The sequence below is a fragment of the Sorangium sp. So ce693 genome (assembly GCF_051521375.1).
Lineage (GTDB): Bacteria > Myxococcota_A > Polyangia > Polyangiales > Polyangiaceae > Sorangium > Sorangium atrum.
In genome coordinates this window covers 2,649,614-2,880,299 of sequence record NZ_CP150347.1, presented here as the reverse complement: position 1 = coordinate 2,880,299, position 230,686 = coordinate 2,649,614, and the positions used below count along the sequence as shown (strand labels likewise).

The 230,686-nt window shown below is 70.1% G+C and carries 185 protein-coding genes and 3 pseudogenes (2 of these 188 cut by a window edge); 89 read left to right on the top strand and 99 right to left on the bottom strand.

What is annotated here, in order from left to right:
- From WMF14_RS11100 to WMF14_RS11090, 3 genes are all read right to left on the bottom strand, one after another.
- Positions 1-4,521 carry the 5' portion of an AAA family ATPase gene (locus WMF14_RS11100; RefSeq protein WP_437800706.1) on the bottom strand. It extends 471 nt beyond the left edge of the window, so 4,521 of the gene's 4,992 nt are visible here — the first part of the coding sequence; the start codon lies at positions 4,519-4,521; its stop codon lies beyond the left edge, outside the window.
- 207 nt (positions 4,522-4,728) lie between these two features.
- Entirely contained in the window at positions 4,729-9,762 is a 5,034-nt protein-coding gene (locus tag WMF14_RS11095; RefSeq protein ID WP_437800704.1) for a beta-ketoacyl synthase N-terminal-like domain-containing protein, read from the bottom strand.
- A 19-nt stretch (positions 9,763-9,781) separates the two neighbouring features.
- Positions 9,782-19,372 (bottom strand): amino acid adenylation domain-containing protein, encoded by a 9,591-nt coding sequence (locus WMF14_RS11090; RefSeq protein ID WP_437800702.1) that lies wholly within the window; start codon positions 19,370-19,372, stop codon positions 9,782-9,784.
- A gap of 696 nt (positions 19,373-20,068) precedes the next feature.
- Between WMF14_RS11090 and WMF14_RS11085 the strand changes: the two genes are divergently transcribed.
- A complete protein-coding gene (locus WMF14_RS11085) occupies positions 20,069-20,203 on the top strand; it encodes a hypothetical protein (protein WP_272101593.1) in 135 nt (44 codons plus the stop codon).
- A gap of 28 nt (positions 20,204-20,231) precedes the next feature.
- Here WMF14_RS11085 and WMF14_RS11080 read toward each other — a convergent pair whose 3' ends face one another.
- The gene (locus tag WMF14_RS11080; protein ID WP_437804180.1) at positions 20,232-20,672 is read right to left on the bottom strand and encodes a helix-turn-helix domain-containing protein; all 441 of its coding nucleotides are present in this window, start codon (positions 20,670-20,672) and stop codon (positions 20,232-20,234) included.
- 76 nt (positions 20,673-20,748) lie between these two features.
- Here WMF14_RS11080 and WMF14_RS11075 point away from each other — a divergent pair, with 76 nt between their 5' ends.
- Positions 20,749-21,594, top strand: coding sequence for a class I SAM-dependent methyltransferase (locus WMF14_RS11075; protein WP_437800700.1), 846 nt, complete (start codon positions 20,749-20,751; stop codon positions 21,592-21,594).
- A 3-nt stretch (positions 21,595-21,597) separates the two neighbouring features.
- Here the strand turns inward: WMF14_RS11075 and WMF14_RS11070 are convergent, their stop codons facing one another.
- From WMF14_RS11070 to WMF14_RS11060, 3 genes are all read right to left on the bottom strand, one after another.
- Entirely contained in the window at positions 21,598-22,251 is a 654-nt protein-coding gene (locus WMF14_RS11070; protein WP_437800698.1) for a glutathione S-transferase family protein, read from the bottom strand.
- A 98-nt stretch (positions 22,252-22,349) separates the two neighbouring features.
- A complete protein-coding gene (locus tag WMF14_RS11065) occupies positions 22,350-23,534 on the bottom strand; it encodes an ARPP-2 domain-containing protein (protein WP_437800696.1) in 1,185 nt (394 codons plus the stop codon).
- Entirely contained in the window at positions 23,534-25,201 is a 1,668-nt protein-coding gene (locus WMF14_RS11060) for a hypothetical protein (RefSeq protein ID WP_437800694.1), read from the bottom strand. The genes WMF14_RS11065 and WMF14_RS11060 overlap by 1 nt, the downstream gene beginning before the upstream one ends.
- 572 nt (positions 25,202-25,773) lie before the next feature.
- Between WMF14_RS11060 and WMF14_RS11055 the strand changes: the two genes are divergently transcribed.
- The 3 genes from WMF14_RS11055 (at position 25,774) to WMF14_RS11045 (ending at position 28,213) form a co-directional block, all read left to right on the top strand.
- Positions 25,774-26,037, top strand: coding sequence for a hypothetical protein (locus WMF14_RS11055; RefSeq protein ID WP_157906582.1), 264 nt, complete (start codon positions 25,774-25,776; stop codon positions 26,035-26,037).
- A 576-nt stretch (positions 26,038-26,613) separates the two neighbouring features.
- Positions 26,614-26,997, top strand: a complete 384-nt coding sequence (locus tag WMF14_RS11050; protein WP_437800692.1) for a transposase — start codon at positions 26,614-26,616, stop codon at positions 26,995-26,997.
- Positions 26,972-28,213, top strand: coding sequence for a DDE-type integrase/transposase/recombinase (locus tag WMF14_RS11045; protein WP_437800690.1), 1,242 nt, complete (start codon positions 26,972-26,974; stop codon positions 28,211-28,213). Before WMF14_RS11050 ends, WMF14_RS11045 begins: the two co-directional genes overlap by 26 nt.
- Positions 28,214-29,149: 936 nt before the next feature.
- On the opposite strand, the gene WMF14_RS11040 is transcribed toward WMF14_RS11045, so the two are convergent.
- Positions 29,150-29,305: a recombinase family protein gene (locus WMF14_RS11040; protein WP_373372284.1), complete on the bottom strand. Its 156-nt coding sequence runs from the start codon at positions 29,303-29,305 to the stop codon at positions 29,150-29,152.
- A gap of 118 nt (positions 29,306-29,423) precedes the next feature.
- On the opposite strand from WMF14_RS11040, the gene WMF14_RS11035 reads away from it, so the two are divergent.
- The 3 genes and pseudogenes from WMF14_RS11035 (at position 29,424) to WMF14_RS11025 (ending at position 32,674) form a co-directional block, all read left to right on the top strand.
- Positions 29,424-30,623, top strand: a complete 1,200-nt coding sequence (locus WMF14_RS11035) for an alpha/beta hydrolase family esterase (RefSeq protein ID WP_437800688.1) — start codon at positions 29,424-29,426, stop codon at positions 30,621-30,623.
- An 84-nt stretch (positions 30,624-30,707) separates the two neighbouring features.
- Positions 30,708-30,839 (top strand): annotated as a pseudogene (locus WMF14_RS11030) (transposase); the annotation flags it as partial.
- A gap of 1,223 nt (positions 30,840-32,062) precedes the next feature.
- Positions 32,063-32,674 carry a hypothetical protein gene (locus WMF14_RS11025; protein ID WP_157906578.1) on the top strand — a complete coding sequence of 204 codons (612 nt, stop codon included), beginning with the start codon at positions 32,063-32,065 and terminating at the stop codon, positions 32,672-32,674.
- A gap of 307 nt (positions 32,675-32,981) precedes the next feature.
- Here WMF14_RS11025 and WMF14_RS11020 read toward each other — a convergent pair whose 3' ends face one another.
- The 7 genes from WMF14_RS11020 to WMF14_RS10990 all read right to left on the bottom strand — a co-directional run bounded on the left by WMF14_RS11020 (position 32,982) and on the right by WMF14_RS10990 (position 39,985).
- On the bottom strand, positions 32,982-33,593 hold the full coding sequence (locus WMF14_RS11020; protein WP_437800686.1) for a hypothetical protein: 612 nt from the start codon (positions 33,591-33,593) through the stop codon (positions 32,982-32,984).
- Positions 33,544-33,801: a hypothetical protein gene (locus WMF14_RS11015; protein WP_437800684.1), complete on the bottom strand. Its 258-nt coding sequence runs from the start codon at positions 33,799-33,801 to the stop codon at positions 33,544-33,546. Before WMF14_RS11015 ends, WMF14_RS11020 begins: the two co-directional genes overlap by 50 nt.
- A gap of 361 nt (positions 33,802-34,162) precedes the next feature.
- On the bottom strand, positions 34,163-35,179 hold the full coding sequence (locus WMF14_RS11010; RefSeq protein ID WP_437800682.1) for a TauD/TfdA family dioxygenase: 1,017 nt from the start codon (positions 35,177-35,179) through the stop codon (positions 34,163-34,165).
- A gap of 87 nt (positions 35,180-35,266) precedes the next feature.
- Positions 35,267-36,706 carry a hypothetical protein gene (locus WMF14_RS11005; protein ID WP_437800680.1) on the bottom strand — a complete coding sequence of 480 codons (1,440 nt, stop codon included), beginning with the start codon at positions 36,704-36,706 and terminating at the stop codon, positions 35,267-35,269.
- Positions 36,690-37,763, bottom strand: coding sequence for a hypothetical protein (locus WMF14_RS11000; RefSeq protein ID WP_272101582.1), 1,074 nt, complete (start codon positions 37,761-37,763; stop codon positions 36,690-36,692). Before WMF14_RS11000 ends, WMF14_RS11005 begins: the two co-directional genes overlap by 17 nt.
- Positions 37,760-38,506: a nucleotidyltransferase domain-containing protein gene (locus tag WMF14_RS10995; RefSeq protein ID WP_437800678.1), complete on the bottom strand. Its 747-nt coding sequence runs from the start codon at positions 38,504-38,506 to the stop codon at positions 37,760-37,762. The genes WMF14_RS11000 and WMF14_RS10995 overlap by 4 nt, the downstream gene beginning before the upstream one ends.
- 3 nt (positions 38,507-38,509) lie before the next feature.
- Complete coding sequence (locus WMF14_RS10990) at positions 38,510-39,985, bottom strand: multinuclear nonheme iron-dependent oxidase (RefSeq protein WP_437800676.1); 1,476 nt, start codon at positions 39,983-39,985, stop codon at positions 38,510-38,512.
- Between the two features lie 108 nt (positions 39,986-40,093).
- Here WMF14_RS10990 and WMF14_RS10985 point away from each other — a divergent pair, with 108 nt between their 5' ends.
- The gene (locus WMF14_RS10985; RefSeq protein WP_437800674.1) at positions 40,094-41,062 is read left to right on the top strand and encodes a D-2-hydroxyacid dehydrogenase family protein; all 969 of its coding nucleotides are present in this window, start codon (positions 40,094-40,096) and stop codon (positions 41,060-41,062) included.
- A 32-nt stretch (positions 41,063-41,094) separates the two neighbouring features.
- Here WMF14_RS10985 and WMF14_RS10980 read toward each other — a convergent pair whose 3' ends face one another.
- Positions 41,095-42,018 carry a Rieske 2Fe-2S domain-containing protein gene (locus tag WMF14_RS10980; protein ID WP_437800672.1) on the bottom strand — a complete coding sequence of 308 codons (924 nt, stop codon included), beginning with the start codon at positions 42,016-42,018 and terminating at the stop codon, positions 41,095-41,097.
- A gap of 446 nt (positions 42,019-42,464) precedes the next feature.
- Between WMF14_RS10980 and WMF14_RS10975 the strand changes: the two genes are divergently transcribed.
- On the top strand, positions 42,465-42,809 hold the full coding sequence (locus tag WMF14_RS10975; RefSeq protein WP_437800670.1) for a hypothetical protein: 345 nt from the start codon (positions 42,465-42,467) through the stop codon (positions 42,807-42,809).
- 120 nt (positions 42,810-42,929) lie between these two features.
- Here the strand turns inward: WMF14_RS10975 and WMF14_RS10970 are convergent, their stop codons facing one another.
- Positions 42,930-43,898, bottom strand: a complete 969-nt coding sequence (locus tag WMF14_RS10970) for an NAD-dependent epimerase/dehydratase family protein (RefSeq protein WP_437800668.1) — start codon at positions 43,896-43,898, stop codon at positions 42,930-42,932.
- A gap of 511 nt (positions 43,899-44,409) precedes the next feature.
- On the opposite strand from WMF14_RS10970, the gene WMF14_RS10965 reads away from it, so the two are divergent.
- Positions 44,410-44,688: a type II toxin-antitoxin system Phd/YefM family antitoxin gene (locus WMF14_RS10965; RefSeq protein WP_437800665.1), complete on the top strand. Its 279-nt coding sequence runs from the start codon at positions 44,410-44,412 to the stop codon at positions 44,686-44,688.
- Positions 44,685-45,116 (top strand): type II toxin-antitoxin system VapC family toxin, encoded by a 432-nt coding sequence (locus tag WMF14_RS10960; RefSeq protein WP_437800663.1) that lies wholly within the window; start codon positions 44,685-44,687, stop codon positions 45,114-45,116. The genes WMF14_RS10965 and WMF14_RS10960 overlap by 4 nt, the downstream gene beginning before the upstream one ends.
- Before the next feature lie 79 nt (positions 45,117-45,195).
- On the opposite strand, the gene WMF14_RS10955 is transcribed toward WMF14_RS10960, so the two are convergent.
- Positions 45,196-46,167 (bottom strand): alpha/beta fold hydrolase, encoded by a 972-nt coding sequence (locus tag WMF14_RS10955; RefSeq protein WP_437800661.1) that lies wholly within the window; start codon positions 46,165-46,167, stop codon positions 45,196-45,198.
- Positions 46,168-46,879: 712 nt separating this feature from the next.
- Here WMF14_RS10955 and WMF14_RS10950 point away from each other — a divergent pair.
- From WMF14_RS10950 to WMF14_RS10905, 10 genes are all read left to right on the top strand, one after another.
- Positions 46,880-47,440: an NADPH-dependent FMN reductase gene (locus tag WMF14_RS10950; RefSeq protein ID WP_437800660.1), complete on the top strand. Its 561-nt coding sequence runs from the start codon at positions 46,880-46,882 to the stop codon at positions 47,438-47,440.
- A 247-nt stretch (positions 47,441-47,687) separates the two neighbouring features.
- Complete coding sequence (locus WMF14_RS10945) at positions 47,688-48,362, top strand: RNA polymerase sigma factor (RefSeq protein ID WP_437800658.1); 675 nt, start codon at positions 47,688-47,690, stop codon at positions 48,360-48,362.
- Positions 48,346-49,617, top strand: coding sequence for a hypothetical protein (locus WMF14_RS10940; protein WP_437800656.1), 1,272 nt, complete (start codon positions 48,346-48,348; stop codon positions 49,615-49,617). Before WMF14_RS10945 ends, WMF14_RS10940 begins: the two co-directional genes overlap by 17 nt.
- 376 nt (positions 49,618-49,993) lie before the next feature.
- The gene (locus WMF14_RS10935) at positions 49,994-51,229 is read left to right on the top strand and encodes a hypothetical protein (RefSeq protein ID WP_437800654.1); all 1,236 of its coding nucleotides are present in this window, start codon (positions 49,994-49,996) and stop codon (positions 51,227-51,229) included.
- Positions 51,230-51,585: 356 nt separating this feature from the next.
- Positions 51,586-53,760 (top strand): type VI secretion system Vgr family protein, encoded by a 2,175-nt coding sequence (locus WMF14_RS10930; RefSeq protein WP_437800652.1) that lies wholly within the window; start codon positions 51,586-51,588, stop codon positions 53,758-53,760.
- Positions 53,761-53,791: 31 nt separating this feature from the next.
- Positions 53,792-54,862: a DUF2169 domain-containing protein gene (locus WMF14_RS10925; RefSeq protein WP_437800650.1), complete on the top strand. Its 1,071-nt coding sequence runs from the start codon at positions 53,792-53,794 to the stop codon at positions 54,860-54,862.
- A 539-nt stretch (positions 54,863-55,401) separates the two neighbouring features.
- Positions 55,402-55,692, top strand: coding sequence for an RNA recognition motif domain-containing protein (locus WMF14_RS10920; RefSeq protein ID WP_276597748.1), 291 nt, complete (start codon positions 55,402-55,404; stop codon positions 55,690-55,692).
- 107 nt (positions 55,693-55,799) lie between these two features.
- Complete coding sequence (locus tag WMF14_RS10915) at positions 55,800-55,982, top strand: hypothetical protein (protein ID WP_272101567.1); 183 nt, start codon at positions 55,800-55,802, stop codon at positions 55,980-55,982.
- Positions 55,979-56,341, top strand: coding sequence for a hypothetical protein (locus tag WMF14_RS10910; protein ID WP_437800648.1), 363 nt, complete (start codon positions 55,979-55,981; stop codon positions 56,339-56,341). Before WMF14_RS10915 ends, WMF14_RS10910 begins: the two co-directional genes overlap by 4 nt.
- Before the next feature lie 328 nt (positions 56,342-56,669).
- A complete protein-coding gene (locus tag WMF14_RS10905; RefSeq protein ID WP_437800646.1) occupies positions 56,670-57,884 on the top strand; it encodes a hypothetical protein in 1,215 nt (404 codons plus the stop codon).
- A gap of 2 nt (positions 57,885-57,886) precedes the next feature.
- On the opposite strand, the gene WMF14_RS10900 is transcribed toward WMF14_RS10905, so the two are convergent.
- From WMF14_RS10900 to WMF14_RS10875, 6 genes are all read right to left on the bottom strand, one after another.
- Entirely contained in the window at positions 57,887-58,039 is a 153-nt protein-coding gene (locus tag WMF14_RS10900) for a hypothetical protein (RefSeq protein WP_437800644.1), read from the bottom strand.
- Between the two features lie 10 nt (positions 58,040-58,049).
- Positions 58,050-58,199 carry a CBS domain-containing protein gene (locus WMF14_RS10895; protein WP_437804178.1) on the bottom strand — a complete coding sequence of 50 codons (150 nt, stop codon included), beginning with the start codon at positions 58,197-58,199 and terminating at the stop codon, positions 58,050-58,052.
- A gap of 57 nt (positions 58,200-58,256) precedes the next feature.
- A complete protein-coding gene (locus WMF14_RS10890) occupies positions 58,257-58,556 on the bottom strand; it encodes a hypothetical protein (RefSeq protein WP_272101563.1) in 300 nt (99 codons plus the stop codon).
- A gap of 851 nt (positions 58,557-59,407) precedes the next feature.
- Positions 59,408-60,880 (bottom strand): hypothetical protein, encoded by a 1,473-nt coding sequence (locus WMF14_RS10885; protein WP_437800643.1) that lies wholly within the window; start codon positions 60,878-60,880, stop codon positions 59,408-59,410.
- A gap of 28 nt (positions 60,881-60,908) precedes the next feature.
- Positions 60,909-62,153 (bottom strand): DUF2169 domain-containing protein, encoded by a 1,245-nt coding sequence (locus WMF14_RS10880; protein ID WP_437800641.1) that lies wholly within the window; start codon positions 62,151-62,153, stop codon positions 60,909-60,911.
- A 16-nt stretch (positions 62,154-62,169) separates the two neighbouring features.
- On the bottom strand, positions 62,170-62,388 hold the full coding sequence (locus WMF14_RS10875; protein ID WP_272101560.1) for a hypothetical protein: 219 nt from the start codon (positions 62,386-62,388) through the stop codon (positions 62,170-62,172).
- A 217-nt stretch (positions 62,389-62,605) separates the two neighbouring features.
- On the opposite strand from WMF14_RS10875, the gene WMF14_RS10870 reads away from it, so the two are divergent.
- Positions 62,606-64,435 (top strand): DUF2169 family type VI secretion system accessory protein, encoded by a 1,830-nt coding sequence (locus tag WMF14_RS10870; protein WP_437800639.1) that lies wholly within the window; start codon positions 62,606-62,608, stop codon positions 64,433-64,435.
- A gap of 86 nt (positions 64,436-64,521) precedes the next feature.
- Here the strand turns inward: WMF14_RS10870 and WMF14_RS10865 are convergent, their stop codons facing one another.
- Positions 64,522-65,007, bottom strand: coding sequence for a hypothetical protein (locus WMF14_RS10865; protein ID WP_272101558.1), 486 nt, complete (start codon positions 65,005-65,007; stop codon positions 64,522-64,524).
- A 346-nt stretch (positions 65,008-65,353) separates the two neighbouring features.
- On the opposite strand from WMF14_RS10865, the gene WMF14_RS10860 reads away from it, so the two are divergent.
- Positions 65,354-65,758 (top strand): VOC family protein, encoded by a 405-nt coding sequence (locus tag WMF14_RS10860; RefSeq protein ID WP_437800637.1) that lies wholly within the window; start codon positions 65,354-65,356, stop codon positions 65,756-65,758.
- A 202-nt stretch (positions 65,759-65,960) separates the two neighbouring features.
- Positions 65,961-66,842 (top strand): VOC family protein, encoded by an 882-nt coding sequence (locus WMF14_RS10855; RefSeq protein WP_437800635.1) that lies wholly within the window; start codon positions 65,961-65,963, stop codon positions 66,840-66,842.
- A gap of 53 nt (positions 66,843-66,895) precedes the next feature.
- Here WMF14_RS10855 and WMF14_RS10850 read toward each other — a convergent pair whose 3' ends face one another.
- Complete coding sequence (locus WMF14_RS10850; RefSeq protein ID WP_437800634.1) at positions 66,896-67,768, bottom strand: AraC family transcriptional regulator; 873 nt, start codon at positions 67,766-67,768, stop codon at positions 66,896-66,898.
- Between the two features lie 85 nt (positions 67,769-67,853).
- The gene (locus tag WMF14_RS10845) at positions 67,854-68,573 is read right to left on the bottom strand and encodes a hemerythrin domain-containing protein (RefSeq protein WP_437800632.1); all 720 of its coding nucleotides are present in this window, start codon (positions 68,571-68,573) and stop codon (positions 67,854-67,856) included.
- A 391-nt stretch (positions 68,574-68,964) separates the two neighbouring features.
- Between WMF14_RS10845 and WMF14_RS10840 the strand changes: the two genes are divergently transcribed.
- From WMF14_RS10840 to WMF14_RS10825, 4 genes are all read left to right on the top strand, one after another.
- Positions 68,965-69,450 carry a DoxX family protein gene (locus WMF14_RS10840; RefSeq protein WP_437800630.1) on the top strand — a complete coding sequence of 162 codons (486 nt, stop codon included), beginning with the start codon at positions 68,965-68,967 and terminating at the stop codon, positions 69,448-69,450.
- Positions 69,447-70,655, top strand: coding sequence for a chromate efflux transporter (gene chrA, locus WMF14_RS10835; RefSeq protein WP_437800628.1), 1,209 nt, complete (start codon positions 69,447-69,449; stop codon positions 70,653-70,655). Before WMF14_RS10840 ends, chrA begins: the two co-directional genes overlap by 4 nt.
- Before the next feature lie 250 nt (positions 70,656-70,905).
- Positions 70,906-71,295: a MarR family winged helix-turn-helix transcriptional regulator gene (locus WMF14_RS10830; protein WP_437800626.1), complete on the top strand. Its 390-nt coding sequence runs from the start codon at positions 70,906-70,908 to the stop codon at positions 71,293-71,295.
- Positions 71,276-72,046, top strand: coding sequence for an acetolactate decarboxylase (locus tag WMF14_RS10825; RefSeq protein ID WP_437800624.1), 771 nt, complete (start codon positions 71,276-71,278; stop codon positions 72,044-72,046). The genes WMF14_RS10830 and WMF14_RS10825 overlap by 20 nt, the downstream gene beginning before the upstream one ends.
- A 25-nt stretch (positions 72,047-72,071) precedes the next feature.
- Here WMF14_RS10825 and WMF14_RS10820 read toward each other — a convergent pair whose 3' ends face one another.
- Complete coding sequence (locus tag WMF14_RS10820; RefSeq protein WP_272101549.1) at positions 72,072-73,052, bottom strand: response regulator; 981 nt, start codon at positions 73,050-73,052, stop codon at positions 72,072-72,074.
- A gap of 389 nt (positions 73,053-73,441) precedes the next feature.
- Between WMF14_RS10820 and WMF14_RS10815 the strand changes: the two genes are divergently transcribed.
- Entirely contained in the window at positions 73,442-79,402 is a 5,961-nt protein-coding gene (locus tag WMF14_RS10815) for an AAA family ATPase (protein ID WP_437800622.1), read from the top strand.
- 218 nt (positions 79,403-79,620) lie between these two features.
- Positions 79,621-80,463: a hypothetical protein gene (locus WMF14_RS10810; RefSeq protein WP_437800620.1), complete on the top strand. Its 843-nt coding sequence runs from the start codon at positions 79,621-79,623 to the stop codon at positions 80,461-80,463.
- Positions 80,464-80,786: 323 nt separating this feature from the next.
- On the opposite strand, the gene WMF14_RS10805 is transcribed toward WMF14_RS10810, so the two are convergent.
- Both WMF14_RS10805 and WMF14_RS10800 read right to left on the bottom strand, forming a co-directional pair.
- On the bottom strand, positions 80,787-82,199 hold the full coding sequence (locus WMF14_RS10805; protein ID WP_437800618.1) for an L-serine ammonia-lyase: 1,413 nt from the start codon (positions 82,197-82,199) through the stop codon (positions 80,787-80,789).
- Between the two features lie 173 nt (positions 82,200-82,372).
- Entirely contained in the window at positions 82,373-82,858 is a 486-nt protein-coding gene (locus tag WMF14_RS10800; protein ID WP_437800616.1) for a hypothetical protein, read from the bottom strand.
- A 252-nt stretch (positions 82,859-83,110) separates the two neighbouring features.
- Between WMF14_RS10800 and WMF14_RS10795 the strand changes: the two genes are divergently transcribed.
- A complete protein-coding gene (locus tag WMF14_RS10795; protein WP_437800614.1) occupies positions 83,111-83,905 on the top strand; it encodes an OmpA family protein in 795 nt (264 codons plus the stop codon).
- Positions 83,906-83,919: 14 nt separating this feature from the next.
- Complete coding sequence (locus tag WMF14_RS10790) at positions 83,920-85,194, top strand: glycosyltransferase (RefSeq protein WP_437800612.1); 1,275 nt, start codon at positions 83,920-83,922, stop codon at positions 85,192-85,194.
- A 52-nt stretch (positions 85,195-85,246) separates the two neighbouring features.
- Here the strand turns inward: WMF14_RS10790 and WMF14_RS10785 are convergent, their stop codons facing one another.
- Positions 85,247-86,101: an ABC transporter ATP-binding protein gene (locus tag WMF14_RS10785; RefSeq protein WP_437800610.1), complete on the bottom strand. Its 855-nt coding sequence runs from the start codon at positions 86,099-86,101 to the stop codon at positions 85,247-85,249.
- Entirely contained in the window at positions 86,098-87,258 is a 1,161-nt protein-coding gene (locus WMF14_RS10780) for a sulfotransferase family protein (RefSeq protein ID WP_437800608.1), read from the bottom strand. Before WMF14_RS10780 ends, WMF14_RS10785 begins: the two co-directional genes overlap by 4 nt.
- Positions 87,259-87,796: 538 nt before the next feature.
- On the opposite strand from WMF14_RS10780, the gene WMF14_RS10775 reads away from it, so the two are divergent.
- Genes WMF14_RS10775 through WMF14_RS10765 form a run of 3 tightly spaced genes read left to right on the top strand, consistent with a single transcriptional unit; the run spans position 87,797 to position 91,935 of the window.
- Positions 87,797-88,612 carry an ABC transporter permease gene (locus WMF14_RS10775; protein ID WP_437800606.1) on the top strand — a complete coding sequence of 272 codons (816 nt, stop codon included), beginning with the start codon at positions 87,797-87,799 and terminating at the stop codon, positions 88,610-88,612.
- Between the two features lie 35 nt (positions 88,613-88,647).
- The gene (locus WMF14_RS10770; protein WP_437800604.1) at positions 88,648-89,592 is read left to right on the top strand and encodes an ABC transporter substrate-binding protein; all 945 of its coding nucleotides are present in this window, start codon (positions 88,648-88,650) and stop codon (positions 89,590-89,592) included.
- A gap of 3 nt (positions 89,593-89,595) precedes the next feature.
- A complete protein-coding gene (locus tag WMF14_RS10765; RefSeq protein ID WP_437800602.1) occupies positions 89,596-91,935 on the top strand; it encodes a hypothetical protein in 2,340 nt (779 codons plus the stop codon).
- A gap of 253 nt (positions 91,936-92,188) precedes the next feature.
- Here WMF14_RS10765 and WMF14_RS10760 read toward each other — a convergent pair whose 3' ends face one another.
- On the bottom strand, positions 92,189-93,691 hold the full coding sequence (locus tag WMF14_RS10760) for a hypothetical protein (protein ID WP_437800600.1): 1,503 nt from the start codon (positions 93,689-93,691) through the stop codon (positions 92,189-92,191).
- Positions 93,692-94,146: 455 nt separating this feature from the next.
- Between WMF14_RS10760 and WMF14_RS10755 the strand changes: the two genes are divergently transcribed.
- On the top strand, positions 94,147-95,439 hold the full coding sequence (locus WMF14_RS10755) for a hypothetical protein (RefSeq protein ID WP_437800598.1): 1,293 nt from the start codon (positions 94,147-94,149) through the stop codon (positions 95,437-95,439).
- A gap of 32 nt (positions 95,440-95,471) precedes the next feature.
- Here WMF14_RS10755 and WMF14_RS10750 read toward each other — a convergent pair whose 3' ends face one another.
- A complete protein-coding gene (locus tag WMF14_RS10750; RefSeq protein WP_437800596.1) occupies positions 95,472-96,137 on the bottom strand; it encodes a hypothetical protein in 666 nt (221 codons plus the stop codon).
- A 655-nt stretch (positions 96,138-96,792) separates the two neighbouring features.
- Here WMF14_RS10750 and WMF14_RS10745 point away from each other — a divergent pair.
- The 9 genes and pseudogenes from WMF14_RS10745 (at position 96,793) to WMF14_RS10705 (ending at position 105,519) form a co-directional block, all read left to right on the top strand.
- Positions 96,793-97,437, top strand: a complete 645-nt coding sequence (locus tag WMF14_RS10745; RefSeq protein WP_437800594.1) for a hypothetical protein — start codon at positions 96,793-96,795, stop codon at positions 97,435-97,437.
- Positions 97,438-97,560: 123 nt separating this feature from the next.
- Positions 97,561-98,613 carry an NAD(P)H-dependent flavin oxidoreductase gene (locus WMF14_RS10740; protein ID WP_437800593.1) on the top strand — a complete coding sequence of 351 codons (1,053 nt, stop codon included), beginning with the start codon at positions 97,561-97,563 and terminating at the stop codon, positions 98,611-98,613.
- 74 nt (positions 98,614-98,687) lie between these two features.
- Positions 98,688-99,077 (top strand): VOC family protein, encoded by a 390-nt coding sequence (locus tag WMF14_RS10735; protein ID WP_437800591.1) that lies wholly within the window; start codon positions 98,688-98,690, stop codon positions 99,075-99,077.
- A gap of 161 nt (positions 99,078-99,238) precedes the next feature.
- Entirely contained in the window at positions 99,239-100,006 is a 768-nt protein-coding gene (locus WMF14_RS10730; RefSeq protein ID WP_437800589.1) for an HNH endonuclease, read from the top strand.
- A 273-nt stretch (positions 100,007-100,279) separates the two neighbouring features.
- Positions 100,280-100,606, top strand: a complete 327-nt coding sequence (locus WMF14_RS10725) for an addiction module protein (RefSeq protein ID WP_437800587.1) — start codon at positions 100,280-100,282, stop codon at positions 100,604-100,606.
- Between the two features lie 251 nt (positions 100,607-100,857).
- Positions 100,858-101,717: pseudogene (locus WMF14_RS10720) on the top strand (NAD(P)H-dependent flavin oxidoreductase).
- A gap of 497 nt (positions 101,718-102,214) precedes the next feature.
- Entirely contained in the window at positions 102,215-102,568 is a 354-nt protein-coding gene (locus WMF14_RS10715; RefSeq protein WP_437800585.1) for a hypothetical protein, read from the top strand.
- Between the two features lie 1,407 nt (positions 102,569-103,975).
- Positions 103,976-105,028, top strand: coding sequence for an NAD(P)H-dependent flavin oxidoreductase (locus WMF14_RS10710; RefSeq protein ID WP_437800584.1), 1,053 nt, complete (start codon positions 103,976-103,978; stop codon positions 105,026-105,028).
- A 71-nt stretch (positions 105,029-105,099) separates the two neighbouring features.
- Positions 105,100-105,519 carry an HNH endonuclease gene (locus tag WMF14_RS10705; protein ID WP_437800582.1) on the top strand — a complete coding sequence of 140 codons (420 nt, stop codon included), beginning with the start codon at positions 105,100-105,102 and terminating at the stop codon, positions 105,517-105,519.
- A gap of 210 nt (positions 105,520-105,729) precedes the next feature.
- On the opposite strand, the gene WMF14_RS10700 is transcribed toward WMF14_RS10705, so the two are convergent.
- On the bottom strand, positions 105,730-106,413 hold the full coding sequence (locus WMF14_RS10700; protein WP_437800580.1) for a hypothetical protein: 684 nt from the start codon (positions 106,411-106,413) through the stop codon (positions 105,730-105,732).
- Between the two features lie 157 nt (positions 106,414-106,570).
- On the opposite strand from WMF14_RS10700, the gene WMF14_RS10695 reads away from it, so the two are divergent.
- The 10 genes from WMF14_RS10695 (at position 106,571) to WMF14_RS10650 (ending at position 119,052) form a co-directional block, all read left to right on the top strand.
- Complete coding sequence (locus WMF14_RS10695; protein ID WP_437800578.1) at positions 106,571-107,476, top strand: ATP-grasp domain-containing protein; 906 nt, start codon at positions 106,571-106,573, stop codon at positions 107,474-107,476.
- 150 nt (positions 107,477-107,626) lie between these two features.
- A complete protein-coding gene (locus tag WMF14_RS10690; RefSeq protein ID WP_437800576.1) occupies positions 107,627-108,160 on the top strand; it encodes a 2'-5' RNA ligase family protein in 534 nt (177 codons plus the stop codon).
- Positions 108,161-108,334: 174 nt separating this feature from the next.
- Positions 108,335-110,023, top strand: a complete 1,689-nt coding sequence (locus WMF14_RS10685; protein ID WP_437800574.1) for a protein kinase domain-containing protein — start codon at positions 108,335-108,337, stop codon at positions 110,021-110,023.
- 82 nt (positions 110,024-110,105) lie between these two features.
- On the top strand, positions 110,106-111,164 hold the full coding sequence (locus WMF14_RS10680) for a tetratricopeptide repeat protein (protein WP_437800572.1): 1,059 nt from the start codon (positions 110,106-110,108) through the stop codon (positions 111,162-111,164).
- A complete protein-coding gene (locus WMF14_RS10675) occupies positions 111,161-112,309 on the top strand; it encodes a hypothetical protein (RefSeq protein ID WP_437800570.1) in 1,149 nt (382 codons plus the stop codon). Before WMF14_RS10680 ends, WMF14_RS10675 begins: the two co-directional genes overlap by 4 nt.
- A gap of 132 nt (positions 112,310-112,441) precedes the next feature.
- Positions 112,442-112,603, top strand: a complete 162-nt coding sequence (locus tag WMF14_RS10670; RefSeq protein WP_437800568.1) for a hypothetical protein — start codon at positions 112,442-112,444, stop codon at positions 112,601-112,603.
- 234 nt (positions 112,604-112,837) lie between these two features.
- A complete protein-coding gene (locus WMF14_RS10665) occupies positions 112,838-115,849 on the top strand; it encodes a carboxypeptidase regulatory-like domain-containing protein (RefSeq protein ID WP_437800566.1) in 3,012 nt (1,003 codons plus the stop codon).
- 93 nt (positions 115,850-115,942) lie between these two features.
- The gene (locus WMF14_RS10660; RefSeq protein ID WP_437800564.1) at positions 115,943-116,863 is read left to right on the top strand and encodes a LysR family transcriptional regulator; all 921 of its coding nucleotides are present in this window, start codon (positions 115,943-115,945) and stop codon (positions 116,861-116,863) included.
- A 155-nt stretch (positions 116,864-117,018) separates the two neighbouring features.
- Positions 117,019-118,113, top strand: coding sequence for a 2Fe-2S iron-sulfur cluster-binding protein (locus WMF14_RS10655; protein ID WP_437800562.1), 1,095 nt, complete (start codon positions 117,019-117,021; stop codon positions 118,111-118,113).
- A gap of 33 nt (positions 118,114-118,146) precedes the next feature.
- Positions 118,147-119,052 carry a sterol desaturase family protein gene (locus WMF14_RS10650; RefSeq protein WP_437800560.1) on the top strand — a complete coding sequence of 302 codons (906 nt, stop codon included), beginning with the start codon at positions 118,147-118,149 and terminating at the stop codon, positions 119,050-119,052.
- A gap of 57 nt (positions 119,053-119,109) precedes the next feature.
- On the opposite strand, the gene WMF14_RS10645 is transcribed toward WMF14_RS10650, so the two are convergent.
- Positions 119,110-122,469, bottom strand: coding sequence for a HEAT repeat domain-containing protein (locus tag WMF14_RS10645; RefSeq protein ID WP_437800558.1), 3,360 nt, complete (start codon positions 122,467-122,469; stop codon positions 119,110-119,112).
- A 406-nt stretch (positions 122,470-122,875) separates the two neighbouring features.
- On the opposite strand from WMF14_RS10645, the gene WMF14_RS10640 reads away from it, so the two are divergent.
- From WMF14_RS10640 to WMF14_RS10625, 4 genes are all read left to right on the top strand, one after another.
- The gene (locus WMF14_RS10640; protein WP_437800556.1) at positions 122,876-123,208 is read left to right on the top strand and encodes a transcriptional regulator; all 333 of its coding nucleotides are present in this window, start codon (positions 122,876-122,878) and stop codon (positions 123,206-123,208) included.
- Positions 123,205-123,765 carry a sigma-70 family RNA polymerase sigma factor gene (locus WMF14_RS10635; protein WP_437800554.1) on the top strand — a complete coding sequence of 187 codons (561 nt, stop codon included), beginning with the start codon at positions 123,205-123,207 and terminating at the stop codon, positions 123,763-123,765. Before WMF14_RS10640 ends, WMF14_RS10635 begins: the two co-directional genes overlap by 4 nt.
- 270 nt (positions 123,766-124,035) lie before the next feature.
- Positions 124,036-124,440, top strand: coding sequence for a hypothetical protein (locus WMF14_RS10630; RefSeq protein ID WP_437800552.1), 405 nt, complete (start codon positions 124,036-124,038; stop codon positions 124,438-124,440).
- A gap of 498 nt (positions 124,441-124,938) precedes the next feature.
- Positions 124,939-126,003, top strand: a complete 1,065-nt coding sequence (locus WMF14_RS10625) for a transposase (protein ID WP_437800550.1) — start codon at positions 124,939-124,941, stop codon at positions 126,001-126,003.
- 149 nt (positions 126,004-126,152) lie between these two features.
- Here WMF14_RS10625 and WMF14_RS10620 read toward each other — a convergent pair whose 3' ends face one another.
- The gene (locus tag WMF14_RS10620) at positions 126,153-127,799 is read right to left on the bottom strand and encodes a glycoside hydrolase family 30 protein (RefSeq protein WP_437800548.1); all 1,647 of its coding nucleotides are present in this window, start codon (positions 127,797-127,799) and stop codon (positions 126,153-126,155) included.
- A 305-nt stretch (positions 127,800-128,104) separates the two neighbouring features.
- Here WMF14_RS10620 and WMF14_RS10615 point away from each other — a divergent pair, with 305 nt between their 5' ends.
- The gene (locus tag WMF14_RS10615) at positions 128,105-128,890 is read left to right on the top strand and encodes a hypothetical protein (RefSeq protein WP_437800546.1); all 786 of its coding nucleotides are present in this window, start codon (positions 128,105-128,107) and stop codon (positions 128,888-128,890) included.
- A gap of 47 nt (positions 128,891-128,937) precedes the next feature.
- On the opposite strand, the gene WMF14_RS10610 is transcribed toward WMF14_RS10615, so the two are convergent.
- Together WMF14_RS10610 and WMF14_RS10605 are read right to left on the bottom strand one after the other, a co-directional pair.
- Entirely contained in the window at positions 128,938-129,759 is an 822-nt protein-coding gene (locus tag WMF14_RS10610) for a metallophosphoesterase (protein ID WP_272101503.1), read from the bottom strand.
- Positions 129,760-129,777: 18 nt separating this feature from the next.
- A complete protein-coding gene (locus tag WMF14_RS10605) occupies positions 129,778-131,019 on the bottom strand; it encodes a radical SAM protein (RefSeq protein WP_437800544.1) in 1,242 nt (413 codons plus the stop codon).
- Between the two features lie 230 nt (positions 131,020-131,249).
- Here WMF14_RS10605 and WMF14_RS10600 point away from each other — a divergent pair, with 230 nt between their 5' ends.
- Entirely contained in the window at positions 131,250-131,672 is a 423-nt protein-coding gene (locus WMF14_RS10600; RefSeq protein ID WP_437800542.1) for a putative metal-binding motif-containing protein, read from the top strand.
- Positions 131,673-131,757: 85 nt separating this feature from the next.
- Here WMF14_RS10600 and WMF14_RS10595 read toward each other — a convergent pair whose 3' ends face one another.
- Complete coding sequence (locus WMF14_RS10595) at positions 131,758-133,131, bottom strand: hypothetical protein (RefSeq protein ID WP_437800540.1); 1,374 nt, start codon at positions 133,129-133,131, stop codon at positions 131,758-131,760.
- Between WMF14_RS10595 and WMF14_RS10590 the strand changes: the two genes are divergently transcribed.
- On the top strand, positions 133,130-133,342 hold the full coding sequence (locus WMF14_RS10590; protein WP_437800538.1) for a hypothetical protein: 213 nt from the start codon (positions 133,130-133,132) through the stop codon (positions 133,340-133,342). The genes WMF14_RS10595 and WMF14_RS10590 overlap by 2 nt on opposite strands.
- Here WMF14_RS10590 and WMF14_RS10585 read toward each other — a convergent pair.
- The gene (locus WMF14_RS10585) at positions 133,335-134,519 is read right to left on the bottom strand and encodes an SMP-30/gluconolactonase/LRE family protein (protein WP_437800536.1); all 1,185 of its coding nucleotides are present in this window, start codon (positions 134,517-134,519) and stop codon (positions 133,335-133,337) included. The genes WMF14_RS10590 and WMF14_RS10585 overlap by 8 nt on opposite strands.
- A gap of 270 nt (positions 134,520-134,789) precedes the next feature.
- On the opposite strand from WMF14_RS10585, the gene WMF14_RS10580 reads away from it, so the two are divergent.
- Complete coding sequence (locus WMF14_RS10580; protein WP_437804176.1) at positions 134,790-135,770, top strand: 2-dehydropantoate 2-reductase; 981 nt, start codon at positions 134,790-134,792, stop codon at positions 135,768-135,770.
- Positions 135,771-135,782: 12 nt separating this feature from the next.
- Here WMF14_RS10580 and WMF14_RS10575 read toward each other — a convergent pair whose 3' ends face one another.
- A complete protein-coding gene (locus tag WMF14_RS10575) occupies positions 135,783-136,448 on the bottom strand; it encodes a hypothetical protein (RefSeq protein WP_437800534.1) in 666 nt (221 codons plus the stop codon).
- A gap of 170 nt (positions 136,449-136,618) precedes the next feature.
- Between WMF14_RS10575 and WMF14_RS10570 the strand changes: the two genes are divergently transcribed.
- From WMF14_RS10570 to WMF14_RS10560, 3 genes are all read left to right on the top strand, one after another.
- Positions 136,619-137,434: an SAM-dependent methyltransferase gene (locus WMF14_RS10570; RefSeq protein WP_437800532.1), complete on the top strand. Its 816-nt coding sequence runs from the start codon at positions 136,619-136,621 to the stop codon at positions 137,432-137,434.
- Between the two features lie 2 nt (positions 137,435-137,436).
- On the top strand, positions 137,437-137,643 hold the full coding sequence (locus WMF14_RS10565; RefSeq protein ID WP_437800530.1) for a hypothetical protein: 207 nt from the start codon (positions 137,437-137,439) through the stop codon (positions 137,641-137,643).
- Between the two features lie 199 nt (positions 137,644-137,842).
- Entirely contained in the window at positions 137,843-138,439 is a 597-nt protein-coding gene (locus WMF14_RS10560) for a hypothetical protein (RefSeq protein ID WP_437800529.1), read from the top strand.
- 92 nt (positions 138,440-138,531) lie between these two features.
- Here the strand turns inward: WMF14_RS10560 and WMF14_RS10555 are convergent, their stop codons facing one another.
- Positions 138,532-138,936, bottom strand: a complete 405-nt coding sequence (locus WMF14_RS10555; RefSeq protein ID WP_437800527.1) for a GFA family protein — start codon at positions 138,934-138,936, stop codon at positions 138,532-138,534.
- Positions 138,937-139,248: 312 nt separating this feature from the next.
- Here WMF14_RS10555 and WMF14_RS10550 point away from each other — a divergent pair, with 312 nt between their 5' ends.
- Positions 139,249-139,818 carry a hypothetical protein gene (locus tag WMF14_RS10550; protein ID WP_272101493.1) on the top strand — a complete coding sequence of 190 codons (570 nt, stop codon included), beginning with the start codon at positions 139,249-139,251 and terminating at the stop codon, positions 139,816-139,818.
- Between the two features lie 210 nt (positions 139,819-140,028).
- Here WMF14_RS10550 and WMF14_RS10545 read toward each other — a convergent pair whose 3' ends face one another.
- From WMF14_RS10545 to WMF14_RS10495, 11 genes are all read right to left on the bottom strand, one after another.
- On the bottom strand, positions 140,029-140,532 hold the full coding sequence (locus WMF14_RS10545; protein ID WP_437800525.1) for a hypothetical protein: 504 nt from the start codon (positions 140,530-140,532) through the stop codon (positions 140,029-140,031).
- A gap of 94 nt (positions 140,533-140,626) precedes the next feature.
- Positions 140,627-141,607, bottom strand: a complete 981-nt coding sequence (locus tag WMF14_RS10540; RefSeq protein ID WP_437800523.1) for a hypothetical protein — start codon at positions 141,605-141,607, stop codon at positions 140,627-140,629.
- 38 nt (positions 141,608-141,645) lie between these two features.
- A complete protein-coding gene (locus tag WMF14_RS10535; protein ID WP_437800522.1) occupies positions 141,646-142,710 on the bottom strand; it encodes a hypothetical protein in 1,065 nt (354 codons plus the stop codon).
- The gene (locus tag WMF14_RS10530) at positions 142,707-143,420 is read right to left on the bottom strand and encodes a hypothetical protein (RefSeq protein WP_437800520.1); all 714 of its coding nucleotides are present in this window, start codon (positions 143,418-143,420) and stop codon (positions 142,707-142,709) included. The genes WMF14_RS10535 and WMF14_RS10530 overlap by 4 nt, the downstream gene beginning before the upstream one ends.
- Before the next feature lie 221 nt (positions 143,421-143,641).
- Positions 143,642-145,021: a DUF5050 domain-containing protein gene (locus WMF14_RS10525; RefSeq protein ID WP_437800518.1), complete on the bottom strand. Its 1,380-nt coding sequence runs from the start codon at positions 145,019-145,021 to the stop codon at positions 143,642-143,644.
- A 534-nt stretch (positions 145,022-145,555) separates the two neighbouring features.
- Positions 145,556-146,935, bottom strand: coding sequence for a DUF5050 domain-containing protein (locus WMF14_RS10520; RefSeq protein ID WP_437800516.1), 1,380 nt, complete (start codon positions 146,933-146,935; stop codon positions 145,556-145,558).
- A gap of 354 nt (positions 146,936-147,289) precedes the next feature.
- Positions 147,290-148,507: a 5-(carboxyamino)imidazole ribonucleotide synthase gene (purK, locus tag WMF14_RS10515; RefSeq protein WP_437800514.1), complete on the bottom strand. Its 1,218-nt coding sequence runs from the start codon at positions 148,505-148,507 to the stop codon at positions 147,290-147,292.
- 55 nt (positions 148,508-148,562) lie between these two features.
- A complete protein-coding gene (gene purE / locus WMF14_RS10510; protein WP_437804174.1) occupies positions 148,563-149,066 on the bottom strand; it encodes a 5-(carboxyamino)imidazole ribonucleotide mutase in 504 nt (167 codons plus the stop codon).
- Between the two features lie 132 nt (positions 149,067-149,198).
- Entirely contained in the window at positions 149,199-149,525 is a 327-nt protein-coding gene (locus tag WMF14_RS10505; protein ID WP_272101485.1) for a TerB family tellurite resistance protein, read from the bottom strand.
- Positions 149,526-149,859: 334 nt separating this feature from the next.
- Positions 149,860-151,617: a hypothetical protein gene (locus WMF14_RS10500; RefSeq protein WP_437800512.1), complete on the bottom strand. Its 1,758-nt coding sequence runs from the start codon at positions 151,615-151,617 to the stop codon at positions 149,860-149,862.
- Between the two features lie 30 nt (positions 151,618-151,647).
- Positions 151,648-154,293, bottom strand: coding sequence for a HEAT repeat domain-containing protein (locus WMF14_RS10495; protein WP_437800510.1), 2,646 nt, complete (start codon positions 154,291-154,293; stop codon positions 151,648-151,650).
- Positions 154,294-154,509: 216 nt separating this feature from the next.
- Here WMF14_RS10495 and WMF14_RS10490 point away from each other — a divergent pair, with 216 nt between their 5' ends.
- Both WMF14_RS10490 and WMF14_RS10485 read left to right on the top strand, forming a co-directional pair.
- Positions 154,510-155,511: an LLM class flavin-dependent oxidoreductase gene (locus tag WMF14_RS10490; RefSeq protein ID WP_437800508.1), complete on the top strand. Its 1,002-nt coding sequence runs from the start codon at positions 154,510-154,512 to the stop codon at positions 155,509-155,511.
- Positions 155,512-156,203: 692 nt separating this feature from the next.
- Entirely contained in the window at positions 156,204-156,782 is a 579-nt protein-coding gene (locus tag WMF14_RS10485) for a hypothetical protein (protein WP_437800506.1), read from the top strand.
- 14 nt (positions 156,783-156,796) lie between these two features.
- Here the strand turns inward: WMF14_RS10485 and WMF14_RS10480 are convergent, their stop codons facing one another.
- Genes WMF14_RS10480 through WMF14_RS10470 form a run of 3 tightly spaced genes read right to left on the bottom strand, consistent with a single transcriptional unit; the run spans position 156,797 to position 159,481 of the window.
- A complete protein-coding gene (locus tag WMF14_RS10480) occupies positions 156,797-158,200 on the bottom strand; it encodes a hypothetical protein (RefSeq protein WP_437800505.1) in 1,404 nt (467 codons plus the stop codon).
- On the bottom strand, positions 158,197-158,400 hold the full coding sequence (locus WMF14_RS10475) for a hypothetical protein (RefSeq protein ID WP_437800503.1): 204 nt from the start codon (positions 158,398-158,400) through the stop codon (positions 158,197-158,199). Before WMF14_RS10475 ends, WMF14_RS10480 begins: the two co-directional genes overlap by 4 nt.
- Positions 158,384-159,481: a LysM peptidoglycan-binding domain-containing protein gene (locus WMF14_RS10470; RefSeq protein WP_437800501.1), complete on the bottom strand. Its 1,098-nt coding sequence runs from the start codon at positions 159,479-159,481 to the stop codon at positions 158,384-158,386. The genes WMF14_RS10475 and WMF14_RS10470 overlap by 17 nt, the downstream gene beginning before the upstream one ends.
- A 710-nt stretch (positions 159,482-160,191) precedes the next feature.
- Between WMF14_RS10470 and WMF14_RS10465 the strand changes: the two are divergent.
- Positions 160,192-160,829 (top strand): annotated as a pseudogene (locus tag WMF14_RS10465) (LLM class flavin-dependent oxidoreductase); the annotation flags it as partial.
- Between the two features lie 317 nt (positions 160,830-161,146).
- On the opposite strand, the gene WMF14_RS10460 reads toward WMF14_RS10465, so the two are convergent.
- The 3 genes from WMF14_RS10460 to WMF14_RS10450 all read right to left on the bottom strand — a co-directional run bounded on the left by WMF14_RS10460 (position 161,147) and on the right by WMF14_RS10450 (position 163,725).
- Positions 161,147-162,253, bottom strand: a complete 1,107-nt coding sequence (locus tag WMF14_RS10460) for a hypothetical protein (protein ID WP_437800499.1) — start codon at positions 162,251-162,253, stop codon at positions 161,147-161,149.
- Between the two features lie 12 nt (positions 162,254-162,265).
- The gene (locus WMF14_RS10455) at positions 162,266-162,856 is read right to left on the bottom strand and encodes a hypothetical protein (RefSeq protein ID WP_437800497.1); all 591 of its coding nucleotides are present in this window, start codon (positions 162,854-162,856) and stop codon (positions 162,266-162,268) included.
- Between the two features lie 77 nt (positions 162,857-162,933).
- A complete protein-coding gene (locus WMF14_RS10450) occupies positions 162,934-163,725 on the bottom strand; it encodes a hypothetical protein (RefSeq protein ID WP_437800496.1) in 792 nt (263 codons plus the stop codon).
- Between the two features lie 688 nt (positions 163,726-164,413).
- Here WMF14_RS10450 and WMF14_RS10445 point away from each other — a divergent pair.
- Together WMF14_RS10445 and WMF14_RS10440 are read left to right on the top strand one after the other, a co-directional pair.
- Positions 164,414-165,304: an AraC family transcriptional regulator gene (locus WMF14_RS10445; RefSeq protein WP_437800494.1), complete on the top strand. Its 891-nt coding sequence runs from the start codon at positions 164,414-164,416 to the stop codon at positions 165,302-165,304.
- A 69-nt stretch (positions 165,305-165,373) separates the two neighbouring features.
- Positions 165,374-166,327 carry an alpha/beta hydrolase family protein gene (locus WMF14_RS10440; protein WP_437800492.1) on the top strand — a complete coding sequence of 318 codons (954 nt, stop codon included), beginning with the start codon at positions 165,374-165,376 and terminating at the stop codon, positions 166,325-166,327.
- Here the strand turns inward: WMF14_RS10440 and WMF14_RS10435 are convergent.
- On the bottom strand, positions 166,306-167,703 hold the full coding sequence (locus tag WMF14_RS10435) for a PQQ-dependent sugar dehydrogenase (RefSeq protein ID WP_437800490.1): 1,398 nt from the start codon (positions 167,701-167,703) through the stop codon (positions 166,306-166,308). The genes WMF14_RS10440 and WMF14_RS10435 overlap by 22 nt on opposite strands.
- Between WMF14_RS10435 and WMF14_RS10430 the strand changes: the two genes are divergently transcribed.
- Positions 167,683-168,930, top strand: a complete 1,248-nt coding sequence (locus tag WMF14_RS10430) for a hypothetical protein (protein ID WP_437800488.1) — start codon at positions 167,683-167,685, stop codon at positions 168,928-168,930. The genes WMF14_RS10435 and WMF14_RS10430 overlap by 21 nt on opposite strands.
- Positions 168,931-169,227: 297 nt before the next feature.
- Positions 169,228-170,541 carry an inositol-3-phosphate synthase gene (locus tag WMF14_RS10425; RefSeq protein ID WP_437800486.1) on the top strand — a complete coding sequence of 438 codons (1,314 nt, stop codon included), beginning with the start codon at positions 169,228-169,230 and terminating at the stop codon, positions 170,539-170,541.
- A gap of 104 nt (positions 170,542-170,645) precedes the next feature.
- On the opposite strand, the gene WMF14_RS10420 is transcribed toward WMF14_RS10425, so the two are convergent.
- Both WMF14_RS10420 and WMF14_RS10415 read right to left on the bottom strand, forming a co-directional pair.
- Positions 170,646-171,437, bottom strand: coding sequence for a calcium-binding protein (locus tag WMF14_RS10420; RefSeq protein WP_437800484.1), 792 nt, complete (start codon positions 171,435-171,437; stop codon positions 170,646-170,648).
- Positions 171,438-171,660: 223 nt separating this feature from the next.
- Positions 171,661-172,662 (bottom strand): diacylglycerol/lipid kinase family protein, encoded by a 1,002-nt coding sequence (locus WMF14_RS10415; protein ID WP_437800482.1) that lies wholly within the window; start codon positions 172,660-172,662, stop codon positions 171,661-171,663.
- 582 nt (positions 172,663-173,244) lie between these two features.
- Here WMF14_RS10415 and WMF14_RS10410 point away from each other — a divergent pair.
- On the top strand, positions 173,245-173,928 hold the full coding sequence (locus WMF14_RS10410) for a hypothetical protein (protein WP_012234436.1): 684 nt from the start codon (positions 173,245-173,247) through the stop codon (positions 173,926-173,928).
- Positions 173,929-173,947: 19 nt separating this feature from the next.
- On the opposite strand, the gene WMF14_RS10405 is transcribed toward WMF14_RS10410, so the two are convergent.
- A complete protein-coding gene (locus WMF14_RS10405) occupies positions 173,948-175,462 on the bottom strand; it encodes an ATP-binding protein (RefSeq protein WP_437800480.1) in 1,515 nt (504 codons plus the stop codon).
- Positions 175,463-175,561: 99 nt separating this feature from the next.
- Here WMF14_RS10405 and obgE point away from each other — a divergent pair, with 99 nt between their 5' ends.
- Complete coding sequence (gene obgE, locus WMF14_RS10400; protein ID WP_272101473.1) at positions 175,562-176,602, top strand: GTPase ObgE; 1,041 nt, start codon at positions 175,562-175,564, stop codon at positions 176,600-176,602.
- A gap of 367 nt (positions 176,603-176,969) precedes the next feature.
- On the top strand, positions 176,970-178,718 hold the full coding sequence (locus WMF14_RS10395) for an MYXO-CTERM sorting domain-containing protein (protein WP_437800478.1): 1,749 nt from the start codon (positions 176,970-176,972) through the stop codon (positions 178,716-178,718).
- On the opposite strand, the gene WMF14_RS10390 is transcribed toward WMF14_RS10395, so the two are convergent.
- Entirely contained in the window at positions 178,710-180,767 is a 2,058-nt protein-coding gene (locus WMF14_RS10390; protein ID WP_437800476.1) for a CotH kinase family protein, read from the bottom strand. The two genes, WMF14_RS10395 and WMF14_RS10390, sit on opposite strands and share 9 nt — an antisense overlap.
- Positions 180,768-180,840: 73 nt before the next feature.
- On the opposite strand from WMF14_RS10390, the gene WMF14_RS10385 reads away from it, so the two are divergent.
- Entirely contained in the window at positions 180,841-181,584 is a 744-nt protein-coding gene (locus WMF14_RS10385) for a Uma2 family endonuclease (RefSeq protein WP_437800474.1), read from the top strand.
- A gap of 57 nt (positions 181,585-181,641) precedes the next feature.
- Here the strand turns inward: WMF14_RS10385 and WMF14_RS10380 are convergent, their stop codons facing one another.
- The gene (locus tag WMF14_RS10380) at positions 181,642-182,523 is read right to left on the bottom strand and encodes an NAD-dependent epimerase/dehydratase family protein (RefSeq protein WP_437800473.1); all 882 of its coding nucleotides are present in this window, start codon (positions 182,521-182,523) and stop codon (positions 181,642-181,644) included.
- Between the two features lie 232 nt (positions 182,524-182,755).
- On the opposite strand from WMF14_RS10380, the gene WMF14_RS10375 reads away from it, so the two are divergent.
- Both WMF14_RS10375 and WMF14_RS10370 read left to right on the top strand, forming a co-directional pair.
- Complete coding sequence (locus tag WMF14_RS10375) at positions 182,756-183,424, top strand: hypothetical protein (RefSeq protein WP_437800471.1); 669 nt, start codon at positions 182,756-182,758, stop codon at positions 183,422-183,424.
- A 219-nt stretch (positions 183,425-183,643) separates the two neighbouring features.
- Positions 183,644-185,176, top strand: a complete 1,533-nt coding sequence (locus WMF14_RS10370; protein WP_437800469.1) for a protein kinase domain-containing protein — start codon at positions 183,644-183,646, stop codon at positions 185,174-185,176.
- A 214-nt stretch (positions 185,177-185,390) separates the two neighbouring features.
- On the opposite strand, the gene WMF14_RS10365 is transcribed toward WMF14_RS10370, so the two are convergent.
- Together WMF14_RS10365 and WMF14_RS10360 are read right to left on the bottom strand one after the other, a co-directional pair.
- Positions 185,391-186,899 (bottom strand): phenylacetate--CoA ligase family protein, encoded by a 1,509-nt coding sequence (locus WMF14_RS10365; RefSeq protein WP_437800467.1) that lies wholly within the window; start codon positions 186,897-186,899, stop codon positions 185,391-185,393.
- A 106-nt stretch (positions 186,900-187,005) separates the two neighbouring features.
- A complete protein-coding gene (locus tag WMF14_RS10360) occupies positions 187,006-188,034 on the bottom strand; it encodes an NAD-dependent epimerase/dehydratase family protein (protein ID WP_437800465.1) in 1,029 nt (342 codons plus the stop codon).
- 188 nt (positions 188,035-188,222) lie between these two features.
- Between WMF14_RS10360 and WMF14_RS10355 the strand changes: the two genes are divergently transcribed.
- Positions 188,223-189,218, top strand: coding sequence for an ATP-binding protein (locus WMF14_RS10355; RefSeq protein ID WP_272101464.1), 996 nt, complete (start codon positions 188,223-188,225; stop codon positions 189,216-189,218).
- Between the two features lie 48 nt (positions 189,219-189,266).
- Here WMF14_RS10355 and WMF14_RS10350 read toward each other — a convergent pair whose 3' ends face one another.
- Together WMF14_RS10350 and WMF14_RS10345 are read right to left on the bottom strand one after the other, a co-directional pair.
- Positions 189,267-189,872 (bottom strand): hypothetical protein, encoded by a 606-nt coding sequence (locus tag WMF14_RS10350; protein ID WP_272101463.1) that lies wholly within the window; start codon positions 189,870-189,872, stop codon positions 189,267-189,269.
- The gene (locus WMF14_RS10345) at positions 189,869-190,621 is read right to left on the bottom strand and encodes a thiamine phosphate synthase (RefSeq protein WP_437800463.1); all 753 of its coding nucleotides are present in this window, start codon (positions 190,619-190,621) and stop codon (positions 189,869-189,871) included. Before WMF14_RS10345 ends, WMF14_RS10350 begins: the two co-directional genes overlap by 4 nt.
- 122 nt (positions 190,622-190,743) lie before the next feature.
- On the opposite strand from WMF14_RS10345, the gene WMF14_RS10340 reads away from it, so the two are divergent.
- Entirely contained in the window at positions 190,744-192,255 is a 1,512-nt protein-coding gene (locus WMF14_RS10340) for a hypothetical protein (protein WP_437800461.1), read from the top strand.
- A 46-nt stretch (positions 192,256-192,301) separates the two neighbouring features.
- Here the strand turns inward: WMF14_RS10340 and WMF14_RS10335 are convergent, their stop codons facing one another.
- Genes WMF14_RS10335 through WMF14_RS10320 form a run of 4 tightly spaced genes read right to left on the bottom strand, consistent with a single transcriptional unit; the run spans position 192,302 to position 196,135 of the window.
- Positions 192,302-193,864: an acyl-CoA carboxylase subunit beta gene (locus tag WMF14_RS10335; protein ID WP_272101804.1), complete on the bottom strand. Its 1,563-nt coding sequence runs from the start codon at positions 193,862-193,864 to the stop codon at positions 192,302-192,304.
- Between the two features lie 37 nt (positions 193,865-193,901).
- Entirely contained in the window at positions 193,902-194,687 is a 786-nt protein-coding gene (locus tag WMF14_RS10330; RefSeq protein WP_437800459.1) for an enoyl-CoA hydratase/isomerase family protein, read from the bottom strand.
- Entirely contained in the window at positions 194,684-195,622 is a 939-nt protein-coding gene (locus tag WMF14_RS10325) for a 3-keto-5-aminohexanoate cleavage protein (RefSeq protein ID WP_437800457.1), read from the bottom strand. The genes WMF14_RS10330 and WMF14_RS10325 overlap by 4 nt, the downstream gene beginning before the upstream one ends.
- Positions 195,623-195,646: 24 nt before the next feature.
- Complete coding sequence (locus WMF14_RS10320; RefSeq protein ID WP_272101458.1) at positions 195,647-196,135, bottom strand: MarR family winged helix-turn-helix transcriptional regulator; 489 nt, start codon at positions 196,133-196,135, stop codon at positions 195,647-195,649.
- Positions 196,136-196,143: 8 nt separating this feature from the next.
- Between WMF14_RS10320 and WMF14_RS10315 the strand changes: the two genes are divergently transcribed.
- Positions 196,144-196,476: a hypothetical protein gene (locus WMF14_RS10315; protein WP_437800455.1), complete on the top strand. Its 333-nt coding sequence runs from the start codon at positions 196,144-196,146 to the stop codon at positions 196,474-196,476.
- A 47-nt stretch (positions 196,477-196,523) separates the two neighbouring features.
- Here the strand turns inward: WMF14_RS10315 and WMF14_RS10310 are convergent, their stop codons facing one another.
- From WMF14_RS10310 to WMF14_RS10260, 11 genes are all read right to left on the bottom strand, one after another.
- A complete protein-coding gene (locus WMF14_RS10310; protein WP_437800453.1) occupies positions 196,524-197,894 on the bottom strand; it encodes an STAS domain-containing protein in 1,371 nt (456 codons plus the stop codon).
- A 34-nt stretch (positions 197,895-197,928) separates the two neighbouring features.
- The gene (locus WMF14_RS10305; protein WP_012234416.1) at positions 197,929-198,339 is read right to left on the bottom strand and encodes a hypothetical protein; all 411 of its coding nucleotides are present in this window, start codon (positions 198,337-198,339) and stop codon (positions 197,929-197,931) included.
- Between the two features lie 34 nt (positions 198,340-198,373).
- Positions 198,374-198,865, bottom strand: a complete 492-nt coding sequence (locus tag WMF14_RS10300) for an ATP-binding protein (RefSeq protein ID WP_231864758.1) — start codon at positions 198,863-198,865, stop codon at positions 198,374-198,376.
- Positions 198,865-199,854 carry a PP2C family protein-serine/threonine phosphatase gene (locus WMF14_RS10295; RefSeq protein ID WP_044964406.1) on the bottom strand — a complete coding sequence of 330 codons (990 nt, stop codon included), beginning with the start codon at positions 199,852-199,854 and terminating at the stop codon, positions 198,865-198,867. Before WMF14_RS10295 ends, WMF14_RS10300 begins: the two co-directional genes overlap by 1 nt.
- Before the next feature lie 48 nt (positions 199,855-199,902).
- Positions 199,903-200,820: a slr1658 superfamily regulator gene (locus tag WMF14_RS10290; protein ID WP_012234413.1), complete on the bottom strand. Its 918-nt coding sequence runs from the start codon at positions 200,818-200,820 to the stop codon at positions 199,903-199,905.
- A 24-nt stretch (positions 200,821-200,844) separates the two neighbouring features.
- Entirely contained in the window at positions 200,845-203,229 is a 2,385-nt protein-coding gene (locus WMF14_RS10285; RefSeq protein ID WP_437800451.1) for a PP2C family protein-serine/threonine phosphatase, read from the bottom strand.
- Between the two features lie 82 nt (positions 203,230-203,311).
- Positions 203,312-204,475, bottom strand: coding sequence for a methyltransferase domain-containing protein (locus WMF14_RS10280; protein ID WP_272101455.1), 1,164 nt, complete (start codon positions 204,473-204,475; stop codon positions 203,312-203,314).
- A 71-nt stretch (positions 204,476-204,546) separates the two neighbouring features.
- On the bottom strand, positions 204,547-205,104 hold the full coding sequence (locus tag WMF14_RS10275; protein ID WP_272101454.1) for a hypothetical protein: 558 nt from the start codon (positions 205,102-205,104) through the stop codon (positions 204,547-204,549).
- Between the two features lie 1,050 nt (positions 205,105-206,154).
- Positions 206,155-207,372, bottom strand: a complete 1,218-nt coding sequence (locus WMF14_RS10270; protein ID WP_437800449.1) for a tetratricopeptide repeat protein — start codon at positions 207,370-207,372, stop codon at positions 206,155-206,157.
- Entirely contained in the window at positions 207,369-208,931 is a 1,563-nt protein-coding gene (locus WMF14_RS10265; RefSeq protein ID WP_437800447.1) for a SpoVR family protein, read from the bottom strand. The genes WMF14_RS10270 and WMF14_RS10265 overlap by 4 nt, the downstream gene beginning before the upstream one ends.
- A gap of 6 nt (positions 208,932-208,937) precedes the next feature.
- On the bottom strand, positions 208,938-210,047 hold the full coding sequence (locus tag WMF14_RS10260; RefSeq protein ID WP_437800445.1) for a DUF444 family protein: 1,110 nt from the start codon (positions 210,045-210,047) through the stop codon (positions 208,938-208,940).
- A gap of 202 nt (positions 210,048-210,249) precedes the next feature.
- On the opposite strand from WMF14_RS10260, the gene WMF14_RS10255 reads away from it, so the two are divergent.
- Positions 210,250-211,530, top strand: coding sequence for a hypothetical protein (locus WMF14_RS10255; RefSeq protein ID WP_437800443.1), 1,281 nt, complete (start codon positions 210,250-210,252; stop codon positions 211,528-211,530).
- Positions 211,531-211,844: 314 nt separating this feature from the next.
- Here WMF14_RS10255 and WMF14_RS10250 read toward each other — a convergent pair whose 3' ends face one another.
- The 5 genes from WMF14_RS10250 to glnE form a co-directional block, all read right to left on the bottom strand.
- Positions 211,845-212,468, bottom strand: a complete 624-nt coding sequence (locus tag WMF14_RS10250) for a hypothetical protein (RefSeq protein WP_437800441.1) — start codon at positions 212,466-212,468, stop codon at positions 211,845-211,847.
- A gap of 63 nt (positions 212,469-212,531) precedes the next feature.
- On the bottom strand, positions 212,532-212,750 hold the full coding sequence (locus WMF14_RS10245) for a hypothetical protein (protein ID WP_437800439.1): 219 nt from the start codon (positions 212,748-212,750) through the stop codon (positions 212,532-212,534).
- Positions 212,751-213,480: 730 nt separating this feature from the next.
- Complete coding sequence (locus tag WMF14_RS10240) at positions 213,481-214,887, bottom strand: carboxypeptidase-like regulatory domain-containing protein (RefSeq protein ID WP_272101447.1); 1,407 nt, start codon at positions 214,885-214,887, stop codon at positions 213,481-213,483.
- Positions 214,888-215,326: 439 nt separating this feature from the next.
- Positions 215,327-215,866 carry a hypothetical protein gene (locus tag WMF14_RS10235; protein WP_437800437.1) on the bottom strand — a complete coding sequence of 180 codons (540 nt, stop codon included), beginning with the start codon at positions 215,864-215,866 and terminating at the stop codon, positions 215,327-215,329.
- A gap of 48 nt (positions 215,867-215,914) precedes the next feature.
- Positions 215,915-219,085: a bifunctional [glutamate--ammonia ligase]-adenylyl-L-tyrosine phosphorylase/[glutamate--ammonia-ligase] adenylyltransferase gene (gene glnE, locus WMF14_RS10230; protein WP_437800435.1), complete on the bottom strand. Its 3,171-nt coding sequence runs from the start codon at positions 219,083-219,085 to the stop codon at positions 215,915-215,917.
- Positions 219,086-219,210: 125 nt separating this feature from the next.
- Between glnE and WMF14_RS10225 the strand changes: the two genes are divergently transcribed.
- Positions 219,211-219,966: a metallophosphoesterase family protein gene (locus WMF14_RS10225; RefSeq protein ID WP_437800433.1), complete on the top strand. Its 756-nt coding sequence runs from the start codon at positions 219,211-219,213 to the stop codon at positions 219,964-219,966.
- A gap of 194 nt (positions 219,967-220,160) precedes the next feature.
- Positions 220,161-221,093 (top strand): GGDEF domain-containing protein, encoded by a 933-nt coding sequence (locus WMF14_RS10220; RefSeq protein WP_272101443.1) that lies wholly within the window; start codon positions 220,161-220,163, stop codon positions 221,091-221,093.
- Between the two features lie 145 nt (positions 221,094-221,238).
- On the opposite strand, the gene WMF14_RS10215 is transcribed toward WMF14_RS10220, so the two are convergent.
- The 3 genes from WMF14_RS10215 to fni form a co-directional block, all read right to left on the bottom strand.
- On the bottom strand, positions 221,239-221,616 hold the full coding sequence (locus tag WMF14_RS10215; RefSeq protein ID WP_012234398.1) for a response regulator: 378 nt from the start codon (positions 221,614-221,616) through the stop codon (positions 221,239-221,241).
- 2 nt (positions 221,617-221,618) lie between these two features.
- A complete protein-coding gene (locus WMF14_RS10210; protein WP_272101442.1) occupies positions 221,619-222,464 on the bottom strand; it encodes a GAF domain-containing protein in 846 nt (281 codons plus the stop codon).
- 225 nt (positions 222,465-222,689) lie between these two features.
- Entirely contained in the window at positions 222,690-223,778 is a 1,089-nt protein-coding gene (fni, locus tag WMF14_RS10205; RefSeq protein ID WP_272101441.1) for a type 2 isopentenyl-diphosphate Delta-isomerase, read from the bottom strand.
- A 172-nt stretch (positions 223,779-223,950) separates the two neighbouring features.
- Between fni and WMF14_RS10200 the strand changes: the two genes are divergently transcribed.
- Both WMF14_RS10200 and argH read left to right on the top strand, forming a co-directional pair.
- The gene (locus WMF14_RS10200) at positions 223,951-224,916 is read left to right on the top strand and encodes a hypothetical protein (protein ID WP_272101440.1); all 966 of its coding nucleotides are present in this window, start codon (positions 223,951-223,953) and stop codon (positions 224,914-224,916) included.
- The gene (argH, locus tag WMF14_RS10195; protein ID WP_437328516.1) at positions 224,917-226,209 is read left to right on the top strand and encodes an argininosuccinate lyase; all 1,293 of its coding nucleotides are present in this window, start codon (positions 224,917-224,919) and stop codon (positions 226,207-226,209) included.
- A gap of 129 nt (positions 226,210-226,338) precedes the next feature.
- Here argH and rpiA read toward each other — a convergent pair whose 3' ends face one another.
- The 6 genes from rpiA to WMF14_RS10165 form a co-directional block, all read right to left on the bottom strand.
- Entirely contained in the window at positions 226,339-227,037 is a 699-nt protein-coding gene (rpiA, locus tag WMF14_RS10190; protein WP_437800429.1) for a ribose-5-phosphate isomerase RpiA, read from the bottom strand.
- A 26-nt stretch (positions 227,038-227,063) separates the two neighbouring features.
- On the bottom strand, positions 227,064-227,711 hold the full coding sequence (locus WMF14_RS10185) for a phospholipase D family protein (RefSeq protein WP_437800427.1): 648 nt from the start codon (positions 227,709-227,711) through the stop codon (positions 227,064-227,066).
- Positions 227,708-228,151: an acyl-CoA thioesterase gene (locus WMF14_RS10180; protein WP_272101436.1), complete on the bottom strand. Its 444-nt coding sequence runs from the start codon at positions 228,149-228,151 to the stop codon at positions 227,708-227,710. The genes WMF14_RS10185 and WMF14_RS10180 overlap by 4 nt, the downstream gene beginning before the upstream one ends.
- A gap of 5 nt (positions 228,152-228,156) precedes the next feature.
- On the bottom strand, positions 228,157-228,732 hold the full coding sequence (locus WMF14_RS10175) for a DUF3501 family protein (RefSeq protein ID WP_437800425.1): 576 nt from the start codon (positions 228,730-228,732) through the stop codon (positions 228,157-228,159).
- A gap of 34 nt (positions 228,733-228,766) precedes the next feature.
- A complete protein-coding gene (locus WMF14_RS10170) occupies positions 228,767-230,125 on the bottom strand; it encodes a heterodisulfide reductase-related iron-sulfur binding cluster (RefSeq protein WP_437800423.1) in 1,359 nt (452 codons plus the stop codon).
- Between the two features lie 169 nt (positions 230,126-230,294).
- On the bottom strand, positions 230,295-230,686 hold the 3' portion of the coding sequence (locus WMF14_RS10165) for a rubrerythrin family protein (protein ID WP_272101433.1). 37 nt of this gene lie beyond the right edge of the window; 392 of the gene's 429 nt are visible here — the last part of the coding sequence; its start codon lies beyond the right edge, outside the window; it ends in the stop codon at positions 230,295-230,297.

Below are 230,686 nucleotides of genomic sequence, written 5' to 3'. Positions count from 1 at the left end.
CTCGGTCTCTTTGCGGTCCGTGACGTCGAAGAGGAAGCCGCCGAGCGCCATCTTGCCATCCTCGCCTGCCGTCGAGCTCACGACGTTGTGCAGCCATACGACCCGCCCGTCCGCCGCTCGCAAGCGAAACTCGAAATCGTCGTCAGCGCCGACCGCGTCCGTCTGGAGGAAGCGGGGAAGGACCCGCTCGCGATCCTCCGGATGTACGTGCTCGCCCAGGAAGCCGGCGTCATACCACGTGTCCTGTGGGTACCCGAACATCTTCACGACCTGCGGGCCGACGTAGGTGAACCGTGCGGCCGTGCGATCGGCCTCCCAGGGGATGACGCTCGCCGTCTCGACCAGCCTCCGAAGGCGATCCTCGCTTTGCCGCAGCGTCGCCTGGGCCAGCTTTCGATCTGCGTTCTCCTGGGCGAACTCCGCGTGTAGCGTCGCGTTCTCGATCGACACCGACGCCATGAACTCGAGCAACACGAGCCGTCGAGGCGTGAACACCCCCGCGGCGAGCCTGTTCTCCAGGTAGAGGAGGCCGGCCAGCGCGCCCCGCCGGAAGATCGGCATGCAGAGCAGCGAGCGCGGCCTCGCGCGGACGATGTACTCATCGGACGAGAACGCGCTGTCCTTCGCTGCGTCGTCCAGGGTGACCTTCTCCCGGCTGCGCTTCACGTAGTTGAGCACCGACGCCGGGAAATCGGACACGCTGACGCTCGCGTCCTCCTCGCGCCCGACCACCCGGACGTTGGTCTCACGATGATCCACTCGGGCCTCTGCCACGAGCGCGAAGCCCTCTCCCTCGGGCGTGAACAGGCACGCCTTCTGCGCGCCTGCGTGCTCGATGACGATGCGCATGAGCGTCGCCAGGAGCTTGTCGGGCCCCATTTCGCTCGAGAGCGCCTGGGATACCTTCACCGCCGCGAGCGTGTCGAGCTGCTCCGAGCTCGTGTCCGCGCTGCCATGGGCCGCCGGGGAGATCGGCGCGTCCTTATGCGCGAAATGCGGGGCGTACATCCGGCCGAGCTGAAGCACCTTGCCTTGGGCGCCCCAGCGCGTGAAGCAGGCCTCGGCCCCCGCGAGGTACATGGACGGGAGAAGATCGAATTCTCGGTCGATATAGTACCGCGCCGCGAGCTCGGAGCTCACGCCTTCGTTCTGCGCAAAGCCGCCCTCGCGGAAGGCGCGGATGGACTTGTCATAGAGCTTCGCCGCGTCTCCGTCTCTGCCCTCGATACGCGCGATCTCCGCGGAGACCAGGGCGTGCGTGCCGAGGAAGTTCGCGGGGCAGCTCTCGGCCCACACACGCAGCCTCGCCTCGCTCGCGGCGAGGCGCTCGCGGAGCTCCTTCTGCTTCTCGATCGTGGCGTGTTTGTAGAGGGCCGCCGCGCAGAGGGCAGCATAGTAATAATACTCGTGGACCAGGATGGTCTCCGCGGTGGCCGTCCAGAGGAGCCCCTTCGCCGCCTCGCCCGCGGCCTCCGCCTCCTCGTATTCGCCCGCGATGAACCGCGCCTGGAGCTTGTTCACCTGGTAGAAGAAATGGACGAGCGGGATGTTCTCGGTGGCGAGGTGCTTCTCATAATCTGCCTCGACGAAATCGCCGCCGCTGAACGTCCCGAGGCGGTCCGTCAGCCCGCGCATGGCCAGCGTCAAGCGCTGGACGCTTATCATGACGTCGGCCGCGAAGGTCATCTTCGCGTTGATGATGAAGTCGGCGCTGCTCACGGCCGCGGCGTGCACGGACTCCAGCGAGTCTCCGCGGACGAGCATTCCAAAGACGTATTGCAGGAGGTTGAAGCAGGCGTACGCCGAGTTCCCGAGCTCGCGGCCCGTCACGAAGCCAATATGAGCGTATTCGACCTGCATACGCACGTGCTGGGTCCAGATGCAGATCAGACAGGCGTGCGTCTGGAAGACCTCCGGCTTGAACGCGATGAACCCGTGCCTCTCCGTGAGGTCGCACGCGAGCTTGCCGAACTCGTAGCCCTCCTGGTACGCGGCGAACTTTGCGCAGAGCGCCGCCCCGAACGACGCGTACCCCATGGTCGACGCCGGAGCGTTGCCGTGCAGCACGCTGAGCCTCACCATCGTGCCCACCACGAGATCCGTGAAGCTCGGATCGACGTAGAACGCCGAAGGGTAGATCCACGCCAGCGTGCTCATCGTGGAGGCCATCTCCGGATCCGTCATCACGGGCAGATCGAGCAGATCCTCGATACGGCGGCCCTTGACGAGGTCGCGCACCTTCTGAAGCTCTGCGAGCACCACCTCCTTCTCAGGCTTCGTGCGGAGCTCGACGCCAAAGAGCCCCACACACTCGATACAGAGGGCGATGCCTTTGTCGTTCTCCCCCCGCGCGAGGCAGATCTGCATTCGAAGCCGATAGAAGGTCGCCTTGTCGAGCTTGGTCCGGGCACGATCGACGTTTGCGCACTCCCGCTCCGCATCGTCCAGGTTGCCGCTCAGGAACAAGCACTCCGCGAGCTCCGTGTGGAGCTCGCGCGTGAGCGCGTAGTGGGTGTCCCAGCTCTCCTCCGAGAGGAGCGAGGACGCGGCGGACAGGTAATTCACTGCCGAGCGGTACGCCGAGGACGCCTTGGCCCTCTTTCCCGCCATCAGATTGAGCTCAGCGAAGCGGGTCTTCTCCTCGACGCCGCCGATGAGCGAGGCGCCGAGGTTTATCTGGTTGACAATATCGAAGATCTTCTCCGCGAGCTCCTCCTTCTTTGCCCTCTCGAGGAGCAGCCGCCCGATCTTGAGGTGCACCTCGCCGCGCGTCTCCTCGGGGATGAGCGTATAAGCGGCCTGTTGAACGCGGTCATGCAGGAACTTGTAGCCGTCCCGCCTGCTCAGCAGGAACCCTTCGCTGACGGCGGGCTCGAGGTCGGCGCGCGTCTCCTCCAGCGACTTGCCGCAGATCATCGCGAGGACGTCGTCGCTGAGCTCGTTGCCGATGCACGCCGCGAGCTTCATCGAGGCCTGCGTCTGCTCGGGCAGGCGCAAGAGCTTGCCCACGAGGAGCTCGACGACGTTCTCCGTGTAGTTCTTCGCGCTGATCGCGTCGACATCCCAGATCCACCCGACCACCGGGCCCCGGAAGCCGACGAGCCCCTCGCGGTAGAGCTCGCCCAGAAACTGGGTCGCGAAGAACGGATTGCCTGCAGTCTTCCGGTTCAGGAGCTCCGCGAGCTGCGCGGCGCGGGCAGGAGAACAGCGGAAGGTGTCGGCGACAAGCTCGGTCAAGCTCGCGAGCGACAGGGGTCCGAGCGAGAACTCGGTGACGCGTGCCTTCGCGCTCCGGATCGCGTCCACCGTCGTCGTCAGGGCATGCGACGGGCCGACCTCGTTATCGCGGTACGCGACGATAACAAGGAGATGCCGCGTCTCAGGGTGAGTGATGACGTGCTCGAGGAGCTTGAGGCTCGCGAAGTCCGCCCATTGAAGATCATCGAGGAAGAGCGCCAGCGGGTGCTCGCGCTGGGCGAAGACGCCGATGAAGCTCCGGAACACTGCATGGAAGCGGTTCTGCGCCTCCGTGCTCGGCAGCGGCGCGACGTCGGGCTGCTTGCCGATGAGGAGCTCCACCTGCGGGATGATATCGACGATCAGCTTTGCATTCGCGCCGAGCGCATCGAGGAGCTGCCGCTTCCACGCGCCGAGCTGCGCCTCGTTCGCGCTCAGAATCTGACGGGTCAGCTCCCGGAACGCCTGGCTGATCGTGAAATAGGGGACGTCCCGCTTGTACTGGTCGAATTTGCCCTGGAGGAAGAAGCCCCGCTCGCGGACGATAGGCCGGTGAACCTCGTGAACCAGCGACGATTTCCCGATCCCCGAGTACCCGGAGACGAGCGCGAGCGCGGCCACGCCGTCCGCGACCACTCGCTCGAAGGCCGCCAGGAGTCGCGCACAGTCCGCCTCTCTGCCATACAGCTTCGCCGGGAAGCGCAGCTCGTCCCACACATCCTTCGCCCCGAGGCGAAAGGGCTCGATGGTCGCCTTGGCCTCGAGCTCGGCCAGACAGTGCTCGAGATCGAGCGCGAGCCCCCGCGCGCTCTGGTAGCGATCGTCCGCCTCCTTGGCCAGGAGCTTCATCACGATGGCGGCGATCACCGGCGGCACGCCCGGGGCCGCCTCGGTGAGGGGGCGCGGAGCCCTGGCGACGTGGCAATGAACCCACTCGAGGACGTCCATGGCGACCAACGGAAGCTCGCCGGACAGCATCTCGTAGAAGGTGACGCCGAGGGAGTAGAGGTCCGCGCGGTGGTCGACCGGCCGGTTCATGCGCCCCGTCTGCTCGGGCGCCATGTACGGGAACATCTCGGCAGAGACGCTGAGCTCGTCGCTTCGGCTTCGAAGACCCTTGCGGCTCGCGCCAAACGTCGGCTCCCGCAGCTTCACCGCTCCGCCCTCGCCGCCTCCGACGAGGTTCTGCGGGCGGATGTTCTGGTGAATGATGTTTCTCTCGTGGAGCTCTGCGAGCGCGGATGCAAGCTGAATACCGGTAGTGATGAATTGCTTCGAGTCCACTTGTCCTCACCGGCACAGAACGACAGTCGACTGTGCATCCGCAGATCACGGCTAGAGTTCGACATCGACTAGTAGGCGCAACACGACGCCACTGTCAACAGAGGTTCGCAGCAGTGACGATTTTGTGCGCCGGAGGTGGATCGTCGGCGTCCTCGGCTCCCCGACCGGGGAGCCAACAGGCTTCCACGGTGAACATCGCCGGCATCATCACATCTGGGATGCCTGATCGAGGCACGCCGTGAGACGCTCGGCGAGGGGTGCGACGTGCGGCGCGAAATGCATGGTGATGTGGTTTCCTTCCGCATCGTGGATGTCGACCCCCCCGGAGGTGAGATCGATCCACGCGAGCTCCGGGGTGTTGGGGGTCACGGAGTCGCGCTCGCGAGCACGGAAAAAGGTGATGCGCCCAGGATACGGCCTCGGAGCGTAGGCCCTCAGCGCCTTCACGTTCATCTTGAAGAGGTCCAAGAACGGTCGAAGCTCGTCGACGCCGAAGTCCGACGGCAATCGGACAGCCTGACGGCCATGCTCGAGGAAGTAACGCATGCGCTCGTCCGGATCGAGCCGCCTCAGGTCGTCCGGCGAGACCGTGAGCTTCGCACCTGCGCCAAGGAAGTAGGATAGGATGGCCACCTCATCCTCCTCCATATCCGGGGATGGCAAGTGGCCCGGCCCGCCCGCGTCGAGGAGAGCGAGGAGCGCCACATCGCGGCCCAGGCCGCGGAGCACCTGGGCCATTTCGAACGCCACGATGCCGCCGAACGACGAGCCACCCAGATAATACGGCCCCTCGGGGTCGAGCGCGCGGACCGCGTCGACATAGCGCGCCGCCATCTCCTCCACGCTGAAGAGGGGGACCGACGCCCCGTCGAGGCCGGACGCCTGAACGGCGTAGACAGGCTGATCCGGCGGGAGGAGCTGAGCCAGCTCACGATAGATATAGACGTGCCCGCCGGCGGGGTGCACGAGGAAGAGCGGGGGCTTCGTGCCGCCGCGCCGGAGCTCGACGAGGTTCTTGGGGAGCTCGCGCGCTGCGTGGAGGGTCGGCCCGGGCGACGTGCTCGCGTCCTCGAGCGACGCGGAGAGCGACGCAATGGTGGGCGACTTCAGCAAGCTGTGTTGGTCGAGCGGCTTCTGGAGAGATTGGCGCAGCTTCGAGATGAGCTGGACCGCGATGAGCGAGTCGCCGCCGAGCTCGAAGAAGTTATCGTGAACGCCTGCGCGATCGATGCCCAGCGTATGCTGCCAGACCTCGGCGATCGTGCGCTCCATCTCGGTCCGGGGCGCGACGTACGCCGTCTTCAGCGAGCGCCGAGCGACGAGGGCCCCCGCGCCGCCCTGGCCGTCTCGGCCGCTCGGGGTCTCTCCTCGCGCCTCCGCCGGCGCGGCCGCGAGCGCCGCCTCCGCGGGCTTCTGCGCGACGATCAACGAATAATCCGAGGCGCTCCTCCTCTCGCCGCTCCTGGGAAAGGCGTGGACGCCCCGGAAGCCCTGCCGCCGAAAGACGCCTTCCCACCCCGCCCCGTTCAGCATCGGGGAGTGTGGCCTGATGTCCTCATCGGCGAAATACCAGAGCCCCTCCTCGAGCCCCCATATCATCGTATGCCACCGCTCGAGGTGCGAGGCTTCGAGGAGGAGCACTATACCGCCGGGCGCGAGCAGCTCCTTGATATGCCCGACCGACTCGTCGAGCCTCCTCGTCGCGTGGACGACGTTGAACGCCAGCACGATATCGTAGCTGCCCTGCTCGTACCCCTGCTTCGCCGCGTCGGCCGAGATGTCGAGGACGCCGAAGCGCATGAAGTCGATCCCCAGCTCGACAGCCCGGCGCCTCGCGTTGACGACGAAGTAGTTCCCGATGTCAGTGAACGTGTATTCGATGTCGCGCCCCCGCAGGCAGGGGATGAGCGGCCAGGTCAGGTGCCCGGCGCCGCCTCCTAGCTCGAGGATCTTCAGCCTGCGGCCGCCCGCCCTCTCCAGGACGTGGGCGAGCACCTCCCTCGTCAGAGCCTGGTACATGGGCGCGCGCGAGAACCGGAGCCCATTCTTGATCATCGGCGCGAGGAGATCGGCGCCCCCATCGGGGTGGAGCACCTCGATGGGATTCATGTCGCCCGACAGGGCGCGCCCGTAGCTGCCGACGCAGTAATCAAGGAGCCCGAAATCGCCCCGGAAATCGGGGTACAAACGGCAGAGCTCCTCCGTCAGCGCGGCCGGGGCCGGCACGTCGCGCTCGCTCGCCAGGAACGTGATCGTGTCGCCGTTCACGCCGACGATCCCGTCGTCCGCCAGCGTCTTCACGAAGAACGCGAAGAATTTCTCATACTGCGGCGTGATCCTGAGCCGGGTCAACAGATCCCGCCCGTCGTGCTCGCTGCCGCGGCTCGTATCGACGCCGCCTGCGCGGAGGAAGGCGCAGATATGGCTGGCGCATATCCTGTGCGCCAGGTCTCGTAACCCTGCCGGCAGCGCCTCCGGCTTCGCGTCCTGCTCCAGAAAGGCCTCCAGCCGATCGATCGCGGTGGCCTCCACGTCCATATCGATCGTCGGCCGCGCGAGCGGCGCGGCAGCCGCGCCGCTGCCGCGCCGCTGCGCCGGAGGGTCAAACCAGTAGCGCTGCCGCTCGAAAGCATAGGTCGGCAATGGCACTCGACGGCGCCGCTCGCCGCGGTAAACACCCTCCCAATCCACGAGGACCCCCTGGACCCACAGCGCTCCAAGCGCCTCCATGGTGCACGCCGAGCCCTGCGTGGAGGCGCTCGACGAGCTGAGCGAGCTCTGGACGATCTGCCCCGGGGGCGCGCCTGGATGGCGCCTCGCGAGGTTGCTCAACGTGGCGCCCGGACCCACCTCGAGCAGCGCCCGCGTGGGGTCGCTGAAGAGCCGCGACAGCCCGTCGGCGAAGCGCACCGTGTGGCGGAGGTGTCTTGCCCAGTAGCCCGGATCCGTCGCCTCCCCCGCGGTGATCCACGCGCCCGTGACGCTGGAGAGATAGGGGATCGCGGGCGCCGAGAGCCTCCGCCGCTTCACCTGTTCAAGAAAGGGCGCGAGGACAGGATCCATCATCGACGAGTGAAACGCGTGGGAGGTGCGCAGGCGCCGCGCGCCCACGCCTCGCTCGGAGAGCCTCCTCTCGAGCTCCGCCACGGCGCCCAGGGGCCCCGAGAGGACGGAGAGAGAGGGGCCGTTCGACGCCGCGAGGGACACACCGTCCGTCGCGAGCGCCAGCGCCTCGGCCTCCGGCAGCGCGACCGCGATCATGGCGCCAGGGGGCAGCTCCTGCATCATGCGTCCTCGCGCGGCGGCGAGCGACAGGGCGTCCTCCAGGGTGAGCACGCCGGCGACGCACGCCGCCGCGTATTCACCGATGCTATGGCCGATCATCGCCTGGGGGCGCACCCCCCAGCTCATCCAGAGCCGGGCCAGGGCGATCTCGATCGCCACGAGCGCGGGCTGGGTGATGGCGGTCTGATCGAGCCTCCTCGCCGCGCTCTCCGCCTGCGCTTCGCTGGGATAGAGCACGCTCCGCAGATCGAGGCCGAGCGCTGGGGCGAGGATGTCTGCGCATCGATCGAGCTGCTCGCGGAACGCGCCCTCGTCGCGGTAGAGCTCCGCGGCCATGCTCACGTGCTGCGCGCCCTGCCCAGGGAACATGAAGACGACCGGCCGCGCCGAAGCCGCCTCCCGGCACGAGAAGACACGGGCCGGATCCAGCGTGGATAGGGAGAGCGCCGCGTCGCCCGCCTCCTCGCACAGAATAACCCTCCTGTGCGCGTACGCCCTCCGGCCCACCGCGAGCGTATAGGCGGCGTCGGCCAGATCGAGAGCTGGATCCTGCTTCAGGCGCTCGCCGAGGTTCGCCGTCATCTTCTCGAGCGCGTCGGCCGTCATCGCCGATAACGCGAGCAGCTTCCAGGGCCTGGACACGCCCGACGGCTCCGCGGGAGGGGCCTCCTCGAGGACGACGTGCGCGTTGGTGCCGCCCATGCCGAACGAGCTCACGCCCGCCCTGCGCGGCGCCGGCCCGGCCCTCCAGCTCGAGAGCTTCGCGTTGACATAGAACGGGCTGGCCGCGAAGTCGATCGCCGGGTTCGGTGACTCGAAATGAAGCATCGGCGGGAGCTCCTTGTGCTTGAGCGCCTGTATCGCTTTGATGAGGCCCGCTACTCCGGCCGCCGCGTCCAAATGGCCGACGTTCGGCTTCAAGGAGCCAACGGCGCAGAACCCCTTCCGCTGGGTGCCCGCGCGGAACGCCCTCGTGAGCGCCGCAATTTCAATCGGGTCCCCGAGGGCCGTCCCCGTGCCGTGCGCCTCCACGTAGCCGATGGTCTCCGGGGAGACCTCCGCGGCCTCGATCGCCTGCGCGATGGCCTCGGCCTGGCCCTCCACGCTCGGCGCCGTGTAGCCTACCTTCGAGGATCCATCGTTGTTGATGGCCGAACCCTTGATCACGGCGTGGATGTGATCGCCGGCGTCGATCGCGTCCGAGAGCCGCTTCAACACGACGACCCCCACGCCGCTCCCGCCCACCGTGCCGCGCGCTCTGGCGTCGAACGCGCGGCAGTGCCCGTCGGGGGACAGGATCATCCCCTCCTGATAGAGATACCCCGATCGCTGCGGGACGCTCACCGCGGCTCCTCCGGCGAGCGCCATATCGCATTGATAGGTCAAGAGGCCGTGGCAGGCCATGCAGACGGCGACCAGGGACGTCGAGCACGCGGTCTGGACCGCGACGCTCGGCCCACGGAGGCCCAGTTTGTACGAGACCCGGGTCGCGAGGAAATCGCCGCCGTTCGCGAGGAAGACCTGGTATTCCGTCACGCGCCCGCGAATTTCCTCGTTCTCATGAATGTTCTTGAGGAAGTACGTGCTGCTCCCTCCGCCCCCGGCGTAGACGGCCGTCGCGCCGCCGTACCTCTCCGCGGAGTAGCCCGCGCTCTCCATCGCCTCGAAGGCGTGCTCCAGGAACAGGCGGTGCTGCGGGTCCATCATCTGCGCCTCCGTCGGGCTCACCCCAAAGAGAGCCGCGTCGAAGAGCTCGATGTCCGGGAGGACCCCCTTCGCTTTTACATAGTCCGGATCGCGTAGCGAGGCGGCATCGACCCCCGCCGCGAGGAGCTCCTCGTCCGAAAAGAACGAGATGGACTCCACCCCGTCCCGCACGTTCCTCCAGAGCTCATCCACGTCTTTCGCGCCGGGGAATCGACCGGACATTCCGATGATGGCGATACCGTCATTCATTGGGCTCTGATCAACGTCTCTACTCATGATCCTTTGCCTCCTTGCGCAGGGGTCGCCGGAGCCGCTTCGCCGCAGCCTTTTGCTGCATGACCCGCTCGCGGAGCGTCGTGAAACAATGTGCCTCGCACGAGGTTTGAGTCAGGTGCCTCGATAGAGCGCTCACGGTGGGGTAGGTGAAGAGATCGACCATTGGAATATCTCGCCCGAGCGAGGTCGCGAGCCTGTCGTGGACCTGCGCTAGCCGCAGAGAGTGGCCTCCAAGATCGAAGAAATTGGCGTGGAGGCCGACCTCGTCGAGGCGGAGGACGTCGCGCCATATCGACGCGACGAGCCGCTCCATCTCGGTCGCCGGTTCAGCGCCGTCCGCCGCCGCGCGCGGCTCGTCGGGATCCGGAGGAGGCAGCGCGCGGCGATCGATCTTGCCGCTCGGGTTGATGGGCAGCGCGCTCATCCGGACGAAGGCCGCCGGTATCATGTGCTCGGGCAGGTACTCTTTGAGGTGGTCTTTGAGCCTTCGCGGGGCGTCATCGCCCTCGCCGTCCGCGAGGACGAGATACGCGACGAGGCGCTTCTCGCGCGGCGTATCCTCGCGGACCGTGACGACGGCCTCCTTCACCGCGCGGTGCTGCCGGAGGAGAGCCTCGATCTCCCCGAGCTCGACGCGGAATCCTCGAATCTTGACCTGAAAGTCGGCGCGGCCGAGGAACTCGATGCTCCCGTCGGGCAGGTACCGCGCGAGGTCGCCCGTTTTGTACAGGCGGCCGCGCGGTTCAATCCATGGAGGGCCCTCGATGAAGCGCTCGGCGGTGAGGTCGGGGCGGTTATGATACCCGCGGGCGAGCCCGTCGCCGGCGATATAGAGCTCGCCGGGGACGCCGACCGGCACCGGGCGCCGCCGGCCATCGAGCAGGAAGACACGCGTGTTATCGATGGGCCTCCCGATCGGCGGCGCCGGCAGCTCGTCCGCGTGCTTCTTCGGAGGGACGAGCGCCGTCGTGGTGTATACGGTGCTCTCCGTCGGTCCGTACGCGTTGATGAACGCGAAGGGCAGCGACGGCGAAGGATAATCGTGCAGCCTGTCGCCGGCGGTGACCATCGCGCGGAGCGCGCCGCCCGCCGGCCATTCGAGCGGGAGGACGCTCTCGGCGAGCGGCGTGGGCAGGAAGGCGACGGTGATCGAGCTCGCCACGATCCAGTCGCGGAGCGCGGACGGCGCGATGCGCGTGTGCTCGTCGGGGATATGAAGGCTCGCGCCCGCCGCGAGGATGGGCCATATATCCCCTATCGAGACGTCGAACGCGGGCCCCGCGATCTGCGTGCCTCGGTCGGAGCCCGAGAGGGCGAACGTCCGCCGGTACCAGGTGACGAAGCTAATGAGGCCGCGATGAGCCAGCTCGACGCCCTTCGGCCGACCCGTCGAGCCGGAGGTGTAGATGACGTAAGCGAGCGCGTCAGGCGCGGTGTCGCCCGGTGGGTCCTCCGCGCTATGAGGCTCGAACTCCGCCCAGTCTTCGTCCAGGCAGACGATGTTCGCCGCGTGCTCGCGGAGGGCCCCGGCCAGGCACCTCTGCGTGAGCACCACCCTGGCGCTCACGTCCTCCAGCGTGAAGGCCGTCCGCTCCCTGGGGAACGACGGATCCAGCGGCACGCACGCGCCGCCCGCCTTCAGGATCCCGAGGAGCCCGACGATGAGCTCGGGGGATCGCTCGGCGCATACCGCGACCGTCACCTCGGGGCCGACGCCCAGGCTTCGCAGGTGGTGGGCGAGCTGGTTGGCGCGGCGGTTCAGCTCGCCGTAGGTGAGCATCGCCTTCGGCGATCGCGAGCTATACGACACGACCGCGATAGCGTCCGGAGAGCGGGCCGCCTGGATCTCGAACATACGATGAATGCAGACCTCGCGCGAGTAGTCCGCGCGCGTCTCGTTCCACGATACCTGCTGCCGGATCTCCGCCTCGGTCATGATCGGCAGCTCGGACAGGCGCCGATCCGGGTCGGCGACGATGCCCTCGAGCAAGACGTCGAAATGGTCGGCCATGCGAGCGATCGTCGAGGCGTCGAACAGGTCCGTGCGGTACTCGAAGCGGCCGATGAGGCCCTCGGGTCGTTCGTCGAGCTCGAGCGTCAGCTCGAACTTGGCCGTGAGCGTGTCCACCTCGAGCTGGCTGACGCTCCAGCCCGTCGCGAGCGTCGGCATGAGCGGCTCCAGGATGAAAGCCACCTGGAAGAGGGGGTTCTGCCCGGGCGCCCGCGACGGCTGGAGCTCCTCGACCAGGCGCTCGAACGGCACGTCCTGGTTCGAATACGCGCTGAGGCTCGCGTCCGCCACGCGCGCGAGGAGCTCGCGGAAGGTCGGGTCGCCGCGCAGGTTCGTGCGCAAGACGATGGTGTTGAGGAAGAAGCCTATCAGGTTCTCGATCTCCGGCCGGCTGCGGCTCGCCGTCACGGTGCCCACGATGATGTCCTCTTGCCCCGAGGTGCGGCAGAGGAGGATGTTGAACGCCGCGAGCAGCGTCATGAAGAGCGTGGCGCCCTCGCGCTGCCCGAGCGCCTTGAGCGCGCGGGTGCGATCGCTCGAAATGGCGATGAGGTGCCTCGATCCGCGCGACGACTGGACCTTCTGCCGCGGCCGATCCGTGGGCAGCTCGAGCACGGGGAGCTCGCCGCCGAGCTCCCGCTTCCACCATGCGAGCTGCGCTTCAAGCCCGCTTCCGCGCAGCCATTGCCGCTCCCACACGGCGTAGTCGGCAACCTGCACGGGGGGGGCGGGCAGCGTGGGCAGCCTCCCGGTCGAGAACGCCGAGTAGAGCGCCGAGAGCTCGGGGAGGAACACGCTGTACACGGAGACCGCGTCCGCGACGATATGATGTAGCGTGAGGTAGAGCCGGTGCTCGTCATCGCTCATCTTGACGAGCACGCCGCGCACCATGGGGCCGGTAGTGAAATCAAAGGGGCGCAGGGCATCTCGAAGGGCGATCCTCCGCGCCTCGGCCTCTCGTTCGTCCGGAGTGAGGCCGGCAACATCCATCACCGGGAGCTCGATTGCCGCCTCCGGGTGGATGATCTGCACCGGCTCGCCGCCCTCGACGCCGAAGGTCGTCCTCCACGCCTCGTGGCGTCGGATGATCTCGTTCAGGCTTCGCTCGAGCGCCGCCACGTCGAGCGCACCTTGGATGTGGAGCGTGGCAGGCTCGTTATAAACGGGCGAGCTTGGCTCGAGCCTCGCGAGGAACCAGAGCCTTCGCTGCGCGGAGGACAGCGGGAAGCTCCGACCACGCGGGACCGGCACCACGGGCGCGGCCCCCCGGCCCGCCTCCTCGCCGCGGCGCGCCTCGATGATCTTGGCCATTTCGGCGATCGTCGGCGCCTCGAACAGGGCCCGGAGCGGGAGGTTCACCTGGAACCGATCCCGCACCCTCGAAAGGATCCGGGTGGCAAGGATGGAGTGCCCGCCGAGCTCGAAGAAGTTATCCGAAGCGCCGACGGCCCGGAGCCCGAGCGCGTCGGCCCACAGCGCCGCGAGCGCCGCTTCCATGGGCGTGCGGGGCGCGACGAAGCCTGGATCGAGGTCGGACCTCGTCCTGTCAGGCGCGGGGAGCGCGCGTCGATCGACCTTGCCGTTCGACGTGACGGGCATCGCATCGAGCAAGACGAAGCTCGACGGCACCATGTAATCCGGGAGGCGGCTCTTCAGGAAGCCGCGCAGCTCCGCGGGGAGTCCGCGGCGAAGCGTCCCCTCGGAGCTCGGCGCGTGAGGGCCGGAGCTGCGATGGTCCACGACATAAGCGACGAGGCTCTTATCACCGTGGGTGTCGCCCAGCGCGATGACGACGACCTCGCGCACCGAGGGGTGCTGCGCGAGGGCGGCCTCGATCTCGCCGAGCTCGATGCGAAAGCCCCTGATCTTCACCTGATGGTCGATGCGGCCGAGGTATTCGAGTTCGCCGTTGGGCCTCCGGCGCGCGAGGTCGCCTGTTTTGTAGAGGCGAGCGGAGGTGCCCGTACGGAACGGATCAACGATGAACCGCTCACGGGTGAGCTCCGGCCGGTTGAGATAGCCGCGCGAGACGCCGGCGCCTCCGACGTACATCTCACCCGGGACGCCGACAGGCACAGGCTGCATGGCCGCGTCGAGGAGATAGATCGACAAGTCCGGGATCGGAGCGCCGATCACGCTCCCGAGATGTTCGAGATCGGCCAGCGACACCGGGCGGTAGGTGACGTGCACCGTCGTCTCCGTGATGCCGTACATATTGACGAGCGCCGGCCGCGAGTCGCCGTGCCGATCGAACCAGGGCCGGAGGCTCTGGAGCTCGAGGGCCTCTCCGCCGAAGATGACAAGGCGGAGAGCGAGCTCTCGGGCGCCGCAGGACGCCTCCTCCGCCAGGATGAGCTGGCGGAACGCGGATGGCGTCTGGTTGAGCACGGTCACGCCCTCCGCTGCGAGGAGCTCGTAGAACGCCTCGGGCGAGCGGCTCACGCAGAACGGGACGACCACGAGGCGCCCGCCGTGGAGGAGCGCACCCCATATCTCCCATACCGAGAAGTCGAAGGCATAGGAGTGGAAGAGCGTCCAGACGTCGCGCTCGTCGAAGCGGAACCACGACCGCGTCGCGCTGAACAACCGCGTCACGTTTGCGTGACTGACGACGACGCCCTTGGGCTTCCCGGTCGAGCCCGACGTGTAGATCACGTAGGCCGCATCGAAGGCGGACGCGCCGCCTTCGAGGTTCTCTTCGTCCACCTCCGGCGCGGCGTCCCAGCCCGCGTCCATGCACAACGCGCGAGCGCCGTGCGGCGGGAGCGAGCCGAGGAGCGCCTCCTGCGTTATCACGACGGGCACCTTCGCGTCGTCGAGCATGAACGCGAGGCGATCCGGCGGATACGCCGGATCGAGCGGCACATAGGCGCCGCCTGCCTTGAGGACGCCGAGGAGCGCGACGACCATATCGAGCGAGCGCTCCAGGCACAGCGCGACGAAGACCTCCGGCCCCACGCCGAGCGCTCGGAGGCGGCGCGCGAGCCTGTTCGCGCGCCGGTTCAGCTCGTCATAGGTCATCTCCGCGCCGTCCCAGCGGAGCGCGACGGCGTCGGGCGAGCGCTCCGCGTGCGCCTCGAAGAGGCGATGGATGCACGGCCCTGCCGCGAGATCCGGCGAAGCGATGGGCCCCGCGAGGAGGTCCCTCCGCTCGACCTCCGTCAAGATCGGCAGCTGCTCTATCTTCCGTTCAGGGGCGGCGGTGATCCCCTCCAGGAGGATCCGATAATGGTCCGCCATCCTCGCGATCGTATCGGCGTCGAAGAGATCGGTGCTGTATTCAAGGAGCCCGACAAGGCCCTCCGGCCGCTCGTCGAGCTCGATGGATAGATCGCAGCGCGACGTCCCGTTATCGATATCCATGCGTGTCATCGTCCACCCCGAGGCCATGGCGGGCATGGGAGGATCAAGGAGGAACATGACCTGGAAGAGGGGGTTCTGCCCGAGGCTCCGCTCCGGCGAGAGCTCCCTCACGAGCTCCTCGAACGGCAACTCCTGGTTGGCGTACGCCTCGAGCGTCACCTCGCGCACCTGGTCGAGGAGTCCCCGGAACGTCGAGCCGCCGGAGACGCTGGTGCGCAAGACGAGCGTGTTGACGAAGCATCCGATCAGCGAGCGAAGATCAGGCCGGCCATGATCCGAGACGACCGTCGCGACAGGGATGTCTTCCTGCCCCGTATAGCGGAAGAGGAGGGCCTTGTAGGCCGCGAGGAGCGTCATGAAGAGCGTCGCGCCCGCGCGGCGCGAGAGGGCCTTCAGCGCCTCGGTCAGCTCCTTTGACAGCGAGAAGTAATGGCGCGCGCCTCGGAACGTGCCGATCGCGGGGCGCGGCCGATCGGAGGGGAGGCTGAGCTTGGCGACGCCCGCCAGCTTTTGCCTCCAGTATTCCGCCTGGCGAACGAGCCCCTCCCCGCGCAGCCATTGCCGCTGCCAGGCGGCGAAGTCGGCGTATTGCAGCGGGAGCGGAGGGAGCGGTGAGACCGCGCCTGCGGTGAACGCGGCATAGAGCACCTGGAGCTCCGCCAAGAATGCGTTATAGAGCGAGACGCCGTCATAGAGGATATGGTGCAGCGCCAGGTAGAGCCTGTGGTCAGCCTCTCCCAGGCGCATCAGGGTCGCGCGGATCAGCGGCCCCTTTGCGAGATCGAACGGACGCCTGAGCTCCTCGGTCGCGAGCGTCCGCGCCTTGGCCTCCTGCTCGCCCTCGGGGAGGCTCCGGAGGTCGATCTGGGAGAGGGTGAACGCCAACTCGTCGTGAATGACCTGAACGGGCCGTCCTTCCTTGAGCGCATACGTGGTCCGCCACGCCTCGTGGCGCCGGACTATCTCGCGGAGGCTCGAGGACAGGGCGGACGTGTCGACATGGCCGGGCATTCGGAGGGTGAACGGGTCATTATAGACGGGCGCGTTCGGCTCGAGCTCGGCCAGGAGCCACATCTGCTGCTGGGGGAAGGAGAGCGGAAGGTCCTCCGCCCGCGACGCGATCGTGACCGGGGGAGGATTTGACCTGCTCTCGCCGGCGGCGCGCGCCTCCACGCGCTTAGCGAACCGGGCGACGGTCGGCTCGTCGAGCAAGGAGCGGAGCGGCAGATCCACCCGAAGCGCGGCGCGCACGCGGGAGATGATCTGAACCGCCAGGAGCGAGTGGCCGCCGAGCTCGAAAAAGTCGTCGTGAATACCCACGCGCGTGAGCCCGAAGACCTCGGCGAAAATGCCGCTCAAAACCTCTTCCACGGGCGTGCGTGGCGCGATGAAGCTCTGTGCGAGCGCGGACGAGCTCCGGTTCGGAGGGGGCAGCGCGCGGCGATCGACCTTTCCGTTCGCCGTGAGCGGGAGCGCGTCCATGAGGACGAAATCGGATGGTACCATGAAGTCGGGCAGCTTCTGCTGCAGGAAGTCGCGGAGCCGCGCGACGAGCTTGCCGGCGATCATCCCCCGGAGCGGGCTGTTGCCGTAGGTTCGCCAGTGCCTCGAAGGACGCGGCGGCTCGCTCCTGGCCCGCGGGCTCGCCGAGCGCGTCGCCGCGGCGCCCGTGCGCCGGAACACGACGTCGATGAGACCGGGCGCGCCGGGCGTCGTTCGGAGCGTATGGACATCGTAACCGAGCTCTGCCGCGAGCTCCCATACCTCTTCAGGATCCACGCCGCAGGCCTGCTGGCTCTTGAGAGCGAGGCGGTGCTCTCCGGCCGTCTCGACGCTGCCATCGCCGGCGCTCGCGAGCCATTCCGCCGTCTTCATCGCCGCCGCGACGCGCTGATTTTGCAGCCGGCAAAAGCCCACCGTATCCGGCGCACCGCTGCCCAGCGCCTGGCGCATCTCCGGCAGCGACAGCCCCCGCTCCGACGCGTCCATCCACGTCACGTCCGAGAGGGGGTTCGACGCGCTCCCCACCTCGATGATGACGTCGTAGCGGAACATCGTTATTTCATTGTGGTGGCGCCCGCGTTTATTCAGGATGCGCACGCCGCTCACCTGCGGGAGCCTCGCCTGGATGGCGTCGAAGAGCTCGGGGCTGACGAGCAGCTCCTCTTCCCGCTCCGCGCGCGACCGCACGCGCTCGGCGAGGTCTTTGCGGGAGAGCGCGTCGGGCGCCTGGTGGAGCTGCACGGACGCATGATAGGCAGAGAGGAGCGGGAGGCTCCGCACGTCGCCGATGAAGACGCGGCCGCCCGGCGCCACAGCCGCGACGGCCCCCTCGATGACGCGCATGAAATAGTCGATGCTCGGGAAATACTGAGAGACCGAGTTCAGGATAACAGTGTCCATCGACGCCGGCTCGATGCCGGAAAAATCATCGGCGGCTCTGTGATCGAGAGTCACGTGGGGGAGCGAGGGCGCCCCGCCTCCCGCGTTGAGCCGCTCGCGGAGGCGGGAGAGCACGCTCCGGGAGAAGTCGGTGCCTGTGTAACTGGTGCACGCGGGAGCGAGCCGCAAGAGGAGCAGGCCCGTCCCGCAGCCGATCTCGAGCACGCGCGAGGGCTTCGTTGCGAGGATCCGAGACACCGTCCCGTCGACGAACTCCCTCATCTGTTCCTCGGCTATCGGCAGGCCCGTGTAGCTGCTGTTCCAGCCGACGGTATCGAACGCCGGATCCCGCGGCTCGTGGTCGCCTGTATATGTGTCCTCGTAGAGCGCCTGCCATTGCGACACAACCTCGCCGTCCAGGCCGCGGGGCTCATCGTCCTTCCATGTCTCGTGGTGCAGGTTCTCGACGACGTACGCGACGAGGCGCCTCTGGTCGGGCCCGTCCTCGCGGGCGATGACGACGGCTTCCTTGACGGCGGGGTGCCGCCGGAGGACCGCCTCGACCTCGCCGGGCTCGATCCGGTAGCCGCGGATCTTCACCTGCTGATCGATTCGGCCGAGGAACTCGATGGCGCCGTCCTCCCGGCGGCGCGCCAGATCGCCCGTCCTGTAGAGCATGGCGCCCGGATCATCGCTGAACGGGCTCGGGATGAAGCGCGACTCGGTCAGGTCCGGCCTGTTCAGGTATCCTCGCGCGACGCCCGCCCCGCCAGCGTAGAGCTCTCCAGGCGATCCTTCCGGGACCGGAGCGAGGCGCTCGTCCAGCAGATAGACCTGCGTGCCGGCGATCGGATAGCCGATAGGGACGGAGTCCCTCACGCCCGCGAGGTCGCCGATCGTATAGCAGCACGTGAAGGTCGTGTTCTCTGTCGGGCCATAGCCGTTGATGATCCGGCACCCATCGAGCGCCTCGGCGGCGCGTCGGACGTGGGGCACGGAGAGCACATCGCCGCCAGCGAGCAGCTGGCGCAGGCCGCGGAGGTCCTCGAGCCGCTCGTCGACCATCAGATGGAACAGGCCGGCGGTCAGCCATAGGGTCGTCACGCCATGGCGCCGAAGCGCCTGCCCCAGCTCCTCGAGGGAGGGCTGGTGAGGAGGCATGACGACGAGCCGCCCGCCGTTCAAGAGGCAACCCCAGATTTCAAAGGTCGAAGCGTCGAACGAGAGGGGAGCGAGCGCGAGGAACACGTCCTCCGCGGTGAGCGTCACATAGTCGGCACCTCGGCAGAGCCGGACGACCCCTTGATGCAGGACCATGACGCCCTTCGGCTGACCCGTCGATCCCGACGTGTACATCACATAGGCGAGGTCGCCCGGCGAGACGTCGATCCGTGGTCTCTCGGTGCTCTCCTGTGCGATTGCCTCCCACCTTGTGTCCAAACGGACGAGGCGGCCTGGCAGGCGGCCGACGCTCCCTTGGAGGAGGCGCTCTTGGGTCAGGACGATCGACGCCCCCGTGTCCTCCAACAGGAAGGAGAGGCGGTGCTTCGGGTGGCTCGGGTCCAGCGGGACATAGGCGCCCCCGGCCTTGAGCACACCGAGGAGCGCCACGATCATGTCGATGGATCGCTCGAGGCAGACAGCGACCGGGACGTCCGCGCCGACACCCAGGCTCTGCAAGTACCGCGCGAGTTGATTGGCCTTGCGATCCAGGTGACGGTACGTGACGCATTCATTCCCGAAGACCACAGCTACGGCGTCAGGTGTGCGCTCCACCTGGATCTCAAAAACCTCATGGATGCAATGGTGCTTGCGCTCGTCGCTCATACGCCCCTTCATTGATGTCGGCACCAACCGTGAGGGAATCTCGACTGCGGCAGGTGCGTTCTGGGGCGCTCCCCATTGCGCCTGCGTGTCAGTAGGCGTGAACAGCCGCGGCATGAAACCGCGCTATGTTGCGTCGGACACGCTCGCGGCTATCGAGGTCGGCCGACGTCGTCACCATACCCTCTGGAGAGCATGATGCTCCGGATGCCAAGTGAAACCCATTCCCGCCCTTGACCGAAGACTTCGTGGACGCGACCACCAAGATACCACAGCGCAGCGGCACAAGGGACGGAACTTCTTGAAGATTCCGCACACGTGGGTGGATGTGGTGTAGGGTGCTTGTCGCGCCGCGCCACAGAGACGAGGGGAGCCTGTTTGTCCTCGTCATTCAGTGAACAGCGACAAGGTGACGCGGAACACACATCCCGCAGCGAATACGGGCGAAGCTCAGGGGCAGCACGGTCACGCCGCCATGACCACGGTCCTACGATCGCAGACGTGCTTCAGGGGGATGTGGCGTGTTGTGAAGCACCGTAGAGGGCCGTGCTCCACCCTGATGACTTCAGGAGACATGCCCCATGCGCCGAAGTCGTGGCAGGCATGACAGGACAGATGCTGAGTCGAGAGCCAGGCCTGAACGTTGGATCGTGAGATCCGTCGCGCCAGCGGGCTGGGCGTGAATGCAGCCCTCTGCGGTTGCGTCGCGACCCTGCGCCGCGCTGGTGTCATCCGGCGGGGGCCCTTGGTGTTCACGCGGGCTTCCGCGCCGAGGTCCGCGCGATCGCGCTCGACTACGCCGACCAGATGGCGCTGGAGTACGCGAGCTTCTGACCGGCGCGCCGGCGGCACCCGCCCGGACTCAGGTGGGCCACCGCCGCCGGGGAGCGTTCTGTACAAGCGGCTCGAGACGGCCGGCGCCGGCGAGCCGGACGATGCTGCGAAAGCGCGGACACTCCATGTGGCTCGGCGCGGAGCACGCCGCCGCGTGGCGCAGGCCGTCGCGCAGGGCGACCAGCCGCTGGATCGTCCGGTCCAGCTCCTCGGCCTTGGCCGTCAGCCGCTCTCGCTCGATGCGCGGCCGGCCGTCGGGCGAGAACATCCGGGCGATCTCGTCCAGCGAAAACCCCGCCACCTGGCCGAGCGCGATCAGCGCCAGGCGCTCCACCACCCCGGGGTCGAACAGCCGCCGCAAGCCCCGCCGGCCGGTGGACGCGATCAGCCCCTTCTCCTGGTAAAACCGCAGGGTCGAGGCGGGCACGCCGGAGCGCCGGGCCACCTCCGCGATGTCCAGCTGTTTCATGCTTGACCTCAAGTCGACTTGAACTTGCAGGCTACGCCGCATGATTTCCGACATCAAACCGAAGAAGGAGACCCCGATGTCCGAAGCCCATCAGCCGAATCGCGAGCAGATCGCGCTGTGGAACGACCCCGCCGGGCGCACCTGGGTGGAGCTGCAGGAAATGCTGGATGGCATGTTGGCGCCGCTCGAGGCGCCGCTCATCGAAGCGGGCTTCCCCGGCGAGGGCGGGCGCGTCCTCGACATCGGCTGCGGCGCGGGCGCCACGGCCCTCTCGATGGCGCGGCGCCTCGGGCCAGCCGGCCTCTGCCTCGGCGTGGATATCTCCGGGCCGCTCGTGGCGGCCGCCAGGGCGCGCGCCGCCGCCGAGGGCCTGGCTTCCGCCGCCTTCCTCCACGCCGACGCGCAGACCCACGGCTTCGAGCAGGACACGTACGACGCGGTGATCTCGCGCTTCGGCGTGATGTTCTTCGACGATCCCACGGCGGCGTTCGCCAACATCCGGCGCGCCGCCCGGCGCAGGGCGAAGCTCTCGTTCATGGCCTGGCGCAGCCCGGACGAGAACCCGTTCATGACCGAGGCCGCACGCGCCGCGGCCCCGCTCCTGCCCGACTTGCGCGTCCCGCCCCCCGACGCCCCCGGCCCGTTCGCCTTCGCGGACAGAGAGCGCGTGCAGCGGATCCTGGACGCGAGCGGCTGGACCGACGTCGACATTCGCCCGATCGACGCGCCGAGCAGCGTCGCGGAGAAGGACCTGCTCGCCTATGCCACCCGGATGGGACAGGTGGGTCAGGCCCTGCGGGACGCGGACGAGGCGACGCGCGCCCGGACGGCCGAAGCGGTTCGCCCTGCCTTCGACGCGTACGTCCGCGATGGCGCGGCCCGCTTCACCGCGGCCTGCTGGCTCGTGAGCGCGCGCGCCTAGAGATCAGCCGGTCGATGGCTTGCCGGTGTTCACCGCCAGTTGAGCGTCGAAGGCTCGCTTGTAGGCGGGCCGCGCTTCGCCGCGGGCGACATAAGCGGCCAGGTTCGGGTATTCGTCCAGGATGCCCGATGCTCTCAGCCTGAGCAGCACCGACACCATCATCAAGTCGCCGGCGCTGAACGCACCATCGAGCCAGTCGGCATCGCCCAGGCGAACGGAGAGCTGGCCGAGCCGAGCGCGGATGCGAGCCTCGATCAGAGGCAGGCGCTCCGCCGTCCAGGGCTTGTCGCCCTCCAGGAACTTGGCGATGACGAGCTCGAGGATCGGTGGCTCTACCGTGTTGAGCGCGGCAAATATCCATGTGATCGCGCGCGCCCGAGCGTTGGCGTCGTCCGGCAGGAGGCCCGCGCGTCGCTCGGCGATGTGGAGCACGATCGCCCCTGTCTCGAACAGCGCGAGATCGCCCTCCTCATAGGTCGGGATCTGGCCGAAAGGATGAAGCGCCAGGTGCGCGGGCTCCTTCATGGCGCGAAACGAAACGAGGCGAACCTGGTAGGGTTGGCCCACTTCCTCGAGCGCCCAGCGAACGCGCGTATCGCGCGCCAGTCCCTTGCCTCCATCGGGTGAGCGTTCAAAGGCGGTAATGGTGATTGTCATCGAGAGGCTCCTCCTCGGCGCGCATCATCGGCTGCGGAGGCAGACCTTTGCAACGGAGGTCGCGAAGCACGCCCACGTTCCCCCTCGGCGCTGCGGGCTCACCTCGTCCGCTTCAGCGCCGCCTTGAGCACGTGCTCCGCGATGAGGTAGCCGAACCCCTCGCCGTCGATCCGCCGGATCAGCTGGTCGCGCGTGGTCCGGAGCGCCGCCGCGGTGGCGTCCAGGTTCCACCCGTGCGCCGAGAGCTGCTGGAGGAGCCGGGCGCGCCTCACCTGCCCCGCCGCGAGCCGGTACGTCTTCGCGTACTCCAGCGTGCCGTCCTCGCGCACGATCGCCTCGCCGATGTGGTTGTCCAGCGCCGGATCGAGCTCCGTCATGAACCGCTGCAGCGAGAACGGCCCCGCCCGGTACACGCGCTCCGCCGCGATCGGCCGGCCGAGGAGCCCCGCGGCCGTGTCCACGTGCAGCGCGCCGGCCTCCGCCCGCGCCCGGCCGAGCGCGGCCCGCAGGTCGTCGAGCGAGCCGATCCGCGCGGCGTCGAAGGTGTGCTCGAGCGCCTGGCTGTCGCCGTTGTGGCGGGCCGCGTAGAGCAGCGTCTGCTCGTAGAAGTCCTCGATCAGCGTGCGGTGCAGCGCGCGGTAGTCGTCGGGGTGCGACACCACGAACACCGACGCGAGCAGCTCGCCGACGAAGAGCAGGACGCCGCACTGGCCCTCGTGGATCTCGAAGACGCGGAGCGCGTCCTCCAGGCTCGGGATCGCGCGGCCGGAGAGCGACACCTCGGTGCGCGGGTCGAGACCGCGGGAGATCGCCCGCCGCGAGTACTCGGACCAGGCGATCTCGGGGGCGTTGAAGTGCAGCGCGAGGAAGCCCTCCATCGCGAGGTGCAGCGGCAAGAGGCGCAGGCGGTTCCGCTCGGCCGGGTCCTCGCCGCGGGCTTCGCGCCGGGCCATGCGGTGGAGCAGCTGGACGCCGCAACCCCACTTGCTGAGCGGGTTTCGGGCGCCCGGCCCCGCGAGCGCCGCGCCGTAGGACGCGACAGGCGAGCCGTCGTCGGTCCACCCGATCACGAGCGCGTGCGGCACGTAGGAGCAGTAGGCCGTGCCGTCGCCGAGATCGACGATCGACCAGGCGTCCTCGTGTCTGCGGCCGGCGATCCGCAGGTCGTCCCGCGGCGCGTCCCGGAGGAGCGGGACCAGGCGCACGCCCGCGAAGACCTGCGCGTGCGTCGCGGAGAGGCCCCGGAGCGAGAGCGACCGGAGCAGGGCCGGCGCCTTGGCCATCAGGGCACCTCGAGCGCCGCGGCGGGCGCGTCTTCTGCGAGCTCGGCGGCGTCTGCCGGCTCCACTGCGTCTGCCGGCCCCACTGCGTCCGCCAGCGCCACCGCGTCTGCCAGCGCCACTGCGTCCGCCAGCGCCACCGCGTCTGCCAGCGCCACGGCACCTGCCAGCGCCACGGCGCCTGCCGGCCCCGGCTCCACGGCTGGCTCCGCGGCGCCCGGCGTCCGGGCGTGCCGCGAGAGCAGCGCGACCGCGCGCTGCGCGAGGTAGCGCTCGAGCTCCGCGAGCGGCGCCGTGCCCTCGGCAAAGCGTGCGAAACCGAGGACCGTCGGCAGGTCCTCGGCGTCGCGCAGGCCGACCGTCGGGATCGACGGCCCGAGCGCGCGGGGCGCGTAGCGCTCGCTGTCGAACACGGGGTTGATGTGGACGATCGACGTGCGTTGCCCCGGATCGAGCCGCGCCCGGAAGCAGCGGGCGACCTCGGCGGCGGCGCCGGGCGGGTCGTTCTCGAAGCCGTCGGAGAGGATGACCACGACGTCGGGTCGCCAGGCGAGCGCGTCGAGCAGCGGCGTCGCGAGATCGGTCTGGCCGCGCGCGCCGACGAGGATCTCGTCGGGCGTGGGCACGGTCCAGAAGGCGCGGTACTCGCGGGCGGCGGCGCGGAGCAGGTAGCTCACGCCGAGCGCGACGGCGAGCGGGCGGCGGCGCTTCTCGCTCGATCCGGACGCCGAGTAGCTCCGGTCGAGCACGGCGGCGACGCGCCCGAGCGCGGCCGGGCTCTTCCTGAGCGCGCGGGCGGCGGCGCGATCGAGCGCCGCGTGGAGCTCGTCGCGGCGCTCGCGCCGCGCCTCCTCGGGCAGCGAGAGAGCGTAGAGGGCGACGCGCGTGAGGGGAGCGCGGCCGAGGTCGACGGCGAGGTCGACGTCCTCGCGCCCGGCGGCGCGCTGGAGCCGGAGGCGCTCGCCCTCGGTCATGCGCGGCGCGGCGCGGCGGAGGAGCTCGTCGCGAGAGACGCCGCGGGCGGCGGCGAGCCCCTCGGCGACGGTCAGCGGCAGGTCGAAGATCGCCTCCTTCGCATAACGCGCCTGCCGCGCGCGCTCGAGGAGCGGCGCCTCGAGCGGCGCGCGGCGCCTGGGCTCGAACAGGAACGGCCCGATCTCGCCGGGGAGCTGGAGGTGGGCGTGCACCGCGAGCGCGCGGACGTGGGCGCGGTACTTGACGGCGTCGAACGCCGGGTCCGGCCGGCCGGCGAGGTAGCCGCGGATGACGGCGCGCGCGCGGCGGTTGTTCACGCGGCGCTCCCGGAGCTCGCGCAGCGCCCGGAGCGCGCGCTGCGGCGGGAGCTCCCGGAGGGCCGCCGCGATGAGCGAGCCCTCCTCGCGCCGGTCGGCGGCGGGCGTCTCGGCGCCGGTCGCGAGGAGGTTCACGGCGATGCGCGCCTGGTTGAAGTGGTTGATGCCGGCAGCCAGCGTGCGCGCGTAGAGGCGGCGGTAATTGCCGAGGATGTACTCGTGGAGGAACTCGATGGAGACGGCCTGGCCTCCGGAGGTGCCATAGAACTCGGCCTGCCCTGTGCACGCGAAGCAGGCGTTGATGAACATGACGAGGTCCTCGCGCTCGACGCGCTCGGTGTGAAAGCGTGCGGGGAGCGCGGGAGGGGCGGTGGGCATGGCAAAGAGCCGCCCGGGGAATGATGGGGCGATCAACCTACGACAGTTTCCAGACTGGGATCGGAAATCGCCCCGAAGTCCCACGGGCGGCAACCGGCAGCATACACCCGGAGGGGCACCTCTCGAAGGACAAGATCTCCCTTGACGACAAGGTCATCGCTGGCAGCGCTGAACTCTCCACCCTGCCTGCCATGTCTTCGTCCCCCGCTCCGAACCCAGTTAGGGCAAGGGTGGCGAAAAACGGACAGACATCGACCTCACGAAGCAGGCCCTCGTCGCCTGGGAGGGCACGAAGCCTGTGGTTGCGACCTGGATGTCCCGCGGACTCCTTGTCCCTTGACCGCTTTCCCCGAGGGAGGCAACGCGGCGTGTGGGGCGCGAGCCGCCCCTGGCACGCGTGCCCGCACGGAAAAGTTCCTGGTACAGCGTCACTTTTCCAGGGGGAGCGGGAGGACGCGATGGGGCGGGTTTCAGCGGATTTCGAGGGGGTCGAAGCCGGCGTCGACTCGGCGATCGTGGGCGCTAACCCCGCGATCTCTGGTCGGCCGGACGATTCCGTGACGCTTCCGGCGATGCCCTCAGCGGTTGTGAAGCAGACCGCGCTGACGACCCCTCCCCGACCCGAAGCAGCCCCGATCACGCCCCCGGCGAGCAGCCCGCGCCAGGTGCTCGTCACGACCCTCACGCAGACCATCGCCGCTGCCCACGTAGCGGGCGACCTCGCGACCGCGCAGATCGCCGCTCGCACCCTCTCGGCGCTCCTCAGCGCCCCGCAGCAGCCCAACCACGTTGCGCCTGTCGTCGACCTCGCCAGCGCGCGCCGCGCGCGATCCTGAGCCCATCCTGAACGCCACCGCGGCCGGCTGAACGCCGTCGCCGTCCACCAGGCCGCAAGTCCCACGACGGGGTCTGCCGCCTGGAGGTCGCCGTTCCGCTGATCTACGTCGCCGGTCGGTAGCGGGCGCCGTCTCCCTACGGCGAGGTAGAGGTTCGCGCCATCGTGGACCTGCTCTGGGAGGTGCATCAGTGGGAGCGCTGGGTGTTGATCCTCGTCGGCGGCGGTGAGCAGGTGAGCGAGATCGCCCGGAGCCTCGGGATGCCGATCGGGACCGCCCTCTCGCAGCTCCGCCGAGGGCGCAGCCACCTTGCCGCCATGCTCAAGCAGCGGCGTCGCGTATTCGGTTACACCGCCTTGCCATCAAACGCAAACTGCCCCTTGTTCCCGTTGAGGGGGCGCAAGCCCTCTGTGCCAACGTCGGGTGAGACAGGCTCCCCCTGGAAATCTGTGGTGAGAGGGCGGAGAATGGACCTGACCCGTGCCGAAGCCTTCCCATCTCCGATCCGTCGATCCTACCCTTACCCCAGCGGCGCAGGGCGCTGCTCCTCGCGCGAGTGGCGTCGCCGTCGAGACCATGCCGAAGGCGGGCAAAAGGCGGAAGTTCTCGGCGGCGGAGAAGCTGCGCATCGTTCGCGAGGCGGCCGCATGCACCCAGCGCGGCGATATCGAGGCGCTGCTGCGCCGCGAGGGCATCTACAGCTCCCTCCTGACGGCGTGGCGCAAGCAGCTCGCTCTCCACGGCAGCGAGGTTCTCGCGGGCGCAAGCCCGGCCGCAAGCCGAAGCAGGACGCGAAGGACCGGCGCATCGCCGAGCTCGAGAAGCGCTCGGCCCGACTCGAGGAGAAGCTCGCGCTCGCTGAGAAGCTCATCGATCTCCAAAAAAAAGTCTCTGCCATTCTGGGCATCAACCTCACGAGCGACGAAGAGCGCTGATGGACGTTATCGAAGAGCTCGATGACCCGCACGTCCCCATCGCGCAGGCGTGCGCGACACTCGGCGTCAGCCGCGCTACGCTCTACCGGCAGACCCAGCCCGCGAGGCCACCCGCGCTGCGGGGGCCCGTTCCGAGCCCACGCCGTCTCAGTGACCCCGAGCGGCAAACCGTGCTCGATGTGTTGCACAGCGACGAGTTCGTCGACCAGCCCCCGCCGGAGGTCTACGCGACGCTGCTGTCGCGCGGCGTCTACCTTGCCTCCATCCGTACGATGTACCGCCTGCTCGCGGCGTCCGGCGAGAGCGGCGAGCGACGCGCGCAGCGTGGGCCGACGAAGCATGCCAAGCCGACGCTCACCGCCACAGCCCCCAACCAGATCTGGACGTGGGATATAACCAAGCTGCGCGGGCCGCTGCCCGGGGTCTTCTACTGCCTGTACGTCGCCCTCGACCTGTTCAGTCGCATGACCGTCGGCTGGCTGCTCGCCGAGCGCGAGAGCGCGGAGCTCGCCGAGCACCTCTTCGCAGAGACGGTCGCCCGCCACGGCGTCGATCCCGGTTCGCTCACGGTGCACGCCGACCGCGGCTCCGCGATGAGGTCGGAGGGGCTCGCTCAGCTCCTCGGCTCGCTCGGCGTCGTTCGAAGCTTCAGCCGGCCTCACGTCAGCGATGACAACGCCTTCTCCGAGTCGCAGTTCAAGACGCTCAAGTACCAGCCCGACTATCCGGACCGCTTTGCCTCGCTGGCTCATGCGCGGTTCGAGGCGAAGCGCCGTCGGCCGCTCACGGTGGAGCTCGATGGTTTCAACGTCGAGGCGGCGGTGCGCATCGAGGGCTACGACGACGAGGGGCGCGAGCGGCTCGTCCGGTATTGCGCGCGTCCCTGCTTCGCTTTGGAGCGGCTCAGCATCCTCCGCGACGGTCGGGTGGCCTATCAGGTGAAATACCCGCGGCGAAAAGGAACGCATCGGGTGATGACGCCGATTGTGTTTTTCGCGAGGCTCGCCGCGCTGGTGCCGCCGCCGCGCCATCCGCTGGTGCGCTACCACGGTGTGCTCGCGCCGCATGCGAAGCAACGCAGCCTCGTGGTGCCGAAGGCGACGGGGAAGGCGCGTAAGGGCGAGCAGCGCGCCGGAGCTGATAGCGCGGGCAGCGATGACAAGAAGAAGACGACGACGATCACGCCCTTGCCGGCGAGGCAGGCGCCGAAGGGGCCGGCGAGAGGCATGGAGACGCCGTAGCGCAGAGGAGACGAGCGAAGCGAGGCGGCGCCGTCGGCAGTGTCGGAGCGAGGCGCTCGGGACGTGGCGGTTGGGGCGCTGCTGACGATGGTGCATGGCGCGGTCGAGCGCGAGCGGGTGTCGACTGCGCTGGGCGCTGTACTGCCGTGGGCTGATGTTGGATTCGTGTCGGAGGGGATCTCGGTCCAGCATCTTGATCGGCTGCTGGATGGGCTCCTTCTGGCGACGTCGCCTCGCGTCGAATGGGCGAAGCTTTTGCGGCGGACTTACGCAGTAGATGTTCTCGCGTGCCCGCGATGCAGCGGGCGGATGCGACTCATGGCCGCGATCACGGACAAGGCGACGGCGAGGAAGATCTTGAGCCACCTCGGTCTGTTCGCCGAGCCGCTGGAGTGCCGCGCGCGGTACCCGGCGGACCCCGCGTGACGAAACTGAAAGGGGAGGGACGCTGCTCGACGACGTGGCCGGGGGGAGGTCTGCCCTGAGGTGCGTGCGCCGGCCATCACGACGCGCCGCGAACCGCGACGGCGGCCGTTTGGACGAGCTCAGTAGTGTACAGCTATACGGTAGGATGCCTTCCGCTTGGTGCCAGTAGTGTACAGCTATACGGTAGGATGCCTTCCGCTTGGTGCGACGTCGCGGCAATCGCAGGCGTTTTCACGAGTGGAAGGCCTGTCTGATCGCATCAGGCCGTTCTGTCGATAAGCTCGTACAGTCGGACTGCACGAGGCAGGAACGGCTCCGAGAATCTTGACTTTGCGGAACGCGTTTGCTTGTCCTATCCGCACGGAGACAGCTGATGGACCTGGTGGAAGACTTCGCCGAGCCTGGGGTCTCGGTGGTCGCCGCGTGCGCCGCGCTGGGAGTGAGCCGTGCGACGTTGTACCGAGGTACGAGCCCGCCGCGGCCACCGGCGATACGAGAGCGCGTGCCGAGTTAGGATTCTCGTGACCGCTGTCTCATCCGCGTTGACAAATTCCACCTCCGTCGACCGAACGAGAATTCGCCGACGTACTTTGGGTTTCGCAGCATCTCGCGAATGGCGGAGTGCATCCAGCCCGCGCCAGCTCGGCGTCGCCCACGAGCGCCCACGTGCTCACCCGCGGATCGGACCGAGGGAGCGAACAGCGAAGGAATAAATTTCTAGACCGTGACTCCGGTACTTACAAGCGGTAGGTAAACCCGTACGTCCCCTTTATGGAGAGGCCTAATGAACCGCGCTTCCCTCGTCGTCATTCTCAACTCGTTCGCGTGTGCCTCGGCGCTCGTCGGTTGCTCGTCCGATTCGAGCGACACGCAGGGCTCTGGAGGTAGCGCTCCCAATGGTTCCGCAGGCACCGGTGCCGTGGCCACGGGCGGCTCGGCCACGGGCGGCTCGGCCACGGGCGGCTCGGCCACGGGCGGCTCGGCCACGGGCGGCTCGGCCACGGGCGGCTCGGCCACGGGCGGCTCGGGCACGGGCGGCTCGGACACGGGCGGCTCGGACACGGGCGGGGCTGCTGGCTCAGGTGGTAGCGGAGCCGGCGGGGCCGGGTCCGGTGGTGGCGCTGGTGGAGGCTCGGACACGGGTACGTTGTCCGCCGGGTGCGGCAAAACGCCGACCATTGACGCCAGCATGTACAATAACGGCAACCCGATCTCGATTACGGCGGCGAATCGGCAACGTCGATACATCCTGAGCGTGCCGGCCAACTACGACAATAAGAAGCCGTACAGATTGGTCATCGCTTGGCATCAGCTCGATGGAAACGACAAGCAGATGTATCAGCAGAACTACTACTGGCTGAAGGACATCGCCGACGCCGCCAGCAGTACGATCTTCGTGGCTCCCAATGGGGAGAAGAACGGAACGCCGTGCACCGGGACTGGCAACGGGGAAAGCGGCTGCGGGTGGCCCGACTCAAGCGGCTCGAACGTGGCACTCGCGGACGCCGTGGTAGAGCAGGTCGAGCAAAATTTCTGTATCGACAAGAGCAAGATCTTCGCAAACGGCTGGAGTTACGGCGGCAGCATGTCCTACCGGACGGCTTGCTCGCGTCCACTCGATGGAACCGGCACTTGGGGTGTCCGCGCCGTCGCCATCTACAACGGAGCGGCGCAGCTCAGTGCCGGCAACTGCAAGCCGAGCGAAGCGGTCGCCTTCTACGCATCCCATGGCACCAACGACAACGTCCTTCAGTACGGTGGCGGTGTCTCGATGGCGCAGACGTACGCCGGGCTGAACGGTTGCACCTGGAAGGAGCCGACAAGGGCCACCGGAAACCACGTGTGCACCAACTTCATGGGCTGCACGACGGGTTATCCGGTCGAGTTCTGCTCCTTCGTGGGACCGCACACGCCTGATCCGCCGCGAGAGGGTGGTCAACGTTGGCAACCGCAAGAGGTTTGGAAGTTCTTCAGTCAGTTCTAGGCTGCCAAGAGTCGAGCCTAAAACCTCTTGAAAGGTCGGATCGAGTGTGAGCTACAGTGCTTTGTGGAAGCCAAGTCTGCCGACGTGCCCGACGCTCTGTGGCGTCGGATCGAGCCGCTGATACGAGCGGAGCCGCCGAAGCCGAAGGGAGGTCGCCCTCCAGTCTCAGCGCGAGTCGTGATGGCCGGCATCCTGTATGACGGTCGTCGCGGCATCGCTGGAAGTGGAGCTCTCTCGACAGCGCCTCGGTGAAGGCGCCAAAAGGGGGACCTCACCGGCCCAAATCCGACTTACAACTTCGCCCAACGCATCTTCCTCGACCGGGGCACGACGGGCAGCGGTGGGGCCGGTGGGGCGGATGGCGCCGGTGGGGCCGGCGGGGCCGCGGGCGACGGCGGTAGCGCAGGGGACGGGAGCGGCAACGGCGGTAGCGCAGGGGAAGGAAGCGGAAACGGCGGGGGCGTGCCCGGAAGTGGTGCCGTCACGACAGGCGGTTCTGCAACGACTGGCGGGCAGGTTTCGAGCAGCGCGAGCGGCGGCACCGACGAGGGGGCGCCCGCGACGGAAGACTCTAGCTGCAGCGTCTCAGTCCCCGGGTCCGAGCCCGGAACGCCGCCTTGGCGCTTCGGGATCCATCTTGCGGCGATCGGAGCCCTCCTCTTCAGAGCGCGAGCAAGAAGGAATCGAGGCTGAGCGGCCGAGCGTCGCTCGACGCTTGCACAGCGTAGAAGACGACGGATGCGCCATGGCGGGCCCGTGGAGGGCACAGCGTGTGAAGGCGGCGCCGTTGATGCCTGGATAATAAACGGTTGAGCTCGGGCGGGCGCCTCGCAGAACTGGCTGGAGCGCCCGCGCGATGCGGCGCACGGAGCCAGTTTCCGACGTCGGTGTGAGGCCATCGGAAGCGCGCCCACGTGATACCCTCGCGCCGGCCAGTGCGCGGTCGGGGCTCCCTCTCTCTGCTCGCAGCATTCCTCCTCCACGCGGGCGGCGTCATCGCGGCTCGTGTGCTCGTGCCGGAGGGCCTCGAGGCGCCGGCGCGGGCTGGCGCGAGCGACCAGCTCGAGCCGCTCCTGGTGCTGGACACCGATGTCTTGCTGGACGAACCCAGGACGCCGGAAGCCCGAGCGACGGAGCCCCGCCAGGTCCTCGCCCGGGCAACGGGCGTCGATCCCGGCTTCTCGCGTGCCGCGCCGAGAGAGCGCGGCCGAGCGCTGTCCGAGGCGCCTCCTGCGCGAGCATCTCGCTCCGGCGCGGCGACCCACGATCACGCGCCGCCGGACGCGGCTCACGCGCTGCCAGACGCCGCCCATGCGCTGCCGGACGCTGCCCACGCGCCGCCGGGCGCGCCCGACGCGCCTCCCACCGCCGCGGCACCTCCAGGCCTCGGCGGCGCGCCGGTCTGGGCATTGCCAGGTGTCTTGCCGGTGGAGCCTCCGGTGCGTCCCCGCGCTGCCGAGCGCCCCCTCGCCCCGGTGCGCCCCGTCCCTGAGCGCTCCGCGCGGAGCGACGCGGCCAAGGACGGGCGGCAGCCGGTCCTGGTCTTCCCCGCGGCGGGCGTGCTCGCCTCTGCTGTCGCGGAGGAGGTGTCGTCATCCGCCGTGCCGCCGGACTCCGAGAGCTCGTTCGAGCTCACGCTGGACGCGAAGGGACGGCTGGTCTCGGTGCGCTTCCTGGAGGCAAACACGGGGAACGGCGACGACTTCCGGCGCGTCGCCCAGGCCGTGTTGAAGCGCTTCTCCGCGCGTGCGCTGGCGATGAACGGCGACTTTGCCGCCGGGAGCAGGGTGACGGTCCACGTGACCAGCCGGGTCGTCATGCCGGATGGGACGTCGCACGGGATCCCGACGCCGACGAAGAGACCTGGAGACGGCAGGTCGATCATCCGCGAAGACTCGCTGGACGATCGCTTCAGGTCGCCTCATCTGGCGCCGTCGCCGGGCGTGAAGCTGCCCAAGCTGACGTTTCTCTTCGATCTCGCGAACATCGGCGCGCAGCGCCGGAGGGTCGTCAGCACGCGGGTCGAAGCGGTGCCCGCCGCGCTGCCCTAGAATACTGTTCACGTTGCTCAAGCGAGAAATGAACCGCCAGAAGACGCCAGAAGACGCCAGAAGAATAAAAATATCTTGGCGTCTTATGGCGCCTTGGCGGTCCGAAATCTGCGCTTTTCAGGCAGCTTCAGCCCGTTTGTCGCCCTACAGCGGTTTCCGCCCGCCTCTGCACCATGCAGAGCAGAGCGGCGGTCTCCCGCACAGGATACGGGCCCAGATCGGCGTTTTCGGCGCGCAAGCGCACTCCGGTGCGCTGAGCACCGAAAACGTCGAGGTGGGCCCGTATCCGAAGCGGGTGACCGCCGCTCTACTCCGGCCAGACCTCGATCCAGACGAACAGCACCTGTCCGGCGGCCTGGTCGTCGACCGCCACCGGATAAACCGTGCGCGCTCGGAGCGCCTCGACGAGGTGAGCGTGGTTGATCGCGAATCGCCCGATGAAGTCGTCGTTCACGAGGTCCCTGTCGATGAGCTCACCGCTCAGGTGGACATCCGGCGTGAGCGGCACGCGGTACCAGGTCGGCGGGCCTTTCCATCCGGGCGTGCAGGTGTCGCGTTGCCCCGGGCGATCCAGCGCGCGCCGCCCCAGCGACCGGCCGCCCACGAACAGCTCCGCCGAGCCGAAGGGCTCCGGCGGCTCGGTCCCGGCCCCTGCCGCCTCCGCCACGAAGCCGGCCACGCTGGCGGCCGCCGCGACAGGGTGCTTCGTGCGGAGCAGGCCGCCGATGGCGGTGAGCGCCTCCGCCGGGACCGCGCCCATGCCGTCCCATTGACGGCCGTCCGCCTTGGCCGGGCTGATGACGGCGCCGTCGATGGAGATGCGCACATGCGCCGGCAGCGGCGGCGCCGCCGGCTTGCACGCCGCGCAGCTAAGGGCGATCCCGCACAGCGCAGCCGCTCCGAGAGGACGTGACGCCATGCCTAGAGAACGTATCCCGGCGGCCGGGCCGCACCAACACCGAAGCGCGCGCTGAGGCGCGGCCGGGTGCGCTCGCCTCGACCCAGATATCGAGGTCCTTGGTCGCGCGCGGGCGGCCATGCACGCCGACGGCGTAGGCCCCGATCACCAAGAACTTCGCGTCAACGGCGCACAGGGCGGAAATCAGATCGAGGAAGTCTTCGTTCATGGGCGGATCCCGGGAAGGCCAGCTCGAACAGCTCCTGACTTAGCTTCCAGGGTACCTCGGCACGCTGTTGAATGGGGATGGAGCTCCAGAAGAGGGCGTCCGCTTCCGCTTGCGCCTCGTCCTCTCCTGGCCGAAAGACGCGCATCATCCAGCCCGCGCGAGCCGACCGCCGCGCTTCCGCAGCCTCATCACCTGCGCTCATGGCCACACTGTACCATGCCGCTTGGCGGAGCCGATGGACAGGCCAGCGCAGCTCCGACCGCATCGACCTGGCGGACGTCCACAGTGCCGTCCACGCAGCTTCCGCCCGATGGTCACGGCTCTCTTCCGCACAGCAGCCCGGCGCAAGCGCGGCTCACCCCTAGCTCATCCGCTCGATCGCCTCGTTCAGCGCGCCGTCGTCCGCGCCCTCCGCGTCGCCCGAGAGCGCCTCCTCCGCGGCGGCGAGCGCCGCGTCGCGGAGGCGGTAGAGCTCGGGCTCGGGGATGCGCTCGCGCGCTGCGAGGACGCCCGGCGGGACGCCGCGCAGCATCTCCAGGACCAGGCCGAGGCGGCGGCGAGCCTCGGGCGGCGGCGGCGCGCCGAGGCCGAGCCGACGCCGCGTGGCCCGCGGCGCTCCGGCGAGGCGGCGCGCGGCAGCCTCGGCGACCTCCGCGGCGAGCGCGTTGTACGCCGGCGGCGACGGGAGCCGCGCCTCCATCCAGACGAGCAGCCGCACGAACTCGCGCGCCCCCTCGAACGCCCGCCGCCCGTGCAGCATGCGCCGGTTGTCGACGACCAGGATGTCCGCCGGGCCGAGCGACAGCTCGATCACCTCGCGCCGCGACGCCTCGACGAACCGCGCGAGGCGCGCGGCGATCGCGTCCCCCGGCGGCACGAACGGCGCGTGCGTGAGCGCGAGCGCGCCGCCGCGGAGCGACACGGTGGGCCCGAAGAAGTCGCCGAAGACGAACGGGATGCGCCTGTACACCGTGAAGAGCGCGCGGAAGAGCTCGGGATCGGCGCGCTCGATCGCCGAGAGCAGCGGCCAGCCGTCGAGCAGGAGGCAGGCGCCGCCGCGCTCCGCGGGCCTGACGCAGGCCATGATCTGCACCGACGGAGGCGCGCCCGCGAAGCACTGGCTGTCGGTGTGGAGCGGCGCCGCCGCGGAGCTCGCGGCGAACGACCTGCCGCCCGGCACGGCCTTGATCGGCTGCCGCTCCACCAGGAGCGGCCTTGCCCCGAGGAGCCGCTCGGCGAAGCTCCACGGCGCCCGCGCGGCCTCCTCCGGCGCCAGCGCCGCGTCGCCGCGGAGCACCGAGAAGCCGCGCGCCGCGAGCTCGTCGAAGAGCCTCGCCGGACCGCCCTCCGGCCCGGGCCAGATCCATCGCTCGCTCATGGGCGCGCTCTGCGGGGGCGCTCGAAGGGCAAAATCATCCTATTTATCCAGCACATACGGACCCGATGATCGCGCCGTCCACCCCGCTCACGCATCGAGGAAGCGGGCCTCCCGGAAGCCGGCCCGGAGCAGATCGCGCGGGATGGGCACGATCCGGAGCAGCTCCGCGCCCTCGGGCACCTCGACCGGCGCCCCGAGCCGGCGCACGTGGAACACCGCCGGGGTCGCGAAGAACGCGTCGGTCGCGACCACGCCGCGCATCACGTCGTAGCCGTCGCCGTTGACGCCGTCGAGAAGGCTCGACCAGCCCGGCGGCGTCCGCGTGAAGGCCCACGGCTTCACGAAGAAGTGCGGCTCGCCCGGCGGATGCGGCGTGAAGTACTTCGTCAGGTACCAGAGCGCCCCGCGGTTCGCGGCGATGAACTCGTCGCCGAAGGTCTGCGCAAACGTGCGCTCCACCGCGGCCGCCCCGTCGGCGAGGCGCGGCGCGTCCGGCGCGACGGCGAGCGTGTGCCCGTCGAACGTCGCGCGGAACGGGACGGCGTTCCTCACCACGATCGATGCGAGCCGCCGAGCACCCCCGCGCCATGGGACCGGATCCGGCCCGGCCCCGGTCGTGACCTCGGTCACCTCGGTGATCTCCGGCACCGCCGGCCCCGCGACGACCAGCCGCACGCGCGCCGGCCCCGCGCTCCCCTCGCCTGCGTTCCCCTCGCCCGCGCGCCTTTCGCCCGCCATCTCCTCGCACGCGCTCCCCTCGCCCGCCTTCTCCTCGCCCGCGCCCGCGTTCCGCCAACCCGCCGTGCCCCCCACGAGCCGCCGGTACTTGCGGGTCACCTGGCCCTTCTTCACCGCGAAGTACTTCGCGTCGTAGAACTCCGCGTGCGCCCGCCCCACCTCGGGCGCTTCCGCGAGCGAGCACGCCTCGATCTGCACGTCGGGGAGCACCGGCGCGATGCAGCCGATCTCGCCCTCGATCTGCAGGCTCTGCGGAGCCTCGTCGCGGACGCGCAGCTCGACCACCAGCGGGACGAACGCGCCGTCGTCGGCGAGGTACGCCTCGCTCACCTCGATCAGCGCGTTCCGGCGGTTGGCTGCCCCCGCGACGCGCAGCCACAGGCCCGGGTCGGGGCGCACCAGGAGCCCGGTCCACAGGCGCAGGTGAGGCGGCCCCAGCCCCTTCCGGCACGTCCAGGCGAGGCCGCCGCGCAGCGCCCGGTGCCATGCCCCTTCCGGCGCCAGGAAGCCCTGCGAGACCAGCCGGGGCAGCGCGGCGCGATGGGCGCGGACGAGCGCCTCGCGGTGCTCGCCCGCCGGCTCGGCGCGGAGCGACCCGAGGCGCCGCCGCACCTCGATCGGCCGCGCCAGCGTGATCTGGAGCCCGAACGCGTTGCCCTCGAGCAGCGGCACGCACGCCTTCGCCACCCGGAGCGGCACCGCACCGTCGAGATCGCCGGCGCGCCGGGTGAGCCGGCACAGGCCGAGGGCGTCGAGCACCTCGAAGCGGGCGTCACCCGCCGCAGCCACCACCACCGCCGCAGCCGCCGCCGCCGCCGCAGCCGCCGCCGCCGCCGCAGCTCGACGAGCTGCAGCTCGATCCGCCCGACGAGCCGCCCCCCGTCGAGATCGGCGGGGGCGGGGTCATCGCATAGACCATCGGCCCGAAGAGCGGCGACATCGCGAGCGCCGCCGTGCCGCTCGCGGCGACCGTCAACCCGATGTCCACCGCCTCCCGGCGGCGGCCGCTGGCGACGTCGGAGCGGAGCGAGACCGTCGAGTCGTCGATCCACCTGAGGTAGTCCGACTTCATGGTGCTGTAGGCGCTCGCGGTCCGCGCCACGATCCACGTGGCGACGAGCAGCGCGATCATCTCCACCACCAGGAACGAGTACGGCCGATCGAGCTCCTCCGCCCGGATGGCGCGGATCAGCCCCACGCCGAGCAGGCCGACGCCGACCGCCCACACAACGGCCGAGAGGGCCGTCATCGTCCCCCGCGGGCGCAGCATCCCTGCGGCGGCGAGCTCGGCGCGGAGCTCCGGCTCGAAGCGGGCCGCGATCTGGTCGGCGGAGGCGCGCACCTGATCGAGCGAGAGCGCCACCATCCGATCGCCGTGCGCGCCCCTCGACGAGAGCGAGCTGAAGAACGCCGCGAGCACCCGGTCCGGCGGGGCCGAGCCGACCATGACGTGGAGCGCCTGCGGCGCGTCCTTCGCCTCCCCCGCGGGGACGAGCCAGCCCGCGGCCATCGCGACCGCGATCAGCGTGGCGGCGACGCCCTTGTTCCCGTCGCGGAGGTACGCGATCGCCCAGTACTCGTCCGGCTGAGGGATCCAGCCCGCCGAGAGCCGCTGCCGCGGCGGCGCATGCGCGTAGGCCGGGGTTCGGTAAGGCGCGCCCCCCGGCGCCCCCGCGACCGCCGCGGCGCCGCTCAGCTGCGCGGAGCGATCGAGGGAGGCGCCGACGGCGCTGCGCACCAGGATGGCGACGACGAGGCCGGCGATCGAGAGCGCCAGATAGAAGAGCAGGAACGCCGGCCCCGACCCCATGTTGAACGGGAAGAAGTCGAAGATCTCGTGGATCATCGCGCCGCCTCCGGGTGCTCCAGCCGGTCGACGTCGTCGACCGCGCGCGCGAGCAGCTCTGCCAGCGCCGCGTAGGCCGCGCCCGGCGCCTCGTGGACGCGCTGCAGCGGGGCCACGTCGACGCCGAGGAGCTTGCCCGATCCGGCGAGCACCGTGCCCAGATCGTCGCCGCCCTCGATCCCGTGCAGGCCGAGCAGGGCGTGGAGCGGGCCGCGGATCTGCTTGACCTTGCGGGAGACCGCGCCCTTCAAGGCGTCGTCCGCGCCCATCCCGTCCACCACCGCGCGCCGGAGGCGGATCTGCGCCTCGCGCAGCTCCTGCTCGACGCGCAGGCGGCGGTTCTTGCCGTCGATCACGAGCGCCGAGAACGGGTCGCGGCCGGAGAGGAGCACGTGGCACCGGCGGATGTCGTCGTAGAGCAGCGGGAACACGTCCGCGGCCCGCGGGATCTCGGCGGCGGTGAGGATCATCGCCTCGATGCGGGCCGCGTAGCGCGCGATCTGGAGCGCGTTGGCGATCGCGTCGAGGCTCTGGCGGGAGGCCTCCTCGAGCACCACCATCAGATCGACGTCGCTCTGCCCGTCGCGGTAGCCGCCCCGCGCCGCGCTCCCGTACACGAGCAGGCACGAAAGCTCGTCGCCGAGCGTCCGCTCCAGGCCCTCCTTGAGCTCGACGAGCCGCGCCTGCACCGGCGCCGGCAACCTGGAGACGGCGCTCCCCGTGGCGATGGATCCCTCGTTCATGGTCTACCTTCGCGGCTCGATCAGCCGGACCTCGGCGCTCGAGCCCATCCCCTTGATCGCCCAGACTACCCGACCTCCCGGCAGCCGCTCTCGTCGAATGAAGGGCAGGAGCCTGGGCCTGACGCTCCCGTCACCCGCGGGCCCGACGAAGCGGGCGCGGAGCAGCAAGCGGTCGACGATCGCCTCCGGCGCGAGCCGGGCGTCGTCCACCGCCGCCGCGGCGATGCGGAGCGCGTCGGCGACCGCCGTGAGGCTCGGCGCCCGCGGCGACGCCTCGACACACAGGGCCCCGAGGCGCGCGACCGCCTCGCGATGAGGCGAGAGCCGCGGCAAGAGCGGGAGCGCGTCGTCGACGCGCTTGCGCTGGAGGATCGCGCGCGACCGGGCGACGTCCTCGGCGTCGAACGGAGCCACGGCCTCCGGCGGCGGATCGACGGGTGAGGTGAGCAGCTCGGCCACGCGGGCCTGGACCTCGGCGAGCGCCGACGCCGATGGGGGTGAGGTGTCGGCAGAATTTTTCAGCAAGTCGCGAGAGGCAGGCAACCCCGGTCGGGTCGGCGCCAACGTGGGTTCGGCCAGCGTGGGCCCGGCCAACGTCGGTCGGGTCAGCGTCGGTCGGGTCAACGTCGGTCGGGACGGCGCGGACCGGGCGATCGCCCTCGCGGTCGCTATCTCGGCCGCGAGCGCGGCGAAGGGCGGGAAGTCGCCGTCGCGCTCGAGGAGGATCGGGAGAGGCCCGGTGCGCGCAAAGACCTGGGCCAGCAAGGCGAACACCGGCGCGGGGACCGGATGGGCATGCGTGTCGAAGTAGAAGCCGTGCTCCACGACGCCGCCGGCGATGTGGATCATCGCCACGCGCTCGAGCGGGTAGGCACCGACGAGCTCCCCGGGATCGACGCCGGCGTTGACGGCGTTCGCATAGACATTGCCGACGTCGAGGAGCAGATCGCACCCGGTGCGGTCGACGACCTCGGCATAGAAGTCCCCCTCCCCGAGGGCGTCGCCGGGGAACCGCAGCGTGCACGCCGCGTTCTCGAGCAGCAGGGGGATGTCCGGGAGCGCTCGCCGGGCGGCGGCGACGTTCCGCGCGACAGCGCGCGCCGCCTCGAGCGTGTACGGCAGGGCGGTGAGGTGGCCGATCTCCCGGCCGCCGCCGCGCACGAACGCGACGTGCTCGCTCACGACCGGGGCCGAGAGCTCCCGGCAGAGCGCCCCGAGGCGGCGCGCGCGGTCCATGTCGATGCCCGAGGCGCTGCCGAGCGAGAGCTTCACGCCGTGGGGCACCACCGGCCAGATGCGCGCGATGGCCGAGGCCTCGCGCCGCGCGGCCGGGCTCGCGAAGCAGGCCTCGGCCACGACCTCGACGAAATCCACGGCGCCGGGCGCGGACAGCAAGTCGGCGGCGAGCTCGGGGCGGAATCCGACGCCGACGACGCCGACGACGCCGACGCCGGAGAGGGGCGATCTGGGGGCGGGCACGAGCACGCGGGGACCTGCCCCCAGTCTGCCCTCGCGGAGGGATCCGGAACAGAGGACATCGGGATCGGCTAGAAGTCGAGCTCACCCGAGATGCGAGAGGCAGCACCCATGCGCGTGGCGATCCTCGACGACTACCAGGGCGTGGCGCTCCGGATGGCCGACTGGCGAAGCCTCCACCCGGCGGCAGAGGTGCAGGCCTTCACCGACCACCTCGACGACCTCGAGGCCCTGGCCGCGCGGCTGCGCCCCTTCCAGGCCGTGGTGCTGATGCGAGAGCGCACGCCGTTCCCGCGCGCGCTGTTCGAGAGGCTGGACGGCCTCCGGCTGCTGGTCACGGCGGGCATGCGCAACGCCTCGATCGACCTCGCGGCCGCGACCGAGCGCCGCGTCCAGGTCTCGGGCACCGACATGCTGCCCTACCCGACGGCGGAGCTCACCTGGGGGCTCATCCTCGCGCTCTTCCGGCACATCCCGGCCGAGGACCGCGCCGCGCGCGAGGGCCGCTGGCAGACGACGCTCGGCCTCGGCCTCAAGGGCAAGACGCTCGGCCTCGTCGGGCTCGGCAAGCTCGGCGGCCAGGTCGCGCAGGTGGGCCGCGCCTTCGGCATGGAGGTGATCGCCTGGAGCCAGAACCTCACCGCCGAGCGCGCCGCCGAGGTGGGCGCCCGGCTCGTCCCGAAGGACGACCTCTTCGCCGGCGCGGATGTCGTCAGCGTCCACCTCGTGCTGAGCCCGCGCACCCGCGGGCTGGTGGGCGCGGCCGAGCTCGGGCGGATGAAGCCGACAGCGTTCCTCGTCAACACCTCGCGCGGCCCCCTCGTCGACGAGGCGGCGCTGCTCGACGCCCTGCGCGCGCGGCGCATCGCCGGCGCGGCGCTCGACGTCTTCGAGCCCGAGCCGCTGCCCGCGGATCACCCGCTGCTCGCGCTCGACAACACGGTGATCACGCCGCACCTCGGCTACGTCACCGAGGAGGGCTATCGCCTGCTCTATGGCCAGGCGGTCGAGGACATCCGCGCCTTCCTCGATGGCAAGGTGCTGCGTCCCTTGAACCAGCTCCCGGCCGATCCGGCCTAGCTCGGATAGCGGCCGCCGCCGCGCCCCGCGCGTCAGAGGAACTGGCTGCTCCACTTGCGGAACGTCATGATGCCTTTCTCCCCGGCGCACAGGACGGGCTGAGCGCGGTAGATCTTGTTCTCCCAGATCGGGATGTCCTCCTCGATCTGCCGGCAGACCTCCGCGGCCAGGGCCTGGCCGAGGCGCTGCGCGCCGTCGTTGCGCAGCCAGAAGGCGACGCGGATGTCGACGAGCTCGTCGTCGATCGGGGTGACCGTGTTCACGAAGAGGAGCTCGACGATGCCGGTGAAGCGGATCGTCCCGTACCCCATGCCGTGGCCTTCCCAGGTGATCGTGCCGTCGACCACCTGCCCTCCCGGGCCCTTCTGCTTCACCGCCGACCTGGATCGGATGATATGGCCCTCGATCTCGATCTCGGTCCGGGGCGGCACCAGCATGCCGTGCACCGTCACGAAGTGGGCTGGATCCACGATGTTCTCGAGGTTCTCCTGGATGTGCGTCCGGACCCTCCAGCGCTTGCTCAGCTTCGGAGACCACTCCGTCGAGCGCGCCTCGGCGAGCGGCGGGATCTCGAAGGCGGGGGGCTCGCCGCCGAGCGCGTGGTGGACAAGGATCAGGCCGTCGAGCTCCCGTACCTCCCAGGCGCGGGTCCTCGCTTTCGGCGGGATCGTGTCCGCATAAGGGATGTGCACGCACTTCCCTTCGCCGGAGATCACCCATCCGTGGAACGGGCACCGGATGCCGCCCTGCTCGACGCGGCCGCCCACCCCGAGGTGCGCGCCCATGTGAGGGCAGTGGGCGTCGAGGACCCGGGCCTCGCCGTCCTGCGTCCGGAACAGCACCAGATCCTGCCCGAAGCAGCGGAGCGGAATGGGCCCGCCCGTGGACAGCTCGTCCGAGGTGGCGACCTGGAACCAGCCTCGGGGGAAAGGCTGCAGGGGAATTCGAGCGCTCACGTGGATCTCCTCGGCTCAGCGTCTGTCGGGGTCGCCCGCGCGCTCATGCAGCGCCGGGCGGAGGGGCTTCATCGTGCCGGTGATCGCGGCATGAGAACGTCACTCTACCAGCAAACCTCGCAGGCGTGAGTGCGCCGAGGCACTGGCACGCTCCCTCGCCGCGCGCGGCGTGCCTGGCAAGCAGCCGGGCGGCCGGACGCGGGCTGCTGGGCATCCGGGGCGGGTGGTGGGGTACTTACCCTGCCCTGCCGGAATGATGGAACCGCCAAGGACGCCAGAAGACGCCAAGATTTTATGTTTTTCTTGGCGTCTTCTGGCGACTTGGCGGTTCAAAAGACGCCACCTTCGGCCAAAGTACACCACCCCCCGTGGGCGAGCTACGCTCGCGCCGGAAGGAGCGCAGCACGCTGTGGTCCCCATGCTCGGCGCAGTGTAGGCTCGGCCGCGTGTCAGGACCGCGCTGGGCTCGCCGCGCGAGGAGGGCGACGCAGGCCGTCGTCGCGGCGACGGGGCTCGCGCTGCTCGCGCTGCGCTACGTGATCCCTGCCCTGATGATGCAGGCGCATCCGATCGGGTCGACGGCGTCGCCCTACGGATATGTCGAGTACGTGCCGCCGGAGCCGGGGCCGCGCCCGCTCCTGCTCGTGCTGCACGGCGGGGGCAGCCGCGGTGAGGCGCTCACGCTCACGGAGTTCGCGCGCGGCGGGCACGCCGTGTTCGTCGATGTCTACGCCGAGGATGCGACCTGGCGCTGGCTGTTTGCGCAGCGCCGCGGCGCTCGTGCGCAATGAACGCACGGCGGGTACCGAGCCGTCACTCCCAGCCCCGGCGGTGGCGGCGGAAAACGGCCCGACCCCGGCCACGAGCGACAGAAGGATCGCCGGCGCTCACCGCCCGCGGCTCGTCCCCTGTCAGCGCGCCGGCGAGAGCTGCTCCAGCCCCTCTTCCACACTGACGACGGGCGCATACCCGAGCTCGGCGCGGGCACGGTCGGTCTTCACGGTCACCGAATGCGACATCATGGCGACGGCGAAGCGGGTCATCGGCGGCGCGCGGCGGACGCCGAGGAGGCGCCATGCGCCCTCGATCACGGCCGCGAGCGAGAGGACGACGGCGCTCGGGACGCTGCGCCCCGGCAGCGCCACCCCTTGCGTCCGCGCCAGCGCCGTCAGGAACTCGCGAAGCGTGCGCGTGCCGTCGTCGGCGACGAAGTAGGCGCGCCCGCCCTGGCCGCGCTCCAGGGCGAGCAGCAGCGCGCGCACGAGGTTCGCGACGTGCGTCGTCGACGTGCGCGCGCCGCCGCCGTCGAGCCACGCGAAGCTCCCCTCCCGCGCCATGCGCAGCACGACGGGCAGCACCGTCGCATCCCTTGGACCCCACACGAGGCGCGGGCGAATGGAGACGGTGGTCATGCCGCCGGGTTCGTTCGCCGCGAGCACGCGCCGCTCCGCCTCTGCCTTCGTCTCCGAGTACAGGAAGCGTTGCTTCTCGGGATAAGGGTGCGTCTCGTCGATATCGATGAGATCATGGCCATCGAAGAGCGCCGCCTCGGTGCCGACGTGGACGAACCGGCGCACACCGGCGGCGCGCGCCGCGTCGAGCACCCGCGCCGTCCCCTCCACGTTGCCCTCCCAGAACTGCGCGCGCGTCCCCCACTCCTCGACATACGCTGCGCAGTGCACCGCGGCCTCGGCGCCCGCGAGGTCCTCACCCTTCAGCGTCCCGAGGTCGGCCGCGACCGGCGTCGCGCCATGACGTCGCACGACGTCGGCGCTCCTTGGCGAGCGCGCCAGCGCGCTCACCTCGTGACCGGCGCGCACGAGCCCCTCGATGAGATGGCCTCCGATGAACCCCGAGCCCCCCGTAACGAAGACCTTCATGGCCGCCACGATGCCCGCTCCCTCACCGGATGTCCAATGGGGCAGCGGCGGCGCCGGGACGGGCGCAGCGGTCGCGTCGGCTCGAACTACGGGGAGGCGTTGATTGGATTGCTGTGCCCGCGGTCAATCGTGCATCTCTCCCGGACCCTCTGTCACAAGGTCTCCCCGCACGACGACCTGGGCTTCTGCCGCGCGCGGCCCGATGTCGTCGGAGCCGCCCGCAGCAAGCGGGTGGAACTGATCAATCTCCAGCTCGCCCCCCACCGACGTTTCGGAAACGCCGCAGTAACCACACCGTCCACCGAAGGCGGCTCGCACGATTGCGCGCGCTTCAGCCGAGACTGCCGACTCGTCGGTCGCGAGCCACTTATCGTCGGCGGGATTGTCGGAGGGAGTCCTCCGGCACCAAGACCGGTCCGCTCCTGCCGCCGAGCTGCGCGACCCGAGGGAGGATGGACCAGAGCCATCCCGCCAGGTTGCACGAATGTACATGTTGGTGTACATCTATTGAATGGCGCATCGCTACTCCGTCGCGGAAGCTCGGGCCAATCTCCCCTCCATCATCGAGCAAGCGGAGGCGGGTGAAATCGTCGAGCTCACCCGGCGAGGTCGCCCCGTGGCGGTCGTCCTGTCCCGGGAGGAGTTCGAGCGGCTGCGCTCGGATCGACCGAGCTTCGGCGACGCGTACCGCGCGTTCCGGGAGAGGCACGACCTCGAGGAGGTGGGCCTGGAGCGCGACTTCGCCGCGTCCATTCGCGACCGTTCACCGGGTCGACAGGTCAAGCTGTGAGCCCGCGCTTCTTGCTCGACACCTCGACGATCTCGGAGCCGATGAAGAAGGCTCCCGACGAGGCGATGCTCGCGAAGATCGAGGCCCACGCGCACGAGAGTGCGCTCGCCGCCCCCGTATGGCACGAGCTGTGGTACGGCTGTCGGCTCCTGCCCTCAGGCAAGCGGCGCACAGCGCTGGAGGCGTACCTGCGCGAGGTCGTCTACGTGTCTTTTCCCATCTTGCCATACGACGCCGCGGCCTCGGCATGGCATGCCGACGAGCGCGCTCGGCTCGATGCGAAGGGAACGCCGGCACCGTTCGTGGACGGGCAGATCGCCGCCATCGCGAAGAGCAACGACTTGATCCTGGTAACGGCGAACATTCGATACTTTCAGCGATTTCAGGGCCTGCCGATCGAGAGCTGGTCGAGCAGAAAGAAGAAGTAGGCGCCGCGTCATCGTATCGACAGCGAAGCCAGGTATCGCCGCGCAACCCCGCGCGACGGCTGCTCAAGGGCGGCGCAGCTCAGCCGAGGAAGTCGAGGACATCCTCGTTGAACTTCTCGGGGTTCTCGAGCCACATGAAGTGGCTGCCCCCCTCGTCCGCGCCGAAGAGGATGAGCTCGGCGCCGGGGATCTGGTCGGCGACCCACTGCTGGGAGATGGGGTTGAAGATGCTCGCCTCTCCGCCGACGACGAGCGTGGGCACGTCGATCCGCGGGATCATGTCCCTCCAGTCCTGCTCGGCCTGGTCCACGAGCAGCTTGGCGGCGTACTCGCGCGGGAGCTTCAGGTTCTGCTCGACGACCAGGGCGAGCTGATCCGCCGGGTAGCCGGGGGTGAACATGGTGGCCACGAGCCCGTAGGTCGTGGCGATCCCGTCGGGCCCGCGCAGCGCGGCCGCCGTCTCGTGGAGCGACTGCGGGGTGAACAGGGCCCCCGCCTCGACCGCCTCTTCCGCGGACCAGTCGGGCCACGCCGTCATCGCCGGGCCCACGTCGACGAGGATCAGGCGGTCCAGGTCGCGACCCCCGTAGTTGTCCCAGTAGCTGTAGAGCGCGCCGCACCCCATCGAGTGACCCAGCACGGAGAGGTGCTTGAACCTCATCCCGCGGATGAATTCGGAAAGATCCTTGCTGAAGCGGGCCATGCGGTAGCCGTGCTCGGGCTTCTCCGACTCGCCATGGCCGCGCCAGTCGAGCGCGAAGACATGGTGGTGCCGCGAGAAGGCGAGGATCTGCGCCCTGTACAGCGCAGCCGACTGGGACCACCCGTGCAGGAGCAGCAGCGGCCTCCCCCTCCCCGCCTCCAGGTAATTGAGGGCGACCCCGTCGCTCGTCGTGAAGGTCCCGGAGCGGATGCGCGGCGCGGCCGACGCCTCGCCACCGAGCAAGCGCGTGGCGGCGAGCCCCGCGCCGAGGCCCACCGCCTGCTTCAGCACCTGGCGACGGGTAGGGGTCGAGCTGGACGAAGGAGTTCCTTGCTTCTTGTCGGTCATGGCTCTTGATCTCCACTGCCGGCCGCGCGCGAGGCTGCCCCTCGATCACGCGCTGCCACGGCCAAAAGGAAGAGTCTCGACGCGACCGCGGCGATCGCCCGGATTGACGATCATCTCGACCGCGCCGTCGAGCTGATTGTTCACGAACGGACCAAGGCCGCAAGTAAATACTAATTATAAACGGCGCAAGCAAATCTCCGACGCCGGCGCGTGTCTACACGGGAGACAGGCCGCGCGGCGCCGCCATCGCGACGGCGCGCGCCGTGTCATGCCATGAACCGGACGCAATCAATCGGGGGGAGGTGGCTTGACTCGGCACGCCACGCGGCGCGGCCGTGCGTGAAGGTCCTGGAGCGGCGGTCCCCCGGCTGGCGCCGCATGCCTGAGAACGAATTGCGGCAGCGACCCGAGCTGTCCACGAAGCGAGCGGTCGACGGCTCAGGCTGCCTTGGCGCCGGAGCCCTCCTCGCGCACGCCCGCACGATCTACCAGCGGTCGCTGCCTCGGCGCGTGGATGTGCGAGCGGCGGTACGGGTCCAGGGATCGCGCGCTCCCGCGACGCCTGGCTGGCGGGAAGCCTGCCTGGCTGGTAGTAGCCTCGAGCTGGTAGCAACCTCGTGAGCCCCCTCCCCTCCACCGCGGCGTCGTGGGAATGCGCATCACGCCGCCTGTCGGCTCGAGCGGAGAGGGGCTATTGCCTTGGAGAGAAGACATGTTGAAGGTGGCGATCATCCTGGGGAGCACGCGGCCGGGCCGCAACGGCGAGGCTGTCGCGAAGTGGGTGCACGACGTGGCGGCGAAGAAGGGCGGCGCCGACTACGAGCTCGTCGATATCAAGGATTTCGACCTGCCGTTGCTCGACGAGCCGGCGCCCCCGTCGATGGGACAGTACACGAAGCCTCACACCAAGGCCTGGGCGGCAAAGATCGATTCGTTCGACGCCTTCGTGTTCGTCACGCCGGAGTACAACCACGGCACCTCGGGCGCGCTCAAGAACGCGATCGATTACCTGTACAAGGAGTGGAACAACAAGGCGGCCGGCTTCGTGAGCTACGGCAGCGCGGGAGGCTCACGCGCCGTCGAGCAGCTCCGGCTCGTGATGGCCGAGCTCCAGATCGCGGACGTGCGCGCGCAGGTCATGCTCTCTCTGTTCGACGACTTCGAAAATTTCAGCGTGTTCAAGCCCCGCCCTCGCCACGAGAAGTCCGTCGGCGCCTTGCTCGATCAGCTGATCGCGTGGGCCGGCGCCATGAAGACGCTGCGCGCCGGGTGAGCAGGGCGCGCTCGCGGAGCCTCAAGAGCCCGACGACGCCGATCCGCAGCGGTTCTCGTGGCGTTCGCCGATTCTACCGCGGACGGTGCATGAGGGTGCCAGGAGAACCCCGTCGAGGGGAAATCGGCGCCTGAGACCGCCGACAGGAAACCAGCGCCGACCTCGATTGTGTAGGGTGTCAGATGGCGCAACTCTTGGTCGGCTCGTGGGGCTTCACGGCGGACGGGACCCTCGCTCGGAGGCGCCGGTGAACCTCGCCGCGCGACCTCATTTCGAGGGCCAGACCCGGGCGGAGGAGCTGCTCCCCCCTCCGGGGGATGGAGGCCGGAGCGCTCCGCCGGACGACATCGCCGTGCCTTCGGAGCGGAAGCTTCCACCCGCCGTGACGCAGCGCTCCGGCGAAGAGGCGCTGGACATCGGCGCGCTCTACCGCAACCACCATCGCTTGGTGTACCGCCTCGCGCTCCGCTACGGCCGCGGCAACGTGGCCTGGGCAGAGGACGTGACGCAGGACGTCTTCCTCGACCTCATGAAGGCGCTCGAGACCCTGACCGAGCGAGACAACCTCGAGGGGTGGCTGTACCGGACGACCTCGAATCGCTGTCTGAACCGCCTGCGCCGGGACCGCTTCCTGGCGCTCCCGCCCATCCGCTGGCTGCTCGGGCAAGGCGAGGGCGAGCGCAGCCCCCTCGATGAAGTGACGATCGCGCGCGACGATCTGCGCCGCGCGCTCGAGACGCTGGGCACGCTGCCTCCCAAAGAACAGGTCGCTTTCTCGATGTTTTATCTCGACGGCAAGGAGCAGGAGGAGATCGGGAAGATACTCGGCCACTCCAAGGGATACGTTTGCAAGCTGATTCAAAAGGCGGTTGCGCAGCTCCGCGACGCCGGATGGGAAGTGGGCCATGACGCGAAACCGTGATCTGCTCGCGTTGCTGCGCGAGGTGGACCAGCAGCTCGCCTCTGCGAAGCCGTCCCCTCGGCTCGAGGCGCGCCTCGTCGCGGAGCTCGATCGGCGCGGGCGGCGGCCTTTCAGGGCCGGGAGCGGGGGACGCTCGCTCGTGCTGGCGCTGGGCGCCAGCGCGAGCATCGTCGCCCTGGGCACCGCGCTCCAGCACCTCACACCCGGTTCGATCTCCACAGAGCGCCCCGTCGAGCCAGCGATCGAGCTCGCGGGCGATACCCCTCCCGCGGACGGCGGGCTCCTGGAGCGCACGCCGGCCCACGGCCCGACAGCGCCGCCTCCCCGGATCCGCGCCCCGCTCCTCCAGGAACCTCCCCGCCGGCTCGCTCCGGCGCCGCCCGTGCCGCGCAGCGCCGTGCCGCCGCGGGACGCGAACGACACCCCGAGGCTCCTGGACGACAGCCGGCTCCCGGTCGACCGCGCCTCGCCTCCGCCAGCGCGCGGGCGCGTCGAGCCGCTGACCCCCCCGCACACGCTGGGCCGGAGATGGGTTGATGGCCCGGAAGGGCTATCTCCTCTCGCGCAGCGAGGCCCTCACGCCGCGCCGCGACGAGGCTCCGGAGGCGTCCCCGCGGAAACGGCCGGGCACGAGGGCGAGAGCGGAGAAGGCACCCGAGCCACGGACGCCGAAGGACCCGCGACCGAGGATCCGACGGCCCCGCGGGACGAGGCGCTCTGCCAGACGGCGGACACGTTGCGGCATGAGGCCAGGGCAAAGTGCGAGGCGCAAGGCCTCATCGTCGCGGATTTGACGCTGCTCGATCCCTGCGATCACGGGAGCTACCTCGACGCCGAGTACACGTGCGGGAGGATGGCACTGACCACGTGCTGGAAAGGGGTGCTCGGCGACGGCGTCACGTGCTTCGACACCACGTATGTCAAGGACGAGGTCTGGAGGATGTGCAGGGACAGGGGTACGGAGCTCCGCTCCCTCGATCAGGAGCAGCCTGACCCTGACTGCGGTGACCACGAGACGACCAGGGTCTACTACGAGTGCTGTCCCCTCGGGGATCCGCTGCCTTCGCCGTCGTGCTGGACGAGCGAGATCGACTTCGGTGAGGCGTGCCAGCCGTACGAGCGGCTGGATGCCGAGGCCACGACGCTGTGCAGCGGTAAGGGCCACTATCTCTTCCGTCGCGTGTTCGGGGACAAACACGTCGCCTGCACCGACGCCACGGCCACGAGCCTGAGCTACACCTGCTGCCCCTTCTGATCGCGAAATCGCCCGCGCGAGGAAACCGCCGGCCTCGTGGCGGTTGGTAGATGGAGAGCGACACGACGGAGAGGGCGCGCTGACCCGAGCACGAGCGGCGCGCGTTCGGAGCTGTCCGGCGCAACGCCGGCTTTCACGGAGGATCACGATGCGGACTTCCCTTGCGATAGGTCTATGGCTCAGCGTCTCGATACCGAGTCTCCTCGTCGGATCCGGGTGCACCATCACCATGGCGCCGGATTCCGATCCACCAGCGGGCTCGACGTGCGGGGAAGGCGGAAACGCGGATCATGGGGCGGGCGGCGGCGAGGACCCGGGATCGGAGGGAGCCGGGGGACGCTTGCCTCCCCCGCCCTCCGCGTGCTGGCTCGGGGACATGGGCGACGGATTCACGTGCCACGACACGGCCACGCTCCGGGATCACGCCCAGGCGAGGTGCGCGAGGATGGGCGCGGAGCTCGCGAGCTTCGTCAGCGACACCCTCAACCCGAGCTGCGCCGAGCACGAGAGCAGCGAGGTGGTCTTCGAGTGCTGCGGCGGCGAGCCGCCGCCTCCGCCGCCGCCGCCGAACTCGTGCTGGAAGGGCGAGCTGGGCGACGGGTCCTCGTGCATCGACATGGGCGCCCTCAAGGAACGGGCCTACGCGATGTGCGTGAGCGCGGGCGCCCAGCTCACCTGGCTCGACGCCCTGCCGGACCCCGGGCGCTGCGGTCCGAACGAGGCCACCAAGGCCACCTTCGAGTGCTGCGGCTCCACGCCGCCGCCCCCTCCGCCGCGCGCGTGCTGGAAGGGCGAGCTGGGCGATCGCAAATCCTGCGTCGACCCCTCCGACCTCAAGGGCCAGGCCTATGCGGCGTGCTCGCTCAAGGCCGGAGACCTCACCTTCTTCGATTACGAGCGGAACAACCCGAGCTGCGCAGCCGACGAGACCACCTGGGGTTACTTCGAGTGCTGCGGTAACGAGCCGCCGCCTCCTCCGCCGCCTCCTTCGTCCGGCGCGTGCTGGAAGGGCGAGCTGGGCGACGGCAAATCCTGCGTCGACCGCTCGGCCATGAAGGATAAGGCCTATGCGACGTGCGCGAGCGCAGGCGCCAGGTTCACCTCCTTCACCTACGAGGAGGAAAACCCGCTTTGCACCGGCTACGAGACCAGCAAGGCCTTCTTCGAGTGCTGCGGCAACGAGCCGCCGCCTCCTTCGTCCGGCGCGTGCTGGAAGGGCGAGCTGGGCGACGGCAAATCCTGCGTCGACCGCTCGGCCATGAAGGATAAGGCCTATGCGACCTGCGCGAGCGCAGGCGCCAGGTTCACCTCCTTCACGTACGAGGAGGAAAACCCGCTTTGCACCGGCTACGAGACGAGCAAGGCCTTCTTCGAGTGCTGCGGTAACGAGCCGCCGCCTCCTCCGCCGGAGGCCTGCTGGGGTGGTTCTCTCGGCGACGGCTCCTCGTGCATTGACGCGTCCGCCCTCAAGGAACGGGCCTACGCCACATGCGCGAGCGACGGCGCGGAGCTCGCGGCGTTCGACGCCGGGTACGATGGCCGATGCGCCGCCTACGAGTCGAGCCACGCAAAGTTCACCTGCTGCGCTTCGAAGACGCCGCCCTCTCGGTAGCGCCGGCGCGACCGCGCGGAACCCCGGGCGAGCGATCTAGAGCCTCGAGCGCTCGCCGCTGCCGTCGACAGGTTGTGTAACCCGCCGGCTCCGCCGGTGAGCGTACCGAGCGGGCCCATCGAGCTGTGCGTACATGCCAGGGCCGTACGGCCGACAGCGGCCGCTCGGGATCGCGTCGCTTTACGAGGCATGAGCGGCCCGCGACATGCGCTGGGCGCAGCGGGGCCGGGGCGCGAACGGCACACATCGCACCTGCACCGCACAGCTCGCCCGGCGCGGCCGGCCCGCGCGACGGGTTTGCACATCGGCGCGACATCGGCTCTGATGGCCGAAACTCTTCCGAGGTTCTCATGGCCGTGGCACCGCCCCTCGTCCGCGCACGACTCACGATCGATGGACTCAAGACCTCGCTCGAGGTGAAGGAGCTCTCAGGCGCGGAGGCGATGTCGCAGCTCTACGCCTTCGACATCACCGTCGAGTGCGCCGACACCGACCTCGACCTCGACGCGCTCGTCGCCGAGTCGGCCGTGCTGACGCTCGATCACGGCGCCAGCGCCCGCCACCTGCACGGGATCGTCAGCGGGTTCGAGCAGGTCCACACGTCGGAGCACCGCGCCGCCTACCGCGCCACCCTGGTGCCGGAGGTCTGGCTCCTCGACCAGCGGTACGATTGCCGCATCTTCCAGGGCGTCACCACGGCCGAGGTCATCGAGCGGGTGCTCAAGCTCGGCGGCGTCCGGCGTTACGAGATCGTGCTCCAGCGCAGCTACGGGGCGCGCGACGTCTGCGTCCAGTACCGCGAGTCGGACTGGGCGTTCCTCAGCCGCCTCATGGAGGAAGAGGGCATCTTCTATTACTTCGAGCACACCGACGCTGGCGCGACCCTGATGATCTCCGACACGGCGCAGGTCCACTCGCCCCTCTCCCCGAAGGAGCTCCGGTATCGGTCGGTCACGGGGGCGCTCCACACGGGAGAAGGCATCGATTCGTTCCGCTTCGCGCAGCGGGTCCGGCCGGGGAAGGTCACGACGCGCGACGTGCCGTTCGAGAACCCCGCCTCGGTCGTGGACACGGCGGTCGAGAAGGGGCGCCACACGGACCTCGCCGTGTTCGCGTACCCGGCCAGCCCCGCGGCGGAGGTCCGCCTCGACGCGCTCCAGGCGACCGCCGCCGTGGGACAGGGCGAGGCCTGCTCCGTGCGGCTCGCGCCCGGCGCGCGGTTCCGGCTCGAGGATCATCCGAGGGAGAGCTTCAACGCGGAGTACCTCGTCACCCGGCTCGAGCACGCGGCCCGGTTCGACAGCAAGGAGGGGTACCGCTGCACGTTCGAGTGCGTCCCTGCCGGCGTCGCCTTCCGGCCCCCGTGCAGGACGCCAAAGCCGCGCATCGCCGGCCCGCAGGCCGCGACCGTCGTCGGGACGCAGGGGGCCGAGATCGAGACGGACGGCGATGGGCGCGTGAGGGTCAGGCTGCACTGGGATCGCAACGGCAGCGCCTCGGAGAACGCGTGCTGGGTCCACGTCGCCCAGATGGCGTCGGGGGCCGGCTACGGGGCGATGCACATCCCGCGCGTCGGGAGCGCGGTGCTCGTCGAGTTCCTCGACGGCGATCCGGACCGGCCGATCGTGACCGGGCGGGTGTACACGGTCGTGAGCCCCTACCCGTACGCGCTCCCCGCCGAGAAGACCAGATCGGCCTTGCGGACGCAGAGCACCCCGGGAGGCGGCGGGTACAACGAGCTCCGCTTCGAGGACCAGTCAGGCCGGGAAGAGGTCTACCTCCGCGCCCAGCGCGATCTCAAGGTCGAGGCCCTGAACGACGCGCGCCGCAACGTCGGCGGCGACGATGCGCTCGTGGTGACGGGCGACCGCACGAAGACCGTCGGCGGCGCGGAGGCGGTGACGGTCTCGGGCGCGCGCACCGTGACCGTGGGCGCGGCCGAGACCAGGACGGTGGCGGCGGATCAGACCACCTCGGTCGGCGCCGACAGCTGGCTCTCGGTCGCGGGCGACCACACGGCGAGCGTCGTCGGGGACCGCCGCGACATCGTCGCCGGGGACCGCAGCGCGTGCGTCGGCGGGGACGAGTCGGTCAAGGTGACCGGCGATCGGACGGTCGTCGTCACCGGGGCGCACGCGATCTCGTCCCTGGACGACGAGTCGAGGCGTGTCACGGGCAACCTCACCCTCTCGGTCGGCGGCACGATGCAGCAGGTCGTCGATGGGCACTGCACGCTCAGCGCGGGCTCGCTCGAGTGGGCGGTGACCGACGGCGCGCTGGAGATGACGTGCGCCGGAGAGGTGCGCGTCGAGTCGGAGCAGGAGGTCCAGATCGGCGGACCCGATCTCGCCCTGTTCGCCGACTCGACGATCCGGATCCGGGCCCAGAAGAAGATCATCCTCGAGATCGGCAATTCGACCGACGCCGAGGGCAAGTCCGCGAAGATCGAGATCACCTCGGACGGGATCTACGTGACCAACGGGAGCGCCACGGAGAAGCTCGATGGCGGCACCGTGCGCCTGAACTGCTGAGCGCGGCGCCGCGGCGGAGAGGGCTCGATCCGTGAAGCTTCGCAACGAGACAAGGCACCCGGCGCAGCTCCTCAGGACGGCGTCGGCGCGCAGCGACGACCACATGCTGGGCTGCGCGATCGCGCGGCCCACCTTCCGGGTCGCCGGCGGCGCGCTCGTCGCCACGCCCGACGAGCCGTGGCCGATCTCGGGCGAGCCCGTCGCGACGGCGCTCGGCAAGATGCCCGGGGACAAGCCGTTCTACATGGGCGGGATCGACGTGCTGCTCGGCGGGAAGGTGCGCCAGCCCGGCGGCGCGGCGAGGCAGCGCCTCGACGTCGAGCTCGAGGTGGGCCGGACCTTCCGGCGGCGGATCGCCGTCTTCGGCGACCGCTCCTGGGCGCCCGGGGCCGGCGGCGCGCTGGTCCCGAGCGAGCCGGAGTCGTTCGTCTCGATGGAGCTCGACTACGGGCGCGCCTTCGGCGGGACGTGCCCTACCGACTACGGGCTCGACATGCCCTTCACGCCCAACCCGTCGGGGCGAGGGTTCTACCTCGACGCGAAGAGCGCCCTCGGGAAGCCGCTGCCCAACCTCGAGGACCCGAACCGGCTGCTCCGCTCGTTCGGCGACTCCCCCGATCCCGTCGGCCTCGGCTATTACCCCGGCGACGGCGCGCTCCGCGTGAAGGCCGCGACGAGCGCCGCCGCGCCGGACCCGAGCCGGCTCACGCCTGACAGGGCGCCCGAATTCAAGGTGGGGCACAGGGACATCCTCCCCACGTTCTTCAACATGGGGCACCCGGGCATGATGATCGAGCCAGGCGGCGAGCCGAGGCCGGGCGACGGGATCCGGCTCACGCACGGCCTGCGCGGCGGGGACCTCGCCTTCGCGATGCCCGACCTGCGGATGCACATCCATGTGCAGCTCGAGGAGCGGGAGGTTGTGTTTCCCATGCACCTCGATCAGATAGGGATCGTCGCGGGGGAAGGGCGGGTGTTCTTCTCCCTCCGCTGCGTGTTCGAGTACCACGTCCGCAAGGAGGAGCGGCGCACCGCGACGCTGTACGATGGCCCGCTGCCGGCGTTGATCCCGGGGATTTACCGGATCGCGCACGACCCGTGAGGCCGGCGCGCGCTCCCCTGCCGCCTAACCCCGGTCCAGGGCGAGCGGATGTTAACGTGAGATTGACGTTCTCGCGCCGGTGGCCGGGCCCGTTCAGCACGCTGCGCGGTCGCGAGGGGCGCGGGCGCAGGCGCCAGGCCCCGCTCAGCTCACGGCGGGCCATCGCAGGGTCCGGGGCCGAGGTGCACGGCGATCGCGGACATGGGCCATTTCGCCCCCATGCAACTTCGTTGTTCGCCGGCTGCCTGCGGTCGGCGGCAGGGTCGGCGACGGAAGACGGAACGGCCCGCTTGCGGACGACGATGCACCGGGCTAGGATGCCCTCCTCACGACCGTCCCTGGCCCTCGATAACGACGCTTTCCCTCTTCCCTCACTCGTGAGGGAGATTGCGGCTCGCTCGGACGACTGGACGACGCACCGTGTGATCGCGCGGGAGTTCCGCGCCGCACGTCTCCGTTCGATCCGTCACGGCTTCGTCGGATGGCAGGCGCGAGAGCGCCGCAGAGCGCACCAGAAAGCCGTAAAAGAGCAGGATGGCATGGGAAATCGTCTCTACGTAGGAAATCTTTCGTTCAACACCACCCGCGAGACCCTCGAGTCCGCGTTCGCCGCGGCCGGAGAGGTCCGTGAGATCGCGATGCCGACCGACCGCGAGACGGGGCAGCCGCGCGGCTTCGCGTTCGTGACCATGGGCACGGCTCAGGCCGCGAACAGCGCCATCTCGCAGCTGAACGGCGCCATGCTCGATGGCCGCGCGCTGAAGGTCAACGAAGCGCAGGAGCGTCCGGCGCGCGGCTTCGGCGGCGGCGGCGGTCGCGACCGGTACTGATCACGGGCGCGGCGTGGCGGCGCTCGTGCGCCGCCACGCCTGCGCTCTCAGGACGCACCATCAGGTGCTGAAGAACGCGCCCAGAGGCGCCGAAAGGCCGATTCCGCATGCAGAAGCAGGGAGCATTGAAGCGGCAAAAGGAACGCGAACGGCAAGAGAAGCAGCGCGAGAAAGACGCGAACCGTCTCGCGCGCCGCACGGGAAAGGGCTCCGCCGTCAGCGGGACACCGGGAGAGGATCCGGACATCGCCGGGATCGTCCCGGGGCCTCAGCCTGCGGTCATCGAGTGAAGCGCGCAGCGCCGAGCCAGGGCGCCGAGCGCGCCCCGTCAGAGCCAGCAACCGACCAGGACGGCTCGGCGCAGGCGACCGTGCGGCAACGATTCATCGAGCAGAGCGCCAACGCGCTGGGCCAGGCGTGGGCCAGGCGTTGGCGTCAAGACCTCCATCGAGAAGGCCGCCCCGCCGCCGGCGGATGGCCCGGCACGCTGCGTGAAGCACGAACTCAGGTGGAGATCACCCTTCCCGGGGAGCTGTGCCATCGCAAGATGCCCGCCATCACCGGCGTGGAGCGCGAGCTCGCCGCCCGGACCGCCTACTCAAGCGCGCGGAACGAGTGGCGAAGGCACACCGACCCCGAAATCCCCTAGTCGGGTAGCTGAGCCAGCGACGACGCCCCGCGAGGCCGGAAGAGTCCGCGATGGCGGACGACAAGCCCGCTCCGAAACGCAAGCGGGACGGCAATCGCGCCATCGACAAACCGCTCCGAGCAGCTTCGTCGCACGTTGGCCATCGAGGTACCCCTCGTAATAGTGCCGCCGGATGTGCGTGGCCTCGATGCGACCCTGGCGCACATACTCGACGGTCTTGAGCTCGAAGTCGAAGCCGACGATGGGGCTCGAGCGCACCTGGTCGAGCCCGAGATCCAGCCGGATTGAAAGACAAATGCGCCTGAGTAGAGTTTGTTAGGCTGGTCGCATGACTCCGACGAAGAACAGTTGGCCAGTTTTCAGTCTCGTTGCGATCGTCGCGAGCTCGACGCTGGCGTGCACAATCGAGACCGCGTCGTCCACCGGTACATCGGGCACCGGCGCGGGCACGTCCGGCAGCGCGGGCACCTCCGGCGGCGGGGGCGCTGGTCCGAGCGGCTCCTCCGGCAGCACCGGCACATCGGGCGGCACGGGCGCTTCCGGCAGCGGTGGCTCGTCCACCGGCGCGGGTGCCCTCCCGGCCGGCACGTTCCTCTACGTGCGCGCAGAGACGGCCGATCGCGATCATCTCATCGCGCGAGACTTCGCGACCGGCGCCGAGCGCATCGTCACCGATCTGCGCGGCGACGGCAGTGAAGGTTGGGAGATCTGGGGCCATACCCTCTCGCCCGACCGCACCCGCATCGTCCTCGCCTCGCTCTACGGCCCCACCAAGGAAGACAACGACACCCACCTCGCGACCCGCCGCCTCTGGAGCCTCGCCACCGACGGGACCGACTTCCGCCGCCTCACGCCGGTGTTTCCCAACGACGGCGAGGGCCGTACGAACTTCGAAATCTCGGTGGACGCACCGAGGTTCACGGCCGACGGCACCGGCATTCTCTATGACTTTGGCAACTGGTGGTACGAGGGGACGAGCCTCCAAGGAGGCTCGTTCCCGTGGCGCGTGCCCGCGGGAGGTGGGTTGCCGGAGCCCTTCCCCACGGTGTTGAGCTGCACGGTGATAGAACCTTCGGTCAACCCGGCCACCGGCGAAATCCTCCTCATTCACAGCGTGTGCCTGAATTCGGAGGATCAGGGCATCTTTCTCTATCCGAGAGCGGGCGGCACCAGCCCCACGAAGCTCGTGGATGAGGGCTACGGCGCAGGCCAGGTGCGGCCCTCGCTCACGACGGCGAGCTGGCTCGGCGACGGCAGCGGCTTTGTCTTCGTCGGAACCATCGATGTTCCGGCCAACGACACCACGGTAGAGACAAGCGCCCTCTTGGTCTACGACATGGCCACAGCCATGATATCCCCCCTCGTGCTCGCCGAGCCCGGCACCTACATAGATAGCGCGACGATCGCTCCCGACGCGACGTCCCTCGTCTACTGCCTGCGCCATGACGACGTGACGGATCTCCACGCCATCGACCTCACGCAGGCCGAGCCCGAGGACAGACCGATCACCACCGACGGCAAGAGCTGCTACCCGGCCTTCTGAATTTACTTACGCGCCGGGATGCGGAAGACGAATCCGGTCGTGCTCGGCGGCGCGACGGGACCCGAGCCGACGTCGATGGAACCGTAGAAGGTGCCGGCGACCCAGAGCGTGCCGCCGGAGGTGTGCTTCAGGAGGAACGGGGACTCGCCATCCACCGCCCGTCTTCTAGCGATCTCCGGCGCTGTGGGTCACGTCGACGCCTCGCAGCGCCTGCTGAGCGATGCTCAGGAAATCGGTCTCGGTGATGATCCCGATGAGCTGCTCCTCGTCGCCGACCACGGGCAGACAGCCGATTGAGCGAGCTGGTCGACGGATTGCGTCTCGCTCGGCGCTGGGCTGGCCGATGGCACGCCTTTCTATACGTTTGACGTCCTAACCATAGGTCGCGACGCCATTGGCGTAGGTGATCGTCCCTGTTTGCCCGAATTTGCGCCCATGGTTCGCGGCGTAGCCGGCATGATCGTCCGTGATGGTCACCGTGATCGTGCGGCCAGTGGACTCGGTGAGGAAGCGCTTGTGACAATTGTGGTGCCGTTCGCCCGTGCACGGCCAACCGTTCATTTCTACAACAAGGTTTGCTGAACGGCTGACGGAAGCGAGCATGACCTCTTCCGCATGGTAATGACCGTCGCTCTCGTACGTCTTCCCTTTGACTGTCACTGAGATCGGCATGTTACCCCTCCAAGATGCTTTCGCACCCGAAACGATGCCCTCGTTGTGCGCCGTTTCGTGGCAGCGCATAGCATCTCAGGCTGCTTTGCGAGCGTAAAGAGAATTCGAACCCTCGTCTGTGCGGTGCAAGACTCGTGCGCCGAACCCGCCCGGCGCCCACGCGCCGCCCGGGGGCTCCGCCAGCCCGCCTATGCCGCGTCCACGATGCGAAGTCCGGCCGCACTTGGGCGCTGGTTACGGCCCGGTTGGTATTGCCGATCACCGCCGTCGATGCCGACGGCGCACCTGGATCCAGCTCTTTGTGGGGCGGTCGGCTTGCCGCGGAGCGTCATTGTCGACACGGATCGCGCCTTACAGCAATGGTGTCTGGGGCGGAAATTTTCGAGGGTAAGGTGTCTCCTTCCGAGAGACAGGGTGCTCGGCAGCCCCGTGCTCTTCTCCCGAGATCAGAGGAGCGCTGAGCCTCGTTTTCGGCGCTGCTCACAGGCTGCACCGAGACGATCCTCAGCGCCGGCTTCAACCAGGACACCGCATCCCAGCTGCCGAGCTCGCAGCAAACGGTCGGCACCGTCGCGACGGCGCTCGGCAACGGCAACGTGATGGTGGCCGCTTCGCCGGCCGGCGAGGCCAATGAGCAGTGGGTGCTCATTCAGCACCCGAACTTCAACGACGTGACATCGATCCAGGGTCGATTCAGCGCCTTCCGCGGAGAGGATGGGCGCCAACTCCACGGGCTCCTTCTACGTGGATGATCTCTCGGTCATCTTCGTGACACCGTAGGCGTGCTGCGAGGGCGGACGCGCAACAGCGGGACGAGGCGGTCAGGCTACCTGGACTCCTGGTGGGTGGAGCTATGCGCCGGACGTGGCGGCGTCGCTCACGATCCAGGCAAAGCGGTCGTCCACACCCGCGCTCCCGCCGCTCTCGTCGCTCTGATCGGACCACGAGAATCGCTCGCTCACGCGCGCCTTCGCGCTCGCGCTCGCGTCGCCCCTCCAGGCGAACCGATCGCCAACCACGGTCTTGCTGGTCTCGTCATCCTCGTCGTCGTCGCCCGTGTCCCCCACGGGGTCCCCGAGGTCGTCGTAGACGCCGCTCCTGCTCCCGAGCGCGAACGGCCCGAAGCTGTACCCGTCCGAGGCCGCGTCGAGATCCCCGGGGTCGTGGTACTGCGCGTCGATGGAGCTGGCGAGCTTCCCGCCGATCTTCTTCGAGTATTTGAACCCGTTCGCCAGGGCCGTGTACTTGAGGATGCTGCTCACCTTCCGTGACTTCAGGAGGTTCTCCTCGGTCACCTTCTTCCACGTCTTCACGGCGATGATCGTGTCCTTCGCCGACTTCGCCGCGGCGCCAAGGCTCTTCCCGAGCTTCTTCATGCGATCGGCGGCGCTCTCGCCGAGCTCCGCGGCGCCCTGCTTGAACGACCTCCACACGCTGCCGTCCGCGGCCTCCGCGAGCTCCTCGAGCAGCTCGTCGCTCTGCGATCGCAGCCGGCTGAGCGAGTCCGAGAAGCTCTCCGCCGCCTGCTTGCCCACCTTCGACGCGACGTCGTCGGCCGCCTCCTCGGCGGACTCCTTGAGGATCTTCGCGAGCGTCTCCTCGGCGCTCTCCCGCGCGAGGGCCTTGCCGGCCCGCTTGAAGAACGGCTGCGCGAGATCCGCGCTCTTGGCGGCGGCCATCTTCGCGCCCTTCATCAGCCCCTTCCCGGCGGCCTTCGCGCCCTTCCACAGCTTGCCCGCGATCTGGCCGCCGAACTTCATCAGGATGTCCATCGCGATCTCGATCGCGATGTCGACGAGGCACGCGATGAAGTCGGTCCAGGTGAAGCCGGCCTTGGCGGTGCCCCAGACGATGGTGAAATCGAGCGGCAGGCTGATCGGGCTGTTGCACGCGAGGTGGAGCGAGAACGGCACGGTCTTGAACGGCGAGCACGCGAGATCGCAGGTCGTCTCGCCGAAGATGGGGTTATCGCACCCGATCGCGACCCCGCTCGTCCCCCAGACCGAGATGGAGCTCCCGAAGAGGATGGTCCAGGGCAGGAGCGGATTCCACCCCTGGACCACGTCCACGTGCGGGACGACGAGGCTCGCGTCGCTCCCCCGCCCTATCCAGTGCACGCCGTCGAGCTGTATCTCGTGCTTCTTCTGCTCCGACCAGAACGAGAAGAGGTGCGTGCCGCTGACAAGCCCTGTCTGGAAATGAGGCCAGTACTTCTGGGGCACGTAGGCCCCGGGCGGCGGCATCGGCCACCAGAACAGGGCCTCGTGCCACGAGAGGCCGAGGAACACGTTCCACCGCGTGACGGTCAGGCAGCCGTAGGACATCGTCCGCGCTCCTTCATCTTCATCGAGCTCATCGGGCCGCCGAGGTCCAGCGCACCTCGCGCCGCAGGTTCGTCATCTGCTCCTCGGTGAGATCCAGCGCCACGGGGGCCCGGGCGCTCCAGACCACGACGACCTCGCCCGGGACCGGCCGCACGACCACCGAGCAGAGGTGGGACTCCACCTCGACGAGCGCCCGACCGGGCGCGAGCTCCAGCATCACCCGGGGCACCTCGCCGGGCAGGTGGAAGGAGTAGACCTGCCGGCTCGGGTGCACGTTGTGCAGCTCGAAATACTCGTCCGGCGCGAGGTCGGAGACGCTCATCCCGGGCGACGCGACCTGCGCATACTCCAGCCGGAGCGGGGCGTCCGGAGCCTGATAAATGGGCGGTATCGAGAGGACATCGCGGGCGGCCCAGCCGCGCTCGACCTCGGCAGGGAGCTTGCCGTCGCTCTGGCAGGTCGGGGCGAGCCCGAGGTAAGCGAGCCGGGGAAACCAGGCCATGGACTGGTAATCCCAGCCCGCCGGCAGCGGCGCGTGGATCCACCGGTACGGCTTGCCCACGGCGAGGCGCTGGGGCGTCAGCGGGTCGAAAGGGAACTCGAGGTTGGGGATCGGCCGCCCCGCGAAGCCCTCGGCGTCGAGCTCCATCAAGTACCCGTAACCGCATGGATTTCTAGGGTAGTGGTACACCGTGTCGGCGAGCCTGTCGGTGCCGCGCCGGGCCTCCTGGACGAGCTGACCGAGGATGTCGCCGTTCCGGCCGAGCGCTGTCAGATCGACGCCGCCATAGGCATAGTCGTAGCGGATCGGGACCACCTCGATCGGCGCAGCGTCGGAGAAGCGCGGCCGGCCCGCCCTGTCGATCTCGCCCACGCGGTCGCCGTGGACCACGATCTCGCGGTGGTGCTTGCCAAACCGGACGCTCGCGGTGAGCGTGCGGGTGTCGGGCTTGTAGGCGTGGGCGAAGGCCTGGATGACGACGTCGGTCGCGCGCCGGAAAGGGAGCATGTCGTCGACGGCGATCGGCGGGGAGACCCGCGGCGGCATGCGATCCTCGCTGTACGGGATCTCGTCGTCGTGCAGGACCTCCTGCTGCCCGGGGGCGTCGAGCTCGCAGCGCCCGTTGTGGATCCGGTAGGTGCGCTTCGAGATCCAGGCGATCCACCGCCTCCCGTCGGGCTCGCCCTGCAGGAGCAGCTCGGTCTTGCGGCGCGGTCTGCGCGGTCTGTGCGCAGGCGCGCGCGCGGCGGGCGGCGTCGGGTCGTTGCTCACGGCCGCTGCTCCCCGCTCACTCGGCCTCGTAGATGCGCCAGCGGCCCCGCCAGAAGTTCTTCTCCGGCTCCTCCGCGTCGCCCGGCTGGCGCCGTGTGTCGGTGAGCAGCGGCTCCATCTGATCCCAGAAGCCCTGACCCACCGCGGGGCCGAAGATCGCCATCACCGTGTCGCGCATGAGCTCGTGGCGCTGCGCCTCCGGCAGCACGTGGAAGGGGTCGGTGAGCCGCTTCATGCGGTCATGGTACTTGGCGCGCGCGGGCGGCCACTCGGTATTTTGTTGTGATCTCCCGCCGCCGGCGCGCACCTCTTGTCGAGCTCGGCGGCCAGGTTCCGAAGCGATCCGCGCACCGCCACACACCGACGACGACTCCACTGTACGTCGCGGCCCGCGATCGCTGGATGAGCCCTTGACCTCGAGAGGCGCGGTTGCGACCGTGCACGACGGGGACATGAGCGAGCCGAAGGGGACACTCCCGGTCGACGACGCGCAGGCCGCGCAGTTCGCGGCGCGCGCCTTGCCGTTCTTGCCAGGCACCGTGGGCGGCGTCGCCTGCGCGTCGCTCACGCCGGCGGCGTCGGCGACGGCGGCGCAGGCGACCATCGACACGGTCCCCTGGCGCCACGAGGGCAAGCTCCGGCTGACGGTCGTCGTGAAGGCCAGCTTCTCGCTCGACGCGTCGCCGATGCGGCCGGCGGAGGTGGCGGCGCCGTTCCAGACGAAGGATGTCCACGACCGCCGCGGCCCCATGACCCACGTGACAGCGGCGAGCGATCGGGTGCCGTACCGCCAGTACGTGGACGTGACGGCCCTCGGGCACGCCGCAGCGCCCGGCGGCCGCCCCGTCGCCGAGATGAGCGCGCGGTTCGCGCTCGTCCAGCGCGAGGCGCCTGGCCTCGACAAGACGGTGCGCGTCGTCGGCCGCCGCAAGGAGGCCGGGGCAGCGCCGGAGCCGTTCGTGCGGATGCCGATCGTGTACGAGCGCGCCGCCGGCGGCGTCGGCGTGCCCGAGAACCCGCTGGGGTGCAGCGAGCGCGACGGCGAGCTGCCGAACGTGCTCGATCCGGTCGATCCGCAGAGGCCCATCGGCTTCGGTCCGCTCGCGGCGGCGTGGCCGGCGCGCAGCCGCCGCCTCCCGGCCGGCGCCCGCGCCAGGCTCGACGCCGAGGTGATGGAGGTGCCGGGCGCCTTCGACTGGTCGTACTTCCAGTGCGCCCCGCGCGACCAGTGGGTCTCCGCGCTGCAGCCGGACACGGTCGTCGTGCTCGAGGGCTTCCACCCGGATCGCCCGCGCATCCAGAGCGCGCTGCCGGACGCGCGCGTCGCCGGCGCTGTGTACGGCCTCGACGACGCCGATCCCGACGCCCCGGCGCGGCTCGTGTTCCACGCCGACGGCCTCCACGTCGACGCGGATCGGCTGCTCTGCACGATCACCTGGCGCGCCCACGTCGAGCTACGCGACCCGGCGCAGCGGGAGCGCCTGATGGCCGTCGCCGGCGTGGGCGTCGGGAGCGCGCCGGCGGTCCCGCCGCGGCGCCCGCCGGGCCAGCGCGCCGCGGCGGCCGCGCCAGCCGCGCCGTCGCGCTCCAGCGAGCCGCGGCGGCGGGAGGGGTCCGCGGGCGGCACGCTCGCGCTCGACGGGCCCGGCAGCGCGCCGGGGTCGGGCACCTTGCCCGCCACCCCGGCCGCGGCCACGACGCCCGGCCCAGCGGCGGGAGCGGTGCTCGCCGCGCTCGACGTCAACGGGGCCCCATCGCAGCCGCCCGCCCCCGCGGGCGCCGCGCCGCGCGCCACGGCGCCCGCCCCGGCGCCGTCGCCGCCGGCCCCGTTGAAGGAACCGCCGGCGCCGAGCGCAGCGCGCCCGGAAGAGTCGGTCACGATCGAGCGGTACGCCACCGTCTGCTCGGAGCTCGCCGAGCGGGGCGCGCTGCGCGGCGAGGTGCTCTCCGCGCACGACCTCGACGAGGCCACCTGGCGGAAGGCCGACCGGCGCTGGCGTGACGAGCTCGAGCGAGCGCTGAAGCACGGGGATCGCGCGCTGCGCGAGCGCTTCGACGACGCGTACGTGAGCGCCTGGGAGCGGCGCCACCCGGACCGGTTCGGGGCCGAGCAGTACGCCGGCCTCGTCAGGGCCGAGCGGCGGAGCAAGCTCGCGCTCGAGATCGCGGAGCAGGGGCTCGACGCCCCGCTCGGCATGCGGCTGAAGCGCGTGTGGCAGCGGCGCGTCGCAACGCAGGCCGCGCTGGCGGAGCAGGTCGAGCGCGCGCTCTCGGCCCCCTGACGCGCGATCGACCCCGCGCGCGCCGCCCGCGGCGCGCTGTCGGTGAGCGCGGACGCCGCCCGCCACACGCTGTCCGCGCGCGGCGCTCAGCAGTTCAGCTTGATCCGCTCGCCGAGCAGCTGCACGTCATCGTTCGCCGCGATCTGCACGTCACCGCGCGTGGCCTCGAGGTTCACCTGACGGGCCTCGGCGCGCAGCTCGCCGCGCGCCCGCGTCGTCACGTCGCCAGCGACGGTCTGCGCGAGGTCGCCGCCGGTCTCGTGCACGATCCCGTGCTCGGCGCGCACATGGAAACGATCGCAGTCGACGCGCACCGCGCCCGGCGACTCGAGCTCGAGCTCCGCCGCCCTGATCCGCAGCACCGGCCCGCGCGCGGTGAGGCGCACGTCGAGCTCGATCTCCCCGGAAGCGCTCCGGATCGTCACCCGCTCCTCGTCCCCTGCCGCGGATCGCACCTCGACGACGCGCCCCGACGGCAGCTCCACCTGCCGACCCTCGGCATCGCGCCGCGTCTGCTCCGCGATCCGCTCGATCAGCGCCGGCAGCTGGTCCACCTGCTCGGGCTCCGTCACGATCTCTGGTGCACGAGCTTCGTACGAGGGCTTCATCGCGGCGCGCTCGCGGGAGAGTCTCCCGCTTCCTGGATCGAAGAAGAGCGCACCCCGGCGCGCCGGGCAATCGCAATCTGAACGTCCCGGGTTGCGACCGCGGACACTACGGCGCAGGACTCTTCCACCGCCTTGCGGCTCCCGGCCTGTCAAACATTGACACGCAGCCCATGGAGGATGGCGAAGGGTCGTTCGGTGCGGCGCATGTCCACGAGCCTGAAGAGCCCCTGCTGACGCCACGCTGTCAGCAGGCGCAAACTACATGGGATGCGCGTCAACTCCGCAGCCACGGCTGCGCAAGGAGGCCGTCATGGATTTCGTCTCGATTCGCATCATCACCGACGCGACCCAACGTCTGGTCGCGTTCTACGAGCACGTCACGGGCGTCGCGGCGACCTGGTACACCGAAGACTTCGCCGAGCTGAAGACGCCTTCGTGCACCCTCGCCATCGCGCACCGGCGCACCATGGATCTCTTCGCGGCGGGAGCAGCGCACCCCGCCGACAACCACTCCATCATCGTCGAGTTTCGCGTGAGCGACGTCGACGCGGAATATCGAAGGCTGGCTCCTGTCATCGGTAAGGTCGTGCAGGAGCCGACGACCATGCCCTGGGGCAACCGTTCGCTCCTCTTCCGCGACCCGGACGGCAACCTCGTGAACTATTTCACCCCCGTCAGCCCGGAAGCGATCAAAAAGTTCGACAGGCAGCGCTGATCGCCCCGGCGCGAGCGCGCGAGGTGGGCCAGCGAAGCGCTCGTCACCCCGACGTCCGGCGGCTCCTTGGCGGTCGGGGTCGCGACGCCTTCGTGGGACACGACGTCGAAGACCAGGTGCCCGTGCCCGCGATGACGGCCCGGACCGCCGCGGCTTCCAATTTGTCCAATACGGCGGCGCGTGCGGGCGACAGAATCGGCGCATGAAGATCATCCTCAAGATCATCCTCATGCTGGTCATCGTCTCACTCGGAGGTTGCATCTCCCACACCACGGAGTCGACTTCGCCCATGGAAAGCCCCAATGCCACCTCGGCCGTCGTCCGCTACCAGGTCACGGACGTCGATCGCGCCGTTCGCTTCTACACCGAACGGCTCGGCTTCACGCTCGACCTGCAGGCCGGCACCGCGTTCGCGACGGTCTCCCGCGGTGACTTGCGCTTGCTCCTGAGCGGCCCCGGCAGCTCCGGCGCGCGCCCGATGCCCGATGGCCGCGCTCAGGTCGCCGGCGGCTGGAACCGCATCGTCCTCTACGTCGACGACCTCGCCGCGATCATCGAGCGACTCCGCGCGGCCGGCACGCCCTTCCGGAACGACATCGAAAGCGGCGTGGGGGGCGCGCAGATTCAACTCGAAGATCCCGACGGCAACCCGGTCGAGCTTCACGAGGCGCCGGAGGAATCGACCTCGGCAGCAGGAAACCCCGATGCCACCTCAGCAGTCGTCCGCTACCAGAACACGGACGTCGATCGCGCCGTTCGCTTCTACACCGAGCAACTGGGCTTCACGCTCGACCTGCAGTCCGGCACGGCGTTCGCAACGGTCTCCCGCGGTGACCTGCGCTTGCTCCTGAGCGGCCCCGGCAGCTCAGGCGCGCGCCCCATGCCCGATGGCCGCGCTCAGACCGCGGGCGGCTGGAACCGCATCGTCCTCTACGTCGACGACTTCGCCGCGATCATCGAGCGACTCCGCGCGGCCGAAACACCCTTCCGGAACGACATCGAGCGCGGCATGGGGGGCGCGCAGATTCAACTCGAAGATCCCGACGGCAACCCGATCGAGCTCCACGAGGCATCGGCGGGTTAGCTATGCGCCGGGCGCGCTGCGGTGTGTCCTGACACCGCGCTGCTCCTTCGCGGTCATCCGGTCAGGACGCCTCGGGATCGCGCGTGTCGCCGGTCCCTTCCGCGCGCCCCATCCGGCGCCGCGATGGCGATGTGATGCAGCTTGACGCGTTCGCGGGAGGACTGGGCGACGAGCGCGGTCGGCGAATTGCCGGAGAGGGCCACGAACTCGCGGATCAGGTGCGACTGATCGCAGAACCCTGACACGGCAGCGAGCCGGGCCCAGTCCGGCTCGCGCTCCCTCTCGGCCTGCGAGAGCGCCTTCCGAAAGCGTGTGATCCGGGCGAAGGCCTTCGGCGCGAGGCCGGTCTCGGCGGTGAACACGTCGACAAGCCGGCGGTGGCTGATGCCGAGCGTGGCCGCGACGTCCGCGACGCGCCTTTCGCCTCCATCGAGCGCCGCGATCGCGTGCGGCACCAGGGGATGACCGGGGCGCGCATTCGAAAGGCGGTCGAGCAGCGCGCGCTCGAGCAGCTCGAAGCGAGCGCGCGGCTCCGGCGCCGAGCACAGGCGTTCGCGGAGCTCCGCCGCTCGCAGCCCCCAGAGCTCCGCGAGGTCGACGTGCGTGTCGGTCAGCGCGCCGGGCGGCGCGCCGAGGAACGGCCACGCGCCCCCGGGGCGGAAGTGGACCCCGACCATCGACGCGTGCTCGCGTGTATCGACGCCGAAGCAGGACTGGTACGCACCCGACACGACGGCACCGGCGTGGCGGCGGATGGTGGGGCCGTCGTAGATGCGAACCTCGTCCTCGTCGAGGTTGACGACCAGCTGGAGGGTACCGGAGGGCAGGATGCGCTCGGCCGCGTGCGGCGGAGCAGCCGAAAGGTACCAGAGCTCGGCGACGTGCGCCGAGAGCGGCGGACCCGGCACGTGGCGGACATACAACACGTGGACACTATGGCCGACGATCACGGCCCCGGCCACATCGCTGCGCGGCGCTCGCGAAGCCCGAGCACTCCCGTCACACCTTCCCCTAGGCTGGCGTGAAGCTCGCGAGGTCGGCAATCCCGAGCGCCGCCTCGAGCTCGGCGACCTCGGCGACCGCCTTCTCGAAGCCCTCGTCGCCGAGCATGCGGTGCTCCTTTTCCTCGAACTGCTCGCCGAGGTCGGCATATGCCTTGGCGCCGACGAGCGCCCGGAGCGCGGGAAAGAGCACCGTGTCCTCGCGCGCCGCGTGCGGCCGGTACATCCGATTGAACGCGCGCAGCCTGTCGGCGAGCTTGCGGCGGGCGGCTTGCTCCCGAAGCGGCTCCCTCGCGAGCGTGAGCACGTCGGCGGTCACGAGGCGCCCCGCCTGGTGCTGGCGCCGGAGCACCGCGACGAGATCCGTGTGCTTACCGGCCCTCTCGAAGCGGGGGAACAGGAAGTCTTCTTCGAGCTTCTCGTGATAGTCCTCGATCACCCGGCGCACGACGCCCGCAGCCGAGAGGAGCACGTCGCCCGGGACATCTGCGGGCCCATCCAGGCGCCGGATTGCCTCGTCGTACAGGAACATGACCCGGCGCAGGACCCCGTGCTCTCGCATCAGATCTTCGCCGGGGGTGACTTCGTCGCCTTCCCCGGCGCCGCCTTCCTGTTTCGGTTCGCGGGCCGCCGCGTCGCGCTGACGCGCGCAGGCGCCGAGGACGGCGCTCATGCCGATGCTGCTGGTCGCGAGCACCAGCGTCCGCCGCAACAATCCGTCGTTGTTCATGGGCGATACCTCCCTTCCGCACCGCGCCCCAGCTTGCTACCCGTGCTTCAGCCCCTCCACGCGCGTGGTGCGATCGAGCAGCCCATTCCCCTGGAGGCGCCGGTCACGAGCGCAGCGGCCGGCGCCATCCCGTGACCTGCGATGCGGGCGGTTTGAGCCATGGATCACGATACCAAGGAGCTCCCAGCCGGCCGATGCGGAGGCGCCGGGTTCGATTGTACGACCGAGCCGGAAGGCCACAGGCCGCGTCCGTACGGCAGCGCGTCCAGGTTGACGAGATTACCAGGATCGTCTACGCGCTTCGAACCATGATCTCGACGGCGCATCGAGAGATCCGGGTGAGCCTCTGGAAGATCCACATCCACACTCCGTCGACGAGGGCTGGAACGAAATGAGGAAACTCCTGCGCAAGATGCTCGATTCCGATGCGCCTGCGGCGACGCTCCTTGTCCGCCTCTCGGTCGGGGCCGTCTTCTTGTCCGAAGGGCTCCAGAAGTTCATCTATCCAGCGGAGCTCGGCGCCGGAAGGTTCGCCAAGATCGGCATCCCCTGGCCGGAGGCCATGGGGCCTTTCGTCGGGGTGGTCGAGATCGTCTGCGGGGCGCTCGTGCTCGCGGGGCTTCTGACCCGGGTCGCCGCCGCTCTGCTCGTCATCGACATGGTCGTGGCGCTGGTCTCGACCAAGCTTCCGATCCTGCTCGGCCGAGACATCCTCGGCTTCCACGTGCGCAAGATGCCGCAATACGGCTTCTGGAGCATGGCCCACGAGGCGAGGACGGACTGGGCGATGCTGCTGGGCGCGCTCTTTCTCCTCGTCGTCGGCGCGGGGCGCCTGTCCGTCGACGCGCGCCTGGCGCGGCGCCGGAGCGCGCCGTGAATGAATCAGCCACCTCTCCCACGTCGGTCCGGCGCTGGACGGGGGCCGATCTTCGCGAGCTCGCGTGGCTGTTCCTGCGCCTCGGCGTGACGGCGTTCGGGGGGCCTGCCGCGCACGTCGCGATGATGCAGGACGAGGTCGTGCGCCGGCGCAAGTGGCTCTCGGAGGAGCGCTTCCTCGACCTGCTCGGCGCGACGAACCTCATCCCCGGCCCCAACTCGACGGAGATGGCGATCCACATCGGCTACGACCGAGCGCGAGGACCGGGCCTCGCGGTGGCCGGCATCTGCTTCATCCTGCCCGCGATGCTCATCACGGGCGCCCTCGGCTGGGCCTACGTGCGCTTCGAGGCGTTGCCGGCAGCAAACTGGCTGCTCTACGGCGTCAAACCCGTGATGATCGCCGTCGTCGTGCAGGCGATCGGCGCGCTCGCCCCGAAGGCTGCCCGCACCACGTCGCTCAGGCTCCTCGGCGTCGCGGCGGCCGTCCTCGCGTGGCTCGGCGTGAACGAGCTCGCCGTGCTGATTGGCGCGGGCGCTGCGAGCGCGGTGCTCGCTCGCCTCGGCAAGCCTTCGGTCCGCCCTCCGGCGCCGAGCGATGAAGATACAGGCGCCGGCAACAGAGCAGCCGCGCTGGCGCCCTGGCTGCCCGGGTTTGCCGTCGCAGGGTCGGTCACGCTGCCAGGGCTCTTCTGGGTGTTCTTCAAGACCGGCGCGGTCCTCTTCGGCAGCGGCTATGTCTTGCTGGCGTTCCTGCGTGCGGATCTCGTGGAGCGGCTCGGCTGGATGACCGAGGCGCAGCTCCTGGACGCGATCGCGGTGGGGCAAGTCACGCCGGGGCCTGTGTTCACGACCGCGACGTTCGTGGGGTACGTGCTGGCGGGCCCTGCGGGCGCGCTCGTCGCGACCATCGGCATCTTCTTGCCCGCGTTCTTCTTCGTCGCCGTGAGCGGCCCCCTGGTGCCGCGGCTGCGCCGATCGCCGGTCGCGGGGGCGGTCCTCGATGGGGTGAACGTCGCTTCTCTCGCCCTCATGCTCGTCGTGACGGTGCAGCTCGGTCGCGCTTCGCTCATCGATCTCCCCACCGTGCTGCTGGCGGCCGCGAGCGCGCTCTTGCTCTTTCGCTTCAAGGTCAACTCGACCTGGCTCGTCGTCGGCGGCGGCGCGCTGGGCTGGGCCATCCACAGCGCAGGACTCGCGGGGTGAGGTAGGCGTCCGGCGCGCGCGCCACCGGCAACGCCAGCGACGAGCCGCGCGATGCGCCCACGGCCCCGGGGCGGCTCGGCGCCCATGGGTGGCCGCGGAGCGGAACGTCCCTGCCTCCAAATTGGTTGCGCACCGCAACCATCTGTGTTCTCCTCGGAGGGTGACCACGAGAGAGCTCTGCTCGGAGGTCCGCGCCTTCGTTCGCGGCTTCGGTCTCCTGGACGAGGAGCGCACGCCGTGCGGTGTCCGGGTGGCGCCGCGCGAGGCCCACGCCCTGACGGTCCTGGCGGACGCCGAGCGGGCGGGAGAGCATCTCTCCCAGAGCGACCTGCGGCGAGCGCTCGGCATCGACAAGAGCAATGTCACCCGGCTGATACAGCGCCTTCGTGACGATGGCCGGGTGGAGCAGGACGTCAGTGAGGAAGACGGGCGGGTCCGCCGCCTGCGGCTCACCTCGACCGGGCGCCGGATGGCAGGGCGAATCGAGGAGCAAAGCCTGCTGCGGTTCCAGGCGATCGTGGACGCCATCCCCTGCGAGGAGCGCGCCGCCGTGGTGCGCGCGCTGCACGCCCTGAATCGTGCGCTCTCGCGCGTGACGCGCCCGACAGAGGAGCAACCCGATGCGAGCGACTCTCCATGACGTTCTTCTCAAGCTCCTCGGAGCTCTCCTGATGTCCCCGCTCGCCTCCTGCACGCCTTCCAGCGAGACCGCTGCGGGACCCGCGCCGGGCGCTCCGGCGGCGGTGCAGGTCCGCTCGTTCGGCGCCCTGCGCGCGATCATGCACGAGGGGCAGACGGGGCCCGCCGTGCGCATCGGCGATGTGGTGCCGGGCCCACGCGCGTTCGGGGTCGGGGCGCTCAGCGGATTGCGCGGGGAGGTGACCGTCGTCGACGACGCGATCTGGACCTCCTATGCGCGCGACGACGGGACCCTCGACGTCCGCCCCGCCGGGGCGGAGGAGGAGGCGACGCTCTTCGTGGTGGCGAACGTCGCGCGATGGCAGGAGGCGACGCTCGACGCCGACGTGCCTGACGGGCAAATCGACGCGCGCATCGAGGCATTGCTGCGGGAGCGCGGCCTCGATACGGAGGGCGCCGTCCCGGTCCAGGTGCGCGGCGGCTTCCGCGATCTCCGGTGGCACGTCATCGACGGGAAAAAGCTCACCCCCGGCGGAGGCCACGCCGACCATGTCCGGGCGTCGGTGAGCGGAGCGCTCCCCGCCGTCGAGGGGGTGCTGGTGGGCTTCTTCTCGAAGCACCACCACGGCGTCTTCACGCACATGGGGTCAAACACGCACTTTCACGTCGTCCTGCCGGAGCGACCGCTGATGGGCCACGTGGACGGCGTGACGCTCGCTCGCGGCGCGCGGATCCTCCTGCCGGCGCCCTGACGCTCGTTCCGGCAGAGCAGACGCCCTATCCCCGATGACGGGAGGCGTGCATCGCGACGGCGATGCCGTCCTGGAGCGTGCCCTTCGTGACGACGCCCTGCAGGGGCGCGTCGAGGTGCACGAGCGTCCGGGCCACCTCCGAGCCTATCCCGGTGATCACCGTGCGCGTCCCCAGGAGCCGCAGGCCGCTGGCCGCGGTGAGGAGCATGGTGGCGACGCTCTCGTCCACGCGTTTGAGGCCCGTGATATCCAGAATGACGAACTCCGCGCCTCGGCTGCTGGCGCCGTGGAGCATCGCATGGATGGCCTGCTGAGCCCGGTCGCTGTCCATCGTACCGATGAGCGGCATGACCAGGATGCGATCCGTGATGGGAATGAGCGGCGTGGAGAGCTCGAGGAGCCGGCTGCGCTGCACTGCGATGACCTGCTCGTGCAGCGCGGTTTTCTCCGCGTTCGCGCGGCCCTTCTCGACGAGCTCGCGCTCGAGCCCCTCCTTGGCCTCGCGCAGCTCGTCGGTGCGGGTCATGAGCTCGACGAGGAGCGCCTCGCGCGCGGCCTCGACGGCGACGCGCTGCCGAACCTCCGACTCCAGGCTCGCATTCTTCTCCTGCAGCGCCCGCGTCATGCGCCGGACGGCGATGTGCGGGCGTATCCGCGCAAGGAGCTCCTCGGTATCGAAGGGCTTGCTTATGTAGTCGACGGCGCCCGCCTTCAACCCTTGCAGCCGGTGCTCCCGATTGTTCAAGGCGGTCATGAAGACGATCTGCGTGTCGGCGGTCTGCGGGTTGGCCTTCAGGCGCTTGCACACCCCGAAGCCATCGATATCTGGCAACATGACGTCGAGGAGGACGAGATCCGGCTGCTCGCGCTCGATCAAGCTGATCGCCATGTTGCCATCCGTGGCGACGGCGAGGTCCAGATGCTCGCTCGACAATGCGTCGAGGAGCGTGTCGAGGTTGGCGGGATTGTCGTCGACCGCGACCACGAAGCCATTGAATTGCGTCAAGTTCGTCCCCCCGGCGCCTGAAAAACGCAGCTGGACGCTATCAAGGCGCGTGACGGCTGTAAAGGGTCAAGCATGCAGCGTCGCCCCGGGAGCGCGGTTCCGAAGATCCCTGCGAAGCGCTCGCACGACGCATCTGTAACATCCTTCACGTCGAGAACACCAGGACACATCAAACTGTGTGTGTGCCGACGTGTACGACGTTGCGCAACGCTGGTCACGATCTGGAAACGGCGCACGCGGGTGTGCTCCAGCACGTGCGTAGGGTGCGCGAATGTGGCAGTCGCGAAGCGTCTTTCAAATTTGCATTGACTTGTGTTGCCCTGCCCAGGCTAGTTTAGCGCACACTCGGCTATCGGGCCGGGGCGCACATGGATGGGAGGGGCTCGGGCATGGAACTGACTGAGTATGCGCTGGGGGATATCGCGTACGAGGGGAGCGAGACGCGCGTCTGTCGCGCGGTGCATCTCCCCTCGGGCGCGCAGGTGGCGATCAAGTTTCCGCTCGCCGACGTACCCAACCCGCGCGTCATGGGGCGGCTGGTCCACGAGCATCAGGTGCTTCAGCAGCTCGCGGCGGTGCCAGGCGTGGCGCGCGTGCATGCGTTCGAGCAGCGGAACGGCACCGCGGCGCTGGTGCTCGAGAACCCTGGAGCGAGCTCGCTCGATCAGGTACTCGCCAAGCACGGTCGTTTGCCGGTGGTGGCCGGGCTGCGGTTCGGGCAACGCCTGGCTCAGGTGCTCGAGGGCGTGCATGCCGCCGGCGTGATGCACAAGGACGTCAAACCGCAGAACCTGCTGGTGGATGACACGTACGAGCAGATCACCCTGCTCGACTTCGGCATCGCCTCGCTGCTGTCGCAGGAAGCGACCGAGGCGAGCATCCCCGAAGCGCTGGAAGGGACCCTGGCGTACATCTCGCCAGAGCAGACGGGGCGCACGGCGCGCGCGCTGGATACGCGCACGGATCTCTATTCGCTGGGCGTGACGCTCTTCGAGGTGCTCTCGGGGCGGCGGCCCTTCACGGACCGCGATCCGCTCTCGCTGGTGCACGCGCATCTGGCCAAGAGCCCGCCTCCGCTCGACACGATCGCGCCGGAGGTGCCGAGCGGCGTGTCGGCGATCATATCGAAGCTCCTGGCGAAGGATCCCGAGCGGCGGTACCAGACAGCCAGAGGCGCGGCCGAGGATCTCGAGGAGGCGCTCCGCGCGCTCCACCAGCGTGGTACGGCGGCGCCCTTCTCGCTTGGAAAGAAGGACTTCTCACGGAAGCTGCGGTTGCCGCAGGTGCTCGTGGGGCGGGAGCGGGACGTCGAGCGGGTGGGCGAATCGTTCGCCCGCGCCGAGCGAGGCGCGGCGGAGCTCTTGCTCGTCGGCGGACCGTCGGGCATCGGCAAGACGGCCCTGGTGCGCACGGTCTACCACGACATCGCGAAGGCGGGGCGCGGCCTCCTGATCGCGGGCAAGCACGACCAGCTCGCGCGGTCGACGCCGTTCGCCGCGATAGCGCAGGCATTCGGGGGCCTGATGCGCCAATGGATCTCGAGCCCGAAGGCGGTCCTGGAGACCTGGCGGGATCGGATCCGGAACGAGGTCGGGGACAACGCGCGGCTGATCGCAGACGTGGTCCCGGAGCTCGACCTCGTCATGGGCAAGCTGCTGCCGGTGCCGCCGGCGGAGGGCGAGCAGGTGCTCAATCGGCAGAAGCTGACGTGGTTAAACTTCGTTCGAACCGTCACGACGCCGAACCCGCCGCTCGTCATGTTCCTGGACGACATGCAGTGGGCGGACAGCGCCACGCTGATCATCCTGCAGACGCTGCTGACGGACGTGGAGCGAAGGTCGCTGCTGGTGATCGCGGCCTACCGTGACAACGAGACGCCGCCCGAGCATCCGCTGTGGAAGCTCGTCGAGGCAGTGGAGGCGAGCGAGGCCAAGGTATCGAGGCTGACGGTGGGCCCCCTGTCGGAAGAGCAGGTGCAAAAGTGGCTCTCGCGCACGCTCGAGAGCGAGCCGAAGCGCATCGAGCCGCTCGCGCGTGTGCAGTGGCAAAAGACGCGCGGAAACCCGTTCTTCCTGGAGCAGCTGCTCTTCTCCCTGCACCGGCAGAAGCTCCTGGCGAGGGACGCGGAGAGCGGGGAATGGCGCTGGAATCAAGCGGACCTGGAGCGAGCGCAGATCACCGACAACGTCGTGTCGCTGCTGACGGACAAAGTGCGAGAAATGCCGGACGCGACACAGCAGCTCATGGGGCTCGCGGCGTGCGCGGGGCACACGTTCCACCTCCACGATCTGGAGCGATTGAGCGGGTGGGAGCCCGCCCGGGTGACGGGCGCGTTGTGGCCGGCGCTGCAGGAGGAGCTGGTCGTGCCTGTGGACGGGGCGTATCGCCCCGCGCAGGCGCTCGGGGGGGTGGGCGACGGAGCGCTGGACGCTTCGTACCGGTTCTTGCACGACCGCGTGCAGCAGGCGAGCTACGAGCGGATCTCGCCGGAGCAGCGCGTCCTCGCGCACCTCGAGATCGGCCGGCGGCTCTGGGCGCGGTATCGCGCGGAAGGAGGCACGCCTCAGCAGCTCCTCGAGCTCGCGCGCCACATGAACCAGGGTTCGGCGCGGCTCACGTCCGTGGAGGAGCTCAATGACGTCGCGCGGATGAACCTGGAGGCCGCTCGCGTCGCGAAGGCCGCGAGCTCTCACCGGCTGATGGCCACCCTGCTGGAGAACGCGCAGGCGCTCCTCGGCGAGCGAGCCGCCAAGGAACAGCTGGCGCTGTCGGTGGAGATAGCGCTGGAGCAGCTGGAGGCGGCGTATCTGTTGCGAGATTTCGAGGACGTCGAGCGGCGTGCGCTCGACTTGCTCGCGAGGCCTGTCGGGGCGGCGGCCTGGCTGTCGGCGCAGGAGATCCGCGTCCGCTGCTGCCTGGCGACGGGCCGGTATGCGCGGGGGATCGGGCTTGGTATCGCGGCGCTCGCGGAGCGGGGCTTCGCCTTCCCCGAGACGGACGAAGCGTGCCAGCCGGCGCTCCTCGAGGAGTCCGCCGCGCTGGATCGATGGCTGGAGCAGGACCTCGGCGCGTTCGATCGAATGCCGCCCGAGCAGTCCCCGGAGCACCGGCTCATCGACGCCCTGATGACGCAGACGCAGCTCTGCTCCATCTACGGCGGCCGGCCGATGCTCTACACGCTCATCATCGTTCGCCTGGTCTCCGAGGCGGTGCGACGGGGGGCCCTCACGCCAGCGGCCACCCTCATGCTCTGCAGCTTCGCCAATGTCTGGTCGGTGGCAACGGGCATGTACCGCCGCGTCTTGCGGTGGGTCGAGCCCGGGGTGCGCGCTGCAGTGCGCGTCGGGTCCCCGATGCTCCCCGAGTGCCTGGTGCTTCATGGCATCTACATGGTCTATTCCAGGCCTGTCGACGAGACGGCTGCCCTCTATGAGCAAGGCATGGCGACCGGCCTGAAGCTCGGTTCGTTCCAGGGCACGAGCTGGGGCCTCCTCGCCGATCTGTTCTATTACCGCGTCTGGCGTGGCCTGCCGCTCGTCCAGGTCGACGCGCAGGTCAAGGCTCGCTGGGATCTCGTGCAGCGCGCGGGCGACGCGGTGGGAAGGCACCACTTCGAGGCGATCGCGTCCTATTGTGACGTGCTGATGACCGCCGAAGGCGCCCCGAAGCTCCTGAAGGACGAGCCGCTGTCGCGAGGCTCGCACTCCCTCCTGGCCGACGGGGACGGGTTCACGGGAGGGCTCGCTCGCACCCTGGAAGTCTATCTGTTCGGCGTCACCGGCAGGTGGGAGCGAGCGCTGTCGCGGGCGCGGGAGGCAGACCAGTCTCGAGCCGACATCCTCGGCATGCCGCCGGTCACGGATATCCCGTTCTTCCTCGCCCTCTCGGCGGCGAAGTGCTGGCAGGACGCCGCCGGCGCCGAGGAGCAGGCGCGGCTGCGGGAGCACATCGAGCACGGCCTCGAGCGGCTGCGGTACTTCGCGGAAGGTTGCGCGCCGAACTTCGTCCACAAGCTGCGCCTCGCCGAGGCCGAATACGCCCGCGTCCGCGGCGAGACCGAGGAGGCCATCGCCAGGTACGACGAGGCCATCGAGCTCGCGCGCGAGCACCGCTTCCTCCACATCGAGGCGCTCTCGATCCAGCTCGCCGCCGAGTTCCGGCTGCAAACGGGCAAGAGGCACATCGGGGCGATGTACCTGCGCGAGGCTCGCGACGCCTATGCGCGCTGGGGCGCGGTCAACGTGGTCGCCCATCTGAACGCGAAATACCCTGCCTTGCTCAAGACGGCCATGCAGGGGGCGCCTGTCGAGCGCGCGATGACGGCGGCGGCGACCACGGCGACCACGGGCGCCTCCACGGGCGCGAGCCTCGACGCGAACACGGCGGTGCGCGCGGCGCAGGCGCTCTCGAGCGAGCTCGACCCGGAGCGCGTCGTGGGCCGGCTGATGGAGCTGCTGCTGGCGAACGCGGGGGCGCAGCGCGGCGCCCTCGTGCTCCGCGAAGGGGAGGCGCTCTCCGTCGTGGCGCGGCTGTCGGTGGAGGGGGCTCGCATCGAGACGGGGCTGTCGGAGCCGCTCGGGCAAAGCCACGACGTTCCGGCGACCATCGTGCAGTACGCGGCCCGCGCGGGCGAGCCGGTGGTGACAGGCGATGCGACGACCGACGCGCGCTTCGCCATCGACCCTTACCTCGCGTCGCGCGCGGTGCTCTCGCTGCTGGCCCTGCCCTTGACACACAGGGGCCATCTCGTGGGCGTGCTGTACCTCGAGCACCGGGACGTGCCGTCGGCGTTCCCTCCGGCGCGCGTGGAGTTCCTGTCGGTGCTGGCCTCGCAGGCGGCCATTGCCGTCGAGAATGCCGTCCTGTACCGGGACCTGGAGGCCAAGATCAAGGAGCGCACGGCCGAGCTCCAGATCGCCAAGGAGGCGGCCGATCGGGCGAACCGGGCGAAGAGCGATTTCCTCTCGAGCATGAGCCACGAGCTGCGCACGCCGCTCAACGGCATCCTCGGTTATGCCCAGGTCCTCGCTCGCGCGCCCGAGCTCTCCCCGAAGAGCCGTGACGGGGTGCAAGTCATCAAGAAATCGGGCGAGCATCTCCTCTCCTTGCTGGAAGACGTGCTGGACCTCGCGAAGATCGAGGCCGGCAAGATGGATCTCGTCTCGAAGAAGTTCGATTTGCAGGCCCTGGTGCGCACGGTGGTCGATCTGTGTCGCGTGCGCGCGGACCAGAAGGGCATCGCGTTCACCCATGAGATACGCGGTGGGGCGACGTCCGCGTTCTACGGCGACGAGAAGCGCCTGACTCAGGTGCTGCTGAACCTCCTGAGCAACGCCATCAAGTTCACCGAGCGAGGGAGCATCGCCCTCGTCATCGACGAGCTGAAGCGCGGCCCCGATGAAGCAAGCACGTTGCGGCTCCGGGTCGAGGACACGGGCCCCGGGATCGCCGCGGAGCACGTCGCGCGCATCTTCGATCCCTTCGAGCAGCTCGGCGATCACAAGGCGAAGAGCGCCGGCACGGGGCTCGGCCTCGCCATCACGAAGAAGATCGTCGACCAGATGGGCGGCACGATCGAGGTCGAGAGCGAGCTCGGCCGAGGAAGCGCCTTCACGGTGACGCTCACGCTCGCGGCGGGGCCTGCCTCCGCGAGCGCCGACAGGGCCCTCGGATGGCATACGATCACCGGGTATCGCGGAGAGCGCCGCACGATCCTCGTCGTGGACGACAACCCGCACAACCGTGCCTTGATGAGCGATCTGCTGGCCCCGATCGGCTTCGAGGTCGTGGAGGCCGAGGACGGTGAGGCGGCGCTCCGGCTGGCCCTGGAGCGGAGGCCGGCGCTCATCTTGATGGACCTGGTCATGCCAGGCATGGACGGCCGTGAAGCCACGCGCCGCCTGCGGCAGATGCCCGAGCTCGGCGAGGTCGTCATCTTGATCTCGTCGGCGAACGTCTCCGGAGCCGAACGGGAGGAGGGCATCAGCGCCGGTTGGAACGACGCCGTGCACAAGCCGGTGCAAGCGGGCGCGCTCTTCGACAAGATCCACCGCTTCCTCGGCGTGGAATGGATTCATGCGGAGGAGAAGGCCCCCGCCACGGCGGCGAGGGTGAATGGCCCGCTGGTGCCGCCTTCAGCCGAGGAGCTTGCGCTCCTGTCGCGGCTGGTGGCGTCGGGGCGCGTCCGGAACGTGGTGGCGGAGGCGACGCGGATGGAGGAAGCCGACCCGCGGCTCGGCCCGTGGCTCGAGCAGCTCAGGGGGCTCGTGCGGACGTACCAGATGCGAAAGCTGCAAGAGTTCGTCGATGGGTATGCCGCAGGCACGGCGCTACCCAGGAAGAGCGCCTAGCGAGCTCCGACGCGCTCGAGCAGGAGGACGCCCGCCTCATCGACGCGCACGGTAGAAGAAGGTTCTGTCACCTGCGACGAGCGGCGCCTCTCCCTTGCCGTCGACTCGGCGCCGCGTCAGGCGCTGGGCCGGGAGGACGCTGCCGCCCCTGCCGTGGTGGACGCTGAAGCATCTGAAGACGGCCGGTTCCACCTGCTACATTTCGCCCCCCGCCAGTCATGAGCTCATCCAGCCATCGAACCCTCGTCATTCTCGACGAGCGCGGCGCCGCCGCGCGCCTCTCGTCGCAGATCGCGTCGCTCGTACAGGGGTACCGGATCATCCACCTCTCCGACACGCGCCACGCCCCCTACAGCACGCTGTCGCGGGTGTCGGCGGCCCGCCTCGTGCTCCTGTGCCTCGACTTGGTGCGGGGATACGGCATCTCTGCGGTGCTCCTGGCCAGCGCGGCGGGGTCTCGCGCGGCGTTCCCGGCCGTGCGGGTCGGGTGCGCCCGGGCTGGCATCGCGCTGCATGAGGGCGCCTCGCTGGCCGCAAGGCAGGTGGTCCGCCGGCACCGCTTCGGCGATGTTGCGGTGCTCGGAGGCGAGATCGTGGACGAGCGTGCCGTTGCCGAGGCGCTCGCCGAGGCGGGGCGCTCGGCCCTCACGCGGGCGGCGCCGCTCGACCTTGCCGCGTTGGGCGAAGCGGGCAAAGACGCGCTCAGCCGGCTCGTGAAAGCGCAGCGCGCGCAGGTGGGGACGTACGTGCTCGGCTCGTCGGAGGCCGCGCGCGTCGCGGATCTGATCCGCCGGTCCGATCCGGACGCCGAGATCGTCGAGGCGGACGCGGCGCTCGCGGCGGAGGTCGCCGTGGTACTGGAGGCCGAGCCGGCGGGGGGCAAGACGGCGTCCACGGTGATCCGCTTCGCGACCGAGGCGTCCGAGCACTGGCAGGAGCGCATCGCGGAGTTCGCCGGCGTCGCGCCGGATGCCGTGGCGGGCCGGTGGGTGATGCCGGCGGGGCCAAGCGCGGGGCCCTTCGCCGTCGCAATCGACGAGGACGGGGATCCGCTCGACTGAGCCGGCCGCCCGACCCGGCCCGGGCTTAGCGACCTGAGATCGCGGAGCGGGACACGAGACGGCGCCTTTGCGGGAGCGAGCCCGTGCCCGCACCGCCGACGAAGAAGCTTCCTAAGGCGGCCGGCTGGGCCCGAGTTGGGCCGCAGCGGAGGAGAACCGAACCGTCCCTATCCCGTGAAACTATTGAGGTCGTTGCGCTTTGCGTCTTCCGCTCCTCCGCACGAGCGATGAGGCCCAAGCTCGTCCCTGGTTCCGCGCTCACCGCCGACGCGGCGCTACTTGGCGCGCACACGCAACCAACGAGGACCTTGACCCCCGCAATCCTAGCACTCCGGCAAATTGACCCCCACCTCCACCGGCACCTCGAGCACGTTGACGGCGAGCCCCCCGCGCGCCGTCTCCTTGTACTTCGACTCCATGTCCGCGCCGGTGTCGCGCATCGTCTTGATCACCTTGTCGAGGCTCACGAAGTGCGCCCCATCGCCGTGCAGCGCCATGCGCGCCGCGCTGATCGCCTTGATCGCGGCCATCGCGTTGCGCTCGATGCACGGCACCTGGACGAGACCGCCCACCGGATCGCACGTCAGTCCGAGGTTGTGCTCCATCGCGATCTCGGCCGCGTTCTCCGCCTGCTCCGGCGTGCCGCCCAGCCCCTCGGCGAGCGCGCCCGCGGCCATCGAGCACGCCGAGCCCACCTCGCCCTGACACCCCACCTCCGCGCCGCTGATCGACGCGTTCTCCTTGTAGAGAATGCCTATCGCGCCCGCCGTCAGCAGGAACCGGATGACCCCCTCGTCCGTCGACGTCGGCACGAAGCGCCGGTAATAGTGCAGGACCGCGGGGATGATCCCCGCCGCGCCGTTCGTCGGCGCCGTCACGACGCGGCCCCCGGCGGCGTTCTCCTCGCTCACCGCGAGCGCGTAGAGGCTCACCCAGTCCATCGCCGTCAGCGGATCCCGGAGCCCCGCCTCGGGGCTCTCGATGAGCTTGCGGTACAGGGCCGGCGCGCGGCGCACCACCTTGAGGCCGCCGGGCAACACGCCCTCCGCCCGGAAGCCGCGCCGCACGCACTCCTGCATCACCCCCCAGATCCGCAGGAGACCCGCCCGGGTCTCCGCCTCCGGGCGGAAGACCTTCTCGTTCTCCAGCATGACCTGGCTTACCGACAGGCCGCTCGCCGCGCACGCCGCGAGCAGCTCCGCGGCGCTGTGAAACGGATACGGGAGCGGCGTCGTGTCCGCTTCGATCGGGTTCTCCCCCTTCGCCGCCGACTCGTTCACCACGAAGCCGCCGCCCACCGAGTAATACACGCGCGCGCGCAGCGGCGCGCCGCCCTCGTCCAGCGCCGTGAAGCGCATGCCGTTCGGATGAAACGGCAGGCTCCGGTGCAGGAAGGCCAGGTGTCCCCTCACCTGGAAACCGATCTCGTGGCGCGAGAGCAGCGACAGCCGGCCGCTCTGCCGCACGCCCTCGACGATCGCGCCCGCCTGCTCGACGTCCACCCCGTCCGGCGTCTCGCCCATGAGCCCGAGGATCACGGCCTTGTCGCTGCCATGGCCGCGGCCGGTCGCACCGAGCGACCCGAACAGCTCCACCGACACCGCCGCGGTGCGGGCGAGCAGGCCCGCCTCGTCGAGATCCACCGCGAACATGCGCGCCGCGCGCATCGGCCCGACCGTGTGCGAGCTGCTCGGCCCGATACCGATCTTGAAGAGGTCGAAAATGGTGACTGCCATGTGCCCTGGAACGCAGAGGCGCTCTCGCCGCCGGATGGCCTCTCGACGCCCGTGGACACTACGAGATCGCGCGTGGCCCCGCCACCGCCCCGCGGGCAGGGTGCAGGGCCGCTCACCGAGGGCGCGCGCCCAAGAACACGCGAGGCCTGCGCGCACCGCGCGGGACCGGCGCGCTACTCGAACGCCTCGACGATGAACGCCCTGCTCGGTCGATCCCGATCGAGCGCCAGCGTGACGCGCTGCCCCTCGACGAGGCGTCGTGTCGACGCAGACAGATGCACGAAGTGCACGTGGCGCTGCGGCGCCCCGCCGCTGTCATGTTCGTAGTGCACATACGCGCGATCGTCGAAGGCCACGATTCGCGTGATCACCCCCTCCACCCGCCGCCCCGAGAACGCCCTCCGGATCACGCGCACGCGCCACGCGGCGACCAGCGCGCCTAGGACGGCGAACACCCCCGACAGCGCGAGGGCGATCCGCGCCAGCTCCCCGCGCGGCGCCTCCGCGGCGTCCCCCGAGAGGAGCGGGACCCGCCCCGCGTTCACCCGCGGCAGGCCGTTCCACCCCACCACCGCCGCCAGCACGAGCGCGACCAGCGGGGCGAGCAGGGCCACGAGCGTCAGAAAATCGGTCCGTGCAATGCAGCGAAAGCCAGGCATGGCCCATGATAACGCGGAGCGGCGCGCCGGACCGAGCTGGCCGCATCGAGCCGGCGCGGCGCCCGCGAGAGCGCCCGGTCGCGGGGAAAGACGCAGCGCGCCTGGCCCCCGCCGGCGCGGCGCTCGCGAGAGCGCCCGGTCGCAGGGAAGACGCAGCACGCCCGGCCCCCGCCGGCGCCGCGCCCGCTCCTCGGTGGTACACTCGTCCCGTCTTCCCGCCACTTCCCTCACCCTCCAGAGATGGGGATCCCCATGCGCCATGCCTCGGCCGTGCTCCTCGCCGCCTCCCTGCTCGCCCCCGCCGCTGCGCGCGCCGACGGCCCCTCGCACGCGCCCCCGCCCGCGCAGAGCGCCCCGGCGAGGCCGCCCGCGCTCGAGGTGACGATCGACAGGTCCAAGGTCGACCTCAAGGGCCGCCAGATCGAGGTGAAGCTGTCGCGCGCCGCCGGCAAGGTGCGCATCAAGGTCCTCGGACAGTCGGGCGCGATCCTGGCCGAAGAGGAGAAGCCGTTCGGCGGGGTCGCCGCCGGCTCGCCGCTCGCCGTGACCTGGTCGCCCTCGAGCGACGAGCCCGTCGCGCGCATCGAGGTGTACGGCTACGACACCGAGGGGTACTGGGCGGGGATCGCGATCATCCCCTGGAACGTGAGCATCCCCCACGAAGAGGTGCAGTTCGAGACCAACTCCGACGTCATCCGCGCTCCCGAGGTGCCCAAGCTGGAGGCGAGCCTCCAGAAGATCTCGGAGGTCGTGGCGAAGACCAGCGAGCTCGGCAAGATCACGCTATTCATCGTCGGCCACACGGACACGGTCGGCAGCGTGGAGCACAACCTCGCCCTGTCGCGGAAGCGCGCCCGCGCGATCGCCGCCTGGTTCAAGGGCCGCGGCGTGAAGCTCCCCATTGCCTTCGAGGGGCTCGGCGAGTCGGCGCCGCTCGTGAAGACCGCAGACCAGGTGGACGAGCCGCGCAACCGCCGGGTCGACTACATCCTGTCCGTCGAGCCGCCGCGCCTGCCTTCGGGCGACGCGTCCTGGAAGGCGCTCTGAGGCGAGGCGGCCCCATGAAGACCACCGTCCTCGCCCTGGGCAGCCGCGGCGACGTGCAGCCGGCGATCGCGCTCGGCAAGGCGCTCGCGGCCCGCGGCCACGCTGTCCGCGTCCTCGCCGGCAAGAGCTTCCTGCCCTGGATCGAGGCGCACGGGCTCGCCACCCTCCCGGCGAGCGTCGACTCCGTCGACATCATGGAGAGCGACCTCGGCAAAGAGTGGGTCTCGCGCGGCACGAACCCCATGGCCCAGTCGGGGATCCTGCAGCGGATCATCGACCGCTTCGGCGCGGAGATGGCCGACGACGCCCTGCGCGCCTGCGAGGGCGCCGAGCTCATCCTGAGCAGCTTCACCTCGGACACGTACGCGGCCTCCATCGCCGAGGCCTCCGGCGCGGTGCAGGTCAGCATGCCGCTCCAGCCCTCCATCCTGGCGACGCGCCACGGGCCGACCGCGCTCGCCGCCCCCGTCCCGCGCCGCGACAGCCTGCTCAACCTCCTGTTCGGCAAGCTCCTGATCGAGCCGACGGTGTGGCGCTGGTACCGCGGCGTGACGGCCCGCGTGCGGCAGAGGCTCGGCCTTCCGCCGCAGGATCGGCGGGCGTACATGGCCGCGCTGCGCCGCATGCTGGTCGTCCACGGCTACAGCGCCCACGTCGTCCCGCACCCGACGGACTGGCCGCCCAGCTACCACACGACGGGCTACTGGTTCCTCGACGAGGGCGAAGAGTACCGGCCGCCCGAGGCGCTCGAGCGGTTCCTCGCGGCGGGCGAGCCGCCGATCGCCCTCGGCTTCGGCAGCATGACGTCCCACGATCCCGGCGCCACGACGAGGCTCCTCGTCGACGCGGTCGCGCGGAGCGGCCAGCGCGCCGTCCTGCTCTCCGGCTGGGCCGGGCTCGGCGATATGGCGCTTCCCGACACCATCCTCCGGATCGACGCCGCGCCGCACGACTGGCTCTATCCGCGGGTCGCCGCGGCCGTGATCCACGGGGGCGCCGGCACCGTGGCCGCATGCCTGCGCGCCGGGCGGCCCGCGGTGGTCGTCCCGCACCTCGCGGACCAGCTCTTCTGGGGGCGCCGCGTCGAGGAGCTCCGCGTCGGCCCGCGCGCCATCCCGCGGCCGCGCCTCACCGCCGACGCGCTCGCGGCCGCGATCCGGACCGCCGCGACCGACGCCGGCATGAAAGAGCGCGCCGAGGAGCTCGGGCGCCGGATCCGCGGCGAGGACGGCGTGACCACGGCGATAGACCACATCGAGCGGCACCTCGCGGCGCGCGCGACGACGTGACAACGCAGAAGGCCAGCGTCGAGGACACCGGCCATCGGCCGCCCGTCCCTCGTCATGACGCAGCCCTCGAGCCATAGAACGTCTTCGAGCTCTCGTCCCGGATCAGCCCGAAGAGATCTTGATACAACGCCTGGTAGGTCGAATCGAGGCGCGCGCGCAGGCTGCGCGGCCGCGGCACGTCGACGTCGACGATCCGCCGGAGGCCGTTGGGCTTGACCCCCAGCACCACCACGCGATCGGCGAGGAAAATCGCTTCGTCGATGTCGTGGGTCACGAACACGACGGTGTGACGCCAGCGCTCCCAGAGGCCGAGCAGCTGCTCCTGCATCAACGCGCGTGTTTGCGCGTCCAGCGCGCCGAACGGCTCGTCCATCAACAAGACGGCGGGCTCCACGGCGAGCGCCCGCGCGATACCCACGCGCTGCTGCATGCCACCCGACAGCTGCTCCGGGTAATGCTCGGCGAAATCCGACAAGCCCACGAGCGCCAGGTAGTGCCGCGCGCGCTCGCGCGCCGCCGCGTCGCCAGCCATCTTGAGGCCAAAGGCGACGTTGTCGAGCGCGGTCATCCACGGAAACAGCGAGTGCTGCTGGAACACCACCGGGCGGCGAGGGCTGGGCTCGGTCACGAGCTCGCCGTCGACCCGCACGGAGCCCGCCCGCGGTCGTTCGAACCCGGCGATCACGTTCAGCAGCGTCGATTTGCCGCAGCCGGACGGCCCGAGCACAGCCACGAATTGCCCCGGCTCGATCGTGAGGCTCACGCGCTGGAGCGCGGTGACCTCGCGCCCGGCCTTGCCGAACTGCACCGATATCTCGGCAAGCTCGATGGCGCCGCCCGCGCGCTTCGCCAGGGTGGCGCGCTCGCCCGCGGCTGCCAGAGCCCCATCGACCGCCGCCTGCGTCACAGCACGATGCCTGTGCCGTGATAGCGACGCTTCACGGCGAAGTAGTCCTTCCACTTTCGAGGCGCGCGCTGGCCTGCGACGAACTCCTCGTCCCAGTCGAAGAGGGGTTCCTCCGCACCGAACGGGCGCGGCGCGGCATCGCGCGTCCACAGGCCGCGCCGGCGGCGCTCCTCGCGCTGATCCGCGAGCCAGTCATTATAGCTCTCGTACACGATATGGCCCTCGGGCGCGTCGAGGGTCGCGGCGCGGATGCGGGCGTCGAGCTCCAGGAAGAGCGCCGCCTCCTCGTCCGAGACTGGCCGCGGGCTCACCCCGACCTCGTACCCTGCGCGCCCGAGCGCGTCGCCGGCGACCGCGGCGAACACGCCTTGCTCCTCCAGGCTCAAGTACTGCCGGTAGAGGCCGACATACTGCGTCGACACCGGACCACCGAGGGCCCGGTGGTCGCGCGTCTGCGCGCGCCGGCGCGCGATCTCCCCCCGGTGAAACTCGAAGACCTCGGGCTCGTGGTCCTCACCCAAGAACTCCGCCACCCGTTCGAGCACGCGCTCGGGCTCACGGGTGAGCTCCTCGTAGCGCACGTCCAGCCACTGCGATTTCGGAAGCGTGCGCGCCCAGTGCTCGGCGATGGCTTGCGAGCGGCGCCAGATCAGCGCGGCGGCGTAGACGTTGCGGGGGCCGAACGCCGAGCGGAGCTGTTCCACCGCGACATCGCGCCCGTCTCGCACGAGGTTCAAGAACTTCGCCTCGGGGAAGTCCTCGAGGATCTCGCGCACGTAGAACAAATTGTGCGGTGTCTTCTCGCCCCAGCGCGGCTTCTGCACCGCGTCCGCGTAGCGCTCCAGGATGACACGATACGCTTCCCCGAACGTGTTTCGCCGGGTGCGAGCGACGAGCTCCTGCACGATCGTGCTCGGGTTCAGGTCCAGCCCGAAGAACGGCGTCTTCAACCCGAAGATCATCTCGGAGACGAGCGCGCGAAAGCTCTCCGCCTGCTTCAGATCGCCGTACGTGTGCAGGTAGGGACGGAAGCGCGGGTAGTACCAGGCGACCTCGGGCACGGCGAGGCGGCTATGGTGCCCCAGGATCGCCATGAGCAGCGTTGTGCCGGAGCGCTCGTTACCTACGATGAAGAACGGGGCGTTGGAGCGGGCCATATGGACGCTCAGAGCATACCGGAGGACGCGCGCAACCGTCTATCTGGATCGTCTCGTGTTGTGTCGTTCTCCGGCTCGCGGCGACAGCGCGACCTCACCCGGCCTTGGATGATCCGGTGACCGGCGCTCGGCCCACGCCGCCTGTCTCTCGGTCTCCGTACTGCTGCCAGAGCAGCAACGTTGCTGATCCGCTGCTGCTCTGGCAGCAGCGTCTCCTCACGGCGACGGCAAAATCGCCGGTCGTATGCGATTTTTTGCCATTGGCACGTCCTGTGCGATCCCTGTGCGATCACCAGTCGATTCAGTGTTCGCGCGGCCGACGTTCGCGCCTGGCCGAGCGCGCGTGAGCGGCGCCGGTGGTGTGGGATTGCGTTGTCGGACTTCGTCTCACGATCGAAAACCATTTGATGTCCCTCGTCCTCATCTCCGCGCGTGCCCCGGCTGATCATGCCATGGATGTGCGCCCCCGCACTCCCATCGTCGTCAGGCTGATCCGCGACGTGAGATCGAAGACGCTCGATGGCCCGAGGGTCGTGTCGTGACGAGCGACGCCGAGCCCAGCCCGCTCGCCGTGCCCGTTCCCAGGCGCCCCTTCCGCTGGGACGTGGCGCGCGCTTCGGGTCTTGCGCTGGCCGGCGTGGCCCTGCTGTTCGGCGGCTGGGGCGCGGCGTCGCTGTGGCTCGACAACGCGATCCTGCTGCCCTCGCCCTGGGCCATGCTGCGCGGCTTTCACGAGGTCGTGCAGGACGGCACGCTGCTCGTCGACGTCGCCGCCAGCCTGAAGCGGGTGCTGAGCGGCTTTTCGCTGGCGGCGTTCACGGCGGTGCCTCTGGCCTTGCTCGTGGTGTCGTTTCCCTCGCTGAGCCAGCTGCTCCTGCCGGTGCTCTCCCTTCTGCGCCCCATCCCGCCCATCGCCTGGGTCCCCATCGCCATCCTGTGGTTCGGCCTCGGCGATCATCCGAGCTATTTCGTCACCGCCGTCGCGGCCTTCTTCCCGATCTTCCTCAACGCCCTCGGCGGCGCTCGCGCGGTCGACTCGCAGCACCTGCGCGCGGCGCGCTGCCTGGGAGCGCGCCGGCTGTCGCTCCTGCGCTTCGTGTACCTGCCGTCGTCGCTGCCCCACGTGTGGACGGGCCTCAAGATCGGCCTCGGTCAGTCGTGGATGGCCGTGGTGACCGCGGAGCTGGTCGCCGCTCGCTCCGGGCTGGGACACATGATCGAGCTGAACCGGCTCCAGCTCGAGACGCCGCGCGTGTTCGTCGGCATGTCGATGATCGCCATCATCGGGGCGTTGATGACGTGCGTGCTCGGCAGCCTGGAAGCCTGGATCTTCCCTTGGAAGAAGGCGGACTGAAGGTCCTTCGAACGAAGCGAGACGAAGAGAACATCATGAGTCGAGGAGTGAGGAGGTTCGGCTGGATCGCCGCGCTGACGGCGCTGACGGCCATCGCGCTGGCGCTCGCGTGGCCCCGGGCCCCGAGCGCCCAGCCGCTGGCCGTGCGCGTAGGTTATGCCACCGCGCTGCACGGCGAGATCGCGAAGGTCCTGGGCAAGACGGACATCGGCAAAGGGCACGGCATCGCGGTGCAGGCCGCCTTCTTCCAGTACGGGCCGCCGCAGATCGAGGCCCTGGTCTCCAGGAGCCTCGACGTCGCGTTCACGTCGCTCGTGCCCACGGCCACGTACCTGTCCAAGCAACCGGGCGCGGTGACGGTGATCGCCGCCGTGGGCGAGTCTGGCCACGGCCTGGTCGTGCCCGCCGACAGCCCGGCGCGGTCGCTCGCGGATCTGAGGGGAAAGACAATCGCCGTCGCCTTCGGCACGGACTCACAGGTCGATCTGCTCGCGGCGCTGCGGGAGGCCGGGCTGAACCCGGCGGCAGACGTCACGCTCGTCAACGTGCCGCCGAACGCGCAGCCCGCCACGCTCGAGCAGAGGCAGGCGGACGCGGTGCTGCTGCGCCAGCCTCAGCTGCTCAAGTTCAGCCAGAAGGGCGCGCGGGTGATCCAGCGCTGGCCGCATCACCTCTGGGCCATCGCACGCACCGAGTTCCTCGCGGAGCATCCCGGCGTGCGCGAGCGACTGGTGGCGGCGATCCAGGAAGCAGCGCAGTTCGTGGCGGCGAACCCTCAGCGGACGGCGGAGTGGTTCGCCGAGGATCTGCGCCTCGAGCCCTCGCTCGTGCAGCAGATCTCGGCCGAGAACCCGCTGTATGCCGCGGGCAAGCAGCTGTCGGTCGCGGTCTCGCCCGAGCTCAGGGCCTTCGCCGATCGGCGCGCGCAGGAGCTCGTCGACTTCGGGCTGACGAAGAACCGCGCCGTGTTCGTGTACTGAGCCGTGGCGACCACCGTGATTGCCCCGGAGGGGCTCGAAGCGTATCTCGCGGGATTGCCGTTCCTCGGCTCGCTCAGCGCATCGACCGGCGAAGTGCGCGCAGGGGCCGTGGAAGAGATCCTCCTTGTGTACGAGGTCGGCGCTTCGGGCATCGCCGACAGCGGCCGGCTGAAGATCACGTTCAAGTTCTACTCGGACTGGGGCGAGCTGCAGACGCACGAGCCGCGAGCGCGCGACTACGTGAGCGCGCGCTTCGTTCCGAGGGCGAGCTTCCCCGGCGAGAGCCCGGCGACGCTCCGGCGCCTCGCCGTCAAGTACGACACCAAGGGGCACGAGCGCCCGTACCAGAAGGCGGTCATCGTGGACCTCGTCGACGGCTTCGCGCGCCCCGGTGATCGCATCGAGGTGCGCCTCGGGGATCGCTCGCACGGCGGAGCCGGCACGCGCGTGCAGACGTTCGTGGAGGACGCGTTCAGGTTCCGCGCGTACGTGGACGTGACAGGCACGTCGCGGCTGGCGGCGGTCCCCGGCGACATCGTGCTCCGCGTCGCTGCCGGACCCCCGCACGCGCTGCGGGTGCTCACGCCGCGCGCGGCTCGGCCCGGCGTGAGCGCGCCGGTGGTGGTGCGGCTCGACGACGCCTGGGGCAACCCGTGCGCGCTCGCGGATGCCCGGGTGAGCTTCTCGCTACGGGGCGGCGCGGCGGCGAGCGAGACGGCGAGCGAGACGGTGACTTGGGTGGCCGGCGCGCGCGCGCTTCGGCACGGGGTCCGGCCTTCGGAGGCGGGCGACCACCGGCTGGAGGTGCGCGTCGACAGCGGAAAGGAGACATGGGTCTCGTCCGTTCCGCTCTCGATTGGCGAGCTGCCCAGCGAGCGCCCGTACTTCGCCGACCTGCACGTGCACGCGCACGACACCGTTGGCACCAACTCCACCGCCTCCAACCTGAGCTTTGCGCGTGACCTCGCCGGGCTCGACGTGCTCGGCTACACGGTGAACGATTTCCAGATCACGGATCGCGACTGGACCTCGGCGCTGGCCGACATCGCGCGCTTCCACGCGGACGGCCGTTTCGTGTGCTTCCCGGGCACCGAGTGGTGCGGCAACAGCGCCGTGGGAGGAGACCACAACGTCGTCTTCCTCTCCGACGAGGTGCGTTTCCCGAACGACGCGACCGGCAGGTCGTTGCGCTCGTTCGAGTGGCACGAGCACATGCGCGGGGCGGCGCCGGAGCCCGGCCGCTGGCCGCTCACGGCGCTCTACGCGGCGTACCAGGACGCGCCGGAGCGCTTTCTCTTGATCCCTCACGTGGGCGGTCGCCGCGCGAGCCTCGACTACCATCACCCGGAGCTCGAGCGGCTGTGCGAGCTATCGTCGTCCTGGGGGCACTTCGAGTGGCTGTTCTCGGAAGCGCTCGCCCGCGGCTACCGGCTCGGCGCCAGCGCCTCCGGCGACGAGCACCGCGGGCGACCGGGCGGGGGCGCCCCGGGCGCCTCGATCTTCGGCGTGCGCGGCGGCCTCACCGGCGTGCTCAGCCCGGCGCTCGACCGCGCCGCCATCGGCCTGGCCCTGCGCCAGCGCCGAACGTGGGCAACTACCGGCGAGCGCAACGTCGCGCTCGTGGGGTCGGGAGCGCACGTGCAGGGCGACGAGCTCGAGCACGCGGGGCCGCTGCCCGTGCGTTACCGGGTGCTCGGGCACTCGGGGTGGGAGTACGTCGCGCTCAAAGATCACCGAGGCGTGGTCTGGGAGCGCGACCTGCACCGCGAGCTCGGCTACGCCGCGAACCGGTTGCGCGTGCGCTGGGGCGGCGCGCGCGTGCGCGATCGCTATCGCTGGGCCACCTACGCGCTGTCGCTGCGAGTGAGCGGCACGGCCGTCGAAGACTGGACGGCGCGCGGCTTCGAGCACCCCGAGGAGAGCGTGAGTGCGCTGTCCGACGGGCGCTTCGAGGTGCGGAGCACCACCCACGGCGACGCGGACGAGCTCGATCTCCGGCTGATCTCGCTGCGGGACGCCCGGCTCACGCTCGACGTGCGCGTGAGCGGCTTCGATGGCCAGCCCTGGGGAGAGGCGGCGCAGCTCGAAGTGCATGGAGGCGCGTTGCTCGACGAGGGTCGGGTTCATTTCGATCTCGGCGGCGAGGGCCTCTTCGTCGCGGTCGAGCGCGTGACGGACGCGGTGCTGCCGCTGGAGCTCACGGGCGAGCTGACGCTGCCCTGGAGCGCTCCACCACCGGCGCTCGATGGGCAAGCGCCCGCCTATCCCGTGTACCTCTTCGGGCGCGAGATCGGTGACGCCAAGGTCTGGACGAGCCCGCTCTTCGTGCGCTGGACTCGCTAGCTCCGCTCTCGTGAGGGCGCTTTTCACAGGGTGTGAGGTGAGCCGCGGCTTGTTCCGGTGTGAGTAGGAGTTCAGAGCGGCAGGCTCAGGGAGCGAATCGCCGGCGCAGGGTGTCCGGAGGGCGCAGGGGGGCAGCGCGCAGGGGCTGCGCCGTCACGAGCGATAGGGGCACACCCGCCCAACGGGCGAGCGTCGCCATCGCGTAGTACGGCTCCAGGCTGAGATAAGACGCATCGGAGCCCGCGCCTGGGCCTCAGGGCGCCAGCCTGACGACAAAGCCGCTGCGGTTGGTCGGATTGGAGAGCGGGCCGTGGCCGAAGTCGATCGTGCCATCCACGAAGCCGGCGACGACCACATGCCCGGTCGCATCGACCGCGACGCCCGTCGCCACCTGCGTCTGGATCCTGTTCCCGTACGTCCGCTCCCATAGCAGCCGGCCCGCCGGGTCGAACTTCGCGATCAGCGCGTCACCATAGTAATCGTACGGCGAGTCGCGCGGGTTTTTGACCTGGCCGGCGAGCAGCACGTTCCCGCTGGTGTCCACGGCCATGCTGCTCATCCGCCAATCGTACGGCCCCCCATAGCCCCGGCTCCACAGGTGCGCGCCGGCGAGGTCGAGCTTCGCGACGAAGCTGCTGGTCACGCCCGAGCTGCTGGACGGCGAGAGCGGACCGCCGCCGAGCTCGATGCTCCCCTTGAAGGAGCCCGAGATCACGACGTCGCCGGCCGCGTCGAGGGCGACGCCGGTCAGGCTCTGCGCTCCGGCGTCGCCGTAGCGCGCGCCCCAGACCGGGTTGCCCGCCGCGTCGAGGCGGACGAGGAGAGCGTCTGCGTCCCCGGCGCTGGTCAGCGCGGTGGATCCGACCTCGATCGTGCCCAACAGGCTGCCCGCGACCAGGATCGAGCCTGCGTCGTCGACGGCCACCGCGGAGGCCCGCAGATCGTCGTAGCTGCCCAGGTCGCGGCTCCACAGCGCGACCCCGGCCGGGTCGAGCCTGGCCACGACGACGTCTCGATCATCGTAGCCGGTCGTGGTCATCGGGTCGGCGCCGAGATCGACGTCCTCCCGGAACACGCCGGCGATGACCAGGTCCCCCGCCGGATCGAGGGCCAAAGCCGTGATGGTCCCATACCCGGGGATGGCCTGCTGCCACTGCACGGTCCCCGCAGGATCGAGCCCGATCACCCGCGGACCGAGGCCGGCAAAGACGATGTTTCCCTCGCCATCGACGGCCACCACGGAGCAGTCATAGAAGCCTACAGGATCGTCGAAGCGGTGGGTCCAGAGATGCTCGCCGGCCGCGTCGAGCTTGGTGATGAAGCAATTCAGGTCGTACTCCGAGGTGGCGGAAACCTGCTCGCCGCAGACCTGGAGGGCGCCGGAGAAGACCCCGACGACGACGGTATTGCCGGCGGCGTCCACCACGACGGCATTGGGCACGAGGGCGGCAGGCACGACGCCCTCGCCCGAGTCCCACTCTCCCTGGCTGAGCAACAGACGGCTCCAACTCCCATCGCTCCCGTCTCCGCCCAGGCAAACCCCTTGCCCGCCGCCCTGCCCTCCGGCGCCGCCCTGCCCTCCGGCGCCGCCCTGCCCTCCGGCGCCGCCCTGCCCTCCGGCGCCGCCCTGCCCTCCGGCGCCCCCCGGCGATCCACCGGCCGCCTGTTCGCCGTTGCTGGAGCCTATCGAGAGGGAGGTGCACGCGGCGGGCATCAGCGAGGCGGCGATGCAAGCGAGGAAGAAGGCGTGGCGCATGTGGCTCAAGATAGCAGCGAAGGCGGCTGGCGAAAGAAGGCGCCGCGCCGTCGTGCTCCCGGGCGAAGGCCACCGTGCGGCCAGGATCGAGGATCCGTTCGATCACCCGTGGATCCTGTCGACGGTCACTCCGTGGAGGAGATGCAGCCACGAGACCGCCGTCCCCTCCGCGCTCGATGGCCGACGTCGTTCTCGTGGTCGGGCAGGCCCAGCTTGCCGGAGCGGCTCCCCTTGTAGGTCGTCGTGCCGTTCAGGGCGGCGGCGCGGCCAGCTCGGCACGCCGCCCGGCGCCGTCGCCCGCACCTCCTCGCAGGCAGGCCTGCGCATCGGAGTTCCCTCTCTGCTCGCTCCGGAGGTCATGTACCCTGCCCTCCAGGAGGTCTGCAGCGATGGCCAAGGTGACCGCGCTGGGAATGGACACGATCACGGAGAAGTCGGGCCATCAGACGTAGCTCATGGCAGTGTGGCCCACAGCGCCTTCTCCGCCGCCGAACCAGGCTGACATCGATCGCGTGCTCGACACCTGGCGTGCCGCCGCGCCGCCGGAGCTCCGCCGGTACGTGGATGCGTTCTGGCAGGAGGGGCGTGCCGTGCTCGACGCCGAGGCGTATGGCGCGGCCCTGGGAGCCTTGCGCGCAGCCCGGGGCGAGCCGACCGAGATGGCCTGGGCGCTCGGTGCCTGGTACGGCGCGCGCCGGGGTCGCTGGGACGAGGCGTATGCCTTCGAGGCGGTGCCTGAGGCGATGCTTCGCAGCATCGGTGCCCACGTGGTGTTCGAGGCAGCGCTCGCGGGTGTGCCCGCCGCGGCGCGCACAGGGATCACGAGGTTCTTGGTCGAGCAGATCACCTGGCGCGCGCGATGGGGGATCGAGCAGCGTATGCCGCTGGAGGTGCGCGAGGCGCTCCTGGCCGCGGCTCGGGACTCCGGCGCTCAGGAGAACATCGTTCGCGCCAGGCGCCTGTTGTTCGGCGAGGGCGACCTCGCCCCGCCGGGAACCAAGCTTGTCGCGGCGTCGTCGGGGGGGCGGTTCAATCGCCTTTGCACGGATGGTGCCCGCGCATTCGGCATCGATGGTCATGAGCTCGCGCGGCTGGAGAGAGGCCATGGCGCCACCGAGCTGGCCAGGCTCCTCGCCCCCGGGAGCCCGCTCGCCGCTCGCGAGGGCAGCTTGTTCTTTCTCCGGCGCAGCGGCGTGCACAGCATCTCGGTGGAAGGCGGAGAGGACCGCTCCCGCCTCGGCCCGCTCTTCAACTGGCCATCCGGCCGCCTGCGACGCGCCCTCTGGCGCTTCACGGAGGCGCGCGACGCGGCGCTCGCCCGCCTCGTCCCGAACGACGCCGATCTGCTCCCGCTCGACCCCGGTTACGACGCCTGCGACGCCTACGAGGCCTTCGGCGGCCGGCTGCCGGCCGCCCTGCGGCTGCGCTCGTTCTGGGGCTGCGACGTTCCGCGCGGGCTCCTGCACGAGGTGCCGAAGCGCGGCTCTCCCCGGAACGTCGCGCTCGGCGGCCGCCCTGTCTGGCTGGGCGCGACCGAACCGGGTGTGCTCGTCGTCGTGGTGCGCGCTGACGACGAGGCGGCCGTGCTCGCGGTCGACGAGGGCGGCCCGGCCCGCTCGCTGGGCGCGTTCCGCGGCCGGGCGGACGACGTGCTCGCCGTGCTGCGCGTGGGCGGCGAGGCGTGGCTCCACCTCGCTGCGCCGCTCGGCGACATCGTCGTGGCGCTGGAGGGTGCCGCCGGCGCATGACACCGCTGCATGGGCACTCTACTGCGGCACGGTCAGCGCCCCGCGCGCCGGCGACGATCGATGAGCGCGGTCACGATCGGGAACAACGGCAGCGCCATCAGCACGTAGAACCCCGGCTCGTCGAACGCGGGCCCGCGCGGCCGGTAGATGCCGCCGCTGAGCAGACACGTCGCGAGGTACGCCACCAGGATGGCCGCCCCGCACAGGCTCCACAGCCGCAGGTCGATCGGTGCTGGTGACGAGGCGCGCGCGGCCCGCGGCGTGGCGTCCGGCGCGTCGAGGACGCCGCGCCACCGCTCGACGTCCCACAGCGCCAGCCCGACCAGGCCCGCGAACATCAGCGTGACGACCGTCGCCGTCGGGACGACCGCCGTGCTCCAGCAGAACGCCAGGATCGCGCCCGTCACCGGCAGCGCCATGAATGCGCCGGCCGTCGCGAACCGCTGCGTCATGAGCAGCGTCGCGGCCACCAGCTGGACCACGCCCACGAACGTGTAGAAGTGCCCGGTCGCGTGGAACGCGTGCAAGAACTCGTGGAACGGGCCGCGATTCCCCGGATCCGTGAACGGCTCGCCGAGGATCTTCTTCAGCCCCGCCGGCAGGAACGCGAAGCCGATCAGGATGCGCAGGTTCACCACGGCGAGGTGCGCCCACCGGCGCTGCCGGAACCAGGCGACCATCGCCTCGATGCGGTCCATCACGGAGTCCACGGGCCGCGCAGTGTAGCCGCTGGCACACCACTGTCTCGGCCTGCGGCGGCGGAATCGACCACCGCGCCGCCGGTCGTCGTGCCGCCGGCTGCTGGCGCCGCCCCGCCCGCGGCCTCCGCGGCACCTTCTGCGTCGCGAGCCGCTCGGGCTGTGGGGCCACGGTCGAGAGGGTTCCCTGAGCAACGGGGAAGTCCCCAACGACCCATATCTTCCCATGGGAGGATAGCCCGTACAAAACCATTCTGACCGATGAATCGTCGGATCATGGAGCGGATTGATAGATGTCCTGCGACCTCCTGATGAGGGGGCCGCGCCGTGTCCTCCAGGCGCGATGCGGCACGACGCCTCTGGCTGCGCGCCCGCCGCGCCCCTCCCCCCAGGCGCCACCGGCCCCGGAAAGGCGGCGACTGCCACCGGTCCTGGACCGATCTACCCTATGGCGCTGGACAGCATTCGAGCCTTGCGGCGTAGCACCGATCCGTGAGATTTTCCGTGGAGAGAGGCAACAAAAGGCGACGAGCTAGACAGATTTGGTCCGGAGGTTTCGGCTGATCGATTGACGGATGGTTGGGCGGGCCTATGGCCTCACGGTGCCATGCCCGTGGAGCGTCGTGACGCAACGAAGAGAACATGAGGACATCGCATGATCGAGCTGATGCGCAGACTCCAGAAGGAAGCGCGCGCCTTGAAGTCCGCGGCGACCGACATTGTCCGTTACGCTGAAGCGCGCTTTCGAATCCGCAAGTTCATCCAGTCCGGCGCCGCCGGTCATGCCTTGTCCACCATCAATGTGATGGTGCTCGGAGCCGAGTCCGCGCTGATGGAAGCGAAGAAGAATCTAGCAGTACTGAAAGCAGATTATCAGCGCGCGTTGAAGGCGCTCGAGCATGAAGCTGGCGCGGCGCCGGACCGGCGTGCGCAGGCGAAATGGGCTCTGGTAGGCGGGGATGCCGCAGCGGCATCCGAAGCGGAGAGGCGCGCAGCCGCAACGGAGCACGAACGTGCCGTTGCTCGGAAGCGTGCCGAGCTGGAGTACCTCGCCAACCACGTCAACCAAGTCGTTCGGGAACTACGCCGCATCGACGCGGCCATTCGGCTCGCGAAGGACGCCAGAGATCAGTGGTACGCCGAGCGATCCGTCGCAGACGCCCGCGCGTCTGCAGCGGCCGCTGCGGCCCAAGCGCGCGGTCTGGCAACGATGATGGAAGCCGCGTCCGCCATGGCGATGGCGCTCAACCCAGCCACTCCAGACGACTCGCCGCGGCGCACCGCGAATGGCGGCAACTGACTCCGGCCGCCCAACCCGCCGCTGGTACCGACGGCCGCGCTGCGCGTCCGCGGCAGACCGGCACGTCGGGCGGATGTGGACAAAAACTGGACTCTGCCTCGGGCGTGGATCATGGAGATTCCCATGACGACGCTGCAAAAGCTCCTTGGAATCGATTTCCCCATCATCCAGGCACCCATGGCCGGCGTGCAGGGCAGCGCGCTCGCGGTCGCCGTTTCCAGCGCTGGTGGGCTCGGTTCGCTGCCCGGCGCCGTGCTGGGCCCGGACGCCCTGCGCAAGGAGCTGTCAGCCATCCGAGCGCAGACAACGAAGCCGTTCAACGTGAACTTCTTCTGTCACACGCGGCCCGAGCCCGATGCCGAGCGAGAAGCGATCTGGCGTGCCCGGCTCTCGCCGTACTTCGCTGAGCTCGGCGTCGATGCGAGCGCCATCCCGACCGGCCCCGGCCGATTGCCCTTCAGCGATGAGGCCGCTGGCGTGCTCGACGAGTTCAGGCCTGCTGTTGTGAGCTTTCACTTCGGCCTGCCCTCGGAGGCTCTGCTCTCGCGGGTGCGCCGCTGTGGCGCGAAGATCCTGTCCTCTGCGACGACGGTCGACGAGGCGCGCTGGCTGGAGGCGCGCGGCGTCGACGCGGTCATCGCCCAGGGCATCGAGGCGGGCGGTCATCGCGGCAGCTTCCTGTCCGACGATCTCAGCGTCCAGCTCGGCACCTTCGCGCTGGTGCCGCAGATCGTGGACGCCGTGAAGATCCCCGTCATCGCCGCGGGCGGCATCGCGGACGCGAGGGGTGTCGCGGCCGCCATGGCCCTCGGTGCGGCCGGCGTACAGATCGGGACGGCGTACCTGTTGTGCCCCGAGGCCACCACGAGCAGGGTGCATCGCGCGGCCCTCGAGAGCGACGCAGCCCGCACCACGGCGCTCACCAACCTGTTCACCGGGCGACCCGCTCGGGGCATCGTGAACCGCGTCATCAGGGAGCTGGGGCCGATGAGCGACGCCGTGCCAGCTTTTCCCTTGGCGACGTCGGCCATCGCGCCCCTGCGGGCCAAGGCCGAAAGCCAGGGCAGCGGCGACTTCTCGCCGCTCTGGGCGGGGCAAAACGCCAGCGGGTGTAAGGCAGTGCCAGCGGCCGATCTCACGCGACGACTCGCGGGTGCATTCCCAGGTGCACGCTGACGCCGCCCAGCCTGCCGGTAAATCCGACGGGCGCCCGCGGCTCATCGGCCGACGTTAGGCCGCAGGAGGAAGCCATGAAACGCACGTGGACAATCATCGGTGTTGCGGATGTTGCTCGTAGCTTCAAGTGGTATCAGTCGCTGTTTGGTCAACTGGAAACGAATCCCGCCCATGATGATTTCGGGCAAATACTAGACACCGATGGAACGGTGCTGCTTTGCCTTCACCAGTGGGGAGCCCACGAGCATCCACCGCTGACCAGCCCCGATCATGCTCAACCTGGCAATGGACTACTCTTGTTCTTTCGTGTGGACGACTTCAATGAGACGCTGCTTCGGGCACGCGCCCTTGTCGATCAACTGGAAGAGGAACCCCGCTTGAACCCCAATACCGGCACCAGCGAATTCGCGCTCCGTGATCCTGATGGGTATTACGTCATGGTCAGTGCGCTCGCCGCGGCCTGACAATCCATTCCCGTCGTGACGACCGTCGCGTCGTCGGATAGAGTCTGCGAGATGCTCCCAGCCCCGCTCCTCCTGTTCCCCTGCCGTACGTGCTTGCCGCCGTGAAAGCGCATGGGTTGCGACGTTAGACCGAGCAGCCGCCTGCTACTATGGATGGGCCCATGACGATGGTGAACGTATTCTTCTACCGTGAACAGCCCGATGCTCACGCGCGGTTACAACGCTGGCGCAGCGAGAACCCGGATGGCTTCCTGCTGAACTGCCTCACGACGACATCGGGCAAGCTGCATCGCACAGAGTGTCAGCACCTCGGGAACTCCACCTGGGAGAGCGATGGCACCGGCGGCGACCTCGTTCGGAAGAGGAAGGCGTGCGCACTCAACATCGACGCGCTTCGAGCGTGGGCCATCAACCACGGAGTCACTGTGAACATCTGCCGTGACTGCCGCCCGGCACAGGGCGAGGACCTGGTCGCCGCCGAGGCCACAGCAGTCGACGCGACCGGTGAGTTCGATCCCGCGGGAGTACAGGACGCCCGCGCGAAGACCATAAGCGCGATTGTTCGAAGACGGGGGCAGCCAGCATTTCGGCGGAAGCTGATTGAAGCGTACGACGGCTGCTGTGCCGTCGCCGGATGTGCTCTCCTGGCGTTACTGGACGCGGCCCACATCATCGCCTACCAGGGCCCAGACACGAATCACCCTCAGAACGGACTACTGTTGCGCACGGACATCCACACTCTCTTTGACCTTGGCCTGCTTGCAGTCGACACGGAGAGCATGAGCGTGATCACAGCAAAGGCACTTACCGGCTCCGATTACGCATCTCTTGCTGGCACGCCACTCCGCCAGCCACGGGATCGAGCGCTTTACCCGAGTAAGCCTGCGCTGGATCGCCATCGAGAGAAAGCTGGTCTAACGAGGCAATGAACCCGACGCTCGTCCTCCCTCGCCTTCGACACGGTCGGTCGCAGGCGGATTATCGCCAATCCGTTGGGCGGAGGAGTTAGAGAAGGCCGAAGTCCGCACGGAACCTGGATTTCAGCATCCCCGGTGCGGCGCTGCCCCTTGATGAGAGCCTCGCTGCTCGCCCCGCCAGCCCCGGCCCCGGCTGGCTGGTTCGCGCCGGTCCTGATGGCTGCGGGAGCGTAGGCCAGGGCGCACGGCTCGCCGTACCGGCGTGCCGTGTGGTAGGCTCCGGGCATGCCGAGCGACCTGGAAGACGTGCTGGCTGCTGCGCTACGCCTGCCTGGCAAGGCGCGGGCTGCTCTGGCAGCCGAACTGCTCCAGAGCCTGGACCAAGTCGACGCAGACGGCGATGATGTCGAGGAAGCCTGGACGGACGAGATCAAGCGCCGCCTGGACGATGTCGATGCGGGAACGGTGACGCCCATCCCATGGCCAGAGTCCCGTCGCCGCCTCCTCGCGGCAGCGGGTGGCCGTACTGGAGGAAGCGATGACAGGGCTCCTCGTGGCGCTGTATCACCCCAGGCGTCACTCTTGGCGCGAGCACTTCCCGATCGCGATTGAGGATGTCATTCAAGGGCTGATGGCCGAGGGGCGCGCCACAGTCCAGCTTCTGGACATGAACGGTGAGGGCCGAGCTCGCCTGCGTACGTTACTATTGCGCCGAAAACGGTACCCGTGAGTCGGCGCGGCGGCGCATACTGAACACGCTGCGGGTGCCGACGGCGCTCCGCGCTGCGGCACACCGGCAAGACGTTGGGCGGAAAGAAGACAAACAGCTGGACACTGCCCCAGCAGTGGAGCCGGAGATTCTCATGACGACGCTGCAAAAGCTCCTTGGAATCGATTTCCCCATCATCCAGGCACCCATGGCCGGCGTGCAGGACAGCGCGCTCGCGGTCGCCGTCTCGAGCGCTGGTGGCTCGGTTCGCTGCCGGGCGCCGTGCTGGGCCCGGACGCCCTGTGCAAGGAGCTGGCAGCCATCCGAGCGCAGACAACGAAGCCGTTCAACGTGAACTTCTTCTGTCACACGCGACCCGAGCCCAACGCCGAGCAAGAAGCGATCTGGCGTGCCCGACTCTTGCCGTACTTCGCCGAGGTCGGCGTCGATGCGAGCGCCATCCCGACCGGCCCCGGCCGATTGCCCTTCAGCGATGAGGCCGCGGATGTGCTCGACGAGTTCAGGCCTGCCGTGGTGAGCTTTCACTTCGGCCTGCCCTCGTAGGCTTTGCTCTCGCGGATGCGCGGCTGGAGCGCAAAGATCCTGTCCGCTGGGACGACGGTCGACGAGGCGCGCTGGCTGGAGGCGCGCGGCGTCGATGCGGTCATCGCCCAGGGCATTGAGGCGGGCGGTCATCGCGGCAGCTTCCTGTCCGACGATCTCAGCGTCCAGCTCGGCACCTTCGCGCTGGTGCCCCAGATCGTGGACGCCGTGAAGATCCCCGTCATCGCCGCGGGCGGCGTCGCGGACGCGCGGGGTGTCGCAGCCGCCATGGCGCTCGGTGCGGCCGGCGTGCAGGTCGGGACGGCCTACCTCTTGTGCCCGGAGGCCACCGATGGCAAGCGCGAGCGACCTGAACGACGCCGCGAGGGCCTTCGGTCCTCCGGGCTCGCTCGCCTCATGAGCATGAATGCGACCCGCATTCGAGCACAAACGTTGCGCGCTTGGGGGTAACAGAAGAGGAGCAGAGAAGAGAGAGGAGCGGCGAGGTGACGATCAGGGTGCGCGATGGACTAGGGGGTTGCTGCGCAGCGGCCCTGGTGTTGGCGCTGGGTCAGGCGGGCGCGACGGAACCGCCGCCCGGTTCCGCGCCGCAGATCTCGCCGGCACCGTCTCGGCCTGCAGCGGCGGACTCGACCACGGCGCCGCCGGTCGTCGTGCCGCCGGCTGCTGGCGCCGCCCCGCCCGTGCAGCCTGCGGGCGAGGCGGGGGGCGTAGCATCTCAGCCTCCGTCCGGCGTGAAGAGCATGCCACAGGCGGGGTATTCGCCGCCCGGGTACGCCCCGCCGCCCGACGGCTGGCGCGCTGGCCCATGGCAGCCCGTGAATCACTGCCCGGGCACAAAGGGCAACTCGCGGCTCGTCTGGTATGGCTGGAAGCACGTCATCGTGCTCGGCGGGAGTCTCCTGCTCGTGCCTATCGCCATCGGCGCCGAGACCCCGGAGCTCCTCGTGGTGAGCCTCAGCGGCATGGCGGTCGGCGGCCCGATCATCCACGGCGGTCACGGCAATTCCGGCAAGGCCTTGGCCAGCCTCGGCATCAACATCGGGGGCACGTTGGTCGGCGGCCTGATCGGAGCGAAGGCCGCCGGCAAGGCCGATGAAGGTGATTGGGTCGATCCTTCGGTCGCTGGCGCGATCCTCGGCGGCAGCCTCGGCCTGCTCGCGGCCAACATCGTCGATATCGCCGTCCTCCCGTACGAGGAAAGCGAACCGGAGAGCCATCGTTCCGCCCGCCTCCGGCTCGAGCCCCAGATCGGCTTCGCGCCCGGCGGCTTCACCGTCGGCCTCGGCGGCACCTTCTGAGTCGCGATCCGCTCGGGCTGTGGGGCCAGGATCGAGAGGGTACCCTGGGCAACGGAGGCGTGGGGGAGGCCACGAAAGGCAACGAACTGGTGGACTGTTCGACAGATCTTTCAACATAATCCGCGGTGGCCCGTCGAGCCCGCACACCGGCGGCGAGCCGCGCTCGGACGGCTCTGCTCCACGACCATGTTGAAAGACCCACCGAGCTGTCCACTGGACAGACCTCGTCCGGCGGCTTCGGTTGACCAATCGACTGATAGTTGAACAGACAACCCAACCTGCGCATGAAAACGACACAAGCACCGCTACTCGTGATACTCCTGTTGCACGCCGGCTGTGCCCAAAATGGTCCGTCGCCGCTGCCCCACGGCTCTGCAACTCTACCGCCAACCCCCGCCCAGGATATATCAAATAGCAGCTTGCCAGCATCGAAACAGCCAAGCCCGCCGAGCGTTACTGCGCAAGACGTCGTCAGCCTGCAAATCACCGCTGTCGCGAGCAGCCCCGGCTCCCATGCGTTCCGACTTCGCGAACGGGCATTGGTATGGTTCAAGACGCCAGGGTGCCCTGCTACTGGTATCACGCCGACACTTCGGCAAGACAGCACCGAATTGACGAGAATCGCGGAAGAGCACACGACTGAACTGCCGTCGGGCGTTTATCAACTTGGGTTCAGCTGGCCAGACGTGGATGCTCCCAAAGACACCGGCAACTGCACCGTCTTCTTCCAGGTGCGGTATCTCGCGGAGGCGCCATGCTCCGCGAAAGACGCACTATTTGGGGTTTTGCCGTTCGACAGCGAAGCGCCCAGCGTTGAGTCGATCGGCGACATCAACGCTGACGGCCGCGAGGACCACAGGGTGACATTCAGCGCGTCGCCGACACAAATGGGAACGCGCGTGGTGGTGTCCCAGGAGCCTCCGGCATGCGTTCGCACCGTATTCGACGGCGTTGGCCATGTGGTACCTCTGCCTGAATCGAAAAATGGATGGAAGCGGCTCTACCTTCTAGAGTCCGAGTATCTGGCGACAGGCGCCCCGGATTGGCTTGCAAGGACCTATGGTTCAACGTGGTCCGTCACGTGGTACCTCGATTATGAAACCAGCTCTCGGTCCTACCGCAAGAGCGATGCCCCGGTTCGTTGCGAGAGAACTGACGGTGTTCAGCGTGCCCTCGGAGATCCAGGCCCGAACTCCCGAGCCACGCTCATCCCCAATACCTCATGTCGACCTTCGTACTGGCAGAGGAACGACTAGCGCATCGTGCAGGTGAGCATGGGCCGTCCAACCCGGCGTTGCTACCGATGGGCCCTTCGCTTACGCTCAGGTCCCACGGCCGAACGCTCTCTGTCGGGCGAAAAAAGGACAAAAGCTGGACTCTGCATCGGCCGTGGATCTGGAGATTCTCATGACGACGCTGCAAAAGCTCCTTGGAATCGATTTCCCCATCATCCAGGCACCCATGGCCGGCGTGCAGGGCAGCGCGCTCGCGATCGCGGTCTCCAGCGCTGGTGGGCTCGGTTCGCTGCCCGCCGCCGTGCTGGGCCCGGACGCCCTGCGCAAGGAGCTGTCAGCCATCCGAGCGCAGACGACGAAGCCGTTCAACGTGAACTTCTTCTGTCACACGCGGCCCGAGCCCGACGCCGAGCGAGAAGCGATCTGGCGTGCCCGGCTCTCGCCGTACTTCGCTGAGCTCGGCGTCGATGCGAGCGCCATCCCGACCGGCCCCGGCCGATTGCCCTTCAGCGATGAGGCCGCTGACGTGCTCGACGAGTTCAGGCCTGCTGTTGTGAGCTTTCACTTCGGCCTGCCCTCGGAGGCTCTGCTCTCGCGGGTGCGCCGCTGGAGCGCGAAGATCCTGTCCTCTGCGACGACGGTCGACGAGGCGCGCTGGCTGGAGGCGCGCGGCGTCGACGCGGTCATCGCCCAGGGCATCGAGGCGGGCGGTCATCGCGGCAGCTTCCTGTCCGACGATCTCAGCGTCCAGCTCGGCACCTTCGCGCTGGTGCCGCAGATCGTGAACGCCGTGAAGATCCCCGTCATCGCCGCGGGCGGCATCGCGGACGCGAGGGGTGTTGCGGCCGCCATGGCCCTCGGTGCGGCCGGCGTGCAGATCGGGACGGCGTACCTGTTGTGTCCCGAGGCCACCACGAGCAGGGTGCATCGCGCGGCCCTCCAGAGCGACGCAGCCCGCACCACGGCGCTCACCAACCTCTTCAGCGGGCGACCCGCTCGGGGCATCGTGAACCGCGTCATGAGGGAGCTGGGGCCGATGAGCGGCGCCGTGCCAGCTTTTCCCTTGGCGGCGTCGGCCATCGCGCCCCTGCGCGCCAAGGCCGAAAGCCAGGGCAGCGGCGACTTCTCGCCGCTCTGGGCGGGGCAAAACGCCAGCGGGTGTAAGGCAGTGCCAGCGGCGGATCTCACGCGACGACTCGCGGGTGCACTCCCAGGTGCACGCTGACGCCGCCCAACCTGCCGGTAAATCCGACGGGCGCCTGCGGCGCTGGCGGCTCATCGGCCGACGTTCGACAAATGGGCTCGGCGCTTGACGAGCTCTGCCCGATGACGCTGACAGGCATAAGCAACGGCTCCCCTAAGCCAGGGCTCCGCACCGCCGGCGCACGGTGGATCTGCTACGGGTCGTGCGCCGGGCCGTGCGGCCCTCGGGCGTGGAGCGGCTTCAGCCGCGCGCGCGGCTTCGTGAAGCTCTCGAACGATGTGCGGGAGACGGTGCAGCGACGCGCCCAGGGCGCATGTGAGTACTGCCGGCTTTTTCAAGAAGCTTCAATCCTCCCCCATCAAGTCGACCACATCATCGGGAGGCAGCATCGTGGCTCCGACGATGTTGCCAATCTGTGCCTCTGCTGCATTCATTGCAATCTGAAGAAGGGGCCTAATTTCTACCCATCGAGGGGCCACCGTAACGCCACAGCCTGCGGGGCGCGGCGATGACCGGCTAACGTCCTTTGGCCGGAGAATGCCAACAGGTTCGAGACAGGCCGGACGAGAAGCCTGGGAGTGGACGCGCTGAGAGGCTCGTTCCGGCGCTGGGACGTGAGCGGCGGAGGCCGCGCCGCGGCTATGGGCCTGGCGCCAGGTTCGCGCGCGCCGCTGGTCGTGCCCGTGAGCGGCGGCGCCGCGGCCTCGCGCCGCTTGCACCTCTCAGCGGAACTGCTCGAAGATCGGCCCGCAGCAGCGAAGGGCGAGGTCGCACGGTGGGCCGACGTCCTGACAGGCGCCCACCGTCGTGTAGTTGACGAGGCAATCGCAGCTGATGTCGGGGCCGCCTCTGACCGGCCCGCAGCTGACGGAGAGGTCCATGCCTGGGCACGAGCCCTCGCAACCGCAGACCCTGTCGCTGCCGACTGGGCACTCGAGCACCCCCGCCCCGCAGGGAGGAGCGGACGCACACTCTAGGTACGGCTCCAGGACCAGCTCGCACGCGGGCGGGGGGAAATCGCAGCTCAATGTGAGCACCGCGCAATCGAAGAACTGGTCGAGCAGGTCGTTGCACGCGGACGCCGCGGACTTGTGCGCCTCACAGAAGTCGCGGCAGCCGCGCGGTGCCACCCCGCACGTCAACTCGAAGAGCTCGCAGTACTCGAAGCACGTCGACCTCAAGTCGCCGCCGCCCACCCCGGTGGAGCCCACCGCCGCCGAGATGGCCGTCGAGCCCGCGCTGGTCACGCCGACGCCGACCGCGCTGGTGCTGGTGCTTGTGCTTGTCGCGCCGGCGCCTCCTGACCCGTCGGGCATCTCGTCGACGACGACGTTTCCACCGCAGGCGCTCCCCCAGGTCAGGGCCGCGAGCACAGCGATGCGCATCCTGAGCAGCGTCATTTCCATGGCGCGAGACTAGCCCGACGCGGGCACGGGCACGAGCGCCGCGAGTGTCGACTCCCTGACGGGGCCGCCTTCGCGTTGAACATCGCGCGGTCCGCGCGATCATTGCCCGATCTACACCCTCGTGACGACCTTCCCGCCGTCGGATAGAGTCGGCGCAATGCTCCCAGCCCCGCTCGTCCTGTTCCCGAGCAACCCGGTGCACCCGACCGCGCCGGACAGCGCCTTCGAGGAAGAAGCGCGGCATGCCGCCAGCGCAGGATTCGACATCGGCCTCATCGACCTCGAGGCGTTCCTCGGCGGCGACGCGAAGCTCCGCCGGGTGCCGGAAGGCCCGGGCGAGGTGATCTACCGCGGCTGGCTCCTGGGCCTCGATGCTTATCGATGCATGAGCGAGGTCGTCGCCGCGCGTGGCCGACGGTTGATCACGGAGCCGGCGGCGTACCAGCACTGCTATCACCTGCCGGAGTGGTACGAGGCGATCGGCGGTGCCGAGCACACCGCACGATCGATCTGGATCCCGGGCTCCACGTTCGACCTCGAAGCCGTCGTGGTTCACGTGCGAGAGGCGTTCGGATCGGGCGCCGTGATGCTCAAGGACTATGTGAAGTCTCGCAAGCACGAGTGGTTCGACGCCTGCTTCATCCCAGCGGCGGACGACGAGGCCAACGTGCGGCGCGTCGTGGGCAACTTCCTTCGCCTCCAGGACGACCACGTCGTCGGCGGGCTCGTCTTCCGGGAGTTCGTCGAGCTGCGGCGCATCGGGCTGCACCCGAAGAGCAGGCTGCCGCTGGTGAACGAGCATCGCTTCTTCGTGCTCGACGGCCGGCCGTTCTACGCGGCGCCGTACTGGGCCGACGGTGAGTATCCAGGCGAACCGCCCAGCGCCGATGTCCTCGCGCCCATTCTCGGCCGCGTGCGCGGTCGTTTCTACGCGGCCGATGTCGCCGAGAAGGAAGGGGGCGGCTGGATGCTGGTGGAGCTGAACGATGGCGGGTCGGCGGGCATCCCCGAGGGTGGGGCCGCGGACGCGTTCTACCGGAGCCTGCACGCGGCGCTCGGCTGAGGAGCATCTCGTCGCTCGATCCGAGCGGTCCGCCGCGAGGTGCCGCCCAGCGAACGCCCCAAGCAGGCCATCGCCAGAGGGGGGCGCTCACGCGAGCTCCGGCGCGCGGCGGCTTGCCCGCGGGGCGCGGCGGCGCAATGGGTGTCGGCCATGGCGCAAGAGACAGCGTTCGCCCTGTGGCTCCTCCCCGGCGGAGCGCCGGCCGTGCGGCTCGAGGAGCTCATCGAGGCGCTCGCCCGGGAGACCGGGGGCCGAGCGTTCGCGCCTCACCTCACCCTGCTCGGCGGGCTGCGCGGCGACGCCGGCGCGCTGGCCGCGAAGCTCGGCAGGCTGCGCGGCGACGGCGGCGCGCTCCGCCCCGTCGCGCTCGAGGCGCGGGGCCCCGCCACCGGCAGCACCCGCCACCAGTGCGTGTTCCTCGACGTGGCGCCGTCCGAGCCGCTCACGGCGCTGCGCCGCGCGGCCGAGGCCGCGCTCGGCGCGAACGAGGCCCCCTTTCGGCCGCACGTGAGCCTCGTGTACGGCGAGCTGCCGGCGGCGCGCCGCCAGGAGCTCGCCGCGGATCCTCGGGTGCGTGCGCTCGCCCACGACACGTGGTGGGCCGACCGGCTGGAGCTGTGGACCGTGGAGGGGCAGACCGAGCGCTGGCGCTGCGTCGAGGGCGTCGCGCTGGAACGCCGGTGAGATCTCGCCGGCGCAGGTGTCATGCCTGCCCACCACGCGCCCGGACGCATGGTTCCGCCGCAGCGGAAGCCTCCGCGATGGTTTTCCGCCCTCCACGCAGAGCGCGGCTCGCCGAAGTATGTGATCTCGTGGATCTCGGCTAGCCTGGGGCGCATGGCGATGGCTCCCGTTGCTGTGGGCGACGTTCTCGCGGGCAAGTACCGCGTGGAGCAGATCGTTGGCGCCGGTGCGATGGGCACGATCGTCGCCGCGTGGCACCTGGAGCTCGATCAGCGTGTCGCGATGAAGTTCCTGCACTCGGTGCCGCCGGACGGCGGCGACCCGACGGAGCGGTTCCGGCGCGAGGCGCGCGCGCTGGCCAGGATCAAGAGCGAGCACGTGGCGCGCGTCCTGGATGTCGGCTCGCTGGAGGGCGGGATGCCCTACATGGTGATGGAGTTCCTGGAGGGGAACGACCTCGCCCACGAGATACGCGCGCGCGGTCCGCTGCCCGTGGTGGAGGCCGTCGCGTACATGCTCCAGGCCCTCGACGCGATGGCCGAGGCGCACGCCGCGGGGATCGTGCACCGCGATCTCAAGCCGGCCAACCTGTTCCTCTCGCTCCGGCCCGACGGCGACCGGGTCATCAAGGTCCTCGATTTCGGTATCTCGAAGTCGCTGCTCGGCATATCGCGCGATCAGGTGGCGCTGACCCAGACAGCGTCGCTCCTCGGGTCGCCGCTCTACATGTCTCCCGAGCAGGTGCGCTCCGCGCGGGACGTGGATATGCGCGCGGATATCTGGTCTCTCGGCGTCATCCTGTACGAGATGCTGACCGGGCGGACTCCGTACGACGGCGACTCCGTCGCTCAGCTCTTCCACGCGCTGCTCTACGAGAACGCTGCCCCGGTCGCCCAGCGGCGCCCCGACGTCCCGCGCGAGCTGGACGTCGTGGTGATGCACTGCCTCGCCAAGGACCGCGACCAGCGGTGGAGGAACGTCGGCGATCTGGCCGCCGCGCTGCTCCCGTTCGGCCCCGCCACGGGCCACATGCACGTCGACAGGGCGCGCCGCGTGCTCGGCAGCTCCTCGGACATCGCACGGCCGTCGATCCTCCAGACGGGCGTGCCGAGCGGGGGCGCTCAGGGCACCGGATCGCGCCCGTCGATACCGCACGGGGGCCCGCCCTTCGCGCCGGGCACGCCGTCTTCGCCGTCGTTCGCGCCGGGCACGCCGTCTTCACCGTCCTTCGCGCCCGGCGCGCCGTCCTTCGCGCCGACCTCGCCGTCCTTCGCGCCGGGCATGCCGTCCTTCGTGCCGGCCTCGCCGACCGCGCCCAACGCGGAGACGGGGCCCACGGTCAACTCGTGGAGCAACTCGGGCCATCCGGTGCGAACGGTCCGCAACGGGGCGCGCGTCGCCCTGGCCATCGCCGTCGGCGCCTTGCTGGCGGGGGCCTCGCTCGGTGCCCTGTTCTTCCTGCGCTCCGGGCTCGCCACCGACCAGGGACAGCCCCCCGCAGCCGCGGCTGCGCCCACCGCCGAGGCCACGGCAGCGCACACCTCCGAGGCCGCGGCGGCGCCCGCCGCCGAAGCCACGGCCAAGGGCGACGCGCACGAGGCTCCCGGCGCCGCCGGCGCCGCGCCCGAGGTGGCCGGCGGTTCGCCAGCCCCGACCGCGCCGGCGGCCTCTTCCAGCGCGCCCGCCACGCCACCGGCGGCGTCCTCCAGCCCAGCGGCGCACCTTGCCTCACCGCCCGCGCAGCCGGGCGCTCCGCGGGCGACCGCCACGGCCCGGCCCGTCGAGCGCTCGCATCCGGGCGCGGGGGCGCGCCCGGAGCCCACGCAGGGCAACTCGATCAGCGACTTCGGCGGGCGGCGCTGAGCGTGCCGCTCGCGTCGATCCGGCGACGGCCCCCGGGGCCGCCGTGGCCAGCTTGGAGGAGAACACGGGACGTATGAGGCGGTTGAAACGTCGTCAGCGAAGCATCGCACACTGCGTCGGCCTGGGCCTGTGCGCGGCGTTGATCTCCGGGGGCCTCCCCGCGCGGGCGGAGCCGAGCGCCGCCGACAAGGCGGCGGCGGAGGCGCTCTTCGACGCGGCGCTCGACCTGATGAAGCAGGGGCGCAGCGCGGAGGCGTGCCCGAGGCTGGAGCAGAGCCAGCGCATCGATCCGGGCATCGGCACGCTCCTCTACCTGGCCGAGTGTTACGAGAACACCGGCCGCACGGCGAGCGCCTGGGCCACGTTCCGGCAGGCCATGTCGGAGTCGCAGGCCGCGGGGCAAGCCGACCGCGCCCGCAAGGCGCAGGCGAGGGCGGCCCGGCTGGAGCCGGGCCTGTCGAAGCTGAGCATCGGCGTCGCGGCCGAGAACCTCGCGATCGAGGGGTTCAAGGTGCGCTCCGCCGGAAAGGCCGTCGATCCTGCGGTCTTCGGCGTCGCGCTCCCCGTGGATCCGGGCGAGATCGCGATCGAGGCGAGCGCCCCGGGCCACGAGACCTGGACGACGACCGTGAAGCTCGGGGGCGACAACAAGGGCCCTGCGAGCGTCGATGTCCCGGCGCTCAAGCGGCTCGAGGGGCCGCCGACTGCGCCCCTCGCGTCGCCGCCCGCCCAGGGGACAGGCCCCGCGCCGGCCCGCGGCGCCCCTGCGCCGGCGCCGGCGCAGGCGGCGTCCGGGGGCAACACGACGCGCTTGATCGGCCTCGTCGTGGGCGGCGCGGGCGTCGTGGGGCTCGGCGTCGGGACGTTCTTCGGCGTGAAGGCCATCTCGAAGAACAGCGACGCGGAGGGCTACTGCAAGGGCGGCAGCACGTGCGAGGACGAGCGCGGCGTCACGCTGACCGAGGAGGCCAAGAGCGCCGCCACCGTGTCGAACGTCGCGTTCGGGCTCGGCGCGGCGGCGGCGATCGGCGGCGCCGTCCTCGTGTTCGTCGTCGCGCCGAGGCAGACCCCGCCCGTCCAGGTCGGGGCGTTCGTGGACGCGCGCAACGTCGGGTTGCGCGTGGGAGGTACGTTCGAATGAGACGCATGACAGGGCTCCTGTCGCTCGCCCTGCTCGCCCCGCTCTCGAGCCTCGCGTGGCTCGGCTGCCAGGCCATCGCCGGCATCGAGGACCGCACCTTCGACCCGGGCGGCGCGGACACGGGGGGCGGGCAGGCGCCTGTGAGCGAGCAGTGCGCGTCGTACTGCGCCGACGTGATGGCGAACTGCACGGGAGAGCACCAGGTCTATGCCACGCTGGAGACCTGCCAGGGCGTGTGCGCGCTGCTCCCGGAGGGCGATCCCCTGGAGCCCGTGGACAACACGGTCGCGTGCCGCGCCCGCCAGGCGGAGCTGGCGGGGGCCACGGGCGAGGTCGAGGTGCACTGTCCAGCGGCCGGCCCCGGCGGCGGCGGCGAGTGCGGGAGCAACTGCGAGAGCTACTGCGCGCTGCGGGCCGCGGCGTGCACGCTCGAGGTCCCCACGCAGGAGGACTGCGTCGCCATGTGCGCGGGGCTCAAGGACGTGGACATGTTCGACGTCATCGAGAACCACGAAGGCGACACGCTGCAGTGCCGCCTCGTGCACGTGAGCTCCGCGACGGTGGACCCCGAGGAGCACTGCCCGCACGCGAGCCTGACGCCCGTGCAGCCCTGCGCCGATCCGGACGGGACCGAGCCGAGCTGCGAGGACTTCTGCCAGGTGGTCATGACGTCGTGCACGGGGGAAATGGCCGTCTACGAGTCGAGAGCGCAGTGCCTCGCGGTCTGCGCGGCGCTCCCTCCCGGCGGGGCGGAGGATCGGACCGAGAACACCGTGGGCTGCCGCAAGTACCACGCTTACAGCGCCATGCTGGCGCCGACGACCCACTGCCCGCATACGGGGCCGGGCGGAGACGGCCATTGCGGGGTCGAGGAGCCGGGCTCGGGCGTGACAGGCAACTGCGTGTCGTACTGCACGCTGTTCGAGGCGGCCTGCAAGGAGGCGCTCGGCGAGGCGTACGAGGGCTGGGGCGCGGCGTGCCAGGGCGAGTGCAGCACGATGGCGGGAGCCGCCCATGATTCCCACTACTCCGTGGCGAGCGCCGAGGGCGGCGACACGGTCTCTTGCCGGCTGCTCCACGTGAGCCGCGCGTTCGAGAACCCGGACGAGTGCACCGCGCTGGCCGACGGGACTGCCTGCCCGTAACGGCCCGCGGTGGCCTCACCGCGTTCCGGAGGGCGGGTCGGCGGTTCCGGGGCATAAGCGTTCACCAAGCTCGTTCGGTCACGCTCAGGGCACGAAGCCCTCCCCTTCTCCTCGGCACCAACGATCACCAACGTGAACGTAAACGTTTACGTGGTCGTGGTCGTGGTCGTGGTCGTGGTCGTGGTCGTTCACGGCTTACCGTTGACGACCACGACTACGACCACGACCACGACCACGACCACGACTACGACCACGACCACGACCACGACCACGACTACGACTACGACCACGTAAACGTTCGGATGTAGAAGAACGCGGCGCGAAGGCTGGTTAACGCATATGGGGGTTCCGGGGGCGGGTCGAGCCACTCGATACTCCCCCGATGAGGCGACAAGGCAAGCTCCCGCGCCCCGCCGTGGGAACGTGCCGTGATCCTGCTACCCAGAGCGAGGCCTCGCCGCGCGTGCGCGCGATGGATTAGTGATCCCGGCGGCAGGGGGCGACGGACGAAGGAGGGGCTGTCAGGCCATGAAGAGACCGGAAGCGAGACGGTGGCTTGCCCTTGTCGTGCTCGGGCTGGCGGCGGCGGGGCTCCTGGGCCTCTTCTTATGGCTCCGCGCCGGAGAGGCGCCGCCGGACGGCCCCGCACCTCCGGCGAGCGCCGCTTCGACGCGGGGAGCGCGGCGCCTCCGCGCGAGGGACGCGCCGCCCCCGCTGCTCGGGAGCATCGCGGGGCGGGTCGCCAATGCGGCCGGCTCGCCCGTCGCCGGAGCGCTGGTGTGCGCCAGCGCGAGCGGCGGCGCGGGCGGCCTGACGCCGTTCGATCTGGGCGAGCCGACATGCGCGCCCGCAGGAGAGGACGGCCGCTACCAGATCGCGGATCTCTCCCCCGCGCGCCTCACGATCTTCGCCTCGGCGCCGGGCCACCGCCCCGCGGGCTACACCTCCCCTGCCCCGGACCGCGCCGGCTGGCTCGATCTCCGCCAGGGAGAGGCACGCACCGGCGTCGATCTGACGCTCGTCCGCGGCGGCGTCGAGGTCCGGGGCCACGTCAAGGACGTCAGCGGCGGGCCCATCGCCGGGGCGCTCGTCATGATTCATGGCTTCCTCGGGTCGCACCAGGGCGCCGCGGTGACCCGCTCCGACGCAGAGGGCTCCTTCTCCGCGTGGACCGAGGAGGGCTACTGCCTGGCCCGCGCCACCGCCGACGGGTACGCCGAGGGGTCGCAGCACGGCATGGCGCCGGGGCCGCCGCTCGAAATCTTGCTGACGCCCGGCTCGGTCATCGAGGGGCGGGTCGTCGAGGCGGGGTCGGGCGAGCCGATCGCCGGCGCGAAGATCAGTCCCGGCATGGAGCAGCGGTGGGGCCCCGGGGAGGTGAAACCCGCGTCGAGCGACGCGGAGGGGCGCTTCCGCATCCCAGGCCTGGCGCCCGGGCGGTACAAACCCACGGCGCGCGCCGCGGGCGGCTATGGCCAGGCGCGCGCGAGCGTGGTGCTCGGGATCGGTCAGACCTCGAGCGAGCTGGTGATCGAGATGCACCCCGCCAGCAGCGTGGCTGGCCGCGTGGAGGTCGCGCCCGGGGGCGGGCCCTGCACGAGCGGCTCCGTCACCCTGTTTCACGAAGGGAGCGGCTGGCTCCCCGCTGTCCTCGGGGCCGACGGTTCGGCGCGCTTCGAGGGCGTGCTGCCCGGCTCGTACCAGGTGATGGTGCTCTGCCAGGATCACGCGTCGGAGCCGACCTACCCCGCCGTGGAGGTCGGCGAGGCGGACGTCGAGGGCCTCGTGTGGACCGTCCGCGCCGGGCTGTCGCTCCGCGGCCGGGTGGTGGACCGCGAGGACAAGCCCGTGCGCGCCATGGTCCACGCGAGCCCGATCGACATGAGGGCGATGCTGCCCGGCCCCGTCGGGCAGAGCGACGACGACGGCCGCTTCGTGCTCCGGGGGCTCCTCCCCGGCAAGCACAGGGTCATGGCGCACTCGAACGATCACATTCCGCCCGAACCGGTCGAGGTCGAGCTCGTCGATGAGCGCGCTCCCGAGATCACCCTCGTGATGGATAGCGGGGGCAGCGTCGAGGGCACCGTGACCGACGAGGACCGCCGCCCCGTTGCGGGCGCCGACGTCATGCTGAGCGCGCAGCAGCCCGGGTGGAACGGCCCTCCGAGAAAGTCCCTCGCGGACGGGACCTTCGTGATCAAGGGGGTCGCGCCGGGCGCGTATCGGATCTGGGCCATGCAGGGGGGTATGCCCATGAGGGCGCCAGGTCAGGTCGGCAACGGCGACCCCGGGGTCGCCGTGAACGTGAAGGCAGGGGCGGCCGCGCGCGTGAGCCTGGTCGTGGAGCGCCAGAACGGCGAGATCCACGGGCGCGTCATCGACGGGAGCGGCAGGCCGGTGGCGGACGCGTTCGTCAATGCTCAGCGGGAGCCCGAGGGCGCGGGAGAGCGGGGCGCCCCGGCCCCTCCGCCCCCGCCGCTGGAGAGCATGGGGCCCTACGCGCCGGTGCTCACCGATCCCGACGGGGAGTTCGTGATCGGGAACCTGGGCCGGGGCACGTACACGGTCCAGGCGCAGCGCCGCGGAGGAGGCCGCGCCGCCGTCGAGCACGTCCATATCGGCGACACCGTGACGCTCACGATCCAGGAGACAGGCACCGTCTCCGGCGCCGTCTCCCGCCCCGGCGGCGCGCCGCCCGATCAGTTCACGATCCGCGTCACGGGCCGCGAAGCGCCGTTCTTCCGGAGCGAGTCCTTCTCGTTCACGGACGGGGCCTGGACGATGAGCGATCTGCCGGCGGGCAAGTACGATATCGCAGCCGACGCCCCGGAGGGGACGGCCACGGGGGAGGTGACGCTCGCGCAGGGGGAGCAGCGGAGCGGGGTGGTGCTCACGCTCGCCGGGCGCGTCGCCATCCGGGGTCAGGTGGTGTCCCTGGAGGACGGCGCGCCCATGGCCGGGGTGACCGTGCACGCGTACCCGCGCGCCGGCGGAATCGCGCCCTCTCCGGTGCAGCAACGCGAGGTCACGGACGGTGCGGGTCATTTTCACCTCGACCGTGTCCCCAGAGGTCCCCTCGTGCTCATGCTCATGCCCGCGGATCCGATGAGCTCGGCGTTCGACGCGGCGATGATCCCGGTCGATGTGGAGCCGGGCGCGGAGACCGACGTCGGGCGGCTGCTCCTGGCGAAGCGCCGGGTGAAGCAGGACGAGCCTCCCGGCGATCTCGGGTTCACGGTCGAGCCGCCCCAGTCGCCGATGGAGATGGCCATGCGGCCGCACAAGGTGGTCGAGGTGCGCCGCGGCGGTCCGGCCGCGGCGGCGGGCCTGGAGGTGGGGGACGTGATCGTCTCGGTGGACGGCCACGATGTCAGCGGCAAGCTGGGGTATCTGGTCGGGTCCCTGATCCGCGTGCCCGCGGGGACCCGGGTGACCCTCGGGCTCTCGCGCGGGGCGAGCGTGGCCCTCGTGGCCGCGGCGATGCCGCCACCCCCGGGCGTCGGGCCAGGCGGCATCGAAGCCGCGCCCGGGCCACCGTAGGCGCCGGCCGCTACCTCTTGACGGCAGGCGCATGGAAGAGCTCGCCGCTCGGGCTCTCGGCGGCGGGCGTCGGGGCGGCGCTACCCTTCCCTCATGAACGCACCGCCGCTGCCGCGCCTGCGCGCCGTGGACCTGAACCTGCTCACGGTGCTGGACGTCGTGCTCACCGAGCGCAACGTGACGCGAGCGGCCGAGCGACTCGGCATGACGCAGCCGGCCGTGAGCAGCGCGCTGAACCGGCTGCGGCTCCTGTTCAACGACGATCTCTTCGTGCGTCGCGGCAAGGAGATGGCCCCGACGCCGCGCGCCCTCGCGCTCGCCGGCCCGATCCGCAAGGCGCTCGACCTGATCCATGCCTCATTCGCCTACACTGGCGCCTTCGATTGCACGGCGAGCCACACCTTCAGGCTGGGGATCAGCGACCTCGGAGACGCCATCCTCTTGCCTCGTTTTCTGCAGTGGCTCGAGCAGCTCGGCGCCCGCGTCCGGCTCGATATCTGCCGCGAGCCCGGGGCCTCGCTGCAGAACGAGATGCGGCTCGGCAAGGTCGAGCTCGTCCTCGATCACATCGTCATCCCGGGCGAGGAGTTCCGGCGAACGCGCGTGCTCGACGTCGAGCTCGTCTCGCTGGTGCGCCAGGATCATCCGACCGTGGGCCCCTCGCTGACCCTCGACGAGTACATGGCGCTCGAGCACGTCATCATCGAGCCGCGCGAGGGCCAGACCAACCTGGCAGAGCAAATTCAGGCCCTCGTCGGGCGATCGCGGTGCGTGCGGGCGCAGGTCCCCCGCTATCTCTCGATGCCGTTCATCGTCTCGCAGTCGAACCTCGTCTGCACGTTGCCGCTCCCCCTGGCGCGGCTGTTCGAGCAGCACTTCCCCGTGCGGGTGGTGAGCTGTCCGCTCCCCATCCAGCCGATCCCGCTGTTCATGATGTGGCATGCCTGTCAGGACGGCGACCCGGCCCACGAGTGGCTCCGGCGGTCCCTCATCGAGCTCTGCAGCCGCATCTGACGCGTCCCAGGCGGGCGCGCTCGGCCGGGAGAGAGACGGGCGGCCGTGGATTCGGCGGAATATTCACGCCGGCAATCTGCCTCATACCATTTCTTGATTGGGCTTTTCGGAGGGCCGCCCCCATGAAGCCGCGCACGAGAGGGAAACATAACATCGTGAAGGCTATCTCATTCGGCGGCCGGACGACCGGTCGAGCCGGCACACTCCATGTCCTGGGCAGCGATCGCACGGCCCGTATCGAGGCCGGGGAAACGCTGCTCAGCGCAGCCGTGCGCGGGAACATTTCGTTTCCACACATGTGCAACGTGGGCGAGTGTGGCACCTGCAAGTGCCGCCTCATCAGAGGGCATATCCGCCTCAAGAGCGATATCTCACGACACGTCGCGCCCGAGGAGCTCTCTGCCGGCGTCGTCCTCGCCTGCCAGAGCCTGGCCGTGTCGGAGGACGTGGCGGTCGAAGTCCCGGGAACGGGCCGCGGGCGCTCGACGGGTCCAGCGCCGGTGCAGATCGACGCGAGCGTCGCGCGCGTGACGCCGCTCTCGCCCGGCGTCCTCGCGCTCGAGGTCGACCTCGCCGCGGAGGTCCGCTACGTGGCCGGGCAGGTTGCACAGCTCACGGTGCCCGGCGTACCGGGGCTCGACAAGCCGCGCTGCTACTCCTTCGCCGAGGCGCCGGATCGCGCCTCGCCGCGAAGGGCGCTCTTTCATGTCCGCCACGTGCCGGGCGGCGCCTTCACCGATTGGCTCTTCGGGGCCGATCGCACGTGCGCGCGCCTGTGCTTCTCGGGGCCACACGGCAGCTTCCGCTACCACGAGGCCGGGCGGCCGCTCCTCTGCGTGGCAGGAGGCACCGGGCTCTCTCCGATCAAGGCGATCCTGGAGCAGGGGATCTCGGACGGGCTCGTCCGAGACGTGACGCTGGTCGTAGGCGCGCGCACCCGGCAGGATCTCTATGCGCTCGACGCCATTGCCTCGATCGAGAAGCGATGGCGAGGTCGATTCGTCTTCGTGCCCGTGCTCTCGCAGGAGCCCGAAGGCTCGAGCTGGACAGGGCGAAAGGGGCACGTCACCGACTACCTCCGTGAGGTCGCCGGGGGCCACGCCGATTGCGCGGCCTACGTGTGCGGGCCGCCCGGGATGATCGACGCCGCGCTCGACGTGCTGCGCGGCGAGATCCCGCCGAAGCACTTGCATCACGATAGATTCCTGGACCGCGGCTCGGTGGCCGGCGCCGCCTCTGCGGTCGCCTGAGCCCGGCCACGATGCTCGAAAGGGGGAGCCCTCATGATCATCCACAGCACGATGTTCATCCTCATCTTCCTCGCGCTCTTTGCCGCCCTCGAGCTCGCGCTCGGCCTGTACCGGCGCCCAGGCGTGCTCACCATGCGGGAGCTCGGCGCGAGCCTCCTGTCCGTCGGCACCTACCTCGTGATCCGCGGCGCGTCCTTCGTCGCCGTGCTCTGGGCGCTCGGGGCGCTCTGGCCCGACTCGGAGGGCGCGCTCGCGGACGTGAGCCCCTGGCTGGTCTTGCCGATCTACCTGCTACTCGATGAATACGGGCTGTACTGGGTGCACCGCCTCAGCCATGAGCTGCCCTGGCTCTGGCGGATCCACAAGCCGCACCACGTGCCGCGCAACATGAACATCGCGGTCACGTACCGCGAAAACTGGCTATGGGACGTCCTGGTACCGGGCACATGGCTGGCCCCGCTCGTCGTCTGGCTCGGCCACCCGGGCGCCTACGTCGTGGGATTGGCCCTCAGGACGCTGATCGTGCTGATGGAGCACAGCGATCTCCGCTGGGACCTGCACCTCCAGCAGAGCCGCTTCACGCGCCCTGCCATGCGGGTGCTCGAGCGCATCGTCTCGCTTCCAGACACGCACCATGTGCACCACGGAGTCGGCCGCTTCGGCAATGCCATGAAGAACTATGGCGGCGCCCTCATCTGCTTCGATTGGCTCCATGGCACGCTGACCATCCCGCACGCGCGCCAGGAGGGCTTCGGGCTGCCCGAGGGCGCGCCGGTCGAGCCGTGGGCCGAGCAGCTCTTCTGGCCGTTCGTGCGCTCGACGAAGGACGAGAGAGCGGATCGCCGCCGCCCGATCGAACCGACGCCGCGGACGGCCGATCTCGCCATGGCGGAGGCGGTGATTGTCACGGTCGATGGCCGCGCTGTCGTCGTGCGATGAGCCCTGCCAGGCGCTCGCCCGCCGCGCGCCGCCTCACGGCCGCGCGGCGAGCGCCCCTCACGGCGGCGTGACGAACGACGCCGGCCCCGCCACGGCAGGAGACGGGTCCTTCCGGTAGCGCTCCAGCGACTCGCGCCGGTCCGCGGTCCAGCCGTTCTTCGGCGACGCCGCCTGCACGAGCGCCTCCAGCGCGAGCCGGCGCAGCCGCGGATCGGGGCTCCCCCGCAGCTCCTGCTCGAGCTGCGACGGGTGGACGCAGCCGTGCACCGCGGACATCGCCGCGACCATCGCATCGTGGTGCAAGAGGTCCCGCCGGCCGAGCTCCGCGAGCGCCTGCCCGAGCGCCTTCCACGGGAGCAGGCGCGCCGCGAGCCCCAGGTACTGGGGCACGGCCAGGGCGTCCGCCTTGAGCGCGGCGAGCAGCCCCTCGCCGACGGCGACGTGGTGCTTCGCGGCGTACGGGCCGAGCCGCGCCGTGAGCGCGGGCAGGAACGCCACGAGGTGCCGGCGCCTCGGCAAGAGCTCTGCGAGCCGCTGGACGACGGTCGCGACCTCCCCCGGCTGCATCCTCGCGAGCACGGCGGACAGCGCCTCCGCCGCCTCCTCGGGCGCGGGCGCGGCCATGTGCTCGAGCAGCCGGCGAAAGAGCGACCGCGCGTCGTCCCGGAGCGGCAGGTGCGCGGCGCGCCGCAGCAGATCGAGCCGCGCCTCCGGCTCCGCCCGCCCGAGGATCGCGGCGAGCAGGTCCACCACGCGCCGCTCGGCCTCGGTCGACAGCCTACCGAGCGGGATGTCCGCGAGCTTCGAGGCCACGATCCAGTCGGGATCCCGGGCTGCGCGGCCGAACACGTCCCAGGTCTCGGGCTTGTCCAGGTGGTCCCAGAGCGCCCGGAGCAGCGCGATCCGCACGTCGCGGTGGGTCTTCGGGCCGTCCAGCCGGAGCAGGTCCCGGTAGGCGTCGTCGCCGCCCAGCTCGCCGAGCAGGCGCACGACCTCCTTGGCCACGGTCACCTTCGTTGTCGGCACCGCCCGGAGCTCGGCGAGCACCCGCTCCCGGGACATCTCGGCGAACGCCTTCCGGAGCGCGTAGATCGCCCAGCGCGCGCGATCGTCGCCCAGGCACTCGATCAGGACGGGGACGCCCTGGCCTGCGTCGAGCCACGGCAGGCCCCGGATGGCCATCTCGCGCAGGGGCGGCCTCGGATCCGAGGCGAACGGGGTGACCGCCGACGCGTCGACGTACGCGAGCCGGACCAGCGCGGAGATCGCGAACCGCAGCGTGGGGACGTCGCAGGTCTCGTCGCCGAGCAGCGCGCGGAGGCCGGCGGCATAGCTCTCCTGCTGCCTCGCCGTCCAGCGGCCGTGGCCCCCGCCGAAATCGAGCACCCAGCGCGTCTTGCCCGTGGCGAACCTGCCGGTCATGGGCTGCGTCCGGTCGAGCAGGGGGCCGAGGAGATCCTGGCGCCTCTGGCTCACGTGCCGGGCGACGGCGCCGATCAGCACGAAGCTCCTGTCCTCGCCCAGCAGCGCGGGAACGAGCCGCGCGAACCGCGGCCTGTCGTGGGCGCGCAGGAGGCCGAGCGCGCCCGCCGCGACGCCGACGAACGGGAGCTCGCGGGACAGCCGCTCGAGCGCCTCGAGCAGCGGCGTGACCACAGCGAGGCGGATGCCGAGGCTCTGCGCGAGCGAGAGCACCGCCCCTGCCCGCTCGCCGGTGCACCACGCGCCCGCGAGCTGCGCGAGCGCCGGGCTGAGCCGCTCGGCCTCCGCCCGGGTCAGCCCCTCTCCGAGGCCCGCCGTCGAGACCGAGCCGCGCACCGCGAGGATCTTCGCGATCCAGCGCGCCCCCCACGCGCCGTCGATGCGGAACAGGCGGACCACGAGCCGCTCCACGGCCGAGGCCGTGGCGTGGGACAGGTCCGCGGCGTCGAGCGCGTCCTGCGCCACGGCGCCCGCGGCCTCCAGGTGCTCCTGCGCGAACCTGCCGATGGGCAGCGCGGCGAGGGCGCCGAGCATCGCCCGCCGCACCGGATCCTGCTCGAACTTGCGGGCGCGCACGTTCGCGAGGGCGTCCGCGAGCGCGCCCCGGTCGTGCAGGACGCTCGCGACGAGCAGCGCCTGCGCCTTCGCCCGCTCTTCGCCCTCCGGGTGCCCGAGCAGCGGCGCGAGCACCTCCTTGGCCTCGGCGAAGGACAGGAGGCGCGCGTAGCTCATCCGCCGCTCCGGCTTCGAGACGAGCGACGGGCAGCTGGAAAGGTGCCGCCTCGCCTCGCGCTCGCGCAGGTCGCGGGGCAGCGCGTCGAGCACCTCGGGCGCGATCGATCCGTCGGCGGCCTGCGCAGCGCAGGACCAGCGCTCGAAGGCCCGCTCCCGGAGCGCCTGCTCCTCGGCCGACTCGGCCTTCACGTAGCGGAACAGGAAGGCGCCGAAGCCCCCTCGCCCTCCGAGCAGGAAGGCCCGCAGGACCGCCTTCTGGTCGTCGGGACGCAGTCGCAGGAACCACCGCGGGCCCCGCTTGCCGTCGCTCAGCGCGCCCCAGGCGTGGCGGATGAGGTACTCGAGGCGCTCGGCGCCGAGGGCGGGCGCGCCCTTGTCGAAGCGCACCACCTCGAAGGCGCCGGGCGGCCGCGCGGGCCGTCCGCTCTCGTGGCGCGCCTTGAGGAGGTCGAACGTGGCGGCCGGGCGCGATCGGGCCAGCAAGCGCAGCGGTCCCGCGAGGAACGAGGGTTCCTCGCCGCGCTCGAAGAGGGCCTGGATCAGCGGGAGCGCCGCGTCGGGCGCGCGCCTGGCGAGCGGGACGAGCAGCGGCGCGAGGCGGTAGCGCTGGCGGACGTCGAGGGACGGGGAGCGGGCGATCGCCTCCCCGAACCAGCGCGCCGCGGCCGCGGGGTGCCTCACGCCGAGCCGATCGAGGCAGCTCGGGCCGCCCGCCTCGTCGATGGCGCGCCGGTGCGCCGACACGAGCGCCTCGGAGCCGAACGGGAGCAGATCCACGATCAGGGGATCGCGCCCCGCCTGCATGCGCGCGCCGAGGAAGGCGTCCACGGCGGCCTGGCGCTTCCGCCGCGCGAGCTGGGCGACGGTGCGCCGGAGGGTGCGCCGCTCGAGGAGGGCGCCGAGCGCCGCGAGCGCCTGCGCGTCGTCGCAGAAGCGGGCGATCATGCGGCTTGCGCGCCGCCGCACGGAGCGGGACGGGTCGGAGACGGCCGCGACGACGCGCGCGCCGTCGCCCGAGCCGTAGACGCTCATCAACGCGAGGAGGCGCTCGTAGGGCTGAGCGCTCTTCCAGAGCGCGCCGAGGAGCGCGCTTGCGCCCGCGTCGCCGCGCGCGGCGGCGCGGCCCAGCTCCACCACGCGGCGGACACGGTCGTGGTGCGTTTGCGGCTCGAGCTCGGCGAGGAAGGAAGCGGCGTCCATGGAGGGCGATCATAGCGCCCCGTGGCCGGAGGCTCGCAAGGCCGAGCGCGGCGACGCTCCGGAGCATCGACACCCTCCGGTTTGAGATTCACCTCTCCCGGGAGGCTGTCGACACCCTCCGGTTTAAGCTTCACCTCTCCCGGGAGGCTGTCGACACCCTCCGGTTTAAGCTTCACCTCTCCCGGGAGGCTGTCGACACCCTCCGGTTTGAGTTTCACCTCTCCCGGGAGGCTGTCGACACCCTCCGGTTTAAGCTTCACCGGTGGTGCTGCACTTTGGATCTGAGTGCTGCACTTTGACTCCGGACCTCGCGTGAGCGGCTAAGTTCGGCCGGAAGTAGTGCAGCCCGCGACGGCGCCAACCGTCCGGGCTGCGTGGCCGAACCCCGCTTCCACGGAGTCCGACGATGCAGTTGTACCTGATCCCACCCGACGGTGGGCAAGGCGGACGTGTACCCACACGGCGCCGCTCCTTCGTCACCCGTTCCCTCACCGAACCCGAGCGCAAGCGCCTCCGGGCGGCGCTGAAGAACCTGCGCGCCGCGTACGGCACGTGGGCATGCCTTGCCGAGGTCATGGGCATGCCGACCCGTTCGATCCGCGCGATCGCCTCGGGCCAGTTCGCCGGGTCGCCTGGCACCGCCATGCGCGCCGCGCGGGCGGCTGGAACCACGATCGAGCGCCTACTCGGCCGCCCAGTCGCAGCGGACCGCTGCCCAACCTGCGGGAGGAGCGGATGAAGCGCCCGCGGAAGGGGGCCGGACGCCCGCCTGCCGCACGACATCCCCGGAAGAAGCCGACGATGGAGGCGATCCTCGCCGAGCGCGGCATCGTCCTGGCGACGCTCGCCGGCATCCCGAAGCGCGACCGCCGCGACGTCGAAGCCGAGGTGTTGCTCAACGCCTGGAACGCCGTCCGACGCGGGCTCTACAGACCCGACCCCCGGGACAAGCCGCGCGATGCGCTCCGGAAGTGGCTGCACGGCATCGCGTGGCGCCTCGCCTCGCACTACGTCCACAGCGCGTGGGCGCGCCGTGCCGTGCTCCACCCGAGCCCGCTGGGCCTGCTCCGCGAGCCCGTCGGCATCGACATGCACGCCCAGATCGAGGCGCGGGAGGTGCTCGACGCGATGACCGAGCTCCCGGACTGGCAACTGGAGGCGCTGCTCTCCGTGGACGATCCAGAGAGCCTCGTCGCGTACGCCAAGCGGCGCCGCATGAACCCAAGCACGGCGGCATCGCGGCTCAGGATCGCCCGAAAGGCGCTGGCGCTCCGGCTCAAGCGGCGGCGCCGATGAACGCTCGCAAGTAGCCACGCGAACGACACCCAGAGATCCCGGATCTGCGCACCTGCGCGGCTCTTCCGGTTTTATGCGTGTAAAACCGCGTGCTTTTCGCAGTAAAACCCGCTTGACTGCGGGTCGAAACAAAGGTTCGGTCCATAAACGAAAGGCCGGGTGGTTCAGACCCGACCTTTCTAGACCGATCCGTCGTGTGGACCGGGAACGGCTCGCGCCGTACGAGGGGGCATCGTGCCTCATGACCCCCGGTTCGTCAAGGAGGGACTCATGAGCCGATATGACAAGCTGATCAAGTCTGGCGTGAAGATCGAGTTTACGCCGGCGCGGTGGAAATCGATCATAGATTCGGAGATGAAAAAGATCGCGGCTGGCCTCGGCATGGACCAAAGCGCGTGCACGCCTCACCAGATCAAAGACAGCGACATCGAAGATGGCTTTTCTCGCGTGGTTGGGTGCGCGCACGCGCTGCAAGGGCCCAACACTATCGAGGCGCGGTACCTCATAAAAGCCGGACAGGGGAAGGACGTGAGCGTGGATCTGATTATGTTCCTCGCTCAGGACGGGTCCTATCATATCGAGTTTGCCGGTGTCCTGCGCAAGGCGTGCTCGAATGATGACAACTTCTACGACAACATCCTCAGTGCGCTGGTGGACAAGAAGAGTCGGACCTGAGTCTGTAGCCAACGATCCGCTCCCGATTCCATATCGGCTCGTAATCATGCGGTGACCCTTCTAGCGGCATCATGCTCACCTGTCCGCGCCTGCTCCATGTTGGAAGGTGACCATCGAATCTCATGATGTCGTCTCTCATGCGAGCCAGAATTGCGTCGCGATCAGCCGTCAATTCGAGCCATTCCGTTCTCAGTGCCAAAGACGTCTCGATGACGCGGCGACCGGCGTACACGAACGGACACGCGGAGTTGCTCATCGCGCACCCCCCGCGCAACGCGCCACCTCGGCTGTGACATACCCCGTCCTGCCGGCATCGAGTCCGCGCTCTCCTAAGCGGTTTTCCTCGACAAAAGCGCTATAATCAGAGGACCTTAGACGAAAGCGCCCCGCCTCCGGCTGGAACCCGAAGGCAGGGCGGCAGAAGCCGAGCGGTGCGACCCGTCCGACGTCCTGGCAGACCGGATCGTGGGCCCTCCGCCGGGGAAAGGCAAGGGTCCCGTGGCGAACGTGCTCCCGGCGGAGAAGCGCCTGCGTGTCCTGGCTGCCCTGCTGGATGGCAACAGCATCCGGGCGGCCGAGCGCATGACCGAGGTCAACCACCGCACCATCACGCGCCTCCTGCTGGCGCTGGGTGCCGGCGCGGTGCGCCTGCATGACCGCCTCGTGCGAGACGTGCAGTGCAGCCTCGTGCAGGTCGACGAAATCTGGTCCTTCGTCCAGAAGAAGCAGTCCCGCGTGACCGAGGCCGACCCGCCCACCGTTGGCGAGGCGTACACCTTCGTTGCCATCGACGCGACGAGCCGCATGGTCATCTGCTGGCGCGTCGGCAAGCGCGACCAGCCGACGACGGACGCCTTCATCAAGGACCTTCGTGCGCGCATGGTGGTCATGCCTCAGCTCACCTCGGACGGCTTCGCGCCGTACATCCCGGCCGTAGGCACGTCCTTCGGGAAGTCGATTGACTACATGCAGACGGTGAAGAACTACCGCTCCGGCAGCCGTGGACGCCGGGACGACGACCACCGCTACGAACCGCCCCGGGACCCCTTCATCACGAAGTCCGTGGTCTACGGCGCGCCCGACCCGGCCAAGGCTTCTACGGCGTACGTGGAGCGCCTGAACGGCTCCACGCGGCACCAGAACGGGCGGATGCGTCGGCTCTGCTACGCCTTCTCGAAGAAGGCGGACCACCACGCCGCAGCGGTCGCCCTGAACTATGTGGCCTATAACCTGACACGAGTCGTGCGCACGCTGCGCGTCACACCTGGGATGCAGGGCGGCATCACGGACCAGGTGTGGACGCTGGACGAGCTCATGGACGAGCTCCTGTCGGGCGAGGAGGTCGCCGCTCCCGAGGCGCAGCCGCTCACTCATCGCGAGCCCTCCGCGCCAGCGAGGCCGCTTCCGAACGGCCGGGGCTTCCTCCGGCTGGTGACCGAGCCGACGCCCGCGCTGAAGCGTTCGCCGCGTCGTTCCGAGCCCCCGCCTCCCCCGGTCGTCGCTCCCCGCGAGCCTGAGCAGCTCTCCCTGTTCGACCGGCTCGATCCCCCGGAGGGGTCGTGAGTGCTGCACTTTGCTCGCGCAGGGTGCTGCACTTTGAGCGCGAGTGCTGCACTTCGGGGCAAAGTGCAGCACCACCGCTTCACCTCTCCCGGGAGGCTGTCGACAGGTTCAGGCCGCGATGGGTCGACCCGGGTCGGGTCGCGCGCAGCTCACTTCCAGTTGACGGTGGCCCAGCCGCGGGCAGGGACGCTGAACTGGAGCTTCTTGGAGGCCACGCTGAGGGTGGTCGTCTTCGCGGAGCTGCCGGAGTTGTAGATGACCGTGACGATGGTGCCGTCAGGGTTCTTGAAGGCCAGCGCGTCACCGCCGGTCGTGTTGACGCGCATCGCTCCAGGATCGACGTACTGGGAGACGTGGCGGAACACGTAGTAGGCAGGGGTCAGTATCAGCTCCTTCGTGTCGGCTTTCACGTTGAGGAGCGCGTTCTGGGGCCACGGCCGCTGCGAGTCGATGTTCTTGCCCACCGGGTCCAGCACCATGTTCCAGGCGTTGTACGAGTTCACCCCCGCCTTGATCCAGTCGCGGATGAGCCCCCAGCTCTCCTGCCCGTAGGCGTGATCGTTCGCTGCCGTGTTCGGGTTGAACGCCGGCACGCCCGGAGGGTTCCAGTTGTAGTTGCCGCACTGGTGCTCCGTTTGCACGATCGGCAGGTTGCGCGATTTCAAGCCGTTCACGCTGCCCCGCATGTTCCACTGCAGCCCGAAGCCCTTGACGTACTTCATCGCGGTGGCATCGCCGGTCACGGCGCTGAGGATCCCCGGGTCTGCCGCGTCGTTGGACATCGTGCCGAGGAAGATCTGAGCCTTGATCCCGCGCTCTTCGAACAGCGGCCCCAGGTGGGTGCCGATGAACTTGGCCATGAGCTGCCCCGTCCAGGCGCAGCTCGGATACCTCGTCTCGTAGGTCGGCTCGTTCTGGGGGTGGACCGCCTCGATGGTCATGCCCTCTGCGGCGTACGCCTCCACGAACTTCGCGAAGTACAGGGCATGTGCCTTCAGGGTGTTCGCGTCGTCCTTCATCTTGCCACCATCGAAGGCGCCGTTGCTCTTCATCCAGGTGGGGGGCGTCCAGGGGCTGGCCCAGAGGTGGAGGCCGGGCCTCACGGCGAGCGCCGCCTTGATGTACGGGATCAATTTCTCCTTGTCCCGCGCGATGGAGAAGCTCTCCATCGTGAAATCATCCTTCTTCTCGTCGAGGCTATAGCGGTCCATCGCATAGTCGCTGGCCCCCATGGGGATGCGCCCGTAAGCGAACCCTGCGCCCTCGTCCTTGTCGAAGAGAAGCTTGATGGCTCGCTGCCGGTCGGACTCGCTGAGCATCGAGAGCATGTTCCAGCCCATCTCGTTGAACGAGCCGCCGAAGCCATCCCATCGCTGCTGCGTTGCCGCGTCATCGACGGTCACGTCGGCATTGGCGCTCGTCACTTCCGTCGGCGTCCCGATCTTCCAGTACTCGTTCGCGCCCGAGGTGATCAGCGTGGGCTCGACCACGTCGGGGTCACCGCCGGTCCCGGTGGACGAGCCGCCAGAACCCCCGTCTCCACCCGGATCGCCGCCGGCACCGCTCGAACCCGTCGCGCCACCCGTCCCTTCGCCGCTGCCTGTCGTCGCGCTCCCGTTGCCGCTCGTGCTCCCGTTGCCGCTCGTACTCCCGTTGCCGCCCGTGCTCCCGCTACTGCCCGCACCCGCACCCGGGCCGCCCGAGCTCTCGGGTTCTTCCGGGCCGCTCGAAGAACCGCAACCCACCAAGAGAAACGCGAGCAATATGCCGACGGTCGAAGCTCGTGCCCTGTTCATCACAAAAATCCTCCATCCCAGGAGTGCAACCCCTTGGCGGTGCCTGCAGCAGGCGTCAGAAAGTGGCGGTCCTATATGCCCAGAAGGCCCCACGGTGATCGGGCGGGCGGTATAAAAGGCGGCAAGCTTCACGTCGATGACCCGGCGCACGCACGCGCCATGCGCTCGCGTCACGCCTCCCGTACCGAAGGTCCCGCGTCGACGTCGCGGATGGCACGGCGGCACGCCTTCCAGAGCGTGCACAGCGGATCCAACCCGGCCGTACGATTGCTGGGTTTCGATGCGCGTGTTAGCGTCGGCCCCCGATGCGAACCGCGGTTTTCGCCCTCGCCCTCCTGACCGGTTGCGGGGGCGCATCCGGGGCGGCGCCCGGCGCGGCCCTCTCCCCCTCCTACGCGTCGAGCCTGGGCTCCACGTCGGCGAGCATGCCCAGCATGCTGCCCGCGCCGGCGTTGCCCAGTCGGGGGACGGTCCAGGCCGATCTGGTCGTCCGCCCCGACGTGCTCGTCCTCAGCTTCGCGCTCCAGGAGACCGACGCCGATCCGCAGCGCGCCCTCACCGCGGCGAAGGCTTCGGTGGAGGACCTGGGGCGACAGCTCACGGAGGCGACCGCCGGCGCATCCACGGTGAAGATGCTTGGCGCATCGTTCACCGCGGTCTTCCCCGACAAGGCGGAGAGCGATGGCGACGCCGTATCGGCCGCCGTCGACGGCGTGATCGAGGTGCGCCTCGCCCCCGAGCTCGACTTCTGGGCGAGGAGCCGGCTGGCCGCGGCCGTGGCGCAGGTCCGGCGCGACGTGAGCGCCGCGGTCCAGGCCGCGAAGGACGGGCGGCGCGGGGCCACCTTCGGGCAGCCTCGGGCCGAGGTGAAGGAGCCGGAGGGGCACCGCGCGCAGCTGACCGAGCAATGGCTCCGGAGGGCTCGGTCGTTCGCGGAGGCGGCGCAGGCGGCGTCGGCGCCGCTCTCGCTCGTGGACTGCGCGCCGCCGGGGGCCATCGAGCAGCGGCCCATCTCGCTCGTCGAGGTGGGGCTCTCGCTGTCGGTCGCGTGCCGCCTGGACGCGCTCTCCGCAGAACCGAAGCGCGACTGACGGACTGCGGCGGCTCACCCCCCGGACATCCGTCGTCGGGCAGGACGTCACCCTGCGATCAGCCGGAACACGGGCAGCTCTGGCCGGCATGTGAACCGCACGGGCAGGACGCTCGTGCCGACACCGCGGCTCACGTACACCCTGCCATGGGCCGTGTCGTACATACCCGAGCGAAATCGGCCCGATCCAGGCGGAACCCACACCGCCGTTCCGAGCGCTCGGATCTGCCCTCCATGCGTATGCCCCGCGAGGCCCAGGTCGAAGCGCGGCGCGCCGGGAGAGAGCGCCTCGAAGATGCCGGGCGCGTGCGTGAGAAAGAGCCGAGCCGGAGCGGATGGCACGTTCGTCAGGGCGGCGCGCAGGTCGTGGTTCCCGCTGCAGAAATCGTCGGTCGCGACGACGGAGAGGCCGCGCTTCAGCAGCACCGACTCGTTCCCGAGGAGCCTGGCTCCGGCGCGCGCGTACACCTCGCTCAGCCTTTGCAAGGGGACGTGCCCCCAGTGTTCCCAGTTGCCGACGGTGGCGAGGACCTCCCGCCCCGGCGCGGCGAGCCTGCGGCAGAACTCCTCCAGCGCGCCGAGCGAGCCCTCGCCCTCGATCGAGTCGCCGGTCAGCACGACGAGATCGGGCGCCAGCCTGCGGATGGCGTCGATGGCCTTCTCGTGCACACCGCCGAGCGCGCGCAGGTGGATGTCGGAGAGGTGAGCGATGCGAAACCCCTGAAGCGCGGCCGGGAGCCGCGGAATCGGGACATCGTGCTCGGCGACATCGAGCCACGAAGGTTCGATGGCAATCCCATCGAAGGCGGCAATTCCAGCAGCGCAGCAGCTGGCGTGGAGGAACGCTCGACGGGTGACCGGTCGGACCATCCCGGAACCTTAGCAAACTCAGCTCGAGGGCCGCGGCTTACGCGTGAGCTGGACCAGCCGCTCCGGGGAATCGAGCCCGGGATCGGGGCCGTCGAGATCCTCCAGCACGAGCTCGAACAGCCCGTTGTCGAACGGCCTCCCCGCGGCCGGCTCGGCCGGCACGAGGCGCTCGCGCTTGCCCTGCGCGGCCAGCGTGCGCGCGCGGAAGTGGCAGTACGGGTTGTTCCCCGGCCGCCCGAAGAGCGCGTGCGCCGTGAAGCTGCACCCGCCCATGCACACCTCCGCGAACGCGCAGCTCCGGCAGAAGCCCCAGAGATCGTCGGCCGTGCGCGCCCGCGCGAACGCGAGGCGCGGCGCCTCGTCCCAGATCTCCTGGAGCGCGCGCCCGCGCAGGTTGCCGCCCACGTACGCATCGCTCTGGAGCGACGGGCAGCCCTTCACCGCGCCGTCGGACTCGATCCCCAGCACCAGCTTCCCGGCCTGACAGCCGCGAAAGTGGTCGCGGCCGCCCTCGCGCAGCGAGCGCAGGAGCGCCTCCTCCGGGCCGAAGTAGCCCAGGTTGTTGCCGGGCATCACCGTGATCCCGTCCTGGAAGGCCCGCCGCTTCAGCGCGGCGATGCGCGGGAGCACGTCGAGCAGATCGTAGGGCTGGAGCAGCATCGCCGGCCGGTCGGCCGCGCGCCCGAGCGCCGCGGTGATCTGCACCTGCCACGCCTTGATCCCCTGCTCCCGGAGCAGCTCGTAGAGCGCCTCCAGATCGCCCTGGTTCACCCGGTTGAGGTTGGTGTTGGCCGCGGTGAGCAGCCCCGCGCCCCGGAGGTGCCCGAGCGCCGAGAGCGCGCTCCGGTGGCTGCCCGGGGCCTTGCGGATGAGGTCGTGGGCGCGCTCCAGCCCGTCGACGCTGACCGAGACGCTGTGCAGGCCGGCCCCCTTCATCTGCGCCGCGATCTCCGCGGTGATCCCGCGCCCCCCGGTGGTCATGGTCGGCCGCACGCCCGCGGCCTTGAGCGCCGCGATGATCTCCAGAAAGCCGTCGTGCAGGTAGGCCTCGCCGCCGATGAGCACCACCTCGCGGGCGCCCATCGCCGCGAGCTGCCGCACCACGCCCAGCGCCTCCTCGGTGCCGAGCTCCGAGGGCCGCGCGGCCCCTGCCCGGGAGCCGCAGTGCCGACAGGGCTGATCGCAGCGGAGCGTCAGCTCCCAGACGACGTACGCCGGGAAATACTCGCCGGGAACCACATCGAGACGGCGCAGCGCCATGCCCGAGCCTACCGCGAAGTCCGCCGCCGGCTCCTGCGCTCCTGCGCCCTTTCGACGCGCGGGGGATGGTGACCTGTGCACGCGCGCGCCGGGCCGCTGCGCCATTCCCCTCCATTTTCCTTGCGTGGCGCCTGGGCGCCTCGCCATAGAATGGGAGGGTTCGACCTCCCTGGCTCGGCCTTCCGACGTGCGCCAGGGCTCGGCCGCATGGCTCAAAGGCGGAGATCCTCATGCTCACCCTCGGCGCTTGTCCTTGCTGCGATGGCTTCGTTCCCCCGGGCGCTTCCGCCTGCCCGCATTGCGGCGCGACGGCCACGGCCACGGCCGAGCGCGTCACCTGCGCGCAGGCGCGCCACGGGATGGCGAGCAGGCTGCTCGCGGTGGCGTCGGGCGGCATGATGGCTGTCACGCTGATGGCCTGCTACGGCATGCCCCCGTGCGACGAGCCCGCGACCGACAGCGACGGCGACGGCTACCAGGCGACATGCGAGGGCTACGGGCCCGAGGAGGACTGCGACGACGGCAATCCGGACATCCACCCCGGGGCGACGGACGTGGCAGGTGACAGCATCGATCAGGACTGCAGCGGCGACGACACCCCGCTCGGCACCGGCGGCGGGGGCGGCACGGGCGGCGGAGGCGGCGCCTCCTGACAAATACGAGGAATTGAACAGGGAGACGGGGAGACAGGGAGATGAATGGGATTTTACTCCCCGCTCGCCTCCTCCCTGTGAACTTTCACGAAAACGGAGCTGCCGCCCATTCGGACAACACACGGCTGACGCGCTCGAGATACCCCCCCTCGCGCACGATCTCCTGGTATCCCGGCACCGCGCCGACCCACTCCCGCATGCGCACGTTCGACACGTCGGTGAGATACATCGTGGGAAGCCCCATGAGCGCGGGCCCATCCATGCCTGCAGTCGTGACGCCGAGCTGACCGACGAGGTCGTGCGTGCGCTTCAAGTGCTCGAAGAACTGCAGCTGCGCCCGGCGCATGTCGAGCTGCCGGAAGGTGGGGTCCTTCCAGAAGAGCGTCATGTCGACCGCGCCGTCGGGGACCTGTGCGCCTCGAAGGGCGTCGCCGGTCAACACAGGCACGAGCCCTGCACGTTGAACGAGGTTTGTCAGCTCCAGGAGCTCGGCGAGCGTCGTGTTGCGGTGCGGGTGGTGGAGCCCCTCGCGGATCCAGAGCAGCACCTTCTTCCGGCGTGACTCTCCCGCGCGCGCTTCCGCGAGCCTGCGATCGACCCAGGCGATCACCGATCCCGGAATCGGCGCGTCCCCCAGGAACGCCGCGCGGAGCCTCCGCTGGGCGGACGACGGCTCGGCCTTGAAGGCGCGCGCGACGATCTCCGTCGTCTGCTTCACCGCGCGCGGGCGCGAGCGGTGCGCCTGAAGGTGATCGCTCAGGCCAGCATCGCGCAGAAACGCCTCGGCTTGCGGTGTCCCCGGCTTGCCTGGCTCGACCTGGATGGCCGCGCCCGCGAGGACGGCGGCCGCGGCGACATACCACCCCTCGCCGAACGAAAAGCCGCTGTCCGTGTGGAACGTATACGCGTGGTTTCGCTCCTCGACGATCCTGCGCGCCGCGCGGGCGGCGGCCTCGGCCTCGTGAGCCGCCGCGCGCGCCGCGCGGGCGACCTTGGACCGCGGAGAGCCGCCCTCGAGCTCTGCGGCGCTGATCGCGGCCGCGCGGGCCGAGGCCTCTGCGCCGGCCACGATCGCCTCCACGCGCCGCCACCCGTCGTCGCACGCTTCGCGCGTCGGCGCGCGCTGCGCGCTCAACGAGAGCTGGCCCGCTCCGTGGAGCGCATCTGCCGCCCGCGCCGCGTGAGCCCGCGCCAGCGTCGAACGGGCGCCCATCGCCGTCGCGAGGATTCGTTCCCTTCCAGCGTCGACCTCATGTCCCTGGAGGGCGGCGCGCTCCTGCTCGGCGGCGGCCAGCGCGCGATCCGCCTGCTCGATCGCGCGTTCGAGCAGACGCCGGTAGCGCTCGCGCTGCCCTGGCTCATGCAATGTGGTCGCCAGGGCGAGCGCCGCGTCGAGGCTGCGTTCGGCGTCGCGCTCGATATGCTGCGCGGCGAGCGCCTCGGCGACAACCACTCCCATGCTCACCGGCTCGATTCCCTCGAACATCGTGACTTATGCCGGGCCGGCAGGCCGGTCAAGCGCTATCGCCCGCTCGGTGTTCCGCGTCGATCGAGCCACCACGGATTTCCCGGAATACGCGCTCGCGCGCGGGGACGAGCCGCCGGACGCTCGCAGCTGGAACGCCGGCGCGGTTGAGCACGGCGGCCCGCGTCCAGCAAAGTTCAGTTAGGATATCCGGGGATGTTCACCTCCATCGCGTAGAGCGACGCGCCCGCCGTGATGTAAAGGGTCTTTCGATCGGCCCCGCCGAACGCGACGTTCGACACCTCGCCCAGCCCCGTGATCGAGCCGAGCCTTGCGCCGCTCGGCGCGAGGACATCCATGCCGTCGCGCCACGCGATGTAGACGTTGCCCGCGCAGTCGACGCCCATGCCGTCGGCCTTCGGCAGGTTCGCTGCGAAATCGGACGAGGCGCCGGGCGCTCCTTCGGCGCTCAGCGGATAACGACGGATCCGGCCGGGGGTGAACTCGGTCACGTACAGCGCGCGCTCGTCCGGCGAGAGCGCGACGCCGTTGGGGGTCTCCAGCGTGCCGATGAGGCTCACCTCGCCGGACGGGGACACGCGGTAAGCCGCTGTCGGCAACTCCGGCCTGCCGGCGCTGAGCTGAAAATCGGGATCGGTGAAGTAGACGTTGCCGTCGCTCCGCGCGACGACATCGTTCGGGGAGCTGAACCGCTTGCCCATGTACGACCCGGCGACCTCGCGCCGCGCCTTCGTGCCGAGATCGAACACGGAGATGCTCCGCGTGTCGTGGGTACATGCGATGAGGTTCCCATCGCTGTGGAGGCCCAGCCCGTTCGTCCCGCTGTTCTCGAGGAACACCTCGATCGTGCCCGGCGGCGTGAGCTTCTGGATCTTCGCCTTCGGACCGTTGAGGGGCGGAGTGTTCTGCGACAGCATGTTGATCTCCGAGAAGAACAGCGCCCCGAGCTCGGCGACCCAGACCGGGCCCTCGACGTACGTGAACCCCCCTCTCACCAGCTGCGGCCCGCCGTTCGCCGGCAGCGGATTGGCCGCGTACGGGCCGCCCGGGCAGACGGCCGACACGTCACCACCGCCGCCTGCTCCGGCGCCGCCCGCCCCGGCGCCGCCACCGCCGCTCCCCGTCGCAGCGCCGCCGCTGCCGCTCCCCACCGCAGCGCCGCCGCTGCCGCTCCCCGTCGTGGCGCCGCTCGCGCCCGCGCCAGCGCTGCCCGCGCTGCCCGCGCTGGTGCCGCTCGAGGTCGTGGTGCCCACGCCGCCCGCAGAGCTGCTCGACCCGCCGGCCCCGGGATCGCTGGAGGATCCACCCCCGCCCTCCGACTGGAGCGGGTCGTCGCCGCCGCCGCAGCCATTCGCCGCCATGAACACAATCCAAGAGACAACGAGCGAATACCTGGCCTTCATAAGTAAGTTCCTCCAAGCGCCCCGGATGGTGTGCCGGTCGGGCGCGCCCATCATCGTCAGCGCGCCTCGCGCCGCAAGCGCCGAGGTGACCGAACGGCACAAACGGCACAGCACCTCGATCTCGAGCTCCGCGCCTGGCCAGGAACGGGCTTGCCGCGGTGCGCCGCGACCGGCGGCGGCGAGCGAGGAGGCGACCGGCGGTCCGCAACGATAGGATGCAGGCACACCATGAAAATTGCTGTCTACGGCTTCGGATCCATCGGCGGCTTGCTCGGCGCCAGGCTGGCCACGGCCGGCTGCGACGTCAGCGCCGTCGCGCGCGGAGAGAACCTCGCCGCCTTGCAGAGGCGCGGTCTGCTGCTGCAAGTCGATGGAGAAATCACCCGCGTGCCGATCCGCGCGGCGCAGGATCCCGCGGCGCTCGGCGCGCAGGACGTCGTGATCATCGCTGTCAAGGCCACCGCGCTGGCCGACGTCGCCGCGCGGATCGCGCCGCTGCTCCGCGAGGACACGATCGTCGTCCCCGCGATGAACGGCGTGCCGTGGTGGTTCTTCGCCCCCGAGAACGTGCCCTATGCCGGCGCTCGGCTCCAGTCGCTCGATCCGGGCGACGTCGTGCCGCGCGCCATCCGGCTCCGCCAGGTGATCGGTTGCGTCGTGCACCTGTCGGGTTCCAGCCCGGAGCCGGGGCTGGTGCGCGTCGGCCGCGGCAACCACCTGCTCCTCGGCGAGCCGGCCGGCGGACATTCGGCTCGGGTGGGCGCGCTTGTCGAGCTGCTACAGCGCGCCGGCTTCGAGGCCAAGGCCAGCGCCGACATCCGGACCGACGTCTGGTACAAGCTGTGGGGCAACATGACGATGAATCCGGTGTCGGTGCTCACCGGAGCGACGTGCGATCGGATACTCGACGATCCGCTGGTGCGCGGATTCTGTCTCCATGCAATGCAGGAAGCGGCGACGATCGGCGAGAAGATCGGTTGCCCGATCGCGCAGAGCGGAGAAGACCGGATGGAGGTCACGCGCAGGCTCGGCGCGTTCAAGACATCGATGCTTCAGGACGCGGAAGCGGGCAAGTCGCTCGAGATCGATGCGCTGGTGACCGTGGTCCATGAGATTGGCAAGCTGACCGGCGTGCCGACGCCGACCATCGACAGCTTGCTCGGCCTCGTGCGCCTGTGCGGACGCACGCGCGGCTTGTATGCCGGATGATCCAAGCGTCGCTCAGGGCCGGGCTCCACCGCAGTCGCCCGGACAATTGCAGTCGTTCTCCCCCGCGCCGCAGGCGCCGTCTCCACATCTCGCGCAGAGGTGCGCGTCGGGCGCCGTTGTCACGCACGCACCGTCGACGCGCTCCATGCTCTCGATGGGCGTGAGACCCGGGCAGCAGGTCGTGAACGACTTGCTCGACGCCATCCCTCCCTCGCCCGAGCAGTGCGACGCAAGCGCTGCGCACGAGCCGTCGGCTTGCTGGACATACCCGGGCAAGCAGTCGCACTGCGGCCTCCGGGGGCGCAGCACCGGCACCGTGCCGGCGGGGCCTCTCGGCCCGAGCTGAACGGTAGCCGCGTCCGGAGACCGCGCCGGCGCAGCGCCATCCGGGCTCGCCGGCGGCGGGGGGCTGGCTCCCTCCGGCGCCGTCGGCCCCGCGGGAGGCGTGGCGATCTTGCCGTCGGGCGTCTGGGACTCGATGGGGATCCAGTCGACGATCTGGCCGTCCGGCGTGACCGTGGTGGCCACGACGTGCTTGCGGGGAGGCCGAGGCGTCCCCCCCGGCGCGCAGGGGTTGTCAGCGCCCGGGCGAGGGCGATCCGCCGGGTCGGGCTCCCTGGCGGCGCAGGCCGTGGCGAGGAGCAGCAGGGGGCACAGGAGCAGAGCAAGCGCGTGCATGGGCATGGAAACACGAAAGCCCACGGGATCTTACAGCGCCGCCGCTACCGCCGCCGCGCGGCGCGCGGCGCGCGGCGCGCGCCGCGCGCCGCGCCACCAGCGCCGGAGCACACTCCCGCCCAATACCATCCTTGTCCGTACTACCGAGTGCGTAGTACCCTCGACGCTGAATGGCCGGCTCCCTGATCATCGTCGGCACCGGGATCCAGTGGGGAGGCCAGATGACGCTCGCTGCGCGGCGGGCGATCGAGCAGGCCGACCGGGTGCTCTTCGCGGTGGCCGATCCCTGGAATGCGCGCTGGATCCGCGGCCTGAACCCGGCGGCCGAGTCGCTGCCGTACGCGACCGGGAAGGGCCCGCGGCGCGACATCTACGCCGAGATGATCCGGCGCATCCTGGCCCCGCTCCGTGAAGGACTGCGGGTATGCGCGGTGTTTTATGGCCACCCGGGCGTGCTGGTCCGCGCCGCCCACGCGGCCATCCAGGAGGCGCGCCGCGCGGGCTATCCGGCGCAGATGGCGCCCGGCGTCTCGTTCCTCGATTGCATGTACGCGGATCTGGGCGTCGATCCAGCGCGCGGTGGCTGCCAGATCCATGAGGCGACGGATTTCCTCGTGCGGCGGCGGCCGTTCGACGTCCATACGCCGCTCGTGCTCTGCCAGATCGGGGTGATCGGCAACACCGGCTTCTTCGACGCCGCCGACGCCGGCCGCATCCAGCGCGGGCTCCGGGTGCTCTGCGATGTATTGACGACCAGGTTCCCGGCCTCGCACGAGGTCGTCGTCTACGAGGCCTCGGTGCTGCCCATCGAGCCGCCGCGGGCGTCGCGCGTCGCGCTGGCGGAGCTCCCGGCGACGGCCGTCTCGGAGGTCTCCACGCTCTACGTCCCCGCCGTGGGCCCGGCTCCCCTGGACGAGGCCATGATGGAGACGCTCGGCATCGACCCCGCTGCGCTGCACTCAGACAACATCACCAGAGAGGAATGACCATGGATCGCGTCTACGATTTTCTTACCGAGCTGAACATCGATCCCTTCCAGCAGCTGGCGTACGCGCAGGATCCCGCGGGCGTCGCTGCGGCCGCCGGGCTCGGGCCCGACGAGCAGGCGGCGCTCGCGCGCAGAGAGCTCGTGGAGGTCGCGGTCGGCGAGTCGAGCGGCCCCTACGAGCGGTGCGCTTGCATCTGGCAGCCCTAGACAGGGCCGCGTGCGGCGCTGTGCACCTGGCCCTGGCCTGCTGATCGCGGGCGCCCTCGCGGGCGCGTGCGCTGCCGCGCCGGGCGCGAGGTCCGCCCGGAGGCTTCGGGGCGACGCGCGACGGGACCGCGCTGAGCTACGGGCACAACTGCAACGGAGAGAGCGCCCTGGAGGCGATCCGCCGGCGAAGGGCGCGCGCGTGCTCACGGCGTCGGCGGCGCCGGACGGGACGCTGTGGGCGCTCACGGACGACGCGCTGTTCGCGCGCAAGGGCGATGCCTGGGAGCAGGCGCCGCTGCCCGACGGGGTGAAGGCCCGGGACGTGGCCGTCGGGAGCGACGGCGCGGTATGGGTCGCGGCCGGCGGGGCGATCCTGAAGCACGGCGGCGCCAGCGAGGCCGCGGGCGCGGCGCCGGGGACCATCCAGCTCCAGAAGGGGCCGCCGCCGACACCCAAGGAGAACCGGACCTTGCCGAGGCCCGGCGGGCCGAAGTGCCCGCAGAACCTCGTGGTTCTCTACACGTTCAGCAAGACGGCGCCGGACGACTACGACTTCCCGCTGACGCGCAAGGCGCTCAAGGGACGCACGGAGTTCTCGCCGGCGCGCTTCGTCGTGACGCGCGACATGGGGCAGCGCTTCTTCGCGGCGTTCGTGCCGACCTGGGATCTCGCGAAGAAGCTGGAGGAGCGGATCAAGACCGATGTGCAGGGCTCGGCGCCGCAGATCGTGTGCGCCAAGCCGGAGGTGGTGCGGGAGCTGAAGCTCGATCTGAAGACGGGAGAGGTCGCGAAGTGAAGACGGGTGAAGACGGCGCGCCGGGGGCGCCGGCGTACAGCGGCGCCATCCGTCGGTGGGACGCTTTCCGCCGCAGGCAGCGGCGGCGCCGTTCACAGGTGCCGGGTCTCTCCCGGCGGCGCGCCCCAGTTGTTGTTGCGTCCGTCGGCGTACCGGATCGGCGCGGAGACGAGCTCCGCGGGATCCACGTCGTCCAGCGAAGCGAGCTGGACCGCCACGTAGTCACCGCCGATCGCCTCGACATACCCGCGCCCGAACGAGCGCACGCCGCAGTGTCGACAGAACAGGTGGTGCCCGGCCTTCATGCCGAACTGGTAGTCGCTCAGCGCGTCCTCTCCCGCGAGCAGCCGGAACGCGTCCGGCTTCAGGATCACGTTCCAGTTCCTCGTCTTGGTGCAGATGGAGCAGTTGCACTTGTTGGTTCCAGCGCTCAGGTCGAGCTCGGCCTCGAAGCGGACCGCACCGCAGTGACAGCTCCCCGTGTATGTCTTCTTCATGTGCAAACCTCCTGGCAGGACAGGCGTTCACGTTCGAACGCTCGACGGCCTGACGGTACCCGAATCCGCGCCGGCGGGAGCCCCCTTCGAAGCGCCGCCGCGCGATCGGGAGACGCGATGCGCCGGCGGCGCCGGGGCATCCGTCCGCCGAGCCACGAGGTCGCTGCCCTGACACACCTGTCATGCGCCGCTCGGCGGCACATGGCGCAAGGCGTCCGGAGAGCCAGCTGCTTGCGCCGCACGGGTGGCCTGCCCGTTGCTACGCCACCGCGTCCATCGACGGCGGTCCCGCCGTAGAGAGGATGCCCCCCAATGTCCTTGTCTCTTTTTTCCCTCGTCCCGCTCGGCTCTTGCGCGCGCACGACCGCCGCGCTCGCCGCCGGATTCGTCATGGCCGCCGCCATGCCCGGCTGCATCATGAACCCGAAGGCATGCACCGAGATGGGCTGTAGCGACACCTTCACCATCACTGCCGCGACGGCGAACAAGAGCTGGGCAGCGGGAGAGTACACGCTGGAGCTCACGGTGGACGGCAACGCGGTGTCGTGCGCCTACAGCTGGACGAACACACCGAAGGTCGGCGGCGGCGGCGAGTTCGTCCAGTGCAGCCCGACCGTCAGTGTCTCGATCAATGCGGTGGCAATTTGCACGGAGACGAGGCACGGCGACGCCGTCTCCCAGAGCTGCATCCCGGCCCCCGGGCAGTTCACGCAGGTGCTCGCGATTCAAGGCACGCCGGCGCGCGTCGACGTCGTCATGCGGCGGAACGGCGCCCTCCTCGGAGAGCAGACCTTCACCCCCGCGTACCGGACATCGTACCCGAACGGCAAAGACTGCGGGCCTGTGTGCCGACAGGACGCGCAGGACTGGGCGCTCCCGTAGCCGTCCGCGCCGAGGTGCTTGGCCAGTTCCGCGTGTCATAAATCCCGCCAGGGATCTGTCTCGCGAACGAAGAGAGATTTCAACGCAAAGGCGCCAAGGGCGCAAAGACGCAAAACACAAGTAGTCTGCTCTTTTTTGCGACTTTGCGACTTTGCGGCTTTGCGTTGAAATCTCTCTCCGGATCTCTGGCCGGACCTCTGGCAGCCCGAACTAATCCCAGCGAGCGGAGAGAACCCCCCTCATGCGGTCGATCCGCAGCGCCCTCTCCAGGGCGCGCCCCTCGTAGGCGCTGAGCACGGCGGGGAGCGCCTGCCGGGCCAGCGCCAGCAGCGCGCGGCGGCGGACCTCCGGATCCAGCCTGCCCTCGACGACGATCTGGCTGAAGGCCAGGGCGAGGATCGCCTCGTCGCGGGTGAGCAGGCCGTACTCGTCCTCCTCGCCGAGCGCCTCGACCTCGGCCGCGTCCGCGGCGTCCCAGCCGCCATTGCCGACCTCCCAGCGCTCCAGGAGCGCGTCGAGGAGCTCGATCGGGCTCTTCTTCGGGTGCTCGTCGCGAAAATCGCGGAAGGCGGTGAGGGTCTCGTGCGCGGTCTCGTTGCCGAACGGCGCGGTCTCGTCGGTGAGCGACCAGAAGAACGGGTCGGCGAGGGCAGCGGCGGCCCGGGGATGGCAGTCGTCGGGGGAGAGGTCGGGGATCTCGGGCGCTTCGGTCATGGGAGAGGGCTTTCTCGAGGGAGGCGCGGGCGCGCCGCGCCGCCACCTTACCGCGTCGGCGCGCCCCGTCCGAGCGCGGCGCCCTCCTCCCCCGTCATTTCCAGTGCCACTTGCCCTTCCCCTTGCCCTTGTGCTTGTGCTTGTGGATGACGATCACCCGGCCGTCGTCGTCATCGTCGTCATGCACCACCACGGTCGGCTTGACGTCGACCCTCACGGCCCACGTGGTGGCCACCAGGATGCCGATCACGGGCGCGCTCGGGCCGACCACGATCACAGCGCCTGGACGGTAGCCGCAGAGGACCACGTGCGTGTGGCCGCCTTGCTTGAGCACCACCGTGATCTTGGTCGGATTGACCTTCACGTTGAGCTTGCCGGTGAAGTAGAGCCGATCGGGCCCGGGCGCGAGCACGATGACGTCCGGCCCCGACGGCGTCTGGATCGCGAGCTTGATCTCGCGCTCGCCGATCGGCACCGGCTTGAGGTTGAGATCGAGCACGTACACGCGCAGATCGCCGCTCTCCTTGTCGGCGACGATCTCCACGACGTCGTCTCCGACCGGCTGGAGCACACCCCCGTTCGGCCCCTTGGTCCCGTCGAGCTGGGTCGTCTGGTGCTCCCTGGCGCTCTCCTGGAGTTCCCGGGTCCCGCCGCGCGGCACGTGCAGCACCCCGTTGAACGGCTCGCCCTTCACCTTGAGCTCATAGCTGACCTCGGTCAGGTCATCCTCGAGCGGAGGGAGCTTGGCGAGCAGCACGCCCCCCGCCTTGGGCTCCGGCACGAGGGCCGCGCTCATGGGGGCTCCGCCCTTGCCAGGCACCTTGACCGAGACGCTGCCCGACACATCCGCCGCGATGGGCTTGCCGTCGCGATCCTTCACGAGCGCCGTCACCTGCCCGTCCGGGGCCACCGTCATGACGACGGACCCGGGCTCGTGCTGCTCCGTCAGCGCCCAGTTGTCCTCGATGCTCTCCGCCGTGATCTGCGGCGACTTGCCGCAAGCGGGCGAGACGAGCGCCGCGGAGGCGACCCCGAGCGCGATGACCATGGATCGGAGACAACGTTGGATTGGCATACACCCCTCTTTGGTAACACCTTGAAGGCTCGATCGCCTCATACCTGCTTGCGCGTCACGGACCAGATGAAGCCGTCGTACCAGAAGTGCATCAGCGCGACGGTCTGCGTGATCGACCACAGCGCGCGGTCGTCCGCCGGCGCGAGCTCGGCCCAGGTCCCATACACAAGGACGCCCCCGAGGAAGATCGCCACCGCGATCGGCGCTCCGGCCCGGAGCGCGTCGAGCCGCAGCCGGCGGCGGAGGCGCCCGCCCTCCGACCACCAGACGAGCGCCAGGTACTGCACGGCGTGGAACAGGTTCATGATGAAGAAGGCCTGTCCCCAGGGGTTGAACCCCCACGTATAGATCGAGCAGAGACCCGTGCTGACGAGCAGCCACACCTTGGGGAACGACACCCGGTAACCCCGCCGGAACATCGCGCGGTAAGCGAGCGCGTAATAGACCAGGTACGCCGTGCCCGCGGCGATGACGGCCCAGCTGATGGCGCGGTGGCTCGACGTCATCAGCGCAGGGACCGCGGTGAAGAAGGCGGGGCCCACGCCCTCGAAGGCGTCGAAGCTCTGGAAGTGGAGGAGCATCGTCGCGCCGCCCAGGATGGGGCCGGCATAGAGGACGAGGTTGAGCCACAGATCCAGCCGGCGGCCGAGCGCTGGCGCGTTCCCCGCGCGCGCGTCGTAGATGCGCCCGAGGCCGAACGTCTGGAGCGCCGAGTGGTAGACGTCCCAGAACACCACGAGGACCGACACGCAGGCGACGGCCCACATGGACAGCATCATCGCGGCGAACAGGGCGACCGGCGCCACGAGGAAGCGGAGCCGGTGCTGCCGGAAGATGTCCGCGTTGCCGTGGCTCCGGAGGAGCACCGCGGCGAGGTGGCCGTGGATGAGCGTGCCGATGAAGAGCCCCGCCCACGTGACCTTCTCCCCGTGAAGCCTGAACGTCGCGTCGGCGAACGGCGTCCCCGCGATCAGGGCGCCCGCGGCCAGCGCGACGAGCGGCGGGAGCAGGAAGAACGCCCAATCGTACCAGGGGCCGACGATGTACGCGGCCCGGCCCACACCGAGCAGCGCAGCGGACGCGGGCTCGGCCCGTGCGCTCATGTGGGACTCGGTGCCGCCGCGGGCCGCGGCTCTGGTGCTGCTTGCGAGAAGCCGATCGTCCACCCCTGCACGGCGAGGTGATCGACGAGCGCCAGCAGGAAGAGATTCACGCCGAGCATCTCCAGCGACTCCTCCACGAAGTCGATGAGCGCGTAGATCAGGTTGTCGCTCCCGGCACGCTCGGTCCAGTACCCGAGCGGCAGCTCCAGGACGAGGGCGCCGGTGACGTAGATCCCGCCCGAGAGGAGGAATCGATTCCGCGTCGCTCGCGGGAGGTGCGAGAGGAACTTGAGGTATGCGACCGCGAACAGCGCCACCACGGCGGCCGCCGGGATCACCCAGCTGAAGTACAGGACCCCGCCCAGATCGAGCCAGGAGCTCGCCGCTTCATGGATCTCGACCACCTCGTCGAGCGAGATGTAGAGGAATGCCGCGGAGAGCCCCCACCAGTGCTTCACGAACTTGCCCGTGCGGCGGGCGCCGACGGCAATGGCAGCGAGCGTGAGTGAGCACACGAACAGCAGGGACGAGGTGTACCAGGTGGGCACATTCTGCTCGTAGCTCAGCGAGAACAACGGGACGACGCCGCTCTGGCTCCTCAGGTGGAGAAGCGGCTTGAGCACCTCGACGGCGAGCCCGGCGCCCGCGATCACCGCCATCACGGCGAGCAGCGCGACCTGGAGCCGGGCCCTCGAGACGGTGATCTGCATCGAATGAGAAGAACTACGCCAGGACGCTGGACACGGTCAATGCGTAAAGCAGCGCACGCCGGCGCAGAGGGGCGGCGCAGCGCGCGCTGGCGAGCGGACTCGGGAGCGCTCGCCACAGGCTCTCGAAGCCACCCTCGGTGCAATGCGGTGAGGGCGAACGGGCTCCATCCGTCGCGTTCGCCCCTGCTGTCCTGATCCCGCAATCGCCGCCGGACGCGCGCTCAAGGAGCGCGGTAGGACACGATCTGGCCTTCGAAGCGGTAGTCACCGCCGTTGGTCCAGAACACGTCCTGACCTTCCGGGGCGATGATGCGCCAGGCGAAGTGCTGGCCCAGCGCGAGCACGGTGGTCTTGTTCGTCACGAGATCGTGGGCCTGGACGCTGCGGTTCCGGCTCATGTCCGTCGAGAAGAGCGTCGAGCCCCTGAGGGCCAGCCCCCCCATCGAGCCCCCCTGGTAGATCAGCGTCTTCGCCCCTCCGGCGATCGGCGCCTTGAACACGCCGCCGTCACCGGTGTTGGCCCAGTAGACGAACTGCGCGTCCACCGCGATCCCGGCCGGCTCTCCCTCGTTCTCGGCGATGACGGTCACGTCCCCGCCCGCTTTCGCCACCTTGTAGACCTTGTTCGTCGTGGCGCCGCCGGTCCAGTAGATATTCGCGGCGTCCTGCGCCAGGTACTCCGGAGCGCCGGCGTCGGCCGCGAGGACGACGGGCGCGCCGCCGTCGAGGGGCATCTTGTAGATGTTGTGTCCGTCGCCGTCGCCGAAATAGACGGACGACTCGTCTCCGATGACGCTCAGCAGGTAGCCGATCTCGACGAGCGTCTCCATCTCCAGGGTCGATTTGTCGACGCGCTTGAGCGCCGAGGGGATGATCGGATCGTTGTCTCCGCCGCTCGCCCAGTACACGTGGGAGGCGTTGACCCACAGCGCCTTGGGGTCGGGATCCGCTGCGGTCATCGCCTCCACCTCGGTGGTGCCCGGCTTGACGCGATAGATGTAGCCGTCGTTCGAGTCCGCGGGCGCGGTGGCCTCGGTGCCGCCGCTCGCGAAGTAGAGGTAGGTCTCGTCGGCGGCGAGCGCCATCGGGTAGGCGTGCTGGCTCGCCATCGCCGCCGGCGGGACCATCCCGGCCTGGAAGCGGGAGAAATGCGGCGTCTCCGTGATGACGCCGGCAGGGGAAGCGTCATGACGCCCGAGCCGCGTGAAATCATCGGCGTCGGCCGGCGCGGTGAAGGCATAGGCATCGAGGACGGTATTCTCTCCGAGCTCCGCCTCGAGCTCGATGGTGATCGGCAACGTGAGCGTGATCGGCTTGTCGAACGTCTGCCCCTCCGGGCCGAGGAGGTACATGGGCCCCACCCTGCCCTCGCGCGCGCCCTCGACGCGCTCGATGGTGATGTCCGTCGCCGCGCTGACCGCGCCCGGCGGCACTTCGATCTTGAACCCGTCGTCCGAGGTGAACACGCCGCCCTGAGCGTCGACGGAGAACTGCGGCTCGTTCCCCTGCGCGGCGCCGTCATCCGCACCCGCCCCCCCGCACGACACGCTGCCCAGCCCGCTCGCCGCGCACGCCAGCACAATGAATGAGATTCTTTTCATCGACTTGCTTCTCCGCGGGCGGTCGCCGCCGCCCATGATCGACAGGGTTGCAAGCAGGGGCACGGCCGGAGTCTCCACGGTCGCGAGCCGATGAGGCGCGAACATGCCACAGCAGCGCCTCTCACGAGATGATCGTTGGAGTTGGGCTCGGGTGTTGTCGGATCAACGGCTTCCTGGTTTGACGGTCCGTCCCGGTGGCCAACGCGCGTGGTTCCGCCCCGGCCGACACGCGCTCGCCATGAAGACAAAGACGCCGTGAGCGCTCTCCGCGCTGGCAGTGGAGACGATTGACTGTGCCGAGCTCGCAGCACGCGGCCCCGGCGCCGCCGTCGCGTCCACACGACAGGGGAGCCCCGGAGTCACCGGAAGTGAAGCCAAGCATAAGCATGTGGGACCACCCCCCTACCCGTCACGCTGGTCCCGGATGAGCAGTCGCACCGCGGCTCATCGGCGGCTCACAAATCGGCGGGACGGGGCGACCTCGCGTTCGCCCCTGCTGTCATGCTGCCCGGCATCGCCGCCGGACGCGCGCGCTCAAGGAGCGCGGTAGGACACGATCTGGCCTTCGAAGCGGTAGTCACCGCCGTTGGTCCAGAACACGTCCTGACCTTCCGGGGCGATGATGCGCCAGGCGAAGTGCTGGCCCAGCGCGAGCACGACGGTCGAATTGCTCGCGAGATCGTGGGCCTGAACGCTGCGGTTCCGGCTCATGTCCGTCGAGAAGAGCGTCGAGCCCCTGAGGGCCAGCCCCCCCATCGAGCCCCCCTGGTAGACCAGCGTCTTCGCCCCTCCGGCGATCGGCGCCTTGAACACGCCGCCGTCACCGGTGTTCGCCCAGTAGACGAACTGCGCGTCCACCGCGATCCCGGCCGGCTCGCCCTCGTTCTCGGCGATGACGGTCACGTCCCCGCCCGCTTTCGCCACCTTGTAGACCTTGTTCGTCGTGGCGCCGCCGGTCCAGTAGATGTTCTCTGCGTCCTGCGCCAGGTACTCCGGAGCGCCGGCGTCGGCCGCGAGGACGACGGGCGCGCCGCCGTCGAGGGGCATCTTGTAGATGTTGTGTCCGTCGCCATCGCCGAAATAGACGGACGACTCGTCTCCGGTGACGCTCAGCAGGTAGCCGATCTCGACGAGCGTCTCCATCTCCAGGGTCGATTTGTCGACGCGCTTGAGCGCCGAAGGGATGACCGGATCGTTGTCTCCGCCGCTCGCCCAGTACACGTGGGAGGCGTTGACCCACAGCGCCTTGGGGTCGGGATCCGCCGCGGTCATCGCCTCCACCTCGGTGGTGCCCGGCCTGACGCGATAGATGTAGCCGTCGTTCGAGTCCGCGGGCGCGGTGGCCTCGGTGCCGCCGCTCGCGAAGTAGAGGTAGGTCTCGTCGGCGGCGAGCGCCATCGGGTAGGCGTGCTGGCTCGCCATCACCCCCGCCGGGATCATCCCGGCGTAGAAGGTGCCAACGGAGGTGGTCTCCGTGATGAGCTCAGCGGCAGAGACCTCGTGATGCTCGAGCGGCGTGAAGACTTCGGAGCCCATCGGCGCGGAGAAGCCGTAGGCATCGAGGACGGTATTCTCCCCGAGCTCCGCCTCGAGCTCGACGGTGATCGGCAGCGTGAGCTTGATCGGCTTGGCGAACGTCTGCCCCTCCGGACCGAGCCGGTACATGGGACCTACCGCGCCTTCGCGGGCGACCTCGATGTTCTCGATGGTGAGCTCCGTCGCCGCGCTGACCGCCCCCGGCGGCACTTCGATCCTGAATCCATCATCCCCGGTGAAGACCCCGCCCTGAGCGTCGACGGAGAACTGGGGCTCCGTCTCGTGCGTGGCGTCGTCGCCCGCGTCCGCCCCCCCGCACGACACGCTGCCCAGCCCGCACGACACGCACGCCAACACCATGAATGAGGTTCTTTTCATCGACTTGCTCCTCCGCGGGCGGTCACCGCCGCCCACGATGGACAGGGTTGCAAGCAGGGGCACGACCGGAGTCTCCACGGTCGCGACCTGTTAAGATTCGAACATGCCACAGAGGCGCCTCTGTGCGAGTTATTCGTCGAAGTCCAGGGCGTGTGTTCGGATCGAACACATCCTATATCGATGTTTCGTCCGACAGGGCCGTCCAGAACATGCAGTTGCGCCGCGGCTCACCGGCGGCTCATGAATCGACGCGAACGGGGCGAATCCGTCGACGTGATGGCGCGGCGCGCGCCGCGCCATCACGGGCAGCAGTGGAGAGCGTCGTGGGCCGGCGGGGGCTCGCTTGGCGGCGCTTCAGCGCCCGGAGAGCGGCGGCAGCCCGGCCTGCGCCGAGAGCCGGGCCATCGCGAGCTTAGCGGCGACGAGCGCCTCCTCCGGCGTGCGGCCCGTGGCGGAGAGGTGGCCCATCTTGCGGCCGGGTCGGGCGACCCGCTTGCCGTAGAGGTGGAGCCGGACGCCCGGGATCTCCAGCGCGGCCTCGAACGGCGGCGGCGCGCCGCCGAGCCAGACGTCGCCGAGCAGGTTGAGGATCGCTGCGGGGCGGACGATCTCGACCGAGCCGAGCGGCAGGTCGCACACGGCGCGGACCGCCTGCTCGAACTGGCTCGTCGCGCAGGCGACCTCGGAGGCGTGGTAGCTGTTGTGGGGCCGCGGGGCGAGCTCGTTGATGAGCAGGCGGCCGTCCTTGAGCAGGAAGAGCTCGACGACGAGCAACCCCTCGACGCGCAGGCCGACCGCGAGGTCGAGCGCGATCTGGACCGCCTGCCCCGTCACCGCGGCCGAGAGCGGGCCCGGCAGCAGCGACCAGTCGAGGATCTGGTCGACGTGGTGGTTCAGCGCCGGCGGGTAGACCGCGAGCTTGCCGCTCGGGCTCCGCGCGACGAGCACGGAGAGCTCGGCCTCGAGGTCGAGCGCCTGCTCGACCACGCAGCGCTGGCCGCCGAGCGACGCGAAGAGCGCCGCGGCCTCGCGCTCGAGGTCGCCGACGCCGCCAGCGCCGCCGTCGGCGCCATCGTTCGAGCGGGCGTTCCCCGAGAGCCGCAGCTGGCCGCGGCCGTCGTACCCGCCGACGCACGACTTCACGAAGCACGCCCCGCCCATCGCGCGCGTCGCCTCGAGGAGCTGCTCGCTCGTCGCGACCTCGCGGAAGGGCCCCACCGGAAAGCCGTTCCGCGACAGCCACCCCTTCTGGACGCCGCGGTCCTGCACCATGGCCAGCACGTCGGCCGACGGGCGCACCGGCGCGAACCGGGCTGCGGCCACGAGGCCGTCGGTGGCGATCTTCTCGATTTCGAGCGTCACCACGTCGCACTGCGACGCGAGCTCCGCCGCCTGCGCAACGTCGTCGAACGAGGCGACGATGCAGCGATCGAGCACCGAACGGGCCGGGCAGTCCGGGTCGGGGTCGAGGGCGTGGACCTTGTACCCGAGCGTGCGGGCGGCCAGCGCCGTCATGCGGCCGAGCTGGCCGCCACCGAGGATACCGAGCGTAGAGCCGGGAGCGATGGGCATTTCCGGAGGACCTGTACGAGGGGGAGGGAAAGGAGGCCTGACGAGGCCCGACGAGCTAGACGATGACCGAGTCGCGTAGCACCGCCGCCTCCTGGGCGCCGCGGAAGGCGGCGAGGCGCTCGCGGAGCTCCGGGTGCTTGCCCGACAGGACCGCCGCCGCGAACAGGGCCGCGTTGGCCGCCCCGGGCTTGCCGATCGCCATCGTGGCGACGGGGACGCCCTTCGGCATCTGGACGATCGAGAGCAGCGCGTCCATGCCGTTCAGCGCCGTGGCGGGGATGGGGACGCCGATGACGGGCAGCACCGTCTTCGCGGCGACCATCCCGGGCAGGTGGGCGGCGCCGCCGGCGGCGGCGATGATCACCTCGATCCCGCGCTCCGCGGCCGTGCTCGCGTACTCGAACATCCGGTCCGGCGTGCGGTGCGCCGAGACGACGCGCACCTCGTGCGGGATGCCGAGCTGCGTGAGAAGCTCGCTCGTGACGGCGAGGTGCTCGTAGTCGCTCTTGCCGCCCATGATCACGCCGACCCAGGGCTTCTCGGCCGAGCTCGGTCCCATTTCCGCCGGGGTCCGGCCCTCGCCGGCCCCTCCCTGCGCCATCGTGCTCATCGTTCCACCGCTCACCGGCTCCTCATCCATCCGTCATTGGCATCCGTCATCGGTCGACGCACCGCACGCCCCGCGCCCGCGTCAGCGCGTGAGCTGATCCAGCAGGCTCAGGCTCTCGCGCTCTTCCTCGCCGATCTCGCCGTCGGACGAGATCATCTCGCGCGCGGCGTCCAGGAAGAGCTGCCGGTGCGCGCGCGGGATCTTCATCGGATCCACGTCGTCGGCCGCGGGCGGCAGCTCGAGCCAGCCGCGCACCTGCTTGGTCTCCTCCGCGTCCAGGTGGAGCCGCAGGATCATCTTGCGCACGAACTCGCGCTCCTGGTCGCGCACCTGGAGGTCGGCCCAGGCGAACGAGCAGATGAACCGCATCAGCTGGAGGCGTTCTTCGCGAGAAAGCTTGTCGAGCATGGGCGGGGACTCTAGCCCGGATCCGCCAGCGTTTTGTGTGGAAATCAGCGAGCCGCGCGCCGCGTAAGGGGATTCCCGGATCGTCGGTTCTTGCCTCTTGCGCCTTGTGCCTTCCGGCGCTCGCGTGGTCGCCCTGGTACGACTGCGGAAAGTCGGGCCGGGAAGCGAACCGCCATGACGCCAAGGGCGCCAAGAAACCCGGGGAATAGGAGGGCCAATGCAGGAACAGCCCTTCGCCTCTTGGCGGCCTTGGGGCCATGGCGGTTCTTCTGCTGATCCGGGGCAACTTCCCGCAGGAGCGCTAGCCCCCGCCCGGGCGCCCGCTCCTCGCGGCTCAGCGGTACGGGCGGGCGACGCGCGGGCCGCGCAGGAGCGCCGCCACGTGCAGCTGAGCGCCGAGCAGATCGCGCAGGGTCGCCGGGTCCTCGAGCGGGGCCGGCAGCGTGATCACGATGGCGTGCGGGGCGATCCGGAGCGCGCGCGTGCGGGCCTGCAGGCGCTTGACCGCCTCGCGCGCCCCGGGCGAGGCGGCGCGCAGCTGCTCGGGGTCGTCGGGGTCGAGCGCCGCGTCGAGGGGCGGATCCACCACCAGCGTGATCTCGGAGCGCTCGGGGTGGGGGCCTCGCTCGAAGCAGGTGTCGACGTGGAACGTGGCGCCGTCGACCTGCGCGTCCCGGATGCGCATGCGGCCCACCTCGAAGCGGCCGTGGACCTCGGCCGCGAACCGCTCCCAGGCCGCGCGCATCCCCGCCATCGGCGTGGGGGGCGGGATGCGCTCGGTCACGGCGCCGATCTCGGCCGCCAGCGCGGCGAGGTGCTCCAGGAACGCGCCGAGCCAGGGCTGATCGTGGCCCGGCGTCCGGGACCGGACCGACACGTGCTCGTCGTCCAGCCGGACGTCGTCGAAGGCGAGCAGCGCCCGGCGCAGCGGCCCCGCGACGACGGCGCGCACCTGGCCGGGATCGCGCCCGCGCACGCGGTAGCGGCGGCCGAAGCCCTCGTCGTCCTCGGACGACAGCGCGAGCAGGAAGCGCTTCACGCCGACCTCCAGGTCGAGCCCCCACGACGGCCAGCGCAGCTCGCCCACGAGCGCGCCGCTCGACGAGGACCCCGCGTCGATCGACACCGACGCCGCGGCGCCGGAGAGCGTGCCCGTGAGGCGGAGCTCCAGCGCGTCGAGGGACAGGCCGTGGCGCGCGCCGACCGCCTCCCAGACGGCGCGCCACCGCCCGGAGCCGATCTGCCGCCGCATCGCGCCGAGGCCGGGCGGGGCGTCGAAGACGCCGAGCACGAGCGGCGTCGTGTGGACGACGCCGTCCGCGCGCGCGAGGTCGACGCGCACCTCGAGCCCCCAGACGAGGGCGACCCAGCCGGCGTCGAACGACGGCGCGACGGAGCGGGGGATCCGGAACCGGAAGGGCAGCTCCCGCCCCTCGTCGCGGCTGTCCGCGCGGCGGAACGCGGTGAAGCGGTGCGCCTCGGTCGCGCGGTTCGGCGCGGAGCGGTCGGCGCTGAGGAGGCGCTCGACGCCGACCAGCGAGATCTCGATCCCGCGCACGCCGCGGCCCTGCACGTTGCCGAGGGCCACCGCCCCCGAGATCTCGTCGCCCGGCGCGAAGACGCGATCGTCGAGCGAGACCTCGACGAACGGGCTGTCGCCGCGCGCCGTGGTCCCCGCGGCCGGCGACCGGGCCGGGCGCGTGACGGGGCGGGGCGTGACGAGCACCTCGTAGGACTCCTGGACGTCGAGCCACCACGGGATCGCGATGGAGAGCGTGATGCCGTAGCGGATCTCGGCGCGCGTGCCGAGGTACGAGCAGGGCGCGTCGGCCGGGAGCGGGAAGCTCGCGCGGTAGCGCTGCTCGCCCTCCGGGAGCGTCGTCGCCCCCGAGAGGCGGGCGACGAGCGAGAGGAAGTGGGGCGGCACGAGGACGCGCTCCTCGACGCGGGCGACCTGCATGCCCTCCAGGTGGAGCTCGATCGCGTCGACCGGCGTCCTCCCGCGGCAGCGGAGCACGAGCTCGACGAGGACGACGTCGCCCGGGTGCACGGTCCTGGACATCCGGAGCTCGACGTCGGGTCGGGTTCGCATGGTGTCCGGCTCAGCGCGGCGGGCGCGGGCTCACTTCACGAGCGGGGCCGGGACGGTCAGGCGGATCGGCCCCCGGGGAGCGCCGCGCTCGAACAGCTCTCCGCGCCGGTCCGCGACGCCGAGGCGCATGAGCCCGTCCGCGCGCAGGAGCGCGAAGGGCGCGCGCGGGGCCGGCGCGTCGCGGGCCGAGCCGCCCCGGCCCGCGTCGAACGGGACGACGAAGACCACGACGTCCTCGGCGGCGGCGGCCGGCGCGCGGGGCGGCGCAGGGCGGGCGCAGCGCCCGGCGACCGTGGCGTTCCTGTCCTCGGCGGCGCAGCGCGCGAGCGCGCGGCGATCGTCGTCGGCGCCGCTCCGCGCGAGGTGGTCGGCGGCCGCGAGGCGGACCGCCTCGGCGGGGTCGCGCGCGAGCAGGTCGCGGGCCGCGCCGCCGTCGCAGCGGGCGCCGGCCACGGTGAGGGCCGCGAGCGCGTTGGCCCGCACGTAGGGGCGCGCGTCGGGCAGCGCCGCGCAGAGCGCCGCGGCCGCGCGGGCCGGCTGCCCGGCGCGGCCCGCGGCGCGCCCGATCGCGCCCGCCGCGTTGCCCGCCACGGCGGCGTCGGGGTCCTTGAGGAGCGGCGCGAGCAGCGGCAGCGCGTCCTTGTCCCCCGCCGCGCCCAGCGACCAGACCGCGTTGGCGCGGACGCCGGGATCCGGATCGCCCGCGAGCTTGCGGAGCGCGGCGGCGGCCTCCGGGTGCCCCGCGAGCGCCTCGGCGATCTTGCGGCGATCGTCGATGGGCGCCGCCGAGGCCATCCGCGCGAGCGCGGCGCCCGCGGCCTGCCCCGGCATGCGCCCGAGCCCCTCGATCAGCGCGTCGCGCGCGGCGTCCGGCGCGCTCGCGATCGCGGCCGCGACCTCGTGGACGAGGCCCTTGCCGCTCGCGTCGCGCGCGGCCTTCGCGTCCGTCGCGCCGCCGGCGCTCCCGGCGCCGCCGGCGTCGTCCGCGCGCGACAGGGCGCCCGAGAGCGCGATGCCGAGCGCGCCGCGGTCCTGCTCCGCCGCCACCGTGAGGCGCTGGAGCAGCGGCCGGGCGCTCCCTGGGCCGGCGACGCGGGAGAGCGCGATCGCCGCCCGGAGCCGCACGTCGGCCGACTCGTCGTCGAGCGCCGCGAGCAGGGCGGCGTCCACGGCCGCGCCGAGCGCCCCAGCCGCGCGCGCGGCCCCGAGCGCCTCGATCACGGCGAGGCGGAGCGGCGTGGAGCGCGCCTTGGCGAGCGGCAGCAGCGCCGCCTGCGCGCGCGGCGAGCCGGTGCGCCCGAGCAGCTGGACGAGGGCGAGCTTCTCGTCGGACGCGGTCGCCGGATCGACGAGCAGGGCGCGCGCGGGATCCACCGCGCGCCCGTCGGGCCGCGCTGGATCGAGCAGCGCGGTCGCGGCGCGGATGGCCTCCGCGCGGACCGCGGGGTCGGCGTCGCCGAGCAGCTCCAGCACGCTGGGCAGCGCCGCGGGATCGCCGAGCGCGCCCAGGGCGCGGAGCCCGTGCCGGAGCGGGACGACGCCCCGCTGCATCCCCCGGACGAGCGCGGGCAGCGCTTCCCTCGCCTTGAGCTCGCCGAGCACGAGGGCGGCGCCCGCCGCCGTGTTGGCCGACGGCGCGGCCGAGAGCGCGGCGACGAGCGCGGGGACGGCCGCGGCGCCGGCGCTGACGAGGGCGTCGCGGACCGCGGAGCGCGGCGCCGCGGGGTTGTCCTTCGCGAGCGCCGCGAGCAGCGCCTTCACGGCCGCTTCGGAGCCGATGCGGCCGAGCGCGCGGAGCGCCGCCTCCCGCACGTCGTTGCTCGATGCGGCGCTGTCGGACGGCCGCGCCCCCGGGAACGCGCCGGCGGCCCCCGGCGACGCCGTGACGAGATCGGCGATCGCGGACGTCGCGTCGTCCGAGCGCAGCCGGCCGAGCGCGGTCACCGCCTCGACGCGCACGTCCTGGGATGCGTCCTGGAGCGCGAGCAGCAGCGCGCTGACCGCGCGCGGGTCTCCGAGCTCTCCGAGCGCGCGCGCCGTGGCCTTGCGGACCTCCGGCACCGAGTCCTGCACCTTGCCGATCAGCGGCACGACCGCGCGCGCGTCGCCGATCCGGCCGAGCGCGCGCGCGACCTCCGCGCGCACCTCCGGCGCGGTGTCGTCGAGGTGGCCGAGCAGCGGCGAGACAGCGTCCGGGAGCCCCGCCGCGCCCATCGCGGTCGCGGCGGCGAGGCGGACGTGCGGATCGGGATCGCCGAGCACCCGCCCGAGCGCGACGATGGAGCGGTCGGTGGGCGCCGCGCGGATCACGTCGCAGGCCGCGAGCCGCAGGCGCGCGTCGCCCTCGCCGAGCCACTCGATCACGAGGTCCCCCGCGCGCGGCATCCGCAGGCGCACGGCCGCCCCGGCGAGGTGCAGCCGCACCTCGACGTCCGGATCGCTCATGCCTCGCTGGATCAGCCGGATCGCCGTCTCCGGGGCGAGCTCGCCGACGCGGGTCGCGGCCAGGCGCCGCTCCAGGGCGTCGCCCGACGTGAGCGCACGCGCGATCTGCTCCGGCACGTTGGGCCAGAGGGTCGCGGCCGCTCCCCCGGGCGACGCGACCGCGGCCGCCGAGGCGGCGACGACGAGCAGGACCTGCGGCAGGCGGCGCAGCGGCGAGGACGAACGGCGCACGGGCCGAGCGTAATACAGCGGGCGCGGCCACGTCATGGCGTTCCAGACGGGCTCGAGCGCCACGGGGCGATGCGCCGCGGGGCGCGCCGGCCGGGCGCGCTGGCGGGGGCCCCCTCCTCACCGCGATCACGCGCGGAGACCGCGCGCGAGCCGCGCCGGTCCCCGAGCGGTGCCGCAACCGTCCGTGGCGTGCAACAGTCTGGCGAGGTGTCCAACATGATTCCTTTCTCCGTTCTCGACCTAGCTCCGATCGTCCAGGGCGGAGACGCCGCGCAGGCCCTCCGCAATGCGCTCGATCTCGCGCGCCACGCCGAGCGGCTCGGCTATCACCGCTACTGGCTGGCCGAGCACCACAACATGGGCGGCGTCGCCAGCGCCGCGACGTCGATCGTGATCGCGCACGTGGCCGCCGGCACCTCGACGATCCGCGTCGGCGCGGGCGGGATCATGCTGCCGAACCACGCGCCGCTCGTGATCGCGGAGCAGTTCGGCACGCTGGCGTCGCTCTTTCCGGGGCGCATCGATCTGGGCCTCGGGCGCGCGCCGGGCTCCGACCCGATCACCGCCCGCGCGCTCAGGCGCAACCTGGCCGGCGACGCGGACGGCTTCCCCCAGGACGTCCTGGAGCTGATGGGCTACTTCCGCCCGGCGGAGCCTGGCCAGCTCGTGCAGGCCGTGCCCGGCGCCGGGCTCCGCGTGCCGATCTGGATCCTCGGCTCCAGCCTCTTCGGCGCGCAGCTCTCCGCGGCGCTCGGCCTCCCCTACGCCTTCGCCTCGCACTTCGCGCCGGGCCAGCTGATGCAGGCGATCGCGCTGTACCGCCGGGAGTTCCGCCCCTCGGATCAGCTCGCAGAGCCCCGCGTCATGGTGGGGATCAACGTGGTCGCCGCCGGCACCGACGAGGAGGCGCGCCGGCTGTGGACCTCGCTCCAGCAGGCCTTCGTCAACCTGCGCCGTGGCCGGCCGGGGCCCTTTCCTCCGCCGGTCGACGACTTCGAGCGCGACCTGAGCCCCCTGGACCGCGCCGGCCTCGAGCAGGCGCTGGCCTGCTCGGTCGCCGGCTCGCCCGAGACCGTGCGGCGGTGGCTGGACGCCTTCATCACCCGCACCCGCGCCGACGAGCTCATCGTGAGCTCGCCGATCTTCGATCACGCCGCGCGCGTGCGCTCGCTCGAGCTCACGGCCGCGGTGCGCGACGAGCTCGCCCGCGCCGGGTGAAGCGCTGCCTCGGCACGCAGCGCTCTCCGTCCGGCTCGTTCGCGGGACGGTGCTCGGCACGCGCGCCGCTTTCGAGGCGGCGATGGCCTGGAAGAGGCGCGCGGCGGGGGGCGCATTGCGGGCGTCTGCCGGGCGGACGGGGGCGAAGTCGACGGGCAGGAGGAAGCCCTCGCCGCCTTGGTTGAGCATCCGCTTTGAGACCGGCAGATCGCGGCCGAGCGTGCCGAGCGGGGCAAGGGTGAGCGCGTGGCTGGTGCGGCGGTCGCGCAGGTGGTCCCAGGTGCAAAACCGGCAAATCGCGCCGCTGAGCGCCGCGGTCGTGGAGGGCACGTGAGGCCGACCGACGTCTGAGCGCCGAGGCCGATCACGTGGACCACGCGCGCACCCACGCTGCTCACCGTAAGACCTCCTTTGTACGCAGGACCTGACCCGCCCCCGCGCTATACCCTGCGTCCGACATGCACCGAGCCGCATGCTTCCTCCTCCCGTTCACCACCCGCCTGTTCGCCGCGTCGAGCCTAATCGCGTGCGACCTATCGTCGCCGGTGCCGCCGAACGCATCCACCACCGGCGCACCGCCGTCTGGGACGTCTCCGCTTTCCTCGTCCAGCGTCACTCCAACCGCATCCAGTGGCGCCGCGACATCCGCCGGCGTTCTCGCTCCGCCGTCCGCTGTCGCGCCGATCCCCGTGATGACGGGTGGGCGTCCAAAGGTCGATGCAGTCACGCCGTTCGACGTTGATGACTGGCTCACGGCCCGCGGCGTACGGTGGCGGCCCGACGCTGCCTGCTGGTCGACGCTCGTCGTCAGCCCACATCATCAGCGGGTCAACGAATGCAGTTGTAGCGGGACGCTCGTTCTGCCCGATGCCGAGCTGCTCGTGTGTTCTCGCGGGCATGAGCAGAAGGCGGCGCTCATCCCCTATGTGGTGCATACGGTGCTCTATCTTGCAGACAAGGGCGCCCTCCGACCTGTCCTCGATCTGCCCGCCTCAGCCGCCCTCGACGAGTGCCCTCCCCAGAACCTGGCCCTGTGCAAGGTCGCAATCACGCCCAGCGTCGAGGAGGGGGTACTCCGGTTCTCCGACGCCGCGAGGGCTCCCGGCGGCTCCTCCTGCGAAGACGCGCTCAAAGCGATCGACGCGGCCCACCACGGCGCCATGCCCGCGGATCGACCAGCATGGCAGAACGCCCGCGACATCTTCCGACGCCTGTGCAGTGGACGCGGTCGCTATACCTGGCACGGCCGCGCACTCCGGCGCGCGCCCTGAGCTGCTCGCTGCGGTCAAGGGGTCATGAACAGCGATTCCTTAAGGAAGCGCAGCAGGAACGTCAGCGCGAACGGTCCCGGGATAGCAATGTACCCTCCGAAAATCGCGAACTGATGCCGCGTATCTGGATCGCTCCGCATGTCTTCCCGATTCTGGAGGACATGATCCCAGAGCGGGTTGACCCCGGGCGCATAACCCTTGTCGCTCTCTGGGATCGCTGTCACGTTCGTGAGCGGTCCCGTCACCCGATTCGTAGTTTGAATCGTCCGATAGATAGATTGGTGCGTCGCCATGCTGTATGCGCCGCCCACCATCCGGAGCCGCGCCTCGGGACGGCTGTTATACCATTGCACGATCGTGCCGGCGCTCGTGCCCGTGCCGACGCAGTCGAAGGCGTACACCTCGTCGACCCGGCCGATGTTCGAGGCCAGCGCTGGCCACAGAGCGCCGCCGCCGCGGCTAAAGCCGGAAACACCGAGCCGGCCGAGGCGGACATTGCCCGTGCTCTGGAAGATGTGCTGGTCGGCCCAGAGCAGGCGGAGCGCGCCGGCGCAGAGTTCCGGCAGATCTTTGCCGGCCGCGCTGCCGAAGTTCGTGCCGCTCGGCCAGGGGTGAAGCAGCACCACGGCGCGCTGGCTTCGCGCGAGCGCGTCTTCAAAGCCGCAGCGGACGAGGTTGTATCCATTCACATCGATGAAATCGCGCTCCCACGACTGCGCTGTGGCGTCGTCCTCTTCCTTGGGCTTGAGAAGATACCGGGCTAGCGCCGACATATGGTGCGGCTGGTTCACCTGGGTATAGCTGTAGTTCGCCGGGCGGAAGAATACAAGACACGAGGCGAAGCCGTTGGTGCAATGAAGGCAGGCGTCCGGGATGCTCGCGAACCAGATGATCGGTGTCGCGCCCGTCGCGCCGAGCACCAGGAGCCTGGTACCCGGCTTATGCTCGGTCTCGTAATAGCTCCAGACCGCCGCGTAGACTTTCCAGAACGGCGTGATGTCGACGAACTCCGTGCGAAGCTTGATGGAGACAGCGGCATGAAGATTAGCCGCTCCGACCATGTGAACGAGCGGATGCGGGCCTGCGTACGCCGGTTGATTCACCGGCCGTAGCCGCGTTCCGCCGTCGACTACATCGAACTCCTGCTGGGCTCGGAGCACGACATGGGTCATCGCTCCGACGTCGATCAGCACATCCGGGTTCTTGGCCGTACCCTTGACCGGGCCGAACGCAACCGAAAAACTCGCCTTCAGCGAGAGCTTCGCCGCACCGTCCGGGATCTCGTACTCCCGCCGCCCCGGCGCAGTCTGCTTCGGCGTGAGCGGTGTGCCTCCGGCTTCCAATCTCACGTCAGCGAGATTGTCCGGGAGAAGCGGGCTGTTTGCGTTTGGCCAGGTGACCGCGATGTGCAGGGTCATCCCTCCTCCGACGCCGAGTAGGGAGGATCGACCTGCCCCTCGAAGGCCAGGTGGGTCAAGTGAGCTCGAAAAATGAGCTCTTCGAGGATGGGCGCTGGTGCCTGCGCTGGGGGCGGCGAGGGCTCGATGGGCAGGCTCTCCAGGAGGGAGATGACCGTGTCGAAGTCCTTGTCAAACAGCGCTTCATGAATCCAGTCCACGGCGATGCTGAGCCATTCCGGCGCCGTCAGGTCGCCGGCGGGCTGTGGGGGCGCATCGATTGAGGCAGCGCGCAACCAGGTGGGGAAGGGCATCATCAGGCATGACGAAGCGGTCGCCCGGATAGATGATGTCGGGGGTTCGACCCTCGTACGATGCTCGATTCCGTGCCCAGATTTCACCCCAGCGATCCACGGCGCCAAGATGGCGCGTGGCGATGAGACTCAGTGTATCTCCCGGCTGGACAATATAGATATTTGGTGGTTCCCAGCGCTCCGCTTCGCCTGGTAGAGGATCGTTCTTCGGGGGCAGGAACTCGGGTAGGGAGAACGGTTGGCCAAGGACTTGAACCTTTCGCTCCGCCGAATCGGCATGCAGGCTCAGCACCGTCTCGGTGCCTCCATGGAAGGTCCAGGGGCCTGCCGCATCGGCAAGTGATAGCCTTTCCCAACCTGCGACAAGCGCAAACACGTCGGTTCGTGTCACCAGCATGAGGTACTGTCGCTCGCCGCTGGGCACCGTGATCGGATCAAGCGCTCGCGCGAGCGTGCGAATGTGCCACGCGTCCCCGTCGGGTGGTGGAGCCGTGCGGCGTGGCTTGCGCTCGCGCTCCTTCAAGCTCTCCTGCAGCTCGGCCAACCCGACCACGGACGCGTTACCGATGCCAGGCGGTAGGTCATCGACGCGGGCGACGCCGCCAGCATCGGTCGTCCTCGTGAACGTGCCGGCCGGCGTGCGCATGGAGAAGCGCACGCCCGCAATGGGAGCATCGAGTTCATCGAGCAGGGTGATCTCGTAGAACGAAAGCGTGGCCGGCGCCTCCAGAGGCGGCTGTCGCGGCTCCGGTGTTTTCGCACCCACGCCTCGCGGCACGAACGATGCCGGCGTGCATGCCTCGCGAAAGGCGACGAGCTCTCCCCTCTGCAGGGCTTGCCGCAGGCGAACGCCGATCAGCTCGCGAGCCACTCTCTGGTCATAGGCGTGCAAGCTCGACAAGCTGCTGAGCGTGAGCTCGCAGAACATGTCCTGCAGGACGCGAACATTGTCGTCCCGCCAGTCATCGACGGCTAACGAAGCGAACACGGCAGGAATAGGCTCGAGGTGGGCCCCAGCCGGCTCGGCCGGTGCATCACGCGCTCGCAGCACATAGGTCCTCTCACCGCCGAAGCCGTAGAGCCTCCACGCTCTAAATAACCAGTAATCCCTCACCTCGAGGAGGCACTACCACTAGGGTGTAGGAAGCGCAAGCGCGTAGGCAAATCAAGCCGGATCCATATCCACCGCGACAGTCCCGTCCGCAAAGGCGCGCTTGAGCGAGAGCCGCAGCAGGCCGTCCTGCTGCGGCTCGACGCGCTCCTTTGCGATCGTGGGTCGCAGCACGTAACGCAGCAGCGCCTCGCTCGCCGCGGCATGGTGCGCACCGGCGCGCGTCGCTGCGTGTCGACCCGCCGCGATCGAGAGCGTTGCTGCCGGCCACGCCGTGCCCGGCGCCCGTCCTCCGGACGTCGAAGGTTCGGCGCAGAAGAAGATGCCAGTCGATGCGGCGCGATCCGGCGATGAGCTCGCCCTCGCTCGAGCGCCCCCGATGCGCGACGGTGATGCTCGTGGGCATCACGACGTCGGGCGTCGGCCAAAGCGGCGACGTGGCGGGCGGCACCGGAGCTTCGTTCTCCGTCTGCTCCGGCGCCTTGGTGGACTCGCGCTCCGGCGCTCTCTCGTCCGCCTTTGCGTCGTCACACGCCTTCTTCTCCGCGCGCCGCGTGCCGCTCGCGGGCGGCTTCGGCGTCACGAGGGCGCGCTCGGTCGTGATCGCGCACGTGACCGACGGCACCTCGACGATCCGCGTCGGCGCCTGCGGGCTCCGGGATCATGCTCCCGAACCACGCGCCGCTCGTGATCGCCGAGCAGTTCGGCACGCTGGCATCGCTCTTTCCGGGGCGCATCGATCTGGGCCTCGGGCGCGCGCCAGGCTCCGACCCCGTCACCGCCCGCGCGCTCAGGCGGCCAGATGGCGCAGGCGATCGCGCTGTACCGAAGGGAGTTCCGCCCCTCGGATCGGCTCGCAGAGCCCCGCGTCATGCTGGGGATCAACGTGGTCGCCGCCGGCACCGACGAGGAGGCGCGCCGGCTGTGGACCTCGCTCCAGCAGGCCTTCGTCAACCTGCGCCGTGGCCGGCCGGGGCCCTTTCCTCCGCCGGTCGACGACTTCGAGCGCGACCTGAGCCCCCTGGACCGCGCCGGCCTCGAGCAGGCGCTGGCCTGCTCGGTCGCCGGCTCGCCCGAGACCGTGCGGCGGTGGCTGGACGCCTTCATCACCCGCACCCGCGCAGACGAGCTCATCGTGAGCTCGCCGATCTTCGATCACGCCGCGCGGGTGCGCTCGCTCGAGCTCACGGCAGCGGTACGCGGCGAGCTCGCCCGCGCCGGGTGAAGCGCCTTGCCCGGAGGCGCGGGCTCGCGCCGGGCGGGGCGCCGGCTCGGCACGCAGCGCTCTCCGTCCGGCTCGTTTCTACTGAGCTGCGCCGACGTCCCACTCCCCGCCGGGAGAGGCCAGGTGATAGGCTTTCGGCGAACACGAGGTGGCGCAGCAGACGCCGGCCTGGGCATGAATCCGCGCGAGGGCGAGCTACTTCATCGAGAGCCGCGGCGGGTCGCCTGAGGCGCCTCGGGCGCGTTGCGCGATGTGAAGCCTGGAGATGTCTCTGAGTTCCTCACAGGCTTCCTCTTCGACAGCAGAACCCACGACGTTCAAATTCCGCCTGAGATATCACTCACGGTCACGAGAGAGGTGATCCCTTCGATCGTCAAATTCGGCGGCGTCCGGCACATCACCCCGAACTGTAGCTCTTTACCGATAAGCTGCGAGGCGGCTCCCTGGTACAACTCACGAACGCCGGCAATCTTCGAAAGCGCGCCGGTATCTTGCATGATTCCATCCCTATCATACCACATGAGCCGGCAGCTCGGGCAAGTCGCGCCGCCCACGCAGGAGTTCGAGTTCGAGGCAGCCGTGTTGTAGATATCCGAGTAGTAGACCGTCGTGGCTGTGACGCTGCGATTATGCTCCCGACTGTCGTCCGAGGGTGGAGCGATCGGGCAGAAGATGTCGACGGGAGAGCTCCCGAGGTTCGTGACCCCACCCCCGTTCCGATAGACGGTCTCGATCGCACCTTCCGTGCCCGCCGGCGAACATTCGACGCCGCTCGTCTGAACGTAGTTCCCCATGGTCGATGAGGTGGTGTCGTCCTCTGGATCGCCGCCTCCGTGAGTGCAGTCACCCGTGAGCTGGCAGAGCTTGGCCTTGTAACCGAGGATCGCCGTTCGTTCGGGCACCAAGCACACGAATTCCAGGCCCTTCACGACGGTATCCTCATGGGCCTCCAGCGTGGTGCCGTCGCCCGTACCGCCCGCCCACTGGCCGCCGCCGCTCGTCGACCCCGCCACGTCGAGCCGACCGACGCCGGAGCCGCCGGTGTCCGAGACGGAGGCGCTGTAGTAAACAAAGTCATCGGAGGCGCGCATCGCGGCGTAGCAGCTCACGGTCCGCGTCCCCGCTCCTCTGCGATCGAAGTAGACGATCGCCGAGAGCGCATCCGCCCAGCGCTTGGCGTTGAACGCCGGCGTCCCGTTCGAGCCCCAGCGGCCCGACAAGGCGACCGGGCAGATGACGCCGCGCTCCGAGGTGCCGGAGTTGTGAATCGCACCGCTCGAATCCATCCGATCGGTGGCGAGCGGGTACGCGAATGTACACTCTGCCCCCCCGTTCTTCATCAGCCAGGATTTGTGCGTCGCAAGCGCCGAATGGCTCAACGAGAGAGCCGAGGCGACGAGCGCCACGATTGTGATCTTCTTCATGCCGTTCACCTGTCAATTCGAAGAGACCGTTGCTTCGTAGGAGCCGATGCTGGAGCTACCTGGCATGGTGCAGGACAGACCCCACTGAACCGAGGTCTGCGACGTGAAAGGGTTGCTCCAGGAGAGGGTGTTGAATCCACCGAGAGGAGTCGTGTAGGACCCCGCCGGCGCGCTGGTGCAACCCCCGGCGGTGGAGCACGCGTAGCGGGAGGTGCCCCAAACGACGCTGCCGCCGATCGATTGCGCGAACGGTGTGCAGCGCACCGCCTCTCCCGTATTATCGTCCTTGACCTCGGCCTTCAACCCGGTCGCGGTCACTTCGGTCGCCGTGCTTGATGAGACCGAATCCCCGTAGTAGGCGGTCGCGCGCCTCGTGATCGGGCAAACGACAACCACGGGCGCAGAAACGTTCCCCTTGACCGAGGTCTTCTGCACCGAGTGCGTCAGTTTGTCTTGCTCACTACCGAACGCAGCGCGGCAGCGGGTGCCGCTCATGTTGACGTGGTTCGGACCTCGAGTGTAGACGTATTGCGCGTGCGCCCCGACCGTGACCAGGCCGATCGCGCAGAATGCCAGCGCCCCTATTCGCACCTTGTGTCCCATACCGTTCTCCTCTGTTCTCCGTTCACTTCGACGTCGAGCCGATCAAGGCTCCACGCCGCGCCGCGGCAGCGCAGCTCTCATCGTCCAGAGCCGCGCTCCACAAGCTCGTCGAGGTCGTCCCGAGGCAGCTCCTCCGGAAGCACGGGGCTGTCCGGCGGCGGCGCGTCGAGGATCCAGGTGACCTCCACCCGATCGCCGTCGTGCTCGATCAAGCCGCTGCGCATCTTGCCGGCTTGCCAGCCGTTGAACTCGCGGGTCCGGGTGATGACCTCGGTGGCCTCCTCCGCTTTCACCGCGGATGCATGGACGACCGTCACGGAGCAGCCTTTCGCGTAGCACTCCAGCGGCTCGAACGTCCCCGCGGCCCCCAGTTTCGCGAGCTTGCTCGTCCACGCGCCGACGACGGCCGACGCAGGCGCGAACAAGCGGTGGTCCGGGCCTGAAGCACGGAGCTCACGCAAGACGCGATCTCGATGCTCGCGCGGCGATGGCTCCCTGGGCGGCTCGGCGGGCTCGTTCGAAGGCGGCCCCGGCTCGAGGGGCCGGATGGGCGGAGAGGCAGCGCCGGCGGCGTGCTCATCAGCGTGAGCGTGCTGCGCGCGCTCCTCCGCTCCCGGGGCGGCGTTCGGGGCGACCGAGCCTGGCCGCGACGGGCTGTCTTCGTGCTGCCGCTCGCGCTCTGGAAGCGTCGCGCGGGCGCCGAGCTCATAGGCAAAGAACAGCGACCCGATCACCGCGCAGCCCGCGAGCAACCTCCCTATCAAGCGGTCCTTGGAGCGCTCCGCCGGCAGCCCCGGAGAGCTCGAATCTCGTGGGTTCGAATGCAGGCCCGCCCCTGTCCCAGTATCATGCTTGACCAGCTGGCTCATCCCGTCACTTCCATCCTTACTTCTGCAGCCTGGACCGTGCCGCCCGGGCCCCCATGGCCGGAGCTGTCGAGCTCCTGGTATCGGTTCGAGCTCGGCTTCAAAGATCCGCAAGAACGTGGACAACGATCGGCGCGGCTCGGGCTCGTGGCAGTCGTGTCGCCTGCGCGCTGGCTGCCAGGTCTGCCGAGGCGGTCGTCGCCCGGAGGCCCGATGCCCGATGCCTCGCGGTCGTCGTGAACGACGGTCTTCCTCGACCGCTGCCCGGAGGTCCTCGCACGCCTCGTGCCAGGTTCAACAATGGCCTTGGTCGTCCGGCCATCACGCTCCGTGCGGCAAAGGCACGACCGAGCTGGAAATGCGGACCGATGCGCCGCTACCTGTCACGGGTTGCACCGTGACAAGTCACGGGTTGCACCGTGACAAGTCACGGGTTGCACCGTGACAAGTCACGGGCCGCAGCGTGAAATCCCACTCCGTAACACCACCCAGCTCAGGAGGTCTGGGCGGTGAACGCTTACCAAAATTCTTACCTCAGCGGAAAGATGGGCATCCCCCGGCCAGCCACCTCCGCGCTTCTGTGCCACCTCCAGCACCCTCCGGGCCCCGGTCGCCCCGAAGTTCAGCAATTTCGGTCAGGCACGGCGCGCCGCGCCTCGTTACCTTGTCTCTCGCCGAGGAGGACGCCGCGTTGACCGAAGCCGCCGAGAACGCGTATATCGCCAGGTTCCGCAGGGTGCTCGAGCACATCGACGCGCACCTGGACGAGGACTTGACGCTCGAGCGGCTGAGCGGCATCGCCGCGTTCTCGAAGTACCATTTTCACCGGCAGTTCTCCGAGCTGTTCGGAATGGGGGTTCACGAGTACGTGAAGCTCGTCCGCCTGCGGAGCGCGTCCTACCGGCTCGCGCTCCTGGAGCGGGAGCACGCCCGGATCATCGACATCGCGATGGCGAGCGGCTACGAGAGCCCCGAGGCCTTCTCGCGCGCCTTCAAGAGAGCGTTCGGGCAGTCCCCCTCCGAGTTCCGGGAGCAGCCCCGGTGGGATCCTTGGCACGCGACCCATGAGCGCCTGAGGGAGACAAGGGCCCTCCCCATGAAGGCCGCTCACCGCGCCGAGGACGTGGCGATCGTGCGGTTCAACGAGACGCGCGTCGCGGCCTTCGAGCACCGCGGCGACCCGAAGCGGATCCTGGAATCGGTGCGCCGGTTCATCGCGTGGCGCAAGGAGAACAAGCTCCCGCCGAGGGTCAGCGCGACCTTCAACATCCTGTACGACGACCCGGCCGAGTCCCCGCCGGAGGCCTACCGCGCGGACCTCTGCGCGGGCATCCACCGCCCCATTGCAGAGAACCCGCACGGCGTCGTCGAGAAGGCGATCCCCGGCGGCCGCTGCGCCGTCCTGCGGCACGTCGGGTGCGACGACACGCTCTACGTGGCCGTGAGGTACCTCTATGCGACCTGGCTCCCCATGAGCGGAGAGGAGCTGCGGGATTTCCCGCTCTTCCTGCAGCGGGTGCGCTTCTTCCCGGAGGTGCCCGATCACGAGGCCGTCACAGACGTCTTCCTCCCGCTCCAGTGAGCTCCCCGTGAACAGACAGGCATCGTCCCTGGTCTTCCCATCCCCCCGACACCGTCCGGAGAAACGAGCATGAATCGATTCGTGGGCTGCCGCAGCCTGACCGTTCGAGACCCGATGAACGACCTCTCGTTCCCGGTCCTCGTGATGTACCCGACGCACGTCCCTGCCGAGGCCGTCGCCATGGGGCCTTACTCGATCGAGGTGGCCTGGAATGCGCCCGTGCACGGCGGCCCTCTCCCCTTCGTGCTCATCTCGCACGGCGGCGGCGGGACGCCGCTCGGGTATCGGACGCTCGCGTCCCACCTCGCACAGAGCGGCTATGTCGTCGCGATGCCCGAGCACCCCGGGGACAACCGCAACGATCGGTCCCTGACCGAGGCGATCGAGAACCTGGAGCGTCGACCCCGGCACGCCCGGCTGACGGTGGACGCTGTCTGCTCCGACGCGGAGCTCGGGCCTCGCCTGCAGCGCGACGACATCGCCGTCATCGGGCACTCGATGGGCGGCTACACCGCGCTCGCCCTCGCGGGCGGGCAGCCCTGGACGGGGCCGGGGCAGAGGGTCGCGGTCACGAAGGACCCGCGCGTCAAGGCGCTGGTCTTGATGGCCCCCGCGGCGTGCTGGTTCGTGCCCAACGACGCCTTGAAGGACGTCGAGGCGCCCATCCTCCTGCTCGTGGCGGAGCACGACCGCATCGCGCCGAGATGGCAGGGGCAGCTCGTCCTCGACCTCGTCCCCGACCCGAGCCGGGTCACGCTGAAGGTCGTCGAGAACGCGAACCACTACTCGTTCCTGAGCCCGTTTCCTCCCCAGATGCGGCGCCCGGACTTCCTACCCGCGCTCGATCGCGCCGGCTTCGATCGGGAGGCGTTCCAGCGCCAGCTCGAGCGCGACGTGCGCGCGTTCCTCGACGCGGCGCTGCGGCAGAGCGCTCCGTCGCCGCCACGACGACAGCCCGTCCCGGAGAAGGCAGGCGACGCGCCGGCGGCCGTGGAGCCGCCTCACCCCGGATCGAGCCGGTAGATGCGCCCCGTGTTGAACATCACCACATAGATCTCCCCGGCCGCGTCCTCGCCGAACGAGGACGGGAGTCCATTCGGGTTCAACGCCGAGGTCAGCTCGACGGGATCGGTCGCGGACTTGCCGTCCCACACGAAGGAGAAGAATCGGCCCGTCACGTAGTCGCCATAGAGGTAGCGGCCGCGCAGGCACGGGATCTTCGCCCCGCGGTAGACATAGCCGCCGATGATGGAGCCCGCCTCGCTCCTCGGGTGCTCGACCGCGGGCGGGAGGCCGCGCGGCTTGCACGTCGCGCCGGGAGGGTAGCAATGGGTGCCCTCCATCGCTTCCCAGCCGTAATCGTTCCTGCCCTGGCCCGGGCGCTCCACCAGGATCTCCTCCCAGCTCTTCTGGCCGACATCGCCGATGTACATGTCCCCGGTGAGCCGGTCGAAGCTGAACCGCCACGGGTTCCTGAGCCCGTAGTCCCAGATCATCGGGTCACCGCTCGTCATGTTGCCCGCCGGCGCCTTGCCCGGCTGATCGACGTCGATGCGGAGGATCTTGCCGAGCTTCGAGGTGAGATCGGCCGCGGGGCTCGGAGATCGCGCGGAGTCGCCGATCGCGGCGTAGAGATAGCCGTCCTTGCCGAAGGCGAGCATCCCGCCGACGTGGTTCCAGGCGCCGTGCTTCACGTCGACCAGCGACCTGACCGGCTCGGGATGGGCGGAGTCGCCGCCCTGCGCCGCGCGCTTCCACTCCTCGATCACCACGTTGCCGCGCGGGGCCGACGAATAGTGGAGCCAGAAGCGCCCGTTCTTCGCGTAGTCCGGGTGGAACGCGAGCCCGAGCAGGCCGCCCTCCGCGTTCGGCGCCGGAAAGAACACGCGCGATCGCACGTCGAGGAACGGCGCCTGCTGGACGGCGCCGTCCTTGATGAGCCGGATGATCCCCGTCTTTTCGAGCACGAGGAGGCGCGACGGATCGCCGGGCGGACCGGCCACATACGTCGGCTGGTCGAGCATGCTCGCCACCATGGTGAGCTTCAGCGACGGGACGCCCCCGCACTTCGCCGGGCGGGCGAGCTCCCCGGCGCTCCCGGGCGCCCCCTGCGCCGCGGGGGCGCCTTGCGTCGCCGGCGCCCCCTGCGCGGCCGGCGTGTTTTGCGCGGCGATCGCCCCCGGGCCCCCCTGAGCCGCCTGGACGGGGTTCCCCACCGCCGCGGCCTGGCCGGGAGGGCCGCCCTCGCGAGGCTCTTCGGGCGGCCCCGCGACCTGCACGCGCCTGTCGCAGGCGGCTACACTGCCTGCGAGCAGGAGGCACCAGGCGGTCCGATGGCACGCTCTCGTCACATAGGCAGCGCGCCCCACGACGCGCCGGTGGCTCGGTCTCTCGGGCAAGCGGGCACCTCCCTCTCCACCTTCATCACGAGAGGCCGCGCCTGGCAAGCCGTGCTCGCGTCGCTGCTGCTGGCCGGCTGCGGCGGCTGCGGCGCGCAGGAGGCGCCCCGGCCCGAGCCTCTCCCCACCCGACCGGACGGGAGCGGCCCGGCGGACGCGGCCACCAAGCGCGCAGCCGGCGCAGGCGATCGCCCCGGCCAAGGCGCGGTCCAGGCGCCCGGAGGCCTGCCGCCGTGCAAGGACGGCGACACCGATCCTCACGATCTCCGCTGCACCGGGCTTTACAGCGACCCCGGCGCGCGCACCATCGCGCCGGGCGTCCGCGAGTTCAAGCCGGCCTTCGAGCTCTGGAGCGACGGCGCCGAGAAGACGCGTTGGATCTACCTCCCTCTGGGCGCGACCATCGATGTCTCCCGGATGAACGACTGGACCTTTCCCGTCGGCACCAGGCTGTGGAAGGAGTTCCGTCTGCCCGTCTCCGGCGCGAGCCGGCGTATCGAGACGAGGTTCCTGTGGAAGACAGCGGAGGATCGCTGGACGCGCGCCACCTACGTCTGGTCGGAGGACGGAGCGAGCGCGACGCAGGTGAAGGCCGGTGTCCCCCACGTCCCCGGCGCCCCCGACTATGCGATCCCGGCGCAGGTCGACTGCATCCGTTGCCACGCTGGCAAGACCGACAACCCGCTTGGATTCGAGGCGATCCAGCTCGCCGCGCGGGGCGCCAGCGGCCTGACGTATGCCGAGCTCGTCGAGCGCGGCCTCCTGTCGACGACCTCCGGCGGCCCGCTCCCCGACGCGGCCGCGCTCGAGGTGCCCGGCACCGAGACGGAGCGGCGCGCCCTCGGCCTGCTGCACGTCAACTGCGGCGTCTCGTGCCACCACCCGCTCGGCGTCGCGACGCACTTCGAGATGCGCCTCGACATCGACGCCGCCGGCCGGGTGGGCGACGTCCGCGGCACGCGCGTCTACCAGACGGCGATCAACCAGCCCGCGAAGCTCCGCCCGCCCGGGGCGCCGCCGGGAGCCCGCTATGATCGGCTGAGGCCCCTCGATCCGGATCACAGCGCCGTGCTCCGCGCCATGTCCCGGCGCGACGCGCCCGGCGCGCCGCCCGAGCAGATGCCGCCGCTCGCGACCCGGCGCGTCGACGAGGAGGCCGTCGCCGCGGTCCGCGCCTGGATCGAGGCGATGACCCCCGCCGCCGGTTACCCGCGCCCCTCCCCGTGATCGCCCGCCGGGGCGGCCCGGCGCGTCGCGAACACGCCGCCTCGTGGCAGCGCCGCATGCCGCCGTCCGAGGCGCCGAGAGGAAGGGAGCACCGGAAACGCGCGAAGGGAGCCCGCCGGAAACGCCATCGCGCGCGCGCCGGCCCGTGGTGATCGCGGCGTTCGAGCTTCATGCTCCCGGCGGGTCGCAGCGCCGCGCGGCCTCGACCGACCTCGCGCTCGCCGCGCCCACGGCGCCGGCGGATGCCCGCCCTTGCCCGACGAGCGCCCACGACCACGACCGGGGGGAACACGTCACGTGAAGCAGCCGAAAGAGATCAAGACCGCGGAGGGCAAGCTCGGGGTCCTGCTGCCGGGGCTGGGCGCCGTCTCCACGACCACCATCGCGGGCGCCCTGCTCGCGCGGCGCGGGCTCGCGGCGCCCATCGGGTCGCTCACGCAGCTGGGCACGATCCGGCTCGGCCCGCGCACCGACGACCGCGCGCCCAGGATCAAGGATTTCCTGCCGCTCGCGGCGCTCGATCAGCTGGTGTTCGGCGCGTGGGACATCTTCCCCGACAACGCCTACGAGTCGGCGCGGCACGCGGACGTGCTCGATCACCGCCACCTCGACGCCGTCCGCGAGGAGCTGGAGCGGATCCGCCCCATGCCCGCGGTGTTCTACCCGCAGTACGTGAGGCGCCTGCACGGCAACCACGTGAAGAAGGGCGCGAACAAGGCCGCGATGGTCGAGCAGGTCCGGGAGGATATCCGCGACTTCCTGCGCGAGAGCGGCGCTGCGCGCGCCGTCGCCGTCTGGTGCGGATCGACCGAGGTCTATATCGCGCCCGCGGAGGTCCACTCCTCCGTCGCGCGCTTCGAGGCGGGCCTCGCCGAGGACCACCCGGCGATCTCGAGCTCCCAGATCTATGCGTGGGCCTGCCTGAAGGAGCGCGTCCCGTTCGCGAACGGCGCGCCGAACCTGACGGTCGATTTCCCGGCCGCGTGGGAGCTCGCGAGGAAGCAGGAGGTCCCCATCGCCGGCAAGGATTTCAAGACCGGCCAGACCCTGATGAAGACGGTGATCGCCCCGGGGCTCAAGGCGAGGATGCTCGGCGTCGCAGGGTGGTTCTCGACCAACATCCTCGGCAACCGCGACGGCGAGGTGCTCGACGACCCGGACTCGTTCCGATCGAAGGAGGTCTCGAAGCTCGGCGTGCTCGAGCACATTTTCCAGCCGCACGTCCACGGAGAGCTCTATGGCAAGCTCTTCCACAAGGTGCGGATCGAGTACTACCCACCTCGGGGCGACGCCAAGGAGGGGTGGGACAACATCGATCTCGTCGGCTGGCTCGGCTACCCGATGCAGGTGAAGATCAACTTCCTCTGCCGCGACTCGATCCTCGCCGCGCCCCTCGTGCTCGACCTGGCGCTCCTCCTCGATCTCGCGCAGCGCGCCGGGCTGCGCGGCACGCAGGAGTGGCTGAGCTTCTATTTCAAGAGCCCGATGACCGCGCCGGCCCTGTACCCGGAGCACGATCTCTTCATCCAGTCGATGAAGCTCAAGAACACGATGCGATGGCTCATGGGGGAGGACCTCATCACCCACCTGGGCAACGAGTACTACGACTGATCGCCCGGCAGCTCGGCGTCGACGGCGGCGCTCACGGCCTCGCCGCCCTGCTCACGGCCTCGCTGCCTGGAAGAAGAGCTCGGTCCCCCGCCCCCGCGGTGGCGTCACTGCCAGCGGAGGTGCACGTCGACGACCGCGCCCGTCCGCGTCGAGGCGCCCTCCGAGAACGTGAACGAGGCGCGCTCGATCTCGCAGTTGCCGCGCCCGTCACAGCGCCGATCGCGTGCATACGAGAGCTCGATCGCGACGAGCCCGCGCGACGCGAGCGGCTCGAGCTCGCCGGCGCTCGACGCGCGGTTCGCGTCGCGGTCGCTCCAGAGCACGAGCCGCGACCACGCCTCGTCCCGCGCCGTGATCCGGCCGTCTCCGTCGGTGTCGAGCTCGCGGAGCGCGGTGAACCCGTTGTCCGCGCGGGCGCCGCTCGAGAGCACCGTCGCCGAGCCGAACAGCTCCTCGCCGCCGTCGATCGCCCCGTTGCCGTCCCGATCGAACGCGAGCCACGGCGTCGCCGCGGTCGGCCAGTCGGTGGCGATCGTGGCCCCGAGCCCGCTCAGATCGAACGCGCCGCTCATCGCGGTCACGTACTCGACGGGCCGCTGCTCGAAGGAGAGCACGAGCGGCGTGCTGGTGACGCTGCCGCCCGCCTGGCACCCGGTCCACGTCGCCACCCCGTCGACGTTCTCGCACTGCTCGAAGCCCTCTGTCCCGTTGACGGTGCAGCTCCGGGACTCGCCGATCTCACACGCCGCCTCGGCCTCCTCACCTTCGAGCTCCTCGCCTTCGAGCGCGCCCTCGTCGGTCCCCTCACCACGTTCCCCTTCGGTCGTCACCTGCGCGGCGCAGCCTGTGCCGATCGACCCCGCGCCGAGGAGGAGCGCGAGAGAGGCAATTCCCACGGAACCGGAGCGAAGAAGGGTCAGCTTGATGTTCATGGCACAGACCAGGAGCAAGCGTTGCGCCAGCCCCTCGCCGCCCGCTCATCCCATGAAATCCCGGCAATCAGCGCAGCAGAAGCCCCTGAAGCGCCCCAATGTGCCACCCTGCGCCAGGAGCACGACGCGAGTCGTGCCAATCTGATCCAACCCGTGGCGCCTGGTGCCCAGTCGGGACGAGTGAGCCTTACCCGCGCGGCGGCGCGTAGAAATCAACGATCCGGATCGGCTCGGTCAGGCGCACGCGCACCCGCGATCGCTCCCCGCGGACGTCGCCGCCGATCTGGAAGCTCGTCACCGGGTCCATCTCGATCGTGACCTCATCCACGAAGTAATCGAACACCGTCTCCAGGTCGTCGAACTCTCCGCTCCAGATGCTCGAGAAGTTCCGCACGAACGTGAACGGCGAGACCACCGACACGCGCAGCTGCATCCGATCCTGGCGATCGTCCGCATAGGGGAACATCCGGAAGCCGAAGCCGTAATAGGGGATCGTCGATAGCGCCGCGATCTTCGCCGGCCCCTCGTAGATGACGCCGCCCTTCTTGATGGGCGCCCCGAGCATCGCCCCCTTCTCGCCGACGCGGATCGCGTCGTTGCCCTCGTTGATGACGCGGCAGTGCGGTGTGCGCCGCACGAGGTAGCTCGGGATCGTCCGCGTCGTCGCGGCGACGGCGTACGCCACCGGCCCCGGCGCGAGCCGCTTCAGCGGGCCGCGCGCGAGCGCCGACTTCACCGCGTTGTAGTCGCGGAGCATCACCGCATCGATCCCGAAGCCGCAGAACGGCGACAGGATGTCCTCGGCCTCCACGAGCCGCAGGTTCCGGCTGCCGGCCTCGGCGCGCAGCCGCTGGAGGTCGACCGCGAGCCCGGGCTTCGCGCCCGCGCCGCCGGACGCGCCGAGCACCCACGCCAGCGAGTTGCCCGTCCCAAGGCGGAGCAGCCCGAACCGCGGCAGCGGCAGCCCGCGCCGCTTCGCCTCGTTGACGACGGCCGTCACCACCACCGTGAACGTCCCGTCGCCGCCGCCCGTGAGGATCGTGCCGTAACCCCTGTCGACGAGGATCCGCGCGATGCCCTCGCTCTCCTCCACCCGCCTCGAGACGAACAGATCCCCCGTGTCAAGGATCTGATCGAGCGTCTCGATCACCTCCGCCGTCACGCTCTTGGCGTTGCCGTTCACCACCACGGCAATGCGGCTGCTCGCGGCGCCTCGCGGCAACTCGCTCGCACGACGCGGCGCATCAGCGACCACGGCCTGGGGGACGTCATCGGTGGGGCCGCGACCGGTGGGCGGAGAGGTCATGTACCGCGATCTACCACGACCCACCCCTGCGCTTGGAGCGCGGGATGACGCGGGACGTGCAGACGTGCAACCGACAGCCAACCAACCGGCCGGCCGGCGCGCGACCTGCGCCTCGGCCGCGGCCTTCGCCAGACCGCAGCGCCGACCGCGCCGGGGCAGGTGATTGTGGACCGATGTGGCCGACGCGACGCAGCGGCCCGCCCGACGACCACCTTTCCGTGAGGTCCGATAGCGTGCGATGCTCGCTGGTTTTGGCTCCCGGGCCGATCTTGGGTCATGCTGCCCTTCGGGAAAGCGAGGAGCCTCCCCGAAACTTAGTGGACGGGGTGGTCGATTTTTTGGTAAGGCGACGACCTGGCGAGCCAATTGGGCTTGACAGCCGTGCGGGTCTTTACCGCCGCGCGGGCGGCGCGCGCTTGGGCGAAGGGCCGCGACGATCTCGTACCCAGCGGGGGACGCAGCGACATGCCGAAGATCACAAAGCAGGGCAGCTCCGAGAAGGCGACGGGTATGAAGAAGAAGGCCTCTTCGAGCAGCAAGGGGGGCGCAGAAGCTCAGCTTGCGAAGCCCGTGAATCCGGTAATCAAGGAAGATTCGAAATCGGCGTCGAGCGCGTCGAAGCGTAAGCTCGGCCTCCGTGGCGCTGCGCCGTGGGCTGCGCGGCACGCCGCGAAGCACGCGGCCGAGGCGCGGGCCCGGGCCGCGGAGCCGGCGCCCCCTGGCAGCGCCCGGGCGACCATCCGCGTGCCGAGCGGCGCGGAGGAGATCAAGGCGAAGATCGCCGAGCTCCACAACCAGACCCAGAAGATCCGCACGCTCCGCAAGCGGCTCGACAAGGGGTTCTTCGATATCGGGGTGGTGCTCGCCGAGATCCAGCAACAGGAGCTGTATCAGGCGAAGGGCTACGGCTCGTTCGAGGCGTTCCTCGAGCGCGAGATCGACCTCGGCAAGCAGACGTCGTTGCGCCTCATCAAGGTCGCCCACGTCTTCCAGCGCGAGGTGGCCCTCGACTACGGCATGGACCGGCTGTTCGTGGCGCTCGCCGCCCTCGAGGGCGAGGTGCCCAAGCCCGCCCCCTCCGCGATCCCCTCCGCCCCCGGCTCCAAGCCGCCCCTCCCCCTGAAGCCTCCGATGCGTATCGTGGGCTGAGCGGCTCTGACCCGCCCCGTCAGGCGCCAGCGCCTCGCGGGGGGGTGGATCCCGCCGGGCGCTCGATGGGCTCGGGGACGAAGCGGGGGAGGCTCACCCGGACCGTCGTGCCGTCGGCGGCGTGCGCGTCGACATCCACACGGCCCGCGTGCTGGTCGACGATCTTCCGGACGATCGCGAGCCCGAGGCCCGTGCCCGCCGCCTTCGTTGTGAAGAACGGATCGAAGATCTCGGCGAGGATCGTCGGCGCAATCCCCGGCCCCGTGTCCCCGATCGACAGCCACACCTCGTGCGCATCCCCCGACGCGCACGCCCGCAAGACCCCGCCGTCGGGCATCACGTCGAGCGCGTTGACGACGAGGTTCAAGACCACCTGCTTGAGCTTCTCGACGTCGCCCAGCGCGAAGCAGTCGTCCGCGAGATCGCGGACGACCTCGACACGGTGGCTCGCGAACGCCTCCTCCTCGAGGTCGAGCACGTCGCCCACGACGCGGGCCAGATCGACGGGCTCCCGGTGGGGCGCGCGCGGGCGAGCCAGCTCGAGGAACTCGCCGAGGAGCCGGCCCAGGCGGGCGATCTCCGCCTCGACGATGCCGACGCGCCGCTTCATGGGCTCGCGGATCGCCTCGTCGGAGAGGCGATCGATGCCGCGGCTGAGCAGGTGGAGCTCCAGGACCGCGGCGTTCAGCGGGTTCCTGATCTCGTGGGCGAGCCCGAGGGCGAGCGGGGCCATGGCGTTCAGGGCCTCGGCGTCGGCGGCCCGCCGCTCGAGGGCGCGCCGCTCGGTCACGTCGATGCCGATGCCGTAGACGAGGTCGGTCCTGCCGCCGCGCCCGCCGCCGCGGACGCCGGAGAGGTGCCAGCGCACGCGGCGGACCGCGCCCACCGCGTCCCTGACCCCCACCTCGACCTCGGCGGCGGCGTCTCCCTCGACGACGCTCAGGAACGACTGGTTGAACCGGCGCTGATCGGGCTCGTCGACGAGCGCTTCGCAGAACGCCATGCCGAGCGCGGCGTCGCAGGACACGCCGGTCAGCGCGGACAGGCGCGGGTTGAAGAGCGCGACGCTGCCGCCGGCGTCCAGGCCGAGGATGAGCACGTCCGCCGCGTCGATGATCGCCCGGTACCGGCGCTCGAGCTCTTCCCTCTCCCGCTTCAGCGAGATCTTCTCGATCGCCTGGGCCACCGTGGAGATGAGCTCCTCGGGGCGGAACGACTTGAGGATGAAGGCGAAGGCGCCGGCGCGGAGCGCGGCCATGGCGGCGTCGACGGTCGCGAAGCCGGTCACGAGGACGATCTCGCCGTGGGGGGCGGCGGCGCGGAGCGGGGCGATGAGCTCGAGGCCGCTCGCGTCCGGGAGCTTGACGTCGACGACCGCGACGTCGAACCCGTCGCGCCGGGCGGCGGCGAGCCCCTGCTTGCCGTTGGGCGCGAGGGCGACCTCGACGTCGAGCTCGCGCGCTCCCTCGAGGACCTCGCGGAGGTTTCCGGCGAGGCTCGTGTTGTCGTCCACGATCAGGATTCGAGCGGGCACCTGGGGTCTCCTGGGCGAGCGGTCCGGCGGGCGGCCCGAGGCGCGGGGCGTCCTTCCGCTTTGGGGTCTTTCCTAAATTGTATGCTATGAGCCGCCGTCATGCGGTTCGTCGATCGGTGCCGTCTGAAGGTGATCGCCGGGGATGGCGGCAATGGAGCGATCGCGTTCCGTCGTGAGAAGTACATCCCGTTCGGCGGCCCCGCGGGTGGAGACGGCGGCCGCGGCGGGGACGTCGTCTTCGTGGGCGACGGAGGCCTGTCCACGCTACTCGACTTCACCTACGCGCGCACGCTCGAGGCCGACAGGGGCGAGCACGGGATGGGGAGCGACTGCCACGGGCGCGCCGGCGCCGATCGGGTCGAGAAGCTCCCCGTGGGGACGCAGATCTTCGATGCGGAGAGCGGCGAGCTGATCGCCGACGTGACCGAGCACGGCCAGCGGGTCATCGTCGCTCGCGGCGGCAAGGGGGGCCGCGGCAACCTGCACTTCAAGTCGCCGCACGACAGGGCCCCGCGCCGCGCCGAGCCGGGCGAGCCGGGCGAGGCCCGCGAGCTCCGCCTCGAGCTGAAGGTGCTCGCCGACATCGGCCTGCTCGGCTTCCCCAACGCCGGCAAGAGCACCTTCGTCGCCGCCGTCTCGGCGGCCCGGCCCAAGATCGGCGACTACCCGTTCACGACGCTCACCCCGATCCTGGGCATGGTCGAGATCGGCGGCGGCGTCCGATCGGGCGGGTCGAGCTTCGTCATCGCGGACATCCCCGGGCTGGTCCCGGGCGCGAGCGAGGGGGTCGGGCTCGGCATCCAGTTCCTGAGGCACGTGGAGCGGACACGAGCGCTCCTCCACCTCGTGACGCTCGACCCGGGCGAGGGCCGCGAGCCGCTCGCCGACTACCGGGCGCTCCGCAAGGAGCTCAAGAAGTTCAGCCCGGAGATCGCGGAGCGCCCCGAGATCGTCGTCCTGACGAAGGCCGATCTGACCGAGGTGCGCGAGGCCTACCCGAAGCTCAAGGCGCGGTTCGCGAAGGCGAAGGTGAAGCTCCACCTCATCAGCGCCGCGACGGGCGAGGGAATGCCTGAGCTCGTCCGCGAGCTCGCGGCGCTCGCGCGCAAGCGGGAAGAGCCGGCAGAGCAGGAAGGCTGAGCGCCTCCTCCCGGACGGCGGGCGCGGCGCGCACCGACGGCGCGGGGTGAGCGCCGCGGTCTGCGCAGGGTGACACGGCGGAGCCTGCCGGCTCGCTGCGTTGAGCGGGCGCTGGGGACGCCAGAGGCGGCGAAGCGCCAGCGCCGGGCGTCCGCTCGTCATCACGCGTCATCAACCATCTTTCGGCGCACGGAAAAAGGGGATCACTCGCCTTCGCACGCACAGATACAGGGTGTCCTCAAGTGCGTTGATCATCCACATCCGTCGTTGCTTGGCGCGTTCGTGCGCGCGGCATCTGGACAGGAGAGCGAAACTCGAGTCCAATTTACGATCCGGACTCACATATCCTGTCGGAAGGAGAAGCCCGATGCGCTGGTCGACTCCCAACAAACCGTCTGCTCTCGCGTGGCGTGTGGCCCTCCTCGTGGCGCTCGCCGCGGGCGGGACGGCGCGCGCGGACGTGGTGCAGCCGAACGGCACCGTCATCCCCGTGATCACGAACCGGCTCAGCTCTCTGCTGAACGGCTCGGCAAAGAACGACAGCCTCGACGAGATGATCGACGTCGTGGTCGACGCCGCGGTGGAGCCCCAGGTGTTCTCGCCGCTCTGCGAGTTCAGCGGCAAGTACATCGACAAGGGAGGAGGCGCCAACTTCGCGGTCGGCTGGTACAACGTCGATGATGCCCGCGACAGCGGCGACCCGCCGCGGTACGTCCCTGTGGACACCGGCGCCAACCTCGGCACGCCGGCGCCGGAGAGCGATATCCAGATCCTCTTTCCGTTCTCTGGCGCTCTGCCGCCCGCAGAGAAGCGCGAGCTGACGGCCGTCTCGATCCGGGAGAACCCCGCCTACGCGGGCGGCCTCATCGGCTTCGTGCTGATCCCCAACCCGAACGGCACCGGCGATGGAAACGCCACGCAGTACCACTACACCGAGCATCGGTTCAACGTGGAGTGTACGGCGTGCGCGAGTCCGGGGCCCTGGTACTCCGATCTCATCTACAGGTCGAACCAGCTCGCCAACACGTTCTACCTGGGGTTCGAGGATCTCGACTTCCGGAACGCCGCCGGCGCCGCGGGCGTCAACGGCAACGACCTCGATTACGAGGACTTCCTGTTCCGCTTCTCCGGCATCACGTGCCCCGCGGCCGGCCAGCCGTGCGAGGTCGAGGAGAACGTGGGCGCGTGCCGCGCGGGCATCTCGGACTGCGACGCGCAGGGACAGGCGATCTGCACGCCGATCGTCGAGCCTGGCAGCCAGGCCGAGCAGTGCGACGGCATCGACAACGACTGCGACGACATCGTCGACGAGGAGGCGCCCTGTCCGGAGGACCAGGTGTGCAGCCGCGGCCGCTGCGTGAACCGCTGCGGCTCGGCCGAGTTCCCGTGCGATCCTGGGCTCGTGTGCGTGGAGGGCCTGTGCGTCGAGCAGGCGTGCGTCGACGCGAAGTGCGATGTCGGCCAGGTGTGCCATGACGGCGTGTGCCGCGCCCCGTGCGACGGCGTGGTGTGCCCGCACGGCCAGACCTGTCGCGGCGACCGCTGCCTGGATCCATGCGACGGCGTGACGTGCGGCGCCGGCGAGGTGTGCGAGAGCGGCGTGTGCGTTGTCCAGTGCGGCTGCCGGGGCTGCCCGTCGGACGACCGCTGCGCGGCGGACACCGGGCGGTGCGTCGAGGCGGCGTGCGCCGACGTCGCGTGCGGCGCGGGCACCTATTGCCGTGGCGGGGCGTGCGTCGACCTCTGCGACGGCGTCGTCTGCCCCGCGGGCGAGCGGTGCGTGGCCGGCATGTGCGCCGAGGAGCCGCCGTCTCCTGCCACCACGACGTCGGCGGGTCCGACGCTCGACGTGGCCGCCTCGGTCGGCGCGGGCGACGCCGCGTCGGGCTCGGGCGGGGCCGGATCGGGCTCGGGCGGGGCTCCCTCCACCGGCGCCGGCGGGGACGCGAGCGGGAGCGGGGAGTCGGCGGGCTGCAGCTGCAGCCTCGGCGGCGACGCGCCCTCCGCCGGCGGCGGGGCCGCGTTGCTCCTCGCCGTGGGCCTCGGGCTCCGCCGCAGGAGGCGCGGAGACCCGGGGCGCTCGGCTCCGGGCCTCCGTATCCGTCGCTCAGGGTGATTCGGACGTCGGGCCGAAGAACTCGACGTCGTCGATCTCGATGGTGCCCGAGTCGACCTTGTCCTTGCCGAGGAAGCCGTTCGCGCGAACGCCGTTCATCTCCGCGCTGAAGGAGAGGCCGACGATCGATCGGAGCACGTCGTTCACGTCGTCGCCCGGGTCGCGCCCCTGATCGATGGCCCAGCCGGGGAGCGCCATGTCGGCGAACCTCAGCTCGATCAGCGTCGGCTCCGCGGTGAGCCGCACGTCCCACCCGTGACGGACGCCCGTGAGCCCTTCGCTCTGCGCCGGGCTCTCGATGTCGAAGCGCATCCCGCGCGCCGCCTCCGCCCGCGCCCAGAAGCGGACCCCCTCGAGCGCCGTCGCGTCGATCACGCCCTCGGCGAGAGGCACCCCGAAGTACACGTACTGCCCCCAGGGAGCCGCCTCGTCGCGGAAATCGAAGCGGAGGAGCATGCTCTGCGCGCCGTTCAGCGGTTCTTCCTGCGAAAGGCCCGGCACGGCGCTCGACGCGTTGTTGGTGGACACCACCGTCCCGACGTAGAGCCCGAGCGTGTCCGCGGCCTCGAAGTCGTTGATCCCCGTCGCGGTGAACGAGAAGGGCGCGAGCGGCGTGTCGCTGGCGAAACGCCCCAGGCGCTCTCGCAAGATCGGCAGCTCGTGCCTGAGGCGCTCCACCGCGGGCTCCCACCCGGCGAGCCCGGGGCCGAGCGGGTCCTCCTCGACCGCGGCGCGGATCAGCGCCGCGTACTTGTCGACCTGCTCCTCGATCCGCCCCTCGCTGAACGGGCCCTCATAGAGCGCCTGGAGCGCGGCCTTGTAGCCCGCTGCGTCCTGGTTCAAGGCGCCGAACAGCGCGTCGCAGCCCGGCGGGCGCACGAGCTCGGAGCCCATGAACACAGGCACCAAGGCGCTGCAGTCCGCCGGCGTCTCCGTCCAGCGCGGCACGTGGCCGAAGTAGGTGCTGGGGCCGAGGGTCTGATCGAGATCCCACGGGATGAGGTGGAACTTGCCCGACGAGGACTCGTCGTAGAAGTAGAAGTTGTGGTTGGCGGCGACGCCGGCCTCGTTGGCATAGTAGGTCGTGACGCCGTCCCAGTTCACGATCGTCTCGTCGACGGCCATGTAGCGCTGCAGCTGCTCGATGTCCGTCCACTCCGACAGCGCGGAGAGGCGCCCCGCGCCCTCGGCGGACGCGAGGGCGGTCGAGAACGCGATGAAGCGGCTGTGCGTGGCCGCGTCCTCGTTCGTCTCGATCCGCTCCGCGTAGTAGCCGGCGTCGTCCGAGACCGGCCACGCTTCCTTGTAGAGATCGCCGTCCGGAGCGTCGGAGAAGTGGTGTTCCAGGAAGCGGCCATCCACGTCCTCGACCATCGAGAAGAGCCCCTGCGACTCGCCGTTCACGCTCAGCGTCGCCCACGCGCTCCGCGGGGCGGCCACGCCCATCTCCCGGAACAGGCCATAGGCGATCCGCTCGTGGAGCCGTGTGGGGTCCCAGATCATGGAGTGGAAGTTCAGGCGCTTCTGCGCGTAGAAGCGCTGTCCGTCGACGTACTCGTCGAACTTCACCTTCATGCTGAGCTTCGGACAGGTGAGGTTTCCCTCCCCGTCGAAGCACATGTCCAGGGTGCCGTAACCCCCCTTGAAGCGCAGGCCCACAACGCCCAGGCTCTTGCCCTTGTAGCAGGCCTCGGCCTCGACATACTGCTCGTCACGGGCGTTCTCCTTGAGCTCCGCCCAGCGCTCTTCCGGAAGATAGAAGTCGAAGCGCGGGACCTCCTCCGCCGCGTACAGCTCGTCCGCGTCGCGGTCGGCCAGCGCAGGGTCGGACGGCTCGCACCGCGGCGTCGGGGGCTGCCCGCCGCTCCCGCCGTCGCTCGTGCCGCCCTCTCCACCGGCGCCTCCGGCGCCTCCGCCGCCAGCGCCTCCGGCGCCGGCCCCGCCCGAGCCGCCTGGCCCGACGCCGCTGCTCGCGCCTTCGTCATCACCGCAGCCTGCGCCCACCGCGGCAGCCGCAAGTGCAAGCACCATCCAATACCCAAGCTTCATCCAACGATCCTCCAAGAACCTCGACACTAGTCGCGGCCCTCCCGTCCGTCGATGCCTGATTTTCACGGCCGACATGGATGCCTCGCTGGACATCGTGCGTTGCCGCGCCTTGCAGGCGCGCCGCGCGACCCCGCTCATGACCGGGCACGAGGCGCGCGGTGATGGTACTTTTTCAGGCGTGAGCCAGCGCCCGTATCCTGAGTCCCAGGCAGCCCGCCTCTTGTCCGTCGCGGAGTGGGCAGCGCTGCCGGAAGACGAGGCCGGTGAGCTCATCGATGGCCGCCTGGTCGAGGAAGAGATGCCCGATTGCGTCCACGAGCTGGCCGTCGCCTGGCTCATCCACACCCTGCGGGCCTGGCTCATCCCGCGCGGCGGCTTCGTCTTCGGCTCCGAGGTGAAGTACGCGCTCAGGCCGCGGCGCGGGCGCAAATCCGACGTGTCGGCGTTCCTTCCGACCTCGCGGAGGCCCCCGGCCCGTGGCGCCGTCGGCGTCCCGCCGGACATCATGGTCGAGATCGTCTCCCCCTCGCCGCGGGACAGCCGGCGCGATCGCGTCGAGAAGCTCGAGGAGTACGCCGCGTTCGGGGTGCGCTGGTACTGGTTGCTCGATCCGCAGCTCCGCACCCTCGAGATCCACGAGCTCGCGCGCGGCGGGCTCTACCACCACCGCCTCACCGCGCCCGGAGGGGTGCTCCCGGAGGTCCCGGGCTGCGAGGGGCTGACGCTCGATCTGGACGCGCTCTTTCGCGAGCTCGACCGGCTCGACGCGACGGAGCCGCAGGAGCCGCCGCAAGGCAGCGCGGACGACGAGTCGTAGCAGCGCGAGCGGCGAACGGCGCGGTCGCGCGGCGTCCACCCGCGATGCCAGCGCAGCTCACCCGCGGTGCCGCGGGCCGCGCTCGCTCGCCGCGGGGGCCGGCGCCTCGGCCTCGACGGCCAAGCACGCCTCGAACCCTTCGACGTAGCTCGGATAGAGCAGCGCCATGCCGAGGGCGCGCTTGATCTTCGCGTTGTCCACGGCGCGATCGTGGCGGAGCGTCTCGTGCAGATCCTCCCGCGGCGCGCCGGCCGGCAGCGCGAGGCCGAGCCGCGCGCAGAGCCAGCGGACGACCTCGATCTGCGGCACGGGCGCGTCGTCCGCGACCAGGAAGGCCTCGCCGGGGGCGGCGCGCTCCAGCGCCGCGAGCGCGAGGCGCGCGAGGTCCTCGACGTGGATGCGCGAGACGACGTTCCTGCCCTGCCGATCGCCCTCGCCGGTCATGCGGAAGTCGCCGCGCAGGAGCCGCTGGTGCAGGCCGCGGCCCGGGCCGTAGATGCCCGCGGCGCGCAGCACCACGGCGCCGCGCGCGCGGTACACGTCCTCGGCCGCGAGGCGCGCCGCGGCGCGCGGGCCGTCGGCCGACGTCGGCGTCGCCTCGTCGATGCGCCCCGTCGCGTCGCCGTACACCGCGGTCGACGAGACGTACGCGATCGCGCGCGCGCGGCGGAGCGAGGGCGCGATCGCGGCGTCGGTCGCGCCGTCGGGCGGGAAGGCGACGAGCACGTCCGCGCCGTCCGTCACGAGCCGGTCGACGGCCTCGGCGGTGAGGGCCGGGAGGACGCTCACCTCGATGCCTGCCTTCGCGAGCTCCGCGGCGCGCTCGGACGAGCGCGTCGTCGCGACGACGCGGCCGCCGGACGCCCTCCGCAGGCCGGCGACCACCGCGCCGGTGAAGCCGCAGCCGAGGACGATGAGCGGGGGAGAGGTGTTGAGCATGGGTGCTGGGCGACGCTTCTACCAGCAAGCGCGAGAGGACGCCCCCGCGGCGCGAGAGCGCTGCCGGCCGCGCCCGAGATGCACGGATGGGGTCGCGACGTCGTCGTCTTCGTGCGCGTGGGTCGCCAGGTCGGCGCACCGCTGCCTAGGATGGTCATGGCAGGGCTGGCCGCCGCGCTGCGACCGCCGGCATGGCGGGGGAGCGGCGCACCGAAGGCAGGAAGGACAGGAGATGGGTAAAAGGGAGAGAGCGAAGCAGTTGCTGCTCGTGGTCGCGACCGCGGGGCTCACCGCGTGTGAGGAGGACGGCTCGACCAATCCCCCGTCTCCACCGCTCGAGTGCGTCAATGTGGCCCACAGCTCCTGGCAAGGGCTGTGGGCGACGGGGTGGTTCAACAAGGATCCCGAGGATGATCCCTTGGCTCCCCTTCTCATTCAGCTGAACCATGACGGCGAGTGGACCGAGCCCCCCGTCGTGACGGCCTTGTCCGGAATGACCATCAGCGCCTTCAACGAGTCGAGGACCATCGTCGCCCGCATGGACGACGGCGCCACGACCGCCAGTTTCCATGTGCGCGGTCAGCTCGCTGACCCCGAGACGACGTGCGACGTGGACCGCACGTTCACCGTGACGATCGACGAAGAGAACAAGGTCGAGATCACGAGGCACGACGCGCTCCCGTTCCTGCCGCACAGGCGCGCCTCGCTCGATCCGCGCAGGCACGCCTCGTTCGACGTGATGCGATGCGACGGCGGCGACGTCGGGCTGCGCGCGCCGGACGGCGACGGCAACGAGCGCGTCCCACGGACGAAGGCCGCTGGCACCACCGAGGCGACAGCCGACGTGGCGCGCGGCGACGCTGGCCGGAGGGACCGAGCAACGACCAGGCGAAGAGGCTGAGCGAGCGCGACGAGCGCGGCCCCGCGGTGGCGTCGTGGGCATCTCGACCTCACGGGTCGACGGCCCGCGCCCCGGGGAGCCCCCCGGCCGCTTCCACGGCCCGGACGGCGCGGATCCACGGAGGGTCGAGGGCCCGCGCCGCGTCTGGTAGCCTGGTCGACGCGGAGCGGGCGGCCGGGACGCGAGCGAGCTCGCCGCCGCAGCGACGCTCCCCTGCGCATGGCGGCCCACGTCTTCATCTCCTACGCCCCCGCGGATCGGTCGCACCTCGAGGCGCTCGAGGCGCACCTCGCCTCCCTCAAGCGGCAGGGCCTGGTGAGCACGTGGCACCGCGGCCGGATCGGCCCAGGCGCGAGGCACGACGAGTCGATCGCGGCGGAGCTCTCCTCCGCCGAGGTGGTGCTGCTGCTGGTGAGCGAGGCGTTCCTCGCCTCGGACAGCTGCTACGAGCGCGAGCTCGGGCGAGCGCTGGAGCGGCATCGCAGCGGGGAGGCGCGCGTGGTGCCCATCCTGGTGCGCGCGTGCGACCTGGAGGGCACTCCGCTGGCGGAGCTCCAGGCGCTGCCTCGCGATGGAACCGCGGTGGCGAGCTGGGCCAATCCGGATGAAGCGTGGAGGGAGGTTGTACAGGGCATCCGCGCGGGGGTGGAGGAAGCCGCCGCGAGCGCGCGGCCGAAGGCGGCGCTCGCCGGCGCAACCGCGCTGCCCGGCGCGCTCGGCATGAGCCTGCGCGAAGCAGACGAGGCGATCCGCGATGTCGACAGGCAGATCGCCGCCGCGCGGAAGCGGCAGGCGAGGCTGAGGGCCGTCGGCGCGAGCACCGAGCAGGTGGACCGGGAGATCGTCGACCTCCGGCGCAAGCGCAGGGAAGGCGGCCAGCTCCACGTCGGCGAGGAGCTGAGCGACGGCCGGTACCTGCTGCTGGAACGGGTCGGGCGCGGCGGGTTCGCGACCGTGTGGCGCGCGCTCGACGCGGGGCGGGGCGACCTGCCCGTCGCGATCAAGGTGCTGCACCCGAACCTGGCGGGCGACGAGAGCCGGCGGGAGCGGTTCTTCCGGGGAGCGCGCGCGATGGCGGAGCTCGACCACCCCGGCGTGGTGCGCATGCTCGATCCCAAGGGCGAGGACAGCGGCTGGCATTACTTCGTGATGGAGCTCGTCCATGGCGAGGACGTGCACAGCGCGGTCATCGGGAAGCGGCTGCCAGCAGAGCGGGTGATCCCGATGCTGCTCAGCGCTGGAGAGGCGATCTCGTTCGCTCATGAGCGGGGGCTCGTGCACCGGGACGTGAAGCCGGCGAACATCCTGCTCGACGGAGAGGGGCTGCCCCGGATCACGGACTTCGATCTGGTCTGGGCGCGCGACACGACGGGGGGCACGAGGAGCGGCGCGCTGGGGACCTTCCTCTATGCGGCGCCGGAGCTGATGCACCGCCCGCAGGACGCCGACGCGCGCGCGGACGTGTACGGGCTCGGCATGACGGCGGTGTTCTGCCTCTATGGGGCGGAGCTGCCGCCGATCATGATGCGGTATCCGGGGCGGGTGCTCGAGCGGCTGCCGTGCAGCGACGCGGTGCGGAAGGTGCTGGAGCGAGCGATCGAGTTCGAGGCTTCGGAGCGATTCCCCGACGTGGCGTCCTTCTGTTGGGCGCTCTGGGAAGCGGCTTCCATCACCCCGGCCCCGCCCACGGACGAGGACGGCGCGGAGCTCGATCCGTTGGACGAGGCCGAGATCATAGACGACGAGCCGTGAATCTGCCTCTTCTCCCCATCGGCGTTGACCGCGATTCACCCCTATCGTCCACATGCACATGGCCGAGTGACCGCCGTCGACGTCCGCGCTCGGTTACACGGCCTTGCCATGAAACATGGCCCCAGCCACGGCCGGGCTGCCAGGCCCAGCGAGCGCAGGCACAGGGCAAGAATCGTCCAGAGAATGACGCAGGGCGCGTCGAACGCAGATGCCGTCACCCAGCCGGCTTGCGCGTATACCGGTGCTTCACCCCGAGCGGGAAGTACTCCGGATCCCCCGCCGCCCGCAGCGTCACCCGCGGCGCTCGCTTCCCTGCCGGCACGTAGTTCCTGAACTCGCTGTTCAGCCGGACGAGGTGCTCCTCGATCGACCGCTCCGCCGCCTCGCGCCGCGCCTCGCTCTCCCCTTCTCCCGGCGCGAGCTCCACAACCACCGAGAGGACCACATCTCTGTCCGCGCCCTCGCGGACCTCCAGCACGAACTTCCCGGTCACCCACTCCTTCACGCCGGGCTGCTCGATGCCCACGACCACGTTCTCCGGATAGATGTTCGCCCCGAAGTACGACACCGTGAAATCCGAGCGCCCGAACACATGGACGAACGGGAGATCCCGGGCCCCGCGCTCCCCGTCGAGCTCCCGCCGCGGGTCGAAGCCGAAGCCGGCCAGGGCCGCCATCATCTCCGCGTGTGGAGTGACGCCCCCGCTGTCGAGGATCGCGTAACGGACGAGCGGGACGCCGTTGTCGCCCGAGAAGAGGAGCATCCCCTCGCGCTGCTCGAAGAACCGCTCCGCCGGGTCGTACTGCACGAGCGTGGGGAGCCGGTCCTGCCCGAACAGGGCGCGCGCGGCGTCCGGCCTCCGCGCGAGGAAACGGCGGATCGCGACGCTGAGCGGCGTCTCGTTGCCCAGCACGCCGGCGTCCGCCGTCCCGTACAGCGAAGCCGAGTCGTAGCAGGGCGACGTCGACCCGACGCGCTCGCCGACCAGCGTCCGCCACTCCTCGCTGAACACCTCCCCGGCCATCACGAGCTTGATCCGGAAAGGTGCCCAGTCGACGCCCCGGGCCCGCCCCGTGTCGATGACGTCCTTCAGGAACGGCGGATAACCGAGCAGGACGACCTGCTCGAACGCCGGCCCCAGATCCTGCACGACGCGGAAGATCTCGTCCTTGTTGTTGCCCGGCGTGACGACCGTGATCGGATACCCCTTCGCCGCCAGGTGACGGCAGCACGCGGCGGTGTACATCCCGCCGACCCACGAGCCGAGCGCGAAGCACACGACGGCGAGCGTGCGGCGCGTGTCGGCCCGGAAGCCGTCGTGGAACACCTGCTCGAAGCGCCGGGCGACCGGGAGCTCGTCCGTGATGGAGCGCGGCCAGAACGTCGGCTTGCCCGTCGAGCCCGAGGAGACCGCGATCATGTCGCACGGCTCGATTCGCCCGCCGCGGCACAGATCCGCGATGGGGTGCCTGAGCACGTAGTTCTGCTTCGTGATCACCGGCAGCGCCGCGAAATCCGCGGGCGTCCGGACCGCCGCCGGGTCCACGCCGTGCTCCGCGAGGAAGCGGCGGTAGGCAGGGACAGCGGCGGCGACCTCGTGGAACAGCGCGAGCGCGCGCTCGGCCGGATCGGCCTCACGGTGCCGCGACAGCGCCGCGTCGAGCGGCGTGCTCAGGAAGGCGTCGATGGCCGCCAGCACCCGCTTGGGTTGCACATCCTGCATCGCGAGATCTCCCTCCGTCCGATGGTTCGCAGAAGGCGGACGCCGGTTCAACGAAAGCGCCCGCCTGCCTCTCTATCCCCCCGCGGGCGAAGGCGCCCCCGCAGGGTCAGCGCCCTCCACCCCTCCCCGCGCCGGAGAGCTCCGCCGCGAGCGCGATCTCTTCCGCGCGCTTCTCGTAGCCGTCCGGCGGCTCGGACGGCGGGTTCGCGAGCAGCGACGTGATCACCGTCTCCAGCCAGCGCCGGAGCGGCGTGTGCTGGAAGCCGAGCTCCGCCTTTGCCTTCGCTGGATCCAGCAGCGACATCCAGCGATCGCTGAACGGCGACATCGCGACCGGATCGATGCCGCGGGCCCTGAGCGCCGCCGACGGGATCGGCGCGAGCCGCGCCGGCGCGCCGAGCAGCGAGGCGATGAGCTCGAGCAGCTCGGGGAGCGTCGGCGTCTCGTCCATGCAGAGGTTGTACGCCTCGCCGAAGGTCGACGGCGCGAGGAGCAGCTTCACGATCGCCCTCACGACGTCGCCGCTGTAGACGTGCCGCACCAGGTGTCCGCCGCCGTCCGGGACGAGCAGCGGACCGCCGTCGAGCATGCGGACGATGTACCGATCGAGGCGGCGGTAGGGATCGCGCTCCCCGTTCACCATCGGGATGCGCAGGACGGTGGCGGGGAAGCGGTCCCTCTGCCAGGCGGCGGCGACCTCCTCCTCGCAGCCGCGCTTGTTCATGCCGTAAGACCACGCCTCGCGGTCCTTTTCGCCCGCGGGCTCCGGGAGCAGGGGGCCGTGGTAGTCGCGCTCGCGTGACGGCCGCGGGCACGCCTCCCGGACGAGGTACACCGAGCCGGTGCTGATCATCACGTAGTGGCCGACGCGCCCGCCGCCGAGCGCCTGGGCCGCCGCGCGGCCGTCCGCGGCCGTGTACGCGGTGAAGTCCACCGCGGCGTCGAACTCGCGGCCTCCGAGCGCCTGCGCGAGATCGCCGGCCGCGCGATCGCAACGGACCCGCGCGACCCGATCGCCGAACGTGTCGGGCGTGGCGCCGCGGTTCAGCAGCGTGATCTGGTGGCCCGCCGCGAGCAGGCGATAGACCAGGAAATGACCCATGAATCGAGTGCCGCCGAGCACGAGGACGCGCATGCGCGGCAACCTATCACCGCCACGCGCAATGACGATGACGAGGACGCCACATCGCGGCGCGAGCGGGCGCGCTGGGACGATGACGAGGACGAGGACGCCACATCGCGCGGGCAGGCGCCGCCGCCGGGCGGCCGCGCGCGGCGCGGAGCGGGACCAGGTCGACCCCGGGTCGTGCTAGATAGCGGGCCGTGCCGTTCTCCCACATCCTCGGCCAGGACACCGCGATCGGCACGCTCGTGCGCGCGCTCGAGGCGGGCCGCGTGCACCACGCCTACCGCTTCGAGGGCCCGCCGGGCGTCGGCAAGGAGCTCGCGGCCGTCGCCCTCTCCCAGGCGCTCGTCTGCACCGGGGGCGACCCGCTCGGCTGCGGCCGCTGCGACGCGTGCCGGCGCGCGGCCGCGCGCTCCGACGGGCGCCCCGCGGCGCCGCTCCACCCCGACGTGCAGATCGTCGCGAAGAACTTCTACCCCGCCGCCGTCATCGGCCGGAGCCGCGACGAGCTGACCGAGATCTCGGTCGACCAGGTCCGATCCATCGTGCTCGCCCACGCCGCCTACCCGCCCCACGAGGGGCGCGCTCGGGTGTTCATCGTCCGCGACGCCGAGGACCTCAGCGTCGGCGCAGCCAACGCGTTCCTCAAGACGCTCGAGGAGCCGCGGCCCGGCACCCACTTCATCCTCTTGACCTCGCGCGGCGACCGCCTGCTCAACACGATCCGCTCGCGCACCCTGCCCGTGCGCTTCGCCCCGCTCTCCGAGGCCCTCATCCGCCGCGTCCTCCGCGATCGCGGCGTGCCCGAGGGTCGGCACGACCTCGCCGTCGAGCTCGCCGCCGGCAGCGCGTCCACGGCGCTCGATCTCGCGGACGAGGAGCAGACCGCCTCGCGCGACGCCTTCGTGAAGGGTGTCCTCGACGCCGCGGCCGCCCGGGACCTCGGCCCCGCCGTCGCGTTCGCCGAGTCGGTCGACCGCGACAAGGGCGCCCTCAAGGACGACCTCCGCGCGCTGAACGCCGCGCTCGCCCGCGAGGCCCGCGCCGCGGTCGCGTCCGATCCGCGCCGCGCAGGCCTGTCGGCCCGGCGTTACGCGGCGGTCTCCCGCGCCGTGGCGCAGCTCGAGCGCAACGCCTCGCCGAGCCTCGCGATGGCGTCGCTGATCGCGGAGCTGCGCAGCGTCGTCGGCTGACAGGCGCCGCGCGACGCTGCGATGCCGCGCAGGCCGCGCAGGCCGGCGTCAGCCTTCGCCCCCTCCGCCCAGCCGGTCGTATCCGCCGTCCTCGACGCGCCGGCCGGCCCACGCGTGGATCCGCCCCTCGCTGGCGAGCACCACGGCCGCGTCGTGCCCGGCGCCCTCGTAGAGGGCGATGATCCCTGCGTCGCCCACGGAGGGCGCGCCCTGCCCGCACCGCTCGAGCGCCGCCGGCAGCCGCGCCCGCCGCCGCATCGTCGCGCCCGCGATCTCGAGCGTCGCCGGCGGCTCGTCCGGCGAGTCGGCCGCCGCAGGCGCGAGCCACAGGATCTCGCGCCGCGGCGCGGGGAAGGCCACGACCGCCCCGTGCGCGCCGCCCTCGGGCGCGAGGAACACCGCGGCGACGATCTCGCCCCGCTCGCGCGCGACGATCGCGCCCGAGAGCCAGCGCTCCTCGCTCCCGGCGAGGACCACGTCGCCGAGCGCGAGCGGCAGCTCGTGCCACGGCGCGTCCCCCGGGGGCGCCGCCGGCGCGCCTCGCGCGCGCTCGCCGCCGTTCCCTCCCGGCGCCTCCCGCTCGCGGCGCGACGCCATGTAGCCCACGGTCGCGGCCACCGCCGCGGCGGCCGCCGCGAGCAGCGTGAGGCTCATCGCGCGCCCCTGTCCGCGGGCGCCGCGCGCGCGGCCGCCAGCGCGAGCGCCGCCTGGAGCGCCCGCGCCCGCGCGCTCACCTCCTCGAGGGCGCGCGGCGCGGGCGTGCCCTGATCCGGCAGCAGCGCGGCGATGATCGCGGCGGCGGAGCAGTGCGCGCCCACCTCGGCCGCCCTCTCCAGCGAGATGCCGCCGATCGCCACGACCGGGAGCCCGGGACGCGCCCGCTCGACCAGGGCGCGCAGCGACGCGAGCCCCTCGAGACCGACCACGGCGTCGGGCCGCTCCTTGCTCGAGGTCGCGAAGATCGGCCCGATGGCGACGTAGTCGAGGCGATCGAGGGAATCGCCGGAATCGCTTGAATCGCGGAGCTCGCTCGACGCCCGCAGCGCGGCCTCGATCTGCGCGGACGTGTGGGTGGAGAGCCCGACCCGCAGCGGGACGGAAGCGCGCTGCGCCAGCCTGCGAACCGCGGCCACCGGGAGGTCGTCCTGGCCGACGTGCACGCCGTCGCAGCGGGCGAGGATCGCGAGATCCGCCCTGTCGTTCGCGAACAGCGGCACGCCCGCGCGCGCGGCCAGCGGCTGGATCGCGCGGAGGAGCGAGAGCGTCTGGGCCGCGCCGCCCCGCTTGTCGCGCAGCTGGATCGCCGCGGGGCGCGCGTCGAGGACGGCCTCGGCGAAGGCCGCAGGATCGAGCCCGCGGCGCGCGAGCGAGTCGGTGTCGACGATGGCGTAGAGGCCGCGCATGACCACGCTTCGAGCGATGGGAGAGCGCCCAGGCGCTCCGGAGGAGGCCAGGCTCGCTGGCTACGCTAAGGTTGACGCCCCCGGAAAGAAAGCGGAAGCGTTCGCTCCCGAACGGATCCTCCATGCGCATACGTCTCGTCCGGATCGCCCGTCTGTTGACCTCGATCGCTCCGACTGCAGCGGCCGTGATGGGGCTCGCGTCGAGCCCTGCGCTCGCGGAGGAGAAGTCGAGCCCCGCGCAGCAGACCGAGGGGCCGGGCTCCGCCGTGCCCGCCGCGGGGCCGAAGGCAGGCGCGACCCCGCCGCCCGCGGCGAGCAAGGTCGCCGCGCCCAAGGCGAGCGTCGGTGCGCCCAAGGCGAGCGCGAAGAAGAAGGCGCCCGAAGCCCCGCCGCTGCCGCCTGCGCCGGCGCGCCTGTGGCTCATCGCGCCGTCGCCTCACGGGCCATGGACGTTGCGGATCGACAACGAAGGGGCGCGGCCGATGCGCGTCCCGGCGGACGTGCGGCTGCTGCGCCTGGAGGTCGACACGCTGAACAAGCGCACGAAGAAGACGGTTCGCTGCGCCGCGCCCGCGGGGCTCAAGCCGAGCGGCTTCCCGGAGCGGCGCGCGCTGCTCCTGGCGCCTGGTCAGTCGTACATGGAGCATTTCGATCCGCGCCTGCTCTGCTTCGGCAAGGACGAGGCGGCGCTCGCCGGCGGGTCGGTGGTGAAGGCCTGGTATGGCTGGGGTCCGCCGCCCAAGTGGTCGAAGAAGCCGCCGGCGGCTCCGTTCGCTGCGGAGTCGACGGACCATCCGCCGGCATTCGCCCCTGCGCCCGGCCTCGCGGGGCCCACCGTCGTGCTGAGCTACGGCCTGCCCCACGAGGAGGCCACGGAGACGGAACACGCGGGCGACGCCAAGACGCCGTCGCCGGCGGACCCGACAGCTCAGCCCCAGGACGACAAGGCCGCTCAACCCCAGGACGACAAGGCCGCTCAGCCCCAGAGCGACAAGGCCGCTCAACCTACGGACGACAAAGCGGCCCAGACGTCCGCGGACAGTTCAGCTGGCGAGGCCGCGGAAAAGCGGGTTCCGTCGGACAAGGACCGCGGCGCCGGTCCGCGGGGCAAGCCGATCGTGGACGCCAATGCGCCTCGCCTGGAGCTCACGAGCGACCCCTGGTCCGACGCGGCGAGCCCTCGCTCGATCGTCGTCCGGGTGAGCGCGAAGAACGCTGGCAGGCGCCCCATGACCGTCGCCCTCCGGTCTCGGATGTTCGAGTTCCACGTCGCCGGCCCGAACGGCGAGACGAACTGCGCGGCGGCGCCGCCGACCGGGGCGGTCCCGCGCGATCTCTTCAAGACGCTGAAGCCCGGCGCATCGGTCGACGTCTCGCTCCTCCTCCGGGAGATCTGCCCCACCGACACGTTCAACCGCGAGGGCCTCTACGAGGTCACGGCCACGCTGCACGCGAACGAGCCGGGCACCGAGCTCGCCCTGGACGCGTACACGGCCGTCGTCCCCGCCAAGAACACGACGCTCCTTCGCGTGAAGAGCGCACCAGAGCCGTTCTACGCGGCCGCGCCGAGAGCCGTGCCGACGCCGAAGCCCGAGGACAGCCAGGCGTCGGAACACGAGGATCACGACCCGTAGAACGAAGTAGCCCCCCTGAGACGGGGAACGCCGTCCCTGGCGCGATCTACACCGGCAGGATCCCCCGCTTCTTCTCCGGCCGCTCCACCCGCTTCTTCCGCGCGAGCTCCAGCCCCCACGCGATCGCCCTCCGCGTGTCCCGGGGATCGATCACGTCATCGATGAGCCCCCAGCCGGCGACCTTCATCACATCGATGTTCTTCTGGATCGCGTCGACCATCCCCTGCTTCACCTCCGGCGGCGGCGGCGCGTCGCCGAACATCTTCCTCGCCGCGATCCCGAGCATCCCCTCCGGCCCCATCACGCTGATCTCCGCGGTCGGCCAGCCGACGATGAGGTCCGGCTCGTACGCGCGCCCGCACATCACATAGTAGCCCGCGCCGTACGCCTTGCGCACGACCACCGTGATCTTGGGCACCGTGGCCGCCGCCATGACATGCAGCATCTTCGCCCCGTGGCGGATGATCCCCTCGTGCTCGACCTTCGAGCCGATCATGAACCCCGGCACGTCCTGCAGGAACACGAGCGGGATGTTGAACGCGTCGCAGATCTGCATGAAGCGCGCGGCCTTGTCCGACGCGTCCACGTCGAGGATGCCGCCCATCTGGGTCGGCTGGTTCGCCACGACGCCGACCGGCTGGCCGCCGATGCGCGCGAGGCAGGTGATGATCGAGCGCGCCCACCGCGGCTTCAGGTCGAACCGCTCGCCGTGATCGACGATGGCGTCGATCAGCTTCAGCATGTCGTACGCGCGCCGCGGGCTCTCCGGCAGGAGGTCGAGCAGCGACTCCTCCCGCCGGTCGATCGGATCCGTGACCGGCAGGCGCGGCGGCTCCTCGTCGCAGCTCGAAGGGAAGAACGACAGGTACCGCTTCACCGCGGCGACGCACTCGGCGTCGCTCGGGTACTCCGCGTCCCCGACGCCGCTCTTCGTCGCGTGCACCTTGCTGCCGCCGAGCTCCTGCTCGGCGATGTCCTCGCCCGTCATCGCGCGCACGAGCGCGGGGCCGCCGAGCGCCATCGAGCCGACGTCCTTGACCATCGGCACGAAGTCCGCGAGCCCCGGGATGTACGCGGTGCCCGCTGCGCCTGGCCCCACCATCGCCGCGACCTGCGGCACGACGCCGCTCATGTGCACCTGCTCGCGGAACAGGTGCCCGGAGCCGGCGAACAGCGAGATGCTGTCCGGGTGCATCGAGCCGGGATCGATGCGCGCCCCGCCCGAGTCGATGAACCACACGATCGGCCAGCGGCCGCGGAGCGCCATCTGCCGCAGCCGGGTCACCTTCTCCTCGCCCGTGTGCCCGATGCTGCCGCCCTTCACGGTGAAGTCGTACGCCGCCGCGCAGACCATCCGCCCGTCGACCTTGCCGAACCCGCAGACCACCGCGTCCGCCGGCGGCCTGTCGCTCCCGTCCGGCCCGGCCGCGAGCCCCATCTGCGTGCCGTGCATCCCCACCTCGAAGTGCACGCCGTCGTCGAAGAACGCCGCGAGCCGCTCCCGCGCCGTCATCTTCCCGCGCGCGTGCTGCTTCGCCACGCGCTCCTCGCCGCCCATCCGCCGCACCTGCTCCCGGCGGGCCTCGAGGTCCTTCACGAGCTCTCGCATGTTCACGGGCCACCTCTCCCTGCGCGCCCCGGCGCGCCTACTTGCCCGACCAGCGGGGCTTTCGCTTCTCCAGAAAGGCCAGGAGCCCTTCCCGCGCGTCGTCCGTCGCGAGGCAGCCGGCGAGCCGCTCGCGCAGCAGCGGCAGCGCCGACTCGAGGTCGAGATCGTCCTGCGCCGCGAACGCCTCCAGGCCGAGGCGCACCGCGATCGGGCTCTTCGAGGCGATCGCGGAGGTCACCTCGTCGACCGCGGCGTCGAGCGCGCCCGGCTCGACCACCTTGTTGAGCAGGCCGCACTGCGCGGCCTCGTCGGCGTCGAGGCGCTGCCCGAGGAGCATCATCTCCAGCAGCTTGCGCCGGCTGACGTGCCGCTGGAGCACCGCCATGATCATCATCGGGAACAGGCCGACGTTGATCTCCGGCGTCCCGAGCTTGGCGCCGCGGGCGCCGATCGCGAAGTGCGACGCCGCGACGAGCCCGAGCCCGCCGCCGAGCGCGTGCCCGTTCACCCGCGCCACGATCGGCTTGCTCGAGTTGGCGAAGGCGAGCAGGAGGTCCGCGTAATCGCCCTTCATCTCGGGCGGCGGCGCCCCGTCGGCGCCCGAGATCTGCGCGAAGTCCCCGCCCGCGCAGAACGCGTCGCCGGCGCCGGTCAGGACCACGCAGCGCACCGTCTCGTCCGCCGCGCCCGCCGCGAGGGCGTCGAGGAGCTCGCTCACCATCGCCGGCCCGATCGCGTTCTTGCGCCACGGGTTGTTCAGCGTGAGCCGGAGGACCCCTCCCGCGGAGAACGCCTGGATGACCGTGTACGCGCGCGCCGTCACGAGGCCGCCCCTCCCGCCGTGCCGGGCGCACCGCCGTCGTGAAGGCCCAGGATCTGCCGGGCTTCCTCGACCGTCGCCGGCCTCCGGCCGACGTCGCGCACCATGCGCACGGCCACCTCGCAGAGCTCACCGTTGCTGCGCGCCATCTCGCCGCTCGGCAGGTAGAGGTGGTCCTCGAGCCCGCACCGCACGTTGCCGCCGAGCACGAGCGCCGCCGCCAGCATCCTCCACTGCCCGTGGCTGATCCCGATCACCTCCCACTCCGAGCCGGGAGGCATGATCCTTGTCTGGAGCTGGAGCGACTCCACGTGCGCGGGGATGCCGCCCAGCACGTTGACGATGAACGAGAACTGGAGCGGTGGTTTGAGGAGCCCCATGTCGACGAGCGGCCAGGTGCCCTGGGTGTGCCCCGTATCGAAGCACTCGAGCTCGGGCTTGGTCCCGGCCTCGTTCATGGCGTGAAGGAGCTTGCTGATCTTCGCGTACGTGTTGGGAAACACCATGTCGAAATCGAAGGTCTTCCGCGCGCGGGAGTACTTCGAGTAGTTCATGGTGCCCATGTTGAGCGCCGCGATCTCGGGGCGGCTCTCCCGGAGGGTCGCGCACTGCTCGCTCACGTCGTCGAGGAGGGTGCCCGTCGAGAAGTTCAGGATCACCGGGCAGCGCCGGCGCACCTCGTCCTTGATCCGCGCGAACACGGCCGGAGAGAACGTAGGAGATCCGTCGTCGTTGCGCGCGTGGATGTGCACAGCCGCCGCCCCTGCGTCGTAGGCCCGCTTCGCCTCCTCGGCGATCTCGACCGGCGTATACGGGATGGCCGGGCACTGCTTGCGGCCGGCGAGCACCCCTGTCAGCGCGCAGGTCACCACGCAGATATCGGGATCTCGCCCGTTCGGATCCCTCGGTTCCCCGGTGAACGTCGGCTTCTCTCTCATGCCCCCTGCCTCCCTTTCGCGTCCTCAGCGCCGTCGCTCTTCTTCAGTCCGGTTCTGTCCGACCCGCGACACCACCTGTTTTTGCAGCTTCGTCAGGATCCGGAGCAGATCGCGCAGATCGGTCGGGCTCAAGCTGAGCAGCGCGCTCCGGAAGATCTCCATCGGTTCGACCTGGATCTCGCGGGCGAGCCGCGCCCCCTTCTCGCTGAGCCGGATGTGGACGACGCGCCGGTCGGCCTTCGAGCGTTCGCGCCGGACGAGCCCCTCTCGCTCCATGCGATCGACGATCCCTGTCACGGTGCTGTTCTGCGCCCGGATGCGCTCCGACAGCGTGGACAGCGAGAGATCCTGGAACGACTCGAGCAGCTTGAGGATGGTGAGCTGTGGCCCGGTGAGGCCGAACCCGCTCGCCATGCCCTTCGTGAGCCTGCGCGACTCCGTGTAGAGATAGATGATCATCTCCACGATGGCGTCGATCTCCGGCCTCTCGGGCGGCGGCAGGGTCGCTGTCACGATGCTTCGTGTACGAAATATTCGCTCCCCGGGTTTGCGTCAAGCTCCCGCGCCCCCCGACCGAGCGAGCGCTGCCCCACCGCAGCCCCCCGGTCACCAACCTGAACGTTCACGTCGTCGTGAACGTTCACGTGGTCGTCGTCGTGAACGTTCACGTGGTCGTCGTCGTGAACGTTCACGTGGTCGTCGTCGTGAACGTTCACGTGGTCGTCGTCGTGAACGTTTACGTGGTCGTCGTCGTGAACGTTTACGTGGTCGTCGTCGTCGTCGTGGTCGTGGTCGTCAACGATAGGCCGTTAACGACCACGACGACGACCACGACCACGTTCACGACCACGTAAACGTCCACGTAAACGTTCGGGGGGGAGAACGCGGCGCGAAGCGGGAGCTACCGCCGTCCCCGCCGCCGCTTCCCTGTCCCCCGGTCTGCCCGGAGCTCCCGGATGCACCACCTCAGCGCCTCCTGGAGGTCCCGATGCACCTGGACGGACGAGAGCTCGACCCCGAGCGACGAGGCCGTCTGCGCCACCTGCGGCTGGACCCCGGCCACGACCCCTTGCGCGCCGAGCAGCTCGATCGTCTGCAGCATGCTGATGAGGTGCTGCGCCGTCGTGGAGTCGACCTCTTCGACCCCCGTCACCTCGACGATCGCATAACGCGACTTCGTCTCGACGATCGTGTGCAGCAGCTTCTCCGTGATCTCGGTCGCCCGGTGACGATCGATGCTGCCGACGAGCGGCAGCACGAGCACGCTGTCCCAGACCTGGATGATCGGCGTCGACAGCGTCTCGATCGCGGACTCCTGCCGCGAGATCACCGCGCGCATCGACTCCTGCTGCTCGACCACGGCGCGCAGCGACTCCTCGGCGCGCATGCGCTCCAGCGTGATCGCGAACATCTCGCCGATGACCTGGAGCAGCGCCCGGACGCTCTTGTCCCAAGCGCGGGTGGATCGCACCGCGTCGAGCCCCACGACCCCCACGAGCCGCCCGGCGTACGCTGCAGGCATCCGGACGAGCGAGGCGATCCCGAGCTCCGTGAAGGCCCGCCGCTCGCTCGCTGCCTCATCCGGCAGATCGGCCACGCGCGGCACGTCGCACACCTCAAGGCGGAACAGCCGCTCGACGAGCCACGGATACACGTCCCTGGAGACGACCCCCCGCTCCGCGCGCAGCGACGGCACCCCCTCGGCGCACCACTCGTGCGTGTTCAGGAACCGCCGCCCGTCCTCCGCGAGGAGGAAGAGGCTCGTCCTGTCGGCGCGCAGCGCCTTGCCGAGCTCCGCGAGCGCCGAGTGGAAGCCTCGGTCGACGTCCGAAAGCTTCACGTTGATGAAATGGGCCGAGATCGACGCGACCAGCATCTTGGTCTCGATCCGCTGCATCAGCGCCCGCTCGAGGCGCTTCTGCTTGCCCACGTTGCGCGCCCAGCCGTACACGAGCCCCTCGCTCGGTACCGAGAGCATCGACCACGACAGCCAGACGTAGAGGCCGCTCCTGCTCCTGCACCGGTTCTCCAGCCCGAGCGTGACGGGCCCCTGCCGGAGCCGATCCATCTGCTCCCTGGTCGCGACGACGTCGTCCTGGTGCACGAGATCGAGGAGGCTCTGGCCGACGAGATCCTCCGTCCCCAGGCCGAGCGTCCGCTCCCAGGCGCCGCTCACACGCAGGAACGATCCATCGCTCCGCAGAACACACAGCGGATCGGGACAGACAGCGAAGAACCTCTCTACGTCCGCTTCGTTCGAAGGTGTGTCCATCGCCGGCAGCCCTACCCAGCCCACACCCCCACGCTTAGGTCTCCTTGACGTCCTCGAACGTCGTCCGCGCGGCCACGTGCTCCTCGTTCAGGTTCAGCAGGATGGGCAGCGTCTCGTGCTGCCAGTCATCGTCGAGGATCCGCCGCACGGTCACCCGGCCGGGCACCAGGTTGTACACGGCGTCCACGATATCCATGATGACGTAGAAGCCGTTCGAGTTGCAGAACCGCATCTTCACGAAATCCATCACCGTGGACGTGATCGGGTGCTGCGGGAGGACTCGGGCGAGCTCGTCCAGGTAGCTCGACAGGTACCGGTACGGGTTGTCGATCCGGATAGCGCCCTCGAAGGTCAAGACGAGGCGGTTGTCGTCATCGAGCCGGGCGACCGACTGAAAGACGCTCAGCCCGCCATCCGTGATTTCTCCATAGCTGAGAGCCTTCATACGCGACCTTTCGTGGAAAACATACGCAGCCTTTTCAAGGGAAAGTAGCCTGGACGACGAGGATTCCATCGACGTACTGCGTCGAGAGATGGAATTTGTTCTCGGCGGTCAACCGAATGAGCCCTAGACCGCCCCTGCGTCGATCGTTGCGCCTCTCGCGCACCGTCCTGGCAAAGAGCTCTCTCGGGTCCTCCGCGGCGAAGATCTCGTCGAATACCGCCTTGACGGTCCGGTACTCTTCCGGCGTAACGCGGTTGGATACCTTGATGAGCAATCGATCGGGATCGATGCTCAGATCGAGCCGCACCTCGCTCTCACGCTCGGTCCCGTGCTGGAGCACGTTGGTGACCAGCTCCGTGACCACCACGTTGACCTTCTGGCAGATCCGTCTGGGATAGAACCTCACCAGAAGCGCGTCCAAAAAGTTCGCAAGCAGGCCGGCCACGTCGCCCGTGATGTGATCGATCGGAGAGATATATATCGATGCACCGACCGACGTCTGCGAATGATTCTTCTCGGGCTTCATCAGGCGCACCTTCGCAGGATGATCAGTGTGATGTCGTCCGCGTCCGCGACCCGGAACCGCGTGTAGTCCTCGATGCACCGGTCGAGGATCACCTGCACCGGTTCCTCGCTGTGCTTGACGACGATTTCGTTGAGACGTTGCACGGAATATATCTCCCCGCTCGCGTCCTGCGCCTCGAACATCCCGTCTGTGTACAAGGCGAGGACGTCATCCTCCTCGAACGGCAGCTCGAACTCATGAAATGGCTTGATGCGCAGACCGATGAAGTTGCTCACCCGGTTGAACGAGCGAGGCGTACCGCGACGGACCAGGAGCCCGTACCCTCCGCCCGAGACGTAGCGGAGGAATCGGTCAGTAAACATGACGAAGTTCACCGTCGCGTACCGGCGAACCTCCCGGAGGAACGAGTAAGCGCTCCGGTTCACCCAGTCCACGATCGCCCCCGGGCTATCGAGCCGCTTGGTAGCGTGGGCGAACTGCGCCTTCAGAAACGCCATGATGAGCGCCGACGATACTCCGTGACCTGAGATATCGTAAACACCTATCGCGTGGCGCTCGCCGGGAAGGTAGAAGAAGTCGTAGTAGTCTCCTCCGACCTGGGCGAGCTGCTTGTGAAAGATCGCCATGTCGAACGACGAGGCGATGGCCCCGCTCGCCTCCGGAAGCAGGGCGCGCTGGACCTGCCGCGCCACCGCGAGGTCGTCGTCGATGGCCCGGTTGTACCCTTCGAGCTCGTTCTCGATGCTGGTCGCGTGCTCCAGGATCGCCTCGTGCACCAGGGAGAGGTCGTCGAAGTCGAGCTTCAGCTTGTCGACGTACTCCAGCAGCGCGCTGCAGCGCTCCATGAAGTCTGTGAAGTTCCCCTCCTCGCGGAGCAACGTGTTCCACGCTTGCCGCTCCTTCACGATCGCCCTGATGGCATCCAGATTGCTCTGCTTCTGCAGGAAGCCTCTGGAGTGCATCGAGCTGATGTCCTTGGGTGCAGTCATGGCTCGACCTGGACGCGATTCGGGTTGGACGGAAGAACCCATCCGATCTCAATCACAGAGTATCATCTCGAAGTTCTGATTGAACTTCTTGAGGTTGGGCAGCGACTTCCCCTGCCACGGGATGGACTTCGACCCACGGACGATGAGCTGGAGCTCGCCCTTCTTCCTGGTGGCGATCGCGAACTTGTAGAGGACGTTGATCCCCGAGCTGTTCAGGAAGTTCAGCGCCCTTACGTCGAGTGTGATGGTGGGAGGGTTCGTGGCCAGGACCTTGTCGAGCAGCTCCTCGATGGGGGCGTACTCGGTGGTGCCGCCAAGACGAAGGATGCCTTCCAGGTACACCACCACCTCAGAGGGATCGTACCAAACCCGATAGTTACCACCTTTGATTTCCATTCTCGACCTTTCATTCAAAATAGGAATCCTGGCCATGGTCTTGATGCTGAAGCTGTTGACCGAAATCGGGTCCAGCTTCCACCCAAGACTCACACCGTAATCATTCATGATGATGAGATACCCGAGCCCCGACCCGGCGTTCTCCGCGTCTTCGGCGTTCGCCTCCGCCTGCCGACGCAGGAGCTCCCCAGGGTCCTCCTGCGTGAGCTCGAGGAGCTTCTCACGGAGCGAGGGGACGGCGGCGTTCGTGATCTGGTTGCTGACGAGGCACACCAGGTCCTCACGCCCGATACCCACGGTCACGGTGATGTCACCGTGCTGATTGAACTTGACGGCGTTCTCAACCAGTTCGTTCAGAACGTACCCGATGGCGCCTGAGACCTCGTCTCGGCTGATGAGCCTGTCCTCGCCGTCTATCTCCGGAAAGAGCTCGCCGAAGTACTCGGCCATGAAGTTGGCCGTCAGGTTACAAAGGCTCCATCTCACCGCGAACGAGTCGGGGTACAACGTCAGCGACATGTGTTCGCTGAACGAATCGTCTAAAGAGTAGACGCCGATGATTTCGCTCATGGTAATGCCCAGTCTCCCCCTTGCTCATACCCTCTTAATGACAAGTACAGTGATGTCATCATGGATTTTGTTGTAGCCTACGTGCGCCAAGACGTCCTCGATGATAGCGTCCTTGATCTCCCGCGAGGTTCTTTCGTGGTTTCGCGAGATCACCTGACACAGACGGTCGATTCCGTACTGCTCCTCTGCAGAGTCCTCCGCCTCGGTGATCCCGTCGCTGAAGAGCGTCACGACGTCCCCGGGCTCCAGCTTCACCTCGATGCTACCGATGAAATCGCTGATATCCAGGTCGATGCCTATCGGCAACCCGAGCCCCATGGTCTCGACACGATCGAGGGTCCCGTCCTTCCGGACGATGATCAGGTCCTCGTGCTGACCGGTGAGCTGGAGCTCGCCGTCGCTGTAGTCGAGCAGGGTCAGGGACAGGTTCTTGTCTGACCGGATGCGCTGGATGTTCTGGTAGATGACCTTGTTGACGATGCTCAGGAACTTCTTCGGATCCCGCTCGTTGGCCGCGAGCAGCGTCCGGACGGCCGTCTGGACCATGAGCATCAGCACGCCGCTCTCCAGCCCGTGGCCGGTGACGTCGCCGATGCCGATCTTGACGAGCCCGTCGCTCCGGAGCACGTCGTAGTAGTCCCCGCCGACCTCGTCCGCAGGGGCCATGTAGCCCGCGATGTCGAGGCCCGGGATCTCCTGGAGCTCGCTCGGCGCGGGGAGCACCATGAGCTGGAGCTGACGCGCGACGTTGAGCTCGGCGCCGAGCCGGATGTTCTCCTGGGCGAGCTTCGCGTTCAGCTCGCTGATCTCCTCGTTCGCCTTCTCGAGGGCCCTCGTCCGCTCGCCGACGAGCTCTTCGAGGTTGTTCGTGTAGGCCTCGATCTCGCTCGCCATCTCGTTGAACGCGACGCCGAGCTGCCCGATCTCGTCCGCGGAGTTCACGTCGATGCGAACGCCGTAATCACCCTCGCGCATCCGCGTCGCGCCGGTCGAGAGCGCGACCAGCGCGCCCGTCATCTTGCGGGAGATCAGGTAGACGCCCAGCATGAGCACGAGGAACGAGGCGATCGTGATGAGGACCTGGGTCCCGACGATCACCGTCCTGCTCTTCTCGATGCTCTTCTGCGCCGCGAGGAGCGAGGCGTACATCTCCTTCTTCGGGACGACGAAGCCCATCGTCCACCGCTCCTTGGCGATGCGCGCGTCCGGCCCGGCCCAGCCGTTCACCGGCGCGAGCCGCTGGAGGGCGATGATGTACGTCTCGCCCGATATCACCATCTCCCGGTAGTCGACCTTATCATCGTTCGGGAGGACGATGCCAGACACCCCCGCGTCCTCGCTGTCCTTGAAGAACCGCTGCAGCATGCCGACGCCGGAGTTCTGGCCGGCGCCCGCGTCCGTGCGCAGCCGCAGCGTCTTGGCGCCGAGCTCGTTGACCGCGAAGACGTTCCCGTCCGCCTGCGCCAGGAAGGCGAAGCCCGCCGTGGCCAGCTTGACGTCCTTGATCGACGCGATGAGCTGCGCGAGCGTCAGGTCGAGGCCGACGGACCCAACGAACGTCTTGCGGTCCTTCGCCCAGAGCGGGTGGAACGCCGTCATCACGATGCCGCCGCCCGCCGCGTCGTCGTACGGCGCCGTGACCGTGGTCTGATCCGGGTGCGCATCCAGCCCGGCGGGGTCCTTCGCCCACTCGTTCCAGCTCTCGGCGATGCCGGGGAAGAAGAACTTGTACCACCCCTGGTCGTTGTGCCCCGGATACAGCCTGTCGAAGGTCGACGCCATGTCCGTGTACGGCGTCAGCCGCACATACGGCTTGTCCTCGGGGCCGATGTAATAGATCTGGAGCTTGTCGGCGCCGTACTTGCCGAACGCGGGCAGGATCAGATCGAGAAACGCCGTCTCGTCGACGGCCCTCTGGACCTCGGGCCGGATCGTCCCGTCCTTCCCCAGGTAGCCCCAGACGCTGACGACGCTCGGCTCGCTCGGATCGTTCTGGTACCAGTTCCCCTTCGGGTTGTACTTCATCTGATCGCGAAAATACGGGAAGTCGGCGGCCGTCCGCAGGAACGGGGCGATCTCCTCCTCGCGATCGATCACGGTCTGAAGGATGCCGGCGAGCGTCTGGAGATCCCTGTACGCCTCGCCGAGCCTGAGGTTGACGTGAGTGGCCTTGTCCTCCAGGTGATTGGTGAGGTACTCGCGGTTCGCCGAGTTGAGGCCTGCCTCGATCTCCGCGGCGGCCTCGCTGCTCAGCCGGTGGATGCCTTGCCGCCCGACGACGACGTTCCACACGGCGCCGAGCAGGACGCTCACGCCCGTCACGAAGATGATCTTGGTGCTGAACTTCCTGAACTGGAAGAGCAGGCTCTGAGGCCGCTGTTCGCCAGGGTTCCGAGGTTGGACGCTCACGGCTGGCAATCTCCTAACGGCACGGCCCTGGGCCACTCGATCGGCATCACGACGCGACGGAGCATGATGACCCGGCCTCCCCTCACATGACCCGCATCGGCTTGCGGCCGGAGCCGGCATAGATCGGCCACGAGGCGAGGCCGTGCGGGTGCGTGATGGCCGCCATGTGAGCGCGCAGCCCGGTGCTCAGCTCCGCGTGGTAGTCCGGCGGGGCGCCGGCGGTCCGGGCCATGTTGGCGGTCACGGAGATCCAGCACTCGACGACGCGCGCGAAGTCGAAGCAGTCCGTGTTCATGTTGTTGATGTCGATCAGGTTGACGCGGATGTCCTCGAGGCCCGCCTCCCCCAGGATCTGCCGCGTCTTTATCCCCGTATCGAGATCCATCCCGATCGACCTGCCGAGCTCGACGAACCGCTTGTAGGTCGCGCGGATGAGGTCCTGCTCCGGATAGCCGTACGCGCACGACAGGAGCTCGTTCGTGATGTAGATCCGGCCGCCCGGCTTGCAGATGCGGTAGAGCTCCTGCATGATGCGCTCGGGCTGCGGGAAGACCTGGAGAGACAGGCGGCAAGACACGAAGTCGAACGAGTTGTCCGGCAGGAGCAGCGCCGCGGCGTCCCCGTACTGATACTCGACGTTCTCCAGCCCGAGCCGCCGTATGTGGTCCTGCGCGTACCGGAGCGCGGGCCGCGAGTGATCGACCCCGGTGACGTGCTCTGGCTTGAACTCCTTCTGGAGCAAGATCGCGAAGTCGCCGAAGCCGCACGCGATGTCGGCGATCTTCATCCCCGGGTAGAGGCCGTGGTTCGTCAGCCCCGTCTTCTCGTGCTCCCAGATGATCCGCTCCTGGAGGCGGAGGACGTCGATGAACTCGGCATCTTCGAGCATTCCCTGGCTCGGGTAGAACGCGACGTCGTAGATCTCGACGGAGACGCTCGAGTAGATCTCCGCGATGACCTGAAACTTGCGGATCGCCCAGGGGATGACGCTGGAGATGATCAGCCTGATCTTGAGGTTGGGACGAGCCTCGACGGCCCAACGGACAAACCTGTTGATCTCCAGGAATGCCACGTTGTTCATGTACTTGAGCCGCTTGAAGTCCAGGCAGAGCTCGCCGCTCGCGTTCTTGGCCGCGGTCTCCAGCGTGCCGCGGATGGCCCTCATCTGATCGGCACCGAACGGCCGCAGCATGCCCGAGAGCGCAACCTCCTGGTCGGTCTGGTCGACGCGCATGCTGAAGGTCACCTGCGAGCGCCACGAAGGGAGGCCGCTCGCAGACGAGGGCGGTACGGCGGATTCGCGACCGATCGGAGCTGTCATAGTTCTTCTACCTCAGTGAACGGGAACTGAATCGCCAGGAGGAGCCAGTCCCCGCTCGTGGGTTCGGAGATACTGAGCTTCGAGCCGTAGACGACCGCGAGTTCGAGCAGCCCGAGCGCCTGAGCGTCATCATCCGGAACGTCGTGCTCTAGCTGCTCTCGATACCAGGCCATCGGGTCCGGCTGATTGGCCAGCTGGACAGCATGGTTGTAGAACTTGGCGCTCTGCTCGTTGATCGGGACCTCCGCCTCGACGAGGATGTGGTTCTGCTTCTTGCGGAACCGCATCTTGATCTCGCCGGTGGCGCCGTGATTCCGGTATATCGCTTCCAGCAATTCGTTGAAGAACGTCGATAGCAAGGTCGCGTGGCGCTCGGGGTCATCCTCATTGGCGCTCGCGTACCTCGCGAGGAAATTGGCTAGCTGATGACAGTGGTTCCACCGTTTACTGAAGCCACCGACCGAGAAGTTCGCGGAAATGACCATGCCGTCCGCCGGTAACGCGGGCGGCGGTCGCAAGGTCGGAGCTATGTCGGCCTGCTTGGAAACGGACATCAAAGCCTCGGGGGTTGGTTGACAAGTGAGGCACGAACGAGGTTACCCGGGTTCGGGGTGCCCCGTCGAGTGCATCGCGAGGTTTCCAGCGAGCGCCATCCGGGCCTTCACGCGGCAGAAACGTCAGCGGCCGCCCGGCCGGTTGCACCAGGCATGCCACGGCGCCGCAAACTTTCTGTGATACAGCTCTCATTTATCGAAGATCACTGGCCTCATGACCAGGTGAACCGATGTAGGATACCGTCTGCTGGTCGACGGTTCCGTTCGGCCGTTTCGCGCTGATCCGGGTGAAACGGGCTCCGCTTGCCTCGGCACGCGATGTTCGTGGGTCACCACGACAGGCAGACATTTTGTCCACAGAGCACCCGCGCCGGCGGCGCCATTTGTAATTCGCTACACATGCGCTCCCCGCTCGCCATCGGCGGAGCGCACAGTGGTTGACCATCAGACCATTTAGAGCAGCAGAAGAGAGGTAATCGAAAGTGCGTCGCTGCTGTCAACCCCTTCCTGCGCGCGACGAAGGCGCGCTCAGACATCGTGTGGTCCCGCGAGTCGCCGCGGGAGTGCGAGGAGATCCGTGCGCCCACCTACCACCTAGCCCATCGCGCGCCGGGGCCGAGTGCGTCTCTCGGACGCGGATTCGGTATGCGGGCCTCTCGCGCGGGAGTCGGCGTCTCGCGGCAGCGCCGCGACGCGCCCGCGCCGGGCGGGCGCTCGCGGCTGGCGCCGGGTGTCGTCTGGCGCCCCGGGAGCGCTTCACAACATGGATGGTCCCGCGGCCCTCGACCTGCTGCGGGGCGCCGCTCGACCGAGCGCCCCTGCGTTCGGCGCGAGCGGCGCGAGCGGCGCGAACGGCGCGAACGACGAACCAACGCGCGAGGTCGGACATGGCAACGATTGAGCTTGACAATCAACCACGCAGGCCGCGTGTGTCCGCCGTTGCGCTGCCCGGCGCGGCTGCGCGCCGCCTCCCGAGCGCAGCGCGCTGCGCGGCCCGATCGCGAGCTCGCGCCGTGCAGCGCCGCCGCGCGCGCGATCGACGCCTCCGTGTCACCGCGGCGCAGCGCCGCGCCGCTCGATGGCGTCGAGCTCGTCCATCACCGCCTTCACCCGCGGATCCGTGGGATCGACGGCGCGCGCCTTCTCGTACGCCGCGCGCGCGTCCTTCAGCTGGCCGGACTGCGCCAGGGCGTTGCCCAGGTTGATCCAGGCGCTCCCGAGCTTGTCGTCGAGCCGGAGCGCCTCGCGGTAGAGCGCGGTCGCCTTCTGCAGGTCGCCGCGGAGGTGGTACGCATACCCGAGGTTCGAGCGGTACGTGGCGCGCGCCGGGTCGCGCGCCACCGCCGCCTCCAGATGCGGAACGGCGCGCGCGGGATCGTTCGCGGCGAGGAGCGCCGTCCCGAGGTCGTTCTGCAGGCGCGCGTCCGCCGGCGAGAGCCTCGCCGCGCGCTCGTAAGCGCGGATGGCGTCGGCCGTCCTCCCCGCGGCCAGGAGCGCTGTCCCGAGGTTCGCCTGCCGCTCCGCGTCCCCGGGGGCGAGCTCCGCGGCGCGCGTCAGCTCGCGGACGGCGTCTTGCAGGTTGCCGAGCGCGAGGTGAGCGACGCCGAGCGCGGAGTGTGCCTCGGCGTCGCTCGGGGCGAGCTCCGCGGCACGTGTCAGCTCACCGAGCGCCGCGTCGGCGCGGCCGAGGACGAGGAGTGTGCGGCCGAGCTCGAGGTGCGCGAGCGCGTGATCGGGCTCGAGCGTCACCGCGCGCCTCAGCTCCGGGAGCGCGGCGAGCAGCGTCCTGTCGCCCGGCGCCCCGTTGTAGTCGGTGGACACGCCGGCCCTGGCGATCGCCGCGCGCTGGGCGCCGACGATCGCCGCGGCGTCCTTCCTGTCGAGCTGCGCGGCCGCGCGATAGGCCCTCTCGGCAGCGGCAAAATCGCCGCTCGCATACGCGGCGTCGCCCTCTTCGAGCTTCCTGTCCGCGGGCGTGCCGGTGCCGCGCGCGACGCGCGGAGGAGGGCTCGCCGCCGCTGCCTCGCTGGTGGACGGCGCGTCGAGCGGGACGCCCGAGCCGACCGGCGCGCCCGCCGCGCCCGGGGCAGCGCCGCTCCCCGCAGGCGGCGCGGGCGCCGCGTTCGCCTGCGGCTCGAGCCGGGTAGACGGCGCGGGGGCCTCCGTCGAGGGTCGCGACGCCGGCGCCGGCGAGCGCGACGCCGCCGGGGCGCAGCCGGCGAGCGCGAGCAGGACGCCGAGCCGGCGGATCGCTCCGCAGGCGCTCACAGCTTGTACGGGGTCATCGCGTGCTCCTTGCCGTCGTACCGGAGCAGCACAGGCTTGTTATCCATCTTCGTCGCCACGCCGACCGGCCGCTTCCAGCACCGGACGAGCGCCACGAGCGTCTCGCGCGCATAGTCGGCGCGCAGGTCGAAGCCGCCGTGCACGTGCTCGAGCAGGAGCTCTCCCCGGTTGCCGTAGTTGGCGTCGACGACACGGATGTACGGGTCGCCGAAGTTCGTCAGCTGGAAGAGGAGCTTCTCCTTCACCTCCTTGAACTCGCGGCTCTCGATCTCGAACCTGTCGTTCCGCCCCGAGAAGCCGAACGTGTACATCTTCTGCTCGATCACGAACTCCGGCGTCAGGAACTCGTCGATGAAGGTCACGTCGTTGTAGAGCGCGCGCACCTGGAAGATCTTCTCGCGGCCGAGGCCGAGCCGCATGTCCCAGGTGCGCTTCGCGTCGAGGTCCGCGCACTCCTCCCACTCGCGGCCGAAGCGGCCCTTGTTCCACCGCTCCTCGATGTAGCGATAGAGCTCCACGCCGACCTTGTAGGGGTTGAAGCGCCCCGGCGCCGTCGCCATGACACCGGCGTTGTTCTCGGCGTAGTCGATGATCTCGGACGCATCGAGGACCTTCTCGGTCATCATCTTCGAGTGCCAGTACGAGGCCCACCCCTCGTTCATGATCTTCGTCTGGCGCTGGGGGACGAAGTAGTAGGTCTCCTCGCGGATGATCTCGAGCACGTCGCGCTCCCACCGATCGAGCGGCGCGTGGTCGAGCAGGAACTTGAGCACGTCGCGCTCCGGGCGCTCCGGCACCTTGCGCTCCGGCTTCTTCTGGTCCTGCCGCTTCTTCCGCTGCGCCGCGAGGATCTCCTCCGGGTTGATGAAGGAGTCCATGTACTCCTTGGCCCGGAGCTTGTAGGTGTCCATCGGCTCCTCCGTGGGCTCCTCGTCCTCCTTGACCACAGGACGGCCGGAGAAGGGGGCCCACGGGTCGATCAGGTTCTCGAGCGAGAGGCAGTGGTCGACGAACGCCTCGACCTTGTTGATGCCGTAGCGCTCGATGTGGCGCGACACGCGCGCGCCGTGGTTCGCCATCTTGTCGATCCACTTGCGGTCCGGATCGTAGGCGTCGCTCTTCCGCACGGGGTCGAGGATCGGGCCGCGATGGTCGAGATCGGTCGAGCGGAAGCAGAAGTTGTTCTTGAAGAAGTCGACGTGCGCGTACACGTGCGCCATGACGAGCTTCTGGTCGGTGAGCGAGTTGCCCTCGAGCAGGTACGCGTACGAAGGGTTGTTGTTGATGACCATCTCGTAGATCTTCGAGAGGCCATACTCGTAGCTCTTCGAGAGCTGCTCGTACTCCATGCCGAACCGCCAGTGCGGGTAGCGGCTCGGGAAGCCGCCGTACGCGGCGATCTCGTTCATCTGGTCGTACGTCAGCATCTCGAAGATGACGGGGAAGAAGTCGAGCCCGTAGTCCTGGGCGATCTTCTCGATGCGCTCCTTCTCGGTGCGCAGGTAGCGGGGAAGCGCGGTGTTCAGGGCGAACTTGCTCATACCGCTCTACTTCCCCTTCCCCAGGAAATCCTTGATGCTGCCCACGATGGCGTCCTTGTCCCTGATCTCGCTCACCACCACCCGATCGTCCTGCGAGAAGTGCTCTTTCAGATCCTTGATGAACTGGCCCGAGCCGTACGGGCTCTCGACCTGCCCGTAGGCGAACATGTTGACCCGCGGCAGGATCTGGGTCTTGAGCACGTCCACGCAGGAGAGCGTGTCGTCCATCGACCAGTTGTCGCCGTCGGAGAAGTGGAACGGATAGATGTTCCACTCGTCCGGCGGGTAGTCGTTGTCGATGATCTGCGAGCAGAGCTTGTAGGCGCTCGAGATCATCGTGCCGCCGGACTCGCGCGTGTGGAAGAACGTGTCCCGGTCGACCTCGCGGGCGATCGCGTCGTGGATGATGAAGCGCGACTCGAGGCCCTTGTACTGGCGGGTCAGCCACGCATCGAGCCAGAACGACTCGATGCGCACGATCTCCTTCTGCTCGTCGCCCATCGACCCGGAGACGTCCATCATGTAGATGATGACCGCGTTCGCGACGGGCTCGGTGATCGTCTTCCACGAGCGGTACCGCTTGTCGTCCGGGACGGGGACGACGACGGGCGCCGTCGGGCGGAACGTCCCGCTCGAGATCATCCGCTTGAGCGCCTCGCGGTACGTCCGCTTGAAGTGGCGCAGCGACTCGGGGCCCACCCTGCGGATGCCGGAGTAGCGATCGTGGGCGTTCGAGATCTTGCTCTTGCCCTTGTCCTGGATGTCGGGCAGCTCGAGCTCCTCGCCGAGGATGCCGGCGAGCTCCTCGAGCGTGACGTCGACCTCGAGGAGGTGGTCCCCCTCGCCGCTGCCCGCCTGCCCCTGGCCGGGCTGCTTGTCGTCCGAGCCCCCCACGGGGTCGCCGGGGTTGCCGTCGCCCTGCCCCACGCCGCCGCGCTGCTTGTCGCCGAAGCGGAAGCGCGGGATGTCGATCTGAGGGATGGGAATCGAGACGAGGTCCTTCCCCTTTCGCCCGATGAGCTCGCCCTGCGAGATGTACTTGCGCAGGTTCTCGCGGATGCGGCCGCGAACGATCTGACGGAAGCGCCCGTGATCCTGGTCGATCTTCAACGACACGCTCGCGAGTGTAGCATCGGAAGCCGCCTCGGGTCCGCACGTTCGGCGGGCCGCCGAGGTCTCCCGCCCCGGAGGCGTCGCTTCGCCGCTTCCCCGCTTCCGTTCGGCATCTCCATCTCCACTTCCCCTTCCCCACGTCCCCGCCGTTGCCCCACCGCCACGCCCGCCCGTCGTGAACTGACCCCGTGTTAGCCTCGGCGCCGTGCTTTTCCGAGCGCGCTCCCTCCTCGTGTTCCTCGTGCTCGTGGTCCTCGCGGGGCCGGCCCTCGGGTGCGGCTCCCGAGAGCAGCTCGCCGGGCTGCCCGATCTCGCGGGCGCAGGGGGCGCCCCCGACGCGCCGCCCCCGGACCCGCCGGTGTGCCGGGAGGACGGGCTCCCCTGCCAGGGCGCGGCGGACTGCTGCAGCGCCGTGTGCGCGCAGGGGATCTGCGGCGGCGACAGCTGCGCGCGGGACGGCGCGCCGTGCGCCGCCCCGGGCGACTGCTGCGCCGGCCTGTGCACAGGCGGGCTCTGCGGGCAGGGCTGCTCCGCCGACGGGGCGCCGTGCCAGAGCGCGGCGGAGTGCTGCGCCGGGGTCTGCATGGGCGGCGCCTGCGGGCGGGGCTGCTTCCAGGACGGGAGCGCGTGCGGATCCGCGGGGCAGTGCTGCTCGCTGAGCTGCGTGGACGGCGCATGCCGCGCGCGGTGCAGCCCGAACGGCGCGCGCTGCATCGCGGGCGACGCGTGCTGCAGCGGCGCCTGCATCGCGGGCGTCTGCGCCGAGGCGTGCGCGCCCGACGGCTCCGTGTGCGGCCAGAGCGCGGACTGCTGCACCGGGCGCTGCAACGCGGGCATCTGCGGCGGGTGCATCTCGGACGGGGACGCGTGCGGCTCGGCCGACGCGTGCTGCTCCGGCGCCTGCGCGCAGGGCGTGTGCGGAGGCGCGGCGTGCTCGCACGCGCCCTGCGAGATCGGCGCGCCGCTCGCCGCGGAGTGCGGCGGGTGCGCGGCGGAGCTCTGCCGGTTCGATCCGTTCTGCTGCACCACCAGCTGGGACGAGATCTGCGCCGGCGAGGTCCCCAGGCTCTGCGGGCTGGTCTGCGCCGAGTGCGCCGAAGACGGCGGCCGCTGCGCGTCCGGCGAGGCGTGCTGCAGCGGCGCGTGCGAGGACGGCGTCTGCCGGCCCCCGTGCACGCCCGATGGCCAGCCGTGCGCGGACGCCGGCGCGTGCTGCAACGGCAGCTGCCAGGACGGCCTCTGCGGCGGCCCCGCTTGCCCATCGGACGGGACGGGCTGCGGAGGATGTGTGGCCGAGAGCTGCTGCGCGCAGCTGAACCGGTGCCTGCTCCGCTCCGCCTGCGCGGACGACGTGGCGTGCTTCTTCGGCTGCCTCGACGAGGGGAGCGGCCCCGCCGTCTGCGGCTTCGAGTGCATCCACAGCCCGGAGACGTTGCAGCTGCTGCGCTGCGTGGGCACGAGCTGCGGCGGCGGCACCTGCTTCTGACGCGGGGCGCGATGGCGGCGCGAGGGGAGAGGGTCTCGCGCGGGCGACGCGCTCGCCGCGCCTGCGGCTCCTCCGAGCGGGTCTGGAGCGCGGATTTGCCGAGCGCCTGACGCGCAATAGGCGCTTCCGCCGGGGTTGGCTACAGCGGATCCTGATTTCGATTCCGGTGCTTCCCGCCGACTTTCCGACCGGGAAAGAGGGAAGGCTGTGGCACCATGAGTCCACGAGCGAGCTCATGTCGAGAGAGCTCGGGGGGAGGGCTCAATGCCGAGAGGCGAGACATCGAAGGATACGTCCAAGCAGAGGAAGCGGGTTCAGAGCAGCGAGCGCCAGCAAGCTGCGCCTGCGGACTCCCAGGGTGAGGCCGGTCGGAAGGCGCCGCGCAGGCGGACGAAGGCCGTTGCCGGCGCACGGATGGCCGCTGGGTCGACCCGGCGGGTGACCCGGGCGAAGAAGGGAGCGAGCAAGGCAGGAGCGAGCGCCTCGGCGCGGCCGAGCGCGCCGCGGAGCACCGCGGCGGCACAGAAGAAGAAGACCGGCGGCGCGCCGAGGAAGACGACCGCCGGACAGACGAGCAGGCAGCAGAGCGGCGCGGCCAAGAGGGCGGCCACGACGAGGAAGCGGACCGCCACCGGTGGCGTGGCGGGGCGCGCCCGGAGCTCGGCCGGCGCGACGCCTGCCGGCGGGCGCAAGACGACGCGCGCGGCGGGCGCGAAGCGCGCAACGCCGCAGCGCGCAGCAGCGATGAGGAAGCCGTCTGCCAGCGCCCGCGTCGGGCGCGGAGCAGCACGGCGAACGAAGGCGGCGCAGCCGGGCACGCAGAGGGCGGGGCAGAAGCGCGCGACCGCCGGCAAGCGGTCGGCGGCCAGCTGAGCTGCAGCGTCGGGCGCGCCGCTCGCCGCGGAGCGCCCAACCGCACCTTTCCCGTCGCACCCCATCCCAGACATCCCAAGAAGGCGCCGGCAGAGGCTCGGCTGTCGAGCCTCCGCGCCCGGCCGCGATCAGGGCGGTGACGGCAGCGGCTCGCCGACCATGAGGACCACCCAGGTGGCGGCCAGGAAGGGATACGGCGCCCCGCCGAGGCCTGGCATCGCCGACCGCCCGCGCCGCGCGCAGAGGGGGCAGCCCGCGTCGCCGCGCCGGCCGAACAGGTACCGGCGCGAGGACGGCGGCGACGCAGGACAGACCCGAACTTCATCGCCCTCCATCACTCCGCGCAACCCCCCCATCTCGCCCTGCAGCGGAAGCGCCTCCGTGCGCCCGGTCTCCTGCGACGCCCCGCGCGACAGCGGAGCGCGACCGCCCTCGCGAAGCCAGCGCTCGATGGCCCGACAAGCAGCCGCTGGCGTAGGGCGATGCTGGACCATCGTAGGAATGTTCCTTCTGCCGAGCCGAACACAAGCGGCCCAGGCTCCGGATGTAACCCCGCACTGAGGGCGAGGTTCATCCTAGCAGGATCGCCGGACCATGCATGGATGACATTCCGTATCTGCGTGGTGCTTCCCACCGCGACAGCCTGTTGTCTCGGCTGTCGTCATGATTGTCGTCTCGTACGCTTCCGTCTGCTCCCCCTGCTCAATCGATATCTCCGAGGCGCGCGCGGAGCGCAGAGCGGCGAAATGGCTGCGCAGCGCGGCAGCGTGTCCCGCCGCCGGCTCGCGCGCAATGGAGCACAGACGCTCCCCGGCTCGCGCTCTCCAGCGATCAGGCGAGGCGGATAGCAACAGGACATCCCGGAGAGGCGCGAAGGCGAGCCCCGATGGCGCGCGGCGCTCGCCGGGTGGAGCGGAGAGGACGCTCTCCGCCCATCGTCAAGGATCGTTTGCGGGGCAGCTCGGGATGGAGACGACGTGGCTCAGGAGAATACCGACATGCGCCCTTCAGCCCTGGCGGGAGGCCCCGGGGCCGGCGCACGGGCGCCGGCGGCGCGGCGGACGCGAGCGAGGCAGATCACTGCGGGATGGGGATCGGCGGCGGCTCGTCGTCGGGCACGATGCAGGACGACAGGTCGAACAGCATGAAGAGCAGCGCCTTCTCCTGAGCGCTCAGCTCCTCCGTGGAGCACCCCCCCGGGAAGGGCGGGCCCGTGAGGTCCGCCGCAGAGACATGGATGTCCGTGAACACGAGGCGCCCGCACTGCTGATCTTCTGCGGCGTCGACGGGCGTGTTGAAGGTGAAGTACTGGACCCCGGGCGGCTCGGGTTCATCGTAATAGATCCACCGGGTCGAGATGCCTTCGGTCACGTCGCTCACCGTGTGCTGCGCGCCGTTGATCACGATCTCGCCGGGGACGTCCGACGCGCCGACGTTGACGAGCCACTCCGCGAGGGCTTGCCCCTTCGGGAGCGTGGTGTCCACGCGCGCCGTGAGGGGGCTCTCCGGGTCCTCGATGTTGTTGTCCCAGACCGCCGTGTCCGGGAACGGCGCCGGCCCCTTCTTCAGCCAGACGTTGTGCCAGTGGGACGCGAACACGCGCCCGCCGAGCGAGGTATAGTCCAACATGGCCTGGCGCGCGGGGCCGGGCTTGTCTTCCTGGTGCGGATCGCCCTCGCAGGCGAGGATCACCATGTCGTACTGGCGCAGGGCCTCGACGGTCCCCCAGAGGCTCGTGGCCGGGGTGAACTCCACGCCTTCATTCAGGCCATCCGCATAGCGCGTCGTCACCACGTGATCGACGTCCCCGCGGCCGGCGAACAGGTTGATCCGTCCGGTCCCGGTCTCCGGCGTGAACTCGCTCTCATCGATCCCGAGCTTGTGCAGCAAGCACTCGAGCGGATCGGCGCCGCCCGTCGTGAGCGCGATCTTCGGGATGTGCCCCTCCGATTGGTTGCGCGGCAACCGGATGATCCCGGCGTCCGTCGCGGTGTCCTCGCATCGCTTGACCACGGGGAGCGTCATCTCGCGGCGCCATTTGCCCACCTGGACCACCAGCGGGATGTTCTCGCCGACCGGCACGTCCTCCAGGACGAACTTTCCTTCCGTATCGGTCAGCGCCGTCACGAGGGGTGAGCCGGAGAGCGTCGCGCTGCACTGATCACAGGTCGCGCCGTCGGGGATGGGATCGAGCGGCGCATTCGGGACGTAGACGATCACGTTGTAGAGCGGCAGTTTGCCCGAGGGGTCGTATACGGTGCCGCTCACCGTGGTCTTCGCCCCGTTCTCGCATTCGACCTGCTGGCACTCGAGGCCCTCGCAGTCCCCTGCGCCTCCGACGCCGCTCCCGCTGGCGATCGCCGGGAAGCCGCCGAAGCCACCGCCGCTTCCACTCCCGCCGCCAGGCCCGAAGCCGCCAGGCCCCGCGCCGCCGGATGCTATGGGCGCCGTGCCCCCGGTATCTCCGCAGGAGCATCCAGCCATGACGCCCGGTGCTACAGCGATCGCAGCCATCAAGACTCCCGCCTTGCCCGACCAAGTCACCATTTCGAGCCTCCCGGCGACGCGAGCAAAGGTGCTCTGCTGCCGCCCAGTCTCTAGCGTATGCCAGACTGTAGAAATCGGGAAGTATGTCCAGCAAAGAGCAGGAATGGAGCGATGGGTTATTAGGGCGAGTCCTGATACCTCTGACTACCGCGTCCGCGGGGGACACGCGTGTCGCGCGGTCGGACGGCCTGGACAGCGGATCTCCGTGCGTCCGACATGGTGCGTGACGCAATGACAAGAGGGATTGACGGATAGATGATTCGTGACGAGCGCGTTGCCCTGGCGCTCCGCGCAATCGCGCCGCGAGCGAGGCCCCGCGACGAGCGCCTCTCGCGCCTCCGGCTCGCCTGAGCCCGCTTCGGGCCGGGCCGGCGGATTACGGATCGACGCGGGTCAGCCCGAACCAGAGCACGGCGTGCCACCGCTCGTGCCACTTCAGCAGCATCGGCCCGATCGCGAGCCCGGCCTCCACGGTCCGCAGCTCGTCCTTGAGCGCGCTCACGGGCCAGGGATTGCCGAACGCCTTCTCGCCATACGTCAGCGCGAGCGTCGGCTCGCCGTCGAGCTCCGAAGGGAGCAGCTGCGCCTTGAAGCGGCACACCCGGCTCCCGAAGACCACGTTGGTGCCGGAGTTGCCGCCATGGTCGAACTCGTTCCCTTTCCAGGGCATCCAGCGCGACGCGAGCGCCGTGATCAGCGGGCGCGTCGCCAGGTGGATCCCGGCCGTCGGCTGCAGGGCGAGCAGGCGCCCTCGCGGTAGATCGCCGAGCTCCGCCGGATCCGCCGGCTTCCCCGCCTCGTAGAACTGCCTCAGCGTGCCCGGGTGCGCGCCGACGAGGCTATCGAGGGAGGTCGTCCTGGTGCCATGACGGTGCCCGACGGACGGGCGTGCGCTCTGCTCGCTCTGGGTGGTCATCGGAGCGCCTGGCATTCCACCGCGTCCGACAAGGGTCAACGGCAACCGTCAGCGCTCGTCGTCGCCCGCTTCCCCCGGTTCCTTCGGTTCCCCCGATTCCCCCGCGCTCGCCGTGTTCGCCTCTCGCGCCTCGCTCGCCTCGCCGAGAGACGCCGCGCCGCCCGCGACGATCGCCTCGTACGCCCGGCGCACGCGCTCGGTGATCGCGCCGTAGCGCGCGAGCAGCTCGCGCGCGGCCTCGGCCGCGGTGCGGCCCCGGATGCCCGTCCGACGCGCGAGGGTCGGGACCCCGGGCGCGTCCTCCTCGAGGAGCTGCGAGGCGTCGGCGTGCACGATGCGGATCCGCTGCTCCAGCTTGCGCAGGAACGCGTGGCCGTCCCGGAACGTCTCGGCGTGCTGGGCCGAGAGGTGTCCGGCCGCGGCGAGCGCGTCGATCGCCGCGAGCGTCTCGGCGGTCCTGACGCGCGCATCGGCGCCGTGCCGGATCTGAAGGAGCTGCACCGCGAACTCGATGTCCGCGAGGCCGCCCCGCCCGAGCTTGAAGTCGCGGCGGCCGCGGCGCTCGTGCGAGAGCTCGAGCTCCATGCGCAGCCGGAGCCTGTGGATCTCCTCGGCGATCCGATGGAAGTCGTCCGCCTGGAGGTACGCGGCCTCGTGCGCGATGGCGATCGCCTCCGCCCCGAGCTCGGGATCGCCGGCCGACGCGCGCGCCCGGATCAGCGCGAGCCGCTCCCAGATCGCCGCGCGCATGTGCCGCGCGCCGGGCGACGACTCCGGCTCCGCGGGCGCCGGGGAAGCCGCGTAGCCGCGGCGGATGCCGTGGTAGCGAGCGAACGAGTCGACGGACGTGACGAGCAGCCCCTGGCTGCCCGACGGGCGCAGGCGCGTGTCGAGCTCGTAGCCGGGGCCCGCCGCGTGCGACATGGAGATGAGCCGGATGATCTGCCGCGCGCGCCGCGCGTAGTACGTGCCGGGGTCCGACGCGGCCCCGTGCTCGCCGGGCGGCGCGCACGCCGGGTCGAACAGGAAGAAGACGTCGAGATCCGAGCCGTAGCCGATCTCGCGGCCGCCGAGCTTGCCCATCGCGATCACGGCGAGCCCCCTCACGGGCTCGCCCGCCGGCGTCCCCAGCGCGAAGCGCGTCGCGGCCTCGAGCGACGCGTCGGCCAGATCCGAGAGCGCCAGCGTCGCCTCGCGCGTGCCGACCTCGCCGCTCAGGTCGGCGAGGCCGACCTCGATGGTGACGCGCGCCTTGGCGCGCCGGAGCGCCCCGATGAGCGCCTCCTCCGGATCCTCGTCCGGCGACGCCTCGCTGAGGCTGGCCTCGATCGTGTGTCGGATCAGCTCGGCGCTCGGCGCGCCGCGCGCGAACAGGACGGCGTCGACGAGCTCGGGGTACCTCACCATGGCGTCGCCGATGAACGCGCTCGACCCGAGCGCCTCGACGAGCCTGCGGAGCGCGCGAGGATCGTCGCCGAGCATGCGCGCGTAGACGGAGGAGTGCCTGATGCGGGAGAAGCACAGCCGGAGGAAGCGCGCGGCCTGCTCCGGATCGGCGGCGTCGACGACCGCGGCGAGCAGCGTCTCCGCGAGGGACGAGGACGCCTCGCGGCTGCGCGCGCCGAGCAGGCCGTCCGGGTGACGCGAGAGCTCGAAGAGATCGTCGGCGACGTCGCGGAAGCGCGCCGTCAGGGACGCGTGCGGCTCCGGCGGCGCGGCGGGCTCGGGCGCGGCGCCGGCCGCCGGCTCGCCGCCGAGGACGAGCACGGCGTGCTTCGCCAGCGCCTCGGCGAACGCGTCGCGATCGCCGTGGTCGAGCGCGGCCATCACGTCGATCCACCGCGACGGCCGGGAGCTCCCCTTCGGCAGGAGCGACAGGAGCCGGGCCTTGATGCGCCCCCGGCGCTGCGCGGTGTCGGCCAGGAACGCCGCGGCGTCCTCGAAGCGCAGCGTCCGCGCGAGGCGCGCGATCTCCGCCTCGCTGTCGGGGAGGAGGTGCGTCTGCACGCCGGTCGCGGACTGCACGGCGTGCTCCGCGCGCCGGAGCGCGAGGTAGCCCTCCACGAGCTCCCGCCCCTCCCGGTCGGTCACGTACCCGAGGGCGCGCAGGCGCCGCAGGCCGTCGAGCATGCCCTGCGCGCGCGCGCGGGGCTCGCGCCCGCCCCAGATGAGCTGCAGGGCTTGCACGAAGAACTCCGCCTCGCGGATCCCGCCTGGGCCGAGCTTCAGGTCGCGCGACGCGTCGTGCGGGAGCTCCGCGCGAGCGCGCTCGACGAGCTCGATCATGTCGACGGCGAGCTGCGGATCGACCTGGCGCCGCCACACGAACGGGCCGAGCACCCCGAGCGCCTCGGCGCCGAAATCGAGATCGCCGGCGATCTCGCGGGCGCGGAGCAGCGCGGCGCGCTCCCAGAGGCGGCCGAACGACTCGTAGTAGCGCTCGGCGGCGGCCAGCGAGTTGACGAGCGGACCGCTGCGGCCCTCGGGGCGGAGCCGGAGATCCACGCGCCAGACGAAGCCGTCCTCCGTGACCTCCTCGAGCGTCGACGTGAGGCGGCGCGCGACGCGGGCCCAGAAGTCGTGCAGGGTGACCGAGACGGCGCGTTCGCCGGGCGGCCCCACGTGCCCGTCGTCCGTGTCATAGAGGTAGATCAGATCCACGTCGGAGCCCGCGTTGAGCTCGTCGCCGCCGAGCTTCCCCATCCCGAGCACGACGAACTTCGAGCGCGCGCCCGTCGCGGTGCGCGGCTCTCCGAACCGCGCGGTCACGGCGGAGACGGCCTCGGCGAGCGCGACCTCGATCGTGGCCTCGGCGAGCGCGGTGAGCTCGCGCGCGGTGACGTCGATGTCCGCGCCGCCCGCCGACGGCGGGAGCAGCTCGCGCAGCGCGACGCGGATCCGCTCCTCGCGCGCCACGCGCCGGAGCTCCCGCCGGACGCGGTCCGTGTCCGAGACGTCGCCGACGCGGCTCCGGATCCGCGCCAGGTACGTGGCGCGATCGCGCGCCGTCTGGTGGCCCTCCGCCGCGAGCCGCTCCACGATGTCCGGATTTGCCTCGATGATCGCGCCGATCGCGGGGTAGGCGGCCGTCAGGAGCGCCGCGATGGCGAACGGCATCGTCCCGGGACGAAGCCGAGACGACAGCCGCTCCGCGCGGTCCTTCACGCGTTGCTCATCGATCGCGCTGGCGATCTCCAGGAGCCTCGAGACCTGTTGCATGGCGGGAGGCTAGCAAGACCGTGGGGGCGTGAACGGCGGTTCCGCAGGGCCCGACCGCCGGTTTATCGCGACCTGGCCCCACCTCGCGCCTTGGCGGCGTCGCTCTCAGATCCTATGCTCGCCGGGTGCGATTGCTCTGCGTCTCGGATATTCACGGCCACGCCGACGCGCTCGCGGCGGTCCTGGCCACGGCCGAGCGCCGAGGGTACACCCAGCTCCTGGTCGCCGGAGATCTCTGCTTTCCCGGCCCGAAGCCGCTCGAGACGTGGCGCCGGCTCACCCAGGCCAAGGCGGTTTGCGTACAGGGCGTATCGGATCGCGCCCTGGCGACGCTGGACCTCGACAAGGTCAGGGCGCGGAGCGAGCACGAGCGAGCGCGGCTCGATCGCCTGTCCCAGACGCGCACCGAGCTCGGCGAGCTGATCCTTGCGCGGCTGGCGCGGCTCGCCCCGACGTACCGCCTGCCGCTCGAGGACGGCGGCGAGCTCGTCCTGGTCCACGGCTCCCCGGCGGATCCGCTCGAGCCGATCTCTCACGACATGACGGACGAGGAGGTGCTCTCCCTGCTCGGCGACGATCCGGCGGATGTCGTGATCTGTGGTGGCTCCCACGTCCCGTTCGATCGGATGGTGGGCGGCGTGCGCATCATCAACGTCGGCTCGGTGGGTGAAGCGCCGTGCTCGCTGCGGAGCGACGTGCGGGGCGCCGTTGATCACGTGCGCGTCGGTGCGCGCGCCCCTGGCGAGCTTGGCGAGCTTGTGCGGAGCAGCGGTTCCGTCACCGCGTATGGCGCGATGCACGCCGACGCGACGTTCATCGAGATCCGGGCGGGCGAGCTCTGGGTCGAGCAGGTCGTGGTGCCGCTCGGCAGGGCTGCGTGAGCGCGCGGGTGAGCAGGTGCGCGGGTGCGCTCCGTCGGGAGCGACGCGCAAGTCGTGGGAAACGCTCGAACCACGCGGACCACGCGGACCGTGCGCGACGCTCCGTCACGCACCCTACCCGACAGGGAACATCGCCTGTGCCATGCCCTCCCGCTTGAACCTATTTCAAGGATTTAGGATCATCCTCAGGGAGCATGGGCAGCTACCTCCCCGACGATGACTTCGAGGCCACGCGGGTGGCCAACGTTGGGGAACTCCACAAGGAGATCCCGGCGCGCTCGCCGAAGGACCGCGCCTACCTCATCGTGCTCGCTGGCTCGAACGTCGGCGAGATGTACCGGGTCGAGGGCGCCGAGATCGTGATCGGCCGGGCATCCGGGGCGACCATCCGGCTGAACGACGACGGCATCTCGCGGCGCCACGCGCGCCTCCTCCAGATGGACAGCCAGGTGCTGATCGAGGATCTCAACAGCTCGAACGGGACGATGGTGAACGGCGAGCACGTCACGCGCCTCGCCCTGCACGACGGCGACAAGATCCGCCTGGGCTCGACGACCATCCTCAAGTTCACCTACCACGACCACCTGGATGAGTCGTTCCAGCAGCAGATGTACGACGCCGCGCTGCGCGACGCCCTCACCAAGGCCTTCAACAAGAAGTACTTCCTGGATCGGCTCGAGACCGAGGTCTCCTATGCCCGGCGGCACGGCGCGCACCTGTCGCTGCTCATGTTCGACGTCGATCATTTCAAGAGGATCAACGACACCTTCGGGCACCTCGCCGGCGACTACGTGCTTGCGAGGATCGCCAAGATCGCGAGCCACACGGTGCGGACCGAGGACGTGTTCGCGCGCTACGGCGGTGAAGAGTTCGGCATCCTGTGCCGCGGCGTGGGGCTCGAGAACGCGGGCATCCTCGGCGAGCGGCTGCGCCTGCTCATCGAGGGGTCGGTCTTCGAGCACGAGGGCGTTCGCATGCCGACGACGATCAGCGTCGGCGTCGCGGCGCACCCCGAGCTCTCGGTGCAGAACGGCATGGAGCTCATCGCGGCGGCCGATGAGGCGCTCTACGAGGCGAAGCGCACCGGCCGCAACCGCGTGCTCCTGAAGTTCGGCGCGAAGCCGTAGAGCGGGGCCCGGATCATCACGACACCGACCAGCGCGGCTGCGGCCGCGCGACGCCGCCGCGCCACCCGGCGCGCCGGGGCATCGGAGGATGCGCCCGCAGAACGCGGGGCGACCGGGCGACAGCGCTCGGCCGCTGGCGCGCGCCTCAGTCGATCTTGAGGAGTTCCTTGACCTTGGCGATGACCTGCGGGGCCTGGATGGGCTTCGTGATGTACGCGTTCGCGCCGAGCTGCAGCGCGCGCTGACGATCCTCCTGAGACCCCTCGGTGGTGATGATGATGATCGGGGTGTCCTTGTGGACCGGATCCGTGCGCACGCGCTTGACGAGCTTGAGCCCGTCCATGATCGGCATATTGATGTCGGTGATGATCACGTCGTACTTGGTCGAGGCGAGCTTGCGGAGACCGTCGACGCCATCGTCCGCCTCGGTGACGCGGAGGTTCTTCACGCGCGCCAGCGCGAAGACCAAGAGCTGCCGCATCATGGGCGAGTCTTCAACGATCAGACACGAGTACTCGGCCATGATCAGTCCTCCAGGTCCAGGAATGCCTGGACGCCAGGCACCTTCCGGCCGGCGTCGGTGAAGAGCCGCGCGTTGATGAGGGCGGGGGCGGCCTGGGCCCCGAGGAGCTTGAAGAGCTCGGTGTCCACGTTCACGAACTCCGTCTTTTGCGGGAGCGTGCTGAAGATCGCGATGACACCCACGGTGCGCCCGTTGAAGTCGAGCGGGATCACTGCAGCGGGATCCTCGATGCTCCCCTTGGAGACGTCCTTGGTCTCGTCGAAGAAGATTTCCCCCTTCGAGAATGCCTGGCCGACGACGCCTTCGGTCACCGGCATGCGCACGATCTCCTCGACCGCGACGCCTTCGCTCGCGATCGAGACGAGCTCTTTACCATCGGGAGACGCCAGGTACACGGAGAAGGCGCCCGCCCCGAGGAACTGCGCCAGGAGCTCCTTCAGGTTGCGGAGGACATGGCGCACGTTGCGCGCCGCGTGCAGCTGCGACAGCGCGACGTACAGGTTCGCGAGGTTCGCGAGCTCTCCCTCCGCCTCCGAGTAGCGGCTGTTGAAGCGGTCCGAGGCCGCCACCATCCGCACCGACTGCGTCACGAGGTCGCGCTTCTCCTGCTCGAGCTCCTCGATCTTGCGGAGCAGATCACGGATGGCCGAGTCGCTCGCGAGGTGCGCGCGGAGCTTGCCGTTCTCCGACTCGAGCTCGGAGATCTTGTCGCGAAGGCGCTCGTTCTCGCGGAGGAGCTCCTCGGTCAGCTGCGCCCCCTTGCGGAAGAACTGCTGAATGAAGGCATCGCGCTCCTTCTTCAGGTCCTCGGGGGGACGATCGCTCGGACGCCCTTTTTTCTCCGTCATTTTATCCCGGGGTTCTCCAGAGCTTCGGACCGTATCATGCGGGGCTGACCGGACGGAAGCGTCGAGCGCGGGCCAGAGGCGTGCCCGGCGCCCCCGCCGAGGGCAGCGACCGGCAGCCGCGTCGCCGTCCCCGCGGACAACGTCGGTTCGGCCCCGCCGGCCCTACCCCGGGGACCGGACCCCGCCGTCTCGGCCCCCCTGCCCCCGTTGCCCCCACCGCCACGACTACGCCCTCTCCAGCTGCTTCATCTGCTTCAGCAACCTGGTCCACCTGCGCAGCTCCCGTCCGAGCAGCACGGGTGACTTCTGGAGCGACGCGATGTCGCGCGCCCCGACGAGCAGCATGACCGCCCGGAGCTCGGCCTCGACGGTCTCGAGGTACCGCACCGCTCCGTCCCGTCCCCCCGAGACGAACGCCTGGAGGACCGGACGCGCGATCCCGGCAGCATGCGCGCCGAGGGCAATCGCTCGAGCGATGTCAAGGCCGCTCGTGACGCCCCCGGTCGCGATGATGGTCTTGAAACGAGGACGGATAGCGCGGGCGATGAGCACCGAGGCGGCCGTGGGCACACCCCATTCGCGCAGCGCCTCACCGAGGGAGCGGGCTGCGCCCTCGGCGCGCGCCGTCTCGACGGCGACCCAGGACGTGCCTCCGGACCCGGATACGTCCAGATCGCGGATGCCCGCCCGGACCAGGCGGTACGCCGTCCCCGGGCCGATCCCGCAGCCGGTCTCCTTCGCGATGACCGGTACGCTGAGGCCGCTCGCGAGCCGGGCCATCGCGTCCAGCGCGCCGGCGAAGTCCCGGTCGCCGCCCGGCTGGACCAGCTCCATCGCGGGGTTCATGTGGACGCAGAGCGCGTCGGCGCCGACCTGGGCCACGAGCTCGGCGACCGCCTCCGTCGACAGCGATCGCGCCTGCACGGCGCCGATGTTCCCGAGGAGGAGGGTGGTCGGAGCGTGCGCGCGGACCTCGTACGTCGCGGAGGCGTCGCCGTTCAGCATCGCCCGCTGGCTCCCGAGCCCGAAGCCGTACCCGCGCTCCTCGGCGATCTGCGAGAGCTCCCGGTTGATCGCGTGCGCGCGCTCCGTCCCTCCGGTCATGGCCGCGATCAGGAGCGGAGCGCGGAGCCGCTTCCCGAGCAGCAGCACCGAGGTGTCGATCGCGTCGAGGGAGAGCTCCGGCAACGCGTCGTGGATCAGCTCGACCTGCTCCAGCAGCGTGGTCTTGGCTCGAAACCCGACATCACCGGTCGCGCAGAGCTCGATGTGGTCCGCTTTCCTCTCGGAGATGTCCTTCGCCTCTTCCGTCATGGGGGCACAACTTTACGCGGTCGCCGACCGCCGTCGAAAAGGAAGTGGCATGGACAAAGAAACGCCAAATTTCGCCCCCCCGGGCCAGGCGTTGCCGCCCGGTCCGCCTTCTGCTGTAGCTACGCGGGAACTACCGCGCGACCGCCGCGCGGCGCTGGCATACAGTAGCTGTATGGACCTCCCGGACGAACCGCAGATCCGCTGGATCCTTCGCACGACCGCAGCGCTCCTCCAGCACGGCGCGGAGCCGGTGCGCGGGCTGGTGCAGCCGACGGTCGAGTTCTTCCCGGACGCGTTCGACGGCTCGCCGAAGACGGTGGCCGCCCTGATGGTGCGGGTCCAGGAGCACGCCGGGCTCCAGGATCTCCCGGTGGAGCTCGCGGTGGTCACCCCGGAGGGGCAGGCCAGCACCGTGAGCTGCTCGAGCGGCGCGTGCGGCGGGATGGCGCTGGAGTCGAAGCTGGAGCGCGTCGCCCCGCGCGGCGACGGCGGGTACCGGGTCGCGCTCTCCGCGGGCGAGCTCCGCAACCCCACGGTGCTCACGACGGCGTTCGTGCGCGCCGTGGCGTACATGTTCCTGAGCGAGGCCGGCGCCTTCGACGCGCTCGTGCCGTCGGACCGCGAGCCCGCCGTGGATCTCGCCGCCGTGCTGCTCGGCTTCGGCGTCCTCGCGACGAACGGCTCTTACCTGTACGCGAAGGGCTGCGGGGGCGTGCAGGTGCACTCGGCGACCAAGATGCCGGTCGATGAGCTCGCGCTCGCGCTCGCCGTCTACTGCCGGCTGCACGACGTGCCCGATCGGACCGCCGCGCGGCACCTCGACGTGACGCCGCGCGCCCACTTCGACGAGTCCGCCGTCTGGGCCAGCTCCAACGCCGCGCTCGTCCGCATGCTGCGCGCCGCGCCGGACCGGATCGCCGCGGACGACTTCGCGATCGGCGAGTCGAGGAGCTGGCTGGCCCGCGCGCTCGGCCTCGGCAAGCGCCGGCCGGCGCGGACGGCGGACGACGAGCTGCGCGAGCTCGAGCGAGAGCTCGCGCCCGCGGCCGGCGCGGCGAAGCCGCGACCGCTGGACGAGGGCAAGGCCAAGAAGCTTGCCGAGATCCGTGCTCTCGTGGACGAGAGCCTGGGGAGCTGAATGAGCGTACGACTCTGGGACAAAGGGGGCGCGACCGACGCCCAAATGCTGCGTTACACCTCGCGCGACGACTGGCAGCTCGATCAGCGCCTGCTCGCGTACGACCTGCGGGCCACCGTCGCGCACGTCCGCGGGCTCGCGCGGATCGGCGTGCTCAGCGAGGCGGAGCGGGACGCGCTCGTCCGCGAGCTCGAGGTGCTCGCGGCGCAGAACGAGGCCGGCGAGCTGCGGCTCACCGAGGACGACGAGGACGGCCACAGCGCGATCGAGGCCGCGCTGGTCGCCCGCATCGGCGACGCGGGCAAGAAGGTGCACACCGGCCGGAGCCGCAACGATCAGGTGCTCGTCGCCACGCGCCTCTACGAGCGCGACGCGCTGGATGAGCTCGCCGAGAACGCGACGGCCGGCGCCCGCGCGCTGCTCGATCTCGCCAGGCGCGAGGCGGAGACGCCGATGCCCGGCTACACGCACCTGCAGCGGGCGGTGCCGTCGTCCGTCGGCTACTGGGCCGCCTCGTTCGTCGAGGGGCTCACCGACGCGATCGACGTGGTGCGCGCGACGCGGGCGCTCGTCGATCGCTGCCCGCTCGGGGGCGCCGCGGGCTTCGGCGTGAACCTCCCGCTCGATCGCGTCGGCGTCGCGCGCGAGCTCGGGTTCGCCGGCGTGGCGCTGAACCCGCTCGCGTCCCAGACCTCGCGCGGCATCATCGAGGCGCAGATCCTCGCCGCCGCGTGGCAGGTGATGGCCGTGAGCCGCCGGCTCGCGTGGGATCTCAGCCTGTTCGCGATGAGCGAGCTCGCGTTCATCCGCCTCCCGGAGGCGTTCACGACCGGCTCGTCGATCATGCCGCAGAAGCGCAACCCCGACGTCGTCGAGCTCATGCGCGCCGCGTGCTCCGTCGTCCAGGGGGCGCTCGCCGAGGTGCAGTCGATCGTGGCGCTCCCGTCGGGCTACCACCGCGACCTCCAGCTCACGAAGGGCCCCACGATGCGCGGGCTCGACGAGGCGCTCGCGACGTCGCGCCTCTTGCCCCGGCTCGTCGAGGGGCTCGCGTTCGACCGGGAGCGCATGGCCCGCGCGATCACGCCGGAGTGCTTCGCCACGGATCGCGCCGTCGAGCTCGCCGTGGAGGGCGTCCCCTTCCGCGAGGCCTACCGCAAGGTCGCGGCCGAGATCGCGGCGCTGCCGGCCGGCGACGCCGCGGCGAGCCTCCGCGCGCGCGTGTCGCTCGGAGCTCCGGGCAACCTCGCGCTGGACGATCTGGCCCGCAGGCTCGATCGCCACGCCCGCTAGCTCCGCCCGTCAGAGCTCCCGCGGTGGGCGCGGCGCGGCGCGGCGCGCCGCGCCGTCGCCGCCCGCCCGAGGTCCAGGGCCCCGGCTTCGCGTGTCAGCGATCCCTGATGGAATCCCTGACACGCGGAGCTAGCGCTGCCGCGTCAGCTCGCGGACGGCGCCCGGGTCCGCCACCAGCACGAGGGTCGCCATGTCGAGGAACAGCCCCGTGTCGACGACGCCGGGGATCTTGCGGATGCGCGCGTCGACCGCTGCGGGCGCGTCCATCGGGCCGAACGCCGTGTCGAGGATCCAGTTGTGGTTGTCGGTCTGGAAGGGATACCCGTCCGCGTTCTTGCGGATCGCCGGCTTGCCCCCGAGCGCGGTCAGGTGCCGCGCGGCCGTCGTGCTCGCGAAGGGCACCACCTCGACGGGGATGGGCACGCGCGAGCCGAGCTTCTCGACGAGCTTCTCGGGCGTGACGAGGATGATGAACTCCGCGGCCTCGTAGGCGACCACGCGCTCGCGGAGGAGCGCGCCGCCGAGGCCCTTGATGAGGCCGAGGTCGGGCGCCACCTCGTCGGCGCCGTCGACGGCGACGTGGAAGCGCTCGACCTCCTCGAGCGACACCATCGGGATGTTCTCGCGGCGGGCGAGCTCCGCCGAGCGCTCCGACGTTGCGACGCCCTTGATCTGGAGCCCTCGGCGGACGCGCTCCCCGAGGCGGCGGATGAAGGCCTCGGACGCGCGCCCGGTGCCGAGCCCGAGCAGCATCCCGCTGTCCACGCGCGCGAGCGCGGCATTGGCGATTCGATCGAGGTCGGAGGGGTCCGGTCCCGCGGTGCTCATGCGCTGCTCATCGGCCATCGGGACCGTCAGCGCAACGGGATTTTGTCGAGCTCGTCGAGCGGCCCCGGGCAGAGCGGCCGGAGCCTGCAGCCCTTGCACTCGGCGCCGGTCCAGATCGCCTCGAACGTCGCCTGCATCTCGTCGAGCAGGAGGTCGTCGTCCGTGAGCACGCCCGCCTCGAAGTTCCGCCGCCCCTCGCCCTTCGCCCCGAGCCCGGCGCCTGTGAGGTTCGCGGAGCCGAGGTACAGGAGCGCGCCGTCGACGGCGATCATCTTCAGGTGGACCCGCGGGCAGCGGCGCATCTCGATCGGCGGCCGGGGCCGCCGCCGGAGCTCGGCGCGGAAGGCGCGCGACGGGACGCCGGCGTGCAGCAGGCGCAGCTCGACCCCCCGGGCGGCGAGCGCGTCGAGCATGTCGAGGAACGACATGTACCGGCCGCGCGCCCGCGCCCTCGATCCGATGGGCGCCTCCACGCGCAGCTCCTTCACGTTGGCCGTCGCGATCCACACGGACACGCGCGCGTTCGCGACGGCGCCCATCACGAGCGCGTCGTAGTGCGCCCTGTCGCGGAGGAGCGTCAGCTCGACGCGCCGCTTCAGCGGCGATCGCGCCTTCGCCTCGGGTTCGGTCCTCGCGCGTGCCCGCGCCCGCGGGCGCGCCGGCCGAGCGCTCACGCCCGTCGACCGGCGCTGGAGGGCGCCTGCTCGAGCTCGAGGTGGGCGCTGAGCAGGGCCCGGACGTCCTCCGGCATCGGGACCGACACCAGCTGCACGAGGTCGGTGGTCACCACCGTGTGCCGCAGCTCCGCCGACAGCACGCCGTCGTGGGCGCGGTGCATGCGGTACCGGAGCGTGGCGCTCCGCCGGCCGATATGGACGACCGACGTCTCGATCCGGAGCGCCTGGCCGTAACGCACCGGCGCCGCGTAGTCGGCCTCGACCCGCACCGCCGGCAGCCCGATCCGCCGCTCGAGGATGAGCCCGGCGTAGCCCCCCTCGAGCGGCGCGAAGAACCGCTCCATCGCCTCGTGCGCGTAGTTGAGGAAGCGCGCGAAGAAGACGATGTTCGCGGCGTCGACGTCTTCGAACTTGATCGGGCGCTCGAGGGAGACCATCGCGGCTAGGACAGGTCCTCGGCGAGCTTGTCCAGGGTCGCCCTCCCGAGCGGCGCCTTCACCGCGTAGCGCGGGTGCCCGACGACGATCGATGCCGTCGCCTTCCTTGCCTTGATCGCGGCCTGCGCCTCGGCCGGGAGATCCGCCTTGAGGTAGTGCACGGCCGTCGTGCGATCCTCCATCGATCCGTCGCGCTTGCCGAGCGCCCGCGCGGCGACTCCGTCGACCTCGATTGACACCGTGTCCTCGAGGCCCACCAGATCGACGAGCATCCGGTCGCGCAGCGCTCGATCGGGGATCTCGACGAAGAGCGTCATGCTGAGCTGCCCTGCGCCCGGGATGAGATCGTTGTACGTCTCTATCTCGTGGAGGATGCCGCTCTCGCTCGTGATGCGCTCGGTGCGGAGCATCTCCTGGATCTGGAAGAGCACCGAGTCGCGGTTCTCGAACACCACGGTCAGGTGGTCTCCGATCCGCACGCGGCGGGGCCGCTTCTCCTGGATGATGCGGCTCCGGAATCGCTCGCGGATGGCCTCGTATTCGCCGATCCCGAGCACCTCGTTGCGATCGATGGGACGCATGACGCTCCTCTCCTTGACGACTTCGGACCGAGATTCACGGCGTCGGACCGAGCCCGTACGCGTGGGCGAGCGCCTCGACCGGGTGCAGCACCTTCGCGCCGTTCTCCTTGACCATCCTGAGACCCGCGAGGGTGCAGTCGCTGACGATGACGTCCGCGCCGCCGACGCCGCGCACGAGCTTCGACGCGTACTTGCGCCCGGTCTCGTAGTGGGCCGCCTTCATCCCCCATGTGCCGTCGACCGCCGAGCACTGCTCGATGACGCGCACGTCGGTGTCGGGGACGACGCCGAGCACCCTGGCGCCGGGGAAGCCGATCTTCTGCGCGCGCAGGTGGCACGCGGCGTGGTACGCGATCGTGCCGAGCCCCTTCTTGAACTCGCGGTTGAGCTTCTTCTCGCGGCCGAGCTGGACGAGGAACTCCATCATGTCGACCGTCGCGGCCGCGACCTCGCGCGCCTCTGCCGTCTGCAGGTACTCCGGCCACTCCTTCTTCATCGTGTAGCCGCACGTCGGGCCGATCACGACGATCTTCCTCCCCCTGCGCACGTGCGGGAGCAGGAGCGCGACGTTGTGCTTCACCTTCGCGGTGAAAGCCGCGAGATCGCCGCCGTCGAGGTTCGGCATCCCGCAGCACGTCAGCGCCCCCGCCGACGTGTCTCGCGGCTCGTCCGCCGAGGAGCAGCCCGGGACGTGCACCGCGTAGCCGTTGTGCTCGAGGACGCGGACCGCCGCCTCGGGGACCGCGGGCGTGTTGTACTCGCCGTAGCAGGTCGCGAAGAGCACCACGTCGCCTTGCTTGCCGGCGTCGGCCGCGGCGCCGTGCTCCGCGAACCAGGACGAGAACGGCTTGCGCGCCATCTCCGGGAGCGGGAACTCCGACGAGATCCCGGTCACCTTCTCCTGCACCTTGCGCAGCAGGCGGCTCGCCTGCACGAGGTTCGCGAGCGGCGCGACGGCGCCGGAGCCCAGCTCGCCGATCAGCTGCGGCTCGCCGAGGATCCTGTCCACCAGCGGGATGCCGTCCCGCTGGGCGCGCACCGCGCGCTCTCGCGCGAGCACGCGCGGGAAATCGAGGAGCTCGTAGGCGTGCTCGTCGGCCGTGTACGGGCACTTGATGTAGCAGAGCTTGCACTGCCAGCACTCGTCGCCGACGGCCTTGAAGTCATCGTAGGTGAGGGCCTCGGCGCCTTCGGCGACGCCGGCCTCGATGTCCCTGTCGACGCGGGCGAAGAGCGCCGGGAACGAGCCGCAGTACCCGACGCACATGCGGCATTCGTGGCAGATCTGGAACGTCCGCCGCAGCTCTGCCTCGAGATCGCGGGGCTCGAGATATCGCTCGTCGTTCGGCGATGTCGCCGGTGGACGGTCTGGTGCACGCCGGATGACGCTCACTGGTCGGCTCCTCTCAAAAGCTTCAACTTGGGGTACGGCGCGGAGGGACGGCTCGCCGCGCGGCCCGGCGCCGGACGGCCGTCGAGGTCGCGATGGCGCGTGCGCCCCGGGTCGAGTCGCCGTCGGTTCGGCGCGCCCCGGAGCGCTCGCGCTCTCGCGTCGGTCGCCCTCAGAAGTCGAGCGACTGCAGCGCCTTCGTGAAGCGCCCGGCGTGCGACTTCTCGGCCTTCGCGAGCGTCTCGAACCACTCTGCGATGTCCTCGAAGCCCTCGTCGCGGGCCTCCTTCGCGAAGCCCGGGTACATCGTCTCGTACTCGTGGGTCTCGCCGGCGACGGCGGCCTTCAGGTTCTTCTCCGTGCTGCCGATCGGCAGGCCGGTCGCCGGGTCGCCCGCCTGCTTGAGGTAGTCGAGGTGGCCGTGCGCGTGGCCGGTCTCGCCGTCCGCCGTGTCCTTGAAGAGACCGGCGACCTCGGGGCGACCTTCGACGTCCGCGACCTTTGCGAAGTACAGGTAGCGGCGGTTTGCCTGCGACTCCCCGGCGAACGCGTCCTTCAGGTTCT

What these genes read in the sequence shown, in the direction of transcription:
- WMF14_RS11095 (WP_437800704.1), bottom strand. Translation starts at nt 9,762, where the DNA reads ATGAATGACGGTATCGCCATCATCGGAATGTCCGGTCGATTCCCCGGC.
- WMF14_RS10200 (WP_272101440.1), top strand. Translation starts at nt 223,951, where the DNA reads ATGGACCTCCCGGACGAACCGCAGATCCGCTGGATCCTTCGCACGACC.
- WMF14_RS10540 (WP_437800523.1), bottom strand. Translation starts at nt 141,607, where the DNA reads ATGCCAATCCAACGTTGTCTCCGATCCATGGTCATCGCGCTCGGGGTC.
- WMF14_RS10790 (WP_437800612.1), top strand. Translation starts at nt 83,920, where the DNA reads ATGAAGACCACCGTCCTCGCCCTGGGCAGCCGCGGCGACGTGCAGCCG.
- WMF14_RS10770 (WP_437800604.1), top strand. Translation starts at nt 88,648, where the DNA reads ATGAGTCGAGGAGTGAGGAGGTTCGGCTGGATCGCCGCGCTGACGGCG.
- WMF14_RS10700 (WP_437800580.1), bottom strand. Translation starts at nt 106,413, where the DNA reads ATGGAAATGACGCTGCTCAGGATGCGCATCGCTGTGCTCGCGGCCCTG.
- WMF14_RS11065 (WP_437800696.1), bottom strand. Translation starts at nt 23,534, where the DNA reads ATGGCCAAGGCGCCGGCCCTGCTCCGGTCGCTCTCGCTCCGGGGCCTC.
- WMF14_RS10755 (WP_437800598.1), top strand. Translation starts at nt 94,147, where the DNA reads ATGGCAGTGTGGCCCACAGCGCCTTCTCCGCCGCCGAACCAGGCTGAC.
- WMF14_RS11090 (WP_437800702.1), bottom strand. Translation starts at nt 19,372, where the DNA reads ATGAGCGACGAGCGCAAGCACCATTGCATCCATGAGGTTTTTGAGATC.
- WMF14_RS10940 (WP_437800656.1), top strand. Translation starts at nt 48,346, where the DNA reads ATGACGCGAAACCGTGATCTGCTCGCGTTGCTGCGCGAGGTGGACCAG.
- WMF14_RS10840 (WP_437800630.1), top strand. Translation starts at nt 68,965, where the DNA reads ATGAGGAAACTCCTGCGCAAGATGCTCGATTCCGATGCGCCTGCGGCG.
- WMF14_RS10440 (WP_437800492.1), top strand. Translation starts at nt 165,374, where the DNA reads ATGAATCGATTCGTGGGCTGCCGCAGCCTGACCGTTCGAGACCCGATG.
- WMF14_RS10740 (WP_437800593.1), top strand. Translation starts at nt 97,561, where the DNA reads ATGACGACGCTGCAAAAGCTCCTTGGAATCGATTTCCCCATCATCCAG.
- WMF14_RS10235 (WP_437800437.1), bottom strand. Translation starts at nt 215,866, where the DNA reads ATGACCACCCAGAGCGAGCAGAGCGCACGCCCGTCCGTCGGGCACCGT.
- WMF14_RS10950 (WP_437800660.1), top strand. Translation starts at nt 46,880, where the DNA reads ATGTTGAAGGTGGCGATCATCCTGGGGAGCACGCGGCCGGGCCGCAAC.
- WMF14_RS10630 (WP_437800552.1), top strand. Translation starts at nt 124,036, where the DNA reads ATGAGCCGATATGACAAGCTGATCAAGTCTGGCGTGAAGATCGAGTTT.
- WMF14_RS10735 (WP_437800591.1), top strand. Translation starts at nt 98,688, where the DNA reads ATGAAACGCACGTGGACAATCATCGGTGTTGCGGATGTTGCTCGTAGC.
- WMF14_RS10490 (WP_437800508.1), top strand. Translation starts at nt 154,510, where the DNA reads ATGATTCCTTTCTCCGTTCTCGACCTAGCTCCGATCGTCCAGGGCGGA.
- WMF14_RS10175 (WP_437800425.1), bottom strand. Translation starts at nt 228,732, where the DNA reads ATGCGTCCCATCGATCGCAACGAGGTGCTCGGGATCGGCGAATACGAG.
- WMF14_RS10695 (WP_437800578.1), top strand. Translation starts at nt 106,571, where the DNA reads ATGCTCCCAGCCCCGCTCGTCCTGTTCCCGAGCAACCCGGTGCACCCG.
- WMF14_RS10995 (WP_437800678.1), bottom strand. Translation starts at nt 38,506, where the DNA reads ATGAACGAGGGATCCATCGCCACGGGGAGCGCCGTCTCCAGGTTGCCG.
- WMF14_RS11055 (WP_157906582.1), top strand. Translation starts at nt 25,774, where the DNA reads ATGCCCTCAGCGGTTGTGAAGCAGACCGCGCTGACGACCCCTCCCCGA.
- WMF14_RS10665 (WP_437800566.1), top strand. Translation starts at nt 112,838, where the DNA reads ATGAAGAGACCGGAAGCGAGACGGTGGCTTGCCCTTGTCGTGCTCGGG.
- WMF14_RS10620 (WP_437800548.1), bottom strand. Translation starts at nt 127,799, where the DNA reads ATGAACAGGGCACGAGCTTCGACCGTCGGCATATTGCTCGCGTTTCTC.
- rpiA (WP_437800429.1), bottom strand. Translation starts at nt 227,037, where the DNA reads ATGAGCACCGCGGGACCGGACCCCTCCGACCTCGATCGAATCGCCAAT.
- WMF14_RS10705 (WP_437800582.1), top strand. Translation starts at nt 105,100, where the DNA reads ATGGGCTCGGCGCTTGACGAGCTCTGCCCGATGACGCTGACAGGCATA.
- purE (WP_437804174.1), bottom strand. Translation starts at nt 149,066, where the DNA reads ATGGGACCGAGCTCGGCCGAGAAGCCCTGGGTCGGCGTGATCATGGGC.
- WMF14_RS10730 (WP_437800589.1), top strand. Translation starts at nt 99,239, where the DNA reads ATGACGATGGTGAACGTATTCTTCTACCGTGAACAGCCCGATGCTCAC.
- WMF14_RS10760 (WP_437800600.1), bottom strand. Translation starts at nt 93,691, where the DNA reads ATGCGCCACGCCTTCTTCCTCGCTTGCATCGCCGCCTCGCTGATGCCC.
- WMF14_RS10640 (WP_437800556.1), top strand. Translation starts at nt 122,876, where the DNA reads ATGCAGTTGTACCTGATCCCACCCGACGGTGGGCAAGGCGGACGTGTA.
- WMF14_RS10645 (WP_437800558.1), bottom strand. Translation starts at nt 122,469, where the DNA reads ATGGACGCCGCTTCCTTCCTCGCCGAGCTCGAGCCGCAAACGCACCAC.
- WMF14_RS10585 (WP_437800536.1), bottom strand. Translation starts at nt 134,519, where the DNA reads ATGGCGGCGAATGGCTGCGGCGGCGGCGACGACCCGCTCCAGTCGGAG.
- WMF14_RS10805 (WP_437800618.1), bottom strand. Translation starts at nt 82,199, where the DNA reads ATGGCAGTCACCATTTTCGACCTCTTCAAGATCGGTATCGGGCCGAGC.
- WMF14_RS10545 (WP_437800525.1), bottom strand. Translation starts at nt 140,532, where the DNA reads ATGACCGAAGCGCCCGAGATCCCCGACCTCTCCCCCGACGACTGCCAT.
- WMF14_RS10815 (WP_437800622.1), top strand. Translation starts at nt 73,442, where the DNA reads ATGGAACTGACTGAGTATGCGCTGGGGGATATCGCGTACGAGGGGAGC.
- WMF14_RS10935 (WP_437800654.1), top strand. Translation starts at nt 49,994, where the DNA reads ATGGGCGACGGATTCACGTGCCACGACACGGCCACGCTCCGGGATCAC.
- fni (WP_272101441.1), bottom strand. Translation starts at nt 223,778, where the DNA reads ATGACGGAAGAGGCGAAGGACATCTCCGAGAGGAAAGCGGACCACATC.
- WMF14_RS10970 (WP_437800668.1), bottom strand. Translation starts at nt 43,898, where the DNA reads ATGAAGGTCTTCGTTACGGGGGGCTCGGGGTTCATCGGAGGCCATCTC.
- WMF14_RS10295 (WP_044964406.1), bottom strand. Translation starts at nt 199,854, where the DNA reads ATGACTGCACCCAAGGACATCAGCTCGATGCACTCCAGAGGCTTCCTG.
- WMF14_RS10550 (WP_272101493.1), top strand. Translation starts at nt 139,249, where the DNA reads ATGTCCTTGTCTCTTTTTTCCCTCGTCCCGCTCGGCTCTTGCGCGCGC.
- WMF14_RS10480 (WP_437800505.1), bottom strand. Translation starts at nt 158,200, where the DNA reads ATGACCCTGCACATCGCGGTCACCTGGCCAAACGCAAACAGCCCGCTT.
- WMF14_RS10555 (WP_437800527.1), bottom strand. Translation starts at nt 138,936, where the DNA reads ATGAAGAAGACATACACGGGGAGCTGTCACTGCGGTGCGGTCCGCTTC.
- WMF14_RS10745 (WP_437800594.1), top strand. Translation starts at nt 96,793, where the DNA reads ATGATCGAGCTGATGCGCAGACTCCAGAAGGAAGCGCGCGCCTTGAAG.
- WMF14_RS11075 (WP_437800700.1), top strand. Translation starts at nt 20,749, where the DNA reads ATGTCCGAAGCCCATCAGCCGAATCGCGAGCAGATCGCGCTGTGGAAC.
- WMF14_RS10380 (WP_437800473.1), bottom strand. Translation starts at nt 182,523, where the DNA reads ATGCTCAACACCTCTCCCCCGCTCATCGTCCTCGGCTGCGGCTTCACC.
- WMF14_RS10780 (WP_437800608.1), bottom strand. Translation starts at nt 87,258, where the DNA reads ATGGCCCGCTCCAACGCCCCGTTCTTCATCGTAGGTAACGAGCGCTCC.
- WMF14_RS10890 (WP_272101563.1), bottom strand. Translation starts at nt 58,556, where the DNA reads ATGCCGATCTCAGTGACAGTCAAAGGGAAGACGTACGAGAGCGACGGT.
- WMF14_RS10610 (WP_272101503.1), bottom strand. Translation starts at nt 129,759, where the DNA reads ATGGTCCGACCGGTCACCCGTCGAGCGTTCCTCCACGCCAGCTGCTGC.
- WMF14_RS11000 (WP_272101582.1), bottom strand. Translation starts at nt 37,763, where the DNA reads ATGATCCACGAGATCTTCGACTTCTTCCCGTTCAACATGGGGTCGGGG.
- WMF14_RS10870 (WP_437800639.1), top strand. Translation starts at nt 62,606, where the DNA reads ATGAGCGAGCCGAAGGGGACACTCCCGGTCGACGACGCGCAGGCCGCG.
- WMF14_RS10750 (WP_437800596.1), bottom strand. Translation starts at nt 96,137, where the DNA reads ATGGACCGCATCGAGGCGATGGTCGCCTGGTTCCGGCAGCGCCGGTGG.
- WMF14_RS10650 (WP_437800560.1), top strand. Translation starts at nt 118,147, where the DNA reads ATGATCATCCACAGCACGATGTTCATCCTCATCTTCCTCGCGCTCTTT.
- WMF14_RS10570 (WP_437800532.1), top strand. Translation starts at nt 136,619, where the DNA reads ATGGCCGGCTCCCTGATCATCGTCGGCACCGGGATCCAGTGGGGAGGC.
- WMF14_RS10535 (WP_437800522.1), bottom strand. Translation starts at nt 142,710, where the DNA reads ATGAGCGCACGGGCCGAGCCCGCGTCCGCTGCGCTGCTCGGTGTGGGC.
- WMF14_RS10485 (WP_437800506.1), top strand. Translation starts at nt 156,204, where the DNA reads ATGACGGGTGGGCGTCCAAAGGTCGATGCAGTCACGCCGTTCGACGTT.
- WMF14_RS10340 (WP_437800461.1), top strand. Translation starts at nt 190,744, where the DNA reads ATGCGCATACGTCTCGTCCGGATCGCCCGTCTGTTGACCTCGATCGCT.
- WMF14_RS10290 (WP_012234413.1), bottom strand. Translation starts at nt 200,820, where the DNA reads ATGAGCGAAATCATCGGCGTCTACTCTTTAGACGATTCGTTCAGCGAA.
- WMF14_RS10595 (WP_437800540.1), bottom strand. Translation starts at nt 133,131, where the DNA reads ATGGGAGTGGTTGTCGCCGAGGCGCTCGCCGCGCAGCATATCGAGCGC.
- WMF14_RS11015 (WP_437800684.1), bottom strand. Translation starts at nt 33,801, where the DNA reads ATGAACGAAGACTTCCTCGATCTGATTTCCGCCCTGTGCGCCGTTGAC.
- WMF14_RS10660 (WP_437800564.1), top strand. Translation starts at nt 115,943, where the DNA reads ATGAACGCACCGCCGCTGCCGCGCCTGCGCGCCGTGGACCTGAACCTG.
- WMF14_RS11010 (WP_437800682.1), bottom strand. Translation starts at nt 35,179, where the DNA reads ATGAGCGAGCGATGGATCTGGCCCGGGCCGGAGGGCGGTCCGGCGAGG.
- WMF14_RS10450 (WP_437800496.1), bottom strand. Translation starts at nt 163,725, where the DNA reads ATGAGCCAGCTGGTCAAGCATGATACTGGGACAGGGGCGGGCCTGCAT.
- argH (WP_437328516.1), top strand. Translation starts at nt 224,917, where the DNA reads ATGAGCGTACGACTCTGGGACAAAGGGGGCGCGACCGACGCCCAAATG.
- WMF14_RS11070 (WP_437800698.1), bottom strand. Translation starts at nt 22,251, where the DNA reads ATGACAATCACCATTACCGCCTTTGAACGCTCACCCGATGGAGGCAAG.
- WMF14_RS10215 (WP_012234398.1), bottom strand. Translation starts at nt 221,616, where the DNA reads ATGGCCGAGTACTCGTGTCTGATCGTTGAAGACTCGCCCATGATGCGG.
- WMF14_RS10305 (WP_012234416.1), bottom strand. Translation starts at nt 198,339, where the DNA reads ATGAAGGCTCTCAGCTATGGAGAAATCACGGATGGCGGGCTGAGCGTC.
- WMF14_RS10795 (WP_437800614.1), top strand. Translation starts at nt 83,111, where the DNA reads ATGCGCCATGCCTCGGCCGTGCTCCTCGCCGCCTCCCTGCTCGCCCCC.
- WMF14_RS10905 (WP_437800646.1), top strand. Translation starts at nt 56,670, where the DNA reads ATGACTCCGACGAAGAACAGTTGGCCAGTTTTCAGTCTCGTTGCGATC.
- WMF14_RS10860 (WP_437800637.1), top strand. Translation starts at nt 65,354, where the DNA reads ATGGATTTCGTCTCGATTCGCATCATCACCGACGCGACCCAACGTCTG.
- WMF14_RS10845 (WP_437800632.1), bottom strand. Translation starts at nt 68,573, where the DNA reads ATGAACAACGACGGATTGTTGCGGCGGACGCTGGTGCTCGCGACCAGC.
- WMF14_RS10240 (WP_272101447.1), bottom strand. Translation starts at nt 214,887, where the DNA reads ATGGCTGGATGCTCCTGCGGAGATACCGGGGGCACGGCGCCCATAGCA.
- WMF14_RS10565 (WP_437800530.1), top strand. Translation starts at nt 137,437, where the DNA reads ATGGATCGCGTCTACGATTTTCTTACCGAGCTGAACATCGATCCCTTC.
- WMF14_RS10955 (WP_437800661.1), bottom strand. Translation starts at nt 46,167, where the DNA reads ATGACCGACAAGAAGCAAGGAACTCCTTCGTCCAGCTCGACCCCTACC.
- WMF14_RS10810 (WP_437800620.1), top strand. Translation starts at nt 79,621, where the DNA reads ATGAGCTCATCCAGCCATCGAACCCTCGTCATTCTCGACGAGCGCGGC.
- WMF14_RS10375 (WP_437800471.1), top strand. Translation starts at nt 182,756, where the DNA reads ATGGGTAAAAGGGAGAGAGCGAAGCAGTTGCTGCTCGTGGTCGCGACC.
- WMF14_RS10360 (WP_437800465.1), bottom strand. Translation starts at nt 188,034, where the DNA reads ATGCGCGTCCTCGTGCTCGGCGGCACTCGATTCATGGGTCATTTCCTG.
- WMF14_RS10600 (WP_437800542.1), top strand. Translation starts at nt 131,250, where the DNA reads ATGCTCACCCTCGGCGCTTGTCCTTGCTGCGATGGCTTCGTTCCCCCG.
- WMF14_RS10855 (WP_437800635.1), top strand. Translation starts at nt 65,961, where the DNA reads ATGAAGATCATCCTCAAGATCATCCTCATGCTGGTCATCGTCTCACTC.
- purK (WP_437800514.1), bottom strand. Translation starts at nt 148,507, where the DNA reads ATGCCCATCGCTCCCGGCTCTACGCTCGGTATCCTCGGTGGCGGCCAG.
- WMF14_RS10395 (WP_437800478.1), top strand. Translation starts at nt 176,970, where the DNA reads ATGCGCTGGTCGACTCCCAACAAACCGTCTGCTCTCGCGTGGCGTGTG.
- WMF14_RS10800 (WP_437800616.1), bottom strand. Translation starts at nt 82,858, where the DNA reads ATGCCTGGCTTTCGCTGCATTGCACGGACCGATTTTCTGACGCTCGTG.
- WMF14_RS10675 (WP_437800570.1), top strand. Translation starts at nt 111,161, where the DNA reads ATGAGACGCATGACAGGGCTCCTGTCGCTCGCCCTGCTCGCCCCGCTC.
- WMF14_RS10605 (WP_437800544.1), bottom strand. Translation starts at nt 131,019, where the DNA reads ATGGCGCTGCGCCGTCTCGATGTGGTTCCCGGCGAGTATTTCCCGGCG.
- WMF14_RS10500 (WP_437800512.1), bottom strand. Translation starts at nt 151,617, where the DNA reads ATGCGAACCCGACCCGACGTCGAGCTCCGGATGTCCAGGACCGTGCAC.
- WMF14_RS11060 (WP_437800694.1), bottom strand. Translation starts at nt 25,201, where the DNA reads ATGCCCACCGCCCCTCCCGCGCTCCCCGCACGCTTTCACACCGAGCGC.
- WMF14_RS10385 (WP_437800474.1), top strand. Translation starts at nt 180,841, where the DNA reads ATGGATGCCTCGCTGGACATCGTGCGTTGCCGCGCCTTGCAGGCGCGC.
- WMF14_RS10505 (WP_272101485.1), bottom strand. Translation starts at nt 149,525, where the DNA reads ATGCTCGACAAGCTTTCTCGCGAAGAACGCCTCCAGCTGATGCGGTTC.
- WMF14_RS10345 (WP_437800463.1), bottom strand. Translation starts at nt 190,621, where the DNA reads ATGCGCGGCCTCTACGCCATCGTCGACACCGACTCGCTCGCGCGCCGC.
- WMF14_RS10690 (WP_437800576.1), top strand. Translation starts at nt 107,627, where the DNA reads ATGGCGCAAGAGACAGCGTTCGCCCTGTGGCTCCTCCCCGGCGGAGCG.
- WMF14_RS10455 (WP_437800497.1), bottom strand. Translation starts at nt 162,856, where the DNA reads ATGGGACACAAGGTGCGAATAGGGGCGCTGGCATTCTGCGCGATCGGC.
- WMF14_RS10530 (WP_437800520.1), bottom strand. Translation starts at nt 143,420, where the DNA reads ATGCAGATCACCGTCTCGAGGGCCCGGCTCCAGGTCGCGCTGCTCGCC.
- WMF14_RS10915 (WP_272101567.1), top strand. Translation starts at nt 55,800, where the DNA reads ATGCAGAAGCAGGGAGCATTGAAGCGGCAAAAGGAACGCGAACGGCAA.
- WMF14_RS11045 (WP_437800690.1), top strand. Translation starts at nt 26,972, where the DNA reads ATGGACGTTATCGAAGAGCTCGATGACCCGCACGTCCCCATCGCGCAG.
- WMF14_RS10635 (WP_437800554.1), top strand. Translation starts at nt 123,205, where the DNA reads ATGAAGCGCCCGCGGAAGGGGGCCGGACGCCCGCCTGCCGCACGACAT.
- WMF14_RS10390 (WP_437800476.1), bottom strand. Translation starts at nt 180,767, where the DNA reads ATGAAGCTTGGGTATTGGATGGTGCTTGCACTTGCGGCTGCCGCGGTG.
- WMF14_RS10875 (WP_272101560.1), bottom strand. Translation starts at nt 62,388, where the DNA reads ATGAAGCGGCTCACCGACCCCTTCCACGTGCTGCCGGAGGCGCAGCGC.
- WMF14_RS10580 (WP_437804176.1), top strand. Translation starts at nt 134,790, where the DNA reads ATGAAAATTGCTGTCTACGGCTTCGGATCCATCGGCGGCTTGCTCGGC.
- WMF14_RS10575 (WP_437800534.1), bottom strand. Translation starts at nt 136,448, where the DNA reads ATGCACGCGCTTGCTCTGCTCCTGTGCCCCCTGCTGCTCCTCGCCACG.
- WMF14_RS10710 (WP_437800584.1), top strand. Translation starts at nt 103,976, where the DNA reads ATGACGACGCTGCAAAAGCTCCTTGGAATCGATTTCCCCATCATCCAG.
- WMF14_RS11020 (WP_437800686.1), bottom strand. Translation starts at nt 33,593, where the DNA reads ATGGCGTCACGTCCTCTCGGAGCGGCTGCGCTGTGCGGGATCGCCCTT.
- WMF14_RS10590 (WP_437800538.1), top strand. Translation starts at nt 133,130, where the DNA reads ATGCTCACCGGCTCGATTCCCTCGAACATCGTGACTTATGCCGGGCCG.
- WMF14_RS10370 (WP_437800469.1), top strand. Translation starts at nt 183,644, where the DNA reads ATGGCGGCCCACGTCTTCATCTCCTACGCCCCCGCGGATCGGTCGCAC.
- WMF14_RS10300 (WP_231864758.1), bottom strand. Translation starts at nt 198,865, where the DNA reads ATGAAGCCCGAGAAGAATCATTCGCAGACGTCGGTCGGTGCATCGATA.
- WMF14_RS10885 (WP_437800643.1), bottom strand. Translation starts at nt 60,880, where the DNA reads ATGTCCTACGGCTGCCTGACCGTCACGCGGTGGAACGTGTTCCTCGGC.
- WMF14_RS10275 (WP_272101454.1), bottom strand. Translation starts at nt 205,104, where the DNA reads ATGTCCGTTTCCAAGCAGGCCGACATAGCTCCGACCTTGCGACCGCCG.
- WMF14_RS10985 (WP_437800674.1), top strand. Translation starts at nt 40,094, where the DNA reads ATGCGCGTGGCGATCCTCGACGACTACCAGGGCGTGGCGCTCCGGATG.
- WMF14_RS10350 (WP_272101463.1), bottom strand. Translation starts at nt 189,872, where the DNA reads ATGAGCCTCACGCTGCTCGCGGCGGCCGCCGCGGCGGTGGCCGCGACC.
- WMF14_RS10180 (WP_272101436.1), bottom strand. Translation starts at nt 228,151, where the DNA reads ATGGTCTCCCTCGAGCGCCCGATCAAGTTCGAAGACGTCGACGCCGCG.
- WMF14_RS10310 (WP_437800453.1), bottom strand. Translation starts at nt 197,894, where the DNA reads ATGGACACACCTTCGAACGAAGCGGACGTAGAGAGGTTCTTCGCTGTC.
- WMF14_RS10525 (WP_437800518.1), bottom strand. Translation starts at nt 145,021, where the DNA reads ATGAAAAGAATCTCATTCATTGTGCTGGCGTGCGCGGCGAGCGGGCTG.
- WMF14_RS10965 (WP_437800665.1), top strand. Translation starts at nt 44,410, where the DNA reads ATGGCGCATCGCTACTCCGTCGCGGAAGCTCGGGCCAATCTCCCCTCC.
- WMF14_RS10725 (WP_437800587.1), top strand. Translation starts at nt 100,280, where the DNA reads ATGCCGAGCGACCTGGAAGACGTGCTGGCTGCTGCGCTACGCCTGCCT.
- WMF14_RS10825 (WP_437800624.1), top strand. Translation starts at nt 71,276, where the DNA reads ATGCGAGCGACTCTCCATGACGTTCTTCTCAAGCTCCTCGGAGCTCTC.
- WMF14_RS10365 (WP_437800467.1), bottom strand. Translation starts at nt 186,899, where the DNA reads ATGCAGGATGTGCAACCCAAGCGGGTGCTGGCGGCCATCGACGCCTTC.
- WMF14_RS10220 (WP_272101443.1), top strand. Translation starts at nt 220,161, where the DNA reads ATGGGCAGCTACCTCCCCGACGATGACTTCGAGGCCACGCGGGTGGCC.
- WMF14_RS10210 (WP_272101442.1), bottom strand. Translation starts at nt 222,464, where the DNA reads ATGACGGAGAAAAAAGGGCGTCCGAGCGATCGTCCCCCCGAGGACCTG.
- WMF14_RS11035 (WP_437800688.1), top strand. Translation starts at nt 29,424, where the DNA reads ATGAACCGCGCTTCCCTCGTCGTCATTCTCAACTCGTTCGCGTGTGCC.
- WMF14_RS10335 (WP_272101804.1), bottom strand. Translation starts at nt 193,864, where the DNA reads ATGCGAGAGCTCGTGAAGGACCTCGAGGCCCGCCGGGAGCAGGTGCGG.
- WMF14_RS10250 (WP_437800441.1), bottom strand. Translation starts at nt 212,468, where the DNA reads ATGGGGTGCGACGGGAAAGGTGCGGTTGGGCGCTCCGCGGCGAGCGGC.
- WMF14_RS10265 (WP_437800447.1), bottom strand. Translation starts at nt 208,931, where the DNA reads ATGAGCAAGTTCGCCCTGAACACCGCGCTTCCCCGCTACCTGCGCACC.
- WMF14_RS11080 (WP_437804180.1), bottom strand. Translation starts at nt 20,672, where the DNA reads ATGAAACAGCTGGACATCGCGGAGGTGGCCCGGCGCTCCGGCGTGCCC.
- WMF14_RS10920 (WP_276597748.1), top strand. Translation starts at nt 55,402, where the DNA reads ATGGGAAATCGTCTCTACGTAGGAAATCTTTCGTTCAACACCACCCGC.
- WMF14_RS10325 (WP_437800457.1), bottom strand. Translation starts at nt 195,622, where the DNA reads ATGAGAGAGAAGCCGACGTTCACCGGGGAACCGAGGGATCCGAACGGG.
- WMF14_RS10410 (WP_012234436.1), top strand. Translation starts at nt 173,245, where the DNA reads ATGCCGAAGATCACAAAGCAGGGCAGCTCCGAGAAGGCGACGGGTATG.
- WMF14_RS10460 (WP_437800499.1), bottom strand. Translation starts at nt 162,253, where the DNA reads ATGAAGAAGATCACAATCGTGGCGCTCGTCGCCTCGGCTCTCTCGTTG.
- WMF14_RS10520 (WP_437800516.1), bottom strand. Translation starts at nt 146,935, where the DNA reads ATGAAAAGAACCTCATTCATGGTGTTGGCGTGCGTGTCGTGCGGGCTG.
- obgE (WP_272101473.1), top strand. Translation starts at nt 175,562, where the DNA reads ATGCGGTTCGTCGATCGGTGCCGTCTGAAGGTGATCGCCGGGGATGGC.
- glnE (WP_437800435.1), bottom strand. Translation starts at nt 219,085, where the DNA reads ATGCAACAGGTCTCGAGGCTCCTGGAGATCGCCAGCGCGATCGATGAG.
- WMF14_RS11050 (WP_437800692.1), top strand. Translation starts at nt 26,614, where the DNA reads ATGCCGAAGGCGGGCAAAAGGCGGAAGTTCTCGGCGGCGGAGAAGCTG.
- WMF14_RS10615 (WP_437800546.1), top strand. Translation starts at nt 128,105, where the DNA reads ATGCGAACCGCGGTTTTCGCCCTCGCCCTCCTGACCGGTTGCGGGGGC.